Below are 192,707 nucleotides of genomic sequence, written 5' to 3' on the forward strand. Positions count from 1 at the left end.
CTGCTTGAATATGCGGGCGAGTACGGCTCCATGGAAGGAATTCATCTTCAGGTAAGCGTGGATGCAGGCACGCTGATCGTAACGGTCGATCATTCGGACTCTTTCTCTTTAAAAGCTATAGACGAAGACATTTTTCTCGCGAACGTGGAAGGGTCAGATCAAACCGTACGCTTTATACGAGACGGAAGTCAAACGGTAATTCGCATGATGGGCTCCTATCGCCAAATTCCCAAGCGAGTTTAGCTGAAGCAATGAATACGCATTCTGGAAGAGAGGAGTGAACGAATCATGAAACAGTATTTGTTGAATCGGATGCTATCAGGAGTGATTGTCCTCCTCGGCATTTCCATCTTTTCGTTTGCGCTCGTTCATTTTATTCCTGGAGATCCGGTACGGATCATGTTAGGGGAAAAGGCTACAAAAGCACAAGTGGAACAATTACGTGAACAAATGGGGCTAAATCAGCCCCTTCCTCATCAGTACCTGACCTACATGGAAAAAGGCATTCAAGGGGATTTCGGGACTTCTTTACAAACAGAAAGACCTGTCATCGTTGAAATAATGGAACGGTTTCCGGCAACGGCCAAGCTAGCCTTCGCTGGGATTGGCATCGCGGTCGTGATTGGCTTAACGATGGGAATTATCGCTGCGAAATACAAGAATACGCTCTTGGACTTTATGCTGATGGCGGTAGCTTCGATCGGATTATCGCTGCCGAGCTTCTGGCTGGGGTTAATCGTAATCATGTTATTTTCCGTTCAATTAGGCTGGTTTCCAATCGCGGGCGGTACGGGATGGAAGGATCTTGTTTTGCCTGCTTGTACCTTGGGCGTTTTGTCTTCCGCGATGATCAGCCGACTGACGCGTTCAGGTATGGTCGAAGTGCTTTCCCATGATTACATTCGAACAGCACGGGCCAATGGATTGAGGGAGTCGATAATCCTATTCCGACACGCCTTGTGCAATGTCATGATTCCTGTTGTTACGGTGGTAGGCTTGCAAATCGCGACTCTGCTGGGCGGGGCGGTTATAATCGAACAAGTGTTCAACTGGCCTGGGATCGGCACATTGGCTATCCGTGCGATTTCATCCCGTGATTTTCCAATGATTCAGGGCATTGTGCTGCTTATGGGCTTCGTCTATGTCGTGGTAAATATGATGGTCGACTTCCTCTATGGTTTGATTGATCCACGTGTCGACCTCATTACGGAAAAGGAGGGGCGGTAACTTGAATGAGGTGAGCAAAACCGTCGCACATGGGGCGACGCATGCCAAACCCCCGATTTTTCCCAAGCTTGCATTTTGGGAAAAAATCAAGAAACAGCGAGCAGCAAAACTAAGCTTGGTGGTGCTTTTACTCATTTCTGTGATCGGAATCGTCGGGCCTTGGATCGCTCCTTATGACCCTACTGAAAGTAACTATGAAGCCTTTTTGCAAGGCCCGTCTGCCAAGCATGTTCTCGGAACGGATGCGATCGGCCGCGATTTGTTTTCCCGTATTTTATACGGAACGCGCGTTACGCTTGTGGTTGCTGTCATGGCGGTCGGCATCACAGTAGCGGCAGGAACGATGATTGGTGTCATCAGTGCGTATATGGGAGGATTCATTGATCACCTGCTCATGCGGATTATGGATATCTTGCTCGCCTTGCCGGGGATCATTTTGGCCTTGGCCATTGTCGCGGCGCTTGGACCGAGTCAAACCAATGCGATGATCGCAATCGGCATTTCTTCGATTCCCAGCTTTGCGCGTCTGATCAGGGCAGCTACGCTCGTCATCATGTCGTCTGGATATGTGGAAGCCAGCAGATCGATCGGGACGCCGAGCTGGTGGATCATTCTTTTTCAGGTTCTCCCCAATATTACGAATGTATTGTTCGTTTACATGACACTGTTCGTCGGGGGAGCGATTCTCGATACGGCTGCATTGGGCTTTATCGGCTTGGGCGCGCAGCCGCCGACTCCCGAATGGGGGACCATGTTGAATGAAGGAAAAGATTATTTGTCCGATGCCTGGTGGCTTGCGACATACCCGGGATTGGCCATCACCATTGTCGTGTTGGCAGTAAACCGGCTGGGAGATGCCTTGCGTGATATTTTTGATCCTCGTACGCAAAAGTAAAAGGGCAATAAGAGGATTGGAGAGGGGATTCCATTTATGGACAATGTATTGGAAGTGACAGGGCTGACAACCCGGTTCTCGAAAGAGTCGGGTACGATTACGGTTGTTGATCAGCTTGATTTACATGTGAAAAAAGGGGAGACGCTGGGAATTGTCGGAGAGTCGGGGTGCGGCAAGAGCGCCACTTCGCTCTCGCTCATGCGACTGTTGGACAATAATGCCACTTTGACTGGAAGCATTCGATTCAACGGGAAAGAAGTGCTTACGCTGAGTGAAGCCGAGATGCGCAGTCTCAGAGGCAAGGAAATGGCGATGATTTTTCAGGAACCGATGCATTCGTTAAATCCGGTGTTGACGATCGGCCGACAAATCAGTGAGGTACTGCACGAGCATGGGGGTGAAAGCAAAGCGGCGGTAAAGCAACGGGTACTGGATTTGCTTACCGTGGTGGGCATCTCCCGAGCGGAAGAGATTTACAGGGATTACCCGCACCATTTGTCAGGAGGTATGAGGCAGCGGGTGATGATTGCCATGGCGATCGCATGCAATCCGTCATTACTGATCGCTGATGAACCGACGACCGCATTGGATGTGACCATTCAAGCGCAAATCTTGAATCTGATCAAAAAAATCAGAAGGGATATCGGCATGTCAGTGATCATGATTACGCATGATTTAGGGGTGGTTGCTGAAGTGTGCGACCGCGTCATGGTGATGTATGCGGGACAAGCGATTGAAACAGCGGACGTACGGTCGTTGCTGCGCAATCCGAAGCACCCGTACACCGTAGGTTTGCTCCAATCGACACCTAGGAAACGCGCAAAGAGGCTTCACAGCATAAAAGGCAGTGTGCCGACACCGGAAAACAAACCCAATGGGTGCCGATTTGCCCCGCGATGCGATAGAGTGATGGCGATTTGTTGGGAGCTGAATCCTGTGCTCCTTCCAGTGGATCAGCATTCTTCTTGTCGATGCTGGTTATTTACCCAAGACAAGGATCATGAACAAGAAAGCTCGGTGGTAGGTGAATGACCACTCCAATCTTGGAAGTGAAAGGGCTGCGCAAGCTGTTTTGCATGAAAAAAGGGTGGCTTCAACAACCGCATTATGTTCATGCTCTAAATGGGATTGATGTGAGCGTCTATGAAGGAGAAACGCTGGGGATTGTTGGGGAGTCAGGCTGCGGAAAGTCTACATTGGGAAAATGTATTCTGCGTTTGCTGGATCCGGTCCAAGGCGAAATTCGTTTCCAAGGTAACGAAATAGGAAAAATGAACAAAAATGAAATGCGTGCTGTAAGGCGAAATATGCAAATGGTTTTTCAAAATCCATTTGAAACATTGAACCCGAAACTAACGATCGGGCACATCTTGACGGAGCCGCTGATTTCGCACTGTATTCCCCGAGAGCAGCGACAAGCGCTACTGGAAGAAATGATTGAGATTGTCGGCATGAGCAAGCAGCATCTATCTCGCTATCCTCACGAATTTTCCGGAGGGCAAAGACAACGAATTGGCATCGCCCGCGCCCTGATTCTTCGGCCAAAGCTGATTATCGCAGATGAGCCTGTCTCCGCACTAGATGTGTCGATTCAATCGCAAATTCTTAATTTGCTACAGGATTTGCAAGAACAATTTTCCTTGACCTATGTCTTCATTTCGCATGATTTGAGCGTAGTTGAGCACATTGCCGATAAAGTGGCGGTCATGTATTTAGGTGAAATCATCGAGTATGCTGAGAAAGAGAAGCTGTTTGGACGACCGCTGCATCCCTATACACAAGCATTGCTTTCAGCCAAACCCATTACCGATCCTGATGATACGCGAGAGCAAATTGTGTTGTCGGGAGATCTCCCGTCTCCGTCTAATCCGCCGGAGGGATGTAAATTCCATCCGCGCTGCCGTTCCAGTATGGAAATATGCAAAGTCGAATTGCCAAAGCTGTGTGAAATAGAAGGGCAATCGGTCGCTTGTCATCTCTATCAATCTGCACGGTACATCGGATAAAAGGAGGAACGAAATGTTTGATCTTGGGATCCCGTTTAAAAAAATGAATGGCTGTGGCAACGACTTTATTGTAGTAGACAATCGCGATAGCTTGTTGAATGAGGTTGTGCTTTCTGCCTTTGTCCAAAATGTATGCAGGCGAGGCACTTCAATCGGTGCGGATGGGTTCATGCTGCTGGAGAACTCCAACATCGCCGATTTTAAGATGAGGTACTTTAACGCAGATGGCAGTGAAGGAGAAATGTGCGGCAACGGTGCAAGGTGCATGTCGCGCTTTGCTTACCACATCGGAGCAGCCAAGACGAAGATGAGTTTCGAAACGATGGCCGGCATCTATCAGGCAGAGCTCAATCAGAACGGCGTGAATGTCAAGTTCCCCAACGTTCAATTGCAAGCGCTGAAGCTGAATCAACCATATGAGTGGGACGGACCGAGCGGCGTCTACCACTACGGTATTGTCGGAGTTCCCCACACGGTCTGGTTTGTCGAAAATGTTTTCGCGATAGCGGACGACCAGCTTAGAGAATGGGGACGAATGGTCAGAAATGATCAGCAGCGGTTTCCCAATGGTACCAATGTAAATTTTGTGGAACTGATTGATAGGCAAACGCTTAGCATCAGAACCTATGAGCGCGGAGTAGAGGCAGAGACCTACGCGTGCGGTTCTGGATCGACTGCTGCAGCAATCATTGCCGGTATTTTAGGACATGTAGACACCTCTGTGAACCTGCTTACTCGAGGGGGACTACTTAAAATTTCTTACCATCTCACAGATTATGCTGCCGAATCCGTTTACTTGGAAGGCAACTCAAAGCTGGTAGCAGAAGGACATTTGCTGCCCGATGCATGGACATGAGAACGCCCCATAGTGATAAACCCTTCTGTTACAAATAAGACACAGGGTGACATATTTAAAGGTCTAAAATGGGGAAGTTGATTGGTGCATAATGGACGCTGAGATGGGGTTTGTTCATTTCTTACATCAAATTGAGACTATTCTATATGGAAGATCTTGAAGTAGTAAATCAATTAAAGAATAAGCCTGGTAAAGACAACTGGCTATATGGTGGAGCTAGTCTTATTACAAGTTTTATCAATTTAGAGCTTGTAGATGAATTTTGATTATCTGTTCACCCTGTTATTTTGGGGGAAGGAAAGCATGTCACTTCTTCAACAACACGAGGTTAGATATTTTAATCCAAACAGTGGTGAGTCTAAGACTGTATTTTCAGGTCTTGGGTCGCCGCTGTTTTATTTTTCAGAGTCAGTCCAAAATCAATTTTTATGAGGCTGAAGATTACACTAGTCACTTCATCACTTTACAGTTATATAACCTACCGGTAATATAATAACCAATAAAAGTAAATTTGATTACTCGGAGGGATTGTATGGACGGAAAGATTCTGCAGATGGATGGGCGCCGTGTTGTTAGCTTCGAGCGTTATTTGAACCATCCGGTAGAAAAAGTATGGAGAGCGATCACGAGCCCAGAGCAAATTGCCAAATGGTTAACTGCGCAGGCAGAGTTGGATTTGCATGTGGACGGCAAACTTGCATTTCGGTGGGAGAATGGCGATCTCGTACATGGTAATTTTACCAAAGTCGTCCCCCCGTACGAGTTGGAGTACACTTGGCTAGAGCAAACCTCGGGACACTCATTAGTGCGATGGAAACTGAAGGAGCAAGGGGAAGGGTGCCTTCTTCATCTCACACACACTTTTTTCGGACCCGCCATTGTTCCCGATTTTTTGGCAGGCTGGCATGTGCATCTTGATGTGCTGGATATCGTCCTTCTTGAACAGTTTCGTCAGTTCCCTTGGGAACGCATGAAGGAAATACGCGAGAAATACGCTTCTCACTTCAGTTAAAAGGGAGGGGTATCACAGGGTACGACTGTTGATGCGAGACCAGGTGGAACCGTTTTGGAAGCCATCTTTGGTGAAAAGTTCGTCTATCAATGGACGCTTGGTGATTCTACGACAACGATTTCTTTCACACTAAAGAAGCTGGGCGAAGGGACATTAGTTTCCCTAATAGAGTCGGGATATACGCAGTCTGACGCTGATTTAAAGGCGTTCGCTGATTTCACTGTCGGTTGGGGTGAAGCATTGACTTTACTGAAATATTACTTGGAGCATGGAATTACTTATGTAGTCGTCCCACATCATGATTTGGCCATACCGATGACAGAGCAGTAAGCAAAACGAACGGACAACTTCACGAAATTACAAAAATAAAAGCAGGGATTACAATGAAAACCATGAGTATATTTGAAATTTTAGCTGAGCCGCACAGACGGACTATGCTTGATTTGCTGCGTATCCGTGAGCGCTCGGTTGGGGAGCTCGTAGACAAGTGCCAATTAAGTCAACCGGGCGTTTCCAAACATCTACGAATCATGCGGGAAGCTGGTTTGGTTACGGTGCGATCGGTTGCCCAAAAAAGCATCTATTCGATACGGCCAGAACCTCTCCAAGAAATCGATAAATGGCTGGAGTCGTATCGTCACTACTGGTCGAGCAAGCTGGATGAGCTTGAGGCACTCCTTGACCATGAGGAATAAGTAGCCGAATCAGCATGGAACGATAGAGCACAAAACCCCACTTCTTCCGTTGCGGAGAGCATAGTGGGGTTTTTACGTGGCATCGCCGATTCATTCGGCTTGAGCCTGGAAAATGCGCAGGACATGGCGTGTTGGCTGGATCATGTAATGCTAGGCACTATCTGTATACTGTGGCACAACTGTGTTCAATCGTTCAATACCGCCAGATCAAGCTTACTCATGCGCTCAGGATCGGAGATCAAGTCAACTTCGGTAATCTTTCCGTGACTCATCGTAAATTTGAGTACATAGAGCAATCTTCCTTGAGGAGCTACAATTATTCCTACTGTTCCGTTAACGAGGGCTAATTGTGCTGCTTTCCGTGCACGTCCCGAAACTTGTTTCGCTAGAGCAACCGCTCCTCGACTTACTCTTAAAGATTTTGTTTGACGATCGTCACGAAGAATAACGTTCGGATCTAGCGCAGCTATTAGAGTATCGAAATCGCCTGCATGTGCTGCAGCAAGAAAAGCTTGAACAACGTCGCGTTGGAGAGCAAGGTCGACTCCCTGCATTACTTTCGCCCCGCGAACCCGGTGGCGTGCTCTGCTTGCAAGTTGTCTTGTAGCGACCTCCGTCTTACCTATAATAGGAGCAATCTCCTGGAAGGGCATGGCGAATACATCGTGCAGCACGAACGTGATGCGTTCCGTAGGGTTCAAATTACCGAGCACGACTAGCAGTGCAATACCGACAGAATCAGCCAATATGGCTTCTTGTTCGGGGTCAATGATATTCTCTTGGCTTGTGAAAGCATCGGGCAATTGAGTTTCTATCGATTCTTCGCGCCTAGATTTTCGCGATCGTAACATATCGAGACAAACCCGTGAAACAACGGTGGTCAACCATCCTCCCATGTTCTCAATGCCTCTTGCATCCGCACGACTAAGACGGAACCAAGACTCCTGTACCGCATCCTCCGCTTCGTTCAATGATCCAAGCATTCGATATGCAACTGCCTGCAGGTGCTTCCGATGTTCTTCAAATATATTTGCCAACCAAACCTGTTCGCTCATCATACAAACTCCCTCGTACAAAAATAAAAAAATCCTCTATAAGTACTGACGGATGAAATTTAAACAATGTGACAAAGTACCGGTCATTTGTTGGATTTTCTTTTGTTCAAAAAAATTTTGTCACAAATCCCGGGGGGCGATCCGTCAGCTTAGTAAGGAGCCAAAATCGGTTCCAATCAAAATTAGAGGAGTGTTTCACATGCAATCAAGAATGGATAGTCCTGCTATGATCGTACCCGATGCGACTCAAGCCTTACAAGCTCTGGGCAAAGCCCTATTTACATCTGCAGAGAAAACAGGTATTCCGAGTCGTACGCTTTTTCTTGCGTATCTTCGGGCAAGCCAAATTAATGGAGACAGTGTATGCGTCGAACTTCATTCGCGTAATGCCTTGGCCGCAGGTGAATCTACAGAGCGTCTAGTGGCTGTGTCGGCATGGCGTGAAACGCAATACTTCACTGATGCCGAACGTGCTGCCATTGCGCTCAGTGAAGCTGTTACTCGAATCAACGACCGAGTAGACCCAGTGTCGGATGAAATCTTTAACGAGGCAGCCCGACACTACGATGGTCTGGCACTGGCGACCCTGATCGCCGGGATCGCCACGGCCAACCTCTGGAATCGACTTAACGTCTCTACCAAACAGATCGTAACAGTTTCTGCGAGCAAGTAATTGTAACAAATATTGCGGTCATTTATGGGGGGGATTAGAGGCAGAGTTTCTCCCCTCAAAATATTATCCCTTATCAAAAAAGTGAAAGTGGGTATTACCATTATGGCAACCGTATTATATATTACAGCAAATCCACACGATCATGAAAAATCATACAGCATGTTAGTAGGTAAAGAGTTTGTACAGACTTATCAATCTGCAAATCCGAATGATGAAGTTATCCATCTTGATCTGTATAGAATGGATATACCGCAACTTGATAGTGATGTTTTTAACGGTTGGGGAAAACTGAAAGCTGGTATTGCATTTGAACAGTTGACCGAAGCGGAGATTATGAAGCTAAGCCGTATTAATGAGTTGGTTGACCAATTTGTTGCCGCTGATAAATATGTATTTGCTACGCCGATTTGGAATTATTCGTATCCACCCGTCATGAAGTCATACATTGACGCCATTTGCATAGCAGGTAAGACTTTCAAATATGTACCGGATATCGGACGAGTTGGCTTGCTGAGTGATAAAAAAGCCGTTCATATTCAAGCTAGCGGAAGTTTCTTGTCACCAGGCTCAGATGATGCAGACTTAGAAATGAGTCACCGCCACCTGAAGGTCATTATGGAATTCGTTGGAGTTCCTACCTTTGAGGGGATATTTGTTGAGGGAATGGCCGCGAAACCCGAGCAAGAGCCTGCGCTAAAAGAAAAGGCGATTCAACAAGCGCGCGAGGTTGCCATAAGATTCTAATATGAACTTCGTCATGACCAAGTACGAATTGAAGAATCAACAGGAGTCGTGGTAGAATTTGTCACGAGATCGTCTCTCTCTTGAATAGGTTTGGTAGTACAAACGATTCTTTGGAGTAGACGATTTTTTTCTGCCATGTCTCGTTCAATCCCCAGGCGTGCTTTGTCAAAAACGAATTGTATTGGAGCTGAGATAAACCATGAAAACGGAGATCATAAATAGATTCATCTCTTACGCACAAATTGACACACAGTCGGATGAGAGCAGCAAGACTTGCCCCTCAACACCAGGGCAGCGAGTGTTGGCCCAAATGCTCGTAGACGAGCTGAAAGCCATAGGTATGCAGGAAGTGACGATGGATTCGAACGGCTATGTAATGGCAACCCTTCCTGCCAATACAGACAAAGAGATTCCAACAATCGGTTTTCTTGCTCATATGGACACAGCCACCGATTTTACCGGCGCTGACGTGAAGCCGCAAATCATAGAAAATTATAACGGACAAGACATAGTCTTGAATGAAGCACTGAATATTGTCCTTTCGCCGCGCGATTTTTCAGAGCTGACTGGCTACAAAGGGCACACGTTAATAACAACAGACGGTACCACATTACTTGGCGCTGACGATAAAGCCGGTATTGCCGAAATCATGACCGCTATGGCTTATCTGATTCGACATCCAGAACTGAAACACGGGAGAGTAAGAGTGGCTTTCACCCCGGATGAAGAAATCGGCAGAGGCCCAGAAAAGTTTGATGTGTCCGCATTCGACGCAGTATATGCCTATACGATGGATGGCGGCCCTCTTGGCGGGATCGAGTATGAGAGCTTTAATGCTGCATCAGCCATCATTACTTGCAAAGGGAAGAACGTTCACCCCGGCACGGCTAAAGGTAAAATGATCAATGCTGCCAAAATAGCCATGGAGCTGCATGGAAGGCTGCCGGCAGATGAAACTCCTGAGAAGACGGAAGGCTACGAAGGCTTCTATCATTTGACTTCCATTCAAGGCGACGTCGAGCAAGCACGGCTTCATTATTTGATCCGGGATCACGATCGTAATCGGTTTATGGAGAGAAAGTCCGAGTTGGCTCGTATTGTAGAAGAATTACAGAAAAAGTACGGAGATCAGCGAATTGAGCTCGAAATCAAAGACGAATACTTCAACATGCGGGAAAAGATTGAGCCTGTAATGGAAGTAGTGGACGTCGCTAGACAAGCACTAGAAAACCTCGGAATCGTGCCAATTATCCAGCCGATTCGCGGTGGTACAGATGGCTCCCAGCTATCCTACATGGGGTTACCAACACCGAATCTATTCACAGGCGGGGAAAATTACCACGGGCGTTTCGAGTATGTTTCAGTCGACAACATGCTCAAGGCTGCGAACACCATCATTGAAATCGTTAAACTGTATCATCAGGGGAGAAAGAAATGAATATCACCGTCGTAGATTATGATCCAAATTGGAAAAACAAGTATCTACTTCATGCTTTCCAGTATGATCATATTCAAGAAATTGATAGACACCTCTCGTTCAGAGATTACCTTCGCCAACATCCAGAAATACGTTAAGAATACGGAGAATTAAAGAGTAAGTTAGCTGACAAATATCCAACTGACATTGATGGCTATAGTGACGGTAAAAATGATTTTGTCAAAAAATATAGAAAGAGAAGCTCTCCAATGGCATTGAGCTAATCGCTGAATGAAATGGGGAACTGCCGTAGGAAACAAAATAGGAGAGGGCGGATGTCTATTCGAGACAATTCGCCCTTTTTAACGTTGGTGCTACCTTAGTCAATTCAATCTTTTTACCATATAACTCCATTTCTTCTCGTTAAATAAAATATGTGACAGAAAACTTCTTTCTCGCAATTGAGTATGGAACGACAACCGCTGGTAAAGTTGCTCTGCCCGTGGATTGTTGCCTGAGACGTACAAGCTTAATTTATCTAGGCTTGGCTGTGTTTGCACGAAATTCTGCGCCCACTGCAATAGCAGGTTTCCAATTCCCTTGCCTTGATGATTCGGATGGACAACAACGTCTGTAATATAACATTCTCCAGCATGTGGTTTATGGTCTAATAAAGATAACCCAATGAACATTTTCAGGAGGTTCCATTTTCCAAAACGATGAAAGTTTTTCCACGATGGAAGCTTTTGATTACTCTCAGCTTCCGACTTCCACTTGATGGATATCGAGCCAATAACTTCTCCATCTTGCAGAGCGACCATTCGCTGACTAGCTGGATCAGCAGGAGAATAGTGAAACATCTTTTCGAAAAAAAGGGCAAGATCGCCATCATTCAAATTCGTAAGGGTTTGGAATTTACCACGAAATCCGTGAACAAGAAGTTGACCAGTCTGTTGGTTGTACATGGAATGCATAGGTTCTATCGTTATTGGTGTTACAGTCATGTTCAATTGCCCCTTTCAGAATTGGTATGCAGTTCGATCAAAGCTTGCAGTTCATAGTGCAGCTGGCTTTGACTAAATAGGGATAAGTAAGATCTTTCAATGAGGATCAAGGGTCCCTGTATGACATGCGACTGTGTAGCAGCATAGGCGTAAAACTCTTCAATCACTTGTTCAAGCTGCTCATTTTCATGAACCAGTCTCTGGATAGAAAGGTACTTGCCGCTGGGCAATGAAAAATCGCCAGGCGCTTGTGTTTCCGTATATAAGGTAATGGTATTGGAACCATCCTCTATAAAATGGATGTCCGATTCAAACAAGTTGGAAACGTACTTGGCCTGTTCAGCCAACAGTTTAGCGTTCAGCACGGTTGGTGAATCCATCTCCATCCACCGTGCCAAATAAGTAGTTTCGCGCCACTTTATTTGGTAGTGGTTGGCGTGCATAATAAAATTCTTTTGTTCATGCAAAACCCTTTGTATGAAATGCTGAAGTTCTTGAAGGCGAAGCATCTCTGCATTTATTTCTAACAAAGAACGATTGAGTAGCTGCCCGTATTGATCAGCAGAATAGGAAGTCATGCATTCTTTAATAGACTGGACAGGCACCCCCAATTTGCGAAGCAATAGAATATGTGCGAGCTGGTAAACTTGATCCATGCTGTACATTCGATACTGATTGTTATCGAAGTAAGCAGGTAGAAGAACTCCTTTCTCTTCAAAATAACGAATTTGATGCACAGACACGTTCATCAGCTTGGCTAATTCGCTAATAGTGATATCACTCTTCATAAACGTTACTCCTATGGATGTAGTGGAATAGCTCAACCATACACCTTAGGTCAGACCTAAGGTCAAGTGGTTCGTTCAAAGAAAAGCTCTTTTGTAGGTGCTGCTGATGATAACATTGATCGAAAGTTACAGAGCTGAATCTTCACCTATTGACACACCACCTATTACGAAGATATTATGGATACAATAACTCTACAATATTTAACAAAAAAACCAAAGCTTGTTCTGCATCCAGGCTATTTTTTAAACCTTTATTAAAGATATAACGAGTCTTTTTTATCTACGTTTTTCAAACAAGGGAGGCCGGTGAGTATGGGCAATATTTGGAATGAGCGTTTTAACTCGGCAGAATATTATTACGGGGAAGAACCGAACGTATTTATTCAGCAACAAGCCTTTCGATTAGATTCATGTCAAAAAGTGATTGCTTTCGCAGAAGGGGAAGGCCGAAATGCTGTTTTCTTAGCAAAAAGGAATCATGAAGTGACAGCCATTGACTATGCGGAGAGCGGTTTGGAAAAAACGAAAAAACTGGCTCGGAAGCATGGCGTTGATGTACATACCAAAAAAATTGACCTTTTGGTAGAGGAAGTGGCAAGTGAGGAATATGATGCCGCCATTATGGTATTTGGACATTTTTATAAAGGTGCTCAGATCACAGTTCTAAATAAAATGAAAAAGGCGATAAAGCCTGAAGGAATACTCATGCTTGAGGTATTCTCCGAGGAACAATTAAAGTATGGGACGGGCGGTCCTCCAGAACTTGAAATGCTATATGATCCAAAAGATATTCTTGCTTGGTGCAAAGGTCATGAAGTGATCCATTTCTTCTACGGGGAACAAGAGCGTGAAGCCGGAAAGGCGCACAATGGATTAGCCCATGTCATTCAGCTTGTATTAAGAAAACGTTTTTGTTGTTGACCTTGATACGATTTCAAGCTGTAGAATGTGTTTAGCATCCAAATAGGGAATAAGTATACAGTATGAGGACGTGAACATAATGACAAATCAAGTAAGAAATGAGCCTGTATTTTCACAAACGATCACGGACTTTTGGCGAGAGCAATTTTTGAATGGTGACGTCCTCTATAGCGATGAATCTTTTACGGTTGCCATCAACCCTGAACTTGACGAAGATAGTCGGGTCATGGTGCTAGAAACCTGCGACGGACGTGTGATGGCGGTCTTGACGCCTGAGCTGGCCGATAAGATAGGCCTCTCGCAACAACAAAACTTGTCTGAGTCGACCTTTCGCCAGAAACTGAGTGAAGCGGGAGTTACTCTGCATGGCGCAGATTATCTTTTTTATTTTTCAAAAGCCGATAAGAACTTATTGCTGCAAGAAAACCTCGAAGGTAACTTGCGCAGATTAACCGAGCAAGATGAAGCAGTTTTCTCCGCGTTCACGTCCTCCGCCTCAGAACAAGACTTGGATGACGCTTATGTGGAATTGGATCACTGGGCGGTATTCGGCTCTTTTGAGCAAAAACGCCTAGTCAGCGCTGCCAGTATGTATCCATGGGAGAAGGATACGCAAATTGCAGATCTCGGAGTACTGACGCTGACGTCCTTTAGAGGAAAAGGTCACGCCCGCAAAGTGGTGCGTTCCATCTGCAAATACGCCTATGGTCAGGGATACGAACCGCAGTACCGATGCCAACTCGATAACCATGCGTCTACAACTTTGGCGAAAGTAGCGGGTTTTACACTGTTTGGAAAATGGGAAGTGATTTCTCTTGACTACAATGACTAAGAGTCTCATGTACTGTCTCATATTGCTCAAATCATTCTTTTGAGCAGATGGTAGGAGGAAATTATCATGATTCCAAAGCAGGGTTCTTTCGCGGTATATGATGAGGAAGGAGAATACCCTCTCAACTATCATCAGCCTATTTGCCGGCGCGCAAGGCTACTTAAAAAGCCCACACATTCCGTTACAGGGAACATAGTGGGCTTTTTGTGCTATTTATCAAATGGAAGTTCAGACATTGATAGGCGGAGAATTCCTGTTTTCCATTCGAACAAAGGAGTTCGACCGCAATGTGTAACCGCTAGGAAAAGTGGTGAACGAGCTGGTGATAAGATCATAATCTACACGGCCCCTGCATACGTTAGAATCAGCATAAAATTGAAAATGAAAGAGTTCATATATTTTATCGTGTTCTTACGATTCCCTCGTTATTAGCTTTAGATCATGGTCGTCGTTACGTTATCACATACAATGGGAAGAGCAAAAAGATGTTGATTTCTCTTATCAACTGCTATATAAATTAATTAGAAGTATTATTATTTAATACTTAATTTAAACGGCGGGAGAGGTACAAATGGACTCTATGGCAACAGCTAACACTGGAAAGTGCCCGTTTTCGCATGGTAGCACTACTAGTCACAATCCAAGTGCTACGTCAAATAAACACTGGTGGCCCAACCAGTTGAACTTGAACATCCTGCATCAACATGACAGAAAATCTAACCCTATGGGCGAAGACTTTAATTATGCAGAAGAGTTCAATAAGTTGGACTACCAGGCTCTTAAGCAGGATCTTTATGATCTAATGACAAACAGCCAAGATTGGTGGCCTGCCGACTACGGACATTACGGTCCATTATTTATCCGTATGGCTTGGCATTCCGCTGGTACATATCGTACAGGAGACGGCCGCGGTGGCGCTGGAACCGGCACACAGCGTTTTGCTCCACTTAACAGCTGGCCAGACAATGCCAACCTTGATAAAGCTCGTCGACTGCTATGGCCGATTAAGCAAAAATATGGCAACAAGATCTCTTGGGCAGACTTACTCATTTTAGCAGGTAATGCTGCTATTGAATCCATGGGCGGGAAGACAATCGGTTTTGGAGGCGGACGCGCGGACGTTTGGCATCCAGAAGAAGATATTTACTGGGGTGCTGAAAAGGAATGGTTAGGGGATAAGCGTTACACTGGTAATCGTGAGCTCGAGAATCCGCTTGCTGCTGTTCAGATGGGTCTGATTTATGTGAACCCGGAAGGTCCGAATGGGAATCCAGATCCGCTAGCAAGCGCTCGCGACATTCGCGAAACCTTTAAACGTATGGGAATGAATGATGAAGAAACCGTTGCACTCGTGGCAGGTGGCCATACGTTTGGTAAGGCACACGGTGCAGGAGATGCTGCTCATGTTGGCCCAGAGCCGGAAGCTGCTCCTATGGAAGCAATGGGCTTAGGATGGCAGAGCACACACGGCTCTGGTAAAGGTCGCGACTCCATCAGCAGCGGTATTGAAGGTGCTTGGACGGCGAATCCAACACAATGGGACAACGGTTTCTTTGAACTATTGTTTGGATATGAATGGGAGCTTACCAAGAGCCCAGCAGGCGCACACCAGTGGGTTGCAATAAATCCTGCTTATGAACATCTTGCACCAGATGCAGAAGATGCATCCGTTCGTGTTCCAACCATGATGACCACTGCGGATATGGCATTGCGTATGGATCCAGCATACGAAAAGATTTCTCGTCGTTACTATGAGAATCCAGACGAGTTTGCAGATGCATTTGCAACTGCATGGTTCAAACTTACTCATCGCGACATGGGGCCTCGCTCAAGATATCTAGGCCCAGAAGTTCCAGCAGAAGATTTTATCTGGCAAGATCCTATACCCGCTGCTGATTATGAATTAACAGATGTAGATGTAGCAGAACTGAAAACACGGATCTTAGACTCGGGCCTTACCATCAGCGAGCTGGTAACAACGGCTTGGGCTTCCGCTTGTACCTTCCGTGGCTCAGATATGCGTGGCGGCGCTAATGGTTCTCGCATCCGTCTTGCCCCACAGAACGAGTGGGAAGTCAATGAGCCCAAACAACTCGAAAAAGTGCTGACGATCCTCGGAGTCATTCAAGAGGACTTTGGTAAGAAAGTCACCATGGCCGATTTGATAGTACTAGGCGGTAGTGCCGCAGTAGAAAAAGCTGCACAAGAAGCTGGCTTTGATGCAACGGTTCCTTTTACTCCTGGACGTGGCGATGCAACCCAAGAGCAGACAGATGCAGAAAACTTTGACGTACTTGAGCCGATCGCTGATGGTTTCCGGAACTATCAGAAGAAGCAGTATCGTGTAAGTCCTGCAGAGCTCCTGGTAGACAAGGCACAGCTACTAAACCTTACTGCACCAGAAATGACTGCACTTGTTGGTGGTATGCGTGTGATAGGTACAAACCACGGTGGCACACAACACGGTGTTTTCACGGATCGAGTTGGCGCACTCACGAATGACTTCTTTGTTAACCTGCTCGACATGGGAATACAGTGGAAGCCTGTAGACGGAGTCGTTTTTGAAGGACGTGATCGCAAAACAGGTGAAGTGGTGCGTACAGCGACTGTTGTTGACCTCGTGTTCGGTTCAAACTCTGTTTTGCGTGCCATTGCAGAAGTTTATGCCCAAGACGATAACAAAGAAAAGTTTGTGCGTGACTTCATAGCCGCATGGGTGAAGGTAATGAATGCCGATCGTTTCGACCTCCACTGATAGCATAATCTGAAAATGTAAAGCAAAGAACCGTATCGTTGTTAAATACGGTTCTTTTGCTTTCCTATAGTAATTCCTTGAGATGATTTCTTTATTACGAGAGACAAGCCATGTTTTATTGGAGTTTTTTCAATGAGATATGGTTTTTTCTGTTTTAAAAAACGTTAAGCTTAAAAATATAAAAAAAACTCTAAAAATTTTAAAAATACCCTTTACTGGTAAATATTTCTATCCTATTATTGTAAGCGTAACCAAACACTTACAAACGCGCGTGAAGTTCTGGCTACGAACAAAAAAATAGAGGAGGAACAAAAAATGCAAAAAGATCTATTTGATTTGGATGTTCAAGTAAAAGAGGTAAATCAAGTTCAATCAGATTCAGTAGTGAGTGACCTCATTTGCACTACATTCTGTTCAGTTACTTGGTGCCAAAGCAGCTGCTGCTAATTTAGGTTGACGCTGGAGGAGCATCGCGATAAGCGATGTTCTTCCTTTATAGTCTCACTTCATGCATGGGAAAGAGGGGTATGAATGGCCAAGCAAATTTTAGAGAGGGAGCTGACTACTCGCTACCGTGAGAACAAGAAGGATGAAAACCTCTATGCCTCAGCAGACTTTTTTATGCTACGGGTACCACTGTATCCAATAGAAATCTTCTATGAATTAAATAAAACCAGTGATTATCTGGCTGCTATAAAGGAATATGCGAGGGACGAAAAGGTACGAGAAGCTATTCTTATTTCTAGTCCATCTCTGTACGAAGCATTGCCGAATCTAGAAGGCGATCCTACTTCTCGAAAGACCAAGCAGGCACTATCTAGTTTTGTTCGTTTTCTGTTGAGGATGAGTACCCGTGCTACTCCATATGGCTTATTCGCTGGTGTTGCTCTGGGCTCATTCACTGACAAGACAACCGTCTCGTTGAAAGACTCATATTTTCATCAAAAACGTACACGTCCAGATATGGAATGGTTGCTTGCAATCATTCAGAGAGTAGAGCAACGACTTGATGTAGTAAAACAGTTGAAAGTACAACGAAATCACGCTTCGGTGCAGCTCGGCGGGCGAATGGAGCTTACTTTTGCCACTGAATACGGTCAAATGAAACGGTTAGATGGTAAACAAAAAGAGAGAATTTCAATCCGTGCTACAGAAGTTGTGCACGCCGTGTTTGATCTGGCAAAACAGCCGATCCGATTTGAACAATTAATTGCTAGGTTGATGGAAAAGTACCCTGAGGCGGGGGAACAGAAAGTAACCGGACTACTATGGCAATTATTTTCTCAAGAGTTTTTGATTAGCGAATTACGTCCACCACTCACAGTAGCCACTCCATTTGATTATGTGATGGAGCGCCTTGCGTTACTTGATGGTGTACAGGATATATATTCGGAATTAGCTGCTATTCAAGCAAAAATGAACCAATACGATGGACTTCCTATAGGAACGGGTATACAAGACTTTCAAGAATTGATTACGCAGATGAAGACTCTTGAAGCTAGCATTATGCCCGTACAAGTAGACCTCCATGTAGGTAATTACCACGTATCTTTGCACAAGGATATAGGTGAAGAAGCAGCAAAAGCGGTGGAATGTCTGTGGCGTTTGTCTTTACCACAGCGAGGAGCAGCCCATTTAAGAAGCTACCATAAGGACTTTTTGGAGAAATACGGAACGTCAAGAGAAGTCCCCGTTTTGGAGCTACTTAGTGATGAGGTTGGTTTAGGAGCTCCAGCAGGATATATGTTTCCACAGAGCAGTCGAAGAGAGCCAGTATCGCCTCTCAAGTATTCTGATAAGCGTGAAGCTAGTTTGATGAGAAAAGTAGTTCAAGCCATCGCAACAAAAACGAGAGAAATAGAAATTACGAATGAGCTTCTCGATCAGCTAGATACAGAACGAGTCGATACAAAATACGCACCAGATTCTTTGGAATTGTACGTAGAGGTAATCGCACCCTCACAGGAAGCAATCGATCAAGGAGACTATCTGCTAGAAGTAGCACCAATGCCTGGTTCAGCTAAGGTGGGTCAATCGTTTGGAAGATTCCTTGATATACTCGGACCAGAAGCGATGAAGAAACATGAACAGATTCATAATCAAGTACAGGGACAGTATGAAGATGTGATCTTTGTTGATGGCAATTATCTTTCAACGGTTGGACGCCATGCCAATATCGTTCTCCATCCATCCCTCAGCGAATATGAACTGGCCATTGGCACGAATTGTTCAGAGAAAGCTCAGCATCCCCTTCAGCTTGAGGATATTGTGGTAGGTGCCACAATAGAGCATTTCTATCTGAAATCCCGTACACATGATAAGAAATTAATTATCTCATCGGATAACATGCTCAATTTCAAGAATGCTCCCAATATTTATCGTTTCTTGCGCGAAGTCTCTATGGAAAATGTACGTCTTTGGAGCCCATTCTCTTGGGGGAATATGGATGGTTCACCGTATTTGCCACGTGTTCGATATGGGAAAACCATCTTATCGCCTGCTATATGGAAGGTGATACCAGACTCTCTGGGGCTGAAGGAAGATCCGAAAGAAGACAAGATCTGGAATGAGGCTTTTGCTACATGGAGAATGGAGTGGGACCTACCACGATATGTATACATGGCTTTCGGTGACAACCGTATTTTGTTAGATTTGGATAATCCGTATCATGTAGAAGAATTGCGTACAGAATTGTTCAAGTCAAAAAACATTCAACTCCGTGAAAAAATCGGGGGTACAGAAGAGTATTGGGTCACTGGACCAGATGGGCATTTTCCCATGGAATGTGTAGTTCCATTACTCAGGAAATCACATATAGAGAAGAAAAAAAATATCCCCACCCATCGAAATGAAAATGTTCTATCGAAGGATCAATACATAAAACTCCCTGGAAGTGATTGGCTGTTTTTAAAACTGTATGGGGGCCACCAGAGACAGGATGAATTTATCGTTGATCAGATCCGTACGTTTGCGGATTCCATGGTTAAAAAAGGAGCGGCAGAAGATTGGTTTTTCATGCGATACATAGACCCGGACCATCATATTCGCCTCCGTTTTCACGGCAAGCCCGAAAAGCTTATGCATGAGATTTTTCCAGAACTTTACCCTTGGATTCAAGAGTGTCAACGAGAAGGATTTATTCAAAGGATGGTCATTGATACGTATGATCGCGAAGTAGAAAGATACGGTGGACCATCGATCATGGCTGATGCGGAGCGGGTATTTGCTAAAGATAGCCAGACGACTGCGAATCTTTTGAGATTATTGCGGTTTCATCAAACGAATCTACCTGACTATGTTTTAGCTACGATTAGTATTATTGACATGATGACTAGATTCGGACTTAGTTTTGAACAGCAACTGGCTTGGATGGAAATGCGTGTGAAAAAGGATGCCCAGAGAGAAGAGTTCCGAAAATGGCGGAAACCATTGCTCACTCTCGCTGATCCGCGGAACGATTGGCAAGGATTGCGCAGTCATCCGAGCGGGGAAGCCATTCGTGAAGCGATGGCCTTGAGAGTGGATGTATTGGAGGATTTCGGAAGGCTTGTAGCAGAGGGTGAACAAAACCATTCGCTGTGGAGTTCACCATCAATGATCATGGGTAGCTTGATCCATTTGCATTGCAATCGCTTATTTGGAGTAAGGAGAGAGATGGAAGATAAAGCGATGGCCTTTGTACGCCATACTTTACACAGCCAGCTTCACTGGAGGGAGAATGCTGGTGACTCCATATAAGGCAAACAGCAATCGATTAGAAACGATTCGAAACGTATTTGCTTCCTTCTCTCATTGGCCAAGTGTTTTTCGTTTACTGTATCAAACAAATCCTCGCTACTTTGTGATTGTTATGATATTGACGATGATAAGTAGCCTGATACCTGTAGGAGTGATTATTGCCACGCAATCATTAATTAATGCGGCAGTAGCCATCTCAGCCGGTGGGGGAATCGTTCCGCTTTTCATCGCGTTTGGTCTTTTCGCGTTTCTAGCTGTGATCCGCGATATTCTCAAACATGTTGACTTGGTCTATAAAACGTTGTATCAAGAACTGCTGTCCAATCATGTAAACCTGTTGATCATGAAAAAAGCTACGCGACTTCCTTATTCCAGTTTTGAGGATGCAGGAATCTATGACCAGCTTCAACGGGCAAAACAAGATTCCACGTTTCGCCCCTATCAGTTATTTCAACAGGTGATAAGTATTATTAGTAATGTGATTGTATTACTATCTGTTTCCGCTATGCTGATCACTTGGAAGTGGTGGCTAGCACTTATTTTGCTCTTGCTACCTATCTGTTCTACTTTCTCTTTTATTCGATTAGGACAAGAGGAATTCATGATTGACCACAACCGCGCTTCTGATCGACGTAAGCAATATTATCTGATGCATTTATTGACCAGCGATTCATCCGTAAAAGAACTAAAAACCTTTCAGCTTGGCCCATTTCTGGTCGATAGATATCGCAAATATTATGAGCGATTTTTTAATCAAGACAAGGCAATGGTGATAAAAAGGACAAAGGTGGCGCTTGGGTTTCAAGCCCTGTCACTCATTGCTGTAGTATCGATGCAGTCGTATGTCGTATGGGAAACGATGTTAGGTACGATTGCAGTTGGTAGCTTAATCGCGTTTATCCAAGCGATTTCTTACACCCAAACAACCTCCACAGATCTCATGCAAACGATCTTTAACATGTATCAAAACAATCTGTACATTAGTCAGCTATTTACATTTTTAGCTGTGCCCGACGAGAAAAGATTAGCAATAGCAGAAAGCGTTCCTTTTGAGAAGAACGCGTCTGGCTTAGAGTTTCGCAATGTCTCGTTCAAATATCAAGGTGTCGATGCCTACGCGTTACGGAATGTAAGCTTCGCCATTCGTCCTGGAGAAACGCTGGCATTAGTAGGAGAGAACGGATCAGGAAAATCGACAATCGTAAAATTAATTACGCAATTGTATCAACCGACAGAAGGCGAAATATTGTTTGATGGCAAGCCGATTTACCATTATGAGGAGAATGAATGGCGCCAAAAAATTAGCGCTTTGTTCCAAGATTTTATTAAATATGAGATGGCAGTCAATGAAAACATTGGCTTTGGAAACTATCTAAAAGCTGATGATGAAGCAGCCATTATCGATGCCAGCAAACGAGCCGGAGCAGATGAAATGATTAAACGTTTTCCGCAACAATTTCATACACAGCTTGGCAAATGGTTTGCGGAGGGGTATCAGATTTCGGGGGGGCAGTGGCAGCGTATTGCCATCTCCCGCGCTTACATGCGTGATGCTGATGTATACATTCTTGACGAGCCAACAGCAGCACTAGATCCTCAAGCAGAGCAAGAAGTATTCACTCGGTTCCGTGAATTGACCCAGAATAAAATGGGATTATTTATTTCCCATCGATTCTCAACTGTTCGATATGCCAACCAGATTCTTGTCCTAAAACAAGGAGAGATCATTGAAGCGGGTACGCATAAGGAACTGCTAGCAAAAGACGGCGTTTATGCATCTCTTTTTCATATGCAGGCTTCTTTTTATCTGGAAGAAACGGATGAATCGACAAGACAGATGGTCGGACAAATGTAAAAGAGAGAGGGAGAGTATGGAGACAAATAAACCGGTGGTAACGACAAAGCATGCATGGAAAGGGATTCAAAATGAAGAGCTAAGAACAAAGGCTTTATCTACTGCACTAAAGGTAGCCGCGCGTTTGAGAGATCCCATTCAGGTAGAAAAAGTCGTGATGAACAAAGAAAACATAAGTGTCGCAGGACCGATTCATCAACATCCTTGGGGGGCTGCTACTCTTTCTCACGGATATCCTGGCACGATACTCTTTTTCGCTGAGTTGGATCGACATTTCCCTGATAAAGGCTGGAATCTTATTGCTCATGATCATCTTCTTGCTCTTCAAGAAAAAATTAAGGCAGTAGGCATTTCAAGTGAGTCCATGTGTGGTGGAGTAGCAGGTATTTGCTTTGCTACGTTGGTAGCTTCACGCAATCGAGAACATTATCAACGTTTTCTTGGACAACTGGATCAATTGCTCGCTAAACGAACAGCGGTCATCCTTGAAGAAGAGTATGTCCTTGATAAAAAAAGAGGGGGAAGTAACCCTCATATCTATGATGCTATTAAAGGTGTAGCAGGCATTGGAAGATACCTACTAGCCAGTAAACAGATTGATGTTCTTCACTCTGCCTTGCAGGATGTTTTGCGATATCTCGTATATCTAAGCCAGCCTAGAGAATATGAAGGTGGTAGAAAAATACCAGGGTGGTACTTGACTCAAGAGATGCAATATTTAGACATTGATAAAGAGATGTATCCGAAAGGCAATTTTAACGTAGGTCTTGCTCATGGGATTCCGGGACCATTAGCCTTATTATCACTTGCTCTGAGAGAAGGAGTAGAAGTACCTGGTCAGAGGGAGGCAATACGCAACATAGCTGAATGGCTCGTGCGCTGGAAGGAAAAGGACGCTTGTGGGATGATGTGGAGAGGTAGAGTGAAATTAGAGGAAGAGCTAGGGGAAGAAGTGCTTTCCCAACAGTCGTTTCGACGTGATGCATGGTGCTATGGCACACCAGGGGTAGCTCGTTCACTCTATCTTGCCGGTGAAGCTTTGCAAGATTCATCTTATTGTAATCTAGCTATTCAAGCCTACGAAGATGTTTTCAAGAGATCAGAAAGCGATTGGAATCTATACGCAGATACGTTTTGTCATGGAAAAGCGGGACTTTTGCAAATGACTCTTAGAATGGCAACGACTACAGATGACGAACGCTATCAACCACATATCGCGTATTTAGCTAAGTGCCTAGTCGATAATTTTAATTCGTCCCTTCCTTTTGGTTATCAAGATATAGAACCAAATGGTGATGGAAAAGTAGGGCTTAATAAGGCAGGTGCACTTGAAGGTGCCGCTGGTATTGGTCTTGCTCTTCTATCTGCAAGCAGTAATCAAGAGCCACTATGGGATCAGCCATTCCTGTTGGCCTAAAAGAGGAGAAATCAAGAGATGATACACGATCCATTACTGAAGGAGAAGAAACTTTTGGTCGGCATATCAGGCTCGATTGCCGTTATAGGAGTGTCTGCTTATCTTAGTATGTTTCGAGCCCTGTTCAAAGAGGTAAAAGTAGTGATGACAGAACAGGCAGCATCGCTCGTCCCGCCGTCTACGATTTTGTTTTTCTGTGACGAGATTTTTATAGATGAAGAGCCTGGTCTTGAGAAAAAAATGAACCATGTTGAGTTAGCACGTTGGGCAGATCTGTTCGTTGTTTTGCCAGCGACAGCGAATGTCATTGGACAAGCTGCTAACGGAATTGCCCCAAACTTGCTAACCTCCACGATTCTAGCGCATGCAAAACCCGTTATGTTTTTTCCAAATATGAATCGCCTCATGTGGACGAAAAATGTGGTTCAGCGAAATGTAAATCAGCTTCGAGAGGACGGTCACATCGTTGTGGATCCAGTAGAAGCTATGGCTTATGAAGTAGCATCTGGTACCAAGCAGCCTAACTTCATCTTGCCACAGGGACCAGCTGTGATGCAGGAAATGAAAAATGTATTACTTGAACGAGAAGAAAGCACAACTCCTTCTGAGTTATGATCCCCTTAAGGTAGACAGAAAAAAGAGCGCAACGTATTCTGTCTTTGACAGGGGGAGATTTCAATGGGGAATATCCAAAAGACGTATGACGTAGCCTTTAAGAAAAAAGCAGTGGATTTTTATATAAAAACGGGTATGGGATACAGAAGATGCGGAAAAGAATTGGAGATTGATCCGACGATGTTACGTCGATGGGTGAATCATTTCCAAAAAGAAGGGATAGCTGGACTGGAAGAAAAACGAGGAAAAGTAAGGGGAATTGGTGTAGGAAGACCCAAAATAAGACCCGAGGATCCTGAAGCAAAAATGAAGAGACTGGAAGCGGAAAATGCCTTGCTAAAAAAGCTTTTAAAGATGTAAAGGGTGGGATGGAATCAGTACCTTACAAAAAGCGGTTTGCACTTATTGAGGAGCTTGCCAAGAGCGGACACAGCGTTCTACTTTTATGTCAGCTAGCTCAAGTTTCCAGAAGTGGCTACTACAAATGGATAATGCGAAGGGAAACGATTACTCCCAAGCAGCTGGAAGACGAACAGATCAAGAGAAGAATTATGGAATGCCATAAAGAAGTGAAGGGGATTTACGGATATCGACGAGTTAAGATATGGCTGGAGAAGAAATCCCCCTTACCGATCAATCACAAACGAATCCAACGTTGCATGAACGAAATGCAGCTGCAAGCAGCTATTCGTAAAAAGAGGCCTTATTATGGTAAAAAAGAGGCGTACGTTGTCTCAGGAAACCTGTTAAACAGAGCATTCCAAGCTTCTCATCCAAATGAGAAATGGGTAACGGACATTACCTATCTCATTTTCAACGGGCAAAGGCTATATTTGTCTGTAATAAAAGACTTATACAATCATGAAATTACTGCGTACCAGATCAGTAGAAATAATGATATCAAATTAGTGATCGATACGCTCAACCAAGCGAAAAAGAAACGAGATGTGAAAGGAATCCTCCTGCATAGCGACCAGGGATTTCAATACACATCCCGTCAGTATAATCATCTTCTTACGAAATACAAAATCATACCCAGTATGTCTCGAAAAGGGAACTGTTGGGACAATGCAAGTATGGAGAACTTCTTCAGTCACTTCAAATCAGAATGTTTTTCACGCTATTCTTTCCGGACAGCCAAGGAAGTAAGGCATGCTGTAAAGGAATACATCCATTTCTATAATCATGAACGCTTTCAACAAAAATTAAACAACCTAAGTCCATATGAATATCGGGCTCAGGTCGCTTAGTGTTGCTCTCTACATACTGTCTACTTGACAGGGGGCAGTGCACTGTATAAGGAGCATTTTAAACGAATGTGTAGCTGTAGAGAGAAAAGACTGCTTCGGCTTCTTGTGCCAGTGAAGCAGTCTTTTTTGTATGTCTCCTCCGCACTCGTTAGGGTAATCGGCATCATTCGTAATGGAATAGGGAGCAAGTGAATCACCTGATGCAATCCTCCAGGTGGTTTTTTCAATCTTGCCTAACTTTTCTATTCGTTTCTATTTTCTTTACCTGAACTTCTTTTCGCTTTATTATGCTACTGTAGCCGTAGTGAGATGAAAGAACCTGACATAATTCTCAAGTCTCTTTATAGAATTTACAACTTGGAGACAACTGAAAGATACTTTTTACATATTACCGCTATATTCTATTACCTGTAACAAGGGTTTCGTGCACAAACCAAAAACAAAAAATCTCAGGAGGCATTACTATGAATAAAAGAAATATTCTCGTTTTTTCAATGGCACTATCAATTGTAGGCGGTGCTACAGCAGCTGTATATGCAAGCGAAAACGCAGTTCATTCTACTAAAAACAAGGTCGTAACGGTGACAAGCAAAGAAGGAAATGGCACAAATCAAACCACCGAAACAAATACAAATCATGTAGTCAAAGTAGCAAATGGAAAGATTAGTAATGAAGAAGCGGTAAAAATTGCAACCAAAGCTCTAAAAGATTACATGGGGCTTGACGCGAAATCTTTTGGTGAGGCACGTGTTAATAGAACGAACGCGCAAGAAGACTTTAAGTTTTTTATGGATTTATATTCAAAAGAAGATGCAGCTGTATTAAAAGAAAACGCCAAAAAAGATACTGCAAATGTTATCGTGGTACAGTTTGTTCGTTCTGAAGACTTAAAACAGTCAATGCCTGCTTCTAATCGCATTGTCATAAATGAAAAAACAGGGGAAATTGTTTCTTTATCTGCTTTCACTAATGAAGATCGCAGCTCAGAGACAACAGTCGATGATGCGAAAGTTAAAGCTGCGGTTATCAACTTTTTTGGTAAACAACAGAAAAATGTTAAGGAAAATACGATGAAGGTTAGTAAGACTGCTAATTCCGGAACCATACGTGTTCTTTGCGATCTGGAAGATGGAAGGGATGTAGAGATGACAATTAGTCTGAAGAATTATTCAGTATCTAGTTATGATATTAATTATGACAGACTAATCCCTCTACCTTCCGAAGAAAAAGATTACCGTGAGAATTTCAGGGAACTGAAAGTGAATTAAAATTGATATAGTAGGACTGGTTAGATGGAGTAAGTGCCCTAAATGGTACTTACTCCATCTAACCGTTACAAAAGGAACGAGGTAAAAACAGAATGATTAACATTTTAGTTGTTGAAGATGATATCGCCGTAGCAAATTTAATCAAATTGAATTTAAATACGGCAAATTATGAGAGTTCAATCGTTTTTAATGGAGAGGAAGCCCTAAGCGTAATTGAAAGAGATCGTTTTGATCTAATACTTTTGGATGTTATGCTTCCAAAGGTTGATGGATTTACTTTATTCGAAAAAATTAAACCTTTAGGAATACCTGTCATTTTTTTAACTGCGAAAAGTTCAGTTGCAGATAAGGTGTATGGATTAAAAGCGGGAGTAGATGACTATATTACGAAACCCTTTGAAGGAATTGAATTGCTGGCTAGGATTGAAAATGTATTAAGGCATTACAATAAAAAAAGCAACATCATAAATTTTAAAGACACAGAAGTATACTTGCAAGAAATGCAGGTGAAAAAGAACGGTGAAATTATTGAGCTTACCTTGAAGGAGTTCGAATTATTGGTGTTTTTAGTACAAAATAAAAACATCGTATTAACGAGGGAAAAAATAATAGAAAAAATTTGGGGATATGACTACATTGGCGAGACTCGGACGATAGACAACCATATACAAAAGCTAAGGAAAAAGTTGGAATGGAAAGATGAAATTAAAACAGTATTTAAGTTGGGATATAGGCTGGAGGAATAAATGAAATTTTGGCAGCGGATATTTTTATGTACATTAATCATATTTGAAATCTTTTTTGTCCCAGCATCCATATACCTTATTAATAGCAGCTTTGAACTAAATCTCAATATGGAGATCCGTTCCGGGATAAGTGAACAGGATCGATTTGCTAACTCTTTAGAATCAAATCTATATCTGCTTAAAGTTCAAAAATCTGCAAACCCGGATGCTGAAGGAGTAGGCAAACAAAACATAGATTCAATGATTAGTACTTACTTGGACAACCTCGGAGAACAGGATGTATATCTGGATGTAATAGATGAAAATAATGAGGTAATTTTCAGTCATTTTAAAAACAACAAGATAACTCTTACTCATCGAGAAGAATTAAACATACCATCAGATAAAGTAAATTACATCATACGGGATTTAGGGGAAAAGACTTACTTATTTATAGCTAAGAATATTTATTTGGAAAATAACCACTACAAGGTTTCTTACGCTAAAGATATTTCGAGTATTTATGAAAATAGAAAAGACTTATTGAGCCTTTTAATAAAGTTAAATGCTCTTATTTCAGCAATTTTGGTCATTGTTACCATAAGCATGAGCATGTTTATAGTAAAACCGATTAATAAACTGATCAAGTCAACACGAATAATTGCAGGCGGGAATTTTAGCGAAAGAGTTAAGGTAAAATCGAATGATGAAATCGGGTTGTTAGCGGAAAATTTCAATTTGATGGCCGCTGATGTAGAAGATAAAGTAAACCAGCTTAAAAAAACTTCAGAAGACAAGCAAAGGTTTATCGATAACCTAGTACATGAACTAAGGACTCCCTTGACTTCGATCATAGGCTATGCGGATTATTTACGAACGAATAAATATGATGAAGAGACCTATATCAACTCATTAAGCTTTATCTATGAAGAAGGCAAGCGGCTAGAAAAACTGACTTTTAAGCTTATGGAGCTCATTGTTTTGCGAAAAGAAGATTTTGAGTTGAAAAAGGGAAAACTTGAGGAACTTATTATGGAAATCAAAAATTCCTTTATTCCAAAGCTGAACATAAAGAATATTGATCTGGAAATATCGACAGAGAATCTTAGTGTTTTAATGGATAAGGATTTGATGAAAATTTTACTTGCAAACCTGATAGACAATGCGATTAAAGCATCGAAGAACAACGAAAAAATACTTCTACGTTCATATAGAGATACGGAGTCAAAAATTATTCTGGAAGTGAAAGATACAGGAATCGGTATTCCTGATGACGACATAACAAAAGTCTTTGAGCCATTTTTTATGTCCGACAAATCGAGATCAAGATCGAATGGAGGAGGACTCGGGCTCGGGCTTTCATTATGTAAGGAGATCGCTAAAATTCATGAAGCTGATATAAGAATAGAAAGTAAGCTCGGTGAAGGAACAATTATTCAATTGGTTTTTAACTATTAGCTGAAGAAAGTTTTGCCGTGCGCGAGCCAATCGCTGATGTTTTCCGGAACTATCAGTAGAAGCAATGTCGTGTAAGTCCCGCAGAGCTCCAGAGGGCTGTCCCAAAAGTCATGACTGTGGGACAGCCTTTCTCCATTCTTACTAAAATGTAAGAAAGAAGGCCAAAATCGTTAGATAAGAGTCATTCAATTGCATGAAAGTCTCGTCTATAATCCAGACATAACTAGTTAGTAAGGGAGCAGGTAAGATGAAAAAAGTAATAGGTTTCTTGTTGGTTATTGTCATCTTTGCAGGGATTGGATTCGGAGTAAAACGATTTGTAGAAGGTCCATCGCAAGGGGTCGATGGTGTTCTTATTATTGGCACAGAAAAGGATGCGAATCAGGTCAAAGAGTTGTATAAAGATAACTCCAAACAAACGATGGACTACAAAATGAAATTGGTTACAACGAAAAAAATGACGAAATTGACTGAGCAAGATCAGAAAGAAACGGGTCAAGAATTTGAAACAAGAGAAATCAAATATTCGGTTGTTACTCGATCCACAGCTGAGCAATTCATCAAAAAGGGGATTCTCAGAGCCAGACAAGATCCAGACAGCTCGTCCATTATTTCAGACCCTGTTACCAGCATAAAAGAATTATCGAATGGTCAAAATCTGTTTTACTCTTCAAGTGATTATGAAATGAAGAATAACCAAATCGATTTGAACGGCCAGATGGTACCTGTAGCGTATGTGAAACATCAGATGTGGATCGGGTATATACCACAAGCTGATCTTGTTATTGTTGACGACCAGACTTACAACCAATTAACAGAAGCAGAGTCTACGCTCTCCTTGATCCAGTTTGAAAATGGCAGCTTCGATTATAAGAAGAAAGATAAGGTAAACCAAGTCTTACAAGAAATCGGGAACGTATATCCCAATAGCAAAGACAAAGTAAACTTCGTAGACGTACAAGATTGAGTTTGAAGGATGAGAGGGTGAGCTGTATGGAAGTTGTACGAATGGAAAACGTAGTAAAAAGTTATGGGGAAGGAAATAACAGGGTAGATGCGCTAAAAGGGATTCACCTTTCGATTCAGCAAGGAGAGTTTGTCTCAATCGTTGGTGTTTCTGGTTCTGGTAAAAGTACACTACTGCATATTTTAGGCGGGTTGGATCGTCCAACTTCAGGACAAGTATTCATTGGGGATCATAATATTTACGATTATTCGGATGATGAACTTTCGATATTTAGAAGAAGAAAAGTCGGGTTTATTTTTCAGTTTTTTAATTTGATCCCTGTATTGGATGTCCAGGAGAATATCGCGTTGCCCATGTTATTGGATGATGAACCGATAGATATGACGTATTTGGATGAATTGATTGAAATCCTGGGTCTCCATGAAAGAAAAGACCACTTGCCTTCCGAATTATCGGGCGGCCAACAGCAACGGGTCTCCATCGGCAGGGCATTAATGAATCGGCCGCACTTGATTTTAGCGGATGAGCCCACAGGTAATCTGGATACGCGAAATACGAAGGAAGTCATGGATTTATTGCGATTGACTGCCAGGAAATACAATCAAACCATTGTCTTGATTACTCACGATCTTGCGATTGCTTCGGCTTCTGACCGGATCATTACGATAGAAGACGGTACGATCATTTCAGATCAACGGCTTGCTGCGAATTAGCTAAAAGATTGGAGGAGAATGATTTTGATCAGCAGTTATAAACAAGTAAGCAGCAAGTATTTAAAGGGGAATATGAAACGAACGATTTTGACTTTGATCGGAATCATACTCTCTGTAGCGTTAATTTCCACAGTCGGCCTATTTATGAAAGGATCGCAGCTCTCGCAAATTGAGAACATCAAGAAGGTAAACGGTTTTTCTTTTCATGTCGGTATTTCTAATTACGATGAAGCATTATTAAACAAGATCAAATATAATCCGCAAATTGTTTCGTTTGGTTTGATGTCTCAGGGCGGCATCGTTCCGGTTGGAGAGGTTTCTGTTCAAAAGAATTTCGCTGATCATCCCGCTATGGAGTTTTTAACCTACAGCCTCGCTAACGGCAAATTACCAGCCAATGAACATGAAGCAGTTGTTGATTCATGGGTGCTTCCATTTATTAATAAAGATCTTCAGATCGGCGACTCATTTGAATTAGATGGTCAAACCTATCGATTGGTTGGTTTACTGGATAATCGCGCGTTCACTCAGAAAAATAAAGTGGGCCGTTTACTAACATATAAACATGATTTTGCTGTTGGAGAGGGTAGGATCTTAGCCGAAATAAACGAGAAAGCGGACTTTAAAGAGGTTTTAGAGGAGATAAAATCACTTACCGAAGACGAGAATCTTGTTATCAATGAAGAATTGATCAGAGTTTTGAAACCGGGATCGAATCAATCGATTTTGGCCGTGCTCGTCATCGTCGTCAGTATTGTTGTGATCGCGACAGTTGTGGTGATTTACAACGCTTTTCAAATCAGCGTCGTAGAGCGGATGAAGCAGTTCGGCTTGCTCCGAAGCATCGGCGCTACGCGAAAGCAAATTAGACAAATCGTGATGAGAGAAGCAGCTGTACTGGCTGTCATCGCGATACCGGTTGGGCTTGTATGTAGCATATTGGCGGTCGCTGCTCTCCAATCCATTTTCTCGATCATTTTAGAAGATGGTGCAGGTGTTTCGTTCTTTCATATCGATTGGCGGATTTTATTCATCAGTTCGCTCATTACGCTGACGGCCGTATTAGCGTCCAGTTATTTCCCGGCTTTTTTTGCGGGCAGAATATCCCCATTGCTGGCCATCAGTAGCAGGCTGTCCATTAAAAAAGAGGCGATCAAAAAACACAAGAATAATGTGTTGAAAAAGCCGTTATCTTTTCCCTTGAGCCTGGCCTTGAAAAATGTCAAAAGGAATATAAATCGTTATACCATTACGATTCTATCGATCATTATATCCAGTGTATTGTTTATTACTTTCTCGTCTTTGATGGATATCACATTTGCATCGAAATATGTGAAAGATTTATCTACGAAATCAGATCTATCCATCTATCTGGAACAGGATCATGATGATTCTTCAGTAGAAAGACGGCAAGTTTTGGAGCTATTGAAGTCGCTTGAAAATGTATCCGGGGTTAAGGAACAGGACTTCAGTTTTGCAATCGATTTGAAGGATAAGACTCAATCTCTTGCAACTGTTGCTGACATCGAGCAGACAGTTGGAACAAAACACTTCATTACCATTGTGAATCACATCGATGAGAATACTGTGAAGAAAGATTCAGAGCTCGTCATAAAAGTGCTGGTATATAGTTTTATTACGGTCATTTCTTTGATTGGCAGTCTCAATATCCTCAATACGATTACGATCAGCGTCATCATCAGAAGAAAAGAACTTGCAGCGTTAAAATCCATAGGCATGTCACAAAGGGATTTGAAAAAAATGATCATCTATGAAGCGCTGATTTACGGTTTTTCAGGAAGTTTGCAAGGGATCTTTTTCGGTTGTATACTTTCTTATATTATCTATTTAGCGGCTTCCGGTGTCTTGCAGGTCGAATGGGCAATCCCCTACGAAGCTTGTCTCATTACGTTTGTTTCCGCTTTGTTCATCAGTTTTTTATCTGTTTTGATACCACTGAGAAAAATCCAAAAAGAGAATATTATCGATGTTATCAGGGAACAATAATAGAATGGGCCTGGCTATTTTATAGTCGGGCTATTCGGATTGAGAGGACAACCTTGAATAAAATATTACTTGTGGAAGATGATGAAGCGCTTGGTCTGGCCATCGAATTCTCATTGAGAAATGAAGGCTATGAGGTGGTCAGAGCCTCTAGTGTAAAAGAAGCGAAACACCAGTTTGATCATCAAAACTTTGATTTGGCGATTCTAGATGTTGGTCTTCCAGATGGAAACGGCTATGATTTATGTCTGCATTTCAAAAAACAAAAGGATTCATCCGTTATTATATTCTTAACTGCCTTGGATGAAGAAGCAAATGTAGTAATGGGCTTGGATATTGGCGGGGACGATTATATAACGAAGCCTTTTCGAGTCAAGGAATTCATGTCCAGAGTGAAAGTGCAATTGCGCAAACGAGGGAGATTGGAAACTTCTTCTATTACCTTAGCATCTGAAAATATAAAAATAGATGCGAATCTAGTCAAGGCTTATAAAAATCACGAAAGCATTCCATTAACCAATCTTGAATACAAGCTTCTGCTGACTTTCATGATGAACGCCCATAAAGTACTAAAAAGAGATGATCTCCTGATGAAAATATCGGAAGGAGAAGATGCTTTTTTTGATGAAAACACGTTATCTGTATACATTAAGCGTTTAAGAGATAAGGTGGAAGATGACCCCAAAAATCCGCAGTTTATCGTCACCCAAAGAGGAATGGGTTATCGGTGGAATAAGGATGTGAGTAAAGAGTAAGATGATGAAGAATACCGAATTAAAAGGGTATATGACCATACTGGCAGTTCTGTTATCTCTATTTACCATTTACCAGTTTATTGCACATCAACTGTTTTATGATCATTTGAAAAGCGACTCCATTGCAACCTGGGGTGAGATTACAGCTAGATTGGTTGAACAAAATCCCGAAAATGAAGCGGAAATTATGAAAGTCTTAACAAGTCATTCATCTAATTCAAGTAAGTATCAGGAAAAAGGAAGAGAGATCCTTAGAGAGTATGGATTAGATGAAGATTTGGAGTCAGAGCTTTTTCCCCTTTTAAATATTCATATTTCCAGCCATAATCAATTGATTTATTGGGGATTGATCTGTTTCGGATTAATGTTGTTTAGTGCAAGCTATATGCAATACAAGATTGTCTTCCATAAAATCAGACAACTTACTTCCGCAGCAAAAAAAATAATCGATGGGGACTACACGGTTGTCATCAATGAAAATAAAGAAGGGGATCTCGCCAAACTAGCGGTTTCCTTTCGTTCCATGAAAGATATTATTCGAAAAAGCATGCAGGATCTTCTTGAAGAGAAAGAGTTTTTAGCACAAATGCTGCAAGACATATCCCATCAATTAAAAACGCCTCTTTCAACTATATCCATCTACAACGAAATGATGTTGAACGCAGAGTTGCCTCGCCAGCAGCAAGTTCAATTACTGCAAAATAATGAAGTTCAAATCGCCAGAATGAATGTCTTAATTCAAAACTTGTTAAAGGTAGCAAAAATCGACGCCAGAGCTATTTCATTTGATAAAGAACCAGCAAATTTGGTGGAGACGATCGAGGAAGTTTTGGATCGCTTGACAAGCATGATCAGTGATAAACATATAGCCATTGACTGGGATGCGCCGGAGGAAATCGTCGTTCCTCACGATAAACTATGGATGCAGGAAGCTTTGTTGAACCTGCTAAAGAATGCGATCGAGCATTCCAAACCCACCAGTAAAATCATGATTCAAGTAAAAGATACACCGATCTATACGGAGTTGGTGATTCAAGACTTCGGTGAAGGAATTGCACCTGAGGAATTGGCGCATATTTTTGATCGGTTCTACAAAGCAAGCGGTTCTAAAAAACATGATTCGTCAGGGATTGGATTGGCGCTAGTCAAAGCCATTATCGAAGCACATCATGCCATGATTAAAGTGGAGAGTGAGAAAGATAACTATACAAGATTTACGATTACTTTCATGAAGTTTTGAGTAAATACAAGCAAAGAAAAGCCGGTTTCACCACGTTAAGAGGTGTAGCTGGCTTTTTCTTATGCTTTGTCCCTGGCATTCATTATGATCAACGGGTCGCCGTGCCAGCGAACGACTGAGCAGTTGTTTCAGTCCGATTCGTCCGCATGGCATGCGTTTGAAGGGAACTACACAAACGAGGTGCTCCATTTTTCGTTCATTCTCAAGGACGAAACACCCGTATTTATCGATGAGGATACGGAAATCGTTTGCGTTCCCCTTAGAGACAACCTGTTTTTCGCGGATGGATTTGGGCTACTGGAGTTTACGGAAGAAAACGGTGCCATCCTTCTGACTATTCAGGGCACGTGGCGTTTTTTCAAAAATTAATCGGAAGAATACGAATGCACACTGACCGTGATGTTTACAGGCTCATGGAAGGTGTGCATTTTATTTTTTTCAGCATCATGGAATGAGACATCAGCGTGCGGAAGATGGTGACTTGGTCCTCCTCGACCTCGGTGCAACCTCGAACTACTATGCGACCCCGGATGTGTTCGTAACAGAAGACTCTATTGAGTGTTAACTTGACATTCAATCCAACAGAGGTGAACGCACGCATGGTTCAAACTGGCAAGCCTATCCTTCTTCGCAATTCTTATGTTTTAATGAGAAAAGAAATGGCAGTCGAGTAGCTATGGAAGAGGGATAACATGAAGCGTCTAACGATCGGCTTGTTTGCCCATGTGGATGCGGGCAAGACTACTTTCGCCGAACAGTTGCTATATCATACGAACAGCATCCGGTCGCGGGGCCGGGTGGATCATCAAGATGCCTTTTTGGACAGCCACGATATCGAGAGGAAAAGAGGCATTACCGTGTTCGCCGATCAGGCGGTTATGCACCATAAGGGCGACGTTTATTATTTGATCGACACGCCTGGACACGTCGATTTTTCTTCCGAGATGGAGCGGGCGATCGGGGTAATGGATTACGCTATCGTGATAGTCAGTGCGGTAGAAGGTGTTCAGGGTCATACCGAGACAGTCTGGCAGTTGTTGCGCAAACATCGGATACCGACATTTTTCTTCATCAATAAAACAGATCGGATCGGCGCGGATGCCAGCAGGACGGAAGAGGAGATACGCAGTCAGTTGACAAGGGATGTCTGTTCAGTCAAGGACACTTTCGCCAACGGTATCGTCGGTGAGGGGCTACGGGAGATGATGACGGAGCGAAACGAGTCATTGCTAGAAGCGTTCATAGAGGAAAGGGACGATCAAGCTTTTTGGCTGGGTGCCTTGCAGGAGATGATACGAGAAGGGCGTCTTTTCCCCTGCGCCTGCGGCTCGGCATTGCAAGATGATGGCGTTGTAGAATTCCTGAATCAACTGTCCTTGTTGACGACTGCGTCTTATGACGAGACTGCTCCGTTCGGGGGGCGCATTTATAAAATTCGACACGCAGCAAACGGGTTGAGACTAACGTTCGTCAAAGCGCTGAGCGGCAATTTGAAGGTACGGGAGCTGATCAGCTATGAGAGCGGTGGACTTCGATACGAAGAGAAGATTACACAAATCTTATTGTTTAATGGTAGAAAATCGCAATCGGTTGAACAAGTAGCTGCCGGTGATTTGTTTGCGGTCGTCGGCTTGTCAGAGGCGGAAGCTGGACAAGGGGTGGGGCTCTACTCAGACAAGTTTGCTTATGAGACTGAGCCGACACTACAGTCGAAAGTACAGTTTGACGGTTCGCTTCACGTGCAGCAAGTGCTCGGTGCGTTTCGCATTCTGAATGCGGAGGACCCGTCTTTGAATGTGGTTTGGGAAGAGAGTTTGCAAGAGATTCACATTCGCGTCATGGGTCTGATCCAATTAGAAGTGCTGGAGCAGGTTGTGAAGGAACGCTTCGGTTTCGTTGTCACTTTCGGCCAACCAGAAATCTTGTATAAAGAAACGATACAGTCTGCTGTGACGGGGTATGGACACTTCGAGCCGCTCAGGCATTACGCGGAAGTACACCTCCTGCTTGAACCAGGAGAGCGAGGCAGCGGGATCCACTTCACTAGCGTATGTCATCCTGATGAACTGAGTTTCAACTACCAGAATCTGGTTGCCTCTCATCTCTACGAACGAGAGCATCATGGGCTATTGACAGGCATGCCGGTCGACGACATGAAAATTACGCTCCTAATAGGCCGTGCGCATAACGAACATACGCATGGAGGTGACTTTCGTGAGGCCACCTTCCGCGCGCTGCGGCAGGGGCTGGAGAAAGCGGAGAATATGCTGTTAGAACCATATTATGACTTCAAAATAAAGGTGGGAATGAACGAGATGGGGAGGGTACTTTCGGATATTCAGCGCGCCTCAGGTTCGTTCGAGCCACCGCAGATGTCGGATACGCATGCGGTCATTACGGGAAGGGTGCCCGTAGCAACATTCATGAATTACAGCACCGAATTCGCTTCCTTCACGCATGGACGAGGCAGCATCCGCTGTGTATTTGGCGGATACGATCGCTGCCATAACGCGGAGGAAGTGATTGAGCGGAAAAGCTATGAAAAGGATGCAGATCCGCTTTATACATCCTCCTCGATCTTTTGCGCCAGGGGGGCAGGATACTCGGTGCCGTGGGACGAGGCAGAAGCCAAGATGCATCTGCTCTAAGCAGAACCGAACAGGGCTGTATCAAGAGTTTCAAAGGTTACTTTCAATCCAGAGGGGCGAGCCTGATTAGGCTTCGCCCCATTTCGTTGATATGAAAATGGGCATAGCCCAATATGTGGCATATCTGTCTTCAACAGCTGACAATTCCACGCAATCCCTCTAAATCTACAACTCGAATGGCACTACGCTCAGATAGCTCAATCAAGCCTTGCTGTCGCCATTTCTGCAAAGTCTTGTTCACCGTAATGCGAGACGTATCAATATAGCGTGCAAAAGACGTCTGATCGATTGGGATATGATTATTTCCGTACACAGCTATCAGTTTGAGCAGATAATTAGCCATCTGTAGCTCAATGGGACTGTCAGTGAATGCGATGATTTCAGCCAGGAGACGGAGCTTATAGATTTGTGAATTGGTGAAGATTACTGCCGACTGTGGATGGTCTTGGCAGATGCGGGATAAGACCTCGTCGGAGAAAAAGTAAACGACGGAAGGAGAAGTAGTTATGGCTGATGTCAGGTATGAGCCGTTATAGGCGCCGTGCTCCCCGAACAACCCACCTGTGGGAATGTAATCGATAGACCGCTCATGCCCGTTCTCAGATAAGAGAGTGATCTTTACGCTCCCTTTGTCTAGATAATAAAATCCAGTTCCCACATCGCCTTGATGGTAGATCGTTGTATGTTTTCCCATTTCGATCTTCGTGCCATACATGAGGTACGGGGTCCACTGATAGCGAAGACAGGCCATTGTGACCACCTTTCACATTTAATGGATGTTACGGCGCTTCTCGATAGAAGGGAAGGGAGTTGCTGTGAGTTGTGGAGCCTTCAGCATATCTGGGCGTTTGACGACAAAGGATCGGTTTTTGATTTCAATGATGCCATGTTCCTTCCATGCCTTTAGGATCTTGTAGACAGTGATACGGGTGAGGCCAGCACATTCAGCAAGCTCTTGTTGTGTGAGGGGAACTTCGTGGTTTTTAAAGTCTTCGCAAATGTTAAGCAGGAGACGAGCGATTTGCTCTTCTGAAGTCAGTGCCTTCATGTTGATGGCGGTTAGAAGAATCCGCATTTTTTGATTGATTGTTTGGGTGAAAAGAGACAAGAGTTCAGGGCGTACCTTCAGCATTTCGAGGAATTGCAAACAGGAGAAATGGTAGACGACTGCATTCTTTACAGCAATAGCCGTGGTGAAATGAGGTTGTTGATCCATCGTTTGAAATCCCATGATTTGACCAGGGACTACGATGTTCACCAGGCGGTCTTTCCCTTTGAAGGTAGAGGTCACAATCTTGACTAATCCCTTATGAAGATAATAAAAACCTTCTCCCATCGTCTCTTGCTTATAGATCGCTGTTTTTCCTTTCACAAATTGACGGGTGCCGTATTCTAAAAGGGTTTCCCATTTCAAATCAGTTTCAAAAGTGGATACCATCATCACCGCTCCTTTCCTCATCCATCATCTTGCCTCTTCCAATCATCCACCCAATAACAAGTCTTAATTTTCTGAACTCACTACTCTTGAGTATATGAAATTAAAAAGCTCCTTACCAATATTTCAACGTGAAAATGACGTGCACTCGGAAAGAAAAACTGAATTGATGTTAATTCGTTTACATATCCTCAGTTGCCCATGAATCAGGGGAGCGGTTCGACTTTCTCACCCATTTTATATTTTTCAGCCGTGATGTTAAGTGGGTTACATTTTTCAGAAAAGACGGACATTATAATGCGATTTAAGAACAAATACGACTCAATCAACAAAAAACAACAGGGAGGAATTGGGGTGGGAATCCGTACAGGTGACCAATACATTCGGGGCTTGAGATCACGACAACCGGAGATTTGGCTGCAAGGCAGAAAGGTGACAAACGTATGTGAGGAAGCTGTTTTTCGACAGCCGATTCATGAAATAGCCAAACTGTATGACATGCAGCATGACGAGAAGTACCAGGAGAAGATTACCCATATTTGTCAGGAGACCGGGGAGCGTGTGAACAACGCCTTTCTCGTTGCAAAGACCCCTGAGGAATTGCAGGCAAAACGAGCGTTATACGACGCTTATGCAGAAGCCACTTTTGGCTTGATGGGAAGAACGCCGGATTTTCTCAATGTCGTCTTGACGTCACTATACAGCAATGCGTTTTTCTTGGAAAGGTACAATCCTCAGTGGGCGGAAAACGTGAAAAATTATTACAAGTATGTTCGCGACCAAGACCTATTTTTAACGCATGCGATTATTAATCCGCAAAATGACCGCAGCAAGTCCTCCCATGAACAAAACGATTTGTACACCCATTTGGGCGCAGTAAAGGAGACGCCGGAAGGGCTGATTGTCAAAGGAGCGAAAATGCTGGCAACGCTGGCGCCGATCACGGATGAAGTCATCATTTATTCGTTCCCAGGGTTCAAGCCAGGAGATGAGCGTTACGCCTTGGCATTTGCTATTCCGATTAACACACCGGGCCTACGCATAATTTGTAGAGAGCCCATGCAGGATGGAATTCGTTCCGTTTATGACCATCCTTTGGCATCGCGCTTCGAAGAAATGGATGCTGTTCTTGTCTTCAATGACGTACTCGTACCTTGGGAGCGCTTGTTCTTGTATAACAACGTAGAAGCGGCGAACCTGCTTTATCCAAAGACAGGCATCGGACAGCAGCCGGCGCACCAGACAGGGGTAAGGGGACTGCTAAAGCTTCAATTTGTCACGGAAGTTGCGATGCGGCTGGCAGACTCCATCGGGGTGGACGTCTATCCGAATGTCCAAAACAATCTCGGGGAGTTGGCGCAATCGCTGGAATCGGTCAGAGCACTTCTGAGAACAGCTGAGCTGGAATACGAGACCTTGCCGTCGGGCGAGCTCATGCCGGGTTACGTACAGCTCGAAACCATTCGCGGACTGCTTCCGAAGCTGTACCCGCGGGCGATCGAAGTCATTCAAATTATTGGAGCAGGTGGATTGCTCATGTCCCCGACTGACAGTGATATGGAGCATCCCGAGTTGGTGGAGGATATGGAAAAGTTTTATGCCGGACGGGAGGGTATCTCCGGTACAGATCGGGTACGCCTGTTTAAGCTCGCTTGGGACCTATGCGGGGAAGCCTTCGGACAACGTTTGCTGCAATACGAGCGGTACTATACCGGTGATCCGGTGCGCAAATTAGCGATTTTTTACAATAATTATAAGAAGTTTCATGCATGTACGATGGTGGATGACGCACTCAGCGTTTTTGCTGCCAAATCGGCATCGCAGACGGAGCAGATTCTTTAAACAAGAAGGAGAAACGATCTCACATAATCGCTAGGAGTTAAAAAAACAGGGAGGGAATCGAGCATGAGTACATTGCCACCTATCCATTTGTGGAAGTTTATCGAGGATCACATGGATCAGCTCAAGCCACCGGTGAATAACAAGGTGATTTGGAAAGATGCAGAACTAATGGTCATGGTAGTGGGAGGGCCGAATAAGCGGCGGGATTTTCACATTGATCCATCCGAGGAAGTCTTTTACCAGCTCAAGGGTGATTGCTTCGTAGAGATCATGAATCAGGATGGGAAGCGTGAGATCATTACGGTAAGAGAAGGCGAAATGTTCCTTCTTCCTGCGAATGTCCCGCATTCCCCACATCGGATCGCGGATACGATCGGACTCGTGATTGAGCGCAACAGAGATGAGGGAGAACTAGAGGACTTTGCTTGGTTCTGCGAAAACTGCGACCACGAAATGCATCGCGTACGGATTCAACTGACCAACATAGAGGTTCAGGTAAAAGAGGCGATCGAAGGATTTAACAGCAATCTGGAGCTGCGTACATGCAAAAAATGCGGGAACGTCATGTCTCCGGAAGCGAGTGAGTGGAAATGCGAGTAGATTTCCATACCCACATTATTCCAGAGGATCTTCCCAACCTGGCTGAACGCTTTCATGGAGAGCGCTGGCCAGTTCTGCACCGCACTTGCACATGCGGGGCAAATATTCTGGTCGGGGGAAAAGTATTTCGCGAAGTGACAGATCAGGTGTGGGATCCCCAAAAACGGATTCATGACATGCAGCAAGAAGGCGTGGATATGCAGGTATTGTCACCCATTCCGGTCACGTTTTCCTACTGGGCCCCGGCAGCCGAAGCGGAAGTGATGGCGCGGATTCAAAACGATTTTATCGCAGAGACGGTCAACCAACATCCGAATCATTTCATCGGATTGGGAACAGTTCCATTGCAAGATACCGAGGCAGCCATTCGGGAAATGGATCGCTGCATGCACGAGCTCGGCCTGAGAGGGATCGAAATCGGTACCAACGTAAATGGCAACAATCTGGACGACCCGGGACTGATTCCTTTTTTTGAAATGTGTCAGACATGGGATGTGCCACTCTTCGTACATCCATGGGAGACGCTGGGCAGAGATCGGATGCCGCGGCACAACCTGATGTACACCGTCGGGATGCCAAGCGAGACAGCGCTTGCTGCAGCAAGTCTTATCTTGGGAGGCGTGATCGAGAAGTTTCCGCGCCTGAAAATCTGCTTTGCCCATGGCGGCGGCTCTTTTCCTTATATTCTACCCAGGCTGGACCAAGGCTGGAAGGTATGGCCGCATCTGCGTCTGACCGATCAACCGCCTAGTGTGTACGCGAAACAATTCTACTTTGATTCCTTGACGTACGACCCACTGAACATCCAATACATGATGAAGCGCTTTGGCGAAGATAGAATCATGATGGGATCGGATTATCCCTTCCTGCTTCGTGAAACACCTCCCGGGGAAGTCATCGATCATACTTTGGAGCTGAATGACGGACAGAAGCGGGCGTTGCTGGGTGAAAACGCGCTTCGCTTCCTGAACATAAAGGAGATGAACGGACTGTGAAGCATCAGACTGAAACACCGGAACAACGTCTACAGGCTATGGGTCTAGACCTACCCGAACCGAGACAGCCGGCCGGTAATTATGTCGGTTGTGTCCAAGCGGGCAATCTCCTCTTTCTGGCAGGCCAAGGGACAAACGAATATCGAGGGAAGCTGGGACAGGATGTCACGATAGAGGAAGGTTACCTGGCTGCCAGGCAGTGTATGCTCAATCTGCTGGCTGTTGCCAAACATGAACTAGGGGAACTGGGAAGAGTCAAAAGAGTGATCAAAATACTCGGGTTCGTTAACAGCGATCCAGCTTTCATCGATCAGCCTAAAGTCATGAATGGGGCATCCGATTTGTTGGTGGAGCTTTTCGGCGAGAAAGGTAGGCATGGGCGGTCCGCTGTAGGGATGGCCCAACTCCCGCTAAATAACGCCGTAGAAGTAGAGATGATCTTGGAAATCGAGAATTAGGAGGATTCCCATGAGTCAGACTGCCAAGGAAAACCAGATACGAAAAGACGCCAAGCTATTCATAGACGGAGATTACGTGGACGCTCTTTCAGGTGAAACCTTCGATACGATCAACCCAGCGACAAACCTCAAGCTGGCTTCTGTGGCCAATGCAAGTGTGCTGGATGTAAAAAGGGCGATCGACGTGGCGCAGCGTACGTTTGAGTCAGGCGTTTGGAGTGAGATGTCCGTAGATGAGCGCGCCAAGATTCTCTGCAAAATGGCTGACCTGGTGATGGAGCGTGTGGATGAACTCGCTTTGGTGGAGACGCTCGATGTCGGCAAGCCGATCAAAGAAAGCCGGGGCTTCGATATTCCGAGAGCGGCAGCCAATTTGCGCTTCTTTGCCGAAATGGCCAAATACATGGTCCATGAGCATTATGAAATGCGTCATTTTATGTCCTACGCCAAATATGCTCCGGCAGGTGTGACAAGTCTGATCATTCCATGGAATTTGCCCTTCATGCAGATGACTTGGAAAGCATCGGCGGCTTTAGCGGCGGGAAATACCATCGTTGTAAAGCCAGCCTCGTACACGCCACTCTCGGCAGTGATGCTCGGAGAGATTGCCAATGAAGCAGGTCTGCCTCCTGGCGTGCTCAACATCATCACTGGTCCGGGCGGGACTGTCGGGACTGCGATGACGACGCATCCCCATGTGCGCCGGATATCTTTTGTGGGAGAATCTAACACCGGCAAGACCGTCATGCAGAATGCCGCTTCGCAACTGATTCCGGTATCGCTCGAATTAGGAGGCAAATCAGCCAATATCGTATTTGAAGATGCCGATCTGGATGAAGCGGTAAAAGGCTCGATCGAGGCGATATTCCGCAACCAGGGCGAGATTTGTCTGGCAGGATCGCGTTTGTTGGTGCAAGAAAGCGTATATGATCAGTTTCTGGACAAATTTGTGGCGGCTGTTCAAAGGATCAAGGTGGGAAATCCTCTCGAACCAGAGACGGATATGGGAGCGTTGGTGTCCCGCAGTCACTTGGAGACGGTGGAGCACTACATCCAGATCGGACTGGAAGAAGGAGCCAAGCTCGGTTACGGTGGAAAACGGATCAGTGGTCTGGGTGACGGCAATTTCCTAGAACCAACCGTTCTCTATGATGTAGACAACAAAATGAGGGTGGCGCAGGAAGAGATTTTCGGTCCGGTCATCGTGATCATTCCATTCCGTACAGAAGAGGATGCTATTCGGATCGCCAATGATTCTGCTTACGGCCTGGCAGGAGTGGTTTGGACCAACGACCTGCGTCGCGCGCATCGCGTTGCTGATCGAGTGAAGGCAGGTCTTTTATGGATCAATTGCTGGTATGTGCGTGACTTGCGAACTCCGTTTGGCGGTGCCAAGGACAGCGGAATTGGCCGCGAAGGCGGTCGCCACAGCTTCGAATTCTACTCCGAGGTCAAGACAGTCACAATGAGATTATAGCGAAAAGGACAGCAAATCAAGGAGGGAGCCTTGTGGACATAGAAAAGATCACGCGATTCGCCGATCATTTAGCGGCAGCGAGTCGTGAAGGGGTGGGAGTAGCACCACTCACTTTACTGGATCCGCAAATCAGCGAGATAGAGGCATACCACGTTCAATTGAAGACGATTGAGCGAAAAGTGAAAGAAGGCGCGAGGATTTCAGGGAAGAAAATCGGCCTGACCTCTCGTGCCATGCAGACACTGCTTGGCGTGGAACAGCCAGACTATGGACATCTATTGGACGACATGGTCGTGGAAAACAACGGAGAACTGCCTTTCAAGCATGTCCTTTCGCCAAAGGTAGAAGCAGAAATTGCCTTCCTGCTGAAGCGCGATCTGGAAGGGCCACATGTAACCATCTATGACGTCTTGATGGCAACGGAATATGTAGTGCCTGCTTTGGAAATCGTGGACAGCCGTATAGCCAACTGGCAAATCAAACTAGAAGACACAGTTGCGGACAATGCATCCTCGGGCTTCTATGTGCTGGGTGGACATCCCGTGAAACCGCAAGATCTGGATCTTCCTCTGGTAGGAATGGCGTTTTATAAAAATCAGGAGCTGGTCAATACCGGTGTTGGTGCCGCCGCATTGGGCAATCCCGCATCCTGTGTGGCGTGGTTAGCGAACAAGCTGTACGAATTAGGGATTACACTCAAAGCTGGAGAAATCATCTTGTCCGGTGCGTTATCGGCAGCGGTTGAAGCAAAGCCTGGCGATGTATTTCACACACGGATTGCTGGACTTGGTTCAGTAGGAGTCAGGTTTGGCAAGTGAAAAATAGGAAAGGAGGGCATGTATGAAGAAAGTAAAAGTAGCAATACTGGGCTCGGGGAACATCGGGACAGACCTGATGATCAAGCTTGGAAGGTCGCCAGTTCTTGAACTGACGTCCATGATTGGAATCGATCCTGATTCGGATGGTCTGCGTAGAGCAAAGGCAGCTGGATACTACGTATTTGACGGCGGGTTGAAACCGTTTTTGGAGAGCGGCGCGGATCTTGCGGATATCGTCTTTGACGCTACTTCAGCCAATGCACATATTCGGCATGCCAATGCGCTCAGGGAGGCAGGAAAGTTCGCCATCGATCTGACACCTGCTGCTGTGGGGCCCTATGTAGTACCATCTGTGAATCTCGGTGCGCATTGGAATGAAAAGAACATCAATCTGATCACATGCGGCGGCCAGGCTACTATTCCAATCGTTCATGCGATAGGGAGCGTGAGTCCCGTCAGCTACGCAGAGATCGTGGCCACTATTTCCAGTAAAAGCGCGGGTCCTGCCACACGTTCCAACATCGATGAATTTACGGAGACGACCGCACATGGTATCGAAGCGATCGGCGGAGCGAAGAAAGGCAAGGCGATCATCATCCTGAATCCGGCGGAGCCGCCGATCCTGATGAGAGATACGGTCTATGCAGTAGTGGAGGAAGGTGCGGACCGACAGGCGATCGTGAAGGCTATCCACCAGACCGTTGCCTATATTCAATCATACGTTCCTGGTTACCGCATGCGCTCAGAACCGATCTTTGATGAAAACAAAATCACCGTTTTTTTGGAAGTGGAAGGCGCGGGCGACTACCTCCCTACTTATTCAGGCAATCTGGATATCATGACGGCGACAGCGGTGAAGGTAGCAGAGGAATATGCCAAGCATGCTGTCGGCATCGGCACGGTTATATAGCCACGAATGAAAGGAGGAACCGCCTATGAGTCGTGACATTGTGATCACCGAGGTAGCTCTTCGAGATGGGAGCCATGCGATCAATCACCAGTTTACGGTGGAGCAAGTAGTTGCGGTGGCGCGTGCATTAGATGAAGCGAACGTACCGTATATTGAAGTCTCCCATGGAGATGGATTGGCCGGATCGTCCCTGCAATATGGGCTGTCCAGGACCCCTGAACTGGAGCTGATCGAGGCGGCCGTTTCGGTTTGTAAACAAGCGAAAGTGGGAATTCTTCTGCTGCCGGGAATCGGCACGATCAAAGATTTGAAGACGGCTGCAGGGCTAGGGGTAGGCATGGCACGAATCGCCACACATGCGACCGAAGCGGATGTCTCAGCTCAGCATATTTATCGGGCTAAAGAGCTTGGCTTGAAAACAGTTGGCTTTTTGATGATGTCGCATATGGCTGCTCCGGAAAAGCTGGCGGAGCAAGCTGGACTCATGCAAAGCTATGGGGCAGATGTCGTGCACATCGTCGATTCTGCTGGCGCTCTGCTACCTGATCAAGCAGGGGAACGAGTCCGGGCGTTGAAGCAATGTTTGAATATTCCTGTTGGCTTCCATGCACACAACAATTTGTCTTTAGCTATGGCCAATACGCTCGTCGCCATTAAAGAGGGGGCCACCTGGATTGACGGCAGTGTTCGGTGCTTGGGTGCAGGTGCGGGCAATACACAAACCGAGGTTCTCCTTGCTGTACTGGATCGAATGAGCATTCAGACGGGCGTCGATCTCTACAAAATGATGGACCTGGCAGAGGAAATCGTGTCGCCGATTCTTCAAGTACCACAGGAAATTACCAGAGACGCTCTGGTTCTCGGATACGCGGGTGTCTATTCCAGCTTCCGGCTTCATGCCGAGCGTGCAGCCAGGAAATTCGGCATCGACTCCCGGGATATTTTGATCGAGCTGGGAAGACGAAAGGCCGTGGGTGGACAAGAAGACATGATCGTGGATGTCGCAGCGGAAATCGCCCAACACAATAGCTCTACCAAAATCAGATAGGGGGTGATCAGCGTGCTATCGGAACCATTGTACAAAAGGTTGGCTCAGAAGCTGGTGGATGCGGAGTTGAATAGGGAGGAGGTCGTGAAACTGACGGCTGAATACCCCGAGCTGACAGTGGAAGATGGATATCGTATTCAAAATGAGCTGGTTTCCCTCAAGCTTGAGCAGGGACATCGAATCTTTGCCTCTAAAATGGGTTTGACCAGTCAGGCAAAAATGAAGCAGATGAATGTTCACGAACCGATTCGGGGCTACATTTTTGACTATATGAATATCGAGGACGGCATTCTTCCGATCAATGAATTGATTCATCCCAAGGTGGAAGCGGAAATCGCCTTTGTTTTGAGTGAGGATTTGGAAGGACCCGGCATAACTGAGGCTCATGTCCTGGCATCCACAGACTATGTGGTTCCAGCACTGGAGATTATCGACAGCAGGTATGCGCAGTTCCAGTTTACCTTGCCGGATGTCATTGCCGACAATACTTCGTCTTCCCGTGTGTTTATCGGATCGACGTGGAGAAAGCCTGATGAACTTGACCTCGATTTGGTAGGCGTTACTCTTTCGATCAATGGCGAGCTCAAAGACTTGGGGGCTGGTGCGGCAGTTCTCGGTCATCCAGCCCACTCGGTCGCGATGCTGGCGAACATGCTCGCTCGGGAAGGCCGCAAGCTGCACAAGGGAGATTTGATTTTGTCCGGGGGCATTACCGGTTCCCACCAGCTACGGGAAGGGGATGTCGTAAGCGCCAAATGGGGTGGCCTCGGAAGCATTGAGTTTGTGGTGAAAACGGGATAGGCAGTAAGGCGAAAAGCCGAGAAGAATGCAGGGAGTTATCCCGTATTCTCTCGGCTTCTTTTTACGTCCCAATTAGGATTTACTTTCAAATCAGCAATAATTTTATCCGGTTTTCCTTTTTACCTACTTGCTAAATTCAGCAAGTAAAATATTTTTAAAGTTAGCTTTACCCATACTGTTCAAATTGACGGCCAACGTATGCTTGCCTCCAAGTGTACCACCAACAAGAGTAATAAACCCTGGAATGCTACCTGTGTGTCCCCATATCGAGACACCATTTGGAAGCTTAGTTTCATAGATTCCAAGACCATATCCGCTGATTTCAGCACTTCCTGTAGGAACTGTAGTAAGCATTTGTTTTAATTGCTGTTCTTTCAGTAATTTGCCACTGAGTAAGTAAGAGAAGAATTTGTTTAAGTCGTCGGCAGTAGAAATCATATCTCCAGCCGAACTAGCTATACTTGGGTTATAATAAGTAACGTCTTTTAGCTCACTTGCTCCGTCTGGTTGGACATATCCACGGGCATGGTTGGTGCCTGGAATAACGCTTGAATTGCCAGGTAGGAATGTATTCGACAATTCAAGTGGTTCAATAATCCGATTTTCAATCTCTTCCGCATAGCTGTTCCCGGTTACTTTTTCAATAAGGATACCCATTAATACGTATCCTGTGTCTGAATAAGACCAGCCTTGTCCTGGGGCAAAGTCTGGAGGCAGAGAAAGCCCAATCTTCACTAATTCTTCAGCGGTATATGTTTGTTTTGTATTCATCATATCAGCGTCTTTTGACCTTAAGTATTCAGCGATACCACTTGTATGGTTCAATATCTGCCGGATAGTAATCTGGTTACCATCATATCCGTTTCCTTGAACGACACCAGGCAACCATTTTTCGATGGAGTCGTCTAGATTCAGTTGGTTCTCTCCAGCTAATTGTAGTACAACTGTTGCGGTAAACGTCTTCGTCACGCTGCCGATGCGAAAGCGAAAATCTGTTTCCATTGGTTTCTTGGTGCTCAGATTCGCTACCCCAGCGGCATAACCCCACGTTTTTCCATCCTCGGAAGTTTTAGCGAGTATCCCTGGGATTCCCAGTTGCAATATATCCCGCATTGCTTGCTTGACGGAATTACGATCTCGTTGAGTGCTTGTTTGTAACGAACTAGATACATTTTGAGTGGGTTCTGCTTTTACAATTGAGGTCGGTGTTGTGTATAAGAGGGAACTTCCAGATATTAAAAGAGCCAGACTTGCAAATGTAATTTGACTACGTATTTTCATTAGGCATTCCTCTCTTCTATTCATATTGTCTAGGTGGTTGCTTGCTTTTCCTGAAACACTCTTGTTACTGGTTTGCTTTTCATATATAAGTCATATCTGTTCCGCCTTTCACGCTTCTTTATACTTTTATCATACACAATGAAAATTTCCTTTTTCTTACCTATTCCTTACAAATTCCTTACGTTCAAAATAGCTTCTATAATAGGGTAAATTCCGCATTAACTACTGGTAATAGCAATCCTTATTTAAAAGTGATAGTATAGCTGGGTAAAATCACAAGGGGGTATCATCCATTGGCAAAAACCATCTTGATCGTTGAAGATGAGCATATATTGCGAGAAATCTTGAAGGATTATTTCGAAAACGAAGGCTATGAAGTGTTAGAAGCATCGGATGGGAATGAAGCGCTATCCTTATTTCAGACGAGTGAAGTACACTTAATCCTATTAGACATCATGCTGCCTGAATTGGACGGATGGTCTGTTTGCCAACGCATTCGCAAGTCATCCAACGTTCCGATTATCATGCTGACAGCTCGCATCGATGAGGATGATACGATCTTTGGGTTTGGACTGGGGGCAGATGATTACGTGACCAAGCCATATAGCCCTCCTATATTATTGGCACGAGCAAAAAGGCTGTTGGAGAGTCGGCATGTTTCCGGACTGGCAGATGAGGAGTTGTCGAACAGCGGCATTACGATCCATTTCCCATCCCGAACAGTTGCGGTAGATGGGAGCAAGACCGATTTAACGCATACTGAATTTGAAATGTTAGCTTACTTGATGAGGAATAAAGGAATGATCATCACGAGGGAGCAATTGATCACCAAAATATGGGGATATGATTTTGCGGGCGATGATCGAACCGTAAATAGTCACATTCGTAATCTTCGCTCGAAACTAGGGGACAAATCAACATGTATTACCACAGTCGTTCGTTCGGGTTATAAATTCGAGGAACTGCCATGAAAAAGGGAATTGTTCTAAAGCTGTTTCTATTAACGTCTTCATTATGCATGCTCATTTTAGCTGTGATCTTTATTGGACAAACTTTGTTTTTCAAACAATTTTATGTGCACCAAAAGGAGGGGGATGTAAAAACAGCCCTCCAATCTTTTCAGGAGGATTATCTGAGAAATGCCGGAGATGCACAGACTGCTGCTAGGCTTGAGCAGGAGTTTTATCAAAAGCATAACACTTGGATTGCGGCTCTCGATTCTCAGGGCAATTTGAAAAATGCTGACGATTATTTCATGGAGGTCAGGCTGGATCTTATGAAAGGCGATCCCGACTTTTCTGGCCGTGCGATAAAGATCCCGCTATATAAGTTTATAAGAGTGGAAGAATTTTTCAGTAACGCATTTATCACTCCATGGATCAAAGAAGGGGAACGAATCGCTGTTGAAGGTCTGAAAATGAACAATCAGCTGGTTATTCAGCGGATGGGGAGGAACTTCGCTAATCTTCGGGAGGAAAACCACCTGGAAAATCGGCAGATGGTGAGCAAAGAGTACGAGGTAGTCACCCGATATCCAAGTGCGTTCCAATACCGCGAAAAGTACCCCAGCATCTTGGCAACCGGAACGATTACAGGAGTACGAATCCCGGAAGGCGCAGGAAGTTCGCGTTATACGAACTACCTGTTTCTGGAGCGTATCAAAGCTTTCCAGGCCGATCTGTTGTATGGCGACTATGATCATACCGGGAATGCGAATCAAATCATGGACTATGAAGAAAACCACACGAATTACAAAATATTCGTGAACCAGATCGAAGACAGAAACGGAAATCCCGCTTACATTTTCGCGATGACATCGCTACAGCCTGTGAATGAAGCTGCGGTTGTACTACAAAATTACTATCTCTATATTATTATCGGCACCCTGTTGCTCGTGCTGATGGCATCGTTTTATTATTCCCGCTGGATTGCCCGGCCGCTACTGCACATCAACCGTACGACTCAGCAAATGGCAGGGCTTGATTTTTCGGAAAAAATTCCAGTAACGACCAAAGATGAGATCGGCGATTTGTCGCGCAATATTAATGAGCTTTCCGACCGACTACATTCCCATATCCTGCAGCTTGAGCAGGATATCGAGAAAGAGAAACAGTTGGAACATACGAGAAAGGAATTCATCTCAGGGGTATCGCATGAGTTAAAGACACCGCTAAGCGTGATCCAAAGCTGCCTGTCGATCCTAAAAGACGGGGTGGCGAGCCATAAGAAGGATTATTATTTCGAAGCGATGGAAAATGAAGTGAAAAAGATGGACATGCTCATTGTAGATATGCTGGAATTGGCGAAATACGAATCCGGGACGTACAAAATGAAGATGGAGCAGTTTCCGCTAGATACCGTGATTACACAGATTTGTGAGAAATTGCGATCTGAAATGGAAAGCAAACAGTTGCATTTGCATACCGATTTTATTCCGGTTAACGTAGTGGCCAACCAGCTACGCATCGAGCAAGTTCTCGTCAACTTCCTGACAAACGCCATTCGTTATACACCTGAACATGAAACCATCATCATTTCGAGCATTGAAGAGAAGGACATGGTAAAAGTTTGTATCGAAAACAAAGGGGCTCATATACAGGAAGAACATCTCAAGAAAATATGGGATCGATTCTATCGAGCGGAGTCTTCCCGCCACCGTTCAACAGGAGGAATCGGGCTCGGTCTTGCGATCTCCAAAAAGATTTTGGAAATGCATGATGTACCATACGGCGCTTACAATACGGAAGAAGGCGTCATGTTTTACTTTTATCTAAATAAGGAAGCATAGACATTGTCTATTACCCAAGTGCAGAACTCGTTTCTGTGCTTTTTTGTTTTCTTTTCGTTTTAACGTATTCTTTAATCCATTTCGATTTATTCTGCACTTTATCTTTATCTCCCTCTAGTATCCTCTTACTAAGCAAGAAGACGAAATCCTTGCTGAATGTAAGAAAGAGAGGGCAGTAAATGATCAGTGACAAGAAATTCATTTTTATGGCATTGCTCGTATTTGTCATGGTTATGTTTGGTTTTTTGTATAACCATCCTGAGAACAGCAATGATAGCCATGTCGATTCGTCCGAATACAAGATTGTCATCGATCCAGGGCATGGCGGCAAAGATCATGGCGCTGAGGGTGTTAGTGGTCGGGCCGAAAAGGATTTTACTTTGCAGCTAGCACGCAAGGTAAAGGAGTTAGCGGAGCAAGATTCGCGCATGCAGGTGTATCTGACGAGAAGCGATGATCGCTTTTTATCTTCGATAGAGCGAGAAAGACCGCAATTTGCAAATCAGTTGGGGGCAGACTTGTTTATTTCTCTCCACGGAAATACCTATACAGATCCTACTGTTTCGGGAACAGAAACGTATTATTATCATCCGGAATCCCTTCTGCTTGCAGAGAGCATCCAGAAGCATGTGAGGGATGCGACCGGCTTTCAGGATCGGGGTGTAAAAAAAGCTGATTTTTTTGTCGTCAAGGATACAAGAATGCCGGCAGTACTACTTGAGGTTGGTTATCTAACCAATCCGTCGGAAGAACAAAAACTGTTGGAAGAAGATTTTCAATATCGTATTGCCGCTTCGGTAATAGAGGGTATACAAGATTATCTGGGAACAACTGAAAACACTTGAAAGGAAGTAATACCATGAGAAAAAATACTTTTGTAACGATACTGACAGGAATCATTGCATTATCAATTACTGCGTGCGGAAATCAAGCAACACCACCCTCCGTACCACAAGAGAGTAGTTCCGTTTCCAGTGCAACGGAGGCTCCGTACAAAAAGATGTTTCAAACAAGTGTATTTGCAGGGGATTCGATTATGGAGGGGCTATCTTACCATGATGTCCTGGATAAAGCCAATGTGAGTGCAGGTGCAGGCAAAACAGCCGAATTCGCGTTGGAGGATGTTAGTGAGCTGATAAAAAGAAATCCGAAGCACGTCTTTATTCAATTGGGATCAGATGACATCCTATGGCCGACAGACGATCCCCTGACATACTCGTATAAGCATTACGCGAAATTAATTGACAGCATCAAAAAAGGACTTCCAGAAGCAAAAATAACCTTGTTATCGGTCACACCGGTTACTGTAGAAGCGGAAAAGATCGAGCCTCGTTATCAAAAAATTAACGATTACAACAAAGGATTACAAGTGCTTGCTACTGAGAAAAAAGTAGCGTTCGTCGATTTGTCTCCGATCTTTGTCAGCAATCAAGATCTGTACGATAAGGACGGCATCCATTTTAAGGAAAAATATTACGAGTTGCTGTTGGACTTCTTGAAAGACCACGTGAGCTAATATACTAAAATCTATTCATGACTGAAGGTGACGATAGTTGGTATTTAGCAGTCTCATCTTTCTGTACTACTTTCTGCCGATCACGATATTGCTATATTTTATAGTGCCAACGATCCTAAAAAATGTGGTACTCTTTGCCGCTAGTCTGGTGTTCTATGCATGGGGGGAACCTGTGTATATCTTCCTTATGCTTTTTTCAACGGTGTTTGATTATGCAAACGCACGATTGATTGATAAGTTTAGACACCGCAAAGGGATTGCCAGAACGGTGTTTATTACTTCGCTTACCGGAAGCTTGGGCATTCTCGGATTTTTCAAATACGGCGGGTTTGTCATGGACAATCTCAATCATTGGTTCGGCCTGAATGTACAAATGGCTGACCTTCCACTTCCAGTGGGAATATCCTTTTATACGTTTCAAACGATGTCATATATCGTAGATGTGTACCGGGATCGGGTGCCTGTACAAAAAAATATACTGTCCTTTGGTCTCTATGTGACGATGTTTCCCCAGTTGGTGGCCGGGCCTATCGTGAAATACGGCGATATTGCCCACCAGCTTTCCTATCGAAAAGTGACGTTGGAACGATTTGGCGAAGGGGCGGAATTGTTTATAAGAGGATTGGCCAAGAAAGTGCTGCTCGCCAACAACATCGGTACGTTGTGGACGAGTGTGAAAGCAGTACCTGCTGATGAAGTCTCTGTTCTTTCCGCATGGATTGGCATCATCGCCTTCAGCTTTCAGATTTATTTTGACTTCAGCGGATATTCGGATATGGCGCGCGGTCTTGGTAAAATGTTTGGCTTCGATTTTATGGAAAACTTTAGGTACCCTTACATCTCGAAAAGCATAACGGAGTTTTGGCGCAGATGGCATATTTCATTAGGTACCTGGTTCCGGGAGTATGTGTATATCCCCCTTGGGGGGAATCGGGCAGGCATACTGCGCCAGTTCATCAATTTGCTTGTGGTATGGTTTCTCACCGGGCTATGGCACGGAGCAAGTTGGAATTTTGTTATCTGGGGTTTGTATTTCGGGCTGTTTATTATGCTAGAAAAATGGCTACTGTTACGCTGGCTGCAAAACTCGCATGCCTTTGTCGGGCATGTTTACACGATTCTGATTGTGATCGTTGGATGGGTCATCTTTGAATTGGAGCATATCTCTGACGCCTGGACATTCATCCAAACCATGTTTGGATTCGGTTCGCATAACGTCACTGACACGCAATCACTTTACTTCTTGTCTACTCATTGGCTTCTCTTGCTCCTGATGGCCGTGTGCGCGACTCCATTTCCGAAGCAGGCTGTTTCGTACGTGAGAGAAAAATTTCATTTGGCGGGGAATGCTGCCGCTGTTGCCATGCATGTCATTTTTCTGCTGCTGTCCACAGCTTTCCTGGTTAATGATACGTACAATCCTTTCTTATACTTTCGATTTTGAAGAAGGTGGTATTTCTGAACAGACCTAATTTTACGTACTCACACATGCTCGCAATTCTGCTGATCGTTTTTTTGGGGAGCATGACGGCATGGAACCTTTTGACTCCAGATAAGCTTTTCTCAGAATCGGAAAATCGGAGTTTGGAGCAACGAGCGAACTTTTCCTTTCGAAGTCTGATGTCGGGAACGTTTGCTTCCGATGTAGAGAAATACATTGCTGACCAGTTTGCGGGAAGGGATATTTGGATCGGGTTAAAGTCGGAGGCGGAACGGATGGTTGGGAAAAAGGAGAGCAACGGGGTTTATTTGGGTAAGGATGGATTTTTGCTGCAAAAATTCACCCCGCCTACCGAGGATAATCTGAAGGCAAAGGTCAGAGCGATCCATGCGTTCGATGAAGTGACTCCCGATCTGCGAAAATACGTGATGTTGGTTCCTACTGCTCAGAGTGTGCTGACTGACAAGCTCCCTACGTATGCTACGGATCATGGTGAGCTTGCTTACAGAAACAGAGTGCATCAATCTTTACGTAAACAGATTCGTATCGTAGATGTCTATCCGGCACTTTTCGCCAATCAGGATCAATCTATTTATTATAAAACAGACCATCATTGGACGACCCATGGCGCTTACTATGCCTATCAGGAGTTGGGTAAGAAGATGGGATTTGAACCAAAAACAAAAGAAGATTTCCGTATGGAAACAGTTACAGATAGCTTTTATGGTTCCTTGTATTCCAAGAGCGGTTACAGGCATGTGAGGCCAGACAGCATAGATCTTTATTTGCCAAAGAAGAGTGAGACGTACGATGTCACTTATGTTGATGAGCAGCGGCGGTCGGACTCTCTGTACGAGAGAGAGAAATTAGAGACGAAGGATAAGTATACAGTCTTTCTTGGCGGAAATTATGGCTTGATTAAAATAGGTACGGAAAACCAGGAGGGCAGAAAACTGCTGGTGGTCAAAGACTCCTACGCAAACAGCTTGATTCCTTTTTTGACGCATAACTTTCAAGAAATCTATGTCGTTGATCTCAGATATTATGATGGGGATATCAAGAAACTCATACAGGAACAGCACATTCACGACATGCTTTTGCTATACAATGTCCAGACGTTTTTTGAAGATCCATCTATCCAGACTTTAACAGAATAGGCGAGATGAAAGGGGATCAAGTAATATGGCAGGATTGCTTGCTAACAGAGGTAATAATTATTGGAAATGGTTGGTTCCGTTACTTTTTTGGACAATCTTATTAGGCGGGATAACTGGATGTTCGAATACAGAAGAAGATACCTCGATTCATACAGCGACGGAGGTGGGGGAACACATCCAGCAAACCGTGAAGCTGGAGGAAATGAAACAAGGCGATTTTACTAAACTGCAAAAGCTCTACCAGATTGCTCCTGAAGAGGTGGAAGATTTCGTCTTGTTTACGGCTTCATCTAATGTGGAGGCAGATGAGCTCTTGGTACTGAAAGTAAAAGACATCAATCAGGTCGATGTTGTCAAAGAGAAGGTGCAGAAACGAATTGAGGCGCAGACCGTAAAGTTTAGAGACTATCGCCCGATAGAATATCATCTCGTGGAAAAGCATGTTTGGAGGGTGAAGGACCAATTTATACTCTTCGCGGTCTCTGAAAAAAATGATCAAATTAAACGCGCTTTTGAAGAGTTTTTTCAATAACGACTCTCGTTAGAGAAACACTTGTTTATGTAGATTTCTGCTAACTAATCATCCGATTTATCCTGAGTCATTCAAATTTATGATAATATGAGAAAAATATGAGACGGAACACGAATGAATAGATAGCGAGTGAAAAGAAATCTATTATCTGCTAGAGTTCTTTTAAACTAGAGGTGGCAACATGTTAAAACGTTTATTTGTTTCAGGATACAAGGCTCACGAGCTTGGCATTTTCAATGAAAAGAATCCGGGGTTAGCAATTATTAAGAAAGCACTGAAGCGGGAACTCGTAAGATTCCTTGAGGAAGAATTGGAATGGGTCATCATATCAGGTCAACTCGGGGTAGAAATGTGGGCAGCCGAAACTGTTCTGGAATTGAAAAAGGACTATCCACAGCTAAAGCTGGCGGTAATTACTCCGTTTTTGAATCAAGAGGAAAAGTGGAAAGAAGAAACCCAGGATTACTACCGAAATATTGTGACGCAAGCCGACTATATCAATAGTGTCTATCAAACACCTTACCAGGGAGTTTGGCAGCTTGGAGAGAAAGACAAATTCTTGCTATCCAATTCAGATGGTATCTTGTTAGTTTACGATGAAGAAAACGAAGGCTCACCGAAATTTCTAAGTAAGCTCGCCGCAAAAAAAACGGATATGGGCGATTATCAGTTAATTCGAATTAACGCATATGACTTACAGACCATTGCAGAGGAACAGCAGCAAGAATTATACAATGACTACTTCTAAACAAAGAAACCAGCTATGAAAAGCTGGTTTTTATTCTTGCATAGTCGCTGGGGACTAAATCGCCGACCAAAAACCATTGAAAATCGCTTCTTACTTTGGATGATTTATCTAAGACCTGGTTCTCTAATTAGTAACCCTGATGGAACCATATCATAAGAGTGTCCAATCAACTAACTCAGACACTAAAATACAGTTTTCAAAAGCCTTGAAACCAACTTGCGACGAGACAACAGATACTGCACTCCCCCTCAGCATATAAAGGGCCAGCTCTTCAATCAATCCCAAAACGGATGTAGCTTCATGGCTAAACTGCGATCGATTATCACTTCTTCAAGATTGATGACCGTACATGATCAATGGCTTATAAAACAGCTACGTTTCAAAAACTTTTAAGAAGTGACGAGTTAGCACCGGAACAGTATCGGACAATAACGGAAAATTCATATCGCGATTAAAGTCTATTATTCTTTTACAGCTGCATGAGCGAGCGAAAATGTAGATGTCAGTCCGGCATAGTCACCGGCCAAGCTTGCTAACGGCTTCCAACTATCGACTGCAATTTTGTAGTTTCCTGCATAGCAAGCTGGGTTCAACTGTACGCATTCCACGATTCCAAGTACTAGATGATCCACACCGACAGGAATAATCCGATCCAGCTTAAGCTCGAAAGCGATCGGGGCTTCTAGAACGGCTGGCACATCGACACTTTTGCAAGGCTTTGTCGTGACTCCAGCAAGCTCAAATTCGTTTTTTTTCGGCCCGACATTTGCGGACGACCGTTGCATCGCCTCACCTAGAGGCTCAGAGACCATATTAATGACAAACTCACCGACTTCCCGAATATTCGTCAGCGTATCCTTAACCGTGCCTTCCCGCTCGCCTACACCTGGGCCAATGGATATCAGTAGCGTTGGTGGGTTGCGGGAAGCAATCGTAAAAAAACTAAAGGGAGCTAAATTAAGTACACCTTCCTTGCTTTTGGACGAAACCCACGCAATGGGTCTCGGTACAACTGAACCAATCATCAACTTATACATTTCTTGCTCACTTAAATCACTCGTAATAAACTCGATTGCATCATAACTTGGCATAATTATTATCCTTTCCATACTTTCCGGCATCGGTCATTTCGATATATATATTTAAATTAAACTTCTTGCATACATATTTCCCCTCAGCTATTTTTAAGTATAAACACGTACCTACTAAAAACTAGTACGTACTCAAAAGTGCGTACTTACTTTAAGGAAAGGGATCATGACCAAACAAACCAAAACCACACAAAAACAAAGTAGCCTGACTCCGTTTGACTATACCTTAACTATTATTGGTGGCAAATGGAAAATGAAAATTATGTATCAATTAGCATGCCAAAAGGTTATACGCTATGGTGAACTTAAAAGATGTATACCAGAGATTACTCACAAGGTGTTAAGCACCCAATTGAAGGAACTGGAAGAAAATAGTGTTATCATGCGAAAAGAGTACCGACAAACACCGCCCAAGGTGGAATATTCTTTAACCCCAAAGGGTAAAACCTTGATGCCAATTCTCGAGGAAATGTGCAAATGGGGACTACGAAATATCCCTAGTGATTGAAGCCAGTGGCATTCGCTTTGGGACACTTGCTCTGACGTCTATTCAATGCCACCCCCGGAGCATTGCCTCCGGGAGTAAGGCCAGAAGAACAGGTAGAGTTACAAAATTCTATGAGATCGGTGTATCGATGCTAGCAGAAACGCATGCACAGGTTACAATTGTGGATGAAGTTAGCTGAACTAACGGAGAGCGATCGGTAATTAAACAGCGGTAGTCTCGAATGAAGTGACCTCCAAAAATGATATACCCCTTAGAATAGACATTGGAAAAAACCCTACGGTTATCGATGAAAACTTTAAGAGGTGCATTTTTATGCCAGCAAAGAAAAGGCAAAAGTTTAAGTGTTTAAGTGAAAGCATCAGGAAAGAATAAGAGAGACCTTGATCGCTTAAACGCTGATGCGGTCGGCCGTCTAGGAAAAGCCTGGAAAGACGAATCGCTCCCACAGGAGCATAGTCTGGTAAAGGATCAAAGCAAGTATACGAGAGAAATTTGAATTTGACGTGAAATTACCCCTTTGACTTTCCGGTAAGGAAAGAAAAGGGGTATTATTAATATTTCGGGTCACTTATTTGCCGGACTGCTAGATAACACAGACTACAAAGGCGTTCTGAAGGGTAGAGGAGAGATTATTTTGAGAAAAAACAAAGAAGGAAGCAATACGATCAAAAAAAAACACGCAAAAGGTAGAAACTATTACATAAGCTTCATGATTTTGCTTTGCCTTTTGGTAGTTCCTGTTTCTACTTTTGCTGAAGCTGCGAAAATACCATCTATTCAATCACTCAATCTAGAACTCAGATCAGCAGTGCTTGTAGAACCAGTAACCGGTCAGGTCTTATTGTCTATAAACGCAGACCAAGCGTATGCTCCAGCAAGTATGACAAAAATGATGACCGGATACATCATCGCGGATAAAGTCAAAAAAGGAGAAATTTCTTGGACCGATGTTGTAACTGTCAAGGAAAATGCTTCGAAAACGATAGGTTCTCGCGTTTACCTTGCGAGTGGGGAGAGGCATACGGTAAAAGAGCTATTTACGGCAATGCTCGTTCATTCTGCGAATGACGCTGCCGTTGCCCTAGCGGAGTATGCATCGGGATCTGAGCAGCAATTCGTAACATTGATGAACGAGGAAGCCAAGCGACTGGGAATGAAACAATCGTATTACATCAATGTATCTGGACTTGACCGTACAGATATGCCAATCCCATTCCGACCCCAGAAACAGGGGGAAAACGTGATGTCCGCAATGGACGTCGCGACAATGGTGAAATCGATTATTCAGGATCACCCAGAGATGTTAGAGGTTACGACCATGCCATCCTATCAGTTCTGAGCGTCAGACAGAGAGCCTCTCGTCAACACGAATTGGATGTTGGAATCCAATAAGGATACCAAAAATAAGCAATACGCTTATGAGGGCTTAGACGGATTGAAAACGGGCTTTACTGACAGCGCTGGTTATTGCTTTGCGGGTACCGCAGAGCGTGACGGAATGCGGTTGATCAGTGTTGTGATGGGAACAAAATCGATGTCTAAACGATTCACGGAGACGAAAAAAGTATTGGACTATGGCTTTGATTACTTTGAGCTCAAACAAGTGATAGCTGCTAAGAGTACGCCAAAAGGCATGGAGAGCGTTCCAGTCAAAATGGGTACAAAAACAGAGGTTCCGGTGCTGACTGAGCAAGCCGTTTCTTTTCTTGTTCCAAAAGGCACTGATGCTTCTCAACTTTCCTATCAGACGAATTTCGTGCCAGAAGAGGTCACTGCACCTTTTCCTGCTGGAACAAAGGCGGGGACCATTACTTACATGTACCAAATAGAAGGAATGGATATGATCCAAGAGAAAACGGTTAACGTGCTAGCAGCGGAAGAGTTGGAAAAGGCAGGTTGGTTTCGACTACTGTTCCGTTCTATATGGGAAGTCATAAGCGGTTTTTTTGAGTTCGACAAAACCAGCATAATATGTAGCTGGAATTCAATGGTTTGCGTTGTAGACAAAACACGTGACTTGATTGATAATCAGAGCAAACGAATACATGAAGCATTTCCCCCTATTGGTAATTCATGAACCCATATCATTTACATGGTAGGAAAGTAGGTGATCGTATGCTTGGTCAAGTCTTGGCAGTCGTTGATACAAAAGGACGCGTAGCATTCGCTCAATCTCCCCCTTATTGGACCTGAAAAGGGCAATGAATGAGGGGGTTGAACACCCCCATGAGGGGGAAAATCATGCACAGGAAGCAGTTGTTTCATCCGCTTATCGTTCGATATAGTGTGTTTATGCTTGGATTGGCCGTCATGGGATTTGGAATTGCCATAATGATCGAAGCCAATGTAGGTGTTGCCCCGTGGGATACCCTGCATATCGGATTGCAAAAGACATTTGGATTGACTATCGGCATGTGGTCACAAATCATGGGTGTGAGCATTATTTTCGCATCCTATGTCATTGGTAAAATAAAGCCTACCGTGGGCATGTTTTTGAACATGATCTTCTTCGGGCTGTTTATCGACTTATTCATGTGGCTGAAATGGGTTCCCATCGGAGAGACAGTCATGGGGCGAGTCGTTTTATTCGCCGCGGGCTTGCTCATCTATACTTTCGGTACAGGAATGTACATCTCGCCACGTCTAGGGGCTGGACCACGCGACAGCTTTATGTTGGCCCTGCATGAACGAATGGGTTGGGGCATCGGCAAAGTCAGAATCGGAATTGAATGCACAGTGACATTGTTTGGTTTTTTACTTGGAGGTCCTGTATCGGTTGGGACACTGGTGACGGCTTTGGCGATTGGACCATTAATCAAACAGTTTATCCCATTGTGGGAACGAATGATGGCAAAACCGTATGGAAAAGAAGCCGTGAACAATCTCGTAGAATAGATTTCTGTATGACCACCACGCTGGCATATCGCGTGGTGGTTTTACACATCGATAGAACCTGATGAAAGGAATAGGAACCATTTGGTGAGAAGTGATCGACCTTTACATCCTAGTCTGAATGGGAGGAATACAAATGAAAGCTATTCAAATAGTAGAATTTGGTGGACCTGAGGTCTTGCAGTGCGCGGAAGTAAACGAACCGATCCCAGCTCCTAATGAAGTACGTGTCAGACTATATGCAGCAGGTGTAAATCCAAATGAAACGTATATTCGCACTGGGACGTACTCCTTTTATATTCCAGAGCTGCCATATACCCCTGGATTTGATGGCGCCGGTGTGATTGATGCAACAGGTGAGGGAGTAACGCATCTCAAAGTGGGAGATCGCGTATTCGTCGCCGCACTACTGGCAAAGCGGAATACTGGTACGTATGCGCAAAAGGTAGTTTGTGATGCAAAAGCGGTCCATCGCTTGCCGGAGACAATTTCCTATGAAATTGGGGCGTCTCTTGGCATTCCAGCACTTACTGCCTACCGGGCATTATTTCATAGGGTGAAAATCAAGCCAGGTGAGACCGTTCTGATACACGGGGCAAGCGGCGGTGTTGGTTTATTGGCTGTTCAAATGGCAAAAGGCTTGGGAGCGACCGTGATCGGAACGGCGAGTACAGAAGAAGGAAAAGCTTTGGTGAAAGCTTCAGGAGCTACACACGTGCTCGATCACATCACGGAAGATTCCATGGATAAAATCATGTCTTTGACACAAGAGAGAGGACCCGATGTAATCATCGAGTTTTTGGCAAATGTGAATTTGGAGACTGATCTAAAGATACTCGCACCTTACGGCCGTGTCGTTGTAGTTGGGAATCGGGGCAGTATTGAAATCAATCCGAGATTGGCGATGATGAAAGAAGCAGATATATTAGGACTAGCTCTTTGGAACGCGCTACCCGAAGAGTACGAGGAGAGTCTACATGCTGTTGAGGCCTTCCTGCAAAATGGGATTTTACATCCGGAGATCGGAGAGGTATTGGCGCTTGAGGATGCCAAAAAAGCACATGAACAACTCATCAATCATAAAGCACACGGAAAGATCATTCTCTCCATCGATTAAGGAGACGGCAAGACAACGGCACCCACACAATCACAAGACACCTAACGGGGTGTCTTTTTTATTAGGCAAAATGATATGACATGACATAAGATTCCAATTGTTGGAGCGATATGATCCCGAAGCCTTTAAAAAGTATCGATCAGCTGAAACGAATGCACCCGAGTGGGTTGAGAATGCTTACGCTTAGCCTTCTTTTCGTCTGTTTCTTACAGTTCAAAAGCTTATGAGCATGACTTCGTCTTAGAACGTGAGCAATGTATATCATGGAGGATTTTATGCATACAAAACAAAAGGTTTTAGTTGTCGGTGCGGGGCTACTTTGGGATAACCATAGCGACCCTTGGAAAGAGCAGAGGTTTGCTTAGGATTAATTTGGACGATGGAGAGGCGGGAAACTGTCTCTCTATTCTTTTCGTAGATTTGCGGGAAATCATCGCCAGTCTAGCAGAGCAAGTATCAAATATATAGAAAAGATAGTGCAACCTGACAAATTTCAGACAAGGCCTTAAGTTGCTGTGGTACCACAGCGATTACCTGTGTCAAACGAGAAAGCAAATCATTCATAAATTCCACCTCCGTGATAATTTACAAACGATCATAATACGATTCAGTTTTATCAAATAGTTCCATTTTTCGATGCATACCATCGGTTTTTGAACATTTAACGCTATACAGGTTGTGTAGTAAGTAGACAGGGGTTTGAGATGAAGTGTGCTCCATTCCTTTTCCCTTAGACCTCCAATAAAAATCTTTCTTGACATTAGGTCTGACCTAAAGTTTACACTTCTATTAAAAAGTTGAAGCAACATGTCAAAATGAATACATATCCTGCGGAGGTGGATGTTATGGAGAAAAATCTGGCTCAAGGAGAGTCAAAACGCATTTTTTATCTGGATTTTGCCAGAGGATTGGCTGTGTTTTTTATGATTATGCAGCATTCTATGATCATGCATGAAAGAACATCAGGCCAAGGCGACACCCTGTTGGGCAATCTGTTTATTTTATTAGGTACCGCACCTGCTGCTCCTGTATTTATATTTATTATGGGGGTTTTCGCAGTACGCTCCAAGAAAAGCATAGCAGAAAATATGACGCGCGGCTGTAAAATATTTGCTTTTGGTTATGTTTTAAATGCACTTCGATTTACCATTCCTTTTTCATTGGCCGATGATTCGTGGGAAACAGTGTCGCTATTGTTCATGGTAGATATTTTTCAATTAGCAGGATTGTCACTGATCTTTTTCTCCGCTTTTAAAAAGCTTGCAGAGCATGTATTCATCCTGCCGGCATTCATCCTGGGCATACTGCTGATCTCGCCCTACTTGTGGGGATTGAATAGCGATTTATATATTTTCGACCCACTTTGGGGGGCTGGCGCCAATACTCAATTCCCCTTATTTCCATGGGGGGTATACTTCCTTTTAGGTATGTATTTAAGTAAACACCTTCAAACGCAGAAATTGGAGGAGCAGATCAAGAAAAAATATTTGATAGGATGTCTGATTTTAGGGATAGCCGGTGCTGCATTGTTTCCGCTATTTCCAATCGGTGATTACAACCGAAGTGGACTGGCTATTCATTTGCTGATGATGAGTTTTATCTTTTTATGGATGGTGCTAGCTGACTATTTTGTTACTAAGTTAAATAAAGCCGGATTTCAGAAGCTGTTAAATCCAATATATTTCTGGAGCAGTCATGTCACAGGGATCTATATCATTCAATGGGTAATCTTTGGCTGGAGCGTGCTGCTCTTGGGTTTACATGAACTGACGGATTATACAGCTATGATCTTTGGTTTCGTTGTCTTGCTTGTAACGGATGTTTTGTTAAGATTTACGAATCTGAAACGTATTTTACCTAAGCTGTAGCCCTGCTTCACGCAAAGTGAAAAGGGGGAAGGGAATGTCTTATTTTGTTGTTGACTTCTTTAATGATTTGACTTGAAGTGGATCGTATGGGCAAAGAATTAACCTCATTAGACAAAATAGAGGTAAACAAAAGAGGAAACCACGTAAAGATCACTTGGTTTCCTCTTTTGTTTATTTACTGTAGAAGTGAGGTTGGCTGATTGGCTGGTACAGAAAGTTGATTTGGATCTGCCATACCGAGTTTTACTCTCATGTCTGCATTGAGCTTATCCATCTCTTGGATGAAGTTTTTACTAGAATTAATAATTCTCCGATTTGAATCTTCGGTAATTTGGATTGCACTATACACATCATTAAATGCCTGCTGTAGCTTATTGATTGCGATACTTGGTTGCTCCAGCATCGAGGTGATTTCTTGTGTATTCTGTTTTAAGCTTTGAGCATTGGCTACCAGCATATCCTCAATGGCTTGATTGGTATTTTGTACGGCTTCGATTACCTTCTTCTGATTATTCAAGGCCAACTGAATTGCAGCGGACACTGTGACAACGTTTTGCGTCATTGTAATCGCGTTAAAGACAGCTTCATCCAACTTTTCGTTATTGTCCGCAATAACATCAACAGAAGCGATGGATTGTTGTAAAATGTTGATCATTTGACTCATATTTTTTACTCTTGTTACGACTTTGACCATTGCTTTTTCAAAGTCGGGTTTGCGAAGTTGATTTTCAGGCTTATTGCTTTCAACTTCAAGCATCTCAAGCAACTTGTTACCAAAGTAAATCCGTTTTTCTAATTCATAAATATTTTCACCGGATTTTTTCTTAATGTATTTCAAGTTAATTACATCTTCTTTTAACTTGTCACTGCCATTAAGCAAGGAGGAAATGATGTTATCAATTTGTGTTCTAACGGATTCATATTTTCGAATATAAGTAGAAATTGGGTTTTTCCCTAAGATTCTGTTGAAAAGATTGCTGATCCCACCGCTTTGAAAGATTTTATTAGGATTCAATTCTTCTGTGCAAGAACGAAGTTTTAAGAGTGTATTGGGAATATCATTGTTTTTCCCATCCATCAGATCTTTCACAGGTCGTTTTAGAATTTCGAGAGATTCAGCGGCATTTCGTTGGGTGCTTTCGCCCAAATTACCCAGCTGCTCAAAAATTGAATCCATCTGGCTTTGATTATCAGTTTGCAGCTGGCGCACCACATTTTCTGCTTCAGATTGGATGTTGATGATGTCTTCTTGTTTAACTAATTGGATAGCCTGTGTCGTCATTGCTATAACCCGCTCCTTAACAGTAATTAGTAAATTTCTTTGGCATTATATTTTTCGGTAATAAGATTAAGCTTTCTCTCCAGCTCATAGATGTCGTGTTGTTCAATGGATGTAGAGATCACTTTCAGCTTTAGGTTGATGTCACGGAGACCGTCTAATAATTTACGCCTATTATTCAACTTGTTTTCAACACTCAGCCTCAAGAATGGGTTGATGACACTGTTCAAGTCTTTCATAACGAGCATTTTAATATCATGCTTCGTTTGCGCACTACCGAGCGTTTCTATGTAGGGGAGGAGAGTATCGATCTTAGAACAAAGGTTTGTTGTCTTTTCGGATATTTCATCATCGAGGTTGCGCTTGTCATTTTCGTTAACCACAATTTCCTTAATAATTTGTAGATACTCTCGTATTTCTGATGAGTAGGTAAATTCCGGTTCCCTTTTAGTTTGTTCACTCCCCGCTTCAGTAGAAGTAATTCTCTGGTCCGGTTCTGGTACCGTTAATCCACTTAATTGCTGCTCTTTCTTTTCAGCAAAGACAAACCCTATGGCTGCTATTAGCAAAGGTATGGCTAATATAATAAAAGTCGGAAGTATCGTGGATGCAAGTAAAGCTATGAAATATCCCGCTACAGCACCAAAGAATGCATATCTTTTTCTGTATCTAACTCTTTTTTTCATCTTTCATCCTCTCTTTCTTACTTGTTTATCGGAAACCTTGTAAACCATATATAACATGACAAAAAAATATGTAAAGATGTCTATTTCGTCTTTCGACAAGAAATTCTCAAATAAGAGAGCCATCAATAGGGGAGGAAAAATTGAGTTGGGTATGCGATTTGACCCATCCTAGTTGGGTTCCCTATATATTCTTGATTTTAGCATTTTATGGTACGATTTGTTACTAAAAGTGTGTATTGCATGTAGAACGCAGTAGTGCAAAATATGTCGAAAAGGAGATTCTAGCACATGCCATTGGTCCTTTGCTTTATATGCCTGGTACTCGATGCTCGTATTATTCTCCTAGCCAAGCTCTCCATAATACTTCACTTTCCAAATGGCTTCTGTGAAAATGAGTATCGTATACCTTGCTGAATAATCTTTTCGGCTAAACCCCGACGCCTATGAAAATAATTTTATACTTAACGAACGAAAAATTACTCGCGGGAAATGATCCGCGAGTTTTTCGTTTCATAAGAATGACATATCAGTATTTGCCTTGTTTTATTGCTTCCTGCAACTGCAGGCGATAGATACAGTTCAATAGTAGCCGTAATCACGCTTAGAGGTCCCTTCATTTAAATAAAATATCCGATATTTTTAAAAGTTTTTTTAAGATTGATTTAATAATTGTTTTTGTTTACCCGCTATGATGATGAAACAGAATGACACTTTGGATATCCGATTGAGGTGATCAAGCAAAACGCAAAAAAACAGTATGTTTGCACAAAAGTATATTAGGTTCAATCATTAATAATCTAAATGCGGGAGATTTACTATGAAAAAAGGGATGACAATTATTGCAGTCTTACTTGGGGCTATAAGTGTTTATTTGTTCGGTTTCAAAACGAATTTTGAATCTGTAAGCTCCACTTCACACATGCAGACAACATCACACACAATGAGCATGGGCTCCACCGATCCGAAAGCAATACCGATCACATCATTAGTTGCACCGAAAACGAATGCACCTGTCAAAACATTCAATTTAACAGCGGAAATAGCCAATATTCGTTTGGGTAATGGAAAAACCATCGAAGCATGGACGTACAATGGAACCTCTCCGGGTCCTGAAATTCGTGTAAAACAAGGGGATCAGGTGGTTGTCAATTTGACCAATAAACTACCTGTGAGCCTAACCATCCATTGGCATGGTTTAGATATCCCTGCAGCAGTAGATGGGGTTGCCGGCGTAACACAAGATGCAGTAAAACCTGGCGGAACGTATACGTATACCTTCAATGCTGACCAAGTGGGCACATATTGGTATCATTCCCATCAAAACAGTGCCTTGCAGACAGAGCGAGGTCTGTTTGGAACGATCATTGTTGAACCGAAGCAATCGAACGTTACCTATGACAAGGATTATACAATAGCACTGCACGAATGGGATACAAAAGAGAATGGTAATGATTCAAGGGATAACGGCAATGACAATGACGATAATGATAATTTTGACAAACGAAATAAGAAGGATGGTAACAAAAATGAATTTGATTCTAAGAGATTTCAAGAAGGTAATACTGCAAAAAGATCCTCTGAATCAAACGGTGTGAACGACCGCAAGATGACCCCTTCTGCAAAACAATGGGAGGCTTTATCAGATCAGAATAAATATGACATTTTCACTCTCAATGGAACGAGTGAGGGACTGCATCTGGACGCAAAAGCAGGAGAACTGGTCCGCCTTCGCCTCGTCAATACGGGGAATCAGACCCATCTAATGACAGTTCCAGGCGTACGTTTTCAGGTGATAGCTCTGGATGGGCGTGATCTTGTCGGCGGAACACCTCTCGAAAATACTTTGCTGCCAATTGGGCCTGGCCAGCGATATGACATTAGTTTCAGAATGCCGCAAAAGGGCAGTGTACAGCTTGTTAATACTGATCCGTCTAAACTGGCTAATCAAATGATGTCCGCAACGATTGGAAACGGAGAATCAACCGCCTTTAACACTGATCCGAAGAACTTGATGTGGTTCGATTTTTCTACGTACGGTACTCCCCAGAAGGGAATGTTTATGGTGGATTCGAAGTTCACCAAAACGTATGAAATGGATCTGTCCGAGGGTTTAGGCGTGTTAAATGGACAAAAGGAATGGGTTTACACCATCAATGGAAAAGCGGCACCGGACATTCCGCCGATTGAAATGAAGAAAGGGGATTCCGTTAAAGTCGTACTAAGAAACAAAGGAGAAGACATCCATCCGATGCATTTGCATGGACATACATTCCAAGTGATTTCAAAGAACGGGAAACCTCTTGAGGGAAGCCCAGTGTATCTCGATACAATTAATATATTCCCGGGAGAGACCTATGAGATTGCGATGAAAGCTAATAATCCGGGCTTATGGATGCTCCACTGCCATAATCTCAAGCATGCTGCTAATGGTATGCATACCATGATGAATTACGACGGAATATCCACACCATTTACAGTTGGAGACCATTCAGGGAATCATCCCGAGTAATCAGGAAAATCAGTTGGAAAAGTGATCAATTCATAGAGTTATTCTGTCATGTGTTACGTTTATCTTTACATTCTTGCTAGGCAGTTCTGTTGTATCAGTTCATGTAAATCTTCTGAGAACCTCTCCGTCAATGGTAGAGGTTCTCCCAACTATAAAAATAGGACGTGAATTCAGTTGCAAACACATCAAGGAAACACTTTAGGTATGTGGAAATACATTCTCTTTTTCGTGGTATGTACGCTTTTTCTTTTTTCACAGTCGGTCGTTGCCCACACCGGTTTAGAAACATCCAGCCCGCAAGACAAGCAAACCGTTGAAGAAGTTAAGGAAATCGTCCTGGAGTTTAACACAAAAGTTGAGCAGAAAAGCACATATTCTCTCGCTAATGAAAAAGGGGAAACAATTGATATCGGAAGCATCCAAATTGATGGGAAAACAATGAAATCTGAAGTGGTCGATACTTTGGAAGACGGGAGCTATACCGTAAACTGGAAAATTGTTGGAATTGATGGTCATCCCATGAATGGCAAGTTCTCTTTTACCGTAAAAAATCCAAAGCCTGCATCTGAAGCAGTAGGTCAGTCCGTCAATAATCCAACCGAAACACAAACACCTGTTCTTGATAATGCCAACGAATCTGGTAGCTCATCTGCAACGACTGCACCTGTTGAGGCAACAGCCGTCACGCAAACTTCTTTTACGGGAAACATTGCTATAATCGAAGGTGCCATACTTGTCGTATTGGCATTGCTTTGCTTGTTCTACGTCTTCCGGAACAAGGAGAGGTAATGTTTACACTGAGTGAAATCGCTTTTTATACATGCCTTACCTTGCACATGGGTACTCTGTTCTTGCAGCTCATATCTGATGGGAACAAACCGCATATTCTAGTGCCTAGAAACATTCAGCTAGTTACAATTGGAGGGATTTCAGTCTTCACCTTCCTGCCTGTTCTTCGGGTGATTCAGTACTTTTTCTCGGACGAGGGACTGCCCTTCTTCGAGGTGATTGGTTCGGTCTTGTTTACATTTGAAGTGGGAAAGGCATGGTTGTTGTCCCTTGTGTTTAGTGCGGTGCTTTTACTGTTCATATACAATACGAAACCTGAACGTACTTCTAGTAAAAAGACAATTCTGGTAAAGCTTGCAGTTATATGCGGGCTGATTCTGACAATGGGGTGGGGAAGTCACGCAGCTTCTGTTGTAGAAGGGAGAGGATTTATCACACATTCTCTTCATGTACTTTCCCTTAGTGTATGGATTGGGATCTTGATTGTAGTTGCTTGGTTTTCAAAAGGAAACGCTAACTGGCTTTCTTTCTTAGCCTGGTTTCACCCGATCGCAATGATTTGCTCGGGGGTTACCCTTGCCACTGGCATTATTTTGACTCTGTTCATTTCTCCAGAGTATGTGAATGCGGTGATTCTTCCATATGGTCAGGCACTGCTAATCAAACATCTGTTGATTCTACCGTTGCTTTTGTTTGGTTTTGTCAGCGGTTTTTTACTCAAGAAACGAGTCAAGGCACAACCGGATTTCTCACCTATTTTCTGGTTGCGCGCAGAAAGTGTTTTTGTATTGGGTATCTTTGCAGCCACCGGCTACATGGGGCAACAGGAGCCTCCTCACGATGTAGCAACATCCTTGCAGATGACCAATACGTCTCCATTGTTTACTCTTCTGTATCAAGGACAAATGATAGGAAATCCTGATCTGTCACTGACCGTAACTCCCATCGGATTGCTTTTGACAGTGGTAACTATCTTGTTTGGAAGTTTGATTCTTTTTTCGTATGTCAGGAAGATGTCGACTCTGTTCAGTGTAGGCATGGGATTATTGTTGGCAATTTCCGGGTATTTTGCGTTAATGATGAGTATTCAATAATGTATTTACGGTTTTTTGTGAAGATTCGTTGGAAGAGGAAAAGCAACGAAGAGTTCGATCAGAGAAGGACGTTTCTACAATCATTTCTATGTATCATTGCTCATTTCTCTCGTTTGTTTATTTCGAAAAAAGGATAAACTAAACCAAAAAGAGTAAATGGCTTATCGTAAGAAAACGTAGATCATCATTCTTATCGGTAATCTTTGTAATCGCTATTCTGTTAATCAGCTAGATTTTTTAGTACGATGTAAGAATCACACGGGGTTTCTCTGTATTGATGTTGAAAGTTGTTCCGATGAAAAAGCCAGCGTTCCAACCGACTATCGAGAAGCAACGAGATGAGGTCGTTAACAAAATGGAGATGATTTGGAAGATCCCCAATGCAGGGTTCCCGTACGTTGTTAATCACATCCGTTTATTGTTTTTCTAATTCTAAAAACACGAGGGATGTGGAGGATGCCCAATGTCAATACGTATTCGTCTACTATTATCGTATATCATGATGTCGCTCTTTCCACTGGTGATTTTTTTCCTGGCCATCATGCTGGTCAGTCTAGTTTACTTCGGTGATTTTCGAATCACTGAGGAGATTTTCGAGCTGAAGGGAGGTTACAATTCCACCTATGTTGGACAGAGAGATTCTCTAGATGAAGACGATGTCTTTGCTGAACTTAAAGTCTTGTCCCAATTTGCACCGCACAAGCTGCAAGACCCCGAGTTTATAACGGCAACAGATCAATCTTTGAACAGCATTAACGCAGGACTCATCATCCGAAATCAACATCAGGTAACATATGTATCTCCTTTTCTGAAGGACCCCGCGATTATCGCAGCCCTTCCAGCAGTTGGCTCGTCTGTCAAACAAGACCCGGAAATTCGGCTTGATAGTCGTTTCTTTTACTATAAGCAACTGAACTATTACTCGGAAACAAACGAAATAATCAGCATTTATTTGCTGAAGGACTTGAGTACGTTGGAACACGCCACGCGAAAATTTTATCCGTTCATCTTTACTGCCTTGTTGTTTGCGTTAGTGCTGACGAACGGGGGACTCACCTATTTCGTGTCGAGAAGTATTATTCGACCGATAGATAATTTAAAATGTGCAGCAGAGAAAATCAAAAGCGGCAATCTGGACTCCAGTGTGGCTGTAATCTCCAAGGACGAGATTGGCGAACTCGGCTCCGCATTTGAAGAAATGCGGGAACAGCTCAAATATTCGCGCGATAGGCAAATCCTTTACGAAGAGAATCGTAAAGAACTAATCTCTAATATTTCCCATGATTTAAAAACGCCGATTATGGCGATCAAAGGATACGTCCAAGGTATTCAAGATGGCGTGGCACGTACACCTGAAAAATTGAACCGATACCTGCAAGTCATTTACAAGAAAGTGTTTGACATGGATCGGTTGGTCGATGATTTGTTCTTGTTCTCAAAGCTTGACTTGAAACAAGAACCGTTCACATATGAACCTGTAGAAATCCACGACTATCTGTCCGATTGTATTGAGGAACTGCAGTTGGAGGTAGAGGAACGGGGTATCGTAATTGAACGAATAGGAGAAGGACAAGCACCGCTTTATGTGCTGGCTGATCGGAATAAACTGAAACGAGTGATCACGAATATTATCTGGAACAGTGTGAAATACATGGATAAGGAAGATGGGTACATCGGAGTTCGAACGTATTTGGTTGGAGATATGGTCACGATCGATATCGGGGATAATGGTCCAGGTATAGAAGCAGATGCGCTACCATTCATCTTTGAACGATTTTATCGTGTTGAACAATCAAGAAATACCAATACAGGCGGGAGTGGATTAGGATTGTCTATCGCACAACAGATCATTCATGAACATGGCGGAAAAATCTGGGCAACTAGTGAAAGAAACAACGGGACAATCATTTCTTTTACGTTAAAAAAAGTGGTAAGTAAAGAGGGTGACGGAATTGCGAAAGATTTTGATCGTTGAAGATGAACCAAGTATTGCAGAGCTCGCAAAAGATTATTTGGAAGTAAACGGTTATTCCGTTGACATCGAGCAATCTGGAGAAAAGGGCTTGCAAAGAGCGCTTATGCATAATTATGACTTGCTGATTCTGGACATTATGCTGCCGAAGGTAGACGGCTATGAAATCTGCAGACAAGTACGTGATCACAAGGATATCCCTATCCTCATGGTATCCGCCAAAAGGGAGGAAATCGATAAAATCAAAGGTTTGGGATTCGGAGCTGATGATTACATCATTAAACCTTTTGGCCCCAGCGAACTGGTGGCACGGGTAAATGCACATCTTTCTCGATATGATCGCTTAACAGGAAAACGAGATAAGAATAAGGATGAAGTTTACATTCGAGGGTTATTTATCGATAAGGTATCACGTAGAGTATTGATCAACGGGCTCGAGATCACGTTGACAGCTAAGGAGTTCGACTTGTTGACTTTTATGGCTGAGCATCCGGATCGGGTATTCAGCAAAGATCAATTGTTTGAGCGAGTATGGGGGATGGAGGCCTCAGGAGATACGACCACCGTTGCTGTACACATTAAAAAGCTACGCCAAAAGATTGAATTGGATCCATTCGATCAACCTTATGTTGAGACCATTTGGGGAGTGGGGTATCGGTTTACGAAATGATAAAAGAAACAGAATGGTGTATACTTCCAACAGTACATCAAAACACAGGAAAATCGGTACCGATTTTCGCCTTCAGTTCATAAAATCTCCATTTCATGAACTGAAGGCGAAATAAATATACTAATCATTATGACCCCTAAGTTCTGGATAATCTTAATCATCCAGAACTTAGGGGTATTTTCTTGTCTGGACAGATATGTTTGTTAACCTCTACAGAACCAATGTTTTTTCTCCATAAACACAAAAATTAGTCAATAAAAATATTTAAGAAATTAATCAGTCTAGACCTATATAGAGCAATGTTTCTGTTAAATATGGAGTAATGTTTACGTCAACAGACAACATCATTATATCCACACCAGATCAATTTCTGCTCTTTTTATCAGTTTACATAATATATATTCTGGAATGGGGAAACGAGAGTTATTGAGTCGGTCCGATAATTATTGGGGCGTCCGGGGGAGTTATGAGTTGCGTCCCTGCTAGTTATGTTTGACATCTAAAGACATTAATAAACTCACATTTCTAAGGTCATTTGTTTGCAAATGGCATTATTACATTGGATGGTACAAACAAGAACAGATTTTTACCCTTAAGCATTTTCCAGTTAAACTTGTCTATTCTGATTGTGTGAGGTGAAAGTATGGATGGCTATAAAAAAGCAGTCATGCAGTTTACGATATCAAGTATCATATGATCTGGGTGACAAAATATCGGTAAATTTGGCACCGAGTAAAATATCGCTGTACTTGAAAGGAAGATCGTCGAGATTACTGCAGGATGAGTTTCCAGAACTGAAGAGAAATATTGGGGACAACATCTATGGGAAAGAGATTATTTCTGTGCCACAGTAGTAACAGTGATAGAAGAAATTGTAAGAAATTAAATAGCCAATCAATTCAATGAGGAAAAGAGCAAAATTTTCAAGATTGAAGATTGGGTATAGTCGAGTTTTAGTGTGCTTCAGCACATGAGCTTTGAGATGGCTTCAGACTTTCATCACGACTTTGAGTCGTTTACATAAAGGGGACAGTACAGCAAAAACACATATCGGGCAAGATTTACCCTACCCGGTATGTGTTTTTCTCTTATTTCGCATTTTTATATAAGAAGGCTTTCACCATTTATCTACTTGAGGCCCCTTATTCCCTGACATATGAAATCATTGACCTGTTTTAACGGATTTCAGTCGACTAAACTTAAAAAGCTTGTTGTGTTAACGGTGATAATACACGTAGGTATTGAAAATCATACTGCTCCCTCGTGCCCACCAAACATAGTATGGGCATACACTATACCTGCGCCGTAAGCTCCACCATGTTGAACAGCAATTTCTGTAACGGAATCGTAAGTCTCTTGGCGAGCCCAATCACGTTGATATTCGAGAAGAACAGATTGCCAAGTAACCGGAATCGCCCCAGCTTGGATCATACGCTGAATGGACATGTCATGCGCTTCTTTAGTGGTTCCGGCAGAAGCGTCAGTAACAATGTAAACTTCATAGCCGTCTTTAATCGCCGACACTGTAGGGAAAGCAAGACAAACTTCTGTCCACAATGCAGCCATAATCAGTTTCTTGCGGCCTGTCTTTTTAATAGCATCTAAAAAATTTTCATCTTCCCACGAATTCATGCTTGTTCGGTCGATAGGTTTTTGGTCGGGAAAAACCTCTTGAATTTGCGGATGGAGTGGACCCGAAAAGGAATGAGCGGCAACGGTAGTTAAAATAATGGGCGCTTGGAATACTTTCGCCGTTTTAGCCAATCCCACCGTATTGTTGATCACGGTTTGTCTGTCGGCGCTTTGTACTCCGAACAGCATTTGCGGTTGGTGGTCGATAAGGATTATGGCAGAGTTGCTGGCTGTTAGCAAATCGGATTTGTCATTAAACATGTAAGATACCAACTTTCATTTTTATGATTTACGACAGCATTCCGTCGCATGTGTTCATAGTATTAAAAATGCAATCATTCAATCAATTCCATTTTCTATATAGATGATATAGGTAGAAGTTATGGGTTGAAATTATTTATATATATAAGCAAAGCTTATATGTCATATAGATATATCCATATTGAAAGGTACTTTATGGTGCAAATATAATCATGGCGAACGGATTTTTTCGTCCAGAGTCTTCTGAGAGAGGAGGACATTTATGTGGTCTATATTATTAGCGTTAGGTACTGGAATCGTGATTGGAGTTGTTTTTCAATCCCTCCGTATACCGTCGCCGGCCCCTCCAATGTTAGGGTTAATAGGGCTCATCGGCATGTTTCTAGGACAACGACTTATCCCGTGGATTAAAATGCTACTAAATCATTAATCATTTTTATAACTCAACTTTGGAGGGAGTAAAGTGATGCCGAATGAAACTAACATGATAGAGGCTGACCTATTAATTTTCAATGCTAACATCGTGACGATGGACGAATCTAACCCCATTGCAACGTCAGTAGCGATTAAAGGCGACCGTTTTTTAGCAGTAGGCAGTGATTCCGATATGATGCGGTATAAAGGACCTGCAACTGAAGTAGTGGATGGGAATAAACGACTTCTGATTCCAGGATTGAATGATTCGCATATTCATCTCATACGTGGTGGATTGAACTATAACTTGGAGCTTCGCTGGGATGGAGTGCCATCGGTGGCCGATGCCTTGCGTATGTTAAAAAATCAAGTGGATCGCACGCCAGCACCGCATTGGGTTCGAGTTGTAGGCGGCTGGACAGAGTTTCAATTTAAGGAACGCCGGATGCCGACATTGGATGAAATCAATCGAATTGCTCCGGAAACCCCGGTATTCATCCTTAACTTATACCGCCAAGCCTTTTTGAACAAAGCAGCGTTACGGGTAGTTGGGTATACGAAGGATACTCCGAATCCGCCGGGCGGAGAAATTCAGCGGGATAGCAAAGGCAACCCGACGGGAATGCTTATTGCTCGACCGAATGCTACGATATTGTATGCCACTCTTGCAAAGGGACCAAAGCTTCCGTATGAAGATCAGTTGAATTCCACACGGCTGTTTATGCGGGAATTAAATCGCTTTGGAATTACAAGTGTAATTGATGCTGGCGGCGGTTTCCAGAACTACCCCGATGATTATCAAGTTTATGAGGAATTGGATAAACGTGGAGAGATTACCGTCCGGACGGCATACAATCTGTTTACCCAACACCCAAATCATGAACTGGAAGATTTTCAATCATGGACAGCCACATCGCAGCCATATACAGGAAGCCCTTACTATCGTCACAACGGCGCAGGTGAAATGCTGGTTTACAGCGCGGCTGATTTCGAAGACTTCGTTGAGCCCCGTCCGGAATTGCCTACTGTGTTGGAGAATGATTTATTCGGGGTAACCAGACACCTGGTACAACAGCGATGGCCTTTTCGGCTCCACGCAACGTATGGTGAGTCAATCTCGCGCTTCCTTGACGTGTTTGAACGTGTAAATAAAGAAGTTCCATTTAAAGATTTACGCTGGATTTTAGACCATGCTGAAACGATTCGTGAGAGGGATTTGGAACGTGTCGTCGCTTTAGGCGGTTCGATTGCCGTTCAAAACCGGATGGCTTTTCAAGGAGAGTATTTCGTCGATAGGTACGGAGCGGAAGCAGCAGAAAACTCCCCTCCAATTACAAAGATGCTTACGGCCGGATTGAGAGTAGGTGTCGGTACAGACGCTACAAGGGTAGCAAGCTATAACCCGTGGATTGCCCTCTACTGGCTAGTAACCGGAAAAACACTTGGTGGGCTAAGCTTGTACCCTGCTTCTAACCGATTGGACCGTCATCAGGCGCTTCGTATGTATACGTCCGGAAATGCTTGGTTCTCGAAGGAGGAGGACGTAAAGGGACAAATTAAGGTAGGCCAATATGCGGACTTGTCGATCTTGTCTCATGATTTCCTCCAAGTCCCAGACGAAGAAATCAAACGCATTGAATCGGTGTTTACGGTCGTAGGCGGAAAGATTGTGTATGGATCACTTGAATTTCACAAACTATCGCCTCCGGCGCCTAAAGCCAGTCCGGACTGGGCGCCACACAATTACTATGGCGGCTACTATAATGCCTCAAATCATGGAGGCGGTGGTGGCACCGGGTTACATTTGCCTCAAAGCCTTCATCGTCATCATAAATGCAATCATCATCACGGCAACGGTTTCTGCGACTTGGATTGCTTCGTCTTTTGATGGAACTTCCAGAGGGTTGGCACAAAACCTCGGGCTTAATGAATCTAAACGGGTATCGTGGTGGCCCCGCATACTACCAAGAGTCCTTTATTGAAGTCAGGCAGTTGCTAACAGCTTCATGACTTGATCCAATTATTACAAGAGGGTCATTTTAATGGGGACAACACTGAATTTTGAATTAACTCATGCGAATCTTTTTGGGTAGGCAACAATGGCTCCTCTGGCTAAATGGCACTTCTGGTTACTTAGCATCGACCTACCCGTAATGCTTATTACGTTAACTTCAATGGTCCATGGCTATGCACCGGATTGGATTATTGGATAAAGCGTATTGGTGAAACTGTGGCTGGAAAGGCGGATGACATCCAAATGAAACATAATCATGATAGTTAGTTCCATGAAAAAAGTAGTGGGTGAACATTTTGGCTGACGAACAGTTTATCAGATCGTCAAATATCGCATTCATTACCGGAATCCTTTTCTCGTGTACATTAGTTGTAGTATCGAGTGTGTATTTAACGATCCCATTAATAGAAGTGTTTGCGAATGTATTTAAGGTGTCGTCTTCTCATGCTGCTTGGAGCAGCAGTGCCTTCTCGTTGGCTTTTGCAGGTGGGGGGGTGCTGTTTGGAGTCTTGTCAGATCGTTTTGGACGAAAAAAAATGATGCTATCGGGGTTATTTTTACTTACGGTAATAACACCCCTAATAGGTAGTGTTGACAGTTTTTCTTGGCTTGTTGCTCTTCGGGCATTACAAGGTTTAGCGGCATCCATGTTCCCTCCGTCTGTTTTGGCTTATGCGATGGAAATGTTTCCAACTCAAAGAAGAGCAACCATTATCGGATTCATTAGTACGGCTTTTTTAATGGCCAGCATCGTTGGACAAATATATAGCAGCTTTGTTGTTTTGAAATTACTAAATTGGTCCTATGTTTTCTACATTCTTTCAGCAGCATATGGAATTTCTTCAATCTTGCTTCTCTTTTTTATTCCAAACGACAAAACACAACAAGCAGTTGGCAGCTTTTTTACTCCTTTTTTGCGGGTAGGCGATATTTTCAAACGAAAAGGCTTGCCTCTGTGCTACATCGTTTCCGCTTCTCTCTTTATTTCGCTTGTCGGATTTTTCGCCACTCTTGGAAGTTACTTAAGCAGCCCGCTCTTCGGGTTAAGCCATCAAGATATTCTATGGATTCGTGCGGTTGGTATTTTGGGTATGGCAGTTTCTCCGTTTGCCGGAAGATTAGTTACAAAAATCGGTGTCAAGAACGTATTATGCTGTGGATTACTTTTAGCTGGAAGCGGCTTAGGATTGTTAGGATTTAGTCTTCACATCATTTATTTAATATCGTTGAGTGTTGTATTTATTTTAGGAATTTCTATGGCTCTTCCAGCATTAATCTCTCTAATTGGTCACATAGCTGGGGAAATCCGAGCAATCGCGGTTTCGTTCCATATGTTTATGGTGTTCATAGGCGCATCTCTTGGGTCGATCCTTTCCATTTACCTGATAAATGACGGGGGCTATTTATTCACTTTTGAAGTATTGGCAGGATTATTGTTTTTAAGCTTGATTGTACCCTTCTTTATTCATTTGGAAGAACCTTAAGTACTGAGGAAAAACTAAATCACGACGTTCATAACCAATTGTATATGATCCTTATAATTTATATTCATTTTAGTAATTTAAAAGTTTATTATATGATTGGTATATGGTAGTTTTTTCTATTTATTGAAAATATCATTATGAACTGAGGTGAAATAGTGGTAATTCGACAACTAGAATATTTTATTCAAATATGCAAAGAAGGAAGCTTCACTAGAGCTGCGGAAGTATTAATGGTTTCTCAACCAACATTAAGTCAACAGATTCGTTTGCTGGAGCACGAATTTGGTATTACGTTATTTGATAGAGTTGGAAGAGGAATAGAAATAACTGAGGCCGGAAAAATCCTATTTGAGAAAAGCATCGCCATCATGCAAACGATTGAAGAAGCTCGAAGAGAAACGTCAAAATTAAAACATATTCAGATGAATGAGTTCATCATTGGTATTTTACCTAACGACTTAATCTATCTAAAGCCAAGGATCATTAAATTTCAAGAACTATATCCTAATAAATCAGTAAAACTTACTGATATTCAGGATAACACGAAGCAATTACTGCGAAATAAAATAGATGTCGGCATATCTACTTATCTCAAATCAAGCAATCAGGTCGATAGTATCCACTTATTCGACGAAGAACTAGTATTAGTAGTTTCGGAAGATCATCCTTGGGCAGAAGAATCTGTAGTTCCATTCCGATTGCTTACAGATTTAGAATCCGTATTGTTTGTTAAAGATTTCAAAATAAGGAAACAACTTTATCAATATGCAAAAAAGTTAGGGATTTCTCTGTATATTGGTATAGAAGCGACATCAACATCAACCTTGCTTAAGATGGTACAGTCCAAAGTAGGGGTAACCATTTTATCCTCCTATCTCGTTAATAGTTATCATTGTCCAAAAATCAAATTGATCCGACTAGTAGATCCTACACCTACGCGCGAGATTAAGCTTATCTACCATAAAGATAATTTGATACCTCATACAACGAAAGCTTTCATCGAATACATTCGGAATTCTTCAAAGACCCTTAATCTGTGTTACGACACCGAAGTAAATGTGTAGGACAGTACAATAAACATAACGAATGAAAATAGGCTCAAATAACTCTAGGAACTATGTAAAAAAGTCGCGCAGCAATGTGCTATTCGCGACTTTTTTTTCGGCGGTCATTTGAATGTAGTAAAGAATTGCGGAAATAATTGCAGTGCTGTTTCAATAAATAACTTGACAGAAATCGAACAATCCTCAAATGACAAAACGGCCATATGAATATGACGGTACGCTGGAGGATCAAGTTTGCGGATAAGGACGTTTTCAGGTAAATGTACCAGGGATATTTCGGGAATGATCGCAATACCAAGTCCCTCATGAACCAAACTAATCCCTGTCATATAGTTTTGCATTACGTATTTTACTTGCGGTTTCGCGCTGGATTTTTCAAACCAATCTATAACTGGAGGTTCATATCCTGATTTACAAATAATAATAGGCTGATCCAAGAGATCGGATACTTGAATCATGTTCTTGGTAGTTAATGGATGTTCCTTGTTTAACACAGCATACATCTCTTCTTGGAGTAGTGGGAAGGTTGTGAACTCTTTTTCTGGTGGACAAACAATGATAAATCCGATATCAACACGCTGGGAATCGACCCACTCCCTTACTTCGGATATCGTTCCTTCTAAAATTGTAAATTCAATATTAGGATATTTTCTTGTGATGTGGCTGATAATTTTTGGGATGAAATAAGAGGAGGCCGCTGGAAATGCGCCTATTCTGACTATCCCTTTTTCAAGTCCCAATTCATGAGCAATTTCCTGATCAATCTTTTCATAATCAGATAATATTGCCCTAAAAATACGTACGATACGTTCTCCTATGTGTGTAAGCATGACTCCGTGACGACGATTGCGAATCAAAAGAGTCACCCCAAGTTCGGACTCAAGACCGTTGACTGCTTTACTTACAGCAGGTTGAGTCATATTCATTTCTTTTCCAGCTTGAGTGAAACTCTTTGTATCGGCAATTTTAACGATTAATTGCAATAATGATTTATTCATGATATCTATAATACCTCCCTTTAAGCACTCTCATTTCCATTTTCCTACAGTTTATAAAACATTTACATAAAATTAGCAATTTTCACATATAACTCGGCTACTATTTTCATAAACCAAACATTCGCAAGAACGGAACTGTTGGATTTCGAGGCAAACATTACTCCATAGCTTATTGTTTTACGTTATCTTAAATCAATTCCGTACAAGGCATCATGAAGCGTTCTGGTTCATACAACATGGAGCTGCCTTTTGAATTTTCTGGGGGGTGAGGATACATGTCAAGAAAAAGATACATCGAGAATGAGCACATTTCTAGAATGAGTAGAGACATTACTACATGGCCAATGGTAAATCCAGAAACACTTGATTATTCTGCTCGTGAGACATTTCTACAAAGAAAACAAGCGGTCGATCTCTATATGCGCAACGAGCTTCCCATAAAGGAAATTGTGAAACGGGTAGAAATTGAGAGATCTGTGTTACGCAGATATGTGAAGAGATGTCTTAGTTTTGATAGTGAGGGGAGGATTTGGGGATATCGGGCCCTGGTCCCTTATCGAAATTTGAAATCCTATACGCCTACGCGGGAAGTCGGGAAAAGCTCTTGTATGGTCGGGGCGTTGTCTCTATTGTTCAAAAAATACCCACAGATCAAAATGTTGGTTGATTCACTTTATCATACGTCTGATACAAAAAAGAACAGAGGAAGTGTACCGACTGTTACATACATCCACCAACAATTTTTACAAGCATGTATGCAAGTAGGTCTTACAATAAATGATTATCCATTCTGCACGGCATACTTGGGGAAAAGAGCGCTATACCGTTACTTGCATCCGCGTAGTGGGCAGCAATTGCAAGCAGAACACAAGCGAAAATACCTCCTCGAAGAAGTACTGAAACACGGGTACGAAGAATCAGCCACCCCTCTAAAAATGCCTACCCTGCCAAGCAATCAAATCGTCATCAATGCCAAGGAGTATATTCATCAGCATTTTATAGATAAGGGGCTCACATTGCTTGAAATCGCTCAAAAGAGTTACGTGAGTCCGAACTATTTAAGTTACTTGTTCAAGAAAAAAACAGGCTACAACCTTTGGGATTATGTTGTCAAACTGAGGATGGAAGAAAGCAGAAAGCTTATGATGAATACCGATTTGCGTTGCTATGAAATTGCGGAACAAGTAGGGTATCAATCACCGGAGCATTTCAGCAAAATATTCAAAAAATACTATGGAGTAAGCCCAAGTCAATACATGAAGTAAAATTACCAATACATTACTTGGAATGACACATGTTCATTATCGACCAGCATACATAATGTTTCCTCCTGCAATGAATCGCCAATCCAAAGCGCACTATATTTGCTTGCTCGTCGACTTGTTTAACCAGGAGATTATTGGTCAAAGCTGCGAAAAATTCAAAGATGCCGCACTCGTTTACTAGGCTTTCGCCAGCGTAAAAAGTTACGATTGAAGAAGGAATGACGAAGCATTACATTTCATATGGGCAAGAACTATTAAATTTTGGCAACAATGAGTAAGACAAATTCGCACTTTGATTTTGTTGTTACCCTTTATATAAACATTATATATTTTAGATGTAAAAGATTAACATTTAGGTAAATATCTCACAAATAGAGGTAAAGGAAGGGTGTTATAGCTGGTGCAGACATCCTAATGTTCCTGGGAGCCATAATCATGGGTCCTTTGGGCGGCCATGAAAAAAGTGGATCAGGTGTTTGAATGGAGTAAAACCGAGTGACTTCACGAAGCGGAATTGCCAATAAATGACATAGAATCACACATGTCCATTATCGACCAGTATATATACAATGATCATTATAAAATATGAAGATTCAGGAGTATGCCAGGCAAGAAGAAAGTCATGGAGGATGGTAAGTGTAAGGAGGCACAATAAAGATATGAGTTGGTATGCATTATTCGTTGAAACAGGTAAGGAAGATATGGTTCGGAATATGATTCTGAAGTTTATCAATGAATCAGCGATTCGTGCAATTGTACCTAAACGAAAACTGCAAGAACGAAAACAAGGGCGGACGAACGAGATTTACAAAACGATGTTCCCTGGATATGTATTTGTAAATACGAAAATGAATGAAGAAATCTATTACGATCTCAAACGCTTGCCAAAATACAATCGACTTTTGATTCGAGATAAACCTCGTGATCAAAGCAATAAGAATTTTCACGAGGTGTTTAGATTTTCTGAAATTGACGAAGAAGAAATGACTCTCATTCTCCAACTCATCGGAAATGAAGAACTGATTGACTACTCTACCTTGTATGTTGAGAACGCAAAAGTAATCGTTTGTGCTGGTCCACTTAAAGGAAAAGAGGGGCTCATCAAAAAAATAGACAAACGCAAGAAAAGAGCTCGAATTGTCTTGAATATTCTGGGGAATGAAGTGTTGCTTGATGTTGGAATTGAAGTTTTAGCTAGCCCATCGTAGTTGCGAATATGCACGGACAAAATCAGAGTGAACCCAATCGTTGCTTCGGCACGTTGATACAATTCTGAGGTCATAGAACGATACATGTAGTGTGTAGATTCATACAGACGACTGGGCGAAGCTGTGTGTAAGACCTGGAGGCCGAATGGACAAGTCTCTTTTTTGAAATATGTCGTGGAGGAGGAGCCATTTTTGAAAAGTTCGGTTGTTTTTATGTTTTCGGGGCAAGGTTCACAATATCACCAAATGGGCAAGCAGCTGTACGATCATGATCGAGTATTTCGCAACACGATGAACCGTCTCGACAAACTGGTGTTTGAACAGACCGGAGAATCCATCTTACACCATATTTATGAAAAGGATGTAGCCTGCCGAACAGCTATCACAAGGACTCTGATTTCTCATCCAGCCATTTTTATGGTGGAGTATGCATTAGCTCAAACGTTAATTGATCAGGGAGTCAGACCGCAACTCGTACTTGGAAGCAGCCTTGGTGAATTTGCAGCAGCAGCGGTCTCGGATGTTCTCTCTGTGGAAGATGCGTTGGCATGCGTCATAGGTCAGGCCAAATGCTTCGAGGAATACTGCTGTTCGGGTTCCATGCTTGCTGTGTTGTCAACTTATTCCCTTTATGAACGCATCCCCGGAATTGAATACTGTACACTGGTGTCCGTTAATTATGACGGGCATTTTGTCATATCAGGACCGGATGAGCAACTCTCGCAAATAGCAAGATGGTTGACACAGAATTCCGTGGTGAACCAACTGTTGCCCGTATCATTTGCTTTCCACTCTCCTCTCATTGATCAGGCAGAGCCAGCGTATGTAACCTATTTGGGCAAGTACGCATTTCAAAAGCCACGAATTCCCTACATGTCGTGTATGCTTGGGGATTTCATAGGCGAACTGGATAGGCATCATTTTTGGCGGGTAGCCAGACAGCCGATACGTTTTCAAGAAGCTGTAGCAAGGCTTGAAGAGACAGGTCCGCATGTCTACGTAGATGTCGGACCCGGTGGAACGTTGTCCGGCTTCGTCAAGCGGAATCTCAGTCCGCACTCTTTCTCAGAGACAGTCATCACATTGGCGCCCTATCTGAAAGAAGAAGGTATTCGAAACTTATGTGAAAACTATCGGACGATGGAATCTGTAGGAAAAGGGGGAAACATCAGCATGAAGGCATATGTATTTCCAGGTCAAGGATCGCAAAGCAAGGGGATGGGGCGCGACGTTTTTGGGGAATATCGTGATCTTGTTGAGATCGCGGATGAAGTATTGGGGTATTCAATCGAAGAATTGTGTTTGCGTGATCCAAACGGTCAGCTCAACCGCACAGAATACACCCAGCCAGCCCTGTTTGTGGTGAATGCTCTGACCTATTACAAAACTTTGCAAGAAACGGGCAGACTCCCAGATTATACGGCGGGACACAGTTTGGGAGAGTTCAATGCGTTGTTAGCCGCTGGAGTGTTCGACTTTGCAACGGGTTTGCAACTCGTCAAGTACAGAGGAGAACTAATGAGCAGGGCTACTGGCGGTGGAATGGCGGCAGTACTTGGTCTGGGGCATGACAGGATCTTACAAGTACTGCAGGAAAATCATTTAGACACGATCGATATTGCCAATATCAACAGTCTATCGCAAATTGTTCTATCGGGTCCAAAAGAAGATATGATAAGGGCGCAGCCCGCTTTCGAAAGGGCAGGGGCAAGCAATTATGTGGTTTTGAATGTAAGCGGAGCCTTTCATTCCCGATACATGGAGTCAGCGAAGCAACAGTTTGCGGAGTATGCGGGGTTATTTGATTTTGCTGCACCGCAATTTCCTGTTATCTCCAACGTGCATGCCAGACCGTATGACGTCGCGGCGATTCACGAAAATCTCGTGGAGCAAATCACTTCACCTGTGCAGTGGACGGACAGCATCCGCTATATCATGGGTGAGGGAGTCACGGATATTGTTCAGATCGGTCCTGGAACGGCTATTACCAAACTGGTCCAATCTATCCAAAAGGAATTGCCACCACTCGTTGTAAAGAACCCCATTCATTCACCGCTCTTTTCAGCCGAACATTTGGGCTGTACCGAATTCAAGGAAGACTACGGTCTGAAGCTAGCTTATTTGGCAGGCGGCATGTACGGTGGCATTTCCTCGAAGGAGATGGTCATATGCCTTGCGAAAGCTGGGATGATGGGTTTTCTTGGTACAGGTGGGAGGCAACTCGCTGAAATTGAAGCTGACGTGGTATCCATTCAAAGAGAACTAGCGGAAAACCAGTCATACGGCCTAAATTTTTTGCATAATCAGCTCGATCTGATGTCGGAAGAGGCCATGGTAGATATGCTCCTGAAACGACAGATTACCCGAATAGAAGCCAAGGGCTTCCTGAGCATGACGCCCGCACTCGTCAGGTATAGAGTTTCCGGGCTGTATAGAAACAGCAACGGCAGTATCAAGGCAGCCCACAAGATCATCGCCAAATGCTCCCGGCCCGAGGTCGCAACTTTGTTTATGAGTCCTGCTCCCGAACCTATTTTGGAAAACCTGCTGACACAACAGAAAATTTCGTCTGAGCAAGCGGAATGGGCGAGACGAATGCCAATGGCTGACGATATTTGTGCGGAAGCGGATTCAGCCGGATATACTGACGGCGCGGTAGCATTGGCACTGTTACCCGCCATGCTTCAATTACGCCAGACCATGATAACGAAGCATCAATATGCCAAAAAGATCAGAGTCGGAGCGGCAGGAGGGATTGGAACTCCTGAGGCCGCTGCGGCTGTTTTTGTCATGGGAGCGGACTTTATCCTGACTGGATCTATCAACCAGTGCACCGTCGAGGCGGGAACGAGTGCCGTGGTCAAAGACTTGTTACAGCAAATCAATGTACAGGATACGGAATATGTACCTGCAAGTGAGATGTTTGAGTTTGGAGGGAAGGTACAGGTGCTCAAGAAGGGACTCTATTTTCCTGCGAGAGCCAATAAATTGTATGAGCTGTACCGTCAGTATGACAGCCTGGATGAGATAGACAAGAAGACACAAATAAGGTTACAGGAACAATATTTCAAGAAGAGCTTTGACGACATCTATGTAGAATCGAAGCTGTTGTGTACCGCAGAGGAAATTGAGCGAGCAGAGCGAAGCCCGAAAGCGAAAATGGCATTGTTGTTTAAATGGTATTTCACCAATGCATCAAGGCTGGCTCTGCAAGGAGACGTGGAGGCGAAGGTCGATTATCAGGTCTACTGTGGTCCAGCGTTGGGAGCTTTTAATCAATGGGTTTTGGGAACTCCTATGGAGCTGTGGAAGCAAAGACATGTCGATGTCATAGGCCAAACACTAATGAGAGAAACGGCAGAGATCTTGAATAATCGCATGTTTCGAACAGGCCAAACAGAGACATGAAACCAAGGTGGAACCTGCTTGAGTCCCATTCATGAGGAGGAGTAACATGCACATCAAAACAGACATATTGATTGTCGGAGCAGGAATCGCAGGCGTGACACTGGCTTTAGCCATGGGCCAAAAAGGTTATAACGTCGTACTCATTGAACGAATGAGAGAGTTCCAAAACATACCAAAGGGAGATTTTCTCCAGCCGATTACAATCGATATTTTACAGGGGTTGAAGGTGTTGCAAAACATTAGTCAGCATTGTGTTACCGTTACGAAGGTCAACTACGGAACCATTGGCGGTATCACATGCTTCACAGGTGACTATTCCGAAATGGATATGCCTGTCAAATACGCACTAAACGGGGAGCATCGAAAAATTCACGAGGGAATTTTTCATGCGGCAACAGCACTTCAGAACGTCAGCTTTTATCCTGGTGTAACCGCTGGGAAGCTCCTGTACGAGAACGGAAAAGTGGCAGGTATTGAGGCAAAATCAGATGAAGGTACGCTGACGATTGCCTGCAAGATTCTTGTAGGCTCGGACGGCATCAAATCGAAAATAAGAGAACAGCTTTCACTTACCTACAATCTATATCCGTACGAGGAGAAGAAGGCCAAAATGTTTGCTATCACTCTGTACACGGCATCAGCTCCAACATCTGAAACAAGCTTTTTTTTCGGAAAGGGCGTGAGCTGCGGCGTCTTTCCTTTGCCAGAAAACCGCATCAGGATATATCTCGCTCTTCGCAAGGATTTGTGGCAGGAAACCAAGGATAAAGGAATCGTAGCCTTGCGAAACATGCTGCATGAGCTTTGTCCACAACTGGAGAAGGAACTGGAACAAATTACGGATTTTAAACAAGCTCAGTCCATACCTGCCTATTATTTGCATACGGACAAATGGGCTGTTGACGGGGCTGTTCTCTTGGGGGATGCATGCCACGCCTTGAGTCCGGCGCTAGGACAAGGAATGAACTTGGCTATTCAGGGGGCGATGGAGCTGGCGGATACGCTAGAGAAGGCGCTCCATACAAATGACTATTCGGAAAAGATGCTGCGCTCGTATGAAAAGAAAAGACGCAAATACGTTCGATTGATCCAGCAGAATAGCACCGCCCATACATTTTGTTGGTTTGTGAAGAACAGCACCTTTGTCAAAATGCGCAATGCTTCTTTCCGCAGGATGGGAAGCTGTCCGAGTTTATTGAGGGCACAAATGCTCATTACATCCGGGTACAGTGATAAACCACCGTCCTTTTCTCATCTGCTCCATTTTGCAGGGCTAATGAAACCGTGACGATTGCGGTGAAAGGAGGCACCAATGAATCAAAAACATACAGATATCGCAGTCGTAGGGATATCTTGCCGTTTTCCTGATGCTGATGATTATCTCTCATTCTGGGAAAATATTATATCCAGGAAAAATTCAATCAAAGAAATCCCCTCTGATCGTTGGGATATAAAAGACTACTACTCTCCAGACGTAAATGAGACGGGAAAAAGCAACAGCAAATGGTGCGGTTTGCTTGATGGCGTGTATGACTTTGATCATCAGTTCTTTTCAATCTCACCGCGCGAGGCAAGCAGTATGGATCCACAGCATAGATTGCTGCTGGAGGAAACGTGGCATTGTATTGAAGATTCTGGTATCCCGCTTCGCGCGCTTCAGGAGCGAGTGACCTCTGTATACGCGGGTATTATGTCAGCCGATTATCTTCAGCAGATGAGCGAGGGCAACAGAGCGGTAGACAGTTACGCTTGTTTAGGGACGTATGAGAGTCTGCTTGCAAACCGTATCTCGTATACTTTTAACCTTCGGGGAGTCAGTATGCCGATTAACGGAGCCTGCGCTTCATCTCTGGTAGCTATTCATGAGGCGAGACGAGCACTCGTTCAGGGGGATTGTGATTATGCATTCGCTGCCGGCGTGAACTTGAACCTGCATCCTTTGAAGTATGTGTCCTTCTCGAAGTCCAGGATGCTAAGTCCTGATGGGCAATGCAAGACGTTTGACAAGGACGCCAACGGCTACGTTCCAGGTGATGGTGTCGGTGTACTACTGTTGCAGCGGCTTGATCAAGCAATGGAAGAAGGAAATCGCATCTATGGAATCATCAAAGGATCGGCAGTCAATCATGTCGGCAAAAGCTCCTCGATAACGGCGCCAAGCGTGAAAGCACAGCGGGACGTCATTTTACGTGCGTACAAGGATGCAGACATCCGACCGGAGACAGTAACTTACATAGAAGCTCACGGGACGGGAACTTCGCTCGGCGATCCGATTGAAGTGGAGGCGTTGACACAAGCGTTTCGGGAATTCACGGATGACTGCGGATTCTGCAAAATCGGCTCAGTGAAAACGAACATTGGTCATTTGGAAAGTGCGGCAGGGATCGCTGGAGTCATCAAGGTTCTCATGATGATGAAGCATCAGAAGATACCTGCAACGCTGAACGTGAAGACGAAAAATCCAATCATTGATTTCAATTCAACACCTTTTGAAGTCGCAACCACTATCTTTGAGTGGAGGAGCAGAGATGAGGGACAACCGCTGAGAGCCGGGGTAAGTTCGTTCGGTTTCGGTGGTGCAAACGCCCATGTGCTTGTTGAGCAATATGTGGATGTGCCTATTGAAAAGAACAATCCGTTGAGCGTGAGCCGCTCGACTGTTGCTGTGGATGAAGTCAGGCTGTTCTTATTGTCTGCAAAAAACGGGGAAAGTCTGAATCAGCTCATGGACGATTGGAAGAAGTGGATGGAATCTGAAACGTTCAAGAACAGTACGCTGGACGATATCACTCGGACACTATTGATGGCACGGGAGTCATTCAAATATCGATTTGGCGCGTTAGTGAAGAGTAAGCAGGATGTTCGTTTGCTTCTCGAAAACAGTCCCGACATTCTCCGCGCAGCAGAACATTCCTGGTATCTGAATCTAGAGCAGCCAGAGTGGCAAGGCTATCAGGATATTGATTGGGGCAGTACGGAAAAATCGCTACTAGAAGGTAAAGAAGAACAAATAAGGAAAGCCCTTGAAGATCTAGGGATAGACAATGATGTCATGTGCAGCTTTTATGACGACGTGTGGGATGATGAGCAACGCGACCTGTACGTGTTCACAGCTGGATATGCATACGCAGCTGCTCTTTTGGAGCTTGGATTTTCTCCAGCTTTCCTTACTGGATCGAAGGCGGGAGGTTGGATATGTCTTGCTGTCAGCGGCATGTTGTCACTTGTCGACATCGTGGCTGTCCTGACGGGTGTGAAGGACCTCGATGATGTACGCCTCCAAAGACCTTCTATCCCCATTTATGTATCTGACGGACAAATGCTAATGCCTTTTTCGTTTGATGAAGCGTATGTGAAAAAACTCGTTTTTGCTCTGCAGCGGATTGCTGATAACGAGTACGATGATGTCCATGCTCATTTATTTGGAAAGGCAAGAGAGTTATATGCGAATCAGCATACTTTCAAAAACTTCATGGATGAGTGGCATATGGTTATTCAAACGGTCACGGGAGCAAATAGCAGGGAATGGCTGGATGATGGTGGTGTGGAAAAAAAGCGACTGCTGCTTCTGATGATTGTCAGTTCCCTACGCAAACTGAATCAGAAATGGGACTTAAAGGAGCAACAGCTGTTTGATCAATTGCCATTCTATGAACTGCTCGACTTGTTAGCTGACGATGTGATCACGAAAGAAACGGCTGTACAGCTAGCGAGTGAAGATGGCTTGGATCTTCAGGCTGTTGCCGCTATGATGAATGATCGCTGGAGAAAAATGAAGCTGGATCGTCCTTATTCTGTACTTAGAGAGCATGGAAACGAATGGAACGATGCCCAGCTCGTTAGAAATGTTGTGCACCGGTCAAAAACACTGGTTCAGCCAGAGGCGGGACCGGATATTGCTTGTCTGAAGCTAGATCGTCCATTTCTGGAGAATGTAATGCTGCTTTGGCTCAGTGGTGCGGATCTGCAGATGCACAAACTGAATAGCGGAATAAAGTATAGCAAACTCAGATTGCCGCTTTACGCTTTTTGGCGAAACACGTTTCGTCTGTCAAAGAAAACAGAATCGCAGGAGGTAGAGAACCATGCAAAGGATGCAAGCATGGTACATCCGCTGTTGCACCGAAACACGTCTGATAAGCAAAGGCTACAATTCAGCTCTGTTTTCAACGGTCAGGAGTTTTTTTTAGCGGATCATCAAGTGAACGGAAGCAGGGTGCTACCAGGTGTTGCTTATTTGGAATTAGCTGGCGAAGCCGTGAGACAAGTCGGAGGAATGCTCGCACAGGCACAAGATGGATTCATTCTGAAACATGTATGCTGGATGAGCCCAATCCGAGTGGACAAGGAAGCAGTTCAAGTCCATATTGCACTTCACCCGGACAATAATGGTGATATCCGGTATGAAATTTATAAGGAAACGTCAGAAGGAAACGGGACAGTTGTATGTGGCAGTGGTAAGGCAAATTGGCTGACAGCGCTTGGCGATGACCATTTCGACATTCATGTTGTACGTGCACAATGCAGCGAACACTTTTTAAACGCGAAAGACTGCTATCGTCGTTTGGGAAAGATGGGTCTCATGTACGGTCCAGGTCATCAGGGAATTGAAAAAATGTATGGGGGAGCGACGCAAGCTCTCGCCAAGCTTTCACTCCCCGCCTGTGTTTGGGACACAAGAGACCAGTACCGCCTTCATCCGAGTATGCTGGATTCAGCACTCCAAGGGGCCATTCTCTTTGCACAAGCACAGGCTGAGGAGGGAATGACTACTTTGACCCCATTGCTTCCTTTTGCACTGGAGAAGCTGGAGCTGATACGTCCGTGTTCACCTAAAATGTGGGCGCATATTCGCTATAGTGCCGGAAGCTCCAGGGGGGATAAAGTAGAGTATCTCGATATTGATCTATGCAATGAATCCGGCGAGATTTGTGTAAAGATCAAACGATTTACAGCCAGAGCACTTGCTGGAGAATTGGCACAACAGCAAGATACGGACAACATCCTTACAGAGTTACCAGCTGAGGCTGTGCTTTTGACACCCGTATGGGATGTTTTTCCGCTTGAATCTGACTGCGCGCCTGAATCTTTTCGCGGAAGAATGGTTGTAATTGGCGGGAGCAGGGACGAGCTGATTGAAATACAAAACCGTTATCCAGGAGCGACTGCGCTCGAAATTTCTGCAAGTCCTACGGAAAATGAAATGATGGATATGCTGGAAGCTGGTGGTACTTTGGATCATATTCTGTGGATAGCGCCGTCAGCCTCCTACAAAAATCCAACAAGTGAATTCTCTATTGAATCTGTCATCGATGGGCAACATCAGGGAGTCATTCAACTGTTCCGAATCGTGAAAAGTTTGCTGCGTCTTGGATATGGGAGCAGACCGTTACAGTTGACAGTGATCACGGTTCAGACACAATATGTGTACAAATCTGATCCTGTCGATCCCATTCACGCGAGTGTTCACGGTTTCATCGGATCGTTGGCTAAGGAATACGCTGGTTGGGGTATCCGGCTTGTTGATTTGGAGGCGGACTCTTCCTGCCCTTGGGATGAGTTGTTTTCACTCCCGGTGAACACGGCAGACCATACGTTTGTGTATCGCAATAGGCAGTGGCACAGGAGAGAGCTGGTAGAAGTCCGTTGCCCGAAACCGAATGATTCCCTTTACAAACGCGGCGGTGTATATGTCGTGATTGGAGGCGCAGGTGGTCTGGGAGCCGCATGGAGTGAATACATGATCCGTATGTATCAAGCCCGCATCATTTGGATCGGAAGAAGGGTGAAGGACGCAGAGATAGAAACGCGCATACAACGATGCGCACGGTACGGTCTATCACCAGAGTACATCCGTGCCGATGCTGCGAACAGAGAAGATTTGGGCCACGCTTTTCAAACGATAAAAGAACGCTTTTCGAAGATTGACGGCGTCATCCATGCAGCAATAGATCTCCTGGACAGCAGTGTCATGAAAATGGACCAAAGCCGATTCCAAACCGGGCTGTCCGCCAAAGTGGATGTATGCATCAGTATCGCACACGTCTTTTGGCAGGAAAATCTTGATTTTGTACTTTTCTTCTCATCTATTAATTCCTTTGCCACCCCCGCTGGTCAAAGTAACTATGCAGCCGGATGCACGTTCAAGGACGCTTTTGCACATTGGCTGGCCCATACACAGACATACACAGTAAAAGTGATGAACTGGGGGTATTGGGGCAGCATCGGAACGGTGGCATCCGATGTTTATCGGACACGAATGATGAAACAGGGAATCGGTTCGGTGGAGCATCCAGAGGCGATGCTGGCTTTGGAAATGCTTCTTGAGGGGCCTATGCATCAATTAGGGCTAATTAAGACAATAGGCTCACGTGACGTTTATCGTGTCAATCGCAGAGAGCTGATCACGGTTCTTCGGTAATGATGATCATGAGCAAAAATGAAGAGGGTGAGGACATGCGAATTTATGGGCAATTGGAAGAGCAGTATCAGCAAATGGTAGAGCTGCATCAATTTCTCATCCGTTTACTGCAAGTGCAATTGCATTCCATCGGTTACAGACCAAATGCTTCACACATTTCTTCTACCCAGGATGTCTTTCCAGAAATACCAGACATTTATCACAGATGGTTTGCACATACAGCTACTATTTTGAGGCAGTATCCCCCGCTCGACGCCATGAACACCGCTATGCAATGGGAGGAATGGGAGATCCGCAAACAGAGCTGGCTTGCAGATCCGAACATGCGAGCGAAGGTATTACTGGCTGATACGATGCTGAAGTCGTTGCCGGATATTTTGAAAGGTCACCAACTCGCCACAGATGTCATGTTCCCGAAAGCTTCTGTACGCATGGTTGAAGGCATTTACAAGCATAATCTGATTGCAGACTATTTCAATGAAGTCGTAGCGGAAAAAGCCATCGAGCAAGTGCTACAAGTTGTCAACAGCGGACGTCAGCAAGGCTTGCGTATTTTAGAGATCGGAGCAGGCACAGGCGGAACCAGTGCATTGCTTTTGTCCCGCTTCAGCCCTTATCAAAGTGCTATTCAAGAATATTGTTACACGGATATTTCGAAGTCCTTTTTAAGGCATGCTAAAAAAGAGTATGGTGTCCAATACCCGTACTTGACGTATCAACAGTTGAATATTGAGGAATCAATTGCAGATCAAAATCTGGCTGCGGGAAGCTATGATCTCGTCGTGGCAACGAATGTTTTGCATGCGACACGCAATATTAGGCAGACACTGCGCAACACCAAAGCGCTTTTGAAAAGCAAAGGAGTCCTGTTACTTAACGAAATCACTGACAACTCTCTATTCAACCACGTTACCTTTGGCTTGCTGAAGGGGTGGTGGCTTTATGAGGATCAGGAGGTACGCCTCCCCGGTTGCCCGGCTTTAAGTGCGGATATGTGGAAGCGTGTACTGGAGCAGGAAGGATTCGAGACAGTTGCGCATCCGGCGAGCGATGCCGCTTTTTTGGGACAGCAAGTCATTACGGCCATCAGTGACGGAATCGTACGACAGAAGCAAAGCATGGCACGAAAAGGCGAGTATCAGCAACCGGACATCGGGAATTTGCGCGAACACACTGTCACTGATAGAACAACGACGAGCAACAGTCGTCTGTCTCACGAAGCATTGAGACAAAGAAGCAAAGCGCATTTTAAAAAGCTGATTGCTGACATTCTGGAGGTCGAGGCAGACAGCATTGATGCAGGTGAAGCCCTTGAAATGTACGGAATGGACTCGATCTTGATTATCCAGTTGACCGATCAATTGAACAAAGTGATGGCTGAGCATGTGAGTAGCACACTCTTCTTTGAATATTCGACAATCGATGCGCTCGTGGACTATTTTATGCAGACACGGCAGCAAGCGCTGCTTACGATGATCGGATTGGAAGAAGTGGAGCCCATGCTGCAGGCACGGGAGCCAGAGGCACAACATGTCAAGCGGGATCTGGTTGCGCTGGAACAGCTTCGCGAAACGCCGATGATAACTCAGAGAGTTCCTGAGTCCCGCCTTGCAGCATCTGTTTCAAAAAGCAGGGATGTAGCGATCATCGGTCTTGCCGGGCGCTACGCGAATGCTGATAATATGCAAGAATTTTGGGAAAATCTTAAGGATGGTAAAAATTGTATTACAGAGGTTCCACAGACACGCTGGAACTGGCGAGAACATTTCCACCCGCAAAGAGGCAGAAAAGGACAATCATATAGCAGATGGGGCGGATTTATCAGGGGTATCGATACATTTGATCCCTTGTTTTTTTATATTTCCCCCAAGGAAGCGGAGCAGATGGACCCGCAGGAACGGCAGTTTTTACAAGCGGCATACTCGAGCATAGAAGATGCGGGCTATACACCGGAAGCTCTCAGTCCTTCTCGAAAGGTTGGAGTGTTCGTCGGGATCATGAACGGTAATTATCCGACAGGTGCATCCTATTGGTCTGTGGCAAATCGGGTATCATACTGTTTAAATTTTACCGGTCCCAGTCTTGCTGTTGACACGGCTTGCTCTTCTTCTCTTACGGCCATCCATTTAGCATTGGAAAGCCTGCACATGGGCACAAGTGATTGTGCGATTGCCGGGGGCGTGAATCTGATCGTGGACCCTGTGCATTATGCGCGTTTGTCCGAAAAGACAATGCTGGCAGGAGGAGATCAATGTCGTGCGTTTGGCGATCAGGCGGACGGTTTTGTCGATGGCGAAGGAGTTGGAGCCATTATTTTAAAGCCGTTACATCAGGCAGAGGCGGACGGAGACCACATTTACGGTGTTTTGAAAGGAAGCATGATCAACGCGGGAGGCAGAGTCAAAGGGTATACGGTACCAAATCCAAGGATGCAGTCGCAAGTTGTGATCGAGGCGATTCGACGGGCAGGAATCGATCCCAGGACAATTAGCTACGTGGAAGCCCATGGCACAGGAACAACCTTGGGTGATCCGATTGAAATTGAAGGACTGCGAAGAGCTTTTGAACAGGAGACCCCGGACAAACAATTTTGTGCAATCGGCTCAGTCAAAACGAATATTGGACATTGTGAAAGTGCGGCAGGGATTGCAGGACTTAGCAAAATATTGTTGCAGATGCAACACCGCCAACTTGTACCATCACTCCACGCCGACGTGCCAAACCCGAATATCCAGTTCAGCCAGACCCCCTTTTACGTGCAGCAGGAATTGGCAGAGTGGAAACGTCCTGTCATAACGCACGAAGGAAACACCCGTGAAGCCCCCAGAATTGCAGGTATTTCTTCGTTTGGAGCAGGCGGAGCCAACGCACATGTCATTGTGGAAGAGTACATTCCAAATGAAAAAAAGATTTCTGTAGAAGGAGTATCGAACACAGAGCCTGTCATGATTGTGCTCTCAGCCAAAAATACGGATCGGTTACAAGCAAGGATCACCCAATTACTGGCGGCCATCTCAGCAGGTCATTACATGGACGACCAGTTAGCAAGCATCGCTTATACGCTACAGACGGGACGACAAGCGATGGAGGCCCGTCTCGCTATGGTTGTATGTTCTCTCAACGAGCTAGAACAAAAAATAAACCACTATCTTGCTGGGCAAGTGAAACAGGAGAACGTTTATAGAGGGGACACTTCTAATCATAGTGAATCGATAAGCGAGTTAGCTGCAGATGACGACATGCAAGAGATCATCGAGAGCTGGGCTCGGAAAAAGAAGTATCCTCAGTTGTTGGAATTGTGGGTCAAAGGCGTCAACATTGATTGGAACCTCTGTTACGGTAGTGTAGTGCCCGGGCGCATCAGTTTGCCTGCTTATCCATTTGCTGAAGAGAGATACTGGCTATCTGAACCCCCGAAAAAGGAAGAGCCAGGGGTTGGGTTGGCGATGTCTGGTACATCTGGGCACTTGCATCCATTGCTACAGCGTAACACTTCCAACTTTAAGGAACAACGGTTCAGCTCTGTATTCACAGGTAAGGAATTTTTTCTGAACGATCATCGTGTAAACAACGTCCGCGTCCTGCCAGGAGCTGCACAACTAGAAATGGCACTAGCTGCTGTGATGCAGGCTATGCCACGAGATGTCAGAGAGAATACATCTGTACTGCTTACCAATGTCGTCTGGGCACATCCGATTCAGGTCGAATACGAGCAAATTTCCGTTCACATTGGATTGAAACTGGAGCAGGAGCAAGAGATCAGCTTTTCCATTTACAGCGATTCCCAAGAGGGAGGAGAAAAGCATCTATTTAGTCAGGGAAGGGCATTGTTAACCGGGAAACGGGAAATCGGCAGCATCCATCTATCGTCTATCAAACAATCGTGTGAATGGGAAATCATCTCGTCTTCTGAATGCTATGAAGCCTTTGCAAAGATGGGCCTGTTATACGGTGAGGCTCACAGAGGCATTGAACAGCTCTACATCGGCAACAATCAGGTGCTTGCCAGATTATCTTTGTCAGAATCATTAGTCGACACGTTTCACGAGTATGCGTTACACCCTGCTCTCATTGACTCTGCCCTGCAAGCGACTATGGGTTTCACTCTGAATCTGAAAGAGAGGCATTCTCTTCCTTTTCACCCTTCACTACCGTTTGCCTTGCAACGACTGGAGGTATACGGAAACTGTCACCCTAAAATGTGGGTGCGGATTCAAAACAACGCTGACAGCCGTTCGGATGATTCCGTGAGTAAGCTGGACATTGAGTTGTTCGATGACAATGGTAATGTTTGTGTGCAAATGAAAGGATTTTCTACACGAGTCATCACCAAGGGGGATACAACCAATGCAATCCCTTCTGTGCATGGTTCTCCTAGTCAAAGCCGAATGACACAAACAATGTCACCTGAGCCCTCAGCACAAATGTTGCTGTTGACGCCGATGTGGGAGACGTATCATTTAGAGCACAAGGATGCTGTATTTTCGTCAACTGAGAAACAGTTGTTCATTGGCGGAAATGCTGCTTTGCTTGACAAACTGAGCACGGCAGTCCCCAACACAACTGCCGTGTATATTTCAGATGATTCAAGTCTTGCTGACATTCAAGTAGCTTTGTCAGCACAAGGAGATATCAGACATATTGTATGGGTTGGCTCAGAGCATACGGCTATCTCAGCCCTCATCCAAGTATTCAGACTGGTAAAAAGTATGCTTTACCTCGGCTACGGAAACCAGGAGCTCAACTGGACCGTCATTACGTTCCAGGCACAGGCTCTTCATTCAGCTGACTCTGTCAATCCAGGACAAGCAGCTGTACATGGCTTCATGGGCTCGCTGGCCAAGGAATATGCGAACTGGAAAATACGCGTTGTTGACCTGGAGGCCGACGAAGAAATATACCCGCTTAGAGAGCTATTCATGTTGCCTGCCGATCCGCAAGGAAATGCTTATGTTTATCGTGAGGAGGAATGGTATCAGCAGGAGCTTGTATCCGTGGAATATGCACCATTGCAACATACCGTTTACCGAAATAATGGTGTTTATGTTGTGATAGGCGGTGCAGGTGGTATTGGTGAAGCATGGAGCGAGTTTATGGTTCGTACGTATCAAGCCCACATCATTTGGATTGGCAGAAAGGAAAAGAATGGCGCCATTCAGGAAAAACTCGACCGCATAGCCATTTTCGGGCCAAAACCTGTATATATTCAGGCCGACGCAACGAATTTGTCGCAGCTTACGCAAGCTTATCAGCAAATCAGCCAGCAGCACACCCGAATCGACGGAATTGTACATTCTGCGCTCGTATTATATGACAGAAGCCTCGCCAATATGGATGAAGAGGGCTTCCGAGCTGGACTTGCTGCAAAAACAGATGTGAGCCTCAACATCGCACACGTGTTTAAAGGTGCTGTGCGCGATTTCGTGTTGCTTTTCTCATCGCTAAATTCATTCCTGAAATTGCCTGGTCAAAGCAATTATGTAGCTGGATGTACATATATGGATGCTTTTGCCCGACAATTGTCACAGGAATGGCCTTGCCTGGTCAAAGTTATGAACTGGGGCTATTGGGGGAGCGTAGGCTCAGTTGTGAATGCGCAGATACGACAAAGCATGGAGCGAAAAGGAATCGGATCGATTGAACCTCCTGAAGCCAATCAGGCGTTGGAGCTGCTGCTGGCTGGGCCACTGGATCAGATCGTCATGATGAAGACGATAAAACAGCCAGATTCGCTCGTACTAAACGATAGAAAAACGGTTACCGTTTTAAGTTGAATGCTCGGTTCTATCTAACAACAAAAGGAGTGACTTGACATGGACAACACAGAACATATGGATTCGGTTCACAGGCAGATGGACATGATAAACCAGCTTCTCCTTCGATTGATGTGGAGTCAATTACATTCCTTGGGATGCTTAGATCGGAATTTCACACTGAACGACGGAACAAAACCTTTTTATCATAAATGGTTAGAGGTAAGTTTGCAGATGCTGCACGACCAACAGGAGCTGCTGCCAGTATTCATAAATGATCTGAGTACTCGTGAAGAAACTGCGCCGTCCTTTAAGAACCAAGTGTGGAATGAATGGGAAAGTCAGTTGAATCATTGGCTTTCCCACCCTGACCTCAAGGCCCATGTGCTTCTGGTGGACAAAATGCTTCGAAATCTGCCGGATATTCTAGAAGGAAGAAAGCAGGCAACAGAGCTGATGTTCCCTGAGTCGTCCATGGAACTTGTCGAAGGAATTTATAAGCATAATGTAATGGCTGACTTTTTTAACGAAGTGCTTGCACATGAAGTAGTTACATACGTGCAAAAGCAGAGTGCGAGCACAGCGGGCTTACGCATTCTGGAGATTGGTGCAGGCACTGGCGGCACGAGCGCAGTCGTCTTTCATCACCTGCAACCTTTTCAGGAACTCATTCAGGAATATTGTTATTCGGATATTTCCAAAGCTTTTCTGATGCATGCAGAACAAAAATATGGTCCCCACGTTCCATATTTAACGTACAAGATAGCTGATTTGAGGCAGCCCCTCTCAGAACAGGGAATCGACACAGGTGCATATGATCTCATGATTGCCAGCAATGTACTGCACACGACAAACAACATCAGGAAGACGCTGCGCACCGTTAAAGCTGCAATGAAAAAGAACGGATTGCTTCTGTTGAATGAGATTACGGATAAGACTGTAATCAACCATCTTACTTTCGGCTTGCTGGAGGGCTGGTGGCAGTATGAAGATACGACAGTACGGGTTTGGGGCTCACCAGCGCTATCCACGAAATCGTGGAAAAAGGTATTGAAGCGAGAAGGATTTCACTCTGTCACGTATCCGGCTAGTGCTGCCGCCCCCTATAAGCAGCAGGTCATTGTTGCGAAAAGCGATGGGATTGTCATCCAGACGCAGTCTTCCGACAAGTCACCGAAGGCTCCCAAGCTAGGGCAGCAAGAGTTTACAAACAAAAGATCGCTTGTAAAACATAGCGAGTCTAGATCAAGCAAAGAGCCAGCGCAGCTTGCGGTAACCGAGCAAATGGTTAAAGAGTTTGTCAAAACAGCTATCCGCGAGAGTATCGCAGAGGATCTGAAAATCAAGGAAGATCGTATTCAAAACAACCGAAGTTTTTCCGAATACGGAATCGATTCAATCATCGCTGTTCACTTAGTGAATCTCATTAACAAGAGATGTGGCCTGACACTGCAAACGACCGTTCTGTTCGACTATAACAATGTGGATCAGCTCGTTTCACATATTGTGCTTGAGCATTACTCGACAATTCAGACGTTGTTGCAAAAAGGAACTTCAAATGAATCAAACAAAACATCGAATGAAGCACTCGAAACCAGTTTCGATATTACACCGCATGTAGCAGTTGAACCTTTTTTACAAGGCAAACCTGATCTGCCAACTTCGTCTACACCCAAACAAGTGACTGCCTTGTTCACGAATGTGCAAGCACGAGAGCAGGACCAATCACATTCGTTCCCAAGCAGTGGTCTTTGTTTCAAAGCTGTGATTAATGGGCCTTCGGCAATAGAGGATGTCGCAATCCAACAGATGGAAACCCCACCTTTGAGAGAAGACGAAGTCCGTATCGCTGTTCGGGCGTTCTCGTTAAATTTTGGCGACTTATTGAGCGTAAAAGGTCTGTATCCGACAATGCCTCCTTACCCATTTACCCCGGGTTTCGAAGCGGCAGGCGTTGTGGTTGAAACGGGCTCGGCAGTGACCTCGGTCCATTGCGGAGATGAAGTAATCTTTTACGCCAGTGAAAATATGGGCGCTCATGCAACTGCGATTACGTGTCACTCGTCAAACGTGTTCCCGAAACCTCAGGAACTGTCCTTTGAGGAAGCCTCCTCATTGCCGGTGGTTGCCATGACGGCGATCGCAGCATTTCGCAAGGCGCAGATAAAAAAAGGGGAGAGCATCTTAATTCAAACGGCTACTGGTGGCATCGGTCTTCTTGCGGTACAGCTAGCCAAACACTACGGTGCGGTCATATATGCAACAGCGAGCACACAGACGAAACTCGATTTCTTGCAGCAGATTGGGGCAGATTATGTCATCAATTACATGGAGAACGATTTTCAGCAGGAAATCAGGCGATTAACAGAAGGAAGAGGTATTGACATCATCCTGAATACGCTTGGTGGAGATGCGCTGCAAAAAGGATTGAACTGCTTGTCACGTGGTGGTAGGTATATTGAAATTGCAATGACGGCCTTAAAAAGCGCCAAAACGGTCGATCTGTCCGGGCTGAATCACAACCAGTCGTTTTATAGCATGGATCTGCGGAAGCTGGGATTCGAAGATCCAGAAATGCTTCGGGATTACCGCAATGAAATGCTTCGGCTTATTGAAGAAGGCGTAATACGCCCGCATATAGGGAAGGTTTTTCCTATTAATCTGATGCAAGAGGCATACCGCTATATGGAGCGTCGTGAGAATATAGGGAAAATCGTAGTGACGATTCCAGAGCCATACCGTTATCAGCAAGCAGGAGCCACACCCCATTTAAGCGCCACCCCTCATGTACAGTCGATCAATCGGGAAGCAGTCGCGATCATCGGGATGAGCGGACGTTTTGCAAAATCAGATCATGTTGATGAGTTGTGGGGGCATTTGGAAAATGGGACGGACTTGATTCAGGAAGTGACGAGATGGAATCTTTCTAAACATTTTCCTGACGGTTCTAGTTACTGCAACTTTGGAAGTTTTTTAGATGATATCAGTACATTTGATCCGCTTTTCTTCAATATCTCGGGTCAGGAAGCGAGCTACATGGACCCTCAGCAACGAATTTTTCTGGAGGAAGCGTGGAGGGCACTAGAAGACGCCGGGTATGCAGGAGCCAGTATGCAAGGGCGACGTTGTGGTATATATGTAGGATGCACAGAGATGGATTATCAGAACCTGACAGGGGACAACCCGCCGCCGCAATCATTCTGGGGCAAAGCAGCCTCCATCATCCCTGCGCGGATTGCCTACTATCTGGACTTGCATGGCCCCGCTATTGCAGTGGACACAGCCTGCTCCAGTTCATTGGTTGCGATTCATCTGGCATGCCAGGGCCTATGGTCGAAAGAGACCGAAATGGCTTTGGCGGGCGGTGTTTTCATTCAATCTACACCACAGTTCTATATTGATTCGAACAGGGCAGGTATGCTATCACACAAAGGGCGCTGCCACACGTTTGATGATCGAGCAGACGGTTTCGTTCCTGGAGAAGGAGCAGGTGTCATCGTGCTGAAACGTCTTAAGGACGCTATTGCCGATGGTGACCACATCTATGGCGTCATACGGGGTTCAGGCATGAATCAAGATGGTACAACGAACGGGATTACTGCCCCGAGCGCCAAGTCACAGACTCGTCTTGAGCAAGAAGTATATGATACATTCCAAATCGATCCGGCGGATATTCAAATGGTGGAGGCCCACGGTACAGGTACCAAGCTGGGTGATCCTATTGAATTTCAGGCGTTAACTAAGGCTTTTTCCCTGTATACCGATAAAAAAGGGTACTGTGCAATCGGTTCTATCAAAACCAATATTGGGCATTTGGCGACTGCTGCAGGCATCGCCGGTGTCATTAAAATATTGTTGTCTCTAAAAAACAAGCGTATTCCGGCATCCCTGCACATGAAAAATGGGAACCCTTCTATTTCATTTGCTGATAGCCCGTTCTACGTGAACACAACTACAAAGGACTGGTCAGTGCCAAACGGAAAGTCACGGCTCGGTGCAATCAGTTCATTCGGCTTTAGTGGGACTAACGTACATGTGGTCATTGAAGAAGCACCTCAACCACAGCCAAGCATTCGAAAACATGAGCCCAAACCGGGTTATCTCATTGCCTTGTCCGCGCGAACTGAAGAGCAACTGCGTCAGCAAGCAGCACAGTTAGTAGAGCATTGTGCTCGCCAGCCGGTGGATTGTGAGAATATGAGTTTTACACTGCTAACCGGTAGACAGCATAACAGTCACCGATTGGCGTGTGTCGTACGCAATCAGGAAGAGCTTGTAGAACGTCTCAACAGATGGCTGGAGAAAGGGAAAGCCCCTCAACTGTATATTTCTGTCGTGAACAGGAATGAGCAACGCGAACAGACTGCGCTGAAGCGATACGCCGAAGAATGTATTCGAAAATGTCGCCGAGCAGTTCAAGCGACAGATTATCTGGAAAACCTTACAGCGGTAGCTGAATTATTTATACAAGGCTATGAGTTGCATTTTGACGAGCTGTTTGCTGAAGGAACGTGCCGCCGAATTTCATTACCAACGTATCCGTTCAGACGGGAAAGCTTCTGGGTTCCGCTTTCAGAAAGCGACGAAGACCGCCAGACTAGGCTCCGGGGAGGACAAACAACCCATCTTCACCCACTGATGCATACAAATGCATCTGATTTATCGGAGCAGCGATACAGTTCGTTTTTTTCAGGAGAAGAATTTTTTCTGGCGGAGCATCTCGTTCGCGGGGAAAAAGTACTCCCAGGTGTTGCCCATTTGGAATGGGCAAGGGCAGCAGTAGAGCATGCGTCAGGTGGGATGGACAGCGCTCACATGATCCAGCTCAAAAATATTGTGTGGGCAACTCCCCTGACAATGAAAGACACAAATTTGCACGTTCATATTGGCGTTTATCCGCAAGAGAACGGTGAACTTACTTTTGAAATATACAGAGACATGGACAAAGAGGGGCAGCGGTTGATTTACAGCCAGGGTACCGCCATTATTCGTGAGCGTGATCAGTCGCCACAGGTGAACATTGATGCAGCACTGACCAATTGTAGTCCAAGTCAAGTGACAGCAGATGCTTTCTACGACATCACGAAGATAACAGGTATTGATCTCGGCAACAGTCTTCGAGGAATCAAAACTGTGTTCACAGGTAGTGGCGAGGTGCTTGCGAAACTGTCCCTTCCTTCCATAGTCTCTTCAACAGAAGCAAAATTCGTCCTCCACCCGAGCATGATGGATTCTGCGTTGCAGGTAACGATTGGGTACTTGGTTGGAACTGTAACGAATCAAACGGAAGCGCGCAAACCTGTCATTCCATTTACTTTGGACAATTTGGAAATTTACCGCCCATGTACGGCAAGTATGTGGGTGATCGCTAGATTCCATGAGGGAAGCTCAGCTCATGAAAAAGTATTTAAACTCCATGTTGATTTGTGTGATGAAGACGGCAATGTGTGTGCGCGAATGACCGGCTTTTCACCGCGTGTGCTGGAGGGCGGTATCAGCCCGACGAGCGGAGCGGAAGGAAAGGCGGTCATTTTGATACCGGAATGGGTAGAGAAACCAATCGTGAAGAAAGCGGCAGAAGCAGACTATAAGCATAACCTTATCATTCTGTCCGAACCGTTCGTCCATTGGGCTGACAAAATTCGTACGAATCTTTCGGAAACCAATTGCATTGTGTTACGGCCCGATGCTCAAATTACACAGCGCTATTTAAGTGCCTCGACACAATTGCTTGAAGAAATTCAGCATGTCATTCGCAGTCGTACAGAAGGAAAGGTGTTAATTCAGGTTGTTGTCCAAAATCACGGCGAAGATTCCCTCTTGTCGGGATTATCAGGTTTGCTACAGACTGCTGGTCAAGAACATACGTGGCTGATCGGGCAGCTTATAGAAACAGAAGTGAGCGACGACGGGTCTGAAATAATCGCCAAGCTAACTGAGAACAGACACAGACCGTTAGATCGACTGATTCGGTATGCGAATGGTACACGGTATGTACGGGAGTGGCGGGAGGAGATGGTTTCCGAATCTTCAAAATCACCCTGGAAGGATAAAGGAATTTACCTCATAACGGGAGGTCTTCGCGGTCTCGGCTATATTTTTGCGCAAGAAATGGTTCGTCAGGTAAAGAATGCTACCATTATATTGAACGGGCGTTCACCCCTGCATGATCAGGAACAGACAAAGCTGAAAGCTTTAGAAATCAACAGTAACAACATTCATTACCGCACAGTCGACATTTCCGACAAATATGCTGTCACCTTGTTCATTCGGCAAATCCAGTCTGAATTTGGCAGTCTGAACGGAATTATTCACGCTGCTGGAATCATAAAGGATCAGTATATTCGTCAAAAAGCATCGGAGGAGATGCTGGAAGTGCTTGCACCCAAAGTAAACGGTACCGTGTATCTGGATGAAGCAAGCGCAGCAATGAATCTGGATTTTTTCATTATGTTCTCCTCACTGGCAGGTGTAATAGGAAATACGGGACAGGGTGATTACGCAGCCGCAAACGCCTTTCTGGACGGATTTGCAAGGTATCGCAATGAACTGGTAGCCGCGAGTAAACGCAACGGCTCTACGCTTTCGCTGGACTGGTCGCTATGGAAGGAGGGCGGGATGAGTGTAAGCGAGGCAGAGAAGCAAATGATAAAGCAGCAGTTGGGCATGCTGCCTCTAGAAACCGCCTGGGGTGTGAAAATGTTGAACCACGCCATGCACTTTGGCTATCACCAAGTGATCGGATACCAGGGACATGTTGCCCGACTACGGGCTAAATTGATGCCAGAGTCGTCTCTCTCACCTGAGGAGTCAAGCATCGGTGAAAATCAGCAGCTAACGCCGGTTCTTCCCTCCAACTCCAATTCGTTGTCTGACAAAGTACAGGAAGCGTTGGCACGGATACTCTCCCAAACGCTGAAGGTGAATAGCAGCGATATATACCCGGACGTCGAATTCGGAGAGTATGGCTTTGATTCCATTTCATTTACGGAATTTGCAAACAGGCTGAATGAGCAATACAAGCTTGGAGTGACACCTACCATATTCTTCGAGTATTCGACACTTCGAGCGCTTGCGCAGCATCTTTCAGTTACATTTGTGCAAGAGTTAAATCGGGTATTTAGCGTTCCAACAATCAAGCCCCTTGTCACTACTGAAAATCACTCTATCCAACAACTCGAAACTAAGGCTGGTCGATCTCGTTTTAGTCATTTGCAAGTGGCAACATCCGAAGTACAAACCCACGCTAGCAATGAACCGATTGCCATAATCGGGATGAGTGGAGCGTTCCCCATGGCTCAGGATGTAAACAAGCTATGGGCTAATCTGGTGGACGGGAGAGATTGTATTTCGGAAATCCCTGAAGATCGCTGGGACTGGAAGGAATACTTCGGGGATCCCAATCAGGAAGGGAACAAAACAAATATTAAATGGGGCGGATTCATTGATGGAGTTGCCGACTTTGATCCAATGTTTTTCGGCATATCTCCGCACGAAGCTACCTTGATGGACCCCCAACAGCGTCTGCTGATGATGCATGTCTGGAAGGCAATTGAGGACGCGGGCTATTCCCCGCATAGTCTGTCTGGCAGCAAGATGGGCATTTTCGTGGGAACAGCAAGCAGCGGATACAACGGACTGCTTTCCCAAGCAAATTCTGCTATCGAGGGCTACTCTTCCACAGGACATGTGTCCTCTGTAGGTCCGAACCGAATGAGCTTTTTTCTCAATGTGAACGGACCGAGTGAACCGATTGAAACTGCCTGCTCCAGCTCGCTGGTAGCCTTGCATAGAGCTGTTCAGGCGATTCGTAATGGCGATTGCGACACAGCAGTTGTCGGCGGTGTGAATACCATTTTAGATCCGTATTACCACATCAGCTTCAATAAAGCAGGGATGCTCAGCGAGGATGGGCGTTGCAAGACGTTTTCAGACCGGGTGAACGGCTATGTTCGCGGAGAAGGCGTCGGAATGATCTTCCTGAAAAAACTGGCAGATGCTGAGAACGCAGGAGATCATATCTACGGCCTTGTACGCAGTACAGACGAGAATCACGGGGGCCGGGCAACATCGCTGACTGCCCCTAATCCACGAGCACAGGCTGACTTGATCAAGTCTGTCCTGACTAAGGCACAGATAGATCCCACAACGATCACCTATATAGAAGCACATGGAACGGGCACGCCACTCGGCGATCCGATTGAAATTAACGGATTGAAGACGGCCTTTCGGGAATTGGGCTTTGATGCAGGGGGGCAGCCATCTGCAAGTTGTGGGCTGGGCTCTATCAAGACGAATATCGGTCATCTTGAACTCGCTGCGGGTATCGCAGGGGTAATCAAGGTTTTGTTGCAATTAAAATACAAAACATTGGTGAAGACGGTTCATTTTGAAAACTTGAACCCCTATATTCAACTGGAAAATAGTCCTTTCTATATTGTGGACGAAACAAAAGAATGGACTGCCTTACGAGATACACAGGGACGTGAAATGCCAAGACGCGCCGGAATTAGCTCTTTTGGATTTGGCGGAGTGAATGCTCATGTGTTAATAGAAGAATACATCCCGAAAACCGTTCGTCGTGATGAATGGATCGCAACCCCAGATCATCCCGTACTAATTGTGCTGTCGGCACGGACAGAGGAACAGCTTCTGGAACAGGCTAGACAACTGTTGGATACACTGCAAACACAATCGTATAAGGATGAGAAACTAGACAGCATTGCTTACACTCTTCAGGTGGGCAGAACTGGTATGGAAGAGCGACTCGGAATGACCGCAGCCTCGATTCATGAGCTGAAAGAAAAGCTGGCCCGCTACATTCAGAAACTGCACGGGATAGAAGACGTTTACCGAGGTCAGGTGAAACGGAATAAAGAATCGCTTTCCTCTCTGGTGCAGGATGAGGATATGCAGGAAACGGTACAGCGGTGGATGCAAAAGAAGAAATTCGCCAAGCTTCTTGAGCTGTGGGTCAAAGGATTAGACGTCGATTGGTCGGGGTTGTACACGGAGCGCAAGCCGCAGCGATTGAATCTGCCGACGTATCCTTTTGCCAAAGACCGCTACTGGATGCCGCAATCTAGGCAATCTCCAAGAGGGGGAACGGTACAGCCGCATACTGTTTTTCTGCATCCGCTTCTTCATCAAAATACGTCGAATTTGTCCGAGCAGCGCTTTACTTCCATTTTTAACGGTAACGAGTTTTTCCTCGCTGATCATGTGATTCGCGGTCGCAAAGTGTTGCCGGGGGTTGCTTACCTCGAAATGGCAAGATCTGCTGTCGAACAGGCAGCAGAACTGGATACGCAAGATCACGTGACCGTGAAGCTGCAAAATGTGATCTGGGCCAGCTCGATTGTCGTTGATGAAGAACCGGTACAGGTTCATATCAAGCTCGTTCCTGAAGTGGGCAAAGCGCTGCATTATGAAATTTACAGCAAGGAAGCACAAGGGAACGGCCAGCCTGTCCTGTACAACCAGGGGGAAGTTGTCATTTTGGAGCAATGCGAGAGTGGCAAACTCGATCTTGCCGCTTTACTGCCTGCGTGTAATCAAGGCATTCTTTCCTCAGCAGAGTGTTACCAAGCGTTCGAAAAAGCAGGATTACACTACGGAATGAGCCACCAGGGTATTCAAGCCATTCATCTTGGACACAACCAAGTGCTTGCACAGCTGACTTTGCCCTCAGTCGTATCCGCAACTGCGCAAGACTTTGTGCTTCATCCGAGCGTGCTTGATTCCGCTATACAAGCCTGCTTGGGGTTGCACGCTTTTGAGCGTAAAGCAGGTACTCCGTTTTCCGTAGATGAGGTTGCCATTTATCGTTCCTGCACCCGAACTATGTGGGCATGGGTACGGTATTCTCGTGAAACTCATTACGAAAAGTCAATGGACAAGCTTGATATTGACTTGTGTGACGAGCAAGGAAACCATTGCGTGCAGATAAAAGGACTCGCCATTATTCGTACGCAGGAGGGGGGATCTGGAAAAGGGGAGAGAGAGGAATCACAGGCAGATTCCGAAGCGGTTCCGAGTGCTTTACAGCAAGTAGGTGGTGGTCTATTGCTACATCCGGTGTGGGATGTCGTTCATCACGATGGAAGAGTCCTGATCCCGGCTCCGAAGGACAACATCGTCTTCATCGGAGGCACAAATGAGCCATTTTCGTCAGTTCGGAAGCTTTACCCGAATGTTTGCTCTATCGAGTTCGAAGCTTCTATGCAGATGGAAGATATGAAGGCTGTGTTGAGTCAGCACGACAGCATCGATCATCTTATCTGGGTGGCACCCTTCACGTCGTATGAAGCCATGGTTGGTGAGCAAACAATGAAGCAGCAAGAACTGGGACTGCTGCAATTGTTCAGATTGAGTAAAGCGTTGATGCAGCTTGGCTATGACACAAAAGAGTTGGGCATCACCATCATTACGACCCGAACATTGCTTATTCAGCATACCGATCCAATTCAGTCGACCCACGCAGGAATACAAGGGTTCGCTGGGACGCTGACGAAAGAAATGCCGAATTGGAGCATCCGCCATATCGATGTGGAAGACCCATTGGACTTGCCGATACACGAGCTGTTTTTGCTGCCTGCTGACCGTGACGGGAACACATGGGCTTACAGACAGCAAGAATGGTATCAGCAGAAATGGATAACCGTTCATCAGCCACAACAGCAGATAAAATCCTATCGGTACGGCGGTGTATATGTGGTCATTGGAGGAGCAGGGGGCATCGGCGAGGTGTGGAGTGAATACATGATCCGCACCTATGATGCGCAAATGATTTGGATCGGCCGACGTGACCTCGATCACGATATTGCAGCAAAGCTGGACAAATTGGCTGCGATAGGCCGTGCACCACTGTATCTGTCAGCAGATGCTTCCGATTATGTAAGCTTGCAACAAGCGTTCTTGGCTATCAAGCAAACGTATCCAACAATCAACGGAGTCATTCACTCAGCTGTCGGCGTGATGGATCAGAGCTTAACCCAGATGACGGAAGAGCGCTTTAGGGCCGGATTATCTGCCAAAGTCGATGTCAGTATTCATATGACGCAGATATTTGCCAAAGAGGCACTTGATTTTATGATGTACTTTTCTTCCATGAGCTCCTTTACCAAACCGATCGGACAGAGTGGTTACGCAGCAGGCTGCTCGTTTGCAGACGCCTTCGCCCATGAAACAGGCCAAGTCCTTCCCTTTCCCATCAAGGTCATGAATTGGGGATATTGGGGAGAGATCGGAATTGCCGGGATTGTACCCGCTGCATTCAAGAAACGGCTAACTCAATCGGGGATCGGGTTTATTGAGCCGGAAGAAGCGATGCAAGCGTTAGAAACTCTGGTGGGAAATTCGTTGAGTCAAATGGCATTTATTCGTACCACAAGACCGGATGCAATTGCAGAAGTTCATCAAAATGAGATGCTCGTAGCTGTTCCAAACGTTCAACATGTGTCCACCGAGAAGCTACAGAAACGGTTGCCTGACCATTCTTCACTGGTTCAACAGTTGAAACGCAATGGAAGTCATTTCGACCAAGAGCTGGACCGGTTGCTTCTGCCCATACTAGGCAAAACACTTCAGACACACGGTCTCATGCAGGACGATGAAGGGGTGCACGACGCATACAAGCGCTGGCTGGCAGAAAGCAAGGCTATTCTGGCCCGCCATGATTGGAAGGACAACCCTGATCTTTCGATTGAAAGCTTATGGGGAGAATGGGAGGAACAAAGAAAAAGCTGGTTACAGGATCAAAATGTGAAGGCACAAGTGAAGCTCATCGATACTATGCTTCGTCACTTGCCTGACATTCTAACAGGAAAGATTCCGGCAACGGATATTATGTTCCCTAACTCCTCCATGCAACTGGTAGAAGACGTATACAAACACCATGCGGTAGCCGATTACTTCAACGGTGTACTGGCTGACACAGTCGTAGCGTATGTGGAAGAACGGTTGCAGCAGAATCCGTCTGTCATGCTCCGAATTCTTGAGGTGGGCGCTGGAACAGGAGGAACGAGCTCACTTATTTTGCAAAAGCTGAAGCCTTATGCGAACTATATTGCAGAGTATGCCTATACCGATCTATCGAAAGCGTTTTTGTTACACGGTGCAGAGAATTATGGTGCAGAAAATCCTTATGTCATTTGCAAAATGTTTGATGTGGAGAAATCTCCAGAAGAACAATCATTTGACTTGGGTGGTTATGATTTGGTGATCGCTGCGAATGTGCTGCATGCTACACGAAACATTCGCAGGACGCTGCGCCATGTCAAAGCACTTTTGAAAGAGAACGGAATGCTTTTCGTAAACGAACTGACGCGCAGTACGCTGTTTGCCCATCTTACGTTTGGATTGTTAGAAGGCTGGTGGCTGTATGAGGATGAAAGAGTTCGTATTCCGGGTTCTCCCGCGCTAAACGCCGAGCAATGGCAGATTGTGCTCGCGCAAGCAGGTTTCGAAACTGTATGGTATCCTGCTGCCTCTGCCATGAGCTTGGGACAACAGATCATGATCGCCAGAAGCGATGGAATCGTTCATCTACCCAATCGTTCGTTTACAGAAGGAACGCAGGAAATTTCGAATAAACAGCAGACAGTCGTTGCACAAATGGAGACCCGTCAATCTAAGCAGGCTGAGCCTAGTGTAGACGAGGAAGAGTTGAGAAAGAGAGCCAGTCTTTATTTCAGACAGTTGGTCGGAGAGGTTGTCAGACTGCCGTTTGAGCAAATCGATGAATCCGAACCATTGGAAGCTTACGGTATCGATTCCATTCTTATTGTTCAGCTTACAAACAGGCTGCGCAAGCATTTCAGCGATGTGAGCAGTACGCTGTTCTTTGAGTATCAGACACTCTCGGCATTAATTGGGTACTTTATGCTTCAGCGAAAAGGGGAGCTCGTTGCGTTTTTAGGGCTTGAAAAGGCAAAGCCTACAACTGACGAGATCCTAATGCAAAAGCCATTACAGCCTGGTGTAGAACGAAACGACGTGTTGGTTCGAACGGTTCGTCCGCGAGTGCTGCAAACCTCGCAGCGTCCTGTGCCACGTGCAGGGGCTGCCAGTGTCCAGGAACCCATTGCAGTAATTGGGATGAGTGGACGCTATCCGCAGGCCATCAATCTGGAACACTATTGGGATCATTTAGAGAAGGGGAAGGACTGCATCACGGAAATCCCGGAAGATCGGTGGCTGCTTGCGAACTTTTACGTTCCGGATCGAAAAAAAGCGATAGCGCAAGGGAAAAGCTACAGCAAATGGGGAGGCTTCTTGGACGGCTTTGCCCAGTTTGATCCCCTGTTTTTCAATCTGTCGCCACGAGAGGCGATGAACATGGACCCGCAGGAGCGGCTCTTCTTGCAAACCGTGTGGGAAGCACTGGAGGATGCCGGATATACACGGGAACAACTCGACTTACAGTTTAAGGGCAAGGTGGGAGTGTTCGCAGGCATCACAAAAACCGGCTTCAATTTGTACGGTCCGGCACTATGGAGGCAGGGAAGTGAATGGTTTCCGTTGACATCCTTTAGTTCCGTAGCGAATCGGGTCTCGTATTGGCTCAATCTTCACGGTCCAAGCATGCCTGTGGACACCATGTGCTCTTCATCACTGACAGCTATCCATCAGGCGTGTGAAAGTCTGCGCAGTGGAGCTTGTGAGGCAGCGATCGTAGGTGGAGTGAACCTATACCTTCATCCGTCCAATTATGTGGGCTTATGTGCACAAAATATGCTTGCATCGGATGGTGCCTGCAAAAGTTTTGGCCAAGATGCGGACGGCTTCGTACCTGGCGAGGGCGTCGGCGTTCTTATTTTGAAGCCATTGTCGAAGGCGATTCAGGATCAGGATCATATCCACGCCATTATCCGGGGAACAGGCATTAACCACGGAGGCAAAACCAATGGTTATTTGGTGCCCAATCCAGTAGCACAAGCTGAACTGATTCGGGAAACCATGGATAAGGCGGGTGTCCATGCTCGCTCCATTAGTTATATGGAGGCCCATGGTACCGGGACAAGTCTTGGTGACCCAATCGAGGTAGCCGGACTGACAACGGCCTTCCAAAAGGATACATCTGACGTCGGGTATTGTGCGATAGGTTCTGTTAAAAGCAATATTGGTCATCTGGAATCAGCCGCAGGCATTGCGTCGCTGACTAAGGTCATTCTGCAAATGAAACACGGAAAAATTGTGCCCAGCTTGCATGCGCGAAAGCTGAATAGCGAAATCCATTTTGACAAAACGCCTTTTGTCGTCCAGCAGAATCTCACGGAATGGAAAAGACCGATTCTAGAAATCGACGGCGTTGAACGGGAGGTTCCCCGAATTGCTGGCATTTCTTCATTCGGAGCTGGTGGTGCGAACGCTCATATTATCGTTGAAGAGTACGTCTCTTTGCCTGTAGGAGCTGTTGCTGTTCAGCAAGTTATACCTCAGCAACCAGCAGTGATTGTATTATCTGCACGAAATAAAGAACGCCTTCTGGCGCGGGCAAAGCAGCTTCTCTCCTTCATAGATGGACTACAGGTGAGGGAAGATCAGTTGGCTGATTTGGCCTACACCTTACAAATTGGTCGTGAAGCGATGGAAGAGAGACTGGCGTTTACTGCCGCCTCCATGAATGAATTGGCAGGAAAACTTGCGACCTTTATCCAGAAGGGTGGGCAGCAGTGCAGTGTTGATAACATTTTTATAGGACAAGTAAAACGTTCATCCCATGCTTCCGCCCGTCTTGAGATCTTGGAAAACACGCACCAAACCATGCAGACGTGGCCTGCACAACAACAGTATCCCAAGCTGCTTGATATGTGGGTAAAGGGAATGCAGATCAACTGGAACGAGATATACGGGACGCACAGACCTCGCAAGATCAGTCTACCTGTGTATCCATTCGCTGAAGAAACCTATTGGCTACCATCAGCAAACGATAAGCCACCCATATCCTATGCGATGCAGAATAAGTATGGTCCTCTTCATCCGCTTCTTCATCAAAATACGGCGGATTTGACTGAGCAGCGATTCACTTCCATATTTACGGGACAAGAATTTTTCCTTGCCGATCATCTTATCAAGGGCCAGAAAATTTTGCCTGGGGTAGCCCATCTGGAAATGGCACGCGAAGCCCTCAATCAAGCAGCTGTAAATCAAACGGCTGAACATACCGTCATTTCGCTTCGCAATATCGTGTGGGCAAGCCCCGTCCGTGTGGAAAATGATGAAGCAACCGTTCATATCAGACTGTATGAGAATGAGCGAAACGGCATCAAGTATGAGATTTTTACGGGCGATACCAAGCATGATGGGATAGCGGACACGACTGTCATTCACAGTCAAGGAAGTGCCTTCCTTCAGAAAACGAACGGGCAGCCTATGATTGATCTTGCTGCAATTCGGACGTCCTGCACCCGTGAGCTCAGCGTAGAATCTTGCTATCAGACTTTTGCAGAGATGGGACTGGAATACGGTACCAGTATGCAAAGCATTGAAAAGATTTACGCAGGGGAAGATCAGGTGATTGCAAAATTGTACCTGCCCACCGATAAACAGGAAACAATGAGTCAATTTGTGCTTCATCCGAGTCTGATGGATGCCGCCCTGCAATCATCCATTGGTCTCATGCCAAGTGTCCAATCCAACTCATCACCCATGGATAAACCATTGCTACCCTATGCGTTGGAACGAATGGACGTGCTTCACTCATGCGTCCCGCATATGTGGGCATACATTCGGTACAGTGAAAACGGCAGCCCAGGTGACCCTGTGCAAAAGCTCGATATCGATGTATGTGATGAGGAAGGTCGAGTGTGCGTACAGCTAACAGGTTTTACAAGTAAAGTGTTAAAAGCAGGTATCCTTGTTGAAGACGCAGACGATGCTGTAGAGACGCTCTTGTTGGCTCCTGTATGGCATGAGCAGGTAGAAGAGGCTGTTTCTCAGCCAGTTTTCCACACACATATCGTCCTTCTTTGTGAGCCGTGGACCAGCCTGTCTGAACATATATCTACAGAAATGAGTACAGCTACATGCCTCATACTGAATTTGGAAGAACATCAGCGAACACCAAACGCAAGCGGCATAGGGGAAGACTTCCTATTTGCTGTATATCAGGCTTTCAGGCATGTCCAGCATCTGTTGAAGGAAAAACCGATGGAACCGACATTGATTCAGTTGCTTACTTCTGGTCAATCGCATAACAGATTGTATTCGGCCTTGTCCGGGTTGCTAAAAACCGCCGAACTGGAAAATCCGCAACTGCGCGTGCAAATAATCGAAACGGAACCAGAGGAAGGTATCTCACATGTCATACGAAAACTATTGGATAGCGCGTCTCGTCCAGAAGACACTCATATCCGCTTTCATCAAGGCAGAACATACAAGAAAGTGTGGAAAGAACTGAGAAAGGCAGGGTATTCCGGTACAATCTGGAAGGATCAGGGGGTTTATTTAATCACCGGGGGGATGAGTGGGCTCGGATTTGTAACGGCGCAGCATATCGCCCGAAGCGTGAACCATCCAACCTTGATAGTAACCGGGAGATCACCAATGAATCCGACACACGAAGAACAGCTAAGCCAGCTTGCTGCCATGGGTGCCAAAGTCATTTACAAGCAGTCTGACGTATCACATCTGGGAGACGTAACGAACCTCATGCATGAGATTCGACAGCGGTTTGGACGCCTAAACGGGATCATACACAGTGCTGGTATGATTCGCGACAGCTTTTTGATTAGAAAACAGTTGAATGATGTGCAACAGGTTCTTGCATCCAAAGTAGCAGGCACGATTTATCTGGATGAGGCAAGCAAGGATTTTACGTTGGATTTCTTTGTGCTGTATTCTTCATTGGCCGGTACTCTCGGCAACATCGGACAAGCGGATTATGCTACAGCCAACGCTTTTATGGATGAGTTTGCGAGGTACCGAAATGAGCAGACATTGACCAAAGATCGATACGGCCATACGCTTTCCATCAGCTGGCCATTATGGGAGGGAGGCGGCATGTCCATGGATGAGCAAACCCGTAGCAGAATGAAACAACTGTCCGGTATGATTCCTCTCCAAAGGGAAACAGGCATGAAGGCTCTTCATCACGCTCTTGTTCAAAAGGAATCACATGTCGTATGCATGTACGGGAACGCAGAGAAAATGAGAAATTTCATGGAGGCTTCTAATGAAGCTTCGTATGCTGCCTCTACCCAAACGAGTGAACCCGAAGCGATTTTACGCGAGCTTGTTGAAAAAATCAGGAATGGAGAATGCACGCTTGAGCAATTCACAGATCCTGAGGAGTTGGCGAAGCTGTTGTAACGTATTCAAAAGGTGAGGTGTCAATCATGAAAGAGCAACTGTCATTTCTGTACCATCAAATTAAACAAGGCAGGATAAGTAATGAAAACGCTACAGAACAGCTCCAGTCCTTATTGGTTGCACCCGACAACAGCAGCGAAAGGTCGTCTTCGTCTGCCCAGCATGATGACAGAAAATTACAGGAAAGAGTGGAACTTTACTTTAAAAAGCTGCTAGCGCCCGTCATCCTGCTGCCAGAAGGTAAAATAGAAGCCGACGCCCCGTTTGAGGTGTACGGAATTGACTCGGTTATGGTCATGAGATTGACAGATCAACTTGAGACAGTGTTCGGTCCGTTGCCGAAAACCTTGTTTTTCGAGTATCAGAATATCAAGGAGCTGAGTGGATTTTTTTTGAACGCCCATCGCAGCAAGCTGGAGGAACTACTTGGTACCCGACAGCCTGAGGGTGAGCGCGAAGATAATTCTAGGAAACTGACAAGAAGTCGGCGTTTGCAAGAAGCATCATCAAAGCGACTACCTGTTGTTTCCACTACTTCAGCACAGTCACTTGATGTTGCCGTTATTGGATTGTCGGGACGCTACCCAGGTGCACGGAATATACACGAGTTTTGGGACAATCTGAAGAACGGCAGAGACTCGATTACGGAGATTCCGCAGAGCCGCTGGGATTTTTTGTTGCATGCAAGCGAGCAAATGAGTTCATCGGCTTCGGGAAAATGGGGCGGTTTTTTGGACGGGGTTGATCTGTTTGATCCGCTTTTCTTCCATATCTCACCAAGAGAAGCGGAGAGGATCGATCCACAAGAGCGGCTTTTTTTGGAAAGCGTGTATGAAGTGATTGAAGATGCGGGATATACACGGGAAACAGTTGCAGGGTTGCCTGGAACAGAAACAGCAGGCAGCGTAGGTATTTTTGCAGGTGTGATGTATCAGGAGTATCAGCTATATGGCGTTGAATCACAGTTGACGGGGAACGAGCCATTCGCACTGAATGGCAACCCCGCCTCCATTGCCAATCGCGTTTCGTACTTTTGTAATTTTCACGGTCCGAGCATGGTCGTAGATACGATGTGTTCCTCTTCTTTAACCGCCATTCATCTGGCATGCCAAAGCTTGCAAAAAGGGGAATGCGCGGTTGCTGTGGCAGGCGGCGTCAATGTCTCGATACATCCGAATAAATACGTCATGCTGACGCAGGGAAGCTTTTTATCAAGCAAAGGCAGGTGCGAAAGTTTTGGGGAAGGGGGTGACGGCTATGTACCTGGAGAAGGAGTCGGTGCCGCTCTTCTCAAACCTCTCTCTAGGGCAATCGCTGATGGAGATCACATCTACGGCATTATTAAAGGAACAGCCGTTAACCATGGTGGCAAAACAAATGGCTACACCGTCCCAAATCCCAACAGACAGGCAAGTGTCATCAGTAAAGCGATGAAAGAAGCGGGCGTATCTCCACGAAGCGTTAGCTATATCGAAGCCCACGGCACGGGCACCTCATTGGGAGATCCCATCGAGATTGCTGGCCTGACCAAGGCCTTCCAAGAGCAAACACAGGATACTGGCTTTTGTGCCATCGGTTCAGCCAAGTCAAATATTGGTCATTGTGAAAGCGCTGCGGGTATTGCCGGAGTCACCAAAGTACTTTTACAGATGAAACACCGACAGTTAGTTCCATCCATTCATTCACAGCCGTCTAATCCGAACATTGATTTTGAGCAAACGCCATTTATTGTGCAGCAGGATTTGGGTGACTGGATCAGACCTACAGTTGAAATGGATGGGATGATGACGGAAATGCCCCGTGTTGCTGGTATCTCTTCCTTCGGGGCAGGCGGAGCGAATGCTCATGTTGTCATTGAGGAGTATATTCCAAACAAACAGGCACCTCCATATGCTCATGAAGAGACGGCCGATCCGCACATCATTGTGTTGTCCGCGAAAAATGAAGAGCGGCTTCGCGCATTGGCGAAACAATTGCTTGTCGCCTTTCAGGAGCAGCGGTATCGCGATCATCAACTGGAGGATATTTCCTATACGCTTCAGATAGGTCGCGAAGCAATGGAAGAGCGACTTGCCCTATTGGTCGAATCTGTCGCTGATTTGACAGAGAAGCTGGGGCGTTTTTTGGAGGACGGAACGGAACACGATGGCACGTACATTGGTCGAGTGAAGAGCAGCAAGGAGCCTTTGCACCGTTTGTCGGTCGATGAGGATATGCAAGAGACGATCTTGAACTGGTTTCGAAAAAGAAAGTACGGCAGGCTGCTTGAACTGTGGGTAAATGGAATGCGTCTCGATTGGAGGATCCTGCATCGTGATGGCGTACGCCAGCGTATCAGTTTGCCGACCTATCCTTTTGCACGGGAACGTTACTGGGTACCCGCCTATGAAAAAAAACCAAGCCTACAAACAGCGTCCACTCCAAACGGCGTTGCCTATCTTCATCCGTTGCTTCATCAAAATACGTCGGATTTGATGGAGCAGCGATATACGACTACGTTTACAGGAAAAGAATTTTTTCTCGCTGATCATGTGGTGAAGGGGTCTAAAATGCTACCGGCAGTCGCCTATCTTGAGATGGCCAGGGCAGCTGTGAAGAAAGCAGTAGGTGAATTATCCTCAGAGCAAACCATTGTCGTGCTACGACAGATCGCATGGTCACAGCCCATCCTTTTGAATGATAGGACGGTAGAAGTGAACATCGGGATTCAGCCCGGTGAGGATGGGGAATTGCTATTTGAAATTTTCACAGAGCCTGCCGACCGCCAAAAGACCGAGCCTGTTATACACAGCTACGGCAGTGCAGCGCTTATGGATTTGACTGATCCACCTTCCGTTGATCTGCGTAAACTACAGGCGCGTTGCAGTCTGAACAGTCTGACCAAGGAGGCTTGCTACAAAGCTTTTGCTGAGCTTGGATTACATTACGGCCAAAGCCATCAGTCGCTGGATCGTGTATATGTAGGACAGAGCGAAGTGCTTGCTCGCCTGTTGCTTTCCCCTTCGCTCGAAGTAGAGAAGGGGCATTTCGTCATCCATCCAGCCATGGCGGATGCAGCACTTCAGGCGTCCATTGGGCTATGGCTGGGAGCAAAGCAGGACGTCCTGCCTTTAGGTCAGCCTGCGGTTCCTTTTGCCATGGAACGACTTGAAGCATTTAGTCCCTGCTCGTCTGTCATGTGGGTGCATGCCCGATATCGTGAAGGGAAACCGACTCTGGGGCTACTGCAAAAGCTGGATATTGACATGTATGACGATCTAGGCAAATTGTGCTTGCGCATGTACGGGGTAAGCAGCAAAATACTGGAGGCCGAACAAGACACGAATAAAAACGCATTTGATGCGGAAACGATGCTATTCGTACCGGAGTGGAAAGAGCAGGAAATTCAACCTTACCGTTCCATTACCGCTTTTGATCAGCATATTGTCATGCTGTCTGAGCAAACCAGCTATCTACAGGAACAAATGGCGTCCGAGTTGGGTGATCACGTAACGGTCATGACACTGGGACTCTCGGGAGACAACTCTTCGCAAACGAATGACAACAAGATGGATGTAAACTTCCAACAGATAGCAATAGAGGCATTCAGTGAAATCCAGCGGTTGATTCGTTCAAAAGCTGATGACAAGATTCTCCTCCAGATCGTAGTACGGGATCAGGGACAACCACCATTTTTCTCAGCACTCTCAGGTCTGTTGAGAACAGCGGTACTTGAAAATCCGAAACTGTACGCCCAAGTAATCGAAGTCGAACCAGAGGTAACCGTTTCCGTAATGGCAGAGAAATTGAAAGAAAACAGTATGTCAAGCGAGATGCACATTCGCTATCACGTAGGAAAAAGGTACGTACAGTCATTACACGAGCTTCCCATCCCTAAAAAGCATAAAGAGTTTCCATGGAAAGCGGGCGGTATCTATCTGATTACAGGTGGAGCTGGTGGATTGGGTCTTATTTTTGCCCGAGAAATTACTGCGAAGGTGCACAATCCTGTGCTGATCCTGACTGGAAGATCAAAGCTGCCCGACGAGAAGGAGCAGGAACTGAGAAAACTGGAGCAACTGGGAGCCACCATCCAGTATGTACAATCCGATGTATCGAAACGACAGTCCGTCTCAGACCTGATGAAGCTTATCCAACAAAAATACGGGATGCTTCATGGCATTATTCATAGTGCGGGCGTTGTGAAGGATAATTTTATCCTGAGAAAACAACTCGGCGAAGCGGAAAAAGTGCTCTCACCTAAAGTAGGTGGAACCGTTCTTTTAGATGAGGCGAGCAGGGATATGGAACTGGACTTTTTTATTCTGTTTTCCTCATTGGCGGGTCTCTTTGGTAATGCGGGGCAGGCAGATTATGCTCTAGCCAACGCCTTTGTGGATTGTTACGCGGAGTACAGGAGCCAACTGGTCAAGGTTGGCAGACGCTATGGAAAAACAATCGCATTGAATTGGCCGCTTTGGCAGGATGGCGGCATGGGATTGGATTTGCAGACCGAACAAATGCTTCTTGCCAGCACTGGAATGAAAGCTATGACGACAGAGGCAGGTTTGCGAATGTTTTATCAGGCGTTTCATTCAGATGCACATCAGGTGGCAGTGGTTCAGGGACACATCCCCGAGATTCGGTCAGCGCTCTCTGCCAGATGGAACGCCAATGACCGACAGCAGAAGAGAACTTCTTTGGTCCCTGTATCAGCTGCACCTGCCAAAATGGATGATCTTCTGCGCACGCTTACGAGTATGGCGGCCAACATCTTACATGTGAAGCCAAGTGAATTGGACGAAGATGTAGAACTCGATGAATACGGATTTGACCAGTCAATGCTGACCGAGCTTTCTGAGAGAGTGAGTCGGCAATTTCAGATTGACTTTAGTTCTACGCTATTCATTGAATACCCTACCTTGCAGGATGTTTCAACGTTTTTGGTAGACACCTACCCTGACAGATTCACAGGGTCCGTACGGGTTCCCAATCAGAATGGAGCCAGTGAGGATATTGCAAAGCATGTGCTAACGGAAGACACAGCAGCTTATTTGAAAAAAGCGCTTGCCACCATTCTCAAGCTGTCGTCAAGTCAGATCGAAACAAATACTCCCATGGAAAAGTACGGGATTGATTCGATTATGGTCATTCAATTGACCAAGCAATTGGAAGCGGTGTTTGGTACCTTATCGAAAACACTGTTTTTCGAGTATCAGACCATCGGGGAGTTAGCCCGTTATTTTGTAAAGTCACATCGTAGAACATTGATCGAAATACTGGGTGTTGAAACAAGTGAGACACCTGCTGCTTTCGATGCTGAAAAGAACGATACGGCCACTGTCAGTACAACACGAAAATCGCGTAAGGGGAGAGAGCCGAGGTTCACGTCTGTGGCTACCAAGTCATCCCCAAAAAAAGCGATGGATATTGCCATCATAGGGTTGTCAGGTCGTTATCCACAGGCAAGCAATCTGGAGCAGTATTGGGATCACCTGCTGAATGCTAGAGACTGCATTACAGAAATTCCGCAAGAACGCTGGGATTACCGTCTGTATGCAGATGAGAACAGCGATCAGACGAAAAAAGCAAGCAGCAAATGGGGAGGTTTTCTAAATGGTGTTGATTGTTTTGACCCGTTATTTTTCAATATCTCCCCAAAAGAAGCAGAGATGATGGACCCACAGGAGCGCTTGTTTCTGCAATCCGTGTATGAAGCATTGGAAGATGCCGGATATACGCGGGAAAACCTTGGGGACGATGTTGGTAACCGGATTGGTGTGTATGTCGGTGTCATGTATGAGGAATATCAGCTCTATGGCGCTCAAGCGCAGGTATTGGGACATAAAAAATTCGCCCTCAGTGGAAGCCCTGCATCGATTGCAAACAGGGTTTCTTATTTTTGTAATTTTCACGGACCGAGCATGGCTATCGATACGATGTGTTCTTCCTCATTGACTGCGATCCATCTTGCTTGCCAAAGCTTGCAAAATGACGAATGCGAAGCAGCGATAGCTGGCGGTGTCAATATCTCCGTACATCCGAACAAATACATCATGTTAGATCAGGGAGGATTTTTGTCAAGCAAGGGGCGCTGTGAAAGCTTTGGTGCGGACGGCGATGGATATGTGCCTGGCGAAGGCGTAGGAGCGGTCATTCTTAAACCGTTATCCAGGGCCATAGCGGATGGAGATCACATTTACGGGGTGATCAAGGGTTCGGCGGTTAATCATGGAGGCAAAACAAACGGCTATACCGTTCCCAACCCCAACGCTCAGGCTAGCGTCATCAGGAGAGCCATTGCCAAATCCGGAATAGATGCGAGAAGCATAAGTTACTTGGAAGCGCACGGAACCGGGACGTCGTTGGGCGATCCGATAGAGATTACAGGACTGTGCAAGGCTTTCGCACACGATACCGAAGATCGGCAATTTTGCGCGATTGGATCAGTCAAATCGAATATTGGACATTGTGAAAGTGCTGCTGGCATTGCCGGCTTGACCAAGGTGCTTTTGCAGATGAAGCATCAACATCTGGTACCGTCCATACATTCAGATACGTTGAACCCGAGCATTGATTTTACTACGACCCCGTTTGTCGTGCAGCGCCACGCAAGCGAATGGAAAAGGCCGTTGATCAACGAGAATGGCCAGATGAAAGAAGCGCCAAGGAGAGCGGGCATTTCCTCCTTTGGTGCGGGAGGAGCCAATGCACACCTGATCATAGAAGAATATGTTCCGCATAAAACGAGTCATTCTACTCCGTCTCGTCATCCGACTGTCATTGTGCTGTCTGCAAAGACGGAAGATCGCTTGCAGGAGCAAGTGAAGAGGTTGCTCGATTTCTTGATGAACAAAAACGACAATCTGACTGATATTGCTTTTACATTACAGATAGGCAGAGAGGCAATGGAGGAACGACTAGGCTTTCTAGTTCAGACTACATCAGAGTTGCAAGAGAAGCTTCAAGCGTTTCTTGATGGTCGTTCGCAAGAAGTGGAGGGAATCTACCGGGGGAATGTGAAGGTTCACAAGGAGACCGTAGCGTTATTGACATCAACGCAAGCATGGGACGAGGTTGTGCGAGTATGGTTCGAACAACGGGCATTCGGCAAACTGTTGGAGCTATGGGTAAAAGGCTTACAACTGGATTGGCGTCCGCTCTACGCAGAACAAGTTCCATTCCGGGTCAGTCTGCCGACTTACCCGTTCGCCAAAGAACGCTGCTGGGCGCCTCAGCAACATACTTGGCTAGACGCAAATAGACTCACAACCGATCAGACGACAATAGAGACAGAGTATAAGAATCCGTTATTGATGCACAACGTTGCCTTTTTGCACAAGCGCTGGCAACTATCCTCTGAGGGAACCTCGGAAAGAAGCGCCAGAGAGAGCAAGGGTATGGTTGTCATCCTGACGTCAAAAGAAACCAGACAATTGGCATCTGAGTTGGCACACTTTGTTACAGAGCCTGTCATTTTAGAAGAGGATCAGCTTCAAGCCACATGGACCCCCGATGAGAATCAATGGTCCCGATTGGCCGGGGTTATCGATGTAACAGGCTGTGCAATGGATGCAACAGGGCACGATCAGATTCATCATGGCTGGCTGATGTCGATGCAGCAGTGGATTGAGGCGAACAGCCGTAATGATTTGACGCTGCTGTTTGTAACAAGAGGACTCGAATCGTTCAAAAATAATTCTATTCAATGGGGAGGAGCATGGCGTGCAGGGTTATTCCGGATGCTACAGAGTGAATACCGTCGCCTTCGTTCGAGACATATGGATGGGCAGCTTGGTACGCCTGACGATGTGTTCGCCCGTCAGATCGCAGCGGAGTTTTTCGGTGAGTACAGAGATCCAGAAGTTTGCTATCGGGACGGTCAGCGCTGGTGCTCTTATCTAAGTGAAATGGGGCCGATGCACAAGGTATCTCAAACAGTTAGCCCGTTTCCGCGTGATCATGCATTGTGGATTACAGGTGGAACAAGAGGGCTTGGTCTCTTGTGTGCGAGACACTTTGTGAAGCAGCATGGCGTTACACGCTTGGTATTGAGCGGACGTGAAGCCTTCCCCCCTCGTGAAGAATGGAACCTGTATGAGAATCAACACTCTACCCTTGCTGACAAAATAAAGGCTGTCATGGAGTTAGAACGCGAAGGTGTGCACGTGCAAGTTCTGTCTCCTGATCTGACAAGCGCGGAAGAGATCAAGCAGGCATTGGTCCATATTCACGAGACACTCGGTCCTGTTGGAGGGGTCATTCATTGTGCGGGCATCGTTGATGATGTAAATCCTGCGTTCATCCGCAAGACAGCTGACGCTGTACAGCGCGTGATGGATCCGAAGGTGAGCGGATTAGCCATGATGTATGATGTACTCCTAAAAGAGCCTCTGCGTTTCTTTTTGCTGTTCTCTTCTGTATCTTCCATTATTCCGTCGCTGGCAGCCGGGCAAAGTGATTATGCCATGGCTAATGCACACATGGATTATTTTGCGGAGGCGCATGCGAACGATTGTCCAATTGTCAGCATACAGTGGCCCAGTTGGAAACAGACTGGCTTCGGCGAAATAAAAGGCAATGCTTATAAACAAACAGGAATGCTCAGTCTATCCGATGCCGAAGGGTTGCAACTTCTTGATCAGATTTTGGCAAACAGACTTGGGCCAGTTGTGCTACCAGCGGTTCTAGACAGAAAAATGTCTCATCCACACTCATGGATGAACAGTGACCACACCCAAAAGCCGGTAACCGAAGCGACCGAAAGACTGGACTGGAGCACTGACCAGTTATATAGCTTTGCCGTGGATTGGCTGAGAGAATTATTTTCTACGGAGCTAAAAATAGAGGCTTCACGGCTTGATCTGGATACACCTTTTCAAGATTACGGAATGGACTCTATTTATCTTGCTCAGGTCCTCGTTACGATGGATCGTCAGTTACAAGGTGCAGCTGTTGATCCGACAGTCATCTTGGAGTATCCGACCTTGCAGCAACTCGCCTTTCATTTGACCCGTATGTACCCGACCCAGCTAACTAATTTGTTTGCTTCTACGAGGGCTTATACGGAAACTAGCCCTACCTTGACCCATGCACTGCATCAGGATGGTCAGGTATCGAATGAACGGCACGCCAAAAAGATCATCTCCCGGAATGATGCCCATTCCGCAGAGAAAATTGCCGTCATCGGAATAGGGTGCCATTTCCCCGATGCCTCCAATCCCGTAGAATTCTGGTCTAACTTAAAACAGGGGAAGGACAGCATACGAGCCATGTCAGACTCCAGACGTAGCTTAATTGATTGTATGGGATTAGCCAATGGTGAGCGCAGGCTGGGGGCATTTCTTGAGGATATCGATCAATTCGATCCGGCGTATTTCCAAATAAGTGACGCGTTGGCGGCTCAATTGGACCCGCTACAGCGACAACTTCTGGAAGTGAGTGTGGAAGCAGCAACAGATGCAGGATATGAAAAAAATGATTTATGGAATACACAAACAGGGGTATTTGTAGGGGCAAGAACCAGCAACTTTTCTTCTTATCTGGACAAGTATGGAAAAGAAACAATCGTCGGTATTGGGCAGAATTTCATCGCGGCTCATCTGTCACACTTTTACAATCTCAAGGGTCCCAACATGGTCATTGATACCGCATGCTCTAGTTCACTGACAGCTATTCATCTCGCTGTGAAAAGCATCCAAAACGGCGAATGCGACCAAGCATTTGCCGGCGGAGTCGACATTTTACTCGATGATGCGCCTTTTGTGACGCTAGGTGCAGCCAATGTATTGTCACCGAATTCCCGTTGCAAAACATTCAGTGCCAATGCCAATGGGATCGGACTCGGAGAAGGATGCGGAGTGATCCTGTTAAAGCCGCTAGCCAAGGCGATTGAGGACAATAACAAAATATACGGCGTGATTGACGGAGCAGCCATCAATAATGACGGCCATACGATGGGCATCACCACGCCAAATCCGGAAGCACAAAGAGAATTGCTAGAGAAAGCGATCCAGGACGCTGGTATTCATCCAGGTGAAATCAGCTACATCGAAGCACATGGAACGGGTACGTTGATCGGCGATCCGATTGAGTTGAAAGCGTTGACGGGTGTCTTTGCTACTTATACAGATGACAAGCAGTTTTGCGGGGTAGGCAGTGTAAAGAGCAATATTGGACATCTGCTCAGTGCAGCCGGAATCGCCAGTTTTATTAAAGTACTGCTATCCCTCGTCCATCAAGAGCTACCTCCAACGCTACACTGCGACGAGCCCAATCCGCGTTTTCAGTTTGGCGATTCTCCATTCTACATCGTACAAAAGCATCAGCCATGGGGCGATGGAACTCGTGTTCTGCGTGGAGGTATCAGCGCTTTTGGGTTGGGAGGCAACAATGCCCATATCATTGTCAGTAATGAAGGGATACCTGTCTCACATATGGTTCGTCATCCGTTGACCTCTCCTGAAGTTGGTTTCAAGCGAAAGCGGTATTGGCCGAATCCAGCGCATGTAAGAGCGGTTGAAAGCTTTTTCGATCATATAAAAGTATAAGAAAAAAGGAGCGGGCTTCGAGCATGAGTCAATCGAAAACAGACACTTTTTTACAACGACTGCGCCACAGCGATTATTTTGTGCAAGATCATCGAGTACACGGAATATGTACGCTTCCTGGTGTCGTATTGCTGGATATGGTATACCGGCTCAGCGCCAGCTCACTGCATACACAGTCCATTGAGCTGAGAAACGTCGTATTTAAACAACCAATCGTAACCTCTGAACAGTTCGATGTCGATATCTTCGTATCGTTCACACAGTGTGAAACATATACGGAAATAACGGTTTCAAGCTCTAGAACGCAGGCGGATGCATCGACAGTGGTCAACATGGAGTGTCAGCTTTATGTGATGAAGCATACAGATGCCCAACCACGGCACCATATACCCATTTTAAACCGTAAGGCGCAAAATCAGTGGGACATGGATGAGGTTTACGCGTTTGCCCGCAAAGCCGAAATTCAGCATTTTTCGTTTATGAAAACGCTTGGCACAGTGTTTCAAGAAGGACAGCATGAATGGATGGAGCTGCAAGTAAGCAGGTTGGCAGAGCAATATCTGGATAAATTTTATGCGCATGCTGCGTTGCTTGACGGGTCGACTTTTGCCGGCACGTCCTTCAGGATGCTCGGGAGTGTGTCTGATGAGGACGTAGGCTTCACTCCCTATATCCCGTTTACCATTGAACGCTTTGTCATTCACAGCAGTTTCCCTGCCAAAGTGTACACCTATACTGAACGAACCCATAGTGACATGTCGGCCGATGCAGATATCATTTCTCGCAGCATCGCCATTTGTAATGAAGAAGGAAAACTGCTGGCCGAATTTATCAATTTGAAAGCGAAGCGTATACGAGAGCAGCAGTTGATTACCGGACTAATCGCAGCTGTATCAAAAACCGAAAAGGAGCGCTCTGTTGCAATATCCAGTCAGCCGACACCTGCTGATTACAGTGTGGATGCTGACAAAGACACGATCACTGCCTTTCTTACACATGAAATAGCTCTCGCACTGAATACCACTGCCGAGCGGATCGATATTCAAACCGGCTTTTACGAGCTTGGAATGGACTCGATTCAGCTGCTGGAATTCGTAAAACGCTTAGAGAATAAAATAAACGCGCCCCTCTATCCGACACTGCTCTTCGAATATTCTACGGTAGAGACGTTGACTAACTATTTGCAAAACAATTGGAAAAATTCTTTTCGTGACACTATCGCTCCTCATCTGAAGATAGGGACGGATAACCAGGCCGTCCCTCTACAAAAAACAGGAAGACTGCTGGTCTGTGAGCAAGTATGGGAACAAGCGGAAATCGATGAATCAAACAAAACAAACAGCTCGATGCCTCGGACCCGTATTGTCGTGCTTTATAACGGGTCCGAAGCCTGGAAGACTATACTCGAACATCAGTCAAGCATCAGTCAGGTCATTGTCCTTCACCCCGGCTCACAGGAAACGCCGCTTGAGTGGCTGCAAAAATTCGAAACGGTTTTTAGCTTGATCCAGCAGCAGCTACAACAGCATCCTGATGAACTGCTGCTTCAGGTTGTCGCGGATTCAACCGATCAGGAGGGATATGTCTTAGGGCTGGAAGGCTTGTTACGGACAGCTGTCATGGAGCATCCTAGGCTGCTCGGCCAGATCATAAAAATGGACATATCCCATTCAACAACGAGTGGACAAGTAGTAGCCGAGCTCCTTGAACGCGAAGCCTTCTATGCATCGACAGGCGCAGCCAGCACTTGGTACACAGAAAATGGATTGCAGCGTCACAAGCGCAGGTTGAAAGAAGTCACTCTTTCCCAGCACCCCGTACAAATGCCGTATAAAACAGACGGCGTCTACTTGATCACAGGTGGAATGGGAGGATTGGGCTATGAGCTGGCCAGGCACATAAGCAATCAGACGAAGGTCAAGCTGGCACTCATCGGCAGATCTGTCGACGATCCAACCAAAGAAGAACGGGTAAAGCGGATTCGTGAAAATGGCTCGGAGGCCGTTTATGTGCAAGCGGATATAACCAATCAAAACGAGCTGGAGCAAGCCGTTGACTTTCTCCGAACGCGGTGGGGCCGGATCGACGGTGTATTCCATTGTGCTGGTGTAGTCAACGATCAATGGATTTTGAAAAAGTCACTCTCAGATTTGGAGAAGGTACTGCAGCCGAAAATCCAGGGACTTTGGAATCTGGATCAGACGCTTCAAAACGATGAGCTGGACCTTTTTGTCACGTTTTCATCCATATCTGCCATACTTGGCAATCTGGGTCAGGCCGATTATGCAAGTGCGAATGCTTTCATGGATCAACTCGCCATGCAGAGGCAGTTGAAGGTAGAAAAGACCATACGCTCAGGAAGGACGTTTACGATAAATTGGCCACTGTGGGCAGAAGGTGGAATGCAGATCGATGAAAAGCTACGGCACATGATGCAATCCTCGTCGGGAATGACACTGCTGCCTACAGAGGAAGGCATGCAATTGCTTGATCGTGTCTTGTCGCAGCATAGACCGCAGTTGGCTGCTCTGTATGGCGAGGAGAGTCACATCCGCAAGCATCTGTTGAGGGCCCGGCTGATGGAAGACTCCTTATCCGATGAAGGGGGGGCAAATCGAGTCATGGAGGATCGGCATTCCAGTCGAGAGGACATTGCGATCATTGGTGTTGCTGGTCGTTATCCACTGGCTGACAATTTGGACGAGTTTTACCAGAACCTGAAAGAAGGCAAAGACTGCATTACAGCCATTCCAAAGGAAAGATGGAGAAATCAACACATTTCGTATAACGTCGACGATTACTACCACCATGGAGGATTTTTAAACCGGATTGATAACTTTGATCCTGGTTTTTTTTCTATTTCACCTTATCAAGCAGAAATGATGGATCCACAGGCTCGATTATTTTTACAAACCGCATGGGAAGCATGTGAGGATGCCGGATTTCTCATTGATCGAACCCAGCACGACTATGCGTCATCAAGCAATAAAAGTGTTGGTGTTTTTGCCGGTGTGTTCTGGAATCACTACGAGCTTTTCAGTGCAGAGATGTCACAGCGTGGTACGCCTGCAGCATTTGGCGTCAACTCGTCGAGCATACCGAACATGGTATCCTATCATCTAAATTTTCACGGGCCCTCCATGGCAGTGGACAGCATGTGTTCCTCGTCACTGACAGCTATTCACCTCGCATGTGAAAGCATCAAGCGGGGAGAGTGCCACTACGCAATTGCTGGGGGCGTCAATTTGATTACGCATCCCCATAGATACTTGTTCCTGAAGAAGGCCAAATTTCTGTCAACGGATGGGAAATGCCGCAGTTTCGGTAAGGACGGTGATGGGTATGTGCCAGGTGAAGGTGTAGGAGCTGTACTGATCACGACGGTAGCTGAGGCTGAAAAGCAGGGCTATCCTATCTATGCGGTGATTAAGAGCTCGGCCATCAACCATGCAGGGCGAACTTCAGGAACAACCGTTCCTGATCCGGTTGCCCAGTCCGAGGTCATAAAGGATGCACTGTCCGCAGCAGGTATTGACCCGACAACGATTACGTATATGGAAACGCATGGAACAGGCACATCTTTGGGCGACCCGATTGAGGTACAGGGGCTTGAACGCGCTTTCCAAACAGCGGACGTATCCACACAGAGACAATCTTGCGCCATCGGCTCACTCAAATCAAACATTGGACATTTGGAAGCAGCTGCCGGTATAGCAAGCCTTACCAAACTGCTGTTGCAATTCAAGTACAAAGAGATATTTCCTTCCCTGCACGCAGAAGAGTTAAATCCGTTCATTCCCTTTGAGTCTACATCCTTTTATGTAGAACGCAGCAACCGAGCTTGGAAGAGACAAGTCATAAAAGTAGATGGGGTCGACAAGGAAATTCCCCTCCGTGCAGGTGTTAGTTCCTTTGGCGCGAGCGGCAGCAACGCTCATCTAATCATGGAAGAATATGTTCCAGCATTGCAGGTTGATTCAACTACCTTTCCTACTGCAAGTGAAACGCCCACTGCTGCTGCAATCGTTCCATTATCCGCTAAAAATGAGGAACGGCTCAAGCAGTATATGCACAAGTTGCTACAACACCTTTTGAACGTGGATCACACTCTCCAGGTGGCCGATTTGGCCTACACCTTTCAAACTGGACGCGTGGCCATGAACTGCAGAGCGGCTTTTGTTGCTTCCAATGTGAATGAGCTTATAAAAGAGATCAAGCAGCGCTTGGAGGGCAAACAAGCACTCAACAGTGTCGAAAGCGAGCACTTAGACGTGGAAGAACAGCCCGAGACACTGCTCCATACTGGGGAACTGAGCCGATTAGCAGACTTATGGGCGCAAGGAAAGCACGTGAATTGGATCGACTTGAACAGGGCTGCCAAACCAAAGCTCCTGCACGCGCCAACGTACCCTTTTGCCGAAAACAGCTATTGGGTTCCTGCTGCTAAGAGCACGAACCATATCCAAATCCAGCATATCCGCGGTCTCGAATCAGGTGCAGAGGACAACATCGATCTGGATCTAGTCGATGAACATGACAGTGAAGCAGATGTCGAACAGCTAACAGAACGGGTCCAAACTTCTCTGACACAAATGGCTGCGAAATTGCTGAAAGTCAAGACATCGGATATCGATGCGGACGTCGACCTGAGTGAGTATGGGTTCGATTCCATCCTGTTCACGGAACTGACCGAACAATTGAACCGGACGTACAAATTTGAGCTTACACCGACATTGTTTTTTGAACGGACCACCGTTCGTCAGGTTGCTGCTTTTCTAGTTCAGGAGCAACGACAAAATGTGCATGAGCTATTCAGAAATGCTGTCACAACGTCTTCTATTGTGAACAGGCAGCCTATTACGGGACAAAATACCCACAAAAGCAGCTATGTAAAAACAGCCATTTCAGAAACCGATCATGCAGCGTCGAACCATGAGCCGATTGCTGTGATCGGTATGAGCGCTAAATTTCCAATGGCTGACGATGTAGAGCAGTTCTGGGAAAATCTTGTCAGTGGAAAAGACTGCATCTCTGAAGTGCCCAAGGATCGGTGGGATTGGGAAACAAATTATGGGGACCCGAACCAGGAACATCGCAAAACAAACGTCAAATGGGGTGGTTTTATTGATGGCATAGGCGAATTTGATCCATTGTTCTTCGGTATATCGCCACGAGAAGCCACCCATATGGATCCACAACAGCGCTTGTTGATGATGTATGTATGGAAGGCCATCGAGGATGCGGGTTACTCGGCCTCAAGCCTATCCGGCTCGGATTTGGGATTATTCATCGGAACGGGAGGGAGTGGCTACAACGTCCTAATGGCTCAAGCCAACGAAGCCGTTGAGGCGTACTCGATAACGGCAAACGTACCCTCGGTCGGTCCAAATAGAATGAGTCATTTCTTGGATGTTCATGGGCCTAGCCAACCGATTGAAACTTCATGTTCAAGTTCACTTGTCGCGATTCACCGAGCCATCCTTGCCATACGTTCGGGCGATTGCAGCATGGCAGTCGTCGGAGGAGTGAACACGATTTTGTCTTTGGATGCACATGTCAGTTTGAATAAAGCAGGCATGCTGAGCAAGGATGGCAGATGCAAAACCTTTTCGGAGCAAGCGGACGGATACGGACGCGGTGAAGGGGTCGGCATGATTGTTCTGAAAAGACTGAGCGCTGCCGAAATGGACGGAGATCAAATATATGGCATAATCCGGAGCAGCAGTGAGAACCACGGAGGCAGGGCCGGTTCGCTCACATCCCCGAACCCCAAGGCCCAGACAGCCCTGCTGAAAACGGCCTATGCGAAGTCTAGTATTGATCCAGCATCCATCAGTTTCATTGAAGCCCATGGGACTGGCACGCCACTTGGTGATCCAATCGAGATTAACGCGTTAAAAGACGCATTTCAACCAGCTGGCTCAAAAAACGCTGTTTCAAAGACGGGCCTATCTTATTGCGGAATCGGCTCTGTAAAAACGAATATCGGTCATTTGGAAATGGCTGCCGGTATTGCCGGAGTCATCAAAATCCTTCTGCAACTCAAGCACAAAAAACTTGTGAAAAGTCTGCACGTGGACAAGGTGAATCCGTATATCCAGTTGGATGGAACCTCTTTCTATATCGTGCAGGAAACAAAAGAATGGAACGCACTTACCGATGAACAGGGTTACGAGTTGCCAAGAAGAGCGGGCGTCAGTTCCTTCGGCTTTGGTGGTTCAAACGCGCATGTCGTGCTGGAGGAATACATTCCACGTGAATCTGTCGATCAAGTGAATCACTTTCCAATTTCGCCGCAGAACCCTGCGATTATCGTGTTGTCAGCGAAAAATAAGGAACGCTTGCACGAGCAGGTGAGACAGCTGATGCATGAGCTTAACAAGCGAGATTACACGGACGAACATCTCGGCCGCATTGCCTACACGCTGCAAACAGGACGAGAGGCAATGGATGCACGAGTGGGCTTCATTGTTACTTCCATCGAGGAGCTTAAGCACCAGCTGAAAAGCTATCTGGAGGATGGAGCAGAGGCATCGGATGTATTTGAGGGAAATGTTCAGCAAAACAGAGAGATGATAGCCGTATTCAGGGCTGATGAAGAATTGAAGGAAGCTGTAGAAAAATGGATCAAACGACGTAAATATGCGAAGTTGCTCGGCCTTTGGGTGAAAGGACTTACCGTAGATTGGAACATCATATACGGTGAATCACGACCCCAGCGTATGAGCCTTCCGACTTACCCGTTTTCCAGACAACGCTATTGGGTGGCTAATCACCATCAGCAACAGTCCCGTTCTGATCACATCCCCTCGACTCTAATGAACGAAGAAGCGTCGGAAACGGTACCGAGAGAAGCAATCCCGATAGTCTTGGACATCCTGGCAGACTTGCTTGGTGTAAAGGCAGAGGACTTGAACCAGCAGACTCCACTAAGTGAGTATGGGATGGATTCAATTCAGGCGCTACAGCTCCAACAGCGGCTACAGACGAGGTTTGGTTCAACTGTCAGTCTGACCGACATTTTGGCAGTCGGAACAATTGAAGAGTTAATCGATCAGCTGCCCAAGTCAACGGATGAAGCAGTAAACCCGAACACAATCCAGGAAAGTGTGTCCTCACCATCATAGTGAAAAGGAGTTGTCTTTCATGATTATTGGCTTTTTGTTAATCCTCTTATGCTTGTTGCGTGTTCCGTCTGCGTTCATTTCTGCTAGGAATGAGAAACGCATCAAAGCCGGCGGGGGAACTGAATATGGAATGGCCAACAGCAAGCTGCTAATTCTCGTACAAGGTTTCATTTACTTGAGTTGCATCGTATACGCTTTTGTAAATAATGTTCAATTTAACACGTTGACGGTGGTCGGTTTGGTCATTTACGCCTTTTCATTTGCCAGCCTAATTTACGTGATCCGCGCGCTTAGCCCGTTTTGGACGTTCAAGCTGTATATTGCCAAAGACCATAAGCTCGTTCAAAGCCCGGTATTCAAGTACGTCCGTCATCCCAACTATTACTTGAATATCATTCCTGAATTAATCGGCTTTGCGCTCATTTCTCAGGCATGGATCGTCTTTATGCCATTGTTTGTGCTTCATCTGATCACCTTGTACAACCGTATCTCGCTGGAAGAGAAAGTGATGAAACAGACATTTCAGCAGTATTAAAAACAAAACGATCCATATATAGAAAGTGAGGAATTGATTGAACATGAAAACGAGAGAAAGCTTTCCCGATTTGCATCAGGTGGCAGGATTTACCACTAACGAGGAGAAATACGAGCCTTTCAACTGGTATAAAAAAATGAGGGACAATTGTCCTGTGTATTATGATGAGGGACAAGATGTATGGAACGTGTTCAAATACGACGATGTAAAACGCGTTGCAGAGGATAAAGATTACTTCTCCAATGACGTGCTCATTCCAGATATTTTGAAGGGCAGCTTGATGGTTCTCGATCAGCCCAAACATACGATCAATCGTGCTTTGATCAGCAGAGCCTTTACACCGAGTGCAGTGACATCATGGATTCCGCGTATCGATTCCATTGTCTCAGAATTAATGGAGTCCATTCGCATCCGTAGCCAAATTGATTTCGTACAAGATTTCGCTGTTCCGTTGCCAATGATCGTCATTTCTGAATTGTTGGGAGTCCCTTCGTCTGATCGCCTACAATTCAAAGAATGGTGCAGTGCGCTGACACTGGCTCCACAAGAAAATACGCCAGAAGAGTACATGCGGATCTACGAGCAACAAATGCAGGCTAGTATAAAGCTCATTGCATATTTTCAGGAAATTTTTGAAATGAAACGTGCGCAGCCTGCCAACGATATCATTTCCGACTTGATTCAAGCCGAAGAGGAGGGCTATAAGTTCACAGCTGAGGAACTGCTCTCAAGCTGCGTTTTGCTCCTGATCGCTGGCAATGAAACAACGACAAGCCTCATCACGAATGCGATTTACTGCTTCCATGAGAACGGGTTGTTCCAGACTCTTTATGATCGTCCCGATTTGATTCCGTCCAGCATTGAGGAAGTATTGCGCTATCGTTCACCTTTTCAACGTTCTGTCCGCAAAGTCATACAGCCGACAGAAATCGGCGGCAAAAAATTGACTCCCGGTGACTACATTGCACATTGGATAGGTTCCGCTAATCGGGATGAGCAGCATTTCGAAAGTGCCAATGAGTTTATTCTGGACAGACGAAATAACAAGCATCTTTCATTTGGCAAAGGCATTCACGTATGTCTGGGCTCCCAGCTTTCCAGGTTTGAGGCAAAAGCTGCACTTACTGCGCTGATTCAAGCCTACCCGAAAATGGCAATTATTCCGCAATATCAGATCGATGTAGCACCAAGCAACGTCTACGGTCTGAAAAGCTTACCTGTGAATCTTGGAGCATTGCATAACCAGTAGCATTAATGCCGATTCAGGTCTGGTAATCCTGAATCGGCATTACAAAAGCCTCCAAACCGTTTACGTAAACGTCAAGTGCACCCCTTAAAATAGACATTGGAAAAACCCCCTAGGGAAATCCGATGTATTCTAGGGGGTGTATTTTTATGAGAATCAAAGAGGCAGATCAGCGAGGCTGTGCAAACACAGATGAACTTTTGGGGTGGTCGAATGATCAGCGAGTGACTCCCCACGGTTTTAGAGCCACAATTACTTCACAGCGAAAAAGCACGTATCGAAGAGGAGTTCTCCCAAGAATCCACTGTCTTGAATGATTTACCGAAGCCTAGACGATGGATACAAGAAAACAACAGAAATTACTCATAAGCTTCCAAAGGAAGTACTACTGAAGTTGCTTGATACCGATCCAGTTCTCGTCAGCGAGGGATAACACCGATGCACGTAAAAGGTCTGATTTGGAGAAGACCGTATTTAATGTAACCGGGTTGGTGTATTTCTTGGACTTGCTAACTGCTGATCTAACAATAGACTTCAAATTCATTGAGTCTCTAGAATCCAAGGTTATTCAAGGGTATCGACGGACTCAAACGTTTACTTATCATAGTCCCATTGAGCACTCAGTAAATTTAACTTTAGTCAGAGCAAGAAAATCGAAAAAGTATGACTACGCCGTACTGGTGTCTGACTCCTTAGAGAAGAACATGGAGAGCAGATTACAATCCATTCATTATAGTCTCGTGGAAAAAGAAAGGGAGAAACGGAGTTCTTTATATTTAGAACGTTTACGTGAGAAAGGAACTTACTCTCGAAATACCTTTGGCGATGAATTCGCTGAGCGCTTCAAATCAATACTAATGGATCATAACGGTTATATCACCTACAGGGACGAATATTACCATGAGGATGACGACGGATACGATAAAGAATTATCAGCTCTTAAAGAGATCGCAGAGTTCTTTTCAAAGTACAAAACACTTGTAAAGACTTCCATAAAAGATGCTGAAGACTATGCTTTCTTTAAAGAAAGTGATGAATTCGATTTGAGGATTCTCAGTGAATTTGCGCGTCTCGCTGACCTCAAGCGAGTTGGTTTCTTGCAAGAACAAGGAACAATGTCTTTAAAGGAATATCTTTCAGCTAAGTACCAGGACAAAATCATCTTGTCCAAGTACACCTACGATAACTATAGAGATGTACTTGATTGGCTATCCACTAGAAACCAAGACTACGTCAAAGAACTGTTATCAAATATTAATTCAATTTTGAAAGTTTACAAACGAGAACCTACGAGTTTGGATTACGCTATGCAGTTCAAAAATTTAAAGTCGCTTGAAGAGATAGAGGATTGTATCCAGCAAATTAAGTTCAAAATTATAAACTTCAAATCCTAATTTGATCCCGATAATGGCGATTTATGCACTTTCTGGATAAATACACGCCGGAGCAATTAGCATTTTCTCGCGAACTGCTGGAGGACTTGCTGGATTTGGATTTCTGAAATCATAGACAAAAGGGCGCCATCACACAGATGGTGTCCTTTCAAACTTTTCAGACCCTTGGTCTAATCAGAGTTCAGCGGAGTATAGTGCTACAGAATATAAAGTCTAAGACTGATGTTGTTAATCCCGTCTAATTTTCTAAAGAAATACAGTCATCCTCCGAAAGCTAAGTAATAGACTGATCCGATAAAAGTAAAAACAGCGGCTAACTAGGACAAATAAATTCCTACACAGCTGCTGTTGTGTCTGTCAGTCTTCAACTATCGAATCCTGTAATCAATTCACCAATTACGGATCGATCTTGCTGTAGCCACACAATAAAATGCTCTTACAGCACGTCCAGTCCCGGCCCGCCTCGTAAATCTTCTGCGCCACCATAGCCGGCCTTGTCCGCGTGTCCGTAAAATGATCCCCGTCGCCGACAATAAGGCGGAACTGGCCGAGCCGGGTGGACATATGCGGATTCCAGCCAAAGCCCTCTCCTTGTGGCAATGCATTGTCTTGGAAAAAGTATACATAACTTTTCGGTGTAGGCAACTCATAAAACCTTCTAAGATCCAGCTTCTCGAAAAGTGGTCTAGCCGGCTCCGGAGTGACGTCTGCATACATCCGTCTTGCTTCCCCCAACGTAGCAGTATTGACGAACAAATCCCGAAACAGTGGAAACGGAAGCATGATCGTATCGTCCTTCGAGCCTGCTCTGAGCTGCTCGAAACCCTGTCTCGTTTGTGGCGGTAACTCATCGGCAAGAGATTTGCCATCTTTCAGTACGAACGCGTCCCAGAAGACAAGGCGCTTGATGCGATCCGGTACCTGTTCCGCAACCTTTTGGATGACGGTTCCGCCGAAGCTGTGCCCGACGAGAACAAAGTTGCGTAGGTTCAGTTTCGTTATAAAATCAACGACGGACTTCGTGATCATCGCATGCGTGACATCTTTGTTCGGATCTTTGCCGTGACCTGCGTATTCTGGCGTATAGACGGCATGCCCTTGACTGCGCAGTACCGCCGCTACGCCGTCCCAGAAGTGAGCGTCAGCCCAAGAACCATGCACAAGCACGAAGGTAAGCTGTTGCTGTCCAGGTAAACGGTATCTTTCATCCGATTCGAGTGAACCATTGCTCCAAAGCCGCCATCTTTCCAAATAAGGGGAGTAATAAAACCCGCGAGGCATAAACCTATAATCGGGATAGGGGAATTGATGAATTTCTTGGAGATATAGAAACATGTACAAGACATCCTCTCAAATCGACATCTATTATCAGCTTATGCCCACTGCGTTTGAGAGGTTCCCACCATTCGATCCACCGAAAAAAGCAGCAAGGGAGAACAGAGGAGAAAGTGGAGATACACAACGGAATATTTTTAATGCCTAAAGGGTACTAATGAGGACTTAGCCAAACCTTGATTACGATTAAATAAATTGTGTAAGATTAAATTACTTACATAAAAGACCAATTGAACTTTCGCAATATCCATAAATTAGTAAAAATAACTCTAGTCATTTGGAGGGTACATGTATTGAAACGCAATGATATTACCTCAAATCATATTGATTTAGAACACAAAGCCAAAGGTGACGAAGAGAATGACAACGGAGAAACAACAAAACAAGATTTAGACGGAAACATCCGAAACAAAGCTACAGTAGTACAAAAACAACCGAATCGTAGCAAAGTCAAAAAAAGAGTTGGAGTAAACGCAATAGCTCAGCAACAAGAGAATACGCAACAACTCAGTATGGCTAGGTTCATACAAAATACACCCGTTAACACCATTCCTCAGTGGCAACTAGATATGGAAAGACTATTAGGTGCACAAAGTCAACCATCTACAATTTTGGATTTGGTACAAATGCACCAAGTATATCAATATTCCGAGAGCTTATTAAACGAGCCAGAAAAGTACATCGTACCCACCATTCGAATGCTTATTTTTTCTGGTTTAAGAAATGAAGTCCTGACTAATTTGCATGTCAGCCAAATTGATTTTGATAAATCACTTTTATATATAAAGTATGACAGTATGTCGATAAACTCTAAGCATAGAACACAAGTAATTCCGCTTCCTCCGAAATTCATTGAATTACTTAAAACTCATGTAAAAGAATATGAACTTCAGCCCCATGATAAGCTGTTGTTTGGGTTATCTGGTTTACCACTTGCCGATAAAGCACTCAATAGACTTACTAATCGGATTAATAGAGAACTTGGCTGGACTGATAACGAGCGTATTACACCGCACGGTTTTAGAGCTACTATTAGCACAATATTATCTGAAAGAGGGGTAGATATATCAGCAATTAAGTTTCTTTTAGGGCATTCGGAGAGGGATAATATACAGTATTATATTAGGCGGTATCAAAGGCACATTAATCAATTAAAAAAGTCATTGACCCAAATCGAAGATGAATTGATACAAGGAACAACGAATGGTCATGTCTTAAAAAATATTGATATTGAAGATAAATCGCAGATAGGGAAGGATAGAGGTTTAGATTTAATCTCGAAAGATGTACTGTTAAAGTTGATTCAGGCAGATCCAGAAATTGCAGTTATTTTGATTCAAAGAGGATTAAGGCATATGTAATTAACTTTTGAAAAGGAAAATATACATATTTCTGAATAATTGACCTTTAAATACACTTTGTTTATAAGTTCATGAAATAGCAATTTCATGAACTGAAATGACAATTTAGAAACCTCACTTCTATGTTCTTTAAACTAGAGGTGAGGTTATTTGGTTAACTTTCAAACTTTAGCGTCTCGATCGCTTTTTTCTTTTGCTCCAAGTCAACATGGGTATAAACTGACGTAGTCGCTAAACTTTCATGGCCAAGAAGCTCTTGTAGAGTACGAATAATTTGTTCCAGTTCTGATGTGCCATGGACCCTCGTTAGAAAAGCCTCAAAGACATGTAAATCATACGCATAACTACGTATCGTATTCACAGATACATTTCGTTCAACCTCCATATAAAACAAAAATTCATCCATTGCTTGTTTCACCTGCAAACTTAATCGTCCTCCTAATAAATCAATTATAAGGACGCAACCGATTATTATGGACCGTCCACGAATCATATTGGAACGGCTCCGAAACTTATCCGAACGCAACTAATGATTATCAGGAACCTTCACCAACCAGGTTCCTAATAATGTAGATCATCGGACCAAAAACCTTTAGTTATTGTCCCACTTGCTCTTTTTATTAGTTTACATAATATATATTATCGGACTCAATTTGAAATGCATAATTTCCGAGAGGGGTACTCGCCTGTTAATAAGCGATGTGTCACAAACCCGTTTGCAAATGGATCTAATTGAATGATGACGCAAAATAAATAGCTTTTTACCCATCTGTCGGTACCACATAACTACATATGTGCACCGAATCTTGCACTCATAAAAACCTAATGATTAAGAAACTTTTCTAGTATGTTTGTCAGTTTCACAGTAAGACTTTAACAGCAGCAACCAAACTGCTAGACATTGATCAATCAGCTTCATAAACGCCTAAAATTTCATTAGAATAAAAAAATTCAATTTAAATAAAAAATATTATTTACATTTATTGTAAATTAATATATATTATAATTAAGATCACTATAACTAAAAACGCCCGGAGGTCCCCAAATGACCAAAGTAATCCCAAAATCCAAAACGATCAGTACTACTCCGAAAAAAAGATCGTACGAAAATACCTTGAACAACCTAGCGCAATACCTTGAACGAACTAAGAAAAAATAACCAATAAAAAGAGTGCCACTGGAGGCACTCTACTTTGGCGTCTATATGCTTTTCTTCTCTCTTCTTTCCCCATTTACCCCCAACTTCTATTCTTCAGCCGTTCCCATCCAATCCAACAAGTAAAAATCTGTTACCAAACGCACGATTTGTCCTTCAGCATCATAACCGATATAACTCGCGTAGCTGCCGTCTCCCCATCCTGTTGAAAACATGGCAACATTACAGTCTTCCGCTATATCTATTAGCCCCCAACTCCGTGTGTGTTTATACGTTTGATCCATTTTCTTTGTCAACGTCTCAAAGAACATCTCGTCCTTCTCCATTTCACGTTCCAAAAGCGCGCAAGCTTCTGCATCCATGAACGAGCCAGTACCCGCATCCACACCATAGCCAAAAAATTCACCTTCGCCAAGCTGTGACAGATCTGACTCCGCCCAAACAGCCATTTTCCAAGACACGACAGGCTTATCCGAGAAGGCAATCCGTGCCAATGCTACCCGTTCATCTGGCTCCAGAGAGTCATCCGTTTGCTCTTCCTTTGACAAGTGTTGAACTTGCGCGATAGCGAGCTGTACAGAGAAGCTCCCCTTAGGGAACACTTCCTCAAAAGGTTCAGTCTCAAACATGACAAATGGATCGTTCGCCACGATTTTTCCAGTTTTCACTTGAAGTTTACCCATCTCTTCGCGGAAAAACCGATATAAATAGCCATCCTTCTCTTGTGTGTACCCTTCGTCAAATGCCGTTTCAAAAAATGCAGGGCAGTTATGATTCATGATTCCATCCCCTTTTTCGTTCCTCTACATAAAATCCCACTGACGATAGTTTGCCAGTGGGATGTCGTCTGCATGATAATTTACTTGATCAGAGCAGCGTCCAGCGCCACTTCAATCATTTCATTGAAGGTCGTTTGGCGCTCGTCAGCGGAAGTTTCTTCACCGGTCAAGATGTGATCACTTACGGTGAGGATAGACAATGCGTTGCGCTTGTATTTTGCAGCCAATGTGTACAGCGCGGAAGATTCCATTTCAACAGCGAGCACTTGATAGGATGCCAATTTTTTATACAAATCTAAGTTCTCGCGATAGAAGCTGTCGCTCGTAAAGATATTCCCTACTTTGACAGACATATTGCGCTCTGTCGCTACTTGATACGCTTTGTGCAGCAAATCAAAGTTAGCAGTAGGAGCAAAATCGACCTGATTGAGCAGGAGACGATTCGTTTGTGAATCGGATGATGCGCTCATGGCGATAATCACGTCGCGGACTTTGATGTCTTCCTGGATCGCGCCGCAAGTACCTACGCGGATCAGGTTTTGAACGCCATAAGATTGCATGAGCTCATTGACGTAGATCGCGATAGAAGGAACTCCCATGCCCGTTCCTTGTACAGAAACGCGCTTACCTTTGTATGTACCTGTGAAGCCGAGCATGCCACGCACGTTGTTGTAGCACTCTGCTCCTTCGAGGAAAGTTTCAGCAATGTATTTGGCCCGTAGCGGATCGCCCGGCAGCAGGATGGTTTCAGCAATTTGACCTTGCTGTGCTCCAATATGGATACTCATAATCTGTTTGCTCCTTTATCAAGAAAAAATGACCTACTTGCCTATCGTACTACAAAAACCGAACAATGCAAAGTCAAGAGATCAAATGATTCCAGCGGCTTATGATTGCACGCTTGTACGGGACTCTTGAAAACCAACGAATAAGCGATACCGACAGATGGCATCGCCTCGACAACGTTTTTATTCATTTGTGGGACATCACGTAATCCATTGCTTCGATGTGATCTCCCAGGATCGTCTGGTCAATGCTGGGTTTATTCTTTCTTTGTGTCACTCTTTTTCTCGTAAGCTTTGCTGATGCAATGGAATGAGATGGCACAACTTGCAATTGATTGTGTAGAGCAATGGCGTGCGCAACCGCAGGTACGACTAAATGTTGAACGCCGATGATAGAGGCAGCTTGTCGCGTCATCGCAAAAGGTAAATCATACATCGAGGAAGTTCCTAGTTCATGATGGGAAACCAAGGTATTGAGAAATGTCTTCGCTAGCAAAACGGTATCCGGTTCCATTAATCGTTGACGAAGTGGTGTTATGCTTTTTCTCAAGGCAATATCTGCTCCCCGATAACACGTTCTGACAAAGGACTGCATATCATTTGCAGCTACGACGTGATTCGCATCGAGAAATAACCACACATCACCTGTGGCCTCCTTGGCGCCAATTGCTCTCCATACATCATCGCCTAAAGGAAATGGGTACACAAACGCTGTGAGTGGACAGGAAGAATACGTGAGTATCTTTTTCACCGAGTGATCCGGGCAGCCATCCACAACGAGTACGATTTCCATCGGTCGAAGCTTCTCAATTTGTTTGAGTACTTTTTTGATCGTTCGCTCGTGGTGCTGAACAGAGAGGATGACACTTAATCGGTTTAAATTCTGGCTTTTTTCTTTGCCATTAATGTGCTCTTCTCTGATTTTTTTTGTGGGATCTCGCATATTTCGCTTTGCGTTTGCCACTCCATCCACCGCCCTTCTTTTCGCGCGTTTCCAGATGAATGACTGAGCGCAAATGCAGAACGTCCGATGAATGCACCAAGTCGCGGTGTCGTTGTCCATCCTGATCTGCCCGTCGCAGTTTCGTTCCGTCCGTAAGCAGTTGGATTGCCTTGGCATGATCCCGGTAAATCTTACGAATGTCTTTTTGCACGATATCACGAGTGCCTGTTGGTTTATTTTCTGGGGTAAACGGGGTGATTGTCGTCATTTTAAGCCCCATGACTGACGCTTGAACCAAAGCCACTGCCGGATTGCATAAGGTCTTGGAACCAATTGCTTCCAGAGCATTCCGACTCAAGGCAAATGGAATATTTTCAAAGGAAGCGGAGCCCATGCTTTTTTGTCCGAGAAGATGGTTTAGCAAGCAATAGGCACTACTTGGTGAACGAACTCCTCTTTTTGATGCCGAGCGATCGGCGCATGTCGTGATAATGACATCCGCCCCCTTTTTGACCAGCATGACATATTTCTTCAAATATAAAAGAGGCATTGCGAGGCGTTCGTCGATAATGAGTACAACGTCTCCCTTCGCGTGAGCAGAGCCAATCGCTCTTGCCTCATGGCTGCCTATTTCCAATCCGGTTGAAATGATCTGTGCTCTCCATTCATTGGGCAGGATAGCTGCTTGGGAGATCACTCCGTAGTACACGATGATTACTTCCGTGTCTGGATCTATTCTTTTCACAAAAGATAGGAGTCTTTTTATATTCCTGGCGTTGTCACTTATTGGGATGATGACGGACACGGCAGGGCGCTCATCGATTCGGTTGTCCATCTCACTCCCCCTCACCAGATCATAAGTTATTACTCTAATGTACGCTCATTTTCCACGATTGGACACGGCATCTATCCCTCACAACAGAGCAAGAGATGACCAACTTAGAGCACTCTGTTTCGCCACGCGTTTTGCAAAAATAAAAACAGGACGCGCAAATTGCCACGTCCTGTTGTGCTTCTCATTTTCGTATTAGTAGAACCGCCGTTGAAGACTGCGCTCACGGATTCGTTTATTCCTCCGTGCACGGGAAAACGTATACACAACTAAGAACAGGTTCATTCCTAACCAGACGAGTAATACACTATAGCGGGCCAATGAATGTGAAACTTCGCTTTCAGAATCCCCAAATCCAGTAGCAGGAGCAGGCGGATCATGACGAAGCAACGGATAGGCGACGGTTAGGTTGCCAGCCTGGACAGACAGGTTCCCATCTGCTTTTAGCTCTACCAAAGGCTCTACACCTTTGGGAACCGTCGCATACAAGTCCTCTTTGGCTGTAAAAGTCACAACCGAATTGTTGCCAGGCACAGCTACTTCTGAGAAAGAATCCCCTTTTTTGGCGATTGGTTTGGTCTCAAATCCTTGAAAGCCAAAGTCCAGTAGCTTTTTCACATCTTTGTATGCATTTGCACTCGTAGAAGCCTTCATCGTAACTGCGATTAACTCCGTTTCACCACGCTTGGCGGAGCCTACCAGCGTATGCATCGCCTGATCAGTGAAACCATTCTTGATTCCTGTCGCACCTTCGTAATCGCGCAGAAGCTTGTTGTGATTCACTAACACCGTTTCCCACGTTTGGCCATGCCAAGGCAGCCGCTTCGTACCGACAATCTCCCTGAAAACGGAGTTTTTCATCGCGTACTGCGAGATTTTGGCCATGTCAGCGGCAGTCGTGTAATGATTCGGGTCATGCAGTCCATGCGGATTGGTAAAGTTCGTTTCGGTGACCCCTACTTTTTCTTTCAAATAGGCGTTCACATCCACTGCAAATTGCTCTGTCGTCTGGCTCATATGCTCCGCAATCGCTGTACCAGCGTCGTTACCAGAATTCATAAGCAGTCCGTACAGCAAATTGCGTAGGGAAATCTGTTCTCCCTCTTCCAAATAAACACGTGTTCCTTCTTCACGGCGTGCTTTTTTTGAGACAGTGACGGTATCATCCAGATTCCCTTTTTCTATCGCGTAAATACCTATCGCGATTTTTGTAATACTAGCAGGGTACAGCTTCTCATGAGGGTTCTTTTCAAACAAGACTTGCCCCGTTGTAGCATCAATCAGAATGGCTGATTGTCCAGTGAGAGTGTTAGGCTCCAGGCTTGATGACCCCTCGGCAAAAGCGGAAGGCATGCCGAGGTTGAACAAAACCATCACCACAACGAGTAGGTTCGTTAGCAAAAAGCGCATGTTAGTCTATATCCTTTCCTACTTTGTCGCGTTTTTATCAAAAGACGTTATTTCAACCGGATCCCCAACAAATCGTGAATCATTTTAAACTTTGGATTGTCGGCAAAAGCCTCTTCGAAGCCACTGACATGTTCTCTGTACAAGGCTGCGGCTGAATCCAAATCCTGCTTGACGTACAAGGAAAATATTTCTTCTAATTTTTCTTCTAGCGTCGAATCCACTTCGGCCGGTGTGAGAATTTCTTGCCGCAAATTGTTCATTAACACGTCGAGCTGATGCGTGATCACGGACGCTTCATGAAGCTGCTCCAACACGTCTATCGGGATGTTTCCTGCATACTTGTAGCGTAGTTCATGCTCATTCGTCGCCCAGAAGTTCATTCCCAACGTACGGATTTGGATCTCACAGAAGAGCGTTTTCTTTTCGCTGCCGTGGTAGACGGTATACGAAACAATCATGTGAATACTTCTGTATCCGGATTCCTTGGGAGCTGCGATATAGTCTTTGACATCGTGAATGACGATATCCTCCCGCTCCTGCAACAGCTGCAGCACCTCGCGCACATCGTCTACATAGCGACATACCACTCGAAGACCCGCGATATCCTGAACTTCCTTGGCGACTTCACTTTGCCATTGCTCTCCCAAAAAGTCGATTCCTTTTTCGTTCGCCTTTTTCACTAAACTGTCGACTTTTTTCACTCGTCCGACAACAAATTCAATAGGAGAATAACGGCCGCTTTTTAGAAAGCCGTATTTAATTCCTTTTAATTTTAACTTTAGCTCTTCAACTGCCTGTTCATACGGCGCCAAGAAATGGACCATGTTGTTGAGCACTTTGCTTGGCACATTTGTGACTCTCATGAAAACACCTCCAATTACTTCCAGAGGAAAGGTGATGCGTCAAAAAACGGCTGTGGATTTACGTACGTATTTCCCACTAACATGCCGTAATGAAGGTGAGGACCTGTAGAAAAACCGGTGCTACCCATTTGTCCAATCACCTGTCCCTGTTTCACTTCTTGCTCTGTCTTGACATCTAGCTTGGACAAGTGAGCATATATGGAAAAAATATTTAACCCGTGATCGATGATGATGGTATTGCCTGTTAAGTATAAAGAGTCGGCCAGTACCACTTTCCCATGGTTGCTCGCCCAAATTGGCGTCCCTGTTTTGTTTGCAATGTCAATCGCCGAGTGCCGGTTGGCTGGTACACCATTCACGACACGTTGATAGCCGAATGGAGTCGTTAATTTTCCTACTGCTGGCTGTTTAAACGGCTCCGAGAAATACGGAATCGCTCTTGAGTTTGCTCTGGCTGCATTGATCTTTTTTTGATCTGCATTAATTCGATTCGTATCCTGGCGCATTTTGTTGAGCTGTTTACTTACCGTGAGCTTGTCTACTTCAAATTTTTTCGGTGAGATAGTGACCGATACGGAAAGTTTTTTGTCAGCAGATGTGACTTTATAGGTCCCGGGTTTCGTGTTAAAAGGAATCGGGATAAACCGGGCATACTCATCCTGTGTCTTTTGTAAACGATAGTTCTGAGAGAACACCGTTACGGTTTGTGGCTCTTTAGTGCGTACGAAAAGAACGTCCCCAGGATATGTTTTGGCTGGTGTTACGCTGATCGCTGGTTGTTGTTTTGTTGTTTGGGCGTAAACCCCTTCTACTGTCTGGCTGAATATGCTTGTCCCAGAGACGAGCGTCAATGCTGTGACCAACATGAGGCTAACCATTGATTTGATCATAGACATGCTCCCTCCCATTTTCTAGTATAACAAAACACACCCTGAAAGGAAAAAGAAAAAGAAGGCTAATGAGCAAGCCTTCTCCAATTATTTAAAATGTTTTCTTATTGTTTCTTCGAGTAATCGGACATCATGTCCATGATGGATTGCACGCCTGTAAGCATTTCGCTCGCACGTTTGGTTTTTTGCGAGATGCCTTCAAAATCAAGCACCCCTCTTTTTCGCTCATTCCATCTTTTAAACAACTCTTCAGCCATACCGGGGTTGCTACGGACCGCTCGAATCCGCATGGAATCTTCGAGGACCCACGCTTCAAATTCGGGATGCTTCTTTAATAGCTGCTTTACTTCCTTTTTCTTCATAGCCGGACGTCTCTCCTTTCCACTGGACAAACGAGGATAGTTATCTGTTCGTTACACCATATGACTAGTCCGCGAATGTGCTTGTGTGTTTGCACCACACAGGAAAGAAAAGGGCTTATGATGCTAAACATAGAAAGGCCCCTATAAAGGGACCTCTCTTCATCCAGCTATTTACTTGTCATCAAGAAGGCTTAGCGGCCAGCCATTTGTTGCTCAGCGAAGCTCACCAGACGTTTGGTAATTTCGCCACCAACAGAACCGTTTTGACGAGAAGTAGTGTCCGGGCCGAGATTTACACCGAATTCAGATGCAATCTCATACTTCAGTTGATCCAAAGCTTGGTTCGCTTGAGGAACTACCAGATTGTTGGTGCCACCTTGGTTGTTAGCCATGATTGATTCCTCCCGACGCGTTTTTTCTCCCGGGACGGGGTTGAACCGTCAGCGTTTTGGCTTCTCGCCTTGAGACCGGAAGTTGATTTCAAGAGGTGGTTGTTGACCTCTTGTGGTACTATCATCCCACCGTAACAAAAGTACATGCACGTTTTCTTACGATATTTCAATTGTAAAATCTGACAAGGTTGTCCCGCTCCTTTATGCTATAATGGTGCGTATAGTTTGGTAGTGAGAGGGGCAAGGTTTTGTGAGTGATTCAGGAAAAGTACTGCTCATCGATGGCATGAGCTTTTTATTTCGCGCCTTTTATGGTTCTGCTTGGGGTGGAGCCTATCGCCAGACTTCAACAGGTGTGTACACAAATGCGGTTTATGGATTTACGAAAATGATGCTCGATTACGCAGAATTGACACGCCCTACTCATCTCGTAGTGGGCTGGGATGTCGCTTCGCGAGAGTCTTTGATGCGCAGTCAATGGTATGACGGCTATAAATCAAATCGTCAAGCCGCTCCGGATGAGCTCATTCCACAATTCGATTTGGTGAAAGAAATAACGGATGCGTTCTCGGTTCCGAATCTGGGCTACCCAGGCTATGAAGGCGATGATGTGTTGGGTACGCTCTCCACACGTCTGTCCGAAGAAGGACACGAGGTCGTCATTGCGACAGGTGATTACGATAGCTTGCAACTCGTATCTGAGCGAGTTAGTGTAAAAATCCTAAAAAATGGTGGCAAACACGAGCATTATAATCCAGCGAGCCTTTTGGCATTGCGTGGAATTACGCCTGAACAGGTTATTGACGTCAAAGCGTTAATGGGAGATGCATCTGACTGTATTCCAGGTTGCCCAGGAATTGGTGAGAAAACAGCGACAAAACTGATTACCGAGCATGGTGATCTGGACAACCTATATGTAAATCTGGCAAGCTGTACGCCTAAAATGCGCAGCAAGCTGGAAGAGAATCGTGATCAGGTGTACTTGAGCAAAAAGCTGGCTACGATTATCCGGGATGTACCGGTTGAGTATGCGCTGGAGGATGCCCTGTGGGAATACGATCGTCAAATCGTTCAGAGCAAATTCGATGAGCTTGAATTCGGACGTACCATGGCAGCGAGAGTCGGCTAACTGGGGTCATGATCATCGGCTGAGAAGAAGCGGTCTATCCCCTTTTTTTCAGCCGATTTACTTTATGCACTGCATAATCGCTCCGTCAGTGAAACCCACACGATTCGGCGATCCGTTTGGTCTCGGAATCTTCGTACCAAATTTTCTTCCTCCAGCCTACTAATTAAGCCTGAAGTCGTGCTGTTTGACAAATCAACAGCCTTGCTGATGTCCCCCATTGTTTTTGGCCCGTTTCCAAGAATATCGATAATCAATACTTGTTGCCAATTGAGTTCATTTGTCTCTAGCTCTTTTTGTGCAATATTTGAAAATAAAACATTCGCTCCCCGTATAAGCTTGGCCAGCTTAATCAGTTCCTTCATGGTGTCCTCCTTTTACCCGTTTCCTTTTGCTAGCTACGCTCAGCATAGGCGAAACTATTAAAGAAAAAAGTGGGTAAAAGTTAAATTTTTTCTTAAGCTTCCCTAAAAAAATCCCGTCGCATGAGAGGAGACGAGATTTGGAAGTGACGTCGAATCACTTATTTAGCTGTGTGAAATACATCCAGGAGCAGTCCCGTGTTCTCTTCCCCATCCGCCTCCCAACTCGTCGCAAATTTGACACGGTGAGAAACGCCCAGCAAATCATACGCTTGTACGAGATGCTGCCTCGCAGAACCCACAATCAAGCTGTGCAAACGAACTTGTTTCTGCTGGCCCAAAGTGATGAGCTTTTCTTGGACATAAGGAGAAATCCCTCCAATTCCATCTGTTACCATGACAAAATCTGCTCCACGCCACGCTTGTTCCTTTTCCACCAGCTCGATGGCTCGCTTCATCGGGGCGTCGAAGTGAGTCCCACCGCCAAACGCCATTTGCGCCAAGCCGTAAAAGGCAGGCCAATCAGGCTTTTTGTGATAGAGCGGTTGCTCTTTGATCTCGCCTTTTGCCCCGAACAAGACGAGGATAAAATCACGCTTTTCCAACATCGAGAGGGCGGCAAACGTCATCATGAAGATTTGCGCAAGCCGCAGTTTACTTCCTCTCATCGAATGGGATGTGTCCAGCATGCAGATCACTGGACCTTTTGGGGGTTCTTCTACCCATCCCGAGGTATCGTAGGTCATGAGCTTTTGCTCCAGCCATTTGAGCATGAAGTAGTTCTCGAAGTCCGGATCAGCGAGAAGCACTGCTTCACCAGGCAACATGTGTGCAATATCCCCCGATTGCCGCAAATCATAGTATTCCTCAGGAAAATGTCTGGAACGAATCTCTTTGCGCTTTACACGAAAGCGATGGACTTGCCTACCTACCTCGTTCAGAAAAGCGACCAGGTCCGGATGTCGCTTCAATTTCTCAATCCATTTCAAATACTGCTCGAAGCTTTGCCTGCGCAGCTTGCCTAACTCATGACCCCAGCTTCGATTGGCAAAACGCTGACTGGCCGTAAATACCTCTTCGACAAACAGCGTATCGAGTTCTTCAGCGGATAACGTCGCTTTTAACGATTGCTCCAGCCAATGTCCCAGCTCTTTTTCAAAAGCAGCGATCGTTTCCTTTTCTTGCTTTTGCAGTCGATCCAGCTGCTTTTCGCGCTGGGTGAGCTCACTCTCCAGTTTTTTCACCTTTTGCAGAAGCTTGGTCCGTTTCGTGAACTGCATTTTCATTTCTTCTTGCAGCTCCGCAATGCGATTTTGCAAGGACAATACCTCTGCCCGTACTAACGTTCTTGGTGTCCATGGCCTCTTGCTTGTCTTCCACGACCCGCTTCCCCTGCTGAAGCGTATAACCGACTAACTCGAGCTTGGCCTTTTGTTTGTCAGTCAGAAGCTCTGAAAGCTGAGCTTGTTGACTTCCTTCTTGGCCTTGCTGGTCTTTCAAACCTGTTAAGAGGGGAGAAAGCCGTTGATCCTTTTCCCGCTGCTTCACTTCCTCGGAAAACGTCTCGGTCAGCCATAAAAGCGCTTTGATTGCGGTTTTGAACGATGCACTTTCCTGCCTAACCGTACGTGGATGAATCATGCGGGTAAAATACTGCTTCATGAGCGTACGAATTATCCAATGATGAAAAGGAGTGGATTCTTGCGTCAGATCGATCTCCGGCTTTTCCAAATAAAAGACGAGGAAAAAATCGGCCAAGAGCTCCAAATCAAACCATGCTGCTCGTGCCCGCGCCTCATGAACCCATTCCTGAGCGGTGCGAGAAGAGGCAAGGTACGTTTCAAATAGATAGCGATCAACACCGCTAGAGCGAATGATCATACGACCTACCCCCTACAACGTAAAATCATAATCCGTCCCGGGGATTTCCTTATCAAAAATCGTCCGATACGTGCGTTGTAGCTGCTGCAAAATCCGTTCACCTTCAATTCGCAGGTACGAGTATTTGACCGCGTACTTTTCTACATGGGGAATCAAGCGGTTTTTTTCCAGGACATAGGCATGCAGATCGTGCTCCCACTTCTCCCACTGGATGAGACGATTACGCAAGTCTCGTGCCGTCTCATCCACCTCATCGCGACTCTTTTCCAACAACCGGGCATTATGCTCCATCGCTTCTTTGCCCAGCTTTGCGCCCACTTCCTTTTTAAACTGGAACGCATGCAGCTCCGATTCTTTTTCCTTCCATTTATCCGCAATCTGTCCGAAGCGCTGGAGCGGCAATTCGTTCTCCATATCATTCTTCAGCATTTCCGTAAACTGTTGTTCAAACGCTTCTTGCATGACCGTCAAGTCCTCAGGAACATTCCACAGCATATGCGGAGTGAAAACCGTGTCCCAGATTGTCACCTGCTCACGTCCATGCAAGGCAGCAGAGGTACGCCATACATGCGCGATTTTGCTCCAGCGACGGTCGGAGAGCACATACTCTTTTGCTTCCAGGTCTTGTTTTAAACGGTACAGAAAATAAATGATGGTCTCTGGAATGACCACTTGCTTTGTTGCCGCTTGAATATCCTTCACGTCATATAGAGAGAACACAACAGGAAGAGGCGTCGTTGGCAAGGAAAACATGCGCTCATAGCTTGCAGCATGCTTCAAATAGTGAACCTCATAGCGAAACAGAAAGCGGTCATAGAGAGCAGTCAATTGATCATCATCGGGAAGTTCATTCGATGCAGCGATTAAGAACTGCAACGGAACCTCCTCTTTTTCTCTGCCGTTAAAATAAATTCGCTCGTTTAATATTGAAAGCAACGCATTCAGAATCGCGCTGTTCGCTTTAAAAATTTCGTCCAAAAACGCAAACTGAGCGTTTGGCAAATAGCCTGCTGTTTTGCGTACGAATTGATCCAGCTTCAACTGCTGAAGGGAGACTGGACCGAATATCTCATCGGGTGTCGTAAAACGGGTAAGCAAATACTCAAACCAATGTTCCGAACCAAAAAGCTGAGAGACAGACCTTGCTAGCTGAGACTTGGCTGTTCCCGGCGGACCAATTAACAAAGCATTTTCCCCGCTCATGATGCCGAGCATTAAAAGGCGAATCAATTCACTTCTTTCCAAGAAACGGCGCTCCAAAAGCTCAATTGCCTGGTCCATTTTACGTTGGATGGGTGTAGTCGAATTCATTGTAGTTGGCTGCACGACATACTGGTTAAGGACGTCGATGTGCCGATCCCCCTCTCTTGCTTGGAACCCAAGTATTCGTCATTCATTAATAGTGGCATATCATGGACAAAAATGCCAGTTTCCAGCTGATTCACTCGTCCGATCTAGGATGTGCGTTCACCCATGGCCTATTTTTCGCATATGTTGTGACATCAAGGGACTTTCATCGGAGTAACGAAAAAGGAGGATGCGACATGGGAATCGAGCTTTTGTGGATACATGGTGTGTACGTCTTGTTCGTGATCGGCATTATTCTCGTAATGGTTTTACGAAAAGATACTAGTCTGATCAGCATCGTGGGCATTGCGGTCCTCGGTTTCGTCGCGACAGGGTCTGTGACAACAGCTGTCGGCGGAATATTCGGCAGCTTCATCTATGCGATTACCGAGCTATTGCCGACGATTTTAGTCATCTGCATCATCGTTGCCATGAGTCACGTTTTGACGGATACGGGCGTAAATGAAATGATGATTCGGCCGATGACCCATTTGGTTCGAAATCCTACATTGGCTTATTGGGTCATCGGGATTGTCATGATGGTCATTTCTTGGTTTTTCTGGCCTTCTCCGGCTGTCGCACTGATCGGTGCAGTCATGTTGCCTGTGGCATTGCGCGCTGGCCTGCCGGCGATGGGTGTCGCCGTTTCCATGAACTTGTTTGGACATGGGATTGCACTGTCCGGCGATTACATTATTCAAGGGGCTCCCACTTTAACGGCCAAAGCCGCTGGAATTCCTGTCTCGGACGTGATTTCGGCTAGTGTCCCGCTCGTTATCATTATGGGCGTCGTGACGACTGCAATCGCATTCTGGTATTTGAAAAAGGACATAAAGCTCGGCGTCCTTGCTTCTCCTAAAGAGACCGTCGTACCAGATGCTGTTTTTACTTCCGCACGAGTTCCTTTGTCAGATGGTGTACGGCGTACGTTGGCTGGACTCGTGCCGGTATTATTTATCCTCGATGTTGTGGCCATGTTTGCTTTTGATTTACGAGGAGGCGATGCAACGGCGCTTGTTGGCGGAACCGCCTTGCTCATTCTCATCATCGCAACGATGCTCGCTCACAAGCTAAGTGGTCTCGAGCAGGTAACAACACATCTCATTCAAGGCTTTCAGTTCGGCTTTAAAGTATTTGGGCCGGTCATCCCGATCGCTGCTTTCTTCTATATGGGCGACAGTGGGTTTATCAAGGTGTTTGGGGAGGTGCTGCCGCAGGGTTCACACGGAATCGTGAACGACCTCGGCGTGGCGCTAGCACAGACGATTCCCATTAGCAAGGAAGTAGCTGCTCTCACGGTATCTGCAGTAGGCGTCATTACAGGGCTGGATGGTTCAGGCTTTTCGGGGATAACACTAGCTGGCTCTTTGGCTCAACTATTCGCAACTGCATTGGGTGCTGGTGCGGCTACGTTAACAGCCCTTGGACAAATTGCGGCAATCTGGGTCGGCGGTGGAACGATCATTCCTTGGGCATTGATTCCTGCTGCGGCCATTTGCGGAGTAGACCCATTTGAGCTGGCGAGACGAAATCTGTATCCCGTGGCGATCGGACTTTTGGTGACGACAATCGTGGCGATGTTTCTTTTGTAAAACGTCGGTATTTATACAAAAACGAAAAAGCGAGTGGTCACGTGCCATTCGCTTTTTGCCTTGGCTAGCAAATAAGATAGACGAGTTTTCTCATTCTGTTTTTCTCCGAAACTCATACACTTGTACTAGCATCAATTTGGACGGGAAAGGAAAAAACCAGTATGAAGTTGTGGGGAAAAAGTATCCAGGTCGCAGCAACGTACATTGGAACGGTCGTAGGCGCCGGGTTTGCGAGTGGTCAAGAAATTCTCGCGTTTTTCACCGCCTATGGCCATGCGGGAACAATCGGCATCCTGCTCGCCACATCTCTTTTTGTTTGGCTGGGTTACAAGATGATGCTGATCGCTCATCATTTGCGCACACCCTCGTATGAATCCTTTAATCAAAAACTGTTTGGACCGATGATCGGTCGTACAATGAATATTTTGGTCTTTCTCACCCTTTTTGGCGTAACGACTGTCATGTTGGCAGGAGCGGGCTCGGTCTTGGAGGAGCAGTTTGACATTCCGTATTTGCTCGGGACCACAGCCACCGTTTTGTTCGCCCTGTTGATTCTGCGAAAAGGGTTGGAGCAATTACTCGTCGTGAATGCGATTGTCGTTCCGTCCATGTTATTGTTCGCTTTGCTCATTTTGCTGGATGGCACCTCAGAATCTCCCATGCCTCTCTCACCCCCATCCGATTACTCCTTCTTATGGAAAACAGTCTTATATGTGTCCTTTAATCTCGCCATGGCCCAGTCCGTGCTCATCCCGATCGGCTATGCGATACGCGACAAGGTCGTTTTGTTTCGGGCAGCCGTCATTGGTGGTGTCGTGCTTGGATTCATGCTGCTTGTCGTCCATACTGCCATGTTGGCCAACTGGGACGATGTCCGTCTCATGAATATCCCGATTCTTTTCGTAACGGACCAATGGAACGAGTGGCTCCAGTTGTTTTTTATTTTCGTGCTGTATTCCGAGATTTTTACCACACTGATTTCCAACGTGTTCGGGATTGGTCAGCAGCTGCGTGAATTATTGGATGTTCCGGAATCGCGGCTTTACTTGTATTTGTTCTCTACTTCTTTCGTACTGTGCCTGATTGGGTATAGTCAGTTGCTCATGTTTTTGTATCCGTTGTTTGGGTATTTGGGGTTGTCTACGCTCTGTCGGATTTCGGTTCCAGGGAATGTACTCAGAAAGCGGTTTTGATTGTTCGGATTTAAGGTCATCGAAAGGTCCGATCAAAAGTATTACCCTCGTAAATTTTTTAACAACGAGCAAAGAACGCACTTTAAAACCGAACAAAAATGAGTTTCATAACGATAAAGTATGGAATTTCTTAATTTAATCATTTTTCTTTCGTAATACTTCTGCATACTTTTCAATGGATTCCTGTTCCATGAGTCGAATCAAATTCATCGCCTTACTTTCCCATTTCTCTATTTGATCTTCTTCATACAGCATTTCAATAAATGGTTCGTACAAACACGGGCTTTTGGTTGCGACAGAATGCTTTCGGTCCACTAATTGAGCCCATTCTAGATATCGTTGGCAAATCGAGTAAGCGATGGCGCCTTCATCAGACTGTAGGAGCGGGTAGTCATGGGATAGCTTTGACAGGATGTGCTCTGAATGAAACGCTTCGTTATTTCTATTTGACTTACCAAAGCCCCGCTCCAACGTATTTCCGATTTTCTTATCCCATTTCACGCGTTTGATTTGATCGATAGCATACTCTACATTCCGATTTTTCCAGGCATCCGCTATTCTTTGATACACATCAATTGGATCTTTTCCAGCCCTCGCCTGCCAACTTGAGGGATGAAAGGCGCTACCCCCAACCTCAATAAGTCCATGATCTAAACGTATACTTCCTCCGAGTGCATATAGCAAAAGCATAGGTTCATAGATACGATAGATATGAGCAGCGATCTCATTTCCTTCTTTGGCACAAGTCATATAGTACACCGTTAATTTACTGACGGTTCGTGCATTGTTATCCCTCATTCTTGTCACGACTGTATTTTTCTCCGTAATATCAAGCTCGACTGGTACACCTACTGCACGATAGGGATGAAAGTACAAGGGATGCACGTTCATTGGATGAGTTTCTATAAAAACATGTATCCTTCTCAAATATTCATTGAACAGTAAATGATCCGCGTTGTTTTCTGCTGAAGTACTTCTATGATCATGGTGATTTGCCATTTTGGCTATATATGTGATCAGCTTTAGAATCCGTTCATCCCCATTACACAGAGCAAACTCCAGCAGACTATGATCGAAATCCTCGATAGGTAGTACAAGCTCTGGAAATTTCAATAAAAAGTCTTCGATTGGTTGCTCTCTCTTGTAGTTTTTCTTTCCCGTTACATACAAATAGATGTCCTGCGCTTCCTTTACCTGGGGAACGGTGATTCTAGAGTAATCACAAGTTTTGTATAAACGAGATTGAAAATGAAACATTTCCATCGTATTCTTGACTTCAGCACGTTCACGATCATATTGATAAGAGCAATCAAACGGAAATCCACGCAGAATGAGATAACTGCTAAGACCGAGCTGCGTAAAATCAGCGACCTCCATCGCATAAGCCACCGCGTATATTCCACTTCCATTTCGAACATGAACATATAACCGACCATCCTGGCTCTTCCACCACTTCTTATATCCCTGACTCGCCTGTTCAATAAGAATAGGTTTCTGTTCTATACTTGAGAGCCAAGACGTAATATCTGACTTTTCTATCCATTTTACTACCCATTGTTTTTTCTCTTGCAGCAGGCTGTATTTGACACTTTCACCCTCTAGCAGTTCCTCGATATTTTCAGCAAATACTTGAAACGTAGTATAGTGTAGCGTATACAACTTTCCGTCCTCATCTATATAACCAGCCTTACTCAGCCGATCATCCATCACATGAAAACACGCTACCACTGTTTGTCCTTCATGATTCAAAACCCTAGGTAATCTGCGTTCCTCACCATCTCGATGAGCCAAATCCCCCCATAAATCGATACAAAAACTATTGTCGATCTCTCCTCCAAATGAATAGCTCAATCCTCCATACTTTTCCTGCACATCCAGCAAAGCGTTAAAGGCTGGAATTCCATTCTGTTGGAGGATTTTTTTTACTTGCTCTCTGTCAGTAATGGTTGCTCTTCTCGTACATTGTCGAATAAAAGCCATGGCTGTTTCTGACAATTTGTCACCGTCAGGCATATTCGTAGCCTCCTTTAGATCTCACCCAACATCCGATAGTCACTTTCTTGCTGTGACGAAAACCAACAAGCAATATACCTTTACCAAAATAAATGCAGCAGATAAAGTCGTCTCACCCCAACAATATGTGCTGAATAAACCAGAACAGCGTGTATACTCATGACGGCAAACTGATCTATGAGGAGATTATCAAATAAGTAGGTACAGCGAGCCTCGCTTCTCTAAAATACTCATGCTAACGAAAAAAAGCACGACAGTGCCCTACTAAACAAGGGAAATGGTCGTGCTTTTTTTATCAAATTTCCTTGGTCTGCCAAGCGATAACGCAATTATTCCAATCCCGCAGGCTTGTCCCTTCCGTCCAACGGATACCAGCGAAGCACATCACGCGGAGGACTTGCCAACCCTTCCTCCAACAAGACACATTTCCAAATTTCATCACCCGGCCCATCGGTTGTATCGCCATCATTAATAACAGGACCATTTTCGTATAAATAGTTCGATATATTACGCAGGAAACTCGCAACTTCATTTGGATCATAGGCCTCCCCATTAAAAACCGCCTCATGATCGATCACATCCAACTGCTGCATGCCGACGGTATCCATCAGGAGCCATCCTTCCGGAAGATTGAACAACCGGACATTGGACCACAGCTCGAGGGGAAGAAGCTGTATTTGCTCATAGCGTTGATTTAGCTCTTGCATCAACTCGGCAGACGCAAGGCACTCTCCATTCGGGTTGAAAAAGCAAAGGGCTTCTGGCATTTTCAACAGCGACTCCGAAATAGCAGTGACAGTCATCAACTCCGGGAGCGCCTCATAATCCTCTGGCAGTATAGGAGCCTGATCGTTTGCCTCCCCCAATACGAAAGAAGAGCGAATACGGATAAACGCTTTGTGCTCGGATGCTACTTGCCGTCCTTCGGGAAATCCCCACGACTGCTGAACTGCACGCTCAAGGCTATCCGAGAACGTAAACGGTCCGAAAAAGCCCATTGACCAAGCGCCAAACAGCATCGTATCTTCTGCGGGATCTCCCATACTATCCGGCCAAGGCTTATCAACGACATCGACCTGGATATATCCGTTTACTTCCGGACGATACGGAATAAGCAAGCTCGGACCACTGAACACCCATTGGTCGAACGTTTCCATGACGTTGGCAATTTCGAATTGATCCTTGAGCATGTCTGCTATTTTGTGAATCGGAACCGCCGTTGACAGCAGGACGGCTACCCCTTGGGAATACATACCTTTTGGCATATCGTTATCTCCATTCTTTCCATTGTATTTGTTTGAGTCATGGCATACTTCACGTAACTATAAATCCGATCGCTTGAAGCTCCTTGATCGCGATGTCTAGATCAACTTCCGGATTCAGCTCCATCATCATTTCTTTCGTAATTGCAGTATTTGTAAAGATGTACGTAACTACATCAAGCGAGACCTTCATCTCGTAATAGGCCTCTGCCCACTCTACATAGTCATCTGGGTTGTCATAAATCATCCCAAGCAAAAAATCTGACCCATCATCGTGCCCTTGCGGATTATGTACGTCGCCCGTTTTCCAGACGTGATCAGTAGATTCTCTCCATAAGCAAAACGTAACGTCCTCCTTGGTAAATGCTTCGTCAGCTATTTGATTAAGCAAAGCAGGAGGGACTTGCTCATAGATGCCAGGCCAAACCTCGTATTCTTCCCTGGCAAAAGGACTCATTTCCGATTCATGATCGAACCCTTTTACAATGACGCCCTCGGGGGTGAACAGGATGAAAAGATCGTCGCCAGCGCCATTGCTAACGCTCACGAATGTTGTGTTTTCATCCCATTGTGGATCAAACTGATATCTGCGCAGCCAATCCTCCTGACACAACTCGATATCCATTGCGCTCAGGATAAGCATGCGCTGTTTTAATGCTTCGGGCTCAAAGAAAGGCTTAGGCCAAATGCTCATGTTAGATTCTCCTTCAAGTTTCTAGATCTTGTCAATAATCCGTCCAAAATACTTGCCTTTGTCTAAGAGACTGCCCTTTCTAATCCCAATGCAAGAAACACTCTATAGACAGCTTTTCCGTACCGCACTGAGGACAAGCTAACGCAAGACCATGATCAAGCTCCTCATCGATCGGCATAGACGGCATTTTCACTGCACATCGGGGACAATCATAGCTGTTCTTATATGTATCGGTATCCGACTCCATTTGCAAAAAGGTGGCATTTAGCAGATAATTGCATTTCTCGCAAATATATAGACCTTGAAAGCAGCTATGCCTCGTGCTGTTGTCCTGCATAAATTCATGGATGCGTTCCTTGCTAGCTTCATCCTCGAACCACTCCCATATTTCTGCCAAACGAATATATCTGAAACCAACGCCAACGTATATATTTTGGTTATAGGAACAGTGTTCACAATGCAGCTTGTAAGCTTCTCCCATGCTTTCTCACACCTCCTTTTATGTAACAGGTAGAAGCATTCCAAGCTCTCTTTCAATCGCAAGTTAATCATAGCCACTTCCGTATTCGCAAATAAAAAATACGTCGTCCGTTGGAGCAAAAACACTTCTAATAGTACTGCAAAAGCCTGTTTACAATCATTTACAAACACTTTGTTCAAAGAAATGTAAAACATACTCACCGGATATTTAGAAGCCTCGATTACTTCAAAGGAGGGGTACCACCAACATAATGGAAATTTTGTACGCTAAGCGAGTTTTTACATAGAAAGACCGATTTCCTCTACGCTAAGAAAATCGGCTTGATGAAAATTCATTTAATTTTATCCAGCACATTTCATCGTTTTAGTATTGAAATAAAAAGCGTAAAACGATGACTGAAGTAATGCCCGCAAGTACAGTTACCAGTAAACTACGTGTCTTTATCGCAATAAGAAAAGTCGGTATGGCTGCTAAAAATTCAATGTTATTTGTAAAAGATGAAATCTTTCCATCATGCATAAATATCTCTTGACCTATCAAAGCAGCTATAACAGAAATAGGGACATAATTTAACCATCGCATTCCCCATTCCGGTAATTCAAAACGACTTAGTATCATAAGAGGAACGACCCTTGGAATGAATGTTACAAAAGCTGCTCCTAGTATAATCAAAAAAACGTCCCATCTTACTTCCATTTCTCCACCGCCATTCCTATCGTAGAAGCAATAATTGTAGCAACAATCACACCTGCACTGCTGGACAACACGAAAGTGCTTCCCACAGCAATGATAACTGCTATAAGTGCGACAACTATATCGAGTTTGATTTTATTTCGACCTAACATAGAGAGTACAAGAATTCCAATAAACATGGCTGGCAAGGCAAATTCCAGACCGAATTTTTCAGGATTTGAGATCCATTGTGCCAAAAATGCTCCTACTAAATTAGCTGCAAACCAATGTAAATAAGCTGTTATATTGAGGCCATGCATCCATTTTTCACTGATTCGCTTTTTTTTCGCAGTCTCGTTAATAGCAACACCAAATGTCTCATCGGTGAGTAGTGCACCTACTAGCATGTTCCTAAATGGAGAAAGATGCCGAAAATAAGGTGATAAGGCTGCACTAAGTAAAATATGACGCAGATTAACAAAGAAAATAGTGATAATAATGGCAGTAGGAGAACTACTTGCTGCCAGCATTCCTGCAGCAATAAACTGAGCTGAGCCAGCATAAAGAATTAAACTCATCAGAGCTATCTCAACTACGCTAAGTCCCGCAGTCTTTTGAACAACACCAGCAGCTAATCCGATACTTAAATAACCCAGTAACGTAGGGATACAATCTTTTACTCCTTTGATAAAACTATCTTCATCCCTCTGAGACAAATTCATTTGGACGTTCGCCAGACTCATTTCATTCCCACCTTTTTTATTTCTAGATAGTAGAAGCTAACACACTAACTACTACAAAAAAATGAAAGAAAATACGGTTCAAGTTATTTGAACCGTTTTCCTGTAACAACATGAAACAGGTTAGGGTTGTTTTTCCAGAGAGCTTCTGCTTTCTCTGGACCAACCTCTTTAACTAATTCTGCAAACATGAGGTCATGTCTGATGTATTCCATCGCGATTAGTACAAGTGCTGGGTCTTGTGTTTTTATCGCCCATGCAGGTGTATTTGGAGAAAAATTTGCAATTAATACTTCTTCATTGTCCCGTGCAACAATCGTTAATCGACCATTCATACGTTCCTCAGCTACTTCGGGAGCCATGTAATTATGATGAGTAGTTACACCAAGCTGGATCTCAGGTGCTCCAAAAAGAATAGAAAAAACATGGATTTCATCATTTACACGCCTATCTATAGCACCTTTTATACAAGAGACTTGTGGTTCCCAAATCGACAACCATATTTCTTCTTTTGCTTTATCTATCATGTCAACCATTTCGGCCGCAACACGCTCATCACTGCTAATGCGTCGAATAACATCTACTTCCTGTTCACTTTCTAAAGCAGATAAATTCTTTTCAAGATAATCCATGGAAGTTTCGAAGTTATTACGCAATCGACTGATTAACTCTTTTGCCGATAAAGGTGCATAGGTTACAGGGTCAGAAGGTACTGTATAAACCGCACCTTTATCTAATAATTTTGCCAATACCTCATAAATCGTTGAACGAGGTACACCGGACCTTTTACTTACTTCATAGCCTGTTATAGGAGAATTTTTTAAAAGTCCTATATATGCTTTACATTCATATTGCGAAAAGCCCCATTTCTGAAGTTCTTTATAAAGTTCTTCCATAGAAACCCCTTTAGTAGTTAGTGTAATACTCACTATAAAATAAAACGAATTACCTGTCAAAGTACAAACCTTCACAATCGCGTTTAGTCGCTTGAAGAGAAGAAAGGATTTATTCTCAGTTAAACCGACAAAAAAAAAGGACTCACTGGGGTCCTTTTTTACGTTGTTCTTCTTTTCTTGACGCGCTTGACTGCCGATTCATTGAAATTGCGGTAATCATTTTCCAGTCGTTCTGCCTGTAGCAAGCCCTACTCCCTCAATTATATGCGAGCCCTAATGAGGAATGAAAGATGCTTGAAAATGACTGGACATTTTTCATAGATGTCGCTGTGTCGTATACCCCTTCTCCTTATTGGAAAAGAGCAATGTCATTCCCATCACTATGACAAGAACCCCTACTACGGCAAAGGGGAGATGCTTATCCAATTGGTAAAGACTTGTGCTGAGAATGGGCGCGATCACCGCGGAAATACCTTGGACGGATGCGACTAACCCCGCTACACTTCCCTGCTGCTCGCGGCCAACTGCTAAAGAAGATCCAGCCATAAAGCCGGGCATCATGAACCCGGTTCCAATGCCGAACAAGAAAAAAGCCACGTAATATACCATCAAGTTCATGAAAAATAGAAAGAGTGACAAGCTGATGATAACGAGCAACGAACCGACTAGAATAAGTGGTTTTGGCTGCCATTTCGGATTTTTCATTTGCAGCCCTTGCGTGACGATCATCGCTACTCCCGAAATCATGAGTCCTACTGAAATCATTCGGGCGGTTTCCTTCGTTGTCAACGACAACTGATCCTGAAAATAAAATCCTCCCACGACTTGCAAAGTGACGATACTGAGCATTGTCGCCAAACCAGCAAACAAATAAAGCGTCAGGCCTTTTTGAAAAGGATTCACCTTGGGTAGTTTCTCTTGAATTACTGGTTTTTGCGCAGGAATCAAGAAGCTGACGACAAGCAAAGCGACAATCGGCAACAATGCGCCAATGTATAACGGCCAGATGAGACCGATAAGCGCAAACGCTCCAGCAATCGCCGGACCAAGCACAAGCCCCATCCCATTGGCAGCGCCGATAAACGCCATACCTCCTGCTCTTCCTTTTTCATCCGTGACATCCGCCATGTACGCCTGCGCTGCCGACGGAACGGCTGGGATAAACATCCCAATTAATCCGCGAGCCACAATAAGCAAAAGAACCAGTAATCCACCACCTATGAGCTGTGACAATCCCGCATACATCGTTGCCGTGAACAGAACACAACTCACAAACATGCCAATAAAGCCAATGACAATAACTGCTTTCCTTCCCTTTCGATCGCTTAATCGTCCCCAAACGGGTGCCATCACCGCCATTGTAATGGAGCCGAGCGAAATAATAATACCAGAATGAAGTTCATTGAGTCCTAATTCACGAATGAGCGGTGGCATCACGGGAGCAATAATCATCAAGCCTACCATCGCGACAAACACACTCAAAAAGATGCTGAACCGTATTCGAAACATTGTACATCTTCTCCTTTCAGACCGTTCTCTTTAGAGAAATCGTAAAAGAAATGCGTAACGGCTACTACCTCTGAGCGGAGAGTTTATGCCCCGAAACGGATTATGTTTGTCGCTCCTCTTGATTAATAAGGCAATTGAATATTAAATCGAGTCCCTTGATTTTGATTGCTTTCCACTTCGATTGTGCCCTGATGGGATAGGATTCATTGTTTGGCTATCGCAAGACCTAAGCCTGTCCCTCCACTCTCTCTTGTTCGCGCATCATCGGTACGGTAAAACCGATCCCTGTATCCTGCACAATAAGGGTCAATCGTTGCTTGTTGTCATTCCCTATCTGAATGGATATCTTTCCTTCGTTCGGCGTATATCGAATAGCGTTGCTAAGCAAGTTCACAAGGACCTGCTTCATTCGATTCGCATCCACGGATATGGTTGTTTCTTCGGAAAAAACCTCACTGGTGCATTTCCTGGGTGGGAAGCTCTTCGTCATTTTTGTACAGACTTAAGAGGTTTTTGATCTCTTCTAAGGTAAAACCAATTTCCTGTGCACGTTTAATAAATTGGATGTCGGTAACGGTTTGTTGCGGAAACATCCGGTAGCCGGATTCATTTCGGGGAGTTGTGGCGATGAGTCCTCTTTTTTCGTAGTATCTGACTGTTTCAATATGCACTTTGGCTTCGCTGGCTACTTGACTTCTGGTCAACCCATCCATATTTTCCTCCTCAATCGTTATGATAAAGGTTGTAGTTAAGTACAGAGTCAATCAGAAAAAAGGATTGTCTGTATTGTGCAAAGGTACGAGCTGGGCGGCCAGTTACTTGTTGGTCTGAGGTTACGGTAAAAGCAATTGCCAGTAAAAAGCCCACACGATAAATAAACATCCTCCGATGAGGAACATGACTGTTGATATGTTGTCTTTTGCTGCCAACGTAAAGCGACCTTTCCACCATGTTATGCTCAGTAGTAATGCAGATAAGACTACCACCCAGCTACATACCTGAAGGATTATCCAAATGAGGGTTCGATCCAATAGCACAGGGGCGAGATGTTTTGAAATTTGACGACTTCCTCATGAAAGTTGCTTGTTTCAGCTTGAATAGGCGGAATACATACCGAGAAAAGAAAAAGGAATAAGAACACTATCGTTATTGGCATTCTGACGTATTTACATACTTTGTTCATTTGATCGATCTTCCTTTCTACTCATTTCGTTATGACTAGCGATATGTATCATCTTATAAGGGCTGGCATTTTGTAATCGCTTTCTTTTGAATAAAGAAGAGACCACCCAGTGCCTTTTTCGCTTCTGGATAGTCTCATACGTTCTGTGTTTTTGTGTATTACCATTTTTTCTTAGGTGGAGATGTCGGTTTGCAAGGTGGCGGAAATGTCGGTTTTGGTGGGGGTGTCGTTGGAATAGGAACTTGTTGATTCTGCAAAACCTTTAGACCAAGACGTAGGACGATTTTTTCACGGACGGTCGTGAATGTTTTGGTTGTGTCTTTGCACCGCTTATTTTCCAAACCGATGTCTAATTCCGTGAATTCCGTGAATAACAACTCACAATACGGTCTCTCGTTGTAAACTTTTCGATTGCCGAACAAACCTACGTTAAACTTTGCCGCATGACCCGATTTATTCAAATATTCTCCGTGTGACTCGAAATCTGGTGCCAGTTGCAAAGTCGGTCCTGTAGCCGGAAAGGTAAGATCCGTACAGAAATCGAATGGTATCAGCGCCGTAGTATGTCGCACATCACCGCATACAGCAGTTCCCGTTACTTGATCGACTGTGATGTACTCGATATTTTTGCGAATAAAACCACTGACGAACAACTTTGCAGACAACGGGTTGAATGTGGGAACCAGCTCACATTGCTCCAAAATGACACTCTTTAATACCCGAATGATCTCAAGTGCAGGCTTCTCCAAATGGACATTAGCCTCCACACATACGACAACAGCCGTTTCTGCCAACGTTACAGGTACTTTAATAGTTTTAGGAAAAGTGGTTTCGGTTGAAGCCATTCCGAACATACGGGCGTTTTCCACCGTGCAACTATTTTGCGTAACTTGAGTTTGGCCACAATTACAGCCATCACCATGTATACCCATTTTTACTCTCTCCTTTATCAGCCACCTACTCTCTTTATATTATATGGACTAGATTCAATATGGATTTGGCTGATGCCAAGCGTTATCTGCCCTTTTTTCTAGAAAAGAGTGTTTACCTTTTTCGTTATGTATGGAGGCGGAACGGGAACCAGCTGCTTCCGATACCACCATACACGACCGCTAATGGTTGCCAAGCCGCTGAACTCCTTCCATCCTGATTGCGAATGATTGAGCGGATCTGCCATGATGTTGATTTGCCAGTCCCCGGTCTCTACCCATCTATTAATCGGACAAGCTGGTGCTGTAAGGAGAATTGCACTTGTTCCTAGATTTTCTTTGGGGAAGGGTGGTCGTAATACGGTGGAGGTAACTGGGATGCGAATCGTTTCATGCTCTAATTTTTGCGAATGGACTGTGATCCCCAGACCCTTGATTTCTAACTCCCCTGACAGCCAGATAATCTTTTTGCTATCATCGTGCCGAATGTGCTGGATATCGATCTTACTCTGGCATTCTACCTCTTTCCAATCAAGCCTCCAGGGAACACGTAAGGAATGGACCCACTCTACGTCCCAAATTTCTTCTAGGAAAGCAACTTGCATGAACGATTGACCCGTGCTTTCCACGTGGACTACTTTTGCTTGAATCAGTTCTTGCTGAGCCTTGCTGTTTTCTTGTGTAAGATCCTTGGCATCCATGGGGGCAGAGGTGGGAGTAGAATGCAAAGAGACTTGTTCGGTAGCTGTCTCGTTGGCAGGAGGTGGAGAGGTATGATTTCGTTTGCCCTTATGTTTCTTGGAACGATACATTTTCTGCTTATCCATAGGACCTTCCTGAGGCTGAGGCTGCATCTGTTCCTTTGGTGCGACGTAAAAGAGCGGGAGTGATGCTCTCGACTTTTTCAAGGAGCCTCGCTGGTTAAGAATTGGCCTTCTATTCTTAGGATTTTTCTTGTCGTTCGGCATGTCCTCACTCCTTTCCTTCAAAATACCCCTCCCTTTATCCATACGTGATCGCCCGTCTGATTGTATAGACACTTGCCCTTTCGGAAAACAATTCGTCTTCCCATGACAAAAAAGAACACCCCTCTCCCGATAAACCCAAGAAAGCCGTTGCCCTTTACTTTTTTAACGCTCCAACGCTTATAATCTTGACCTCAGGATAAATATTTATCTTTGCCTTGGAAAATGCCCTCCCCCAGTCATCCTCTACTTTCTTCCATTCGTCGTAGGCATACGCACGAGCATATTTGCCCAGCCCAATCGGATCAACTTGTTTTTTCTGGAGCTTGGCAATGACACCTTCCATTTTTTGCTTCATCACGGCAGCTATCGCCTGCTCCATTACTGTTTTATCCTTGATTGGATTGGCCTTCACTAAAACCTCCGTCAGCACAATCAAGTACGTAAAATGCAGGTCAAATTGAAATCGACCGTCTTTTGCCGACGTTTTGTAGTTGTAATCGGTGTAATCGATCGAGTAACTGATACTTCTACTCTCTTCGTCTTTTTTTTGAAAAGCTTGATCTGCGAGTTGGGCGGTCATGTAAATCGGGTGCTCCGTATCTTTTTGCAAAATAAGCAGTTGGATACTTTCTTCTGGTGTGAGGGAGTCCACGTAATACCCCCTCTTATCAATGAGGGCCGTACCTGCAATATGTAACTTATTTTCTCTCAACTTTACCTGTGTCAAATAGGGCGTGATGCCCTTTTCGTAAAACTGGTCATAGACGTTACGTGCCGTCGTATAAACACAGGCTTCACTCGTGTGGCCAGACCGAATCAATTCCCGCAAGTAGACAGGAAAACGCGGCTTATCGTTCACATCTACATTCATAACTTGTTCAATCGGATCATCGACCATGATTAAATCCGCTTTAAGAGAGCTTTTGGGATCGCGATAAAGCACATCCATCAAGTCAAACAATCCTTTTTTCTGTAAAACCCTTTTCGCGATCACGATGTTTTGAACCTTCCCTGTTTCCGTTAGCCCATTCGCTTCATTATTCAACCGGTCCCGTCCTTCTCGAAAAGAAGACGCATGAACATGCAACAGCTCCGTCTTTTTCTTGGCCTCTCGCTGAAAGACGGGGACAGCAGAGTAAATATCAAGCTCCCCATCCTTTTTGTTATCGATCCCGAGTGTCAGTACAAGCGTTAATTCGTCCAGCCGATTTTGTCCCAAACACCCCGACGTCACCAACATGATCGAGAGAAGAATCGAAACGAGCCTTCTTTTCATCGGTCCATCCTCATTTGAAGCTTCCCAATCGTCCCTGCATAAAGCCACAAACAGATCGGAAACAGATAAGAAACCACTAGGCCCATACTTCCTCCCCACTTTAGCATGTTACTCACCTGATAAAAGGTAGGATTATAAACAAAAGACAAAAGGATGAAGCCTCCAGTCAAAACCTGAAGAACTTGCCGATGATTCGTGTAGGGAATCACCTGGCTAAAGCCGACGATTGACACAAAATAATAGGGAATGCCGCTTGTTGAGATCAAAAACAAGTAAAAAGCGGCAAAAACGACCTCAATCCTCTCCACAAATGGGAATTCAATCGTTTCAAACAAGTCAAGCGTTGGCCAAATATACGTACTCACCTGATATGGGTTGAATTGAACAAAACAAGCTATGGTAACCAGAAGATACACGAACAAAGTGATCGTATTCGCAATGACAATGCCCTTGGCAGCCTGTTGTTTTTTCTGTAAAAACGGATAAAGCACGAACGCAAGCTCAAATCCGAGAAAGGACAAAACAGTCGTTTTCGTGCCCTTCAAAACAGGAAGCCACCCCTCTTTTAACACGGGAAGCAAATGAATAAAATGTCCGTTCTTCATCGAAACAAAGAAAAGAGGGAGCATCAAAATCATCCCAATCTGAACGATTTCGGTATAACGTGCGAGCATCCTGATGCCATATCGTGCAAGCATGTAGATCGGAATCAAAAAGAGGATCATCAAGAAATAGTTGGCTGTTTGTGGCAAAACCCACGTCTGCATAAGGTGAATAGCAGAAAAAAGCGTAATGGAAAAAACAAACAAGCTGTACAAAGTGAAGAGTAGTGAACCGAAGCCGCCCAACCATTTCCCAAAATATCTCTTGAGCAAATCGAAAATCGTCTCATTCGGATGGCGTTTCATGACGTGAATGATCAGTAAACTGACGACGTTTGCCACAATCCAACCTAGTATGATAGAGATCCATCCGTCTGTGCTTGCTATTTCTGCCAAGTCCGATGGGAGCGTAATGATTCCAATACCAATCTGGACCTGAGAAATAAAGAATATGTATTGAAACAACGTAATGTCATTGAGTCGATTTGTTTTCATTTGTCATCGCCATTAGAAGTATGTTTTCTTTGCCGAATCGCTTGCTTTGGTCGATTAGACTGCGGACGTTTGATGAGGCTCCAGATTGGTAAACGAATGAAACCATCTCGCCATGCATCTAGATGAACAGGAGCAAGCGGGCTGCCATATGGTGTCCCCAATGATTCTAGCGAGATGAGATGAATGACCAATATCATCAAGCCAATGGCAATCCCGACAATCCCGAACAAGTATGCTACTATCATCATCGGGAAACGAAGTATTCTCACTGCTGCAGCTAAATCAGGATTGGGCAGAATGAATGACGCAATCCCAGTGGCAGCAACGACAATCACCATGATATTGCTGACAATCCCTGCTGATACAGCTGCTTGTCCAATGACAATACCCCCAACAATCCCTACGGTTTGGCCGATCTTGGAGGGCAGACGTAAACCAGCCTCTCGCAGCATTTCCAATGTCACTTCCATAATAATAGCTTCTAAAAATGGAGGGATGGGCACACGCTCGCGAGACTCACCAATCGATAAAATGAGGTCGAGTGGAATGATTTCGTAATGGAAGGTCAGTGCTGCGATGTAGAGCGCAGGTAGAAGCACAGAGATAAAAAAGCTGACAAACCGCAACAGCCTGATAAAGGAAGAAATGATCCAGCGCTTGCTATAGTCATCTGCGCTTTGAAATAATGAAGCCAATGTAATCGGTCCGATCAGAGCCCAAGGAGAATGATCGACGATGATGGCGATACGCCCTTGAAGGATATGAGATGCTACAGAATCCGGCCGTTCCGTTGTTAAAAACTGCGGAAATGGGGTGTAAGGATTGCCCTCGATCAACTCCTCCAACTCACCTATGTTGATAATCGCATCAATGTCGATCCGATTGATTCTCTCCTCCAATTCTTCCAAAATCTCTTCGTTCATGACATCTCCCAAATAGAGTAAGGCAATATTGGTCTTACTCCTTCGTCCCGCTTGCGTTTCTCTTATGATTAATGCACGATCTGGAATGTATCGGCGAACCATCGATATGTTTTGCCCCAATGATTCCACAAAGCTCTGTCGTGACCCCTTAACGACAGACTCTGTTACAGGCTCATCGATGCTACGCTCTGGCCAACCTTGTGTCCCCAAGAGCAAACAAGATGTTTCCCCTTCCACGAATAACACACTATAGCCGTTAAGAATGCCTTGCTCGACTTCCCTCCATGACTGAACAGCCTTTCTCGATCCAACAGTCAGCTCCAAGTTTGTGATATCCGAAAACGCAAGGGATTCAAATAGCAGCGGTTTTAGAATATTGTTATTGATCATTGCCTTATCTACCATCCCCTCCAAGTAAACAAGGAGAGCAGAAGTATTCGTCTGGTTGATCATGAATTTATTCGTAATGATATCAGGAGCATGGCAAAACGACGCTTGTAACCTTTTTAAATTCATCAAAAGATCAGTACTGACAACAGCGTCATTTGACGAGTAGTCCCAATCTTTCATACGTAGTCTTTTGCCAACACGTGTAAACGTATGTCTCATGACTAATTCTCCCTGTCCCTGCATATCAAATCCGCTGCATTCTCTCCTATAATTGCCCTGCCTTGCCAAAATTATGAATCACCAACCGATCAACCACTTGCTTGCAACAAAAAGACATCCGCCTTTGTGACGGATGTCTTACTTACTACCATTCTTCATTGCTGAGCTTTTCTTTAATCAGGTAACGGCATTTCACTTGTCCTTCCGTCATACAAGAAGTACGCTCTATATGCGCGTCTACTAGCGACTCAAACAAGGATAGCTCGCATTGACATGCTTGGCGATAGCGAACGGCTACTTGTAGGACTGGACAATTTGCTTCTTCAAGCATGTACAAGCCATCCCTGATTTTTTCCAAGTGAGGCATGTATCCTTGTTCATATTGTATGCTCGTCAACGTTTTCACTCGCTCGTCAAAACCTTGTTCTCGCATTACCTCCCGATAATTTTGTAAAATTCGTACCATTCGCTTCTCAAATAATTGATCGACGAAAGCTTCCCCATACAAATCCTGAATGCCTGCGACCAACTCCGTAGCCAAATCGCTATAGTGACGCGGAAATAATTGTTCAGCTGTATTCGTTAGATGATACACATAGGCTGGTCTGCCTGTTCGCTGGCGGACGATTCGAGACTCGATATACCGTTCTCTAAGCAAAACGTCTAAATGCTTACGCACCGCGACTTTGGTTATGCCGAGATGCTTTGACAGTTCTTGAACGTTGACCGAACGGCGCTTCTTGAGCAACACCAAAATTTCTCGACGTTTTTCCTGTTCTTGAAAATAGACCGCGTGTCTGTTCATCGATGGACCTTCCTTAGCGGATTGCTTCGTTATACAAACGATTGGCTTCCTCCCAGTTGACCACATTCCACCACGACGAGACAAAATCCGGGCGTTTATTTTGGTACTGCAAGTAATAAGCATGTTCCCAGACATCTACGACCAATATGGGCGTTTTGTTCTCCATAAAAGGAGTATCCTGATTGGGCGTGCTCATCACTTCCAACTTGTCCCCGTTGGCCACAAGCCATCCCCATCCAGAGCCGAAACGACTGACAGCTGCTTTTGTCAATTCATCCTTCATATCCTCAAAACTTCCGAAATACTTGTCGATTCCTTTCGCAATATCCCCTGTTGGTTTTCCGCCGCCAGCCGGACTCATGATGGACCAATACAAGCTGTGTCCATAATGCCCGCCCCCATGATTTCGAACAGCCATGCGGATGTCTTCCGGGATATCCTCCAAGTGGCTGATTAGTTCCTCGACCGAAGCATTCCTGAACGGCGAGTAGTTTTCAAGTGCCTTGTTTAAGTTCGCCACATATGTTGCATGATGCTTTCCGTGATGAATTTCCATCGTTCTCGCATCCAGGTAAGGCTCCAGCTCATCATAGCGATATGGCAGCTCCGGTAACGTAAAGGGTTCCATTTCCTATCTCCTCCAATCTTGATTGTCGGTTACAAGCCTAGTTTACAAGATGAAAAATATTTTGTACATATCCAAATTTGTTTCCTTAACGCAAGATTTATTTGTGCATGAATCCTGCATTGCAAACAACACGGCGATGTTATAGAATAACGACAAATCATCTTGCCTTAAGGAAACAATTTTTCTGCAAGTCAAATCTTTCGTGCTGGAAGGAATAGGATTCCATGAACGTCTTATTGTCAAAGGAAACGCCATATCCTGTTTTTCAGCCCTTGCTGCATCTGATGACAGGACAATTTTTTGGGTACGAAGCACTTCTTCGCTCCTCTACACACCAATCTCCAGAATTCCTTTTTCGGAAGGCTCGTTCAGAGGGAAACTTGTATGAATTGGATACGCTGTCGATGAAAAAAGCAATTGAAGTGTATTTTACGAATGTGACTTCTATCGATCATGCTCCGCTCTTGTTTATCAACGTGTTTCCTTCCACGCTGTTGAGCCCTGCGTTCCTATCGTTTATTTCGGAGGACTTGTTTGGTTCGTGGAACAATCGAATTGTCTTGGAAATCAATGAGGCCAATGAAGAAGACAAGATGTGGGAGATAAGATCGTTGGGGCAAAAAATACGTGAGCTGCGTCAACATGGATTCCTGATTGCATTAGATGATGTCGGCTCGGGAGCCGCTTCATTAAAAAAGATCGTGGAATATGAACCAGATATCGTAAAGCTCGACAGGTACTTCGGCAAGCAATTGTCCTCCATGCCGAATAAACAGAAGCTCGTCTCGCTTTTCGTCCAATACTGCCAAGATCAAACGCAGCTTGTACTGGAAGGAATCGAGGAGCCGGAGGACTTATCTATCGCTTTGGCATTAGGGGTACCTGTTGGTCAAGGTTTTTTGCTAGGGCACCCAGAACCATTTCTCGCAACACAAAAAAGACGATGAAAACTTTCTCATCGTCTCTCGTGTCTCATTATTTTCCTACCGGCTCAATGGAAGTGTTCAGTGCATGAGCCACATATTCTTCTGTACTGTGCTGAATCTGCTCATCCGAAATCCCCAATACCCCTTGGAACAAGAATGGTTTCAAGAATTTCAATCCCGTTAAATTCGCCATCGCTTGCAGCGGTTTGATCAGTTCGCTGATGGAATAGTAGTTGTAACCATCACGTTGATAAGCTTCCTCTTGTCCGCCTGTAGAAATCGCGAGGAGGAGCTCTTTTCCATGCAGCTTGTTTCCTTCAGATCCGTAAGCCCAGCCATACGTCAACACAGCATCCTGCCACTGTTTCAAAAGGGCTGGTGTGCTATACCAGTAAAGCGGAAATTGAAAGACGATACGGTCGTGCTCTTGCATCAGTTTTTGCTCTTGTTCAACATCGATCTGGAAATCTGGATAGGCAGCGTATAAATCGTGAACAGTTACGCTTTCTTCTTTTTGCATTCTTTCCTTCCATGCTTTATTGATACGAGATTGAGACATAGTAGGGTGTACTGCGATAACAAGAGTTTTCATGAATATCCTCCAAATTAATTTGTTTGTACATACAAATTATCAGAAGAACAGGGCACTGTCAACTCTCCCGTTCACTACAAATGCTGGAATCAAGACTCCGTCTCGTTTTTTCCAACATTTCGACTGTCTCGTGAATCATCTGTGTGACTGACTTTGCCTGATCTTCCCCAAGCAATGCCACATAGTTTTTGTACATATCTGTAATGGCTTCTTCTATGTCCGTCTGAGCTTCTCGCCCCTTTTTCGTAGGCAAAACGAAGATGTTTTTCCCCTCTACTTCTCGCTCCAGATATCCTTTTCCTACGAGTTTATCGACAAATCGAGTAATCGTCGATGGTGTCATATGAAGAATTTGCGCCAATTGGGTCGGGGTCACTTTCTCCTTTTCGTTTACAGCCAGCATAAGATACGCATGAGTAGGAGAAAATCCATAACGCTGGAAGGATTCTTCCGCCAATTTCGTAATCACCCGGGATAAACGGTTGGAAGTGAAAAACAAACAGTTATGCAAATTGTCGCTATTCAAGCCAAGAATCCCCCTATTGCTGTTCTTCGGTCCATGCGACTGTCTCGTCGCTCCCCCCTAACTATACGCGATATTTCGGACAAATGTAAGCGAAAGAAAAATCCCTCACAAGGAGGGATTACAGTCAAAACATCTGCTGTTCCGCGTATTGTACCAAACGCTTCGTCATTTCTCCGCCGACAGAACCGTTTTGGCGTGCCGACGTGTCTGCTCCCAATTCGACTCCAAATTCAGCAGCTATCTCGTACTTTAATTGATCAAGTGCTGCACGGGATTGTCCATACACCAAGGAATTCGAACGTGCCATTGCTGTTCACCTCTGGTTGTGATTGATGATGTGCTGGTAGTATGTGCAGATTATGGGAGCCTATTCAAACATGCTCTGACTTTTGTCTGCTCCCATTTTTCTAATACCTTCGCCGCTTCATCCATGGTGATTCTGGCATTATAAGCCAGCTCGTAAACAGCCACGGCTCCGCCTTTCTTCGTAGCTACCTGAAGTGCGATTCGTTCCATTCTTTCTCAAAAACAATCATGAAATCCCTTCTTTTCCCTCTATTTTTCAGAAATATCGTTCGATGAATATTAAAAGACACCAACAAAGTCTCTAGCGTTCTTGAGACCTATTTTTCCGTGATTATCGAAGTATATTTGCTTCGTGTATCTTTCCATCATAGAGGGGAAGATTGGAAAATACACAACGCAGGAGTGAGTGCCTTGAGCGTCAATGTCTACCTTACTTTCAATGGGAACTGTCAGAATGGAACTGCAGGAGACGTTTTGGAGCAAATGCTATGGTAGTGTCGTCGATCGATTTGGTATCGAGTGGCAGTTTAATTACGAGGAATAGCAATCAGGTGATAAGTATGGATGATATCCGGTACATATTCTTCCGTCAATCGTATGCCTGCAAAAATCATTTCCTTTTCTTCCTCTGACACGCTGAAAAACGGGTCACCGCATTTTTCGCAAACCATCATCCACCGCTCCTCCAACTTTTGCAGGCGATTCATATTCCATTGCACATCTTGCTCACACGTTGGACAGGCAATCGTTTTCATCGTCTTTTCCCCCTGTACTCACGGCTTACTTTTCTTGCATTTTACTAGAATGGACAAAAAAAGACACTAACATCGTGTTAGTGTCTTCTTATATGAACGATGCGATGGTTAGATTCCTATGGTGACGAGAATCCCCCCATATATGTAAAGCTTATCTCCCGCACCTGCACCTGCTGCCTGCCGACCGGACTTTCCAGCACAACAGAATCGCGTGGAGCCGCTAGCAGCAGTTGCCTGCCTATTGGCGATAAGAATGAAATTCTGTTGTTATCCGGGTCAATGTCTGTGGGGTATACCACAGTAAATGACTCCTCAAATTGATCTTCTTCAAATAGTACTTTTACGTTACTGCCTAATAACGTAATTGCTTTAAGTGATTGAAAGAGTGCACTGTCTTCTTTTGCCAAAAGGTTTTCGAGTGTTTGCTTGTAACGCTCCACAATCTCATCGATGGCTTGCTTTTCTTTTCCATAGTTCCGTACATATTGATCGTAAAAGAGTGAATACTGCTCGTCAAAAAAGACAAGCTGGTTGATCAGATGATTTCTAGTGCCATTTAAAATACTAGGGTTCATAGTAGATTTCACCCCCCAGTTGCTTTTCATAGACGTGTTTGATGAACGTAATGTTCTTCATCGTAAAAACCCTCCTTAAAAAAATAGCCCCCGAAGGGACTCTCATCATTGTATCAATTATTTCAAAATGATTCACCCTTGGATTTCCTTCATCATGCTTTCCGTTATTTCCAATTCCAAGTACTGCGGTTCGAGTCCGCTATCGGGATGAACACACCCGGTGACAGAATTCCTTTTTCTGGATGATCCCACCGAACGAGTGCTTCCACGCCAATAAGTTGCTTAATCCCCGTTTGAATGTGGCTGGTAGTGTAACACCAGTTCGTTTTTCTTTACCGCTTTTCTCAAATCTCTCTCCAGCTCGATACGCATCAATACTTGGTCGTCGAGCTCATTGGTAAAAAACTGAAATCCGTTTTTCCCGTTTTTCTTCACTTCGTACATGGCAGCATCTGCATTTTTGAGCAATTGCTCCTCACTGCATCCGTGATCGGGATACACCGCGACACCAATACTCGCAGTGACGTAATAATCTTTTCCTTGCAAAAGATAGGGAATCTCAATTTCCTTTACCACCCGATCAGCCAACGTCGAAAACTCGTGATCACCTTCAACATTTTGGCAGATCAGTGTGAACTCATCACCACCCATACGGGCAATCGTCACATCGAATCCTTCCGCGCTTGTTTTGATCCGATTACTTACTTCTTGCAAAAAACGATCCCCGTACGTATGGCCCAAAGAATCATTGATCATCTTAAACCGATCGATGTCCAGTACCAGTACAGAAAAGCGCGTACCCTTTTCTTTATTGCTAGCAATCGCCTCCTGCAAGGCTTGATGGAGCTTCCTTCTGTTCGGCAAGCCTGTTAAATCATCGTGAAACGCTTGATATTCAATCATCGACTTGGCGCGCTGCTCCAGTATACGTGTCTGGTCTTCGTAAGCCTCCAGTACCAACTGCTGCTCAAAGCTGAGCAGCTTCGTAATGGCTTGTGCCAGTTTTTTCGAGTCAGGATACATTTCTTTCCGATCATCTATGATTCGCATAAGTGTGCCTAACAAGTTTTGAAAAGAACCAATGTACCACTTGGGAGGAAGTCCGATTTTTTGATGGACCATCGCAATCTTCAAGCGTTTTTCAATGAAGGTAGGATCGATCCGGCCGTCAAACATTTCGATTAAATGATTCTTTATGGTTTGACGTAAACGGTCAACGGTAGTGTGCTCCATCACAATTTGTTTCAAAGAGTCCACATAGAGAATCGATTCATAAAAAGAAGAAGTAATCTGCTCAATTTCGGTCTCAATAACAGGACGAAATGCTGCGATTAACTGCAAATCCTCTTCCGTCAAGTTAATCATGTTCATTTGTGCTAAAACTTCGGTGTTTCCTTCTATTAATATCCGTGCAGAATCGTCTGCCGGAGAAATCGACGGTTGGCAGCATGCAGCGCTGTTTTCTTTGGACAGACTTGATGACTTCTGCATTTACATAGATTCTCCTTTTCCATGGAACCAACGTATTTCTAGGCTCATGCTTATTCATAAATATTCATTCGACATAATTCTACATTGTCCTCTCATCAGGGAAAAGGAAAGAGTCTGCACGATTTATGTACAGACTCTAAATGTTCCCGCTACTTTTTCAGATCAATCGCCTTTTCCTTTACCAGAGCTGCTACCAATTGCTGTTGCACCTCCGCTTCCACTTCTTTGAACGTCACTTTATAGCAGACATCTTCTTTTAACCAAAAATAAGTGTAGTTGTCCTTCTCCTTTTGGCTACTCAGTGTATCATCGATTTTATACGGCGCTGTGCGGAATACTTCTTGGCCACTGATGTTCAAAGAAGTGACAGGAACTTCAAATTTTGCACCGTCTATTCTCTCAAAAGGGACCTTTTTTGTTTTTCTCATGTTTTCCACAATGGACTTGTCCTTGATTTGGGCAACCAACACAATCGTATTTGGTTTTTCAGGATTTTCAAACGTGATATGAATGGTGCGCTTGTGTTTATCCTCTTCGTTTTCAGGGTAACTAAAATTGAGCTTTTTATTAACATATGCTTCTGTTGCCTTGTATCCTCTAGGTAGCTCCAACGGAAAGGCTGGTGCAAAACCGATCATTCCTGAGAAGTACTCCAAATCCTCTAAATCAAGGATATCACTATTCAGAAAGTCGTGATTTACGTATGTTTTTCTCAATTCTGCGTTTGGAGCTTGAAACGATTCAACTATTTTTACGATCTCCTTATTTTCTAGGGGAGCTACCCCCTGTATATAATAGTAGAGACCCTCATCGCTCCAGTGATAGACAACGTCTTTATAAACTGTGCCGTTTTCAAATGTTGCCGTTCTTGTATTAACCTTTACGGATTTTCCTTTCACGGATATCTGTTCTTTTGAGAGTGTGGAGTCGACGCTACTATCATCCGACATCACTTTAAAAGATTCCTCCGTTCTCTCGACTGTGCTCCCTATGATTGTGAGAGAGATGTTCTCACTTCGGAACAAGTGCATCACTGTATTTTCCGAAGATTCTGATTCGTTCGAGTTAAGAATATTGCTGTTTACGTACGTAACCCCCGACGGCAAGTAAGACGGGACTTTGAAAGGAAAACCTGCCAGCCTTTCAGCTTTTTCCAGCCTATTTGTCACCCTGCTGGATGTATCGCCAAACAAAGGACGCATTTTTTCGTCTTGGTTTACAGCCATCTGGAGTGAGGTAGGCTCTGCTGCGTTGGTTAACGTCACTACACTGATGGCTAACCCGCAAGCTACCGCTACAGCCGATAATTGATAGGAACCTTTTTTGAACTTTGAAATCATCTGATTCATCACACGCAAGTTCCATATCTGCCTTCATTTTGCGAATCCATAACCAGACGAGCGGATTCATCCAATGGATGGCGAGTGCGAGAGAACCAAGGAAGCTCCACAGCAAATCTTTGCGCTTGTGATGAGCGAGCTCATGCGCGAAAACGTGGTACAACTCGGCGTCTGACAACGATTGGTATACGTCCCGCGGACAATAAACCCAAGGTGAAAACAGACCAGAGATTAACGGGCCCTTCGCCAGTGTCCCTGTGTAGACGTGTATTTTCCTTTTTACCCCAAACTTCTTTCTGCAATCATCCATGATGGATAACACTCTCTCATCCGTCACTCGCATCAAAAAGCGTTCTTTGGTGTGCATCTTGTACAGATAAGTGGATAGCCTCGCCAACAAAAAGACTACTCCGACAAGCCACACTACTGTGAGAACTTGGATATAAACTGGGTGAGAGGAAACTGCATTCATCCCTTCAACCTTACCTACTTCGGCTTGTATCTGTTTTTTCTCGTTGTCTTCTAATCCGTGTGAGACTTCTGAGATGACGACAGGAGGTTGTGTGTTTGGCGTTAGTAGTGGTTCTACGGAGAAAGAAAGCGGCTGAGTAGCCGAAATGCTGTTACTTGCCCAGAAAACCCAGGTGAAGAGGCTAAATGAACTCTCCGGTAGCACGGGAATCATGAGACGTGCCAAAACGATGAACCATAACAAATGATGTATGCGCCAGCTGATCGCTTGTCGAATCCCTTTTTTCATAGCTACCAACAAAATAGCTACCAGGCTTGCCCCCAGCGAGGCGTAGCACATCCACAAAAAAACATTCCCTAGAATATCCATTTACAGGTCCCTCATCATTGCTTTTTCTTTTGTTTTTCCGTCAGTATTTTTTGCAGCTTGTCGATTTCTTCGTTGGATAGCTGCACATCTTCGAGAAAATTTGTCATCATCGTGCCTACTGCCCCATTAAAAACACGTTTCAAAAAGGATTCGCTTTCCGCCCGTTTGCATTCAGCTTCCTGGACGAGTGGGAAATAGCGGTAGCTGCGGCCAGATTTTTCATAGCTGATTGCCTTCTTTTTGAGCAGCCTGTTCAAAAACGTGCGTACCGTTTGCTCAGTCCATTCGATATCGGCTGGTAAACGCTCAATGATTTGCTCCGCTGTCGCTGGATGATCTCGCCAGATCACCTTCATGATTTCCCACTCAGCCTCCGATATTTTCGGAATGTTGCTCATCGCGTCATCACCTCTTAGATTTACAAATGTAAATCTAAACTGCCAACCATCTTTTTCCACCCTTTCTAAAAATGATAAAAAAAGAGGCACAGTGGAAAATGAATGTCCCACTGTGCCGTTTCTTCCGTGCTATTATTGTCTGACCTTATCTGGTTGAAGCGTACCTTTTCCGTATGGATTATCGCCAATCAATACGATCTTATCATCTTCGGTGACCAGCACATGATAATGCGAGCCTGGTCCTTCAATCGCATAGTCATACAAAGAGGAAATCAGTCTAACAGGTGCAGCAACTTTTTGTTTTTTAAGCGGTTCCCACTCGTGTTCGAAGATTTGCCCATCCTTGGTTATCCGCAAACGTCCACTCAACATAGCAATTCCTTCTTCTGTTTTGGGTTCCAGCTTCACTTTGATGGCTCCTGCGTCATTCGCTTCACTTTCTGGGTAAACCTGAATCTCCAGAACCTTACCTGCGTCATCGATGGCCCAAACTGATGCGATATCCTTTGTATAACGGACAAAATACTCAGGTGCAAGCTCCCGAATTCCTTCTAAACCAGCTATCTGCGCAAATGAAGTGAACGGTTCATCATTCTTCCGTTCTGCGTACAATACTTGACCATTTTTCGTCACAGCAAAAAACGTATAAAGATTGGCATAAAGCTTGGTCACATCCGCAGCCATTTTTGAATCGATTTTGAGGGTTTCCACTTTTTGTGGGTGTAAGTTCGTGATGACATATACGCCCCCGCGTTCTGCGGAATCATAACTGAATTCCACCGTCAGGAATTGGTCATCTTCCGTACGCAGTATGAGATGCTCCTCTCCACCAACGAAATCCTTGATGCGAGAAGGCAACGCCAATGTTTCACAACTGCTAAATTCACTGGTCCACACCTGGATTTGTCCATTCTCATTCAAGGTAACGGGGGAATTCAGAATGCTATCCATTGTTTTTACTTTCTTAGGTCCTTTCACTTCATATGGCACTCGATCCACACCGAAGCTCCATACAGTACCATCATTACGTACGAAATACGGCTTATCCAGCTCTGTTACAACCTGTTTTACATCACGTAATTCGCCCAATTCTGTCCATTTGTCAAAAGTAACAGGGATTCGACCCAGCTGTCCTGTCATATTGCTGCCAAATGAATAGACGTTTCCTTTTTTGTCCAGAGCAATCACATGATCTGTGCCCGCTTGTACGTCTGTGATATCAGAAAGACCTGCTAGTTTGACAGGCTCCTCGAGCTCATTTTCCAGATTCGCACCGAGCATTCCAAGCGTATTATGTCCCCAGCCCCAAACAGTTCCGTCCGCTTTTACGATCAAGTACATTCCTTCTCCGCCAACTGCCATCCGCGTGGCACCATCTGCATGAGCGGCTCGCACTGCTTTTTCATTTTCTTTTGTGTTATAGCTATACACTTCGCCTTTTTCAGTTTGGATCAAGGCGCGATCCGTATAATCGACGGCTACCTGTTTGATTTTCCCTGGGATATCTATTACCTGTACATTTTCTGTGTTCAGCTCTCCCGATTTGCCATCGAGATAGAGCAGCTTCCCTTGATCATCTACTGCAAACAAGGAAAAAGCAGAGCTATACATGGCGCGAATATTTGAGGGCTTCGTCAGCTTCTCTGCTGCTTTCGCTCCTTTTTCCCATTTCAGTACGGTACCATCATCTTTTAGTAAAAAGAGTACGCCTTCATGAAGATCGAGCTGCTGAATGTTTTTGATTTTATCCAGACCGGCAAGTTTTTCTGGTGCTTTCTTCTCATCGATCTGCCATACTTCGCCAGCGCCCGTAAGGACATAATCCGTTGTGACTTGCTTCGCACCTTTGATCCCGTCTAGCTTGTGTGGTTCATACTTCTCGTCAGATTGATAGCCCCATTTCCACACTTGCCCACCCTCAGTGAAGGCATACGAAATACCTGGTCTCCATCCATAGCCTGCTTCATCAAAAATGATGCCTGTTGCAATGGCAGTAATCCCTTCCATGACGGGCTTATTCTCAAATGGTTTCCAGGACTTCATCGTTGTGGCCGAAGCTTCCGCTATCGAATCATTTTGACTGCAAGCCTGCAACCTCACGTCGATATTGCTGTTAGCGCCAGCAGTTGCTTCTACCTTTTGGGAAACTGTTTTCGCAGGGGATGCAGCAACGACCCCACCCGTCGTCAATAAGGAGAATACCGCGGTGTAGCTCAGCAGTGCTACCCATTTCTCTCTTTGTATCATCATGAATCTCCTCGCCATCGTTTTAATGTAAACAATTGTAAGACGCTAGCGATTCGAATTGCGTTACTGTTTTTTCGATTACTTTAACACGCTTCTCACTGTTTCAGCCCAGATATCCCTCTGATCAAGCTCAATCCCCATCAGCATGTAATTACTGATATTATCAACGACAAGTGCTAGAATATGAGCTTTTGCTATGACTCGATCAGGTGTGACAATACCTAACTCTATCCCGCGCTCCAACAATGAGGTAAAGCCCTGCAAAAAATCTTCTTGCATCACACGTAGCTTGTCACGGTACTTCTCTTTTTGGCTGACAGACAGCAGAAATTGATTGAAGACACGTAAAAAGACATAATCCTCTTCCTCGCTCGGTAATAGCTTCAACCCATTTTCGATAAGGAGTTCCACGAAATTGTCAGCTGTAAAATCCGTAACCGTGAAAAAATGAGAAAATGTATAATTTCCAAATAGTTGATCAAACAAATAATCGAGCAGCGCATCCTTTGATGCAAAGTGGTAGTAGATTGCCGGCTTCGTGATCCCTACTTCTGCAGCAATCATCGTCAGGCTCGTCTTTTCAATCCCATGCTCCGCGAATAATTGAAAGGCTGCTTCTACAATATGCTGATGTGTTTTATTATCTTTCGACATGAATAACGTCTCCTTTGGCAAATCGATCCCATACGTTTTAGCCTACTGATTGTTAGGTAAAAATGCAACCGGATACAAAAAAGAGCTTTACCATGGATTCGGCAAAGCTCCACTGTTCATTCCATCTTGCTTGTTCACTCGCGTCATCAGTAAGGCTTGGACGGATGAGACTTCTGTTCGGCTTCTTTGACAGCCGCTCCTGGATTCGTTGCGCCCATAGGTCCACCCATCCCCTGACTGTTACCGCCATTGCCCTGTGCGACTCCAGCCTTCAAGCGCTTTCCGTACTCTTCGTCACATTGAGAGAAGTATCCGAGCATTTTCTCTTGAATGCGCGGGTCACAGGAGAGGAGTGCATCCGTCAGATTGGCAATCAGGTCTTCTCGTTCCCAATCCTCCAAGAGGCGATAACGTTCTCCCGCCTGTTTGAAATCGCTGGTGCGATCAATCTTTTGACGGACGACCTTCCCTTCCACTTCTGGCTGATGATCAGGAGCTGCTTGCTTGGCTTCCTGCAAACCGCCAATCGTCGATGGCTCATAGTTAATATGCCGCTGCGTCCGATCTACTCGATACAGCATTTGACCGCCTTCCTGGTTGGTAGCTACATGCTTTTTGGGAGCGTTTACCGGAAGCTGCAAATAGTTAGCGCCAACCCGATAACGCTGCGTATCCGAGTAAGAGAAGGTCCTTCCTTGCAGTAGCTTGTCATCGGAGAAATCAAGTCCATCCACTAAAACACCTGTCCCGAAAGCTGCTTGCTCGACCTCTGCAAAATAGTTATCAGGGTTTTTGTTCAATGCCATTTTGCCTACAGGAAGAAACGGGAATTGATCTTCGGGCCATATTTTCGTTGGATCAAGGGGATCAAAATCGAGCTCAGGGTGGTCGTCATCACTCATGATCTGAACGCACATTTCCCACTCCGGATATTCTTCTCGCTCGATCGCTTCATACAAATCCTGCGTCGCATGATTGAAGTTTTTGCCTTGGATCTCTTCCGCCTGTTTTTGTGTCAGATTCTTAATTCCTTGCGCTAACGGCTGCCAATGGTATTTGACCAGGACTGCTTTTCCTTCGTTATTTACCCATTTGTACGTGTTTACGCCAGAGCCTTGCATTTGCCGATAGTTCGCTGGTATTCCCCACGGAGAGAACAAAAACGTGATCATATGCATGGCCTCAGGTGTGTTTGAGATAAAGTCAAAGATCCGTTCCACGTCTTGAATGTTTGTCACTGGATCAGGCTTGAACGCATGTACGAGATCAGGAAACTTCATCGCATCCCGAATGAAAAAAACTTTGAGGTTGTTGCCAACAAGGTCCCAGTTCCCGTCCTCTGTATAAAACTTCACTGCAAACCCGCGTGGATCGCGCAATGTCTCGGGCGAATGTGTCCCATGAATAACCGTAGAAAACCGCACAAACACAGGCGTTTTTTTCCCACGCTCCGAAAACAACTTTGCCCTCGTGTACGTAGAAATCGGCTCATTTCCTACGGTTCCATACGCTTCAAAATAGCCATGCGCTCCTGCACCACGGCTATGCACGACACGCTCAGGTGTTTTCTCCCGATCAAAATGTGTGATTTTTTCCAGAAAATCGTAATTCTCCAGAACGGTTGGCCCGCGATTCCCTACTGTTCGCAAGTTCTGGTTGTCTGTGATCGGATGGCCTTGGCGATTCGTCAGGATATTTTCTTCTGACTGGTTGATGGACTTGCTGTTGTCATCCATATGAATCCTCCCTGTCCAGTTTTTCTCATGTGTGATTCATAACCATGGTTACCGAATGAGGGATTCTTTATGCGAGAAGACTAAATGGCTTCGTAAGCAAAATCATCGTTTAAGACTGGGACAGTGGAACTTTGATTCCATTGTGCTGCAAGTGCGACATCTTCCGGATACCCCATGCTGATCAGTTCTTGGCCTGACGCACATTTTTGCAAGTAAAAGGGAATATGATCTTGGGCCGATCGAAAGGTTGCCACCGCGATTTCGGCCTCTGGTGACAAGCGATATCCCTCCAATTCGTGAAGTAAAGAACCTGCTGCAATCATGTCCTCGATAGCGGGTCGCAATGCTCCATTTCCCCACCGTTCACCACAAGCAATGACCGTTACGGTCCCTTTATGCTGCTGTATGTATCTGGCGACAGCTGGCGCATTTCGCAAGCACGCTGCGATGACCTTCGCCCCTGATTTCTTTGCCAATACGGTACAGGTCGATCCGTTTGGGGAGGGTAACACCACCCTACTTCCCATTGGTACCGTTTTCAGACAAGCAGGTGAAAGCGAAATTGGCTCTCCCCGTTTTCCAGCGAGCAGTGCTGCTTTTTGTTTGGCAAACTCCACAGCGGACGCATCCTTAATCTGATAAGGATAGACGATTCCCCCACGTCCCGTTACGATATCGACACATGTACTAAAAGAGAGCACATCAATGATGACGATCATATCCGATACGGCCCCGACGTGCTCCACTCCTTCGTAGCCCCATTCAAAGCGAGCCGTATAGTCTAATTGATTGCATACAGGCGTATCTCCCAAAACCCCCACCGTCCTCTATCAAAAATAGTTACTCGTCCCCTTACGTTCGCCGTTACAAATTCATACAAGAAACAATATCGTATTATTGTCCCACTAGTATATATCCAAATTGGAGTGATCAAGATGACGGAAAAAGAATACGAAGAGCATCATGAGCACCATGAGCATCACGAGGATCACAAGGATCACAAGCATCGCAAACCTCACAGAGAAACACTTGTAAGAACAACTGGTATTTTGCAAAATAATCTCAATGTTGCGCTTACAGCTCACCTTGACATCGTCAATCTATTCGACCGAGGCGTGGAAGTACGCGTACAAGTATTGAACTGGGGTAATGCTGTTACTCAAACAAATCCAGTCAGTACATTAGTAGACGTTACGCAAGTTCTCCCAGCAAACACTCGCACTGTATTTAATGCGGCGATACCTGCTTCCTTCCATTATGAGGTACGCCTTACTGTAGCCCGCAACAATCAAAACGTTCTTCTCACCACATACGGCCGCACCTCAATTGGCGGCGGACAAGTGGATGGCCTAACAGTGCTAGATAGCCAATTTCAGACGATTGAACTCGAAACTTGCCCGTAGTATGTTAACAAATTGGGAATAAGGAATTATGGTGTGGCGCCATAGTTCCTTATTTTCTTCCTTTATTGAACGGCTAGAAAAACCCTATCATTACCTAACAAAAAGAAACTGCCCTCGAAAGGACAGTTTCTTTTTAGCAGGAGACTTACAGTTTTACTACGTTCTCAGCTTGTGGGCCACGGTTGCCTTGAACGATGTTGAATTGAACTTTTTGACCTTCGTCCAAAGTTTTGAAACCGTCACCTTGGATTGCGCTGAAGTGAACGAATACATCGTCTCCGCCTTCTACTTGAATGAAACCGAAACCTTTTTCTGCGTTAAACCATTTTACTGTTCCGTTCGTTTGCATTAAAAAAAACCTCCAAAAATTCAATTTGAATATGCTAGTCATATTTACCGAAGCAAATAAAGCTCACATATCATGAAGGAATACCAGATCATGTGCTATGATACGCCTTCATGATATGTGAATTTTACCTACTCAGTAAATATACGAATGTCATAGGACGGAACTGCAAAATTAAAAACTAAACCTTTTGAAAACCTAAAACAATGAAAGCCCTTCCTCTCTTCCATCCTTGCGGCTCCGATGACCGCGCCAGTGTGAATCGGGGATTCAAAAATGTTATCCATCAGCATACAAACACCTCGATGAATGATTAGGTATCAATTTTTCAAGTAGCAATCTCATTCTACCATGGTTGTCCAATAAAAGCAACCGTTCACCCTTATACTGGGAAGGCGATACTCTGTTACAATAGCATTGGGAGGGATTTCATTTGCAAAATCAAACTTTGACAACGATTCAATTATCAGAAATGCTTGAAAAGAAAGTGCCTGTACTATTATTGGACGTTCGCGACGTCGAGAAATTTATCACCGGCAGCCTCGTTCACGAAAATGCATCGACCCGAAACGTTCCCTATATTCTAATGAAAGAACAGGACAAGCCATTCGATGAAGAAACCGAAAAACTTGCGCATAATGTGCAGATTGTTACCGTATGTACAACAGGTAACAAAGCTCAAAAAGCTGCCGCTCTTCTTCGTGAGCATGGTTTTCAAGCAAATGCATTGGAAGGCGGCTTAACCGCATGGAAGGAACAATCAAACGAAGCGAAATGAGCCTAATTTATCAGTGATTCTAGCTATTTGCCATATATTACTCCTTTATTTCGATTGGGATTGTCTGATATCGTTGTTCATGCCAAACGAAATAAGCCGAGACTTTCTGAAAAGGAAGTGCGGGGGACTTTTTGTGGATGAGCAATTCCACATGGGGTGAATCGCCGAATTGGCGTAGGGTTGTTTCCTCAACCCGAATCCGACAACTAACCTCGTAGGCAAAAAAAAGGAGAGATTTGTTTTATGAAACGTTTTGGTTCTGTTACAATCGCGATGACTCTTGGCCTGGGCTTGGCTTTGACAGGGTTTGCTTCTTCTGCTTCCGCAGCATCTAACTGCCCATTGAAGAACGGACAATTCCAATTCAATGCAGGTCAAAATATGGGACAATTCCAAAAAGCACCAAATGCACAACAGTTCTATAACTTTTTCCAAAAGCAAGGCTTTGTCCCTGGCCAGCCACAAGCAGTACAGCCGATGCAACCTGTTAAGCAAAGGCAAGCTACATATTTACAACTAGGATCTTTTCAACCAGCACCCGTACAACAAGCACCAGTTCAAGCTGCACCAGCGCAACCTAGCAAAACCGTCACTCAACCTGCCGCTCCAGTAAATCAAGTGGAACAAGGGAAAGCTGTTGATTTTGCTAAACAAGTCGCGGATTTGGTGAACCAAGAACGTGCAAAAGCAGGTCTCAAGCCTGTCCAAATGGATGCAGCACTGTCCAAAGTAGCATTGGCAAAAGCACAAGATATGTCTGCTAACAACTATTTTGACCACAACAGCCCAACGTACGGTTCCCCATTTGACATGATGAAGCAGTATGGCATTCAGTACTCGACTGCAGGTGAGAATATCGCCATGGGTCAACAGAGTCCACAAGAAGTTATGCAACAATGGATGAATAGTGAAGGTCACCGCCAAAACATTATGAACCCTGCGTTCACAAAAATTGGTGTAGGCTTCACAAATGGCTACTGGGTACAAGAATTTATCGGATAAAACGCATTGCATGAAACGAAAAGCCGGTGTCTCTTAATCGAGACCCGGCTTTTTCGTGTAGGCGTTATTCCTGCTGTGCTTCAGATGCCTGCTTTTTGGGGGAACAACAGCAGCTATCCTGCTCATTTACCAAAGCGACATTTTTTTGATGCATTTTTTGCTTGGTTGGGTAAGCAGATACTTGCTGCAGCTCGGCATTGACATCAGACGACTGATTCATCCGTATGGCCCCCTCGCCGTTTTTTGTGGTGCATCACTAGTATGCTCGCGGTTGTAAACGACTCATTCCTAAGGAACACTGGAAGCTCATGCAAATTAGCCTATTTGCTAATGATATGTTCAAGGTCTTTAAGGGCAGCCGCTGCTGCCGCGACAGGATCTGATTTTCCTCCAACAACCATTAAATCCCCCATGACATCTGTTTCTACCCGTATAGCTTTTGTCGTACCTGATACAGATGCAAATGGATGGGTATAATCCATTGCACAAAGCTCAACTGCTACAGAAAGCGTGCCATTCGCTTCCTTTTGGATGATTCCGATCAGCTTGGGAATCTTTGCTTGCTTTTTCCACGTCTCGATTTGTACGGATGGTATTTCGCGGATACTTGCGCGTGTGATATCGGGCAGATTTACTTGCGCGCCAAAAGCGGCGTTTGCAAGGATCGTGAGCTTCGAAGCTGTATCCCAACCATCGATATCATAAGAAGGGTCTGGTTCGGCAATCCCCATCTTCTGAGCAAGCTCGACTGCTTCCGCACAGGTGAGCCCCTCTTCCATCATTTTTGTGAGCACGAAGTTCGTCGTGCCTGTAAATATGCCTTCGACTCGTTTCACTTCACAGCCTGCCAAGTTATACTGCAATAGATCGATCGTCGGCAGAGCCGCTGCTGTTGCTCCACTAATTTTCAACGCGACGCCATGTTTTTTGGCTAGAGCGGCTAAGCCAGCATAATCGACTACAAGTGCCCCTTTTGAAATCGCGATCGCATGCATAGCATTCTCCAATGCATACCGAATATAAGTCAGACCGGGTCCTCCCTCTTTTTCAGATGGACCTGCCTCGATGAGTACATCTGCTTGAGCTGACTTGATAAAATCCAGTGCGTCCCATGATGGATTCCATGTTTGTTTTGTATGCGAATAGTCTTCCCATTTTCCTGAATCGATTCCGTTCTCATCATAGAGGCCGGAAGTTGAACGAACGACTCCCACGAGTCTGACATCCGCTTGATATTGCTCGCGGTACCGCTCCCGACGCTGCTCCAGCAGTCTAGCTACCTGCTGTCCTACTGTTCCAAAGCCTGTTAACATAATATTCCAACGCTTCATGAGTCATTCTCCTTGCTGTATATGCTCTGATTATTTCCACCATTTTTTTCTACTTTCACCCTGTATCCGGTGCATATCTTTGCGGTTCAGTTTCTTTCCTGTTTTTGCTGAGAAGAGCTCTTCCGTATGATCAATAAACAAAATTCCTTCCAAATGATCCATCTCGTGCTGAATGCACCGAGCAAGGAAATCCTCGGCTTCGATTGTCATGGTTTTTCCTTGGCGGTCCAACGTCTGAACTTTGACATAATTCGCCCTATGAACGATTCCAAAGACACCCGGTATCGAAAGACAAGCCTCTTGCCCTACCTGCTCACCTGATTTTTCAATCAACACCGGATTGATCAGTTCAATCAAGCCGCTACCGCAATCCATCACAACTAAACGTTTCGGAATGCCAATTTGGATCGCAGACAAGCCTGCACGACCTTTCGCAGCGTAAATTGTTTGGGCCATATCATCCAAAATCTTTTCAACCTGCGGAGTAATGGATGGTACTCTTTTTGAAGTTTCACGCAAGATAGGGTCACCCAGGCGAACGATTATGCGTTCTGCCATTTCCTTCTCCCTCCCGCATCACTCAGTTTTCGATTTCAAGGTAGCAAATCAGGTCCTCCCTGTCAAAAGGAACCTTGCAAAATCTGAAATATCCGGCTGGGTATGGGTGACAAATGCATGTAGATACGCTATCTTTATTGGTAAAGATAGATGTTTGTAATTGAAAAGGGAGGCTACCATGCATTCATTGGCATCAACGCTGAACGAAACCATCCAACGAGAAAACCCGCACGTGTATGAAATGCTGTCCGATATCGCCAAGCTGATTTATTTCCCAAAAGAGGGCATTCTCAGCCAGTCGGCAGAAGCGAAAACAAAAGCGAAAAAGTACAACGCAACCATCGGGATTGCACTGGAAAACGGTCAACCGATGCATCTCAAAGTCATCCAGGATAACCTATCTGCTTACCAGCCAAAAGATATTTACGAATATGCACCCCCTGCAGGAAAACCTGAGCTACGTGCAGCATGGCGTAAAAAAATGATCGAAGAACAGCCTGCACTGGCAAATCATACAATTAGTAACCCAATCGTTACAAACGCTCTGACGCATGGCCTGAGTATCGTATCGGATTTGTTCGCTGACAGTGGTGACAGTGTCATCATCCCGGACAAAAACTGGGAAAACTACGAGCTTACCTTTTCGATCCGCCGTGGTGCCGAAATGGTCTACTACCCATTGTATAACGACGAGATGAAGTTTAATGCTTCTGCTTTGCGTGATGCAATTCTCGCACAAAAAGACAAAGGCAAAGCCATCGTCGTACTCAACTTCCCGAATAACCCAACCGGCTATACACCAGGTCCAGAGGAAGGAAAACAAATCATCGCTGCACTCAAAGAAGGCGCTGAAGCCGGAATCAACATTGTCGCGGTAACAGATGACGCGTACTTCGGCTTGTTCTTCGAGGATTCGATGCACGAATCTCTCTTCGCCAGCCTGTGCAACGTTCACCCACGTATTCTGCCTGTAAAAGTAGATGGGGCTACCAAAGAAGATTATGTATGGGGCTTCCGTGTTGGCTTCATTACGTATGCTTCTCCATCCAGCGACTTGCTCAGCGCTTTGGAGCAGAAAACAATGGGAATCATCCGCGCGACTCTTTCCAGCGGATCACACCCTTCTCAAACGTTCGTTCTGCACGCAATCACTGCTCCGGACTACAAAGCTCAGAAGCAGGAGAAATTCGATATCATGAAAGGCCGCGCCAACCGTGTCAAGGAAGTGCTCGACAGCGGTAAATTTGATGATGTGTGGACCTACTATCCATTCAACTCCGGCTACTTCATGTGCCTCAAGCTAAAGACTGTCGAAGCAGAAACATTGCGCCAGCACTTGCTGGAACAGTATGGCGTCGGTACGATCGCTCTCGGTCAAACCGATTTGCGCATTGCCTTCTCTTGCATTGAAGAAGAAAACATTGCTGACCTGTTCGAATTGGTCTATAGCGGTGTGAAAGATTTGGAAAATGCATTGACCAAATAATTGTAACACGACTACCGAAAAAGCGTCTTGGCCTCGTGTCAGGGCGCTTTTCGTTTTCTTTCAAAAAAAGCCCCGGATACCCACGAGAGTGTACGCGAGGGTTTCCGAGGGTTTCCGAGGGTTTCCGAGGGTTTCCGAGGGTTTCCGAGGGTTTCCGAGGGTTTCCGAGGGTTTCCGAGGGTTTCCGAGGGTTTCCGAGGG

Annotated in this window: 138 protein-coding genes, 14 pseudogenes and 1 riboswitch (1 of these 153 cut by a window edge); of the genes and pseudogenes, 93 read left to right on the plus strand and 59 right to left on the minus strand. The window is 44.9% G+C overall.

Annotated features, from left to right (window positions below; translation table 11 throughout):
* The 10 genes and pseudogenes from ACFYU8_RS03625 to ACFYU8_RS03670 form a co-directional block, all read left to right on the plus strand.
* Window positions 1-243: the 3' end of a serine hydrolase domain-containing protein gene (locus ACFYU8_RS03625; RefSeq protein ID WP_390295735.1), read on the plus strand. It extends 1,059 nt beyond the left edge of the window; only the last 243 of its 1,302 coding nucleotides appear in the window; the start codon falls outside the window, past its left edge; the stop codon is at window positions 241-243.
* A 45-nt stretch (window positions 244-288) separates the two neighbouring features.
* The gene (gene nikB / locus ACFYU8_RS03630; RefSeq protein WP_390295733.1) at window positions 289-1,227 is read left to right on the plus strand and encodes a nickel ABC transporter permease; all 939 of its coding nucleotides are present in this window, start codon (window positions 289-291) and stop codon (window positions 1,225-1,227) included.
* A gap of 1 nt (window position 1,228) precedes the next feature.
* Window positions 1,229-2,122 carry an ABC transporter permease gene (locus ACFYU8_RS03635; RefSeq protein WP_390295731.1) on the plus strand — a complete coding sequence of 298 codons (894 nt, stop codon included), beginning with the start codon at window positions 1,229-1,231 and terminating at the stop codon, window positions 2,120-2,122.
* Between the two features lie 36 nt (window positions 2,123-2,158).
* Window positions 2,159-3,154, plus strand: coding sequence for an ABC transporter ATP-binding protein (locus ACFYU8_RS03640; RefSeq protein ID WP_390295729.1), 996 nt, complete (start codon window positions 2,159-2,161; stop codon window positions 3,152-3,154).
* Window positions 3,151-4,128, plus strand: coding sequence for an ABC transporter ATP-binding protein (locus ACFYU8_RS03645; protein ID WP_390295727.1), 978 nt, complete (start codon window positions 3,151-3,153; stop codon window positions 4,126-4,128). The genes ACFYU8_RS03640 and ACFYU8_RS03645 overlap by 4 nt, the downstream gene beginning before the upstream one ends.
* Before the next feature lie 13 nt (window positions 4,129-4,141).
* The gene (gene dapF / locus ACFYU8_RS03650) at window positions 4,142-4,984 is read left to right on the plus strand and encodes a diaminopimelate epimerase (RefSeq protein WP_390295725.1); all 843 of its coding nucleotides are present in this window, start codon (window positions 4,142-4,144) and stop codon (window positions 4,982-4,984) included.
* 67 nt (window positions 4,985-5,051) lie between these two features.
* A pseudogene (locus ACFYU8_RS03655) lies at window positions 5,052-5,247 on the plus strand (dihydrofolate reductase family protein); the annotation flags it as partial.
* A gap of 269 nt (window positions 5,248-5,516) precedes the next feature.
* Complete coding sequence (locus tag ACFYU8_RS03660) at window positions 5,517-5,996, plus strand: SRPBCC family protein (RefSeq protein WP_390295723.1); 480 nt, start codon at window positions 5,517-5,519, stop codon at window positions 5,994-5,996.
* 54 nt (window positions 5,997-6,050) lie between these two features.
* A complete protein-coding gene (locus tag ACFYU8_RS03665) occupies window positions 6,051-6,326 on the plus strand; it encodes an SRPBCC family protein (protein ID WP_390295720.1) in 276 nt (91 codons plus the stop codon).
* 53 nt (window positions 6,327-6,379) lie between these two features.
* Entirely contained in the window at window positions 6,380-6,691 is a 312-nt protein-coding gene (locus tag ACFYU8_RS03670) for an ArsR/SmtB family transcription factor (RefSeq protein ID WP_390295718.1), read from the plus strand.
* Window positions 6,692-6,876: 185 nt separating this feature from the next.
* On the opposite strand, the gene ACFYU8_RS03675 is transcribed toward ACFYU8_RS03670, so the two are convergent.
* Window positions 6,877-7,746: a sigma-70 family RNA polymerase sigma factor gene (locus ACFYU8_RS03675; RefSeq protein ID WP_390297299.1), complete on the minus strand. Its 870-nt coding sequence runs from the start codon at window positions 7,744-7,746 to the stop codon at window positions 6,877-6,879.
* A gap of 199 nt (window positions 7,747-7,945) precedes the next feature.
* Between ACFYU8_RS03675 and ACFYU8_RS03680 the strand changes: the two genes are divergently transcribed.
* The 4 genes and pseudogenes from ACFYU8_RS03680 to ACFYU8_RS03695 all read left to right on the plus strand — a co-directional run.
* On the plus strand, window positions 7,946-8,419 hold the full coding sequence (locus tag ACFYU8_RS03680) for a carboxymuconolactone decarboxylase family protein (protein WP_390295716.1): 474 nt from the start codon (window positions 7,946-7,948) through the stop codon (window positions 8,417-8,419).
* A 102-nt stretch (window positions 8,420-8,521) separates the two neighbouring features.
* Window positions 8,522-9,163, plus strand: coding sequence for an NAD(P)H-dependent oxidoreductase (locus ACFYU8_RS03685; RefSeq protein ID WP_390295713.1), 642 nt, complete (start codon window positions 8,522-8,524; stop codon window positions 9,161-9,163).
* 199 nt (window positions 9,164-9,362) lie between these two features.
* Window positions 9,363-10,601, plus strand: coding sequence for a peptidase T (pepT, locus tag ACFYU8_RS03690; RefSeq protein WP_390295710.1), 1,239 nt, complete (start codon window positions 9,363-9,365; stop codon window positions 10,599-10,601).
* Between the two features lie 182 nt (window positions 10,602-10,783).
* Window positions 10,784-10,864, plus strand: a pseudogene (locus tag ACFYU8_RS03695) (hypothetical protein); the annotation flags it as partial.
* 99 nt (window positions 10,865-10,963) lie between these two features.
* Here the strand turns inward: ACFYU8_RS03695 and ACFYU8_RS03700 are convergent.
* Both ACFYU8_RS03700 and ACFYU8_RS03705 read right to left on the minus strand, forming a co-directional pair.
* The gene (locus tag ACFYU8_RS03700; protein WP_390297296.1) at window positions 10,964-11,584 is read right to left on the minus strand and encodes a GNAT family N-acetyltransferase; all 621 of its coding nucleotides are present in this window, start codon (window positions 11,582-11,584) and stop codon (window positions 10,964-10,966) included.
* Window positions 11,585-11,586: 2 nt separating this feature from the next.
* On the minus strand, window positions 11,587-12,372 hold the full coding sequence (locus tag ACFYU8_RS03705) for a MerR family transcriptional regulator (protein ID WP_390295708.1): 786 nt from the start codon (window positions 12,370-12,372) through the stop codon (window positions 11,587-11,589).
* A gap of 312 nt (window positions 12,373-12,684) precedes the next feature.
* On the opposite strand from ACFYU8_RS03705, the gene ACFYU8_RS03710 reads away from it, so the two are divergent.
* The 20 genes from ACFYU8_RS03710 to ACFYU8_RS03805 all read left to right on the plus strand — a co-directional run bounded on the left by ACFYU8_RS03710 (window position 12,685) and on the right by ACFYU8_RS03805 (window position 37,533).
* Window positions 12,685-13,293 (plus strand): class I SAM-dependent methyltransferase, encoded by a 609-nt coding sequence (locus tag ACFYU8_RS03710; protein WP_390295706.1) that lies wholly within the window; start codon window positions 12,685-12,687, stop codon window positions 13,291-13,293.
* A 79-nt stretch (window positions 13,294-13,372) separates the two neighbouring features.
* A complete protein-coding gene (locus ACFYU8_RS03715; protein ID WP_390295704.1) occupies window positions 13,373-14,125 on the plus strand; it encodes a GNAT family N-acetyltransferase in 753 nt (250 codons plus the stop codon).
* Between the two features lie 571 nt (window positions 14,126-14,696).
* Entirely contained in the window at window positions 14,697-16,880 is a 2,184-nt protein-coding gene (gene katG, locus ACFYU8_RS03720) for a catalase/peroxidase HPI (RefSeq protein ID WP_390295702.1), read from the plus strand.
* A 315-nt stretch (window positions 16,881-17,195) separates the two neighbouring features.
* Complete coding sequence (locus ACFYU8_RS03725; RefSeq protein ID WP_390295699.1) at window positions 17,196-17,327, plus strand: FDLD family class I lanthipeptide; 132 nt, start codon at window positions 17,196-17,198, stop codon at window positions 17,325-17,327.
* A gap of 84 nt (window positions 17,328-17,411) precedes the next feature.
* Window positions 17,412-20,618, plus strand: a complete 3,207-nt coding sequence (locus tag ACFYU8_RS03730) for a lantibiotic dehydratase (RefSeq protein ID WP_390295695.1) — start codon at window positions 17,412-17,414, stop codon at window positions 20,616-20,618.
* The gene (locus ACFYU8_RS03735; protein ID WP_391365334.1) at window positions 20,599-22,473 is read left to right on the plus strand and encodes an ABC transporter ATP-binding protein; all 1,875 of its coding nucleotides are present in this window, start codon (window positions 20,599-20,601) and stop codon (window positions 22,471-22,473) included. The genes ACFYU8_RS03730 and ACFYU8_RS03735 overlap by 20 nt, the downstream gene beginning before the upstream one ends.
* A gap of 16 nt (window positions 22,474-22,489) precedes the next feature.
* Window positions 22,490-23,890 (plus strand): lanthionine synthetase C family protein, encoded by a 1,401-nt coding sequence (locus ACFYU8_RS03740; RefSeq protein ID WP_390295691.1) that lies wholly within the window; start codon window positions 22,490-22,492, stop codon window positions 23,888-23,890.
* A gap of 18 nt (window positions 23,891-23,908) precedes the next feature.
* The gene (locus tag ACFYU8_RS03745; RefSeq protein ID WP_390295689.1) at window positions 23,909-24,505 is read left to right on the plus strand and encodes a flavoprotein; all 597 of its coding nucleotides are present in this window, start codon (window positions 23,909-23,911) and stop codon (window positions 24,503-24,505) included.
* 63 nt (window positions 24,506-24,568) lie between these two features.
* Window positions 24,569-24,865, plus strand: a complete 297-nt coding sequence (locus ACFYU8_RS03750) for a transposase (RefSeq protein WP_390295687.1) — start codon at window positions 24,569-24,571, stop codon at window positions 24,863-24,865.
* Window positions 24,866-24,873: 8 nt separating this feature from the next.
* Complete coding sequence (locus ACFYU8_RS03755) at window positions 24,874-25,755, plus strand: IS3 family transposase (protein WP_390295685.1); 882 nt, start codon at window positions 24,874-24,876, stop codon at window positions 25,753-25,755.
* 464 nt (window positions 25,756-26,219) lie between these two features.
* Entirely contained in the window at window positions 26,220-27,023 is an 804-nt protein-coding gene (locus ACFYU8_RS03760; protein WP_390295683.1) for a hypothetical protein, read from the plus strand.
* A 92-nt stretch (window positions 27,024-27,115) separates the two neighbouring features.
* Window positions 27,116-27,769: a response regulator transcription factor gene (locus ACFYU8_RS03765; RefSeq protein ID WP_390295681.1), complete on the plus strand. Its 654-nt coding sequence runs from the start codon at window positions 27,116-27,118 to the stop codon at window positions 27,767-27,769.
* Window positions 27,770-29,206, plus strand: a complete 1,437-nt coding sequence (locus tag ACFYU8_RS03770; RefSeq protein ID WP_390295679.1) for a sensor histidine kinase — start codon at window positions 27,770-27,772, stop codon at window positions 29,204-29,206.
* A 247-nt stretch (window positions 29,207-29,453) separates the two neighbouring features.
* Window positions 29,454-30,173: a lipoprotein BA_5634 family protein gene (locus ACFYU8_RS03775; RefSeq protein ID WP_390295677.1), complete on the plus strand. Its 720-nt coding sequence runs from the start codon at window positions 29,454-29,456 to the stop codon at window positions 30,171-30,173.
* Between the two features lie 26 nt (window positions 30,174-30,199).
* A complete protein-coding gene (locus tag ACFYU8_RS03780; RefSeq protein ID WP_390295674.1) occupies window positions 30,200-30,886 on the plus strand; it encodes an ABC transporter ATP-binding protein in 687 nt (228 codons plus the stop codon).
* A gap of 24 nt (window positions 30,887-30,910) precedes the next feature.
* Complete coding sequence (locus ACFYU8_RS03785) at window positions 30,911-32,893, plus strand: ABC transporter permease (protein WP_390295672.1); 1,983 nt, start codon at window positions 30,911-30,913, stop codon at window positions 32,891-32,893.
* Between the two features lie 53 nt (window positions 32,894-32,946).
* Window positions 32,947-33,645 (plus strand): response regulator transcription factor, encoded by a 699-nt coding sequence (locus tag ACFYU8_RS03790; RefSeq protein ID WP_390295670.1) that lies wholly within the window; start codon window positions 32,947-32,949, stop codon window positions 33,643-33,645.
* A gap of 4 nt (window positions 33,646-33,649) precedes the next feature.
* Window positions 33,650-34,885, plus strand: a complete 1,236-nt coding sequence (locus ACFYU8_RS03795; protein WP_390297293.1) for a sensor histidine kinase — start codon at window positions 33,650-33,652, stop codon at window positions 34,883-34,885.
* Window positions 34,886-34,969: 84 nt separating this feature from the next.
* A complete protein-coding gene (locus ACFYU8_RS03800) occupies window positions 34,970-35,254 on the plus strand; it encodes a hypothetical protein (RefSeq protein WP_390295668.1) in 285 nt (94 codons plus the stop codon).
* 323 nt (window positions 35,255-35,577) lie between these two features.
* The gene (locus tag ACFYU8_RS03805; protein WP_390295666.1) at window positions 35,578-37,533 is read left to right on the plus strand and encodes a GTP-binding protein; all 1,956 of its coding nucleotides are present in this window, start codon (window positions 35,578-35,580) and stop codon (window positions 37,531-37,533) included.
* 130 nt (window positions 37,534-37,663) lie between these two features.
* Here the strand turns inward: ACFYU8_RS03805 and ACFYU8_RS03810 are convergent, their stop codons facing one another.
* On the minus strand, window positions 37,664-38,284 hold the full coding sequence (locus ACFYU8_RS03810) for a Crp/Fnr family transcriptional regulator (protein WP_390295663.1): 621 nt from the start codon (window positions 38,282-38,284) through the stop codon (window positions 37,664-37,666).
* An 18-nt stretch (window positions 38,285-38,302) separates the two neighbouring features.
* Window positions 38,303-38,971, minus strand: coding sequence for a Crp/Fnr family transcriptional regulator (locus tag ACFYU8_RS03815; protein ID WP_390297290.1), 669 nt, complete (start codon window positions 38,969-38,971; stop codon window positions 38,303-38,305).
* A gap of 351 nt (window positions 38,972-39,322) precedes the next feature.
* On the opposite strand from ACFYU8_RS03815, the gene ACFYU8_RS03820 reads away from it, so the two are divergent.
* The 9 genes from ACFYU8_RS03820 to ACFYU8_RS03860 all read left to right on the plus strand — a co-directional run bounded on the left by ACFYU8_RS03820 (window position 39,323) and on the right by ACFYU8_RS03860 (window position 47,917).
* Window positions 39,323-40,810, plus strand: coding sequence for a 4-hydroxyphenylacetate 3-hydroxylase family protein (locus tag ACFYU8_RS03820; RefSeq protein ID WP_390295660.1), 1,488 nt, complete (start codon window positions 39,323-39,325; stop codon window positions 40,808-40,810).
* Window positions 40,811-40,873: 63 nt separating this feature from the next.
* Entirely contained in the window at window positions 40,874-41,410 is a 537-nt protein-coding gene (locus ACFYU8_RS03825) for a 3-hydroxyanthranilate 3,4-dioxygenase (protein ID WP_390295657.1), read from the plus strand.
* Window positions 41,401-42,405, plus strand: a complete 1,005-nt coding sequence (locus ACFYU8_RS03830; protein WP_390295654.1) for an amidohydrolase family protein — start codon at window positions 41,401-41,403, stop codon at window positions 42,403-42,405. The genes ACFYU8_RS03825 and ACFYU8_RS03830 overlap by 10 nt, the downstream gene beginning before the upstream one ends.
* Complete coding sequence (locus ACFYU8_RS03835; RefSeq protein WP_390295651.1) at window positions 42,402-42,863, plus strand: RidA family protein; 462 nt, start codon at window positions 42,402-42,404, stop codon at window positions 42,861-42,863. The genes ACFYU8_RS03830 and ACFYU8_RS03835 overlap by 4 nt, the downstream gene beginning before the upstream one ends.
* Before the next feature lie 10 nt (window positions 42,864-42,873).
* The gene (locus ACFYU8_RS03840; protein ID WP_390295649.1) at window positions 42,874-44,340 is read left to right on the plus strand and encodes an aldehyde dehydrogenase; all 1,467 of its coding nucleotides are present in this window, start codon (window positions 42,874-42,876) and stop codon (window positions 44,338-44,340) included.
* Window positions 44,341-44,372: 32 nt separating this feature from the next.
* Window positions 44,373-45,158, plus strand: coding sequence for a 2-keto-4-pentenoate hydratase (locus ACFYU8_RS03845; protein ID WP_390295646.1), 786 nt, complete (start codon window positions 44,373-44,375; stop codon window positions 45,156-45,158).
* A 22-nt stretch (window positions 45,159-45,180) separates the two neighbouring features.
* On the plus strand, window positions 45,181-46,068 hold the full coding sequence (locus tag ACFYU8_RS03850) for an acetaldehyde dehydrogenase (acetylating) (protein WP_390295644.1): 888 nt from the start codon (window positions 45,181-45,183) through the stop codon (window positions 46,066-46,068).
* A 25-nt stretch (window positions 46,069-46,093) separates the two neighbouring features.
* Window positions 46,094-47,116, plus strand: coding sequence for a 4-hydroxy-2-oxovalerate aldolase (gene dmpG / locus ACFYU8_RS03855; protein ID WP_390295641.1), 1,023 nt, complete (start codon window positions 46,094-46,096; stop codon window positions 47,114-47,116).
* A 12-nt stretch (window positions 47,117-47,128) separates the two neighbouring features.
* The gene (locus tag ACFYU8_RS03860; RefSeq protein WP_390295639.1) at window positions 47,129-47,917 is read left to right on the plus strand and encodes a 2-keto-4-pentenoate hydratase; all 789 of its coding nucleotides are present in this window, start codon (window positions 47,129-47,131) and stop codon (window positions 47,915-47,917) included.
* Window positions 47,918-48,040: 123 nt separating this feature from the next.
* On the opposite strand, the gene ACFYU8_RS03865 is transcribed toward ACFYU8_RS03860, so the two are convergent.
* Complete coding sequence (locus ACFYU8_RS03865; protein ID WP_390295637.1) at window positions 48,041-49,198, minus strand: serine hydrolase domain-containing protein; 1,158 nt, start codon at window positions 49,196-49,198, stop codon at window positions 48,041-48,043.
* Between the two features lie 293 nt (window positions 49,199-49,491).
* Here ACFYU8_RS03865 and ACFYU8_RS03870 point away from each other — a divergent pair, with 293 nt between their 5' ends.
* From ACFYU8_RS03870 to ACFYU8_RS03905, 8 genes are all read left to right on the plus strand, one after another.
* Window positions 49,492-50,169 (plus strand): response regulator transcription factor, encoded by a 678-nt coding sequence (locus tag ACFYU8_RS03870; protein ID WP_390295635.1) that lies wholly within the window; start codon window positions 49,492-49,494, stop codon window positions 50,167-50,169.
* Window positions 50,166-51,986, plus strand: a complete 1,821-nt coding sequence (locus ACFYU8_RS03875; protein ID WP_390295633.1) for a sensor histidine kinase — start codon at window positions 50,166-50,168, stop codon at window positions 51,984-51,986. The genes ACFYU8_RS03870 and ACFYU8_RS03875 overlap by 4 nt, the downstream gene beginning before the upstream one ends.
* A gap of 179 nt (window positions 51,987-52,165) precedes the next feature.
* Entirely contained in the window at window positions 52,166-52,831 is a 666-nt protein-coding gene (locus ACFYU8_RS03880; protein ID WP_390295631.1) for an N-acetylmuramoyl-L-alanine amidase family protein, read from the plus strand.
* Between the two features lie 14 nt (window positions 52,832-52,845).
* Window positions 52,846-53,502 carry a GDSL-type esterase/lipase family protein gene (locus ACFYU8_RS03885; protein WP_390295628.1) on the plus strand — a complete coding sequence of 219 codons (657 nt, stop codon included), beginning with the start codon at window positions 52,846-52,848 and terminating at the stop codon, window positions 53,500-53,502.
* 37 nt (window positions 53,503-53,539) lie between these two features.
* Window positions 53,540-54,946: an MBOAT family O-acyltransferase gene (locus tag ACFYU8_RS03890; RefSeq protein WP_390295626.1), complete on the plus strand. Its 1,407-nt coding sequence runs from the start codon at window positions 53,540-53,542 to the stop codon at window positions 54,944-54,946.
* An 80-nt stretch (window positions 54,947-55,026) separates the two neighbouring features.
* A complete protein-coding gene (locus ACFYU8_RS03895; RefSeq protein WP_390295624.1) occupies window positions 55,027-56,100 on the plus strand; it encodes a DHHW family protein in 1,074 nt (357 codons plus the stop codon).
* Window positions 56,101-56,125: 25 nt separating this feature from the next.
* Window positions 56,126-56,632: a DUF4358 domain-containing protein gene (locus ACFYU8_RS03900; RefSeq protein WP_390295622.1), complete on the plus strand. Its 507-nt coding sequence runs from the start codon at window positions 56,126-56,128 to the stop codon at window positions 56,630-56,632.
* 181 nt (window positions 56,633-56,813) lie between these two features.
* On the plus strand, window positions 56,814-57,380 hold the full coding sequence (locus ACFYU8_RS03905; protein ID WP_390295619.1) for an SLOG family protein: 567 nt from the start codon (window positions 56,814-56,816) through the stop codon (window positions 57,378-57,380).
* A gap of 461 nt (window positions 57,381-57,841) precedes the next feature.
* Here the strand turns inward: ACFYU8_RS03905 and ACFYU8_RS03910 are convergent, their stop codons facing one another.
* Complete coding sequence (locus tag ACFYU8_RS03910) at window positions 57,842-58,471, minus strand: flavin reductase family protein (protein ID WP_390295617.1); 630 nt, start codon at window positions 58,469-58,471, stop codon at window positions 57,842-57,844.
* A 166-nt stretch (window positions 58,472-58,637) separates the two neighbouring features.
* Here ACFYU8_RS03910 and ACFYU8_RS03915 point away from each other — a divergent pair, with 166 nt between their 5' ends.
* From ACFYU8_RS03915 to ACFYU8_RS03940, 6 genes and pseudogenes are all read left to right on the plus strand, one after another.
* A complete protein-coding gene (locus ACFYU8_RS03915; RefSeq protein ID WP_390295615.1) occupies window positions 58,638-58,979 on the plus strand; it encodes a winged helix-turn-helix transcriptional regulator in 342 nt (113 codons plus the stop codon).
* A gap of 709 nt (window positions 58,980-59,688) precedes the next feature.
* Window positions 59,689-60,498, plus strand: a pseudogene (locus ACFYU8_RS03920) (D-alanyl-D-alanine carboxypeptidase family protein); the annotation flags it as partial.
* A 15-nt stretch (window positions 60,499-60,513) separates the two neighbouring features.
* Entirely contained in the window at window positions 60,514-61,056 is a 543-nt protein-coding gene (locus tag ACFYU8_RS03925) for a hypothetical protein (RefSeq protein WP_391365696.1), read from the plus strand.
* A 164-nt stretch (window positions 61,057-61,220) separates the two neighbouring features.
* Window positions 61,221-61,874, plus strand: a complete 654-nt coding sequence (locus ACFYU8_RS03930) for a YczE/YyaS/YitT family protein (protein WP_390295613.1) — start codon at window positions 61,221-61,223, stop codon at window positions 61,872-61,874.
* Between the two features lie 133 nt (window positions 61,875-62,007).
* The gene (locus ACFYU8_RS03935; protein WP_390295611.1) at window positions 62,008-62,988 is read left to right on the plus strand and encodes an NADPH:quinone reductase; all 981 of its coding nucleotides are present in this window, start codon (window positions 62,008-62,010) and stop codon (window positions 62,986-62,988) included.
* A gap of 845 nt (window positions 62,989-63,833) precedes the next feature.
* A complete protein-coding gene (locus tag ACFYU8_RS03940; RefSeq protein WP_390295609.1) occupies window positions 63,834-64,856 on the plus strand; it encodes a heparan-alpha-glucosaminide N-acetyltransferase domain-containing protein in 1,023 nt (340 codons plus the stop codon).
* 175 nt (window positions 64,857-65,031) lie between these two features.
* Here the strand turns inward: ACFYU8_RS03940 and ACFYU8_RS03945 are convergent, their stop codons facing one another.
* The gene (locus ACFYU8_RS03945) at window positions 65,032-66,138 is read right to left on the minus strand and encodes a toxic anion resistance protein (RefSeq protein WP_390295607.1); all 1,107 of its coding nucleotides are present in this window, start codon (window positions 66,136-66,138) and stop codon (window positions 65,032-65,034) included.
* Window positions 66,139-66,164: 26 nt separating this feature from the next.
* Window positions 66,165-66,821, minus strand: a complete 657-nt coding sequence (locus ACFYU8_RS03950) for a UPF0016 family protein (RefSeq protein ID WP_390295605.1) — start codon at window positions 66,819-66,821, stop codon at window positions 66,165-66,167.
* A gap of 817 nt (window positions 66,822-67,638) precedes the next feature.
* On the opposite strand from ACFYU8_RS03950, the gene ACFYU8_RS03955 reads away from it, so the two are divergent.
* From ACFYU8_RS03955 to ACFYU8_RS03980, 6 genes and pseudogenes are all read left to right on the plus strand, one after another.
* Window positions 67,639-69,330, plus strand: coding sequence for a multicopper oxidase family protein (locus ACFYU8_RS03955; protein ID WP_390295603.1), 1,692 nt, complete (start codon window positions 67,639-67,641; stop codon window positions 69,328-69,330).
* 174 nt (window positions 69,331-69,504) lie between these two features.
* Window positions 69,505-70,119: a copper resistance CopC family protein gene (locus tag ACFYU8_RS03960; RefSeq protein ID WP_390295600.1), complete on the plus strand. Its 615-nt coding sequence runs from the start codon at window positions 69,505-69,507 to the stop codon at window positions 70,117-70,119.
* Window positions 70,119-71,213, plus strand: coding sequence for a copper resistance D family protein (locus tag ACFYU8_RS03965; protein WP_390295598.1), 1,095 nt, complete (start codon window positions 70,119-70,121; stop codon window positions 71,211-71,213). The genes ACFYU8_RS03960 and ACFYU8_RS03965 overlap by 1 nt, the downstream gene beginning before the upstream one ends.
* A 463-nt stretch (window positions 71,214-71,676) precedes the next feature.
* Window positions 71,677-73,188 (plus strand): sensor histidine kinase, encoded by a 1,512-nt coding sequence (locus ACFYU8_RS03970; RefSeq protein WP_390295596.1) that lies wholly within the window; start codon window positions 71,677-71,679, stop codon window positions 73,186-73,188.
* On the plus strand, window positions 73,166-73,855 hold the full coding sequence (locus tag ACFYU8_RS03975) for a response regulator transcription factor (protein ID WP_208637813.1): 690 nt from the start codon (window positions 73,166-73,168) through the stop codon (window positions 73,853-73,855). The genes ACFYU8_RS03970 and ACFYU8_RS03975 overlap by 23 nt, the downstream gene beginning before the upstream one ends.
* Before the next feature lie 832 nt (window positions 73,856-74,687).
* Window positions 74,688-74,741: pseudogene (locus tag ACFYU8_RS03980) on the plus strand (hypothetical protein); the annotation flags it as partial.
* Window positions 74,742-75,103: 362 nt separating this feature from the next.
* Here the strand turns inward: ACFYU8_RS03980 and ACFYU8_RS03985 are convergent.
* Window positions 75,104-75,748 carry a hydrolase gene (locus ACFYU8_RS03985; RefSeq protein WP_390295594.1) on the minus strand — a complete coding sequence of 215 codons (645 nt, stop codon included), beginning with the start codon at window positions 75,746-75,748 and terminating at the stop codon, window positions 75,104-75,106.
* Between the two features lie 262 nt (window positions 75,749-76,010).
* On the opposite strand from ACFYU8_RS03985, the gene ACFYU8_RS03990 reads away from it, so the two are divergent.
* The 4 genes from ACFYU8_RS03990 to ACFYU8_RS04005 all read left to right on the plus strand — a co-directional run bounded on the left by ACFYU8_RS03990 (window position 76,011) and on the right by ACFYU8_RS04005 (window position 80,724).
* The gene (locus ACFYU8_RS03990; RefSeq protein ID WP_390295592.1) at window positions 76,011-76,178 is read left to right on the plus strand and encodes a DUF1427 family protein; all 168 of its coding nucleotides are present in this window, start codon (window positions 76,011-76,013) and stop codon (window positions 76,176-76,178) included.
* 36 nt (window positions 76,179-76,214) lie between these two features.
* Window positions 76,215-78,050 (plus strand): amidohydrolase, encoded by a 1,836-nt coding sequence (locus ACFYU8_RS03995; protein WP_390295590.1) that lies wholly within the window; start codon window positions 76,215-76,217, stop codon window positions 78,048-78,050.
* Window positions 78,051-78,472: 422 nt separating this feature from the next.
* Complete coding sequence (locus ACFYU8_RS04000) at window positions 78,473-79,660, plus strand: MFS transporter (RefSeq protein WP_390295588.1); 1,188 nt, start codon at window positions 78,473-78,475, stop codon at window positions 79,658-79,660.
* A 155-nt stretch (window positions 79,661-79,815) separates the two neighbouring features.
* On the plus strand, window positions 79,816-80,724 hold the full coding sequence (locus ACFYU8_RS04005; protein ID WP_390295586.1) for a LysR family transcriptional regulator: 909 nt from the start codon (window positions 79,816-79,818) through the stop codon (window positions 80,722-80,724).
* Window positions 80,725-80,828: 104 nt separating this feature from the next.
* Here ACFYU8_RS04005 and ACFYU8_RS04010 read toward each other — a convergent pair whose 3' ends face one another.
* Window positions 80,829-81,722, minus strand: a complete 894-nt coding sequence (locus ACFYU8_RS04010) for a LysR family transcriptional regulator (protein ID WP_390295584.1) — start codon at window positions 81,720-81,722, stop codon at window positions 80,829-80,831.
* 950 nt (window positions 81,723-82,672) lie between these two features.
* Here ACFYU8_RS04010 and ACFYU8_RS04015 point away from each other — a divergent pair.
* The 16 genes and pseudogenes from ACFYU8_RS04015 to ACFYU8_RS04070 all read left to right on the plus strand — a co-directional run.
* Window positions 82,673-82,987, plus strand: a pseudogene (locus ACFYU8_RS04015) (helix-turn-helix domain-containing protein); the annotation flags it as partial.
* Between the two features lie 659 nt (window positions 82,988-83,646).
* On the plus strand, window positions 83,647-84,195 hold the full coding sequence (loaP, locus tag ACFYU8_RS04020; RefSeq protein WP_390295582.1) for an antiterminator LoaP: 549 nt from the start codon (window positions 83,647-83,649) through the stop codon (window positions 84,193-84,195).
* Window positions 84,196-84,387: 192 nt separating this feature from the next.
* Window positions 84,388-87,603, plus strand: a complete 3,216-nt coding sequence (fabD, locus tag ACFYU8_RS04025; RefSeq protein WP_390295580.1) for an ACP S-malonyltransferase — start codon at window positions 84,388-84,390, stop codon at window positions 87,601-87,603.
* Between the two features lie 46 nt (window positions 87,604-87,649).
* Window positions 87,650-88,891 (plus strand): FAD-dependent oxidoreductase, encoded by a 1,242-nt coding sequence (locus ACFYU8_RS04030; protein WP_390295578.1) that lies wholly within the window; start codon window positions 87,650-87,652, stop codon window positions 88,889-88,891.
* 24 nt (window positions 88,892-88,915) lie between these two features.
* On the plus strand, window positions 88,916-94,024 hold the full coding sequence (locus tag ACFYU8_RS04035; protein WP_390295576.1) for an SDR family NAD(P)-dependent oxidoreductase: 5,109 nt from the start codon (window positions 88,916-88,918) through the stop codon (window positions 94,022-94,024).
* A 431-nt stretch (window positions 94,025-94,455) separates the two neighbouring features.
* Window positions 94,456-95,451 (plus strand): annotated as a pseudogene (locus ACFYU8_RS31465) (methyltransferase); the annotation flags it as partial.
* A gap of 195 nt (window positions 95,452-95,646) precedes the next feature.
* Window positions 95,647-97,791: pseudogene (locus tag ACFYU8_RS31470) on the plus strand (type I polyketide synthase); the annotation flags it as partial.
* A 120-nt stretch (window positions 97,792-97,911) separates the two neighbouring features.
* A pseudogene (locus ACFYU8_RS31475) lies at window positions 97,912-99,798 on the plus strand (SDR family oxidoreductase); the annotation flags it as partial.
* A gap of 39 nt (window positions 99,799-99,837) precedes the next feature.
* Window positions 99,838-117,090, plus strand: coding sequence for an SDR family NAD(P)-dependent oxidoreductase (locus tag ACFYU8_RS04045; RefSeq protein ID WP_390295572.1), 17,253 nt, complete (start codon window positions 99,838-99,840; stop codon window positions 117,088-117,090).
* A 26-nt stretch (window positions 117,091-117,116) separates the two neighbouring features.
* The gene (locus tag ACFYU8_RS04050) at window positions 117,117-127,619 is read left to right on the plus strand and encodes an SDR family NAD(P)-dependent oxidoreductase (RefSeq protein WP_483862277.1); all 10,503 of its coding nucleotides are present in this window, start codon (window positions 117,117-117,119) and stop codon (window positions 127,617-127,619) included.
* 23 nt (window positions 127,620-127,642) lie between these two features.
* Window positions 127,643-132,385: pseudogene (locus tag ACFYU8_RS04055) on the plus strand (SDR family NAD(P)-dependent oxidoreductase); the annotation flags it as partial.
* Between the two features lie 168 nt (window positions 132,386-132,553).
* A pseudogene (locus tag ACFYU8_RS31480) lies at window positions 132,554-134,134 on the plus strand (type I polyketide synthase); the annotation flags it as partial.
* A 360-nt stretch (window positions 134,135-134,494) separates the two neighbouring features.
* Window positions 134,495-134,746 (plus strand): annotated as a pseudogene (locus ACFYU8_RS31485) (acyl carrier protein); the annotation flags it as partial.
* Window positions 134,747-134,765: 19 nt separating this feature from the next.
* The gene (locus ACFYU8_RS04060; protein ID WP_390295568.1) at window positions 134,766-135,281 is read left to right on the plus strand and encodes an isoprenylcysteine carboxylmethyltransferase family protein; all 516 of its coding nucleotides are present in this window, start codon (window positions 134,766-134,768) and stop codon (window positions 135,279-135,281) included.
* Between the two features lie 43 nt (window positions 135,282-135,324).
* Window positions 135,325-136,530: a cytochrome P450 gene (locus ACFYU8_RS04065; RefSeq protein WP_390295566.1), complete on the plus strand. Its 1,206-nt coding sequence runs from the start codon at window positions 135,325-135,327 to the stop codon at window positions 136,528-136,530.
* A 497-nt stretch (window positions 136,531-137,027) separates the two neighbouring features.
* Window positions 137,028-137,921: a hypothetical protein gene (locus tag ACFYU8_RS04070; RefSeq protein ID WP_390295563.1), complete on the plus strand. Its 894-nt coding sequence runs from the start codon at window positions 137,028-137,030 to the stop codon at window positions 137,919-137,921.
* A 396-nt stretch (window positions 137,922-138,317) separates the two neighbouring features.
* Here ACFYU8_RS04070 and ACFYU8_RS04075 read toward each other — a convergent pair whose 3' ends face one another.
* Window positions 138,318-139,256, minus strand: a complete 939-nt coding sequence (locus ACFYU8_RS04075) for an alpha/beta fold hydrolase (protein WP_390295561.1) — start codon at window positions 139,254-139,256, stop codon at window positions 138,318-138,320.
* 293 nt (window positions 139,257-139,549) lie between these two features.
* Between ACFYU8_RS04075 and ACFYU8_RS04080 the strand changes: the two genes are divergently transcribed.
* A complete protein-coding gene (locus ACFYU8_RS04080; RefSeq protein WP_390295559.1) occupies window positions 139,550-140,617 on the plus strand; it encodes a tyrosine-type recombinase/integrase in 1,068 nt (355 codons plus the stop codon).
* Between the two features lie 154 nt (window positions 140,618-140,771).
* Here the strand turns inward: ACFYU8_RS04080 and ACFYU8_RS04085 are convergent, their stop codons facing one another.
* The 10 genes from ACFYU8_RS04085 to ACFYU8_RS04130 form a co-directional block, all read right to left on the minus strand.
* Window positions 140,772-141,035, minus strand: coding sequence for a site-specific integrase (locus ACFYU8_RS04085; RefSeq protein WP_390297283.1), 264 nt, complete (start codon window positions 141,033-141,035; stop codon window positions 140,772-140,774).
* A gap of 827 nt (window positions 141,036-141,862) precedes the next feature.
* Complete coding sequence (locus ACFYU8_RS04090) at window positions 141,863-142,552, minus strand: DUF4241 domain-containing protein (RefSeq protein WP_390295556.1); 690 nt, start codon at window positions 142,550-142,552, stop codon at window positions 141,863-141,865.
* Between the two features lie 80 nt (window positions 142,553-142,632).
* A complete protein-coding gene (gene deoD / locus ACFYU8_RS04095) occupies window positions 142,633-143,340 on the minus strand; it encodes a purine-nucleoside phosphorylase (protein WP_390295554.1) in 708 nt (235 codons plus the stop codon).
* A gap of 184 nt (window positions 143,341-143,524) precedes the next feature.
* Window positions 143,525-144,301, minus strand: a complete 777-nt coding sequence (locus tag ACFYU8_RS04100; RefSeq protein WP_390295552.1) for a glycosyltransferase — start codon at window positions 144,299-144,301, stop codon at window positions 143,525-143,527.
* Window positions 144,240-145,115, minus strand: a complete 876-nt coding sequence (locus ACFYU8_RS04105) for a glycosyltransferase (protein WP_390295550.1) — start codon at window positions 145,113-145,115, stop codon at window positions 144,240-144,242. The genes ACFYU8_RS04100 and ACFYU8_RS04105 overlap by 62 nt, the downstream gene beginning before the upstream one ends.
* Window positions 145,116-145,307: 192 nt before the next feature.
* Entirely contained in the window at window positions 145,308-146,522 is a 1,215-nt protein-coding gene (locus ACFYU8_RS04110) for a D-alanyl-D-alanine carboxypeptidase family protein (protein WP_390295548.1), read from the minus strand.
* Window positions 146,523-146,569: 47 nt separating this feature from the next.
* Window positions 146,570-147,385 carry a GTP pyrophosphokinase gene (locus tag ACFYU8_RS04115; protein ID WP_390295546.1) on the minus strand — a complete coding sequence of 272 codons (816 nt, stop codon included), beginning with the start codon at window positions 147,383-147,385 and terminating at the stop codon, window positions 146,570-146,572.
* Between the two features lie 14 nt (window positions 147,386-147,399).
* Window positions 147,400-148,275: a M23 family metallopeptidase gene (locus ACFYU8_RS04120; protein WP_390295544.1), complete on the minus strand. Its 876-nt coding sequence runs from the start codon at window positions 148,273-148,275 to the stop codon at window positions 147,400-147,402.
* 104 nt (window positions 148,276-148,379) lie between these two features.
* Window positions 148,380-148,637 (minus strand): hypothetical protein, encoded by a 258-nt coding sequence (locus ACFYU8_RS04125; protein ID WP_390295542.1) that lies wholly within the window; start codon window positions 148,635-148,637, stop codon window positions 148,380-148,382.
* Between the two features lie 191 nt (window positions 148,638-148,828).
* Complete coding sequence (locus ACFYU8_RS04130) at window positions 148,829-149,029, minus strand: alpha/beta-type small acid-soluble spore protein (protein WP_106842000.1); 201 nt, start codon at window positions 149,027-149,029, stop codon at window positions 148,829-148,831.
* A 250-nt stretch (window positions 149,030-149,279) separates the two neighbouring features.
* Here ACFYU8_RS04130 and ACFYU8_RS04135 point away from each other — a divergent pair, with 250 nt between their 5' ends.
* Window positions 149,280-150,158: a 5'-3' exonuclease gene (locus ACFYU8_RS04135; RefSeq protein ID WP_390295540.1), complete on the plus strand. Its 879-nt coding sequence runs from the start codon at window positions 149,280-149,282 to the stop codon at window positions 150,156-150,158.
* Between the two features lie 62 nt (window positions 150,159-150,220).
* On the opposite strand, the gene ACFYU8_RS04140 is transcribed toward ACFYU8_RS04135, so the two are convergent.
* From ACFYU8_RS04140 to ACFYU8_RS04150, 3 genes and pseudogenes are all read right to left on the minus strand, one after another.
* Complete coding sequence (locus ACFYU8_RS04140; RefSeq protein WP_390295538.1) at window positions 150,221-150,520, minus strand: MarR family transcriptional regulator; 300 nt, start codon at window positions 150,518-150,520, stop codon at window positions 150,221-150,223.
* A gap of 158 nt (window positions 150,521-150,678) precedes the next feature.
* Window positions 150,679-152,398 (minus strand): annotated as a pseudogene (locus tag ACFYU8_RS04145) (hypothetical protein).
* 12 nt (window positions 152,399-152,410) lie between these two features.
* On the minus strand, window positions 152,411-153,709 hold the full coding sequence (locus ACFYU8_RS04150; protein WP_390295537.1) for an AAA family ATPase: 1,299 nt from the start codon (window positions 153,707-153,709) through the stop codon (window positions 152,411-152,413).
* 233 nt (window positions 153,710-153,942) lie between these two features.
* Between ACFYU8_RS04150 and ACFYU8_RS04155 the strand changes: the two genes are divergently transcribed.
* Window positions 153,943-155,337, plus strand: a complete 1,395-nt coding sequence (locus tag ACFYU8_RS04155; RefSeq protein WP_390295536.1) for a hypothetical protein — start codon at window positions 153,943-153,945, stop codon at window positions 155,335-155,337.
* A gap of 161 nt (window positions 155,338-155,498) precedes the next feature.
* The gene (locus ACFYU8_RS04160; protein ID WP_390295535.1) at window positions 155,499-156,530 is read left to right on the plus strand and encodes a YkvI family membrane protein; all 1,032 of its coding nucleotides are present in this window, start codon (window positions 155,499-155,501) and stop codon (window positions 156,528-156,530) included.
* 135 nt (window positions 156,531-156,665) lie between these two features.
* Here the strand turns inward: ACFYU8_RS04160 and ACFYU8_RS04165 are convergent, their stop codons facing one another.
* The 17 genes from ACFYU8_RS04165 to ACFYU8_RS04245 form a co-directional block, all read right to left on the minus strand.
* The gene (locus ACFYU8_RS04165) at window positions 156,666-158,525 is read right to left on the minus strand and encodes a hypothetical protein (RefSeq protein WP_391365363.1); all 1,860 of its coding nucleotides are present in this window, start codon (window positions 158,523-158,525) and stop codon (window positions 156,666-156,668) included.
* Between the two features lie 347 nt (window positions 158,526-158,872).
* A complete protein-coding gene (locus ACFYU8_RS04170; RefSeq protein WP_390295533.1) occupies window positions 158,873-159,808 on the minus strand; it encodes a DUF4261 domain-containing protein in 936 nt (311 codons plus the stop codon).
* 49 nt (window positions 159,809-159,857) lie between these two features.
* Window positions 159,858-160,499, minus strand: coding sequence for a hypothetical protein (locus tag ACFYU8_RS04175; protein ID WP_390295532.1), 642 nt, complete (start codon window positions 160,497-160,499; stop codon window positions 159,858-159,860).
* A 79-nt stretch (window positions 160,500-160,578) separates the two neighbouring features.
* Window positions 160,579-160,980: a hypothetical protein gene (locus ACFYU8_RS04180; protein ID WP_390295531.1), complete on the minus strand. Its 402-nt coding sequence runs from the start codon at window positions 160,978-160,980 to the stop codon at window positions 160,579-160,581.
* Between the two features lie 363 nt (window positions 160,981-161,343).
* Window positions 161,344-161,676: an AzlD domain-containing protein gene (locus ACFYU8_RS04185; protein WP_390295530.1), complete on the minus strand. Its 333-nt coding sequence runs from the start codon at window positions 161,674-161,676 to the stop codon at window positions 161,344-161,346.
* The gene (locus ACFYU8_RS04190; protein ID WP_390295529.1) at window positions 161,667-162,395 is read right to left on the minus strand and encodes an AzlC family ABC transporter permease; all 729 of its coding nucleotides are present in this window, start codon (window positions 162,393-162,395) and stop codon (window positions 161,667-161,669) included. Before ACFYU8_RS04190 ends, ACFYU8_RS04185 begins: the two co-directional genes overlap by 10 nt.
* Before the next feature lie 83 nt (window positions 162,396-162,478).
* On the minus strand, window positions 162,479-163,288 hold the full coding sequence (locus ACFYU8_RS04195; RefSeq protein ID WP_390295528.1) for a TrmB family transcriptional regulator: 810 nt from the start codon (window positions 163,286-163,288) through the stop codon (window positions 162,479-162,481).
* A 315-nt stretch (window positions 163,289-163,603) separates the two neighbouring features.
* On the minus strand, window positions 163,604-164,797 hold the full coding sequence (locus ACFYU8_RS04200) for an MFS transporter (protein WP_390295527.1): 1,194 nt from the start codon (window positions 164,795-164,797) through the stop codon (window positions 163,604-163,606).
* A 226-nt stretch (window positions 164,798-165,023) separates the two neighbouring features.
* Window positions 165,024-165,206, minus strand: a complete 183-nt coding sequence (locus tag ACFYU8_RS04205; protein WP_390295526.1) for an ATP-binding protein — start codon at window positions 165,204-165,206, stop codon at window positions 165,024-165,026.
* Window positions 165,207-165,249: 43 nt separating this feature from the next.
* On the minus strand, window positions 165,250-165,510 hold the full coding sequence (locus tag ACFYU8_RS04210; RefSeq protein WP_390295525.1) for a MerR family transcriptional regulator: 261 nt from the start codon (window positions 165,508-165,510) through the stop codon (window positions 165,250-165,252).
* A 628-nt stretch (window positions 165,511-166,138) separates the two neighbouring features.
* The gene (locus ACFYU8_RS04215) at window positions 166,139-166,912 is read right to left on the minus strand and encodes a CsxC family protein (RefSeq protein ID WP_390295524.1); all 774 of its coding nucleotides are present in this window, start codon (window positions 166,910-166,912) and stop codon (window positions 166,139-166,141) included.
* Between the two features lie 98 nt (window positions 166,913-167,010).
* A complete protein-coding gene (locus tag ACFYU8_RS04220) occupies window positions 167,011-167,736 on the minus strand; it encodes a hypothetical protein (RefSeq protein WP_390295523.1) in 726 nt (241 codons plus the stop codon).
* Between the two features lie 295 nt (window positions 167,737-168,031).
* Entirely contained in the window at window positions 168,032-169,153 is a 1,122-nt protein-coding gene (locus ACFYU8_RS04225; RefSeq protein WP_390295522.1) for a Ger(x)C family spore germination protein, read from the minus strand.
* Window positions 169,150-170,250 carry a GerAB/ArcD/ProY family transporter gene (locus ACFYU8_RS04230; RefSeq protein ID WP_390295520.1) on the minus strand — a complete coding sequence of 367 codons (1,101 nt, stop codon included), beginning with the start codon at window positions 170,248-170,250 and terminating at the stop codon, window positions 169,150-169,152. Before ACFYU8_RS04230 ends, ACFYU8_RS04225 begins: the two co-directional genes overlap by 4 nt.
* Window positions 170,247-171,782, minus strand: a complete 1,536-nt coding sequence (locus ACFYU8_RS04235; RefSeq protein WP_390295518.1) for a spore germination protein — start codon at window positions 171,780-171,782, stop codon at window positions 170,247-170,249. Before ACFYU8_RS04235 ends, ACFYU8_RS04230 begins: the two co-directional genes overlap by 4 nt.
* Window positions 171,783-171,927: 145 nt before the next feature.
* Window positions 171,928-172,587, minus strand: a complete 660-nt coding sequence (locus tag ACFYU8_RS04240; RefSeq protein ID WP_390295516.1) for a helix-turn-helix transcriptional regulator — start codon at window positions 172,585-172,587, stop codon at window positions 171,928-171,930.
* A gap of 13 nt (window positions 172,588-172,600) precedes the next feature.
* Window positions 172,601-173,215 (minus strand): superoxide dismutase, encoded by a 615-nt coding sequence (locus tag ACFYU8_RS04245; RefSeq protein WP_390295514.1) that lies wholly within the window; start codon window positions 173,213-173,215, stop codon window positions 172,601-172,603.
* Window positions 173,216-173,439: 224 nt separating this feature from the next.
* On the opposite strand from ACFYU8_RS04245, the gene ACFYU8_RS04250 reads away from it, so the two are divergent.
* On the plus strand, window positions 173,440-174,162 hold the full coding sequence (locus ACFYU8_RS04250; protein ID WP_390295512.1) for an EAL domain-containing protein: 723 nt from the start codon (window positions 173,440-173,442) through the stop codon (window positions 174,160-174,162).
* A 28-nt stretch (window positions 174,163-174,190) separates the two neighbouring features.
* Here ACFYU8_RS04250 and ACFYU8_RS04255 read toward each other — a convergent pair whose 3' ends face one another.
* From ACFYU8_RS04255 to ACFYU8_RS04270, 4 genes are all read right to left on the minus strand, one after another.
* Window positions 174,191-174,733 (minus strand): NAD(P)H-dependent oxidoreductase, encoded by a 543-nt coding sequence (locus ACFYU8_RS04255; RefSeq protein WP_390295510.1) that lies wholly within the window; start codon window positions 174,731-174,733, stop codon window positions 174,191-174,193.
* A gap of 58 nt (window positions 174,734-174,791) precedes the next feature.
* Window positions 174,792-175,259, minus strand: coding sequence for a MarR family winged helix-turn-helix transcriptional regulator (locus ACFYU8_RS04260; protein ID WP_390295508.1), 468 nt, complete (start codon window positions 175,257-175,259; stop codon window positions 174,792-174,794).
* Between the two features lie 124 nt (window positions 175,260-175,383).
* Window positions 175,384-175,566, minus strand: a complete 183-nt coding sequence (locus ACFYU8_RS04265) for an alpha/beta-type small acid-soluble spore protein (protein ID WP_390295506.1) — start codon at window positions 175,564-175,566, stop codon at window positions 175,384-175,386.
* A 50-nt stretch (window positions 175,567-175,616) separates the two neighbouring features.
* On the minus strand, window positions 175,617-175,775 hold the full coding sequence (locus tag ACFYU8_RS04270) for a hypothetical protein (protein WP_390295504.1): 159 nt from the start codon (window positions 175,773-175,775) through the stop codon (window positions 175,617-175,619).
* 232 nt (window positions 175,776-176,007) lie between these two features.
* On the opposite strand from ACFYU8_RS04270, the pseudogene ACFYU8_RS04275 reads away from it, so the two are divergent.
* A pseudogene (locus ACFYU8_RS04275) lies at window positions 176,008-176,109 on the plus strand (VOC family protein); the annotation flags it as partial.
* Here ACFYU8_RS04275 and ACFYU8_RS04280 read toward each other — a convergent pair.
* From ACFYU8_RS04280 to ACFYU8_RS04325, 9 genes and pseudogenes are all read right to left on the minus strand, one after another.
* Entirely contained in the window at window positions 176,093-176,320 is a 228-nt protein-coding gene (locus ACFYU8_RS04280) for a hypothetical protein (protein WP_390295502.1), read from the minus strand. The pseudogene ACFYU8_RS04275 and the gene ACFYU8_RS04280 overlap by 17 nt on opposite strands.
* Before the next feature lie 116 nt (window positions 176,321-176,436).
* Window positions 176,437-176,895: a GreA/GreB family elongation factor gene (locus ACFYU8_RS04285; protein ID WP_390295500.1), complete on the minus strand. Its 459-nt coding sequence runs from the start codon at window positions 176,893-176,895 to the stop codon at window positions 176,437-176,439.
* Window positions 176,896-177,177: 282 nt separating this feature from the next.
* The gene (locus ACFYU8_RS04290) at window positions 177,178-178,386 is read right to left on the minus strand and encodes a diguanylate cyclase domain-containing protein (RefSeq protein ID WP_390295498.1); all 1,209 of its coding nucleotides are present in this window, start codon (window positions 178,384-178,386) and stop codon (window positions 177,178-177,180) included.
* Between the two features lie 1,158 nt (window positions 178,387-179,544).
* Window positions 179,545-180,567 (minus strand): M56 family metallopeptidase, encoded by a 1,023-nt coding sequence (locus ACFYU8_RS04300; RefSeq protein WP_390295495.1) that lies wholly within the window; start codon window positions 180,565-180,567, stop codon window positions 179,545-179,547.
* A gap of 14 nt (window positions 180,568-180,581) precedes the next feature.
* Window positions 180,582-180,965, minus strand: a complete 384-nt coding sequence (locus tag ACFYU8_RS04305; protein ID WP_069844905.1) for a BlaI/MecI/CopY family transcriptional regulator — start codon at window positions 180,963-180,965, stop codon at window positions 180,582-180,584.
* A 1,152-nt stretch (window positions 180,966-182,117) separates the two neighbouring features.
* Window positions 182,118-183,230 (minus strand): annotated as a pseudogene (locus ACFYU8_RS04310) (RCC1 domain-containing protein); the annotation flags it as partial.
* A gap of 60 nt (window positions 183,231-183,290) precedes the next feature.
* Complete coding sequence (locus tag ACFYU8_RS04315) at window positions 183,291-183,866, minus strand: TetR/AcrR family transcriptional regulator (RefSeq protein ID WP_390295493.1); 576 nt, start codon at window positions 183,864-183,866, stop codon at window positions 183,291-183,293.
* Window positions 183,867-184,012: 146 nt separating this feature from the next.
* Complete coding sequence (locus ACFYU8_RS04320; protein WP_390295491.1) at window positions 184,013-185,602, minus strand: catalase; 1,590 nt, start codon at window positions 185,600-185,602, stop codon at window positions 184,013-184,015.
* An 80-nt stretch (window positions 185,603-185,682) separates the two neighbouring features.
* Window positions 185,683-186,423 (minus strand): 2-phosphosulfolactate phosphatase, encoded by a 741-nt coding sequence (locus ACFYU8_RS04325; RefSeq protein WP_390295489.1) that lies wholly within the window; start codon window positions 186,421-186,423, stop codon window positions 185,683-185,685.
* A 114-nt stretch (window positions 186,424-186,537) separates the two neighbouring features.
* Here ACFYU8_RS04325 and ACFYU8_RS04330 point away from each other — a divergent pair, with 114 nt between their 5' ends.
* Window positions 186,538-187,005: a hypothetical protein gene (locus ACFYU8_RS04330; RefSeq protein ID WP_390295487.1), complete on the plus strand. Its 468-nt coding sequence runs from the start codon at window positions 186,538-186,540 to the stop codon at window positions 187,003-187,005.
* Between the two features lie 145 nt (window positions 187,006-187,150).
* On the opposite strand, the gene ACFYU8_RS04335 is transcribed toward ACFYU8_RS04330, so the two are convergent.
* Window positions 187,151-187,354, minus strand: a complete 204-nt coding sequence (locus ACFYU8_RS04335; RefSeq protein WP_007729289.1) for a cold-shock protein — start codon at window positions 187,352-187,354, stop codon at window positions 187,151-187,153.
* A gap of 430 nt (window positions 187,355-187,784) precedes the next feature.
* Here ACFYU8_RS04335 and ACFYU8_RS04340 point away from each other — a divergent pair, with 430 nt between their 5' ends.
* Window positions 187,785-188,129 (plus strand): rhodanese-like domain-containing protein, encoded by a 345-nt coding sequence (locus ACFYU8_RS04340; RefSeq protein WP_390295485.1) that lies wholly within the window; start codon window positions 187,785-187,787, stop codon window positions 188,127-188,129.
* An 84-nt stretch (window positions 188,130-188,213) separates the two neighbouring features.
* A riboswitch (cyclic di-AMP (ydaO/yuaA leader) is annotated at window positions 188,214-188,365 on the plus strand.
* A 7-nt stretch (window positions 188,366-188,372) separates the two neighbouring features.
* Window positions 188,373-189,131, plus strand: a complete 759-nt coding sequence (locus ACFYU8_RS04345) for a CAP domain-containing protein (RefSeq protein WP_390295483.1) — start codon at window positions 188,373-188,375, stop codon at window positions 189,129-189,131.
* A gap of 64 nt (window positions 189,132-189,195) precedes the next feature.
* On the opposite strand, the gene ACFYU8_RS04350 is transcribed toward ACFYU8_RS04345, so the two are convergent.
* The 3 genes from ACFYU8_RS04350 to def all read right to left on the minus strand — a co-directional run bounded on the left by ACFYU8_RS04350 (window position 189,196) and on the right by def (window position 191,020).
* Window positions 189,196-189,351: a hypothetical protein gene (locus ACFYU8_RS04350; protein ID WP_390295481.1), complete on the minus strand. Its 156-nt coding sequence runs from the start codon at window positions 189,349-189,351 to the stop codon at window positions 189,196-189,198.
* A 100-nt stretch (window positions 189,352-189,451) separates the two neighbouring features.
* Window positions 189,452-190,462, minus strand: a complete 1,011-nt coding sequence (locus ACFYU8_RS04355; RefSeq protein WP_390295479.1) for a homoserine dehydrogenase — start codon at window positions 190,460-190,462, stop codon at window positions 189,452-189,454.
* A gap of 30 nt (window positions 190,463-190,492) precedes the next feature.
* Window positions 190,493-191,020, minus strand: a complete 528-nt coding sequence (gene def, locus ACFYU8_RS04360) for a peptide deformylase (RefSeq protein ID WP_390295477.1) — start codon at window positions 191,018-191,020, stop codon at window positions 190,493-190,495.
* Window positions 191,021-191,198: 178 nt separating this feature from the next.
* Here def and ACFYU8_RS04365 point away from each other — a divergent pair, with 178 nt between their 5' ends.
* Entirely contained in the window at window positions 191,199-192,506 is a 1,308-nt protein-coding gene (locus ACFYU8_RS04365; protein ID WP_390295475.1) for an aminotransferase class I/II-fold pyridoxal phosphate-dependent enzyme, read from the plus strand.
* The last annotated feature ends 201 nt before the right edge of the window (window positions 192,507-192,707 follow it).

It is taken from the genome of Brevibacillus sp. NPDC003359 (genome assembly GCF_042878995.1).
Classification (GTDB): Bacteria; Bacillota; Bacilli; order Brevibacillales; family Brevibacillaceae; genus Brevibacillus.

Excerpts from the sequence above, each read along its gene's own strand:
- ACFYU8_RS04185 (WP_390295530.1), bottom strand. The coding sequence starts at position 161,676 with ATGGAAGTAAGATGGGACGTTTTTTTGATTATACTAGGAGCAGCTTTT.
- pepT (WP_390295710.1), top strand. The coding sequence starts at position 9,363 with ATGAAAACGGAGATCATAAATAGATTCATCTCTTACGCACAAATTGAC.
- ACFYU8_RS03955 (WP_390295603.1), top strand. The coding sequence starts at position 67,639 with ATGAAAAAAGGGATGACAATTATTGCAGTCTTACTTGGGGCTATAAGT.
- ACFYU8_RS03930 (WP_390295613.1), top strand. The coding sequence starts at position 61,221 with ATGCACAGGAAGCAGTTGTTTCATCCGCTTATCGTTCGATATAGTGTG.
- ACFYU8_RS04050 (WP_483862277.1), top strand. The coding sequence starts at position 117,117 with ATGAAAGAGCAACTGTCATTTCTGTACCATCAAATTAAACAAGGCAGG.
- ACFYU8_RS04210 (WP_390295525.1), bottom strand. The coding sequence starts at position 165,510 with ATGGATGGGTTGACCAGAAGTCAAGTAGCCAGCGAAGCCAAAGTGCAT.
- ACFYU8_RS04285 (WP_390295500.1), bottom strand. The coding sequence starts at position 176,895 with ATGAACCCTAGTATTTTAAATGGCACTAGAAATCATCTGATCAACCAG.
- ACFYU8_RS03750 (WP_390295687.1), top strand. The coding sequence starts at position 24,569 with ATGGGGAATATCCAAAAGACGTATGACGTAGCCTTTAAGAAAAAAGCA.
- ACFYU8_RS04235 (WP_390295518.1), bottom strand. The coding sequence starts at position 171,782 with ATGAGACATACGTTTACACGTGTTGGCAAAAGACTACGTATGAAAGAT.
- ACFYU8_RS03875 (WP_390295633.1), top strand. The coding sequence starts at position 50,166 with ATGAAAAAGGGAATTGTTCTAAAGCTGTTTCTATTAACGTCTTCATTA.
- ACFYU8_RS03685 (WP_390295713.1), top strand. The coding sequence starts at position 8,522 with ATGGCAACCGTATTATATATTACAGCAAATCCACACGATCATGAAAAA.
- ACFYU8_RS03735 (WP_391365334.1), top strand. The coding sequence starts at position 20,599 with ATGCTGGTGACTCCATATAAGGCAAACAGCAATCGATTAGAAACGATT.
- ACFYU8_RS04345 (WP_390295483.1), top strand. The coding sequence starts at position 188,373 with ATGAAACGTTTTGGTTCTGTTACAATCGCGATGACTCTTGGCCTGGGC.
- ACFYU8_RS03940 (WP_390295609.1), top strand. The coding sequence starts at position 63,834 with ATGGAGAAAAATCTGGCTCAAGGAGAGTCAAAACGCATTTTTTATCTG.
- ACFYU8_RS04060 (WP_390295568.1), top strand. The coding sequence starts at position 134,766 with ATGATTATTGGCTTTTTGTTAATCCTCTTATGCTTGTTGCGTGTTCCG.
- ACFYU8_RS04130 (WP_106842000.1), bottom strand. The coding sequence starts at position 149,029 with ATGGCTAACAACCAAGGTGGCACCAACAATCTGGTAGTTCCTCAAGCG.
- ACFYU8_RS03915 (WP_390295615.1), top strand. The coding sequence starts at position 58,638 with ATGACCAAACAAACCAAAACCACACAAAAACAAAGTAGCCTGACTCCG.
- ACFYU8_RS03805 (WP_390295666.1), top strand. The coding sequence starts at position 35,578 with ATGAAGCGTCTAACGATCGGCTTGTTTGCCCATGTGGATGCGGGCAAG.
- ACFYU8_RS04270 (WP_390295504.1), bottom strand. The coding sequence starts at position 175,775 with ATGGAACGAATCGCACTTCAGGTAGCTACGAAGAAAGGCGGAGCCGTG.
- dapF (WP_390295725.1), top strand. The coding sequence starts at position 4,142 with ATGTTTGATCTTGGGATCCCGTTTAAAAAAATGAATGGCTGTGGCAAC.
- nikB (WP_390295733.1), top strand. The coding sequence starts at position 289 with ATGAAACAGTATTTGTTGAATCGGATGCTATCAGGAGTGATTGTCCTC.
- ACFYU8_RS03710 (WP_390295706.1), top strand. The coding sequence starts at position 12,685 with ATGGGCAATATTTGGAATGAGCGTTTTAACTCGGCAGAATATTATTAC.
- ACFYU8_RS04150 (WP_390295537.1), bottom strand. The coding sequence starts at position 153,709 with ATGAATTCGACTACACCCATCCAACGTAAAATGGACCAGGCAATTGAG.
- ACFYU8_RS03950 (WP_390295605.1), bottom strand. The coding sequence starts at position 66,821 with ATGAAAAAAAGAGTTAGATACAGAAAAAGATATGCATTCTTTGGTGCT.
- ACFYU8_RS04350 (WP_390295481.1), bottom strand. The coding sequence starts at position 189,351 with ATGAATCAGTCGTCTGATGTCAATGCCGAGCTGCAGCAAGTATCTGCT.
- ACFYU8_RS04035 (WP_390295576.1), top strand. The coding sequence starts at position 88,916 with ATGAATCAAAAACATACAGATATCGCAGTCGTAGGGATATCTTGCCGT.
- katG (WP_390295702.1), top strand. The coding sequence starts at position 14,697 with ATGGACTCTATGGCAACAGCTAACACTGGAAAGTGCCCGTTTTCGCAT.
- ACFYU8_RS03680 (WP_390295716.1), top strand. The coding sequence starts at position 7,946 with ATGCAATCAAGAATGGATAGTCCTGCTATGATCGTACCCGATGCGACT.
- ACFYU8_RS04225 (WP_390295522.1), bottom strand. The coding sequence starts at position 169,153 with ATGAAAAGAAGGCTCGTTTCGATTCTTCTCTCGATCATGTTGGTGACG.
- ACFYU8_RS04170 (WP_390295533.1), bottom strand. The coding sequence starts at position 159,808 with ATGCCAAAAGGTATGTATTCCCAAGGGGTAGCCGTCCTGCTGTCAACG.
- ACFYU8_RS03800 (WP_390295668.1), top strand. The coding sequence starts at position 34,970 with ATGATCAACGGGTCGCCGTGCCAGCGAACGACTGAGCAGTTGTTTCAG.
- ACFYU8_RS04195 (WP_390295528.1), bottom strand. The coding sequence starts at position 163,288 with ATGGAAGAACTTTATAAAGAACTTCAGAAATGGGGCTTTTCGCAATAT.
- ACFYU8_RS03905 (WP_390295619.1), top strand. The coding sequence starts at position 56,814 with ATGTTAAAACGTTTATTTGTTTCAGGATACAAGGCTCACGAGCTTGGC.
- ACFYU8_RS03935 (WP_390295611.1), top strand. The coding sequence starts at position 62,008 with ATGAAAGCTATTCAAATAGTAGAATTTGGTGGACCTGAGGTCTTGCAG.
- ACFYU8_RS04160 (WP_390295535.1), top strand. The coding sequence starts at position 155,499 with ATGAAGTTGTGGGGAAAAAGTATCCAGGTCGCAGCAACGTACATTGGA.
- ACFYU8_RS04115 (WP_390295546.1), bottom strand. The coding sequence starts at position 147,385 with ATGAGAGTCACAAATGTGCCAAGCAAAGTGCTCAACAACATGGTCCAT.
- ACFYU8_RS03850 (WP_390295644.1), top strand. The coding sequence starts at position 45,181 with ATGAAGAAAGTAAAAGTAGCAATACTGGGCTCGGGGAACATCGGGACA.
- ACFYU8_RS04315 (WP_390295493.1), bottom strand. The coding sequence starts at position 183,866 with ATGTCGAAAGATAATAAAACACATCAGCATATTGTAGAAGCAGCCTTT.
- ACFYU8_RS03745 (WP_390295689.1), top strand. The coding sequence starts at position 23,909 with ATGATACACGATCCATTACTGAAGGAGAAGAAACTTTTGGTCGGCATA.
- ACFYU8_RS04265 (WP_390295506.1), bottom strand. The coding sequence starts at position 175,566 with ATGGCACGTTCGAATTCCTTGGTGTATGGACAATCCCGTGCAGCACTT.
- ACFYU8_RS03895 (WP_390295624.1), top strand. The coding sequence starts at position 55,027 with ATGACGGCATGGAACCTTTTGACTCCAGATAAGCTTTTCTCAGAATCG.
- ACFYU8_RS03965 (WP_390295598.1), top strand. The coding sequence starts at position 70,119 with ATGTTTACACTGAGTGAAATCGCTTTTTATACATGCCTTACCTTGCAC.
- ACFYU8_RS03825 (WP_390295657.1), top strand. The coding sequence starts at position 40,874 with ATGAGTACATTGCCACCTATCCATTTGTGGAAGTTTATCGAGGATCAC.
- ACFYU8_RS03780 (WP_390295674.1), top strand. The coding sequence starts at position 30,200 with ATGGAAGTTGTACGAATGGAAAACGTAGTAAAAAGTTATGGGGAAGGA.
- ACFYU8_RS04335 (WP_007729289.1), bottom strand. The coding sequence starts at position 187,354 with ATGCAAACGAACGGAACAGTAAAATGGTTTAACGCAGAAAAAGGTTTC.
- ACFYU8_RS04190 (WP_390295529.1), bottom strand. The coding sequence starts at position 162,395 with ATGAGTCTGGCGAACGTCCAAATGAATTTGTCTCAGAGGGATGAAGAT.
- ACFYU8_RS04245 (WP_390295514.1), bottom strand. The coding sequence starts at position 173,215 with ATGGAACCCTTTACGTTACCGGAGCTGCCATATCGCTATGATGAGCTG.
- ACFYU8_RS03990 (WP_390295592.1), top strand. The coding sequence starts at position 76,011 with ATGTGGTCTATATTATTAGCGTTAGGTACTGGAATCGTGATTGGAGTT.
- ACFYU8_RS04030 (WP_390295578.1), top strand. The coding sequence starts at position 87,650 with ATGCACATCAAAACAGACATATTGATTGTCGGAGCAGGAATCGCAGGC.
- ACFYU8_RS03815 (WP_390297290.1), bottom strand. The coding sequence starts at position 38,971 with ATGGTATCCACTTTTGAAACTGATTTGAAATGGGAAACCCTTTTAGAA.
- ACFYU8_RS04090 (WP_390295556.1), bottom strand. The coding sequence starts at position 142,552 with ATGAATCATAACTGCCCTGCATTTTTTGAAACGGCATTTGACGAAGGG.
- ACFYU8_RS03880 (WP_390295631.1), top strand. The coding sequence starts at position 52,166 with ATGATCAGTGACAAGAAATTCATTTTTATGGCATTGCTCGTATTTGTC.
- ACFYU8_RS04110 (WP_390295548.1), bottom strand. The coding sequence starts at position 146,522 with ATGCGCTTTTTGCTAACGAACCTACTCGTTGTGGTGATGGTTTTGTTC.
- ACFYU8_RS04140 (WP_390295538.1), bottom strand. The coding sequence starts at position 150,520 with ATGAAGGAACTGATTAAGCTGGCCAAGCTTATACGGGGAGCGAATGTT.
- ACFYU8_RS03795 (WP_390297293.1), top strand. The coding sequence starts at position 33,650 with ATGAAGAATACCGAATTAAAAGGGTATATGACCATACTGGCAGTTCTG.
- ACFYU8_RS04255 (WP_390295510.1), bottom strand. The coding sequence starts at position 174,733 with ATGAAAACTCTTGTTATCGCAGTACACCCTACTATGTCTCAATCTCGT.
- ACFYU8_RS04125 (WP_390295542.1), bottom strand. The coding sequence starts at position 148,637 with ATGAAGAAAAAGGAAGTAAAGCAGCTATTAAAGAAGCATCCCGAATTT.
- ACFYU8_RS03670 (WP_390295718.1), top strand. The coding sequence starts at position 6,380 with ATGAAAACCATGAGTATATTTGAAATTTTAGCTGAGCCGCACAGACGG.
- ACFYU8_RS04250 (WP_390295512.1), top strand. The coding sequence starts at position 173,440 with ATGAACGTCTTATTGTCAAAGGAAACGCCATATCCTGTTTTTCAGCCC.
- ACFYU8_RS04200 (WP_390295527.1), bottom strand. The coding sequence starts at position 164,797 with ATGTTTCGAATACGGTTCAGCATCTTTTTGAGTGTGTTTGTCGCGATG.
- ACFYU8_RS03985 (WP_390295594.1), bottom strand. The coding sequence starts at position 75,748 with ATGTTTAATGACAAATCCGATTTGCTAACAGCCAGCAACTCTGCCATA.
- ACFYU8_RS04045 (WP_390295572.1), top strand. The coding sequence starts at position 99,838 with ATGGACAACACAGAACATATGGATTCGGTTCACAGGCAGATGGACATG.
- ACFYU8_RS04280 (WP_390295502.1), bottom strand. The coding sequence starts at position 176,320 with ATGAAAACGATTGCCTGTCCAACGTGTGAGCAAGATGTGCAATGGAAT.
- ACFYU8_RS04215 (WP_390295524.1), bottom strand. The coding sequence starts at position 166,912 with ATGGGTATACATGGTGATGGCTGTAATTGTGGCCAAACTCAAGTTACG.
- ACFYU8_RS03900 (WP_390295622.1), top strand. The coding sequence starts at position 56,126 with ATGGCAGGATTGCTTGCTAACAGAGGTAATAATTATTGGAAATGGTTG.
- ACFYU8_RS03775 (WP_390295677.1), top strand. The coding sequence starts at position 29,454 with ATGAAAAAAGTAATAGGTTTCTTGTTGGTTATTGTCATCTTTGCAGGG.
- ACFYU8_RS03970 (WP_390295596.1), top strand. The coding sequence starts at position 71,677 with ATGTCAATACGTATTCGTCTACTATTATCGTATATCATGATGTCGCTC.
- ACFYU8_RS04075 (WP_390295561.1), bottom strand. The coding sequence starts at position 139,256 with ATGTTTCTATATCTCCAAGAAATTCATCAATTCCCCTATCCCGATTAT.
- ACFYU8_RS04230 (WP_390295520.1), bottom strand. The coding sequence starts at position 170,250 with ATGAAAACAAATCGACTCAATGACATTACGTTGTTTCAATACATATTC.
- ACFYU8_RS03660 (WP_390295723.1), top strand. The coding sequence starts at position 5,517 with ATGGACGGAAAGATTCTGCAGATGGATGGGCGCCGTGTTGTTAGCTTC.
- ACFYU8_RS03865 (WP_390295637.1), bottom strand. The coding sequence starts at position 49,198 with ATGAAAATACGTAGTCAAATTACATTTGCAAGTCTGGCTCTTTTAATA.
- ACFYU8_RS03765 (WP_390295681.1), top strand. The coding sequence starts at position 27,116 with ATGATTAACATTTTAGTTGTTGAAGATGATATCGCCGTAGCAAATTTA.
- ACFYU8_RS03740 (WP_390295691.1), top strand. The coding sequence starts at position 22,490 with ATGGAGACAAATAAACCGGTGGTAACGACAAAGCATGCATGGAAAGGG.
- ACFYU8_RS03840 (WP_390295649.1), top strand. The coding sequence starts at position 42,874 with ATGAGTCAGACTGCCAAGGAAAACCAGATACGAAAAGACGCCAAGCTA.
- ACFYU8_RS04300 (WP_390295495.1), bottom strand. The coding sequence starts at position 180,567 with ATGGATATTCTAGGGAATGTTTTTTTGTGGATGTGCTACGCCTCGCTG.
- ACFYU8_RS03675 (WP_390297299.1), bottom strand. The coding sequence starts at position 7,746 with ATGAGCGAACAGGTTTGGTTGGCAAATATATTTGAAGAACATCGGAAG.
- ACFYU8_RS04330 (WP_390295487.1), top strand. The coding sequence starts at position 186,538 with ATGACGGAAAAAGAATACGAAGAGCATCATGAGCACCATGAGCATCAC.
- ACFYU8_RS04205 (WP_390295526.1), bottom strand. The coding sequence starts at position 165,206 with ATGAAGCAGGTCCTTGTGAACTTGCTTAGCAACGCTATTCGATATACG.
- ACFYU8_RS03830 (WP_390295654.1), top strand. The coding sequence starts at position 41,401 with ATGCGAGTAGATTTCCATACCCACATTATTCCAGAGGATCTTCCCAAC.
- deoD (WP_390295554.1), bottom strand. The coding sequence starts at position 143,340 with ATGAGTATCCATATTGGAGCACAGCAAGGTCAAATTGCTGAAACCATC.
- ACFYU8_RS03730 (WP_390295695.1), top strand. The coding sequence starts at position 17,412 with ATGGCCAAGCAAATTTTAGAGAGGGAGCTGACTACTCGCTACCGTGAG.
- ACFYU8_RS04065 (WP_390295566.1), top strand. The coding sequence starts at position 135,325 with ATGAAAACGAGAGAAAGCTTTCCCGATTTGCATCAGGTGGCAGGATTT.
- ACFYU8_RS03705 (WP_390295708.1), bottom strand. The coding sequence starts at position 12,372 with ATGAAGAGTGATATCACTATTAGCGAATTAGCCAAGCTGATGAACGTG.
- ACFYU8_RS03715 (WP_390295704.1), top strand. The coding sequence starts at position 13,373 with ATGACAAATCAAGTAAGAAATGAGCCTGTATTTTCACAAACGATCACG.
- ACFYU8_RS03925 (WP_391365696.1), top strand. The coding sequence starts at position 60,514 with ATGTCTAAACGATTCACGGAGACGAAAAAAGTATTGGACTATGGCTTT.
- ACFYU8_RS04320 (WP_390295491.1), bottom strand. The coding sequence starts at position 185,602 with ATGGATGACAACAGCAAGTCCATCAACCAGTCAGAAGAAAATATCCTG.
- ACFYU8_RS04290 (WP_390295498.1), bottom strand. The coding sequence starts at position 178,386 with ATGCAGAAGTCATCAAGTCTGTCCAAAGAAAACAGCGCTGCATGCTGC.
- ACFYU8_RS04220 (WP_390295523.1), bottom strand. The coding sequence starts at position 167,736 with ATGGATAAGCAGAAAATGTATCGTTCCAAGAAACATAAGGGCAAACGA.
- ACFYU8_RS04155 (WP_390295536.1), top strand. The coding sequence starts at position 153,943 with ATGGGAATCGAGCTTTTGTGGATACATGGTGTGTACGTCTTGTTCGTG.
- ACFYU8_RS03725 (WP_390295699.1), top strand. The coding sequence starts at position 17,196 with ATGCAAAAAGATCTATTTGATTTGGATGTTCAAGTAAAAGAGGTAAAT.
- ACFYU8_RS04240 (WP_390295516.1), bottom strand. The coding sequence starts at position 172,587 with ATGAACAGACACGCGGTCTATTTTCAAGAACAGGAAAAACGTCGAGAA.
- ACFYU8_RS03810 (WP_390295663.1), bottom strand. The coding sequence starts at position 38,284 with ATGGCCTGTCTTCGCTATCAGTGGACCCCGTACCTCATGTATGGCACG.
- dmpG (WP_390295641.1), top strand. The coding sequence starts at position 46,094 with ATGAGTCGTGACATTGTGATCACCGAGGTAGCTCTTCGAGATGGGAGC.
- loaP (WP_390295582.1), top strand. The coding sequence starts at position 83,647 with ATGAGTTGGTATGCATTATTCGTTGAAACAGGTAAGGAAGATATGGTT.
- ACFYU8_RS03760 (WP_390295683.1), top strand. The coding sequence starts at position 26,220 with ATGAATAAAAGAAATATTCTCGTTTTTTCAATGGCACTATCAATTGTA.
- ACFYU8_RS04365 (WP_390295475.1), top strand. The coding sequence starts at position 191,199 with ATGCATTCATTGGCATCAACGCTGAACGAAACCATCCAACGAGAAAAC.
- ACFYU8_RS04180 (WP_390295531.1), bottom strand. The coding sequence starts at position 160,980 with ATGGGAGAAGCTTACAAGCTGCATTGTGAACACTGTTCCTATAACCAA.
- ACFYU8_RS03910 (WP_390295617.1), bottom strand. The coding sequence starts at position 58,471 with ATGCCAAGTTATGATGCAATCGAGTTTATTACGAGTGATTTAAGTGAG.
- ACFYU8_RS03885 (WP_390295628.1), top strand. The coding sequence starts at position 52,846 with ATGAGAAAAAATACTTTTGTAACGATACTGACAGGAATCATTGCATTA.
- ACFYU8_RS03755 (WP_390295685.1), top strand. The coding sequence starts at position 24,874 with ATGGAATCAGTACCTTACAAAAAGCGGTTTGCACTTATTGAGGAGCTT.
- ACFYU8_RS04010 (WP_390295584.1), bottom strand. The coding sequence starts at position 81,722 with ATGAATAAATCATTATTGCAATTAATCGTTAAAATTGCCGATACAAAG.
- ACFYU8_RS03640 (WP_390295729.1), top strand. The coding sequence starts at position 2,159 with ATGGACAATGTATTGGAAGTGACAGGGCTGACAACCCGGTTCTCGAAA.
- ACFYU8_RS04305 (WP_069844905.1), bottom strand. The coding sequence starts at position 180,965 with ATGAGCAACATTCCGAAAATATCGGAGGCTGAGTGGGAAATCATGAAG.
- ACFYU8_RS03645 (WP_390295727.1), top strand. The coding sequence starts at position 3,151 with ATGACCACTCCAATCTTGGAAGTGAAAGGGCTGCGCAAGCTGTTTTGC.
- ACFYU8_RS04105 (WP_390295550.1), bottom strand. The coding sequence starts at position 145,115 with ATGGACAACCGAATCGATGAGCGCCCTGCCGTGTCCGTCATCATCCCA.
- ACFYU8_RS04175 (WP_390295532.1), bottom strand. The coding sequence starts at position 160,499 with ATGAGCATTTGGCCTAAGCCTTTCTTTGAGCCCGAAGCATTAAAACAG.
- def (WP_390295477.1), bottom strand. The coding sequence starts at position 191,020 with ATGGCAGAACGCATAATCGTTCGCCTGGGTGACCCTATCTTGCGTGAA.
- ACFYU8_RS03995 (WP_390295590.1), top strand. The coding sequence starts at position 76,215 with ATGCCGAATGAAACTAACATGATAGAGGCTGACCTATTAATTTTCAAT.
- ACFYU8_RS03770 (WP_390295679.1), top strand. The coding sequence starts at position 27,770 with ATGAAATTTTGGCAGCGGATATTTTTATGTACATTAATCATATTTGAA.
- ACFYU8_RS04120 (WP_390295544.1), bottom strand. The coding sequence starts at position 148,275 with ATGATCAAATCAATGGTTAGCCTCATGTTGGTCACAGCATTGACGCTC.
- ACFYU8_RS04355 (WP_390295479.1), bottom strand. The coding sequence starts at position 190,462 with ATGAAGCGTTGGAATATTATGTTAACAGGCTTTGGAACAGTAGGACAG.
- ACFYU8_RS03700 (WP_390297296.1), bottom strand. The coding sequence starts at position 11,584 with ATGACTGTAACACCAATAACGATAGAACCTATGCATTCCATGTACAAC.
- ACFYU8_RS03945 (WP_390295607.1), bottom strand. The coding sequence starts at position 66,138 with ATGACGACACAGGCTATCCAATTAGTTAAACAAGAAGACATCATCAAC.